This window comes from Paenarthrobacter sp. TA1.8, from assembly GCF_048595705.1.
GTDB classification, from domain to species: Bacteria; Actinomycetota; Actinomycetes; order Actinomycetales; family Micrococcaceae; genus Arthrobacter; species Arthrobacter nitroguajacolicus.
In genome coordinates this window covers 3,541,475-3,772,160 of the sequence record NZ_CP184287.1, presented here as the reverse complement: position 1 = coordinate 3,772,160, position 230,686 = coordinate 3,541,475, and the positions used below count along the sequence as shown (strand labels likewise).

Here is a 230,686-nt window from a genome sequence, read left to right as displayed (position 1 = left end):
ACGAGTGATTCGAGGGTCGTCCTTGATTTTGAACAGCAAACCGCTGCCCTCATTGCGCTGCTGCAGTTCGGCCAGGCGAGCTTCAGCGTCCACAACCATCGACCGAAACTTGAGCATCTGGAAGTGCTTTCCTTCTATGCCCACGCGGTCTTGCCTGAACAGAACCGGTCCTTTGCTGTCCAGCTTCACCAGCGCCGCGATGACCAGCATGGGTAACGCAGCAAGAAGGATAAGAAGCCCTGAAACAAGTATGTCGAATAACCGTTTTGCTACTCGTTGCCCACCTTCGAGGGTAGGTGTCGTCACATGGATGAGAGGTAAACCAGCAACCTGCTGCGTGTGAATTCGCGGTCCGGCAATATCGGTAAGCGCTGGCGCCATGATCAGCCCGACGTTTCTAGCCGCGAGCTCCCATCCAAGATGACGGATGGTTTGGGGATGCAGCTGTACACCAGCGGAGACGGCGACAGCGTCTGCATTGCATTGCTCGATTGCGGCCAAAACTGAGGTCGTGTCGGGCAGGTGTCCCAGTATTGGCAACCCAGAATCTGGTTCGATGCTCGGCGTCCCAGTGACCCCTGGCGTGTATGCCGCGACAGGAAGATAACCGGAGTGCTTGGCGCGGTGAAGAGAGGCGGCGAGATGAGCAACAGCGCTAGGGCCACCCAGCAGAAGAAGGCGGGACATGCTGTGTCCTTTTTGTCTTGCGACGCTTAGGTGTTGGCGGAGCAGCCACCGGGCTAGCAGCAGCCCAACCAACCCCACAGGTAAAGCGATACCTACGTAGCCCCGAGCTGTTTCGATTCGGAGTGAATAGGAAATGATTGCAACGAGGCCGAAGAGCCAAAGAGAGGCGGCAGCAACACGCTTATATTCGTCCGGCCCGGCGCCAAGGATCCGACTTTGTCTACTGTTCCAAGCGCCCAGCATGAACCACCAGACGACAGCAAGGGCAATGGACAGCCACACGTAATTAGGTTCCTGGCCCGAGATTACAAAGTCTGGTTCAAACCCAAAACGAATAACGTATGCGCCAACGACTGCCCATATGATGACGAACGCGTCCGCGACTCTGAGTCTCCTGGACGCCTGTACTTGCCATGCCTTGTCGCGACTCAAAAGAGTCTCCCCACTTCCGGTATCAAGAACCATGAACCTAGCGACAATTAGCTACGGACTTGTCCGTGTTTTGATCGGTACCAGGCTACAGTTGATCGGATTCCTTCTTCGAGCTGAATGGATGCCTTCCATCCCGCCCTTGCGAGATTGGAGACGTCCAGGAGCTTCTGAGGCGTACCATCCGGCTTTGAGGTATCCCACTCGATGTCGCCCTTGTATCCCACTGCGTCGGCGACAATTCCAGCGAGATCCTTAATAGTCACATCCGAACCGGTTCCTACATTAACTTGCTCAGGACCGTCGTAGTTCTCCAAGAGATGAAGGCAAGCAGACGCCATGTCGTCGACGTGAAGGAATTCACGTCTAGGTGAACCCGAACCCCAGTTGGTGACTGTGGAAGCCCCCAGGCTAACTGCCTCATCGTAGCGACGGATTAGCGCAGGAAGGACATGTGACCCTTTAGGGGAAAAGTTATCCTCTGGCCCGTAAAGATTCGTGGGCATAGCTGATATCCAAGGCAGCCCATACTGCCGGCGGATTGCCTGGACGTGCATGATTCCGGCGATCTTGGCAATCGCGTAGGCATCATTTGTCGGCTCTAAGTGTCCCGTGAGAAGAGAATCCTCACGGATCGGCTGAGCAGCAAATTTCGGATAGATGCAAGACGATCCGAGGAAGAGCAGGCGCTCTGTTCCGTGTTCGCGAGCGGCATCGAGCACGTTCACTTGGATTCTCAAGTTATCGCTAAGGAAGTCAACAGGGTAAGTGCTGTTGGCCAAAATGCCACCGACTTTTGCTGCTGCCAGTGCCACATAGCGAGGTTTGTGTTCTGCAAAGAACGCAAACACATCTTCCCGATTCTTGAGATCAAGTTCGGAGGACTTGCGCCCGAGCAGCCGATCGAAGCCCTCTGATTCAAGTTTGCGCCAGATTGCTGACCCTACGAGTCCGCGATGGCCGGCCACGTAAAAAGTGGCCTCCCTATCCAGTGGTCCAGGCCGGAACTCTATTGAATCGGTCATCAGTTCTTCCAACTCTCGAGGTCCACCGTGTCGATCCAGTGGTTCCCGGCGTGCTTTCGCGCTTCGATGTCGGCATCCACCATGATTCGTGCCAGCTCTGGAGTTTCAACCGTGGCTTTCCAACCAAGTTTCTCGTGAGCCTTCGAAGCATCTCCGACCAGCGCATCGACTTCAGTGGGCCGCAAATACCGCTCGTCGAAACGAACGTGCTCTTCCCAATCCAGACCTGCATGTTCGAAGGCAATCTGCAGGAAGTCACGAACCGTGTAGTTGCCGCCGGTTGCCAGAACAAAGTCGTCGGGTTCGTCAACCTGAAGCATCCGCCACATACCTTCTACGTATTCCGCGGCATAACCCCAGTCACGAACGGCGTCGAGGTTACCCATGTAGAGCAGGTCTTGCTGGCCGGCTTTGATCGCAGCCACTGCGCGGGTGATCTTTCGAGTTACAAAGGTTTCACCGCGGCGGGGCGATTCGTGGTTGAACAAGATTCCGTTCACCGCGAACATTCCATATGCTTCGCGATAGTTCTTGGTCACCCAGTAGCTATAGACCTTAGCCGCTCCGTAAGGGGAACGCGGGTAGAAGGGCGTTTCCTCGTTCTGGGGAGGAGGTGTCGCCCCGAACATTTCCGAGGATGAGGCCTGATAAAACCTGGTCTCGATGCCAGACATACGCACGGCTTCTAGCAGCCGGATGGAACCGATGCCCGTGGTATCGCCAGTATGCTCGGGCTCATCGAAGGAAACCCTGACGTGGGACTGGGCAGCAAGGTTGTAAACCTCGTCCGGCCTAATTTCCGCGATCAATGTCACTAGGCGGGCGCCGTCGCTCAGGTCCCCGTAGTGCAAGAAGAGCTTGGCACTGGGATCGTGAGGGTCAACATAGAGGTGGTCGACTCGCGCCGTGTTGAATGTTGAAGCCCGTCGAATGAGACCGTGGACTTCATAGCCCTTCTTGAGTAGAAGCTCGGCCAGATACGAACCGTCCTGACCAGTGATACCAGTAATAAGCGCGCGCTTTACCATGGATCCCCCCATTAGAGAATTTGAGCGTTGAAAGTTGGGCGGGCCTAGCGGCTCCGTGCCGAGACGATGCTCGACAGAAACTCATCATAGTGCGCGATGGCTGTGTCCTCTGACAATGTGACTTGACGAAACCTCAGGCCGTTGGCTGCCATGTCACGTTTTTCCTGAGTTTGAGTCGATAACCGTTCGAGTTCTGCGACTAATTCAGCCGGACAGGCTGCATCGACACGGAGACCGCCGCCGGAAGTGGTAATTTCAGCAGCTGTCACACTTCCATCGTCGGTTGCGGCGACTACTGGCACTCCAGCATTGAAGTAGGACGTAAGTTTGCTCGGCACAGCCATGTCTTTTACGCCAGGCAGTTCATTGACGAGCAAAAAATCGGCCGCTGAGAGCGCGAGGTTAAATTCGTCTCCAGGCAAGGGATCCAAGAAGTCGATCCGCTGCAACCCTTTGGCCATTTGCTCGAGTTTCTGGCGTTGGTTTCCATCGCCCATTAGCACAAACCTCAGACGGCTATCCGACTCTTCTGCAATTCGAGCTGCATCTACGACGTTTTCCAGACCCTGCTTCATCCCCATGTTGCCGGCATGCAAAACGACGACGTCGTCCGGCTTCCAAGACAAGCGGGCGCGCATTTCTTCTTGTCCGCTCACTGGGGCAGACGGAAGATGCGTCCAGTTCCTGATGACCTTCACGCGTTCTGGAGCCACGGAAAGTGAATCTACGATGAAGCTTTTGAATCGATCATGGATCGCCGCCACTCCGTCGGCACCGCGGAGAATGGACGATTCGAAAGCTCCCATGGCCTTTGCCACGAAACTTCCTCCAGCCCTCGTCTCAACGATGCCCCTGCTGTAAATATCCTGTACCCAGAGCCCGACTGCAGGTCGTTTAGGCTTCAACTTGGCTCGTGCGATAGCCATACCGCTGGAGAAAAGCGCCGGGCTGACTACGAGTACTGCGTCCGGCCTACCCCACCTTGCGAACATGACACGTAGCCCAAAGCTCAACTCCATGTGCATGCGATTGATGAGAGTTGGTTTGCTCGGAACATAGTGCCGGAGTCTCTTAATTCGCACTCCCTTGATGAACTCCGACCGCATCCAGCCAGTATATTCAGGGCTGCGCTCCCACATCGGATAATGTGGGTATCCGGTAAGCACCGTTACTTTGTGACCTGAAGCGGCGAGCCCTTCGGCTAAGCTCGTGGTGTAGGGCGCATTGCCCGTTGGCTCAGGCGAGTAGTTGAGTCCAATGATGGTGACTCGGAGCTTGGGATTGTTCACTGTCATAGAATATGCCGACTTTGTCACCGATGTGTAAACAAGTTGCGCTTCTTGCTGCGGACGCGCAGTTCCCGTGCCGTTATGTGCACACAAGCCTGTGTCTGAGGTTTACTTTGTGTCGGCAAATGACCCATAGTCCCGTTCGGCGACTTTGAGCATCCGAAGTATTCCTGTTGTGAAATTTGCCACCATGTCGTCGATCGTGGGGAACCAAGGTGTTTCGACGCGATCAACTGCCGGCTGGGCTATGAAGCTCACAACGGCGTCTGCGTATGCTTCCGGTGAGTCTGGGCTCGTGAAACGGGTCGATCCCTCAGTGAGATATTCGGACTCCGGCGCGTGGAATGCCCAATCCGTAGTGATCACGGGGAGGCCCAAAACCAAGGCATCCACTGCCACGAGGCCGATTCGGCCCGGCATGACGATTCCCTTTACGCTGCGCGCCAAGAGGGCCATTTGCTTTGCGTCCACGTAGCCGAGCGTGATGGCTTGGCCTCTGGCGACAGCGGGGGCCAGGTGATGCGAATCTGGGCCGAGACCCCCGATTAGGAATTTTACGCTGGGGTCTAGCTCCCAAATCCTTTCGAGCGATTCTGCGAGAAATTCGATGCGCTTGCTGGAGTCCAAGCCGCCTACGAAGGCCAGTGTCTTGCTCGGGTCAACACTGTGCAGAGCCGAGAAAGAAGCAGCCTCCTCTTCAGAGGTTGAGAGTACTGCGTCTTCCAGCGCACCTGTGTCGACTGCATTCATGACGGTTGTAATTTTGTCGCTGGCGATTCCTCCCGCCTCGGCGAAATCACGGCCACCTTTTGTGTACGCGAAGATCTCGTCGGCTAATTTCATTTGCAATCGCTCAAGCCAGAGATCTAGACGGTTCCCGGGGCTTACATAGGGCTTTACATGACCCCAAAGACCAATCTTGAGTCTTCGGAACCTGCTATCCATCAACGCCAAGTACGTGTCCAAGGAGGAACCGACCAGGCCGACAATCACTGCATCCGCCGCTGACCAAGCCTTGCGAGATCCTCCGAGGTTGATGCTCCGGCTGCCAACCTTTATCCGCCTCTGTCGCACTGGTATGACCCAGCTGGGTTTCGTGGCATCGCCTCGCTTGCTTTGCTCATGGTCAGGATCCGAGGCTGCCACACGGCAGTCGATTCCATAAGTCGAGAGAGAAGATATCAGCTTTTCAAAAAAAGCCAACCTGTAGGCCGGAACATAAGGCTGAACGATTACCAATTTGTATGTGGGTGTGCTCATTCGATATCCAAGGTCCTTGTGCGGAGGGCATTTTCGTAGGTACTGACAAGAGCGTCCACGACTGGCTTCATGCCAAACCTGTCCTGGGCTAGACGATAGGCATTCCGGCCCATTCGCCGTCTCAAGTCATGGTCGGCCAAGATCGTGTCGACAGCGGCCTCTAGGGCGTCTTGAGAGTCATCAACAACCAACCCTGCTTCAGCCTCGCGGACTGACTCTGCCAACCCGCAGCTATCAGTAATGACGACTGGCTTTCCCAAAGACATAGCTTCCAGGACGGACATTGGGAATGGCTCGTTGATGGAGGGGAGGACATAGATGCTTGCGCGAGAAAGGCGATCGAGGGCGCGTTCCGGTGCGATCGGCCCTTCCCATGACAGGGCATCACTTCTGGAAGCAGTTTGGATGGCGGAGGCGCACGCCTTACCCTCGCCTTCATCTGGGCCGACAAGCCTGAACGTTGCGCTTGGATGCTTGGCCGACAGGGCACTTGCCATGGCGACAAATGCTAGAGGGCGCTTTCGGGAATGCAAACGCGCCAGATAGAGGACCTCGACGCTGGCTGAGCTCTGAGATTCCACGGACGGGAGGGGTACGCCGTTTACAAGCTTTTCAAGGCTGACCTTGCCGCGAGAGACTTGCTGCAAGCCAAGCTTCTCAACATCAGTCAGGTAAAAGACTTTATCCGCTCCAGCCAGTGAAGGTCGCGTTAAGCATCTGTCCAACGGAACCGACAATGGATTGCCCGAAGGGTCGATCATTCCGTGTGTTTGTAGGACATACGGCACTTTTCCAGCACGAGCCCATACGGCAGCAGGAAGCGTAATCAGATCACGGGCTAGGTGAACGTGAACCACATCCGGCTTTGGCCGCTTTAGTAAATTGGTGAACAGTCCGGGGGAGACGAGGCCAGCAAAACCGGTCTTGGGTATAGCCTGCCGCGCCCTAAATAACTTGACGGGGACGCCATCATATTCCGTTGGCAGAGTCCGGCCGAAGCCACTTGCCCCAGCGAGCAACGTCACTTCGTGCCCCGCATCGATGAGTGCCTTCGATTGATTGACAGCCACACGGACTGGCCCTCCGTAGGCTGCATCAGGCGTGATCAATGTACAAATCTGGAGTATTTTCATCTCATCCGCCTCACCGACGTCGTTGCCGGTGCTGCGAGCACACGCATGTTTTCCGGCACGTCCTTGTGAACCAGCGCGGTTGCCCCTACAACGGCGTTGGCTCCAATGGTTACGCCCCTCAACACGGTGGCCTTGGCTGCGATCCAGACGCCGTCGTCTAATACGATCTCCGCATTGTCAAATTCGAATGTAGGCGAGTTTGCATCATGGCTCCCGGTGCACAAAAAGGCTCCCTGAGATATACAAACATCAGAACCAATCGTTATCTTTTCAAGATTTAGCAGCCAGGCATCAACGCCGATCCATACATTATTGCCGACGCTAAGCTTCCAAGGCCAGTGAATTCGTACATTGTGCCGAATTAGAACATTATCGCCTATGGATGCGCCAAATAGTCGGAGTATCGCTACCCGCAGTTTAGGCGGGCACCAGATGCGGTCACAGAGAAGAGTTGATGCTAAAAGCCAAAGTGCTTGGATGGCTTTTGGGCGGCCCTTATCATAGCCCGCTCCTGTAAATCCCGCCAGATTTCGTGTAGAAGATTTCACGAGTAGTACCAATCTGTGTCGAATGTTGTACCGGGGACCGTTAACGTTGACGCGCCATGCAAAGGTTGGCTGCACTGGCGGGACTGTAGCCTTCTTGTGAGCGAAATGCTGCAACCACCGGTAACCACTATCCTGCCATCTCTACTAGACAAGCCGATGACGGCGTCCGAGGCCGACGACGATTGCTGCCTGAATCACGAAAGAAAGCGCTGCACCTAGGGCGGCTCCTAGCGCCTGTGCAGCGAACGCGCCGAGTATTACACCCAATATGCATAGAACTGTAGTAAGTCCGGTTGTTACGGCGACTGCATGTTCGTGGCCCCTTGCCATTAGCAGGGCGTTGAAGATGGAAGCGACAGATCCAAAAGCTAGCCCGAGGACTATCACTTGCACAGTCGGGACCATGGATTGATAAGCCTGCCCAAGGAACAGGGGAATGGCTATGGGGCAGGCCAGCGCAATCAATATGAACAAAATGGTCGTTCCACCGAGAACTATGAAGATCTTCTTGCGGAAGTCAGCTGCTCGATAGACGCCTCGGGAGGCGGCAGGGAGCATGACCCCAGCCAAAGAGTCCGGAAGTATCCTCAAGGGGTTTATCAAACGGGTACCCATCGAGTAGAAGCCAGCTTGGACAGGCCCAGAGAGACTCGACACCAGGATGGCATCAAGATTTCTTGCTTGAGCAAATACTGAATTCATCCAAAAGTGACGAGTTCGGTGCAGGAGTTCTTGGAATCCAATGGGTTCCACACATCCGAGGCTTGGACGTATGTACCCTCGCGTGAGGACGATGCCAAGAACCGCAGACAGCATCATTCCTGTCGAGAATCCCAGAATCGGATCCATCCTCAGCAAGATGAAGAGTTCGAAAACGAGCACAGTCATTAGCCTACGTGCGACGAGTATCAGGACATTACGTTCCGCGTCTCCGTCCGCGACAAGAAGTCCCAGCCAAAGGTCCGCATTGCGTTCTGAAGCTATCCAAACAGATAGCGGCAACATGAGCCAGTACGTGGAATCTACTAGCGATCCCAAAAGTAGCAGGCCGACCAGGGTCAGAGCCGCCAATGCTATGGCCAGTCGTGATCCATGCGCCAGAGCGACTGGAACGCTTCCACTGTCTTTCTGCAGCGCTCGTTCGCGGATTACATAGGTAGAAATTCCGGCATCGAAAACTACCTGAGGGACTGTCGAAAATGCAATGAACACCATGACGATGCCAACGGTTTCGGGCGAGGAGCTTCGTGCCAGGAGCACCAATCCGGCCGCCTGGACCAGCGAAGCAAAGATTCTGCCCAAAGAAAGCCAGGAGACCTGGCTTGCGAATCCGCTGCGCATGTTTGGTTAGGTCTTTCGTGTGAGGATCGTAGATGGCAGGCTTCGCAGAAAAGGGGAGACACGAAAGTTCAAACAGCAGGAGAACAAAACGTGCCACCGTCGAGCCGACGTGGTTGCCTGATGAGTGATCTGGCTGGGCCGGTAACTGTACAGCTACTTAGATCAAGATTTGTCGATCCAACGGCGTGAATCCCTGCCAGCTGTCGATCGGAGGATGAGTTGGTCAAACTCCGAGGAGTCCGTTTCTTGGCTGTTCCCGGCGTTTGGACCGACAGACTTTCGCGGCCGGTCCATCTTCACATTGTCGGAAGCATCGGTCGATTTCGACGCATAGTTGTAGCCACCGTAGGCGTAGGCGTCGGGACCCTTGACCGGCATCCTATTAAGGACAAAGCCAAGAACTTTTGCGTCTACTAGTTCCAAGGCGGCCAGAGACTTCGTGAGTTCCTGTTGGCGTGTGCGACCGCAGCCCACAACGATTACAACGCCGCTGACGTGCTGAGCAAGGACTGCCGCGTCTGTCACTGGCAGAAGAGGGGGAGCGTCAATGATCACAGTATCGAACATTTCTTGAAGCCCCGCGAGAAGCCGTCCCATTTCATTTGATCCCAGAAGCTCACTGGGATTGGGCGGAATTTGCCCAGACGCTAGAACGTAGAGGCCCCCATCACCCCACGGCTGTAGCAGGTCGCTGATGTGCGCCTGGCCAACGAGGGCAGTCGTGAGCCCGGCACCGCGCTCCAGTCCCATGTACTCGCTGACCATAGGCCGCCTCAAGTCAGCGTCCACTAGGCATACGGATTGACCTGTTTCGGCGAGAGAGATCGCTAGGTTGGTTGCGGTTGTGCTCTTTCCCTCGCCCGGCAAGGACGACGTCACCAGAATGACTTTGGCTTGTCCTGACAAGTTCGCGAACTGAAGGTTCGTTCGAAGCTGTCGAAAGGACTCTGCTCGCTGGCTTTGCGACGATTCCTGCGTCAGCAAAGGAGACGACTGCGCATCTTTGTAGTAAGCGATACCACCCAAGAGTGGCAGGCTGGTGGCGGCTTTGAGGTCTACCTCGCCGCGGATGCGGCTGTCGGAGGTGGCGCGCAACACCGCAGCACCTAGGCCAAGCCCAAGCCCACACAGCAAGCCCACGATGAGGTTCAATCGGGTATTTGGTGCCGACGGGGATGTGGGAACCGAGGCTGGTGTTATGACTGAAAGTCCCACGGGAGAAGTTCCCCCAGACTTGGGCCTTTCGAGCTGGTCAACGGCTTTGACTAGGCTGTCCGCTACTGCTTGAGCCAGTGCGGCTGCTTGAACTGGTGAATTGTCCGAGACTGCGATGTTGATCATGACCGTGTTAAGGTCCGTGGATGCCTTAACACGGCTGCCAAGCTGCTCTGCTGTCGTCGATAAACCGAGCGCATCAATGACGGGCTGGAGCACGATAGGAGTGGTGACTGTCTTTACGTAGGACTGCACACGAGCTTGGCTGAATGTGTTTCCCTGTTGCAACTCCTGAGCAGATCCGGAGTTCTGAATTGCAACGAAGAGCTGAGTCTCGGCCGTATATGTAGGCTTCACGAGAACGGAAGCCCCAGCCCCTGTAAGGAGCCCCGCCATGGTGATTGCCACAATCAGAACCCAGTTGCGACGCAAAATGCGCAAGTAGTCGTGTATTTCCAAGCCGATCCCCCTGAATTGGTCTCTGGGACCTGCCGCGGGCATGCCACCAGACGGCAATCTGTGTGCGAATATGGCAATTGTAGCCGTTGAGGCCACTCGACACGTCCTTAACGCTCTGCGTTCGTCTCACAAAAAATCAGTTTGACATGAACCTGCGTCTTGATTATGTGCACCGATAACGCGAAGTAACTGCACCCATATGCGGTCTTATCGCAACAGTTGTGCGTCCTGGCATGCCTTGCGTTTAAACAGCCCGCTCCATCCCGAACTCCTCCACCCTGCGCCCCACACCCAGCAGCTCCGCAATAGCCGCGATCGTGCGCTCCGCCGCCAGCCCCTCACCATACGGATTCACGGCATTCGCCGTGGCCTCGAAGTGCAACTCTTCGTGAGCAGCCGGCTCACCTCCGCCACGATCCGCTCCTCGTCCGTGCCGATCAGCGCCACGGTGCCGGCTTCTACTGCTTCGGGGCGTTCGGCGTTGTCCCGCATCACCAGCAAATGCTTGCCCAAGCTGGGTGCTTCTTCCTTGACTCCGCCCGAGTCAGTCAGGACGATGTGAGCCAGTGACAGCATCCGTGTGAACTCGCCGTAAGCCAAAGGCTCGGTGACCAAAACGTTCGACTCCCCCTCCAAAGCGGGAAGCACGGATTCGCGGACCACGGGGTTCTTGTGCGCGGAAAGAACGATGACTAGGCCCGGCTAGGCGGCGGCGATGCGCGCGAGGGCCCGGCCAACTCCGCGCACGGCATCCCCTCGTTTTCTCGGCGGTGAGTAGTCACCAGAAGTATGCGTAGACCACTGCCTGCGAGCGACTCAAGCTGAAGGTCGGAGAACGTGACCTGCTTCTCAACTATGGTCAGAAGCGCATCACTAACGGAGCTGCCCGTCACCACGATGTTCTCGGCCGCCACACCTTCGGTCAACAGGTTTGCCCGGCTGGTGCTCGTCGGCGCCAAGTGCAGGAGAAACGATCTGGCTGGTGGTCTTGCGATTCGCCTTTTCCGGGAAGGGGGAAAGCAGGTTGCCGCTGCGATGCCCGGCTTCTACGCGGATCACTGGAATGCCGTGGTATAAAGCGGTGATAGCCCCGGTAGTGGAGGTAGTGGTGTCGTCCTAGACGATCACCGCGTCCGGCTTGGAGGCAGCAAACAAGGTATCGAGCCCGCTCATGGCGCGGGTCATGATGTCCGTGACAGATTGGCCGGGCCGGAGAATGTTGAGGTCGTGATCCGGAGTAATGCCGAACAGTTCGTTGACCCGATCAGCATTTCGCGGTGCTGTCCGGTAACCGCGACAACGCACTCGAAGAGGTCCGACTCCATCAACGCGCGCACAATAGGGGCCATTTTGATGGCTTCCGGCCGGGTCCCAGAAATAGGCATGATGGTGTGCCCGTCTTGCCCAAATGACCGGCCCAAGGGGGCATTCGAAACTTGTGCAATCCCAATCGTTCAGAACACCCAAGAATTGCGCAGAACACTTAGCACTCAGGCCGCAACCACACATCCAACAGCCCGCCCGTTTCCACAACGAATCGCCACGCCCAGCCAGCGGGGGAGAGCTGCGGCTCGGTACCAACCATCTGCACGTCGGCGGCGATGCACTGCTTCATCAGGGTGCCGGCTCGTTGAACGTGATAGTCGGAGGTCACCACGGTCACCGACGTCCATCCTCGTTCCGCGGCCAGATCGCGGAGTTGGGCGGCCTCGCCTCTGGTGTTCAGCGGATCGGGACGGAAGCAGTCAAGGTGGGTGACGCCGTCGTGCTCTTCGCAAAACTCATCCGAAGCGGCGTTGGCCGGCAGACCGGTGGTGACAACCACCAAGTCGCGGATCCCTAACTGGTCCCGCAAGGCGAGGCCCACCGGGAGTCGTTCGGTGCTCATGCCGCCGAGGACCACAATCGCGTCGGTCCGCTGGGGAGTGGCGTGGGTCGGGTTATTAAAGAGCTGGAAAGCAGCGGTGAGCCACAGGACACCCGCCAGGACGCAAGCCACCAGCGTCCAGGCGAGCTTTCTCTTGAACGTCACCGGGTATCTACGTCCTCGAACACCAGGAAGGTTTGGGTGTCCAGGATGCCGTCCATGGATTGCAATTGATCGAAGATGACGCGGCGGAGGTGGATGTTGTCTGTGGCACGGACCAGGAGGATGACGTCGAAGTCGCCGCCCACCAAAGCAATGTGGTGGATCTCCGGGATGGCCCGTAGCTGTTCCTTAAGTTCGCGCCACGAATGTTGCTGAACTTTCAACGTCACGTAAGCCGAAGACCGAAGGCCCGCCTTGATGGGATCCACCAGCGCCGTGAACTTGGTCAGCACGCCCTCGCCCGTGAGCCGGGCGATCCGGGTGTACGCGTGGGCGCGGCTGATGTGGACGTTCTCCGCCACCTGCGTGATGGACATGCGCCCGTCGGTGGTCAGCTCGCGGATGATGTCCCGGTCCACACTGTCCAGCGGTACGGCGGTCTGCTCCGCCTCGGCTTCGCTCACTGGCTCTCCAATTCGTCCACAGCACAGGTACGTTACCCAGCTCACAATTGCAATTCGTCTTTCAGAATACCCAGTTTAGGCAAGGGCTTCCATGATTCGGCGGAAAGCTGGATACGAAACAGAGCCGGGGAACATACTGGAAGCACATAGTGGCTAGAGAAGGACGGACCAATGACGATCCACGCAGACCACTCTGCGCCGGAAACGGCTGTAGAGGACCAAGCTGCTGACGTTCGGACAAAATTCGGCATCAGCGTTGAGGACTACATGCTCCCCGCCCGGCACCAGATCCAAATGGTGAACCCGGACGGCACCCTCCGCTCCCATGACGAGCAAGGCACCGAACCCGGCCACGAGTACCCCACGCCCAGCGACGCTGAACTGATGGCCGCCTATGAGCAGCTCGTCGTCGGACGTCGCGTCAACGACCAGAACTCTGCGCTCGTCCGGCAGGGCCGCATGGCCGTCTACCCCTCAAGCCACGGCCAGGAAGCCTGCCAGGTTGCAGCTGCCATGTGCCTCAGCGAAGGTGACTGGCTGTTCCCCACCTACCGTGACGCCGTCGCCGTCATGACCCGCGGGGTGGACCCCGTTGAGGTGATGACCATCTTCCGCGGCGACTGGCACGGCGGGTACGACCCCAAAGAGCACAACGTCGGCATCCAGTGCACCCCGCTGACCACCCAGCTGCTGCACGCCGTGGGTGTTGCCCACGCTGCCAAGCTGCGCGGTGAGAACACCGTAGTGATGGCCATGTGCGGCGACGGCGCCACCAGCGAAGGCGACTTCCACGAGGCACTGAACTTCGCCGCCGTGTTCCACCTGCCCGTCATCTTCTTCGTGCAGAACAACAAGTACGCCATCTCCGTACCGCTCAGCCACCAGTCCGTGGCGCCGTCGTTGGCCCACAAGGCTGTTGGCTACGGCATGGCCGGTGAACGCGTTGACGGCAACGACCTCGTGGCACTGCTCGCCGTGATGGACCGGGCCGTGAAGCTGGCCCGCGAAGGATCCGGGCCGCTGCTGATCGAGGCACACACGTACCGCATGCAGGCACACACCAACGCCGACGACGCCACCCGCTACCGTCCGGACAGTGAAGTTGCCGAATGGCAGGCCAAGGATCCGCTGGCACGCATGAAGTCGTACCTTACGGACAAGGGCCTGCTGGACGATTCCGCTTCCGAGCGCATCGCTTCGCATGCCGAGGCTGTGGCCACTCAGCTCCGCGAAGGCCTGGGGGAGGACGTTCCAGTGCAGCCGCTGGACCTCTTCAAGTACGTCTTCGCCAAGCAAACCCCGCAGCTGAAAGAGCAGTCCGAACTGCTGGCCAGCGAACTCGCCCGCGCTGAAAGCGCCAACACCGGATCGGAGAGCGCAAAATGACCGTCACCACTACTGCCAACGGCAACGTCAGCGCAGCCACCGCCAGCGCCGCCGCTTCCGCCGCGGCCACTGCCGAAGCCACCGGCCCGCAGAGCCTCACCATGGCCAAAGCACTCAACACCGCCATGGCCGACGCAATGCGCGCCGACTCCTCTGTCCTGGTATTCGGCGAGGACGTGGGCATGTTGGGCGGCGTCTTCCGCATCACCGACGGCCTCATGGCCGAATTCGGCGAACAACGCTGCTTCGACACCCCGCTCGCTGAATCCGGCATCGTCGGCATGGCCGTGGGTATGGCCATCAACGGCATGCGGCCCGTCATCGAAATGCAGTTCGATGCCTTCGCCTACCCGGCCTTCGAACAGATCGTCAGCCACGTAGCCAAAATGCACAACCGCACCAAGGGCAAGCTCAAAATGCCCATGGTCATCCGTGTTCCCTACGCCGGCGGCATCGGGGGAGTAGAACACCACTGCGACTCCTCCGAGTCCTACTACGCCCACACCGCTGGCCTGAAGGTCTACACCCCGGCCACCGTGGCCGACGGCTACCGCATGCTCCGCGAAGCCATCGACTCCGATGACCCCGTCATGTTCATGGAACCCAAGAAGCTCTACTGGTCCAAGGACCAGGTGGACTTGGGCGCCCTGCGAGCAGAGCACGACGCCGGCACCTCCACCGAGGGCCGCGCAGCTGTTGCCCGTCCCGGCACGGACGCGACGCTCATCGCCTACGGCCCGTCTGTCCCCACCGCGCTTGCGGCTGCCGCAGCCGCCGCCGAAGAAGGCCGATCGCTGGAAGTCATCGACGTCCGCACTCTCGTCCCCTTCGACGACGAAACCGTCTGCGCGTCCGTACGCAAGACGGGACGCGCCGTCGTGATCGCCGAAGCCCACGGATTTGCGTCCGTGTCATCCGAGATCGTGGCCCGCGTCCAGGAACGCGCGTTCCACTACCTCGCCGCGCCGATCCTCCGCGTGACCGGCTTCGACGTCCCGTTCCCGTCTCCCAAGCTGGAGCACTACTACCTGCCAAGCGTCGACCGCATCCTCGACGCCGTCGACGACCTTCAATGGGAGGACTGACCATGAGCTCAGATATGCAGGTCTTCAAACTGCCCGACCTGGGGGAGGGCCTCACCGAGGCCGAACTCGTTAACTGGCTCGTTGCCGTGGGCGACGAGATTGTGGTTGACCAGCCCATCGCCGAGGTTGAGACCGCCAAGTCCATGGTTGAGGTGCCCTCGCCTTACGCCGGCACCGTTGCCGAGCTGCACGGTGAGGCCGGTCAAACGCTCGACGTCGGCAAGCCGCTGATCTCCATTGCTCGCGCTGGTTCTTCTACGGGTTCGCCCGCTGCCGCTCCTCCTGTTCCTGCTGGTTCTGTGGATCCTTCGCCGGTGTCCTCGGGTCTTGACGCTTCGCCGGCCGTGGAAGCTGCCGCCGAGACGTACCGGACCGAGGAGAAGGCCGGCTCGGGCAACGTGCTGATTGGCTACGGAACGCCCGGGGGAGCGACCGGTGGCCGGACCCGCCCACGGAAGGCGAGTATTTCTGCTGATTCTGTTTCTGCTCCGGTTGCCGTTGCCGAGCCGGTGATGGAGCCGGCTGTGGCTGGGACGCGCATCCCCGGCAAGCTCAGTGCTGTCATCTCGCCGCTGGTCCGCAAGATGGCGCGCGACCACGGTGTTTCCCTCGACGCGATTGAGGGCTCGGGTGCCAGCGGGTTGATCATGCGCAAGGATGTGGAGGCGGCTATTTCTGCGCCGGAGGCACCTGCTGCTGTTCCTGCTCCTCGCGTTGCTGCTGTTTCTGGTGTTGCTGCTCCCGCTTCTGCTGATGCTGGTGCCGTTGACAGCCGGACTGGTTTGGCCGTCTCCGCGCGGACGCCTGTCCGTGGGGTCCGCAAGGCCGTCGCCGCGAACATGACCCGCAGCCGCTCGGAGATTCCGGAAGCCACCGTTTGGGTGGACGTCGATGCAACGGCACTGCTGGAAATGCGGGCCGAGCTCAAGAAGCGCGCACCGCACGATACCCCCGGCCTGCTGGCCTTCATCGCCCGTTTTGTCACGGCTGGGTTAAAAAAGTACCCGGCCCTGAACACGCGCTTTGAGACTGCTTCGGATGGCTCGCAGGAAATCGTTGGCTTCGACGGCATCAACCTCGGCTTCGCTGCCCAGACCGACCGCGGACTCGTTGTCCCGTCCGTCCGGAACGCGCATGAGCTGAGTGCCCGCGAACTGGACGCAGAGATCCGCCGACTCACCGCCGTCGCCCGTGACGGAAAGGCGACCCCCACCGAACTGGGCTCCGGCACTTTCACGCTGAACAACTACGGTGTGTTCGGTGTGGATGGCTCGGCCGCGATCATCAACTACCCCGAAGTTGCGATGCTCGGGGTGGGCCGCATCATCGACAAGCCCTGGGTGGTCAACGGTGAGCTGGCCGTCCGCAAGGTCACCGAGCTGACCCTGGCCTTCGACCACCGGGTGTGCGACGGCGAAACCGCTGCCGGCTTCCTCAGGTACGTCGCCGACGCAATCGAGAACCCCGGCGGCGCGCTCGCAGACATGTAACCCCCGACGCTCGCTCACATCCCTAGGGCTTGAGCCGGACGCTGGCGCACATCCCTCGGGCTTGAGCGGGACGCTCGCTCATGTCCCTCGGGCTTGAACGGGTCCCTCTCTCACGTCCCGAGGGCTTGAGTGGGTCGCTCGCTCACGTCCCTAGGGTTTGGGCGGGACGCTCGCTCACGTCCCTAGGGTTTGGGCGGGACGCTCGCTCATGTCCCGAGGGTTTGGGCGGGACGCTCGCTCATGTCCCGAGGGTTTGGGTGGGTCGCTCGCTCACGTCCCTCGGGTAGCGTCATTCGCCAGTGCCGTCGTAACAATCGCCCTGACTCAAGCCGGGCAAACCGCTCAGGATTGGAAGCTTAGGCTTGGCTAACCTAAAGTTCTAGAAGGAGATAGTCCCAACATCCTTTTCTTCCCCAAGAAAGTAGCCCCCCATGAAGTTCCGCAAGAACGCGCTGGCTGGAATCGCCCTCGCCGCCACCGCAGCCCTCGGCCTCGCGGCCTGTGGCTCCAACGCCGGCACTGCGCCCGCTGCCTCCGAATCCGCTGCTTCAGGCGATGGCATCACGGTGTACAACGCCCAGCACGAGAGCCTGACCAAGGAATGGATCGACGCCTTCACCAAGGAGACCGGCATCAAGGTCACCCTTCGCCAAGGCTCGGACACTGAGATGTCCAACCAGATCGTCCAAGAGGGCGCAGCTTCCCCGGCCGACGTTTTCCTCACTGAGAACTCACCCGCAATGGCGCAGGTTGAAAACGCAGGCCTCTTCGCTGATGTCGACAAGGCAACAACCGATCAGGTCCCGGCAGAGTTCCGCCCCTCCACGGGTAAGTGGACCGGCATTGCGGCTCGCTCCACTGTTCTGGTCTACGACAAGAACAAGATCAGCGAAGACAAGCTGCCTAAGTCCATGCTTGATCTGGCCAACCCCGAATGGAAGGGCAAGTGGGCTGCCTCGCCCACCGGCGCTGACTATCAGGCCATCGTTGCCGCCCTGCTCGAACTCAAGGGCGAGGCCGCTACTGAAGCCTGGCTCAAGGGCATGAAGGAAAACTTCAAGGCTTACAAGGGCAACGGCACCGCCATGAAGGCTGTCAACGCCGGAGAAGTCGATGCTGCACTGATCTACCACTATTACTATTACGGCGATCAGGCCAAGACCGGCGAGAACTCCAAGAACGTCACGCCGTACTACTTCAAGAACCAGGATCCGGGAGCATTCCTCTCCATCTCGGGCGGCGGTGTCCTGAAGTCTTCCAAGAAGGCGGCCGACGCCCAGGCATTCCTGAAGTTCATCACGGGCAAGCAGGGCCAGGAGATCCTCAAGAACGGTACGTCGTTCGAGTACGCCATCGCGTCGCAGGTTGATGCGAACCAGAAGCTGGTTCCCATCAAGGATCTGCAGGCACCTGCCGTTGACCCGGCGAAACTGAATTCCACCAAGGTCACCGATCTGATGACCAAGGCAGGACTGCTGTAATTCAGTGAGCGTCCGACTTTCGGCTCCCGGCTCTCAGAGACCGGAAAGCACGACGACGGCGGGTGGGGGCAAGCGCCCCCGCCCGCCTTTCGGCGTTTCCACTGTGTCCTTGCTGGCTGTGCTGATTGCACTGTTTTCATTGGTGCCGTTGGGCTATGTCGTCTATATGACAGCAGCGACAGGTTGGGACACCGCCGTCGAATTGATTGTCCGTCCGCGGGTCGGCGAGCTGCTGCTGAACACGATCATGCTGATGGTTTTGACTGTTCCGCTGTGCCTGGTGCTGGGGGTTGGAGGCGCTTGGCTGGTGGAACGGACCAACCTCCGCGGTCACCGCTGGTGGGCCGTCGCCTTGGCAGCACCTTTGGCGATCCCTGCGTTTGTGAACAGCTACTCATGGGTGTCTGCGGTTCCTTCGTTGGAGGGAATCTGGTCCGGCGTGCTGATCGCCACGTTGTCTTATTTCCCGCTCGTCTACATCCCGGCAGCGGCTACTCTTGGCAGGCTTGACCCGGCTATCGAACAATCGGCAGCCTCCATGGGCTTTGGTCCGTGGGCCGTGTTTTTCCGAGTGGTGCTGCCGCAACTTCGTATTGCGATGACCGGCGGGGCTTTGCTGGTGGCGTTGCATCTCCTGGCGGAGTATGGAGCCTTTGCCATGATCCGTTTCGATACCTTCACTACCGCGATCATGGTCCAGTTTCAGTCGACGTTCAACGGCACGGCAGGCAATATGTTGGCCAGCGTGTTGGTGTTCCTCTGCCTCATTCTGTTGCTCGCCGAGGTGAAGAGCCGCGGCACCGCCCGCTACGCACGCATAGGTTCCGGCGCCCAAGCCAAAGCCACCCGAATTCCGCTCGGACACTATCAAGCGCCGGCGCAACTGGGGTTGTTGAGCCTGACCGTCCTGGCGTTCGGGCTTCCTGTGTGGTTCGTGTTGCGTTGGACCGTAGCTGGAGGGCCGGAGGTTTGGGCAGCGGACGAGTTCGTCCCGGCGCTCCTGCAAACCCTCATGTACGGGGCAGTGGGCGCCGCAGTCACCACGGTGGTGGCCTTCCCCATGGCATACCTGGCTGTCCGGCACCCTAGCTGGTTCAGCAAAATGCTCGAGCTTTCCAACTACGTGACCAGCTCGATGCCCGGGATCGTGGTGGGCCTTGCGTTCGTCACCGTCAGCATCCGCGCCATTCCGGGTGTCTACCAAACCGCGGGCGTCCTGATCGCTGCCTACGTGCTGCTTTTCGTACCGCGGGCCCTGGTGAACCTCCGTTCCGGTCTTGCCCAAGCGCCCAAGGAGCTCGACGAGGCCGCCCAGTCCCTGGGTAAGGCTCCACTGGTGTCATTCTTCAAAGTCACCCTGCGGCTCACCGCCCCGGCCGCTGCCGGGGGAGCGGCCCTGGTTTTCCTCGCCATCGTCAATGAACTCACGGCCACGCTCCTGCTCGCACCCAACGGCACCCGAACGCTCGCAACAGAGTTCTGGAGCAAGAGCAGCGAAATCGACTACACCGGCGCGGCACCCTATGCGCTGCTGATGATCCTGCTCTCGGCCCCCATGACGTACCTCCTCTTCCAACAGTCCAAGAAAGTGGCCGGACAGTGACTACTCATTCCTCCCCGGGCTTCGCGGCTCCGCGCGTTGCGCCCACTGTTGCACCAACAACGGACAATCATCTGGACATTGCCGGTGTCACCAAAAATTTTGGTGCGCAGACAGTGATAAAGGGCGTAGACCTTTCCGTAGCCAAGGGTGGCACCACGGCCATTGTGGGTCCGTCAGGCTCGGGCAAGACCACGTTGCTCAGGCTCATCGCCGGTTTCGAACATCCCACCAAGGGCGCGATCAGTCTCAACGGAACCTTGGTTGCCGGAAACGGGGTCCGGGTCCCCGCGCACAAGCGGCACGTAGGCTACGTCGCCCAAGACGGCGCCCTTTTCCCGCATCTTTCGGTGGGGCAGAACATCTCTTTCGGTCTGGACGTTGGAAAGCTCGACGGCGGTCGGCGGGGCGTGCGGGCACGCGTTGAGGAATTGCTCGCGATGGTTTCGCTCGATGCGTCCATGGCAAAGCGCCGCCCCCACCAGTTGTCAGGCGGTCAGCAACAAAGGGTTGCATTGGCACGTGCCCTGGCTCGGGAGCCCGAATTGATGCTCCTCGATGAGCCGTTCTCCGCCCTCGATGCCGGGCTTCGCGTCGCCACGCGGAGGGCCGTGGCCAAGGTTCTGAACGAAGCAGGTGTGACCACCATCCTGGTTACCCACGATCAAGCCGAGGCGTTGTCCTTCGCGGATCAGGTGGCCATCATGCGTGATGGAACGCTGGCCCAAATTGGCAACCCTTTTGTCGTTTACACTCGTCCCGTGGACCGTGCCACCGCGGAGTTTCTGGGGGAGGCGGTCATTCTGGACGCGTGGATGGAAGGCTCGCTGGCTACTTGCTCGCTGGGCGGTATCCCCGTCAGGCGCCCGCCCGCACAAGGCAAGGTCCAACTCATGCTGCGGCCGGAACAAATCCGCATCGCCCCGGATGGCCCTATCCGTGGCGTCGTCGTGGACACCGACTACTTCGGCCCGGAAACCACCGTGCGCATCAAACTCGGTGCTTATGCTGCTCCCGACGGAGGAAGCTCCGGCTATGGACACCGCTACCCTGGCGGCGGCGAAGTCATCACCATCAGGCATTGGAATGCATCCATCACCAAACCTGGAACGGAGCTTTGCCTTCGGGTGGTTGGGGAGGGCGTAGCGTTCCCGGTGAGCGCTTAGCTGTCATATTCGGGGCACGGGGCATTATCCAGTTGAGTTAGGTTAGCTTTACCTTGTTCAATTTCGGATGTGACTATTCAGCCGGATTTGGCCGGAGTTTCGTTCGCCGCCAATCTGGCCGCGTTCGGAGACCGTACCGCCATCAGTATCGGGGAACGCTCAGTCAGCTACCTCGAACTTGCCCGCCGCGTCGAGGCCATGGCGCGCTCGTTCGGTCCTGCCCGATGCCTGATTGCCCTTGAGGCCGAGAACACCCTGTCGTCGCTTACCGTCTATCTCGCCGCGCTGGCATCCGGACATCCAGTGCTGATCTTGCCCCCGGGTGGCGGCCATGCCTCCGAAAAGCTCATTGCCGCCTATGACCCGGACATTGTTGCCCGTTCAGCGCAGGGCGATTGTGTCCTGGATGTCCGGAGGGATGTGACCCGGCACGATTTACACCCTGAGCTGGCACTCTTGGTCAGCACTTCCGGTTCCACCGGATCGCCAAAACTTGTTCGTCTCTCCGGTGCCTCCGTTCAGGCCAACGCGGCCGCTATCGCCGAATACTTGCACCTGCGTCCAAGTGACACCGCAGCCACCACGCTTCCCCTCTCATACTGCTACGGGATGAGCGTGGTCAACAGCCACATGCTGGTGGGTGCCTCGATCGCACTGACAGACCTGTCGGTGGTGGACCCTTGTTTTTGGGAACTGGTCCGGTCCCGGCACGTGACGTCGTTCGCCGCCGTGCCCTACACCTTCGATCTTCTTGACCGGGTGGGCTTCGAGCACATGGACTTTCCGAGCCTGCGCTACATCACCCAGGCAGGAGGCCGACTGGCCCCGGAAAAGGTCCGTTCATTCGCTGAACTGGGCCAAAAACGTGGCTGGGACCTTTTTGTCATGTACGGGCAGACGGAGGCGACAGCCCGGATGGCCTACTTGCCGCCCGACCAGGCGGTAGTCCACCCGCATGCAATCGGAATTCCAGTACCAGGCGGAGCGTTCCGGCTTGAACCCGTTCCGGGGCTCGATGCCAGCGAACTCGTATTCAGCGGCCCCAACGTCATGCTGGGCTATGCGGAGCGACCCGAGGATCTGGCTCTCGGCCGGGAAGTTACGGAGCTCCGTACCGGCGACCTTGCTCGTCAAGGCCCGGGCGGCCTCTATGAGATCGTTGGCCGGCGCAGCAGGTTCGTCAAAATCGCAGGGCTCCGGATTGATCTGGGACAAGTAGAGCGGCTCCTTGGAGACCTTGGTCTTAGTGCCGCCGCTGCCGGCTCGGATGAGATGGTGGTTGCGGCAGTGGAAGGGGACCGTGACTTCGCCTTGGCGGCCAAAACATTGGCGCAGGACCTGCGGGTGCCGCGTGCCGCCGTCGAACTTTACTCTGTACCGTCCATTCCGCGGCTGGCCAACGGGAAACCTGACTACCCCGCTATCCTGGCGCTGTCCGTCCGTGCGGAGCCGGCCCAGCCGGAAGACGTTCTCCACGCCGACGACGACAATTCGCCCGCGACGACGGATTCCGTGCAGAGAATCTTCGCAGACGCGTTGGAGCGCCAGGATATTGCTGTCACGGACAGTTTCGTTTCCCTGGGTGGAGACTCGCTATCTTATGTAGCGGTGTCGGTGCGGCTGGAGAAGGTTCTTGGCCGGATTCCACAAGGATGGCACACGATGCCCATCTGTGAGCTCGTTCCCGCGCCGGACTCAGCACCGTCGGGAGACTTGGGGAAAGCGGGAGCTCCGGGCTCGGTTGGCCGTGCCGTGCAGAAGTGGCAAAGCAAGCTGTTCGCGAGCATGGAAACAGGGATCGTTCTCCGTGCTGTGGCCATCGTTTTCATCGTGGCCACGCACATCGACTTTTTCTCTTGGGAAGGCACCGCGCACGTGCTCATGGCCTTGGCCGGCTACAACTTTGCGCGTTTCCAGCTCACGGGGTCCAGGCGCGAGCGGCTTAGACGGCAATTGCGGGCTGTCGCGCGGATAGTGGTGCCCAGCATCGCAGTGATCGGCCTCGCGTTCGTCGTCACCGACGACTATCGCTGGCACAACGTCTTCTTACTGAATTCCTTGGTGGGCCCGCCAGGGTGGACTGACCTGTCGCGTTTTTGGTTCGTTGAGGTGCTGGTCCACATCATGCTCGGCTTGGCGATCCTCTTGGTCATTCCTGGCGTTGATAGGGCGCTGCGCAGGTGGCCCTGGGGCTTTCCGCTGGTCCTGGCTGGTATTGATCTTTTGCAGCGCTTTGATGTCGTTCAACTTCCCTACCCCGGTCAGGGGCCTGTACTGTGGCTCTTCGCCTTCGGATGGGCCGCGGCGGTATCCCGGCGATGGTGGCAACGAGCTGCCATGACGGCCCTGGCCCTGTTGACGATTCCCGGATCCTTCCCAGACGAATACCGTAGCGCCACCATCCTGGTTGGTTTCCTCATTCTGCTGTGGGTCCCCACCCTGCCCGTTCCCCGCGGCCTTCCTCGCATCACGGCGCTGCTCGCCAGTTCATCCCTCTACATCTACGTCACCCACTGGCTGGTGTATCCGTATTTCGACGAGTTCAGCAAAGGCTTGGCTGTGGCGGCATCCCTGGCGGCAGGAGTGGCGTACTGGGCGTTGGCAACCCGCGCGATGGGCAACGCCGAACGGTGGCTTCGGGCCCGCAGTGCTGCTCGGCGTAATGACCGGAGAATTAGGTTGTGAAACTTGCCTCGTCCGTTGTTCAGCCTCTGGGCGACTGCGTGTGTGCGGCCTTGGCGCGCTGCTCCCGCAACCAGCGCCGTCGTTTTGCCGCGAGCCGGAACGCGTACACGGACATCACCAGCCCGCCGACGCCCACCCCGCATGCAAGCAGGATCACCTTAAGCTCACCGCCGGACGCTATAACGACGAAACTCAGCGCGAGCATGCCCACGGAGATGAGCGTGAGGAACACCGCCAGAGCTGTGATGAGTCCAGGGCTCTGAACGGGCGTGATGGCGTCCATGGAGTACCCCTCCGGCACACCGCCGGGGCCGTACTGCTCCTCGTACTGGCGCACGTTAAAGCTGCTGGGGTCATAGGGGGTTCCGTCGGGCCTGCGGAACTTCTTGTCTTGGCTGAACATCACACGAATCCTATCCGGATGTTGTGCCGAGCGCTTTTACCTTGGATGCCTCCGTAGTCTGGCTCCATGGGGAACCACCAACGAACCGTAGACGCCGTCCGTGCTGAGATCACGTCCGCAATCGCCGAAGTGCGGTCAGTCGCACGACTCGAGCACGATGTGCAGCGCCAGCACACCGCCGATTGGCTCGACAAGCAGTTCATTGACGTCACGGACGCTCATGCTCTCCGCTCGGCGGCGGCCGTTGCACTCTCGTTGTACGGCGGGAACGGATCCTTCTCTGACGTCGGAACGGCCGAGTCGGCGCGCGCTGTTGATCAGTTGGCGAGAGCCCTGCGCCGTGGACGGACGCTGTTTTTCCCAAGCCCGAGCTGAACTAGCGACGGCGGATAAGCGGCGGTAGCCGTCTCTTCACATGACAATAACGACGCCGGAGGTCAGGTTGGATTTCAACCTCACCTCCGGCGTCGTTGTCTTAATCTCAGGACCGGTGGGGATGACCCAAGCGATCAGGCCGGACTACAGCGGTGTGCCATGTACTCCGAAAGGAACCGGAGACGGTCTGTTCTGGTTGGTCCCATCACCGAGTTGTCCATATTCGTTCCAGCCCCAAGCCAAAGCATCACCGTTGCCCAGCACGACGAAGGCGTAACCGACTCCGCCGAAGACTGCGACTGCTCCGGTGACACCGACTACTGGGGTAGGGAGGTGTCGCTCGTTTGTGTCCCCACTTCCTACGGAACCCAGCACGTTATAGCCCCATCCGCGGACTGTGCCGTCTTTCATGAGGGCATAGCCATTTCCGTCGCCGGCCTCCAGAGTTGCGACTCCGGACAGCCCAGAAATTGCTACTGGCAAGTGACGCCAGGTTGTAGTTCCGTCGCCGAGTTGCCCCCAGCTGTTGTTACCCCAAGCCCACGCAGTGCCGTCCGTTTTCAGTGCGTACGCCGTGCCGTTTCCAGCGGAGATGCTCTTGACGTTGGCGAGGTTGACCTTGATCGGGTCCAGCCGCTCGGTTGTGGTGCCATCGCCCAGTTCGCCCGTGCCGTTTCTTCCCCATGCCCAGAGAGTTCCGTCGCTTTTCAGTGCGTAGCCCGCAGCTGGACCTGCCGAGATTGCCGTGATGCTGGAAAGACTTGTCAGGCGTGCCGGCACCGGGCGAACCTGCGGTTGCATGGCGTCAGGTCCTAAGGTGTACAGACCCCATGCCCAGACAGATCCATCCTTCTTCAGGGCTATAGCGCCGTAGTACATGGCCGCAACATCCACCACATCGCTCAGGCCTTGGATGGGCGCCGGAGTAGAACGGGAATCGGTAGATCCGTCCCCGAGCTGGTGGGAGGAGTTATCCCCCCATGCCCATACGGTTCCATCGAGTTTGACGGCGTAGGACGCTCCGTTGCCGGCGGCTACGTGCTTCACTCCGCTAAGTCCAGGAACTGGTTCGGGCAGGCTTCCCTCGGCGTCTCCACCCCAAGTCCGCACAGTGCCGTCAGATTGAACTTCGTAGCCCACTGTTGAAGACCCTGTGAAGGACCGCTGAACCAAATCCGGGTCCGGCGTCGATGTGTTAGTCGGTGTCGGCGTCGGCGTGGGGTTTGTTGGTGGGGGCTGGATGACGGTGGTGCCTTGGCAGGGGTTTGCAGTGAACAGCGGCCATGACTTGGTTACTGTGGCTTCCCACTCGCCCAGGTCGAAGCCCATGATCTCGATGCCTGCAGTTACGCCTAGCCGCCCTTCGACGCCGAGCTCCAGCGGGCAGGTCCAGCTGAGTTGTTGCCCGGTGGCCGCCGTAACGGTGATGGTGGTGGTCGCGTACGGTCCCATTCCGAACATGATCCCTGCGACGCCGTAGAGCTTGATCGTGGCATCAAAATCCAGGGACGCCCGCACGGTAAGAGACGCGGATGCCTTGTATTGATTCTGGATCCCGGCAGTGGAGGGCTTGTCATTGACCAGATTGAACGAGCCGTTTTTGTATTTGAACCCGTGCCCGCTGGAAACAGTCTGCGACGAGGAGAAAACCACCTGCGCATCTCCGTCCAGGGCGAAGTTCGCATTCATCTCCGCATCGGCGGTCACCGCCACGGGGACCGGCCCAACCCAGAACGTGAACCAGGCATTGAGCTCACCAAGCTTTGACGTCACCTGGCCCTTCAACGATCCCTCGGCGGTGACGGAATGCTCGGCCTTCACCGACGGCGTCACCACAACCGAGGCTTCCTTCAACTGCAGAAAACCGACGTCCAACGTCATCTTCGCCGTGGCCTTCGCCGTCACGGACGACTTCAACGTCACCGAGCCATTACCGGTCAAAGGTGCGTCGGGTTTGCCGAACTCGCCCTTCACGGTCTTCTTGAACGTCATCGACTTGTTGAACACATCCGCCGAGGCTTCCGCGAACGGTTGGGCCATGTCCAGCTTTGTTGCGGTCGGGGCCGCGTCTGGTTCAACCACGACGTCGGGCTCCGGGACGAACTCGGACCTCACCGGGGTGCCGCTCACCTCGAGCAACCCGCCGGTGGAGACGACGGCTTCGGGGAGAGTGGCGGGTTTGGTTTTGACCAGGGTGTTTCCGCCCGGGTCCCGCACTACCTGGACCACACGGACCAGCAACCCGTCCGGGGTACCGGTAGTGACACCGGAAACGAGCACGTCATTGGGTTTGATCTCTAGTGCCTTATCCGAGGGAAGGACCACCGTGTCAGCCGTTACCAGAGCTGTTTCCAGTTGGGCTGGTTCAAGGACCTCGACGTCGGGGGCCACCGTGACCGTCCCCGCCGCAGGGTTCCCCGGGTCAGCAGGTGCTTTTTGGCCCGCGTACCGGTACAGGAACGCAGCCATCGCATCACGGGCGATCCCGTTCAACGGCCGGTACTCCCGCACCCCGTTACCGACATCCCAGCCCGTGGAAATCCCCGACGCCGCCAACCACGTGATCTCCGCATAGAACCCGCCACTAGCCGGAACATCCACGAACGGCGACACCGGCGGGGCCGTGAACGCTGGCTTGTCCGCGTACCGGTACAAGAACGCTGCCATCGCATCACGGGCGATCGGGGACAACGGACGGTACTCACGCTTCCCGTTACCGATATCCCAGCCCGTGGAAATACCCTCCGCAGCCAGCCAGGTGATCTCCTTATAGAACGCAGCCCCGGCCGGGACGTCCGTGAACGGAGATTCTGCGGGAGCGCTGAACGCCGGTGACCCGGCGTGACGGTACAGGAACGCGGCCATCGCGTCCCGGGCAATGGACTCCAACGGACGATACTGCCGCACCCCGCCGACATCCCAGCCCGTGGAAATACCCGACGCCGCCAACCACGAAATCTCCGTAGCGAACTGCGACTCGGTTGGCACATCAGAGAACGTCACTACGTTCTCCACCACCGGATCCGCGGCCACCGCCGCCGGCAACACCAACAACCCCGGCGCTACCACCATCAACACCACAGCAATCAACCACGCCACACCACGACGAAACACCGCAACCCCCACACACCGGCGACACCCAGAAAACACTCAGAAAGCTAACTACACGGCATCCATCACAAGCGAAGCAACAGAAAGCGCCCAAAAGTCGCGGACATTGCTCAATATGGCGGCTAGGTGGCACTCCGCCAAGGCTGATGTCACGGGAAAGCACCCAACGCCCGTCCGGATAGTAAGGAACCTGCCTATAGTGGTGGCAAGACTCATAGGAGGAAACGGAGACATGTACCGGCGATGGAGAGTGGCCATTCTGACGGCGGCTGTCATTTTGCTAACGGGCTGCGGAGTCAGCGTCCCGGCCGACCCCCACGGCACCCTCGAGCGCGTCAGCGGTGGCGTGCTCAAGGTAGGTGCTAGTCCCAATGGCGACTGGGTGAAGCTGCCACCTTCCGGGGAGCCCACTGGGACCGAAGCCGAACTGGTACGGAGGTTCGCCGCGCAACTGGATGCCAAGGTGGAGTGGAGCACGGGCAGCGAACATATCCTGGCCGAACGCGTAGAGCACGGCGAACTTGACCTGATGATCGGCGGCCTGCGCGAAGACACGCCATGGGAAAAGCACACAGCGCTGACGGAGCCCTATACAGAATCCGTGGACGACACCGGGAAAAAGCATAAGCACGTGATGCTGGTCGCCAAAGGGGAGAACGGCTTCCTCCTAAAACTGGATACGTTCCTCAAAGAGTCGGAGGGCACCAAGTGAAAGACACCGCCAGCCTCCCCGCGAAAGTGAACTCACGTTTCGGCCATACCGAATTGCCGGAAGAGCAGCACCAGGCGCTACGCAAAGCGACCCGCTTCGAGTGGATCACCGTGGCATTCCTGGCAGTTTCGACCGCCATGATCTATCTCCTGCTGGGAAACTCCCAAGCTATGAAGGCCGCGTGGCTTGAAGACGTCCTGTCGTTCCTGCCGCCCCTGTCTTTCCTGATTGCCGCCCGCGTGATCCGCAAGCGCCCCACCGAGGAGCATCCTTACGGTTACCACCGTGCTGTTGGCGTAGCCCACGTCGTAGCGGCTGTGGCCTTGTCCGTCATGGGCGCGTACTTGATTGTGGATTCCGGCATCAGCCTTCTGACGGCGGAACACCCCACCATCGGAGGGTTCGACTTCTTCGGCCAGACAATATGGCTTGGCTGGGTAATGATCGTTGCCATGCTCCTCACCGCGGGTCCGCCGGTGTACTTGGGGCACGTGAAGATGAAACTGGCGAAGACCCTACACGACAAGGTCCTCTATGCGGACGCCGACATGAACAAAGCAGACTGGCAGACCGCCGTCGCCGCTGCTGCAGGCGTTGCGGGCATCGGTATCGGTTGGTGGTGGGCGGACGCAGTCGCCGCCTTGATCATCTCCGCGAGCATCCTTCACGACGGCATACGCAACACCAAGGCAGCCATCACTGCCCTCATGGACAAGCGCGCTAGAACGTACGACGACGCCAAGCCTCACCCCTTGGGCAATGAGATTGACGACTACCTCAGCGGACTCGACTGGGTGGAAACGGCAAAATCCCGGATTAGGGACGAAGGACACGTCTTCCACATCGAAACGTTCGTTGTCCCGTCAGGGGACATGCCAACCCTGAAGCAGCTGGAAACAGCCCGCCGAGCATGTATTGATCTGGACTGGAAGGCGAAGGACATGGTCTTGGTTCCCGTTTCCACCTTGCCCGCAGAGTTCCTGCCCGGCCTTCCAGGGGAACACTGAACCTCCATGTACACGCAGAAACGGCCGGCACCATCTATGTGGTGCCGGCCGTTTCGCTTGATGGGGACTAGCCTGCGTTGAACTTCGCGTTGTAGCGGTACATGAACGCTGCCATCGCATCGCGGTTGACGGCGTTCACCGGGCGGAACGTCTTACTGTTGTCCGCTTCTGTCCAGCCAGTGCTAATGCCTTGGGCTGCCAGCCAAGTGATCTCCTTGTAGAACTGGCTGTTTGTTGGCACATCGGTGAACGGCGACGTGGCCGGGGGAGTGAACGCCGGTTTCAATGCCAACCGGTACATGAAGGCTGCCATGGCGTCACGGTTGACCGCCTGAACGGGGCGGTAGGTCTTGCTTCCGTCGGCCTCCGTCCAACCGGTGGAAACACCTTTGTCAGCGAGCCAAGTGATTTCCTTGTAGAACTGGCTGTTTGTGGGCACGTCCGCGAAGGGTGAGGTAGCCGGAGGCGTGAATGCCGGTTTGCCAGCCAGCCGGTACATGAAGGCTGCCATCGCGTCACGGTTGACGGGGGTAAGAGGTCGGAACGTCTTGGAGCCGTCCGCTTCCGTCCAGCCGGTGCTGATGCCGGCCGTGGCCATCCAGGTAATTTCCGTGCTGAATTGCCCACCTGCGGGCACGTCGGCGAATCCGGTTCCGGCGTTGCCTGCCGTGGCGAAGCTGAGCGTGCCGATGTCAGTGTTGGTTCCCACTGTGGTGGTTACATTCGAGGCAGCCCCTTCAGTTTTCACGTTGCCGGAGAAAATGGTCCCCAGGGAACCCGAAGGCCGGGTAGGGATCATGTTGGCCGAGACGAGGTAGCTTCCTGTGCTGAGCCCTGTCACCTTGAAAGTGCCGTCGGCGATGGTGTTTGCGCCGCGGGTGACCAGCGAACCGTCCTTGGTGTAAACGCGGACAGGAACATTGTTCAACGGCTGGCCATCTGTGCCCACAATCTTGCCCGTGAGCGTGCCACCCGCCTTCGCTGTGCTCGTCAGCCCGGTCTTGGCTTCACCTGTAGCGACTGTGATCGGAGTTGCCGAAGCGGCACCCAATGACTCGGCCTTGTCCTTGTAAAAGGACGCTTCCAAGTCGGTGGTGAGGCCGCTCGAGCGGTTGAATTCAATGGTGTAAGTGCCAGCGGGCAGCTTAGTGAACGAGAATGTTCCGTCGTCATTGACAGATGCACTGCCAACGCCGCCTGGTCCAGTCGCCGTCGCGTACTTGTACTGGCTTTGGGAGCCTGCGGGGATGGCGAGTGTGCCGGAAACCACCGCTCCAGGGAGGAGAGCTTCATTTGCGATCGGGAGGATTTGCCCCGTGGTGACACTCACGGCTTCAGACGAGGCAGCATCCAGCTTTTGCCCGTGCCACTGGTTGAGAAGGTTCTGGTTACCCGGCGAGTACTCGAGTTTGTAGGAGCCTGCCGGAAGTCCACCGATGGTGAATGCACCTGTGCCATCGGTTTGACCGCTGCCCACCCATTTCACCCCGGCGGTGTCCTTCGCCATTACGAGGATGTTGGCTGCGGAAAAGCCGGCGGGTACCGTTACTTTGCCCTTGATTTGCGCTGCGGCAATCAGCGTTTGGTTGATGCCCACTGTGGGCTGGGCGGAAGAAACCGCTACCAAGGTTGCTGTGTCCGCCGTAGCATCTGGAGGTCCGTAATAGGCCGAGACGACAGGGGACTGATCGCCACTCCATCCGAAGGAGATCCTGTAGGAGGCCGGCACCAGTCCTCCCAAGCTGAATTCGCCGTTTGCTTTTGGAGTGGTGTATCCACCGAAATCTGCTGGTTTAGCGGGATTTGTGAGGGACACGGCTACTTTGGTCACATCCACCCCCACGGGTACTGTCACTTTGCCCGTAAGGATGCCGGCAGCAGCCAAGGTAATGTTCTGGCCCGTGACGTTGCCCTGTTTGGGAACGTTTACCAAGGTGGCCGCAGGCCAGTTAACTCCGCCGAGGTAGGTGGAGATTATGGGGCTCGGAGTTTCCTCGTCACTCCAATAGAAGTTGAGCCGGTACTGGCCGGCAATCATGTTGGTGAGCGAGTACGTACCGTCCGCTTTCAGGGAAGCCCTATAAGAGCTGTATTCGCCGTCCCGCGTTGCGTCCACCGTGATCTTCGTGGGGTCGACGCCGGCCGGAACCGCCGCCTTGCCGCTGACGGTCGCGCCTGTGTTCAGAACGGCAGAGACGTTGGCCTGTGCTTGCCCTGTGGTCAGCGAGATGGTTTGGGCTGAGGACGCCAGTTCCTTGTCGTCATACCATTCCGAGACGTTGACTGGTGCGCCACCACCGTCCCCGTAGGCGCTGAACTTAACCTTGTAGGTGCCGGGCTCCAGCCCCTCCAAAGTGTAAGTTCCTGATCCGCTCCAAATGCGGGTTTCGCCGACGAAGGCGTCGTTTTTGTAGGCGTCGATAATGATCATGCTGGCATTGAGACCAGCCTGCATCTGCACGCTTCCGCTGATGCTTGCAGTTCCCGCAGCGACGGCGGCCGGCGCACCGGAGAAGGATGCTGCGAGGAGTGATAAACCGGCCACGGGCACAAGTATTTGCCGCAAAAGTTTCGGTTGTTTCAAGAGTGCCCCCATATATTTGATTTTCGACGCCGAGTCAAGTCAAGTTGTTGCGTCAGCCACATGCTATTTCTTATACGGCGGGTCTGTCGATCATGGGGGAAAATAGTGCAATCATTACGCCGCATTTGGGAGCCGACTTTCGGTAGTCACCGAATGGCGCTTCTTAGTGTGACTTTATTGGTCGCGACACCCTTGATCATGCTGCCGGGTGGTCTCTACAGGTTCGTTTTGCCAAAACTCGCCATTTTGTTGCTCGCGTTGTGCCTGGGTCTTCTTGCTCCCGCGACGTCACGACTTGGGCGTCCTACGGTGCTGATTTTGGCAGCCATAGTGGGGATATATGTCATTGCAGCACTGAGTTCCGGGGATCTGTCAGCTGCCTTTTTTGGACGGTGGCCGCGGTATGAGGGCCTGCCTGCCCTGCTCTTATACGTGGGTTTGCTGGTGGTGGGAGCGCGTGTATTGGGCGGTTCCTCCGCAGCAAAAAGCAGGCAGTATCTGGTCCATGGACTGTGCTTCAGCATGCTCATTCTGGCGCCCATTGCAGTGGCCGAGGCGGCTGGTCTCCGACCCCTTGGTGGTGCCGACGGCACACGACCGGGGGCGACGTTGGGTAATGCCACAGATCTGGGCTTGGCGGGATTGGTCGCTTGCCTGCTGCTACTGCCCACGGCCTTATGGTCAAAGAATAAATTGGCGCAAATAGGAGCGGCCGCGGCAGGGGTAGTAACTGTCACTTCCGGTTCCCGGGCCTGCATCCTCATTGTGGTTATTTGCGGAATTGTGCTCTTCGGATTCAAGGCATTTCAGCTATTTAAATCGGGAAGGCCCGTTCACGCGATCGTCGCCCTCCTGGGATTCGTAGGTGTTGCTGCAGTTTTGTCATGGTCCATCCCTTCCGTTGCGGAACGCTTGTTCAGCACAGCAACCGTTACAGGTCGCGTATACCTCTGGGAGGCATCTCTTCAGACCCTGTCCGGCGACGCGTTCCTGGGACTTGGAGCGGGGCAATTCGTGGACGCATTGCCTTCTCACCTATCCGATGCCTTCGCCAAGAACGTGGGTACTGAGTTCCCGGCGGACAGCCCGCACATGGTCCTTCTCCAGCTGGTCAGCGCAGGAGGATTGTTGTTCCTTCTTTCCGTAGCTGCGGCTGTGTGCATGGTCATCGTGATCGGTTTCAGGCGTATCCGCACCGCACCATTGAACGAGCACAAACTGTTCCTGATCGGTGCGCTGGTGGCCATATGCGGCTACGGATCCGCACTCATGACTCACTTCACGTCACCGGGAACTATCGCGTTGGTCTGTGTACTGGCTGGTGCCATTCTTGGAAATGCTCCCGTGCTGGAGGGACCCGCAAAGAGTCGGCCGGGTAAAGCTCTTGACTCTGTTCGCCTATCAGCAGTTGGGTTGGCGCTGGTGGCTGCGATCGTCGCTGGTGTAGCGGCAACCGCGGAAGTACCCATGAAGTCGGGTACTGACTTGGCCGCCGCGGGTGACATCCCGAAAGCGACTAAGGAGTTCGAACAGGCAAAGGCCCTACGACCCTGGGACCAAGACATCGACCTTCTTGCCGCACAAGCATTCGCTGTCCGCGCCGTCACGGGCGATACAACAGCGGCAGCAGCCGCTACCACTTGGGCGAGGGCCGCCGTCGAGCGTAACCCGTCCTCCATGGAGGCACTTACTGCACTTGCCATCGGACAACTGGGAACCGGCGACGTTCAAGCCGCGCGGAAGACGCTGGACACGCAGATCGAACGTTCGCCGTGGACGTCGGAGCCCCACCTTCTAAGGGGACTCGCGAAAGCCAGCGGCCAGGACATGGAGGGTGCCATTGCAGATATCGAACGAGCTGCGGCACTGACCCCCAAACCGGAGCGAGCGCTGAACATCCTCTCGGAGCTGTACGTCGTGTCGGGCCAGCCCGACAAAGCCGCTGAAGTAGAGGAACGGCTGGCCCTCGATCGCTAGGTTCTCAGCCGTCGATCAATTCATGATGGAACCGATACATGAATGCTGCCATCGCATCGCGGTTGATAGATTCGTTGGGTCGATACGTTTTGGTGCCGTCGTCTTCGGTCCAACCTGTCGAAATCCCGGTAGAGGCAAGCCAACTGATTTCCTTGTAGAACTGCCTGTCCGGCAGGACGTCCTCGAATGAGGATTTCGACGGTGGCGTGTAGTCAGGCGATCCGGCGAGGCGGTACAAGAACGCTGCCATTGCATCGCGGGTGACGGAGCCAGCGGGCCCGAACAGCAACGACCCGTCATAGCCGACGTAACCCTGGCTAATGCCTTCGCTCGCCACCCAGCAGACTTCTTTGTAAAACATCGACTCGGCATAAATGTCCGCATACGGCGATTTGCTGGGCGGCGTGTAATCGGGGGAGCCCATCAGTCGGTAGATAAAAGCTGCCATGGCGTCGCGATTGATGGATTGCAGGGGCCGGAAAGTGCTGGTCCCATCGGGTTGGAGCCAGCCTGTGGAGATGCCGTTCTCGGCCAGCCACGTGATTTCCGTATAGAACTGCGAATCAATCGCCACGTCCGAAAACGGTGGGTTCTCGGCGTCTGTAGTTGTCGGTTGGAACCGGTTCAAGTTCGAGGCAGCTGATGTGAATTCCGGCTGCGCGGAGGCTGGTCCTGCGGCAAATCCCGAAGCAGCGATGGCCAGTGTCATAGCCGCAGCCGCCACGCCTTTGTGTGTAACTCTCATGATGGAGCCTTCCGTTTGCGGTGATGAGTGCTTTGGAAAGCGTAATGTGAGTCCGCAATTCCTCAACCTGTTGCTTTGTCAATGCGCAATGCCATTTAGTTAGCTTTCTGAGTGTTTTCTGGGTGTCGCCGGTGTGTGGGGGTTGCGGTGTTTCGTCGTGGTGTGGCGTGGTTGATTGCTGTGGTGTTGATGGTGGTAGCGCCGGGGTTGTTGGTGTTGCCGGCGGCGGTGGCCGCGGATCCGGTGGTGGAGAACGTAGTGACGTTCTCTGATGTGCCAACCGAGTCGCAGTTCGCTACGGAGATTTCGTGGTTGGCGGCGTCGGGTATTTCCACGGGCTGGGATGTCGGCGGGGTGCGGCAGTATCGTCCGTTGGAGTCCATTGCCCGGGATGCGATGGCCGCGTTCCTGTACCGTCATGCCGGCTCACCTGCGTTCACCGCTCCCGCAACGTCTCCGTTCACGGACGTTCCGGCCGGGGCTGCGTTCTATAAGGAGATCACCTGGCTGGCCTCGGAGGGCATCTCCACGGGCTGGGATATCGGTAACGGGAAGCGTGAGTACCGGCCGTTGTCCCCGATCGCCCGTGATGCGATGGCCGCGTTCTTGTACCGGTACGCGGACAAGCCAGCGTTCACGGCCCCGCCGGTGTCTCCCTTCGCGGATGTTGCGGCTGGTGGCGGGTTCTATGCGGAGATCACGTGGTTGGCGGCGTCGGGCATTTCCACGGGCTGGGATGTCGGTAACGGGGTGCGTGAGTACCGGCCGTTGAACGGGATCGCCCGTGATGCGATGGCCGCGTTCCTGTATCGGTACGCGGGCCAGAAAGCACCTGCTGACCCTGGGAACCCGGCGGCGGGGACGGTCACGGTGGCCCCTGACGTTGAGGTCCTGGAACCATCCCAGCTGGAAACAGCGCTGGTGAGTGCTGACACGGTGATCCTTCCTTCGGATCAGGCGCTGGAGATCAAACCCAATGACGTGCTCGTCTCCGGTGTCACCACCGGCACTCCGGACGGGTTGCTGGTCCGTGTGGTCCAGGTAGTACGGGACCCGGGCGGGAACACCCTTGTCAAAACCAAACCCGCCACCCTCCCCGAAGCCGTGGTCTCCACGGGTGGGCTGCTCGAGGTGAGCGGCACCCCCGTCTGGTCAGAGTTCATCCCGGAGCCCGACGTCGTGGTTGAACCCGACGCGGCCCCGACCGCAACAAAACCCGGCACCGAACAGCCAGCGGACATGGCCCAACCGTTCGCGGAAGCCTCCGCCGATATTTTCTCCAGCTCTTTCTCCTTGAAGAAAACTTTCAAGTCGGAGTCGAAGTCACCCAAGCTGACCGGAACAGGGTCACTGAGTGTCGAGTCGTCCATCAAAGCATCTTCGAAGGCCAGGATGACATTGGAGACGGGGTTCCTGCAGTTGAAGGAAGTCTCGGTAGTAGTGACCCCGTCCACGGGGGCGTCCCATACGTTTCAAGTTGAAGGAAACCTCAAAGGAGAGGTCGCCGCCCCGCTCGGTGAGTTCAACTCCGGGTTCACGTTTATGGCTGGGCCGGTCCCTGTGGTGGTGACCAACCAAGTGAAAGTCTCCGCAAAGTTCACAGTCGAGGGGACAGCGAATATCGCGTTCAGCTCATCCCAGACTGTGTCCAGTGATCACGGTTTCAAGTTTCGTGAAGGCTCCTACAACCTGATCAACACCAAGCCAAGCTCAAACGGAGTAGAAAACACAGTCCAAGCCTCCGCGTCCCTAACCGCCAAGGTGTCATTGGACTTTGACGCCACGATTAAGCTGTACGGCATCGCGGGCATCACCTTCGGCGCAGGACCTTTCGTCTCGGCAGCGATTCAGGTAGCGGCCTCCGCTGGAGGTCTCACATGGTCTTGCCCCGTAGAGCTGGGCTTCGCAGCCCGGCTTGGCGTCAAAGCAGGAATCAACGTCCTGGGAATCGACTTAGGCGAATGGTCGGCCGTCACCACGGCCGGTTGGACCCTTCATGTCGCCAACCCGTGTGAGGGTAAACCGGTGGTGGCCCCCGAACCCGACCCGGAACCTACGCCCACCCCGACTCCCACTCCGACCCCGACGCCGACCGCAGGGACGATCGATCTCGTACATCTGACTCCGGGGGGAACGCCTGGTTCTGGTATGCCGTTCGCTCCCGTGGTTTCAGCAGACGGTCGATACGTAGCCTTCGTGTCCGCTTCTGCCGATTTGGTGCCCGGCATGGATAGCAATGACCAAGAGGATTTGTTTGTTCGCGACATGGTGACAGGGGCAGTGCGGCTGATTTCAGCCACGCCCGCAGGAAATGCAGCCAACGGATGGTCCCATGAACCCTCGATTTCCGCTGACGGACGGTTCGTGGCCTTCACTTCCAGTGCGTCCAACCTGGTAGCTGGAGACGCCAATGGCGTAGATGACGTATTCATCCGTGATCTTGATGCTGGAATTACGACGCTGGTATCTGTGACGCCTTATGGGGCAACAGGGAGCGGGCGATCTTATCAAGGTTCAGTATCCGCTGACGGTCGGTTTGTTGCATTTACTTCGAATGTCGGATCTTTAGTGAACGGAGACACCAACAATTCAGCGGATGTTTTCGTCCGCGACATGAACCTTGGTTCCACCGTTCTGGTTTCTGCCACCTCGGCAGGTACGGTCGGAACTGGCAGCTCATCCGGTGCAAACATTTCGGCTGACGGGCGTTATGTGGCGTTTAGCTCAACCGCTTCCGGCATCACCCCCCACGCAACAAACAAGATTGGCAACCTGTTTGTGCGCAATCTGGCGGCCCAAACCACGCAGCTCGTCTCCGTCTCCGCTGAGGGTCACGCGGGGGACGACCTCTCACACAGCCCTTCGGTGTCCGCCGACGGCCGATTCATCGCGTTCGGTTCGTACGCGTCCAATCTCGTCCCGGGAAAGCCTGGAGCGACGAATGGTGTCTTGTTGCGGGACATGACTTCCGGCACTACCAGCCTTGTTTCAGTTCCCCCATCAGGTAATGGCTGGTCTCATAGCCCATCCATCTCCGGGGACGGTCGTTTTGTCTCGTTCATCTCGCTCGGAATCGACATGATCACGGGAGAGGAACGCGAAGCAGAAGATGTCTATGTCCGTGACATGACTACAGGGATCACGAAACTGGTGAGCGTCACGCCGTCCGGTGCTTCACTCGACGAGTGGCACATCATGCAATCGATCTCAGGCGACGGGCGATTCGTGGTGTTTTCCGTGTTCGGGCAGGACCTGCTACCTCCCGACCAGCCGCCCGGAGTTGGGGTGTTCCGGTCGATGATCGCTTGACCTGAGTCCATACGGAGCCGTTGCGCCGAGCGGTCCGCGACAACAAACCCGGTAGGCTGAAAGCTCCCTTTTGCGTCCAACCACCGGAGTGCCGTGCGAGTCGTAGTTCTTGGAGATATTGGTCAGCCCGTTTATCACGTGGGCGACGAAGCTATGACCCATGCCGTGGTGGACGAACTGCGCGCCAGGGGAGTTTCCGACATTGTCCTGCTGTCCCGGGATCCGGAGCAGAGCACCCGAATTTTCGGGACTTCCTCGGTGAAGACACTGGAATTCCCGTGGCCTCCGCACAGGCGGGAGACGTACCTGCGGGAAATCCGTGCCATCCTCGCGGGCGACATGACTGCCCTCCCCGCTGAGGATCAGGTCCATGCGCTCATCGAGACCATGAAGACTTGCGACGGCGTGGTGATCGCCGGCGGCGGGAACATGACTTCGCCCTACGGCTGGCTGCTCTACGAGCGGGCGGCCGTTGGAGCCATTGCCAACGCCTTGGGTAAGCCGCTTGTCGTTTCCGGACAGACTGTAGGGCCCGTCCTTACGGGACCCGACTACGACACTGTGGTCGAGCTTTTCCGTTCAGCGACGCTCACCAGCGTCCGCGAGCAAACCTCCTGGGATCTAATGCGGAACGCTGACGTGCCCGCAGGCTTGACGCTCGACGACGCGAGCTTCCTTGAGGTCGACGACGCCCCTGCAACGGGTATCGAATCGGACCAGACCACCTACAAGCCCCAACCGGATCGACCCTTCCTGGTAACCACGTTCGCGCCCGGTACCGGCGCCATGGATAAGGGCGCTTTCAACCAGCGCATCGCTGAGGTGCTGGACAGAATCGCCGACGCCGGGAACCTGGACGTCGTGATGATCCCCCACATGTCCCACCCGGGCCAGGCGGACATCGACATCGAAACCCACCAGGACATCCGGCGGAGGATGCACACGGAGAACGTGGTGGTCTGCGGCCAGCTGTCCGCGGAGGAATCCGCGTCGCTGACAATGCAGGCCGACTTTGTGGTGGCGAGCCGGTACCACCCGATTGTCTTCGCACTGTCAGCAGGCGTTCCTTGCTTGGGCATCGCCGTGGATTACTACGGCGAGGTACGTATCGGCGGCGCACTGGCCAACTGGGGCCTGGGCCACACCATGCGTTCCCTGCGGCACCTGGCCACTCCGGAATTCGATACCTACATCGATCAGTTGTGGACCCGCCGCGACGACATCAGTGCCTACCTGAAGCAACTCAGCCCGACGCAAGGTGACTTCCAGCGCGCCTGGTGGGACGCCGTCGTCGAGACTTTGAAGGGGGCCAAGCCGGAGGCGCCGGTCCTTGTCAGCCCGGAACCGGCGTTCCTTGAACTCGCGTCCGGTGAGCGTCCGTCCGTGGCCAAGCTGACGGCCAACAATGAACTGCACATCGGCCACCAGTCGGTAGAGCTTTTTGGACTGACCCACGTCCTGGAAGACACCCGTGGAAGCCTCGGCGCTGTGGAAGCGGAGCGGGACCAGCTGCGGGGTGAACTGAACGGACTTACTGAAGCGCTCGCAGCAAGGGAGTCCGAGCGCGAGCAACTCCAACACGAGCTTCAGTCGCTGAAGTCCTCGTTGTTGGTACGTGCTGGCCGAAAGCTCAGGCTGCTCCGGCGCTAAGGAACATCCGCCAGCCTTCCAGCGTTCGCACGGGTTCCGTGGGTAGAGTAGAGGCCTGAACATCGCCGGATTGCAGTGGATACGGAGCACGAATTGTCAGCTTGGCTAGAACTCGGACCGGACAACTACGTCTTGGAAACCGAGGGATCGTTACTCAACACCGGACTTGTGGTGGGCTCTGAGCTCGCCATGGTCATCGACACCGGCTGCGGTCCGCGCCAGGGCCGCGAGATCCTCGCTGCAGTCCGCGAAAAGACCCAGCTTCCGCTGGTTGTGGTGAACACCCACGCGCACTACGACCACTTCTTCGGCAACGCAGTATTTGCCGACGACGGCGTCACAGAGTTTTGGGCGCACGCCAACTGTGCGGCGACCATAGAACGCGACGCCGACAACCAGCGACGCTTCGTAGCCACCAACGAACCTGAGATGGCAGCGGGGGAGGGCGACGCCGTCGACATCGTTGTCCCCAACGCACTGGTCCACGACCAGCCTGTCCTCGTTGACCTTGGCGGCATCACCGCGACCCTCTTCTACCTGGGCCGAGCCCACACCGACGGCGACCTTCTTGTTGGCACCAGCTCCACCCTGTATGTGGGGGACTTGGTTGAACAGGGCGCGCATCCGTCGTTCGAGGACTCCTATCCGGAGGAGTGGGCGGACGCGCTGCGGCACATCTCGGCCTTGCGCCACCGGTACGAGTTCCTGGTCCCGGGACACGGCAAGCCCGTCAGTGATGAGTTCGTGAAAACGATGGCGGACACCATGAGCACCGCAGTCCGGCAGGCAACACAGTCCATTCGCGACATGCCTTCCGACGCTACCAAGGCAATTCCTGTGCTGCCTTACGGTCCGGAACAATCCCGTTGGTTTATCAAACGGCTTCAGGAAACCAATGCCCAAGGACGTTCGTCATTAGGTACTCCGGACTTTGGACCCGGGATAACCGGTTCCTACCCTTCTTAAACAAGGTTCCTTACAAATTTGTCATCTTGTTTACTCTCAGCCATGGACTAATGGCTTAGTCCCGTCCTAGGATGAAGGCGACCATTGGTTCGCGACTACCTGGGGGTGTCGAGATGAAGGGTTCACGCGTTTTCCCGCGTGCTACCAGCATTCTCCGCTCTGTCATGGTCGCGGGCGCCGGTACCGCAATCTGGATGGCCCTCTCCGCTTCGGCCGCGAGTGCAGACACTGGAACTTCCGATAAAACCCTTCTGGGCAGTGTCGCCTCCTCCAGTTCCGTCAGTGTTCCGGTGCCGAACGTGCCCCTGCCGAACCTGGTCAAAGGAATAGTTCCGACCCAACAGATCAACGTTCATGTGCCGGCGGTGACACCCATCGTGGAGCATGTCGGGGGCACTGTTGATCATGTGGTTGCCGAGGTTCCGGTAGTCAACCAAGTGGTTCCTCCGAACACCGCCGGAACCGTGGTGAACACTGTTGTGGTTCCGGCCACTGACACCGTGGATCACACGGTCAACGTTGTTGTTCCGCCGGTAAATCAAGTTCTGGAACCCGCTCGTTTGGAACCCGTTACAGACGCGGTAAACCCGATCGTGGAACCGATTGTCGGCGTGGTGGATACCGTTTTGGCACCCGTCGAAGCCATCGTCCCGCCGGTTACAGTCTCGCCGGTTACTGTCCCGCCCCTGGTCGTGCCGCCTGTTACGGCACCGCCGGTTGTTGACCCCGGGACCTCGCCGGTGGCCGGGATCCCGGGTGCGCCAGGCAGCGCCGTTTCAGACGTCCCCGCTACGACGGACGCTGGCGCTTTGGCGACGACCGGCGTCGTAAGTTCAACGGACGCAACGCTTCCTGAGCCCAGCAAACTGGACGTCCACGCGAACCCTTCAGGGGTGGTCGCTGAAGCTCCAGCGATGCTGACACCCACCCGCAATTTTGGTCCTACAGGGATTACCGCGGTGCTCGGCGGCGCCTCCTCTGCCGCCGATCCCGCGTCGCCCTCGAGGTTGCCCACGGACCCTGCGACCGCACCCGCCGGCCTCACGGGAGCCGGTTCCGGCAACTCCCAAAACGGTCCGCCCAGCCAGGCAGCCGCCTTCCTTCACGACGCACTGATCATTCCCGTAGACGCTCTTCCCGGCCTGGAATCGGCCGATGCTGAACAACATCCAAAGCCGGTCTGCTTCGACCCCGGCTCCTCTCCTGACTAGTTCCCCAGCCGGCCGCGCAGCACTTCGCGGCAGACGGTCATTCGGGCGATCCGTCACTCGGACGTCCTTGGGAACAAGGCCTTCAGGAGAGAATCAAAATGAACACGACCATACGCAAGTGCCTCATTGGCACATGCTTTGCCGGGGGCATGATCGTCCTCAGCGCTACTGCGGCAAACGCCGCGGACACCACCAGCGGCAAGGACGGAATCCTTTCCGGAACGCAGGTGGTAGCGCCAGTAACAGCGCCGGTCAGCCTCGGCGGAACATCACTTGGACTGTTGGGGGATTCAGCAGCTACGACGTCCGCGCCGGCACCTGCTGCAGGTTCAGGGTCCGCTACAGCGCCGGCCGCCAGCACCAACGGCGCCAACAGCATCGGCTCCGGAACGCAGGTAGTTGCTCCGGTAACGGTGCCCATAAACCTGGGCTCGTCGTCAGTGGGTCTGCTGGGGGGCTCCACTGAGGCGAGCTCAGCCACACCTGCCGCTCCTGCTCCAGCGGCAAGTTCGACGCCGGCAGCCAGCACCAGCGGCTCCGACGGTATCGCTTCGGGAACCCAGGTTGTGGCACCGGTGACGATCCCCATCACGGTGGGGTCGACGTCGGCCGGTGTACTTGGCGACTCAGCTGCCACATCGGCAGCACCAGCTCCAGCACCAGCTCCTGCTCCGGCACAAGCGCCGGCACAGGCAACGACGTCGGGGGGAGAGGGTATCGCGTCCGGCGCTCAGGTAGTGGCTCCGATTTCGGTCCCTGTTAACATCGGAGCCACTGCCGTGGGTGTTGGCGGAGACTCGTCCGCCACGTCCGGAACTTCGGCCGGAACTTCGGGTTCGTCGGGCTCGTCCGGGACTTCGGCTCCGGCTACGTCGGGTGCTTCGGGTGCTTCCACTTCCGGTTCGGATGGTGTTGCTTCGGGGACTCAGGTAGTCGCTCCGATTACTGCTCCGGTGAATCTTGATTCGACCTCGGCTGGTCTGTTGGGTGACTCTTCGGCCACGAACACCGGCACCGGCGGCGGAACTGCTCCGACGGGTACTTCGGGTGCTTCCACTTCCGGTTCGGATGGTGTTGCTTCGGGGACTCAGGTAGTCGCCCCGATTACTGCTCCGGTGAACCTTGGTTCGACCTCGGCTGGTCTGTTGGGTGACTCCTCCGCCACGAACACCGGTACCACCGGCGGAACTGCTCCGACGGGTACGACGCCTGGTAGCACCACTTCCGGTTCGGATGGTGTCGCTTCGGGGACTCAGGTAGTCGCCCCGATTACCGCTCCGGTGAACCTTGGTTCGACCTCGGCCGGTCTGTTGGGTGACTCCTCCGCGACGAACATCGGCACTGATACTTCCGGGACTTCGGTTCCGGCTACGTCGGGCGCTTCCACTTCCGGTTCAGATGGTGTTGCTTCGGGGACCCAGGTGGTTGCTCCGATTACTGCTCCGGTGAATCTTGGTTCGACCTCGGCTGGTCTGTTGGGTGACTCTTCGGCGACGAACACCGGCACCACGGCTGGGACTGCTCCGACGGGTACCACCTCCGGGAGCACCACGTCGGGTTCGGATGGCATTGGTTCGGGGACCCAGGTGGTTGCTCCGATTACTGCTCCGGTGAATCTTGGTTCGACCTCGGCTGGTCTGTTGGGTGACTCTTCGGCCACGAACGCCGGCACCACCGGCGGAACTGCTCCGACGGGTACGACGCCTGGCAGCACCACTTCCGGCAACGGAGGACTTCTCTCAGGCACTCAGCTGGTCATCCCGATCACTGCTCCTGTCACCGTTGGTTCCACCTCGGTGGGCATCGGCGGCGGCTCGGCCGGTACCGTGAACCCGCCCGTTGTGAACCCTCCCGTCGTGAACCCGCCTACCGTCAACCCTCCTGCTGGTGGTGGCCTTAATGCCGGTGGGGAAACAGGCTTCAACACTCCGGTGGCGGGCTCAACCGGCACGACTGTCGGAGTACAAGCCAGCACAGCTGTCGGCACCCGTGCCGGCACCGCAGTAACCGCTGGTAACACCCAGGGGGCAGTGACCGCGGCAGTCTCAACCGCCGTCGGAAGCGCCAACACCTTGGCCAAGACGGGACTGAACGGAACTTGGGTTCTCTGGGCAAGTGCCATGCTCCTGATGGGCTTGGTGCTCGCAGCAGCAGGTCGCCGGAAGGCAGTGGCTAACCTCCGCTAAGCAAGGGAAGCAATCTCATTTCGCATGTAGTTGTGGCGGCTCCGGATTCCCGGAGCCGCAACAACTGCGACCAAGCAGCGGACTTGTGCGCACCCGTACCCGCCGATCGCCCCTGCTACCTCTAGTGCGATTGGCGTGAAGTGGTGCGGGGCTGACCACGAACGGGAGCGCCGGGCGGCAACGGGTGCGCAGCGCGGAAAACGGTGCGAGCCAGCCAGCCGGGCTCGATCCCACCCGTACCCGCCGATCGCCCCTGTTGCCTCTGGTGCGATTGGCGTGAAGTGGTGCGGGGCTGACCACGAAGGGGAGCGCCGGGCGGCAACGGGTGCGCAGCGCGGAAAGCGGTGCGTGCCAGCCAGCCGGGCTCGATCGCACCCGTACCCGCCGATCGCCCCTGCTACCTCTGGTGCGATTGGCGTGAAGTGGTGCGGGGCTGACCACGAAGGGGAGCGCCGGGCGGCAACGGGTGCGCAGCAGCCCCCGACCGGGAGTGCGAAACGTAATGTGTCCCCTCGGCCCGCCAACGACGGTCATAGGATGAAAGGGATGACCACCACCCAAGCAGACAAAAACTTCAGCCTCCGCAGCGTCGCGCTACCGGCATTCGGGCCAGCTGTGCTTTTCTGTCTCGGTGAGGGGGCTGTCCTGCCGGTCATCGCGCTCTCCGCCCGCGACCTCGGCGCATCGGTGGCGGTATCGGCGTTGATCGTGACGCTGATCGGTCTGGGTTCCTGGTTCTTCAACATTCCGGCGTCGATCATCACTGAGAAGTTCGGCGAACGATGGTCGATCGTCGGAGCCGGTGCTGTAGGCGCGATCGCCCTCGGAGCGGCAGCCTTTGCACCGCAAATGGAACACGGACTTTGGCTGTTGGCCTCCTGCATGACCCTGGTGGGGATGTCCGCCAGCGTCTTCAACCTCGCTCGGCAAAAATTTCTCACCGAGGCCGTCCCCGTCATGTTCCGCGCTCGAGCCCTCTCGACCCTGGGCGGCGTCACCAGGATCGGCCTCTTCATCGGGCCATTCGTGGGCGCCGGCGTGATGCAGTTCGCCGGGATCAGCGGTGCGTACTGGGTGGGCTTCGGTGGCATGATGGCTGCCGCTGCCTTGTCGCTCACCATCCCGGATCTGGTCGCCCCGAAAGCGGCCGACGGCGGTCCGCCACCTCCCGCGTCCACCTTGCGGAGCGTCGCGGTTTCCCATGCCGGAGTGTTCCTGACGGTCGGCTTCGGCATCCTCCTGCTGAGTGCGTTGCGTGCATCTCGACAGGTGGTGATCCCGCTGTGGGCCGACCATCTGGGACTGGATGCCACCCACGCTTCGTTGATCTTCGGCTTGTCCGGGGCAATCGACATGCTGGTGTTCTACCCTGCCGGGAAGCTCATGGATAAGAAGGGGCGGCAATGGGTGGCCATCCCGTCCACTGTGATCATGGGGACTGCCTTAATCCTGGTGCCGTTGTCGGCCGGGTTCGTCCCTCTTCTCCTGGTTGCCTTGCTGATCGGTTTCGGCAATGGGATCAGCTCAGGGCTCATCATGACGCTGGGAGCTGACTTCTCGCCGGATAACGGGCGGAGTCACTTCCTGGGCATTTGGCGATTCATGGCCGACTCCGGTGCGACGGGTGGACCTGTGCTGTTGTCCGCGCTGACGGCTGCAATCTCGTTGTCGGCGGGTATCTGGGCCACAGGTGTACTGGGCTTCGCAGCGGCAGTGGTGTTCGCCGTCGCAATTCCACGCCTGAAGCACCGGCGTAACTATTAGCTTTTTTGGGGTGGACTAGCCCCAAGCGCCGGAAGACTCCCAGGGAATTCGCAGGAAAGTCCAAGTGTGGCTAAACTCATGCTGGCCGCAGTCTCGCGGCCATTTTCCGCGCTCTTGGGGGCGTTTGAGCAGAGGGCGCTGTCTTATGCAGATCCGACGGAGAGCCCGCATGCGCTCTCAAGTAATTTTTGCCGGCATTATCGCAATGGTGGGAGCCGCCCTGCCGGCGCTCCCGGCCGTCGCGGATGAGGTACCGGCTCCATTGCCGAGTGCCGCGGCGGAACCCACGCCGACGGGGACCGGTGTTGTTCCCACAGACCAGTTCATTGTTAAGTTCAAGGATCGGGACGGAATCCAGTCGGCGGACCGCCAAGCGTCCTTCGGGCGTGCAGCCAGGGCAGCGGGCGTTCCTGTTCAAGCCGTCCGAACCACCGCCACAGGTGAAGACGTGATCAAGACCGAGCGAAGGCTTGGCACAGAGGAAGCCAACCAGCTTGTTGCCGCCATGTCGACGGATCCGAACGTGGAATACGCGGAGCCGGACGTCATCATGCGCACGCAAGAGACTTGGTTCAATGACACTTACTTCACTTACCAGTGGGGTCTGGCCCACAACCAAGGTGGCATACTCATGCCCATCGCCTGGGACATCAACCAGGGGCAGGGAAGTGTCGTGGCGGTCATCGACAGCGGAATTCTGAGCCACAGCGATCTGAACGCCAACGTCCTGCCCGGATACGACATGATCAGTGACAGCGGGGTAGCACGAGACGGCAATGGTCGTGACTCAAATCCTCGCGACGAGGGTGATGCGACAACCGCCGGCCAGTGTGCCGCGGGTGAGCCCGCCTCTTCCTCTTCCTGGCACGGTACTCATGTGGCGGGGATCATTGCCGCCGTGGCCGGAAACGGAAAAGGGGTGGCGGGTGTAGCCCCTAAAGCCAAGGTTGTACCTGTTCGCGCCATTGGCACCTGTGGAGGATATGCGTCAGACATTGCAGATAGCGTGATTTGGGCCGTTGGCGGAACAGTGCCTGGGGTCCCGGCCAATGCCAACCCTGCCCGGACAGTCAACATCAGTATCGGTACGGTAGCCACATGCCCGGCAGTCTTTCAGGATGCGCTCCAGGTTGCCCGTGACAAGGGAGCCGTGGTTGTGGTGGCCGCAGGCAACGAGGGAATCGATGCCTCGCAAGCCAGCCCAGCAAATTGCCAGGACGTCATTGCCGTTGGTGCGAGCACACGGACTAACACCAAGGCGTACTACTCAAACTACGGAGCGGCCATCGATGTCACCGCGCCCGGCGGGGACATGCGCTATGACGTGCTCGACGGAATCGTATCAACCCTCAACAACGGCACGGACCGTGCCACAACTGAGGACTATTACATCAAGTCGGGAACGTCCATGGCGGCCCCGCACGTAGCCGGTGTTGCCGCCATGATGCTATCGGAACTGCCTGCCCTGACGCCCGCGGCGGTGGAACAAAAACTGAAGGCAACAGCATCGGCACCCAGCTGCAATGTCTGCGGCGCGGGGCTTATCAATGCGACGGGTGCACTCCGTAACGTTGAAGAGGAAGCTTTAGTCATCACCGCTGGTAAACCCAGCATTAAGGGTGAGCCCGTTGTGGGCCGGACTGTCACCGTGGACTACGGGAACTGGACGTACAACTCCCTGGCTCAATGGTCCCGCCAATGGAAACGTAACGGCATTGATATTCCGTCTGCTACGGACTATTCATATACGTTGGCGCCGGAGGATCTGGGCACGGCAATCACTGTGACTGTGACCGCAAAGATGAATTTCACACCGACGGCCTCTGCCACGTCCGTCCCAACGGCCGCGGTCAAGCCCGGGTTGCTGTCGGCTGTTGAGCCCACTCTCAGCGGGTCAGCTTATGTCGGGAACGCTTTGACGGTTGACCCTGGTACGTGGGGGCCGGAACCGGTGGAACTCTCGTATCAGTGGTATCGAGCGGGAACTTTGATTGCCGACGCCACTGAGCCCATATACACCCCTTCCGACCCAGATGCAGGAAAGACGCTAACCGCGACGGTCACTGGTACGAAGCTGGCTTACGGTACGGTCTCCAAGAGCACAAAGCCGACTGCCGTTGTAGTTACCGCCGATAAAGCAGTCTCTCCAGCACCGGTTGTTTTCGCCGAGGCTCCGTACATGGTTGATGACAACTACACCGTTCCGGCCACAGATGGCGTGGACTATCAGATTAACGGCGTGACCGTGCCTGCGGGCACATACCCGGCACGGGGACAGGTGAAGGTGACAGCAATGCTGCACGCCGGGTACGCCCTGGCACGAGATGCAGCTGCCCAGTGGATCACATTCTTCAGTACCAAAGGCCCGGAATTCGTGGCTCCAGCCGTTTCACCTTTCAAGGATGTCCTGACGACACAGCAGTTCTACAAGGAAATGTCGTGGATGGCTGACCGCAAAATATCCACGGGGTGGGTTGAGGCAGACAAGTCGGTCACGTACCGGCCTCTGGCACAGATTAATCGTGACGCCATGGCAGCATTCCTCTACCGCATGGCTGGTTCGCCGGAGTACACACCGCCTGCCCAGTCGCCATTCAAAGACGTGCTGACCACCCAGCAGTTCTACAAGGAAATGGCATGGTTGGCTGAGACCGGCATTTCGTCCGGGTGGACGGAGAACGGTGCGCGTTTGTACAAGCCGTTGACCCCTATCAACCGTGACGCCATGGCAGCATTCCTCTACCGCCTGGCAAACAAGCCTGACTACGTGGCCCCGCCGTGGCTGCCCTTCAACGACGTAAGCGCGAGTCAGCAGTTCTACAAGGAGATGGCTTGGATGTACGAATCGGGTATCTCTTCCGGCTGGAGGGACGCGTATGTCAGCCTTTACAAGCCGCTGTCGCCCGTCAACCGCGATGCCATGGCTGCTTTCCTGTACCGGATGCCATAGCGCACGATCGCGAAGAACAAGCGAAAATCAACCGGGGCGGGTTGCAGAACTTCTGCAGCTCGCCCCTGCCCTTTTTGAAGCGACCTCCCAGACTCACAGGGAATTCGCAGGAAAGTCCAAACTGTGGCTAAACTCATGCTGGCCGCACTCTCGCGGCCATTTTTTCGCGCTCTTGGGGGCGTCATAGTAGAGGGCGCTGTTTTATGCAGATCCGACGGAGAGCCAGTGTGCGCTCTCAAGTAATTGTTGCGGGCGTTATCGCCCTGGTTGGTGCCGCCCTTCCGGCACTCCCGGCCGTAGCGGATGAAACACCGGCGCCTATGCCGAGTGCCGCACCTAAAACGATGTCCACCAGCTCCGAGGAAATTCCCACGGATCAGTTCATCGTGAAGTTCAAAGAACGGGACGGCATTCAATCGGCCGACCGGAAGTCGTCGTTCGGCCGGGCGGCCAGTGCCGTGGGCGTACCTGTTGAATCCGTGCGCACCATGGCCACCGGTGAAGAAGTGGTCAAGACCGATCGGAAACTCGGTGCGGCAGAAGCCAGCGAGCTCGTTTCCACTTTGGCGGCTGACCCGAGCGTTGAGTACGCCGAGCCTGACTCCATCATGAGGCCGTTTGCTACCTCGCCTAATGACACCTATTACAACCTCCAGTGGGCGCACGGCACAGGTAACGGTGGCATGGGCGTACTTGGTGCGTGGGATGTAAGCCAAGGTGAGGGGAGCGTTGTTGCGGTTATCGACAGCGGCATCCTGAACCACAGCGACCTGAACGCGAACGTCCTTCCCGGCTACGACATGATCAGCGAGCCGGAAATTGCCCGCGACGGTAACGGCCGTGACTCAAACCCACGTGATGAAGGCGACGGGTCGTACTACGAACAGTGCGGCGTGGGCTGGCCTTCTGAAGCGTCCTCGTGGCACGGAACGCATGTAGCAGGAATTATTGGTGCCGTTGCCGGGAATGGCAAGGGAGTTGCCGGGGTGGCCCCCAAGGCAAAGATTGTCCCGGTTCGAGCACTGGGTATCTGCGGCGGCTACATTTCAGACATTGCCGACGCGATCGTCTGGGCCGCCGGCGGAACTGTTGCCGGAGTCCCTGCAAATGCCAATCCCGCACGCGTTATCAACCTCAGCCTCGGCGGCCGCGGAGTTTGCCCGGCCTCGTACCAGAATGCAACAGATTTTGCCCGCGGCAAGGGTGCTTCCGTAGTAGTCGCTGCGGGCAACGAGAACATTGACGCATCGCAGGTCAGGCCGGCCAACTGCAAAAACGTTCTGGTTGTTGGAGCAACTAAGAAGGACGGCAACAAGGCCTATTACTCCAACTTCGGCGTGAACGTGGATGTTGCTGCGCCGGGTGGCGACATGAGGTACAACTACGGCGACGGCATCGTGTCAACGCTGAACAATGGCCAGGACATTGCCACAACCGAGGACTACTTCCTCAAAGAAGGCACCTCCATGGCTGCCCCGCATGTAGCTGCGGTGGCCGCAATGATGTACTCCAAGCTGCCCGCGCTGACCCCCGCCGACATCGAGCAGCGAATGAAGGAGACAGCCCGGCCGGTCTACAACTGTAACTGCGGGGCCGGTTTTGTGGACGCTGGCAAGGCCCTCAAGATGCTCGCTGAAGATGTAGCGCCCATCATTCCAGGAACGCCCACCATCTATGGTCAGACCAAGGTGGGCGCGATGCTGACCGCCAATCCGGGATACTGGAGCCCAGGCCAGGTACTCAAGAGCTACCAATGGCTGCGCAACGGGGAGCCCATTCCCTACCAGAGGCTTGACCAGTACGTGCTTGCCCCCGAAGACTCAAACGCAGTCATCTCGGTGAGGGTAACCGGAGCGAAGACGTATGCCGCGAGCGTGCCGGCAACCTCAGCCCCTACTGCCCCCATCACGCCTGCGGATATCTACTCCGTAGCCCCGAAGATCACTGGCCCAGCCTATGTCGGCAGTGTCTTGAAAGCAGACGTGCAGCCCTGGGGGCCGGCTCCGGTAGCCCTCGCATACGAATGGAAGCGTAACGAGGATCCGATAGCCGGAGCCACAGGTTCCGAGTACAGCATCACGGAGACTGACATCGGTGCGACGATCACCGTGACGGTGACCGGCACCAAGCTTGGTCACACCACGGTGTCCTTGACCAGCGAAGCGACTGCTGCAGTCCTGCCGGCTGACAAGGCTGTAACCCCCGCGGCAGTTGAGTTCGTGGACGCCCCGTTCACTGACCAGGACACCTACACCATCCCTGAAACGGACGGTGTTGAGTACCGCGTCGCCGGTGAAGTGGCGATGCCGGGAACCCATCCAGCAACAGGCCGGATCACGGTCACGGCAGCGGCCAAGGATGGTTTCGTGCTCAAAGCAGGTTCGACTGTGGAGTGGACGGAACGCTTCAGCGCCAAGGGCCCGGACTTTGTGCCTCCCGCTGTATCGCCTTTCAAGGATGTGCTGACAACTCAGCAGTTCTACCGGGAAATGGCATGGATGGCTGACGCTGGAATCTCCAAGGGTTGGGTTGAGGCGGACAACTCTGTCACCTACCGCCCACTGACCGCGATCAACCGCGATGCCATGGCAGCCTTCCTGTACCGCATCGCCGGTTCCCCGGATTACACCGCACCGGCTCAGTCCCCGTTCAAGGACGTATCCACCACCCAGCAGTTCTACAAAGAGATGGCATGGTTGGCAGAAAAGGGAATCTCCTCCGGTTGGACCGAGGGCGACGGCTCCAAGACCTACAGGCCCCTGACGCCGATCAACCGCGATGCCATGGCGGCATTCCTCTACCGCTTGGCTGAGAAGCCGGACTTCCAGGAACCCGCTACATCACCGTTCCACGATGTGCTCACCACGCAGCAGTTCTACAAGGAAATGGCTTGGATGCTGGAGATGGAAATCTCCACAGGCTGGCTGGAAGCCAATGGCTCACGCAGCTACAAACCGCTTTCACCCATCAACCGCGATGCCATGGCAGCGTTCCTGTACCGCATGCCATAGCTGCTCGTTGAGGTCGCTGCTTAGCGACCCTCTTTGACCAACAACGGCCGCCGAACAACCTGATCAGGTTGTTCGGCGGCCGTTTGGCTTTCAAAGAAGGTCAGGAAGCCACGGATCCCGTTGAGAGAACCCTCGGAGTCTTCCACGCCCGGTCCGGAACCTTACCGGACACCAGAGCCACGGCGATCACCAGCAGCACGAGCCCCCACGTAGCATTCACGACGTCAAGCGCCGACCTCATCACCACGAACGGCGGGACGATGGCCAGGACAGTTCCGGCAACGATGCGCCACATGGCGGGGCGGACCGCACCGGGGGCCAGTGCAGTGCTTGCGAGCTCCAGCCGGACCAGAGGGGTGGAAACCAGCAGCACCATCGCCCACGCGGCCACATAAAACAGTGGCCGGCTGAGCCACCACTCGGTGCCGGCGGGCTCGGGGAACGGCAGACGAAGGACCAGTGCAATCCCAAACATTGCGATGATCAACGGCAGGTGCCACAGGTAAATGGTCATTGCCCGGCTACCCACCACGAACATCACCTTCTGCACCCAGCCGACGCCCACGCATCGCTGCAGCACCGGATAGACGGCTTTCACCAAAAGAATGTGGGCCAGCCCCACCAGGATCAGCGGGAACATGGGCGGGTTTTGGCTGGTCAGCATGTCCACGGGATAGGGACCGGCGTGCGTCAGCGGAACCATCACGGCGTAGCAGCCGCCAGCGGCAAGAACGAGCTTCCACTTGGCGAAGCGATCAAAGAAGCCGTCGGCGTAAAAAAACCCCAGCTGCTGCAGAAGTCCCCAAACGAACACCATGTTCAGCAGGCCGATCGGGTTCGAATCGAAGCCCCACGGGTTGCGCTCCAAGCCCAAACGAAGAACATCAACGACGACGGCGCCCGCAGCCAGCGCTGCGATGGTCCGGTAGGGCGCTGCCTCGTGAAACCTGGCCATCGTAGGCACCATGGCCTGGCAGATCAGGTACGCGGCCAGGAACCACAGCTGCACGCCGGCGCCCGCAGCGATAACGGTGAGCAGATCAGCGGGGACACCAGCCGCCGTCGCACTCCACAGCGCAATGGCGAGGAAGATGTACAAGGCAACAGTGGGCCGGACCAGCCGCAGCACCCGGTTTCTGAGGTAGTCGCCAGCGTCACCGCCCTTGCGTTGCAGGCTGCGCCACGACGTGAGCGAAGCAAAGCCGCCCACCACGAAGAAGAGCGGCATGACCTGGCCGAACCATGTCCCTTGGGCAAACCAGCTCAGGGATGTAAGGGGATTGCCCACGCCGATGCCGGACTCGTCCACGCTGATCCCCATCATGAGCAAATGAACGGCAACAACGGCAAACATGCAGACGACGCGGATGAAGTCGACCACCAAATCGCGGGAGGCCGGGACGGCGAGATCTTGGGCATCACTTCGGTGCGAGGCGGATCTGAGGGTAGATGACATGGGAGCTCCTGGGATTAGCCGCTGTTTGTCCATCGATTGGAATAACTGTAACCCATGAAGAGCGGCCAGTCGACGTAATCCTCAGAAACGTTGGAACTTACGGGTCAGGATAGGCATGGCCGGGCGTAGCCTTGGAGAGGACCGCACTCACGATCACTCGAGGTTTCACGCGGCGCATTTCATGAATCCACCCCCACCAATGAAGGGCAGTGCTGATTGTTATGCACATCAAAGAATTTTGGGACCAGCTCTCACCGGACACGCAGCAGTGGCTCATCGACAATCCGGGAACCATGATTGTGCCGAGGACCGTCACAGCAATCATTAACGGGGAAACGGGAGAGAACGAAGGTGTCGACGCCCACGGTGGCACGCACCTCACGGATGAGGATCGGCACTTCATCCATGAGCAGGCGCGGTCGCGTGCTGGATCTGCTCCTGCGGAGGAGCCCAAGTTCTTCGACTCAGTAGGGCCGGCGGATTAATACCCTGGGACTGCGCGCCCTTTAGCGCCGGCCGCCCCCATAACCACTGGTGCGCGGGGCGCGAAAGGGTGCGCCGCCCCCGTTACCACTGGTGCGCGGGGCGCGAAAGGGCGCGCCGCCGTCGCAATAAAGGCGCTAGCCCTTGCGCGCCGCCAGGCCGAACAGCCACGTGCCGCCGAGCGCAGACAGGTATCCGGCGATCACAATGAAGGCGGTGCCGGCCCAGAAGTAGTCGATGGTGCTGTCTGTGCTGAGGTCGGGCACCTGCAGCAGCGAGTAGACCGCCACAAAGCCGGCGATCACAAGCGCCGCAACAGTGAGCCAGACCCACAGGCGCGAGGCGGCCCAGTGCTCGCCGTACCCCTTCCACACATTCCAGCTGTTGCCGGTGCGGAGGATGAGCCAACCCGCGGGGAGCATGACGGCGGCTACCACCAGGAAAGCAGCGACGACGTCGGCGGGGCGATGCCACTGGTTGATGAGTGTGGAGACTCCCGTGGCTACTGCGAACGTGCTGCCGAGGAAGCCTGCCAGTGGACGCCAGCGGGGCGAGACCATGAGGAACACCGCAGCTGCAGCGGAGGCGGCCAACGTGGTGTGCCCGGAGGGGAGTGAGTTCAGTTCAAGTGTCTGGACGCCGCGGTCGGGCCTGTCCGGGATGAGGAGCTTGAGGATCTGCGTGGCGGCGTTGGCGGCGATGCATGCTGCGACTGCGATTCCGGCTGCGGTCCAGCGTCGGCGGGCGACGGTCACGAAGAGGACCATGATCGCAGCGATGGCCAGCGAGAGCATGGGAAGCATATCCAGGAATTCGGTGGAGGCCCTGCCGGCTGTTCCGCCCAGTACGGTTGCTTCGACTAGTGCGGACTCGTCGATGAACTGGCCCGCGGTGGTGCGCACAAAGAAGTAGTACGTCGCGGCCAGGCCAACGGCGCTGGCGATCGTAGCGAGGCAAAAGAGGAAGCCTTGGCCGGCGCCTGCGTCGCGTCCTTGAAGCGGCCGTTTGCTCGACCTCCCGCTGGTGCGGAATTGCTGAGAACTCATTCTGACTAGACTGCCACAGTTCTCTGGACGGCTCGTGTGAGTCACCCCTCGAGCGTGGCGGGTCCTGGTGAGACGTCGGCAACATTCCTGTGACGCTTGACGCGTGTTAGGTCACAGGTTTAAGCTTCCTAACACGTGTTAGGGAAGGAAATCCACATGTCGGGAACCAATAGGGCTTTGCGTGAATTCACACGTAGAAGTGCCCTCACAGCCCTCGGCGCCGGAATTGTTGGAGTCACCGCGGCGTCGTGGCCGCGCCTGACGGGGGCAGACATTCCAGGCCGGGGAGACAACAGCCTCAGCATCGCCATCATGGGCACCGCCGCAGACGCCGCAGCCCGCCAGAAAGTCATTGACGCTTTCGCGAAGGTCCACCCCGAAATCAAGGTCAAGGTCCAGGCGATCCAGGCCGTGGACTGGAAGGACTTCTTCACCAAGATCCTCACCATGGTTGCCGCAGGGACGCCGCCGGACGTGGTGTACGTGGCAACGGAAGGCGCCCAGCTCTTCGCCGAGAAGCTGGCCCACCCGCTGGATGAGTACCTGCGCCGCGACGCCGACCATATGAAGGAATACTTCCAGGACGTCCACCCCAGCTTGGTGGAAGCGTTCATGTACAAAGGCAGCCTGTTCCAGCTCCCCATCGACTGGAACGCAGCCAACATGTACTACAACACCGCATCGCTCCGCTCGGCGGGCCTTGAACGGCCCTCCGACAACTGGACGCACACGGACTTCCGCAGCACACTCGCCGCGATGAAGAAGGCCAAGCCAGCTGACTTCACCCCTTACTACTGGACCAACCGTCTCTTCGGCGGAGTGGTGCCGTGGCTGTACGCGAACGACACCAGCTTCCTCAAGGAAACCAACTCACCGGGCGGCGAGTGGCTGTGGGACGGCTTCTACGCCAACGACCCCACGCGCAGCCTCCGCTCCGGCGGCTACCAGTGGCTCGAGCCCAACGCCGATGATCCCCGCGTCTTCGAATCCTTCGACTACCTCCGCGGACTCGTCAAGGACGGATTGGGTGTCCGGCCGGAGGAAGGCGGCGGCAGCGCCCTGATCGGCCTCTTCGCGTCCAACAGGATAGGTACGACGCCGGCAGGCGGCTACTGGGTGCAAGGCCTCCACGAGGCGGGGATGACAGAGAACGACTTCGACGTCCAGTTCTTCCCGAAATGGCGGACCCAGCGCCACCAGTTCGGCACGGCAGGCTACGCGATCATGAAGACCGCCAAGGATAAGGATGCCGCGTGGGAATGGGTGAAGTTCAGCTCCAGCCGCGAAGCCATGCAGATCGTGTTCCCCACGCCTAACACCACACCCGCCCGGCGCTCCATGGTCAACGAGCAGCTCTACGCCGGAACCGGTCCGCGGAACTGGAAGGTCTTCTACGACACCCTGGACAAGTTCCCCACAACAGGTCCCATCCCAGCGCCACCCCAGCAGGCCGCCGTCGAAACCGCCCTGATGAAAAACGTAAGCCTGGCTGTCAGTGGTGACGAGCGGCAACTCAAGGACGCCCTCAGTTCCATGCAGCGCGACCTTGAACTGGCCCTAAGGAGGCAGCCATGAGCACCGCAACCAGTACACCTACGGGGACGGGGAGCGAGCCGGGCCGCCGCCATGCCGCCCACAAGAACGAACAAGGCTCCAAGCGCGGCCGCGTGCAGCAACGCTGGCTTCCCTGGGCCTTCCTGGCACCGACCATCGTGGGCATGGGTATCTTTACCCTGCTGCCGATCGTCGCCTCGATCGCGCTCGCATTCTTCCGCTGGGACATCATCTCGGCACCGACGTTCGTTGGCTTCGACAATTTCGCCGAGGTGGTCCAGGACCCCACCGTCCGGGTGTCGTTCCTCAACACCATCGTGTTCGTGGTGGTGGCTGTTGCCCTCCAACTCGGACTGGCTCTTGGCCTGGCCATCATGGTGCAGGAGAAGCTCCCGGCCTGGCTCAGGGTGTTCTTCCGCTCGGCTTTCTTCTTCCCGTTGATCCTGTCCGCGGCGTCGGTATCGATCTTCATGCGGTACCTCTTCAACGAACAATTCGGCGTCGTGAACTGGCTGCTGTCCATAGTCGGCATCCCAGCGGTTCCGTGGCTGACGACGCCAAGCGGGTCGGCCGCCGTCGTGATTCTTGTGTACGTATGGCAGAACTTCGGGTTCTCGTTCCTGCTGTTCATCGGGGGTCTTGCCTCGATTCCGGTGGAGACATACGAGGCCGCGTCGATCGACGGTGCGACAGGCTGGCGCAAGCACTGGTTCGTCACCCTGCCGCTGCTCAGCCCCACCACCCTGGTGGCCTCGGTCATGGCGATAATCAACGCACTGCAGGTGTTCGACCAGCCCTATGTGCTCACCCGCGGTGGACCCGGCGACTCGACACGCACGGCCGTGATGGTGATCTTCGAATCCGCATTCCAGCGCCTCGAGTTCGGCCAGGCCTCGGCGATCGGCGTGATCCTGACGCTCATCATCATGGCCATCACAGCCGCGCAGTTCCGGCTCAGCAAACGATTCGTCTTCTACCAGTAAGGCCCGCCATGACTACCATCCAAGAACGTGTCACCACCACGGCGCCTGTAGTAAAGCGGAAGAAGCGCGACTGGTCAGTGGCCGTCCGCGTCATCGTCTTGCTGATCGCGTCCGTCTTTGTCCTGGGCCCCGTGTTGTGGACGCTGTCCACCTCGCTGCGACCGCCGTCGGAATCCTTCCAGCTGCCGCCCGCCTTCCTGCCGCTGAACCCGGACCTGACCTCATACGAGCAAGTGTTCAAGCAGCTCAACATCGTGGCGCTGGTGGTGAACAGCGCGCTCGTTACGGGCCTCATTGCCGTAGGGCAGATGATCACCGCAGCGTTGGCGGGCTACGCTTTTGCCCACCTTAACTTCCGGGGTCGCGGCGCACTGTTCTCCATTGTTCTGGCCACCATGATGGTGCCCGCGCAGGTCACGATCGTTCCCGTGTTCATGCTGATCCGCGGTGTCGGGCTTTCGGACACATTGCTCGCACTCATCATTCCGGCCATCCCGACGGCGTTCGGCACCTTCCTGATGCGCCAGTACTTCATGGGGTTGCCCGGTGAGCTCGCTGAAGCGGCTGCGATCGACGGCGCCTCGCCGTGGCGGACGTTCCGTTCCGTGTACGCACCGCTGGCCATGCCGGGACTTGCGATCGTGGGCATCCTGGCGTTCAACTTCCACTGGAACGAGTTCTTCAGGCCACTCATCATGACCATCTCCGAGCAGAACTTCACACTGCCACTGGGCTTGGTCTCCCTCCAAGGCAACCTCGGCACCGGAAGCATCTCCGTGGTCCTGGCCGGCGTTGTCCTCTCCATGATTCCCGCGCTGGTGGTGTTCATGTTCGGTCAGCGCGCGCTGCAGGACGGACTCACCGCAGGCACGGGCAAGTAACTTCCTTGAAAGGGGTTCCGTTGACGGACCTTGCACTCTCTTCCTCCCTGGCTTTGGCAGCGACGCACCCGGACCCGGCGTTCCCGCGCTTCCACCCGCGTCCGGCACAGGGCTGGATCAACGACCCCAACGGCATCAGCTACATCAACGGCCGCTACCACGTGTTCTTCCAGTACAACCCTTTGTCCGCGCGACACTCGCAAATCCAGTGGGGGCATGTGAGCTCTGCTGATTTAGTGCACTGGGAAGAATACCCGGTGGCCCTTTCACCGCAGCCCGGCGGTCCGGACTCCGCCGGGTGCTGGACAGGTGTGGTGACATTGGATGGTCTTGTTCCGACTGCTTGCTATTCGGGTGTCCAGGACCACGGCGGTCATTCGCAGGTGGTGATTGCCCGTGGTTCGGCCGATCTGGTGACCTGGAAGCAGGACGGGCACGTTGCTGCGTCCATGCCTGCTGATCCGCTGGTAACCGCTGTGCGCGATCCCTTCATCTTCCACTTCAACGGGGCCCGCTACGCCATGCAAGGTGCCGGCCTGGCCGATGGTCGCGCGGCTTTGCTGCTGTACACGGTGGAGTCCCTTGACGACTGGAAGTACCAGGGGATTTGGCTGACCACCGCCGATCCCGTTGCTGCTGCTCATACGCCGGCCGAAATCTGGGAATGCCCGCAGCTGGTGCAGGTACCTGTCTCCTCTGGTGGCTCGGCGTGGGTCATGATGTTCTCCCTGTGGCTCTCGGGTGACGACCACGAACACGCCAACGGGGTGGGGCACCTGGTCGGGTCCCTCACTGCGGACCCTTTGTCCGGATTGCCGGTGTTTACTCCTTCCTCCGGGGGGAAGTCCGATCTTGGCCGCGACTTCTACGCGCCGCAGATCGTGCAGCTCTCTTATGGTTCAGCTGATTCTTCTCCTGCGGCGCTGCTGTGGGGGTGGGCCAACGAAGGTCCGGGGCGCGATGGTCGCCGTGGCCGCACCCAGGAAGAAATCGACGACGCCGGGTGGTCGGGTGTGTTGACGCATCCCCGCGTTTTCTCGGTGGTTGACGGGGCGCTGGTGGTATCTCCAGTGCCCGAGGTTGAGGCGTATCGGGGTGCTTCCGTGGCTACGCGTGCTGCTGGTTCCGTTGTGGTTCCGGGGTTCGCAGAGGTGCTGGTTCGGGGTGTTTCCGGTGCTTCTTCTGGTGCTGGTGCTGGTGCTGGTTCCGGTTCCGGTTCCGGTTCAGTGGGGCTGGTGCTCGGTTCGGGCGCCGATGCCCAGGTGGTCTACTCAGGTTCCCTGGCAGCGGGCGAAGAGTTGCGGATCTTCGTCGATGCATCCCTTGTTGAGGTGTACCGTTCTGGTTCCGTCGCCACCACCCTTCGGGCCTACCCGGCTCCGGGGGAGGAATGGCAGCTCACCTTGCCCGCTGGCGCGACTGCCGACGTCTGGGAGTTGACGCTCCCAGCGTAGGCGGCAGGCCGGCGTCGTCCGTGTGTTGTGAGGCCCGTTGTGCAGGCTTGGGGTGTGTTTTGGGGTGCAGAGTGGGCCTCGCAACGGGGGGTGTCGTGTGTTGTGAGGCCCGTTGTGCATGCTTGGGGTGTGTTTTGGGGTGCAGAGGGGGCCTCGCAACGGGGGGTGTCGTGTGTTGTGAGGCCCGTTGTGCAGGCTTGGGGTGTGTTTTGGGGTGCAGAGTGGGCCTCGCAACGAGGGGTGTCGTGTGTTGTGGGGCCTGTTGTGCATGCTTGGGGTGTGTTTTGGGGTGCAGAGTGGGCCTCGCAACGAGGGTGTCCGTGTGTATTAGCGGGTGGGCGCTGGGCCGGTTGATTCGCGAGTGACCAGGCGGCAGGGGACCATCGTTTCGGCCGTGGTTCCCTTTCCTGCATCTGTGCCCTCGATCGCGTCCAACAACTTGGTCATGGCTGCCCGGCCGATCTCCCGGAGGGGCAGTGCCATGGTGGTGAGAGAAGGAACCATGGTGTCGGCAATCCGGTTTTCGTCGTCGTAGCCCATGATGGACAGGTCCTCGGGAACGCTGAGTCCCAGGCGCGCTGCGGCGAGGGCGACGCCGACTGCCAGGCGGTCGTTCGCGCACATGATGGCCGTCGGCCGATCAGCCGGGGACACGCCGTCGAGCAGTTTCATGGTGCCGCGGTAACCGGCGTCGATGTCCCAACCGGCCATGAAGATCCGATCTTCACGGATCGGGGTGTCGTCCGCGGCGTGCGCGTCGCGGTAACCCTGAACGCGCAAGCGGGCTGCGGGCGAATCCTCTGACCCGCCCAGCAGCGCGATGTCCCGGTGGCCTAGCGCCAAAAGGTGCTCCGTGGCCTCCCTGCCGCCAGTGAGTTCGTCCGGAATGACGTGATGCAACTGAGGCTGGGCGTGGTTGTCGTAGCAGTTGGCCAGGACCGATGGGACGCGGAGCATCCCGTGCGGGACGTCGATGGGTTTCAGGCCAACGGTCACGTACATGAGCCCATCAACCTGTCGGTCCAGGAGGGTTTCGATGGCGCTCGCATCCCTGGCGGTGTCCCGCTCAGTGTCCATGACGACGGTAACGAACCCGCGGCTTCGGGCCACGTCATCTGCACCGCCGATGATGTTGCCATCGAAGGGGCTGACCACTACTTCATCGGCCAGGATGCCGATCACCCGCGACCGTTGATTCCGCAGGCTCAGGGCGATGGCGTTGGGGGAGTAGTTGAGCTCCTCAGCCGCTTGCCGGATTCGATCTTGGCTTTCCTTGGCCACGTTCCCATCGCCGCGCCCGTTCAGAACCAGCGACACCGCGCTTCTGGAGACGCCCGCCCTTTTGGCGACGTCCAGTGCGGTGGCCTTGCGGTTCATAGGAAAGTCCTTCCGTACTCTATTGTCAGCAGTCTACCTAACGCGTGTGAGGGTTCACCTTGGGCGTTATGTCGAGACCGAGTACCCAAGTTGGGAGTACATCGACTGCATGAAGTTGGACATCCAGATTCCGGTGATCACCATACTGATAACAAACACGGCGATTGTGGCCCACACAGGCCACAGCCCCCGCTTGGGCGCCACTTTGTTGACGATCACAGAGCGGCCGATCACGTATACAAGCGCGCTAAGGAAGGCCCAAGCCCAGTGGAAAGGACGTACGACGCCGGACTTGAGCAGGCGTTGACGGTCCAGGAAAGCGAAAAACACCGAGAGTCCGTAGAACAGGAAGCTTGAACCCATCAGCAGGAAATAAGCGGGGGTGTACATGGAGAAGGGGTCCATGGTGGTAACCCCCTGCCGGGTGGTGATCATCTTGAACTCCGGCTGCCAGGTCAAAAGGAACAGGATGGAGACCAGCGGCATCAAAGTGATTGCCCAGATGAACGGGTTGTACACCGGCGTCTCCGGGCGGAGCTCAGGACGTGGCACCGGAACCGGTGCCTGAAACTGACCGGGTGCCTGGAATTGAGCGGGCGCTTGGTGCGCTGTCCAGGCGCGTCCATCCCACCACCGGACGAAACGAGGGTCCGAAGGATCCGGGTACCAGCCGGCAGGAGTAGTCGAACCGGGCATTGATTGAGTCATTCTTCCCCCACTTTGAGTCGTGGTTCTGAGAATATCGCGATTGCCGGCTCTCGCTTGCCAGGACCCTCTCCCCAGTCACCATGTGGCGGTGTAAGGATGGAGCATGAGCTTCTTCGACGACCTCCCCGAGCAGCCCGCGCGGCCGCGCCAGCCGCAGCCTGTCCAGCCCGGTTGGTACGGGCCGCCGTCGGACGAACTCCCCGGAATTGCGCGCGTTGGCGGGTTCGTCCACAAGAGCGCGCGGATGGTGGTGGTGCTGAAACTCGTGGAGGTTTACTCCACCGGTTGCCTGTTGGACCTGGTGTGGTCGGTGCGGCGGGGCAACGAATCGGACCAGGAATGGCGGGAAATCGTAGAGGAGAGCTACAACCACCCTCGATCCAGCCTGGACACCAGGATGGGGCTCGAATTGGGAGTCGCTTTTCCGGACGGACGCAAGGCTGTCGCTGCCATCCACGGGCCGTCATCCTTCCAAGAGCCCGACGACGTCACTGGCCCTGTTCTGACAACCTTGGGCGGCGGTGGGGGGAGCAACAACGACGAGTATGTCCAGTTCACCGGTCGTTATTGGTTGTGGCCCTTGCCGGTGGAGGAGGACACCACCCTGGTGGTGCGCTGGCAGGCGTTGGGGATACCAGAGAGCTCGTTTGTCCTGCCCGGCGAGCAGTTGGCTGAAGCGCAGGGACGCCTGCTGAACTACTGGAACGAGTAGCTTTTCCACATAGCCGAATTGGCCTGCAGAGGGGGCGGGAGGCCGCCGGTACAGTGGCAATATGCCTGAACTTCCCTCCCTCGAAGAACTCCTCGATTCCGCCCACGTAGTCTCGCTGCCCATGCGCGTGAAGTTCCGGGGCATCATGGAGCGCGAGACACTCCTCTTGCAAGGACCGCACGGTTGGGGTGAGTTCTGTCCCTTCCCCGAATACGACGACGACGAATCCTCCCGCTGGCTCGCGGCCGCCTTGGAAGCGGGCTGGCTGGGTTTCCCCACGCCCCTCAGGGACAAGATTCCGGTCAATGCCACGGTTCCAGCCGTTTCGGCGGAGCGCGTCCCCGAAGTGCTGGCGCGCTTTGGAAGGGTGGATGCGGTCAAGATCAAAGTTGCTGAGCGGGGACAGAGTCTGGGGGACGACGTCGCCCGGGTCAGCGCGGTGCGTGAGGCCCTTCCCAACGCCGCCATCCGCGTGGACGCCAACGGGGGATGGGACATTGCCCAGGCCGTGGAAGCCCTGGGCAAGCTTTCCGCCGTTGAACTCGAGTATGCCGAACAACCTGTTCCCACCATTGAGGGCCTGGCCGAGGTCCGTCGCCGCCTCGCTGCCGCCGGTACGCCAGTCCTTATCGCTGCCGACGAGAGCGTACGGAAGGAAGACGATCCCCTGCGTGTCGCCCGGGCTGGGGCAGCTGACCTCATCGTGGTAAAGGTCGCGCCACTTGGGGGAGTAGCACGGGCACTGGACATCGTGGAGCAGGCAGGGCTGCCCGCCGTCGTGAGTTCCGCGTTGGACACCTCGGTGGGCATACGTGCCGGGCTTGCGCTCGCAGCCGCCCTGCCGTCCCTTCCCTATGCCTGCGGCCTTGGCACCGTTTCGCTGTTCACCTCGGACATCACGTTGGACCCGCTGGTGGCCGACGACGGCGCCATCCAGTTACGCGAAACGGTGGCCGATCCCGGGCTGCTTGAGCAGTATGCGGCACCCGCGGAGCGCCAGGACTGGTGGCGGGATCGACTCAGCCGGGTGCACTCGGTACTGGCGCGAAACAAGCACGGTTTGTTCACCGGGTCTTAACCAGAGCGACCTCTCAATTTCGGTTTCCGCTGAAAAGCTCAGCGGGAACCTCGTACATCCTCTGGAAGGTCTTCCCCCATGTCTGAAACCACCGGACGCACGTTTCCGCTGCTCCCCATGCTCGGCCACACCAAAGGCAAGCGCAGCGCTGTCACCTGCGCGTTGAAGTGCGACAACGCCTGCTCGGGCGATGTCTGCAACACAAGCGCCAACGGATACTTCCGCGATATCGCTTCAACGGCCATGTCCCGCCGCGCAGCCCTGGGGCTCGGCGCAGCAGGAGCGCTCGCCATCGTCCTTGGTGGCGCCGTGACTGGTGGTGACGCCGCCGTGGCCGACTCCGGCAATGGACTTTCTGATGCCGCCAAGAAGGGCTTCGACAAGTCCAAGCTCAAGTTCACTGCCATCAAGCCGGTGGACGCTGCAGTAGACGCCTTCACCGTGCCCGAGGGGTTCGACTGGAAGCCGATCATCCGCTGGGGCGACCCCCTCTTCGCCGACTCGCCGGCCTTTGACCTCAACGCGCAGACTGCAGCCGCCCAAGCACGCCAGTTCGGCTACAACAACGACTACACGGATATCCTGCCGATCCCCGGATCCAAGGATCGCCGTGCCGTGCTCTTCAGCAACCACGAGTACACCAACGAGAACATCATGCTCCCCGCAGGCTTCGACCCGGCCGAGGCGCGGGCAATTGGCCGCGCCGGACACGGGCTGGCCGTGGTGGAACTCGAGCGGAAGAACAAGAACAAGCCATGGAGCTACGTCCAAGGCGCACCCCTGAACCGACGTTTCCTTACCGACACTGTCTACGAGCTGACCGGACCGGCAGCCGCCACCAACCTGGTCAAGACCATTGACGACCCCGCCGGCCGCTGGATCAAGGGCACGCTGGGCAACTGCGCCGGCGGAACAACCCCGTGGGGAACCATCCTCTCCGGTGAGGAGAACTTCAACGGCTACTTCGCTGCCCCTGGCACCAGCGACGGTGACAAGCGCTACGGAATTTCCTCGAAGGCAACCACTCGTCAGTGGGAACTTGATGAGCCGCGCTTCGATACCCGCAACTCGGGCTACGCCAACGAAACCAACCGCTTCGGCTGGATCGTGGAAGTGGACCCCTTCGACCCCACCTCCACCCCCAAGAAGCACTCCGCCATGGGCCGCTTCAAGCACGAGGGCGCCAACGTCATCGTCGCCCCTTCCGGTCACGTAGTTGCTTACATGGGCGACGACGAGCGCTTTGACTACCTCTACAAGTTCGTTTCCAAGGGCAAGTACCAGGCCGGTGACTCCAAGGAAGCACGCAAGAACAACATGGGCCTGCTCTCCGAGGGCGACCTTTACGTGGCTCGCTTCACGGGTGACTCTCCTGCGGACATTGACGGTACCGGCAAGCTTCCCGCAGACGGTGCCTTCGACGGCACCGGCGAATGGCTGCCGCTGGTGGTCAACGGCACCTCGGCTGTGCCGGGCATGACCGTGCCTGAGGTCCTTGTCTACACCCGCATCGCCGCTGACAAGGTTGGGCCCACCAAGATGGACCGTTGCGAAGATGTTGAGCCCAACCCGCGCACGGGTAAGGTCTACGTTGCCTGCACCAACAACACCGATCGCGGCAAAGCCGGCAAGGAAGGCGCCACCGAGGTCAACCCACGCAACCTGAACCGCGATGGCCACGTCGTGGAAATCACCGAAGGACGCGAGCAGACGGGCACCAAATTCAACTGGAACCTCCTGTTGGTGGCCGGCGATCCCGCCAAGAACACCTCCACGTACTTCTCCGGATTCCCGGCCGACAAGGTTTCGCCCATCTCCTGCCCCGATAACGTGGCCTTCGACTCCGTGGGCAACCTCTGGATCTCCACCGACGGTGCTCCCGGCACCATCGGCTACGCGGACGGCCTGTTCAAGGTCACCCTCGAAGGTCCTGAGCGCGGCAAGGTGGAGCAGTTCCTTGCCGTTCCCCGCGACGCCGAAACCTGTGGTCCGATCATCCACGACGAAGAGCGCACCGTGTTCGTCGCCGTGCAGCACCCCGGTGAGGACGGCTCCTTCGCAGCACAGAACTCCTTCTTCCCGGACTACGTGCCTGCCGGGGCTACACCCGCACCGGGCGCGGCAAGGGCTCCGCGTCCCTCCGTGGTGCAGGTCTTCCGCAAGTAACCCCTGTCGTTCCCGATTCTGACGAATGCTCCCCCTCCCGGCTCCCCGGGTGGGGGAGCATTTTGTCGCCCTGAACCTTCTCTCACATCCCTCGTGTTTGGACCCGTCGCTCTCGCACATCCCTCGTGTTTGGCCTGGTCGCTCTTTCACTTCCCGCGGCTCCCTGTCGCCCAAGCCCGCCAGCACCAGTGAGAGAGGCCTGCCGGTTTGGGGCCGGGATGTGAGCGAGCGTTTGGGGCCGGGAGCGCCAATAGACTGGAACGGTGACTTCCCAGGACTCTCTAACATCCATCGGCGCCGCCCGGATCGCCGTTACAGCGCTGCTCGACGGCGGTGTGCGGCACGTGGTGGTGGCGCCGGGTTCGCGTTCAGCGCCCATGGCCTATGCCTTGGCGGAAGCGGAAGCTGCAGGCCGCGTGCGGCTCCACGTGCGCATCGACGAACGGGACGCCGGGTTCACAGCCTTGGGTCTGGCGCTCTCCACCGAGGCGCCGGTGGCTGTGGTCACTACCTCCGGCACAGCGGTGGGCAATCTCCTGCCTGCAGTCATGGAAGCCAACCATTCAGCTGTCCCCGTGATCGTCATCTCGGCAGACCGGCCCGAAGAACTTCACGGAACCGGGGCGAACCAGACCACCATCCAACTGGACCTCTTCGGCGAGCACGTGCGATTCGCCGTCGACGTCCCGGCCGGTGACCACCCACAGAAGGCTGTTGCCACCGCACTCTACGCAGCCACCGGGGCCCTCGAAGACACCCCTCCGGGCCCCGCCCAAGTGAACCTTGCCTTCCGCGATCCATTGGTACCGGCAGACGGCGACGCCCTTCCGGTCGCCGCAGGACACGGGGTGTTCCATTACGACGCCGGTCCCCAAGCGCTGGATCTTCCGGCAGCATCCACCCACCTCGTCGAGCGACGCACTGTGGTCCTCGCGGGCCACGACGCAGGCCCTGTCGCGGAGGCTTTTGCCCGCGCCCATGGCCTGCCGCTGCTGGCGGAACCTTCATCGAACGCACGCTTCGGGCCGAACGCGGTGGGGCCGTACCGGGTACTGTTGGCACATTTCGGACCTGATTCGCCGACGCCGATCGAGCGCGTGGTCCTGTTTGGCCGGGCCACTCTCTCCCGCCCGGTGGCCGCCCTCCTGGCACGTGAGTCTGTTGAGTCCGCCATTTACCAGCCCGTCCCGGTTGCCTGGTACGAGGCCGGCCGGCGGCGTGAAACCCCTATCGAAACGCTGCCCGAGCTAGCCGAATTTGCCGGGCGTGGCTCCGCCGAATGGCTCGTTTCCTGGCTTCTCGCGGGCGCTGCCGCCCAGCATGGCCTCGATGGCGTGTTGTCGGGGGAGAGCCTCGCCAACGGACCATCAGTCGGGGCCACCGTCTGGGAGCATTCCCGCGGACAGCTGGTGCTCGGTTCCTCCAACGGCATCCGCGACGTGGACCTCGCAGGGCAACCTCACACTGAACCCATCGCTACGGTGTACGCCAACCGTGGCCTCGCCGGCATCGACGGCACCATCGCCACGGCCACCGGAATCGCCTTGGGCAGCGGACGCGAAACCACGGTCCTCCTGGGCGACGTCACCTTCCTCCATGACGCCGGCGGGCTGCTCCTCGGCCATGGCGAACCTGTGCCGGACCTCCGCATCGTGGTGCTCAACGACTTCGGGGGCGCGATCTTCAGCCTCCTCGAACACGGGGCGGTTGAGGACTCAGGCGCCTACGGCACCGCCGTCGAGCGCCTCTTTGGCACCCCGCACTCAGTGGACATCGCGGCACTCGCCGCGGCGTACGGCGTCGGACACCAAGCGGTGAGCACGACGGCGGAACTCGCCGCGGCCCTGAAGTCGCCGCTGAAGGGTCGCACCATTGTGGAGGTGCGCGTGGACCGGGCGGGCCTCCGCGAGCTCCATGCCCGGATCAAGGACGCCATCTCGGCCGCAGTGGGCCAAGTCCTGACAGCGGGCTAGTCTCCTGCGACACCCAAATACGCCTGCGCCTCCAAAATCCGCGAACGCTGCGCATGCAGATCCACGCTGCGCGGATTCGGGCATCCCCCGTGAATTTGGGTGTCAGCTAAGACTTTGAGCGTCGTGAACCGGATTGCGCGGCGTCCGAATCTGGGTGTCATTGGTCCGTGTCAGCAGCGGCGGTGGGTCGGGAGTTTCCACATACGGCCGAGAGAGCCTACTCAAGGCACCGGCAAAGCCGAAGGCTGGTGCTATGCGGAGCCTACCCAAATTGATCCTCGCCAAGGACCTGTCACTCATCGGCGGGGATTCCCGGAAACTGTCAGAGGCAGCCAAGGCGGGAAGGCTCGTGAGAATCAGGCATGGGGTGTATGTCGACGCACAGAAGTGGGCGCTGTTGGAGAGTTGGGATCGCTACGCCCTGAGGGTCGAGGCGGCGGCGGAGACATTCACGTCCGCCACCGTGTTCTCACACCATTCCGCGGCCAGCATTCATGGCATTCCGACCATCCTCGGACTACAACCCATTCACGCGCTCAGTTCCTACGCCGGCGGAGGGAGGTCCAGGGCAGGTGTTCGACGGCACTATGTCAGCGATGGTCACCAGGAAGCTGCGGAAACGAACGGTTTCCTGGTGACCAGCCGGATCAGGACGGCATTGGACATCGCAGCCTCCGTGCCATTTGCCGAGGCCGTTGTTCCCATGGATTTCCTTTTATCCCCTGGACGTCGTCGCAAACCAGTAACGAAGGATGAACTGTTGAATGCTATCGATGCCCGGTATTCGAAGGCTGCCGCCAAACGCGTGGCAGCGGTTGTTCAGTTCGCTGTTAAAAATTCAGGTTCGCCGGGGGAGTCCTACTGCAGGGGACTCATGCATCTCGCCGGTTTCGCTGCTCCCGAGTTGCAGTATGAAGTTCGAACGAAAGTAGGCGTCGTCTACACGGACTACTACTGGAAGGACGTCAGGTTGGTGGGAGAATTCGATGGCCGCGAAAAGTACATGAAGGCGGAGTACTTGAAGGGACGTACGCCTTCCCAAGCAGTGATCGAAGAAAAGGACCGCGAGAATGCCATCCGCGCCACCGGCCGAAGTGTGTTCCGGTTGGTGTGGAGTGACTTGACAGTTGGCAAGCTGGAACGCGAGCTTGTGGCAGCCGGGGTTCCCCGCCGCCGTCGTGCTTCATTAGGACACCCAAATTCATAGGCGAGACGGGAACGGGAGGGTGACGCCCAAATATGGGTGTCGCCCTCCCGTTTCAGTGGCGCGAACGAAGATGCGTGGCGCCAGCGAGTTAGGCTTCCTCAACTCCAATGTGCGTGGGATCGAGGACGCGGCGCAGGAATTCCTTGGTGCGCGGTTGGGTGGGGGCGCTGATGACGTTCTCCGCCGGCCCTTCTTCCACCACAACGCCGGCGTCCATGAAGACCACACGGTCGGCAACTTCGCGGGCGAAGCCCATCTCGTGTGTGACCACCAACATGGTCATGCCTTCCTGGGCCAGTTTGCGCATGACGGCAAGGACGTCGCCTACGGTCTCGGGGTCCAGGGCAGACGTGGGCTCATCGAAGAGCATGAGCTGCGGGTCCATGGAAAGTGCACGTGCGATGGCGACGCGCTGCTGCTGGCCACCGGAGAGCTGGTCCGGGAAGCGAACGGCGAGGTGTCCCAGGCCAACGCGTTCCAGGTTGCGGCGCGCCACATCCGAAGCCTCGGACTTGGACCGCTTGAGGACCTTGGTCTGGGAGATGGTGCAGTTGTCCAGGACGCTGAGGTGCGGGAAGAGGTTGAAGTGCTGGAACACCATTCCCACGCTTCGGCGCATCTTGTTGAGGTCTACATCGGGGTCGGTGGCTTCAAACGAACCCACGTTGATGGTGCCCGCGTTCGGCTGCTCAAGCAGGTTGACGCAGCGAAGGAGAGTGGACTTGCCGGAACCCGAAGGTCCGATCAGGCAAACAACCTGGCCCGGTTCAACCGTCAACGAGATGCCTTTGAGGACCTCGTTGCTGCCGTAGGACTTGCGCAGATCCTTGATATTTACGCCGGCGGCGCGAACGGTGGCCGTGCTCCCAGTGGAGTTATTCATGACTGTCCTGCCTATCGCTTGGTCCGCGCGGAGCGGCTTTCGAACTTCCGTGCCAGGAGGCTCAAGGGGATGGTGATGACCAGGTAGAAGGCTCCCGCCACGAGCAGCGGCGTGAGGCCGGCACCGAGGCTGGAGATTCCGTCGCGGCCAAACTTGGTGAGCTCGTACTGGGAAGCGGTAAGGCCCAGGACGTAGATCAGCGAGGAGTCCTTGGTAAGCAGGATGATCTCGTTGGTCAGCGGCGGCAGGACGATCTTGAACGCCTGGGGGATGACGATGGAAACCATGGCCCGCCAGTGCGGCATACCCAGCGAACGGGCGGCTTCCATCTGGCCCTTGGGCACAGCCTGAAGGCCGGCGCGCAGTGTTTCAGCGATGTATGCGGCAGCGACCATACCCAGCGACACCATCACGATGATGTTGACGTCCCACTGGATTCCGAAGGCCAGCGGAACGCCGTAGCCGAACGCGATGAACACCAGCAGGGCCGGAACGCCGCGGAAGAACTCGATGTAGCCGGTGGCAAGCCAGCGGTACAGGGGGAACGAGGAGAGCTTCATCAAGGCGAGCAGGAGGCCGCCGGACAGGCCCACAATAAAGCCGAGGGCCGTGTAGATGAGGGTGTTCTTGAGGCCCACCAGGAAGATATCCGGGAACATCGGGCCGATCTTGGCGAAGTTGAAGACGCTGGTGCCTACCGTCTTCCAGTCCACGGCAATAATTACGGCGGCCACGGCCACAACAAAGATTCCGGCCTGGACGTACAAACTGACTTTGGCTCGTTGACGTGCAGTCATTGCCATGGGGTTCTCGCATTCATGTTGCGCAGGTGGGGCCCCGAAAGGACCTGAACAGATCGTTTCGGGGCCCGCCTGCGTGGATCTCGGGGAGCCGGGGCTCGGACTACTTGGTGGCTTCGCCGAACCAGGTGGTCTCGAACTTCTTCAGGGTGCCGTCGTCGGTGATGCGCTTCAGCGTGGCGTTCACGGCATCCGTCATGGCGGTGTTGCCCTTCTTGATGGAGATGCCCAGCTTCTCGCCCGTTGCGTAGTCTTCAACGCGCTTGAGGTTGGAATCGTCCTTGATGGCGTAGCCGAGGACGGACTGGTTGCCGACGGCGGCGTCGATGGTGCCGGCCTTGAGGGCCTGGACCAGGAGGCCGGAGTCTTCGAACTGCTGGGCGTCAATTCCCTTGTCCTTGGCGTATTGGGCGCCGGTGGTGGCCTGCTGGACGCCCACCTTCTTGCCCTTTGCGCCATCGAGGTTATCGATGCCGGAAGCCGACGTGGCCACGAGGGTCAGGTCGTCGTCCAGGTAAGGAGTGGAGAAGTCCATGACGTTCTTGCGGACGTCAGTGATGGAGATCGAGGAGATGGAGACGTCGCAACCGGTCAGCGCGGTGCCGGTCTCGATGGCTTCGAAGGAGCTGTCCACCACGTTGAGCTCGGCCTTGACATCCTTGGCGAGCTCAGCGGCGATGTCCATGTCGAAGCCGACGATCTTGCCGTCCTTCTGGAATTCGAAGGGCTCGTAAGGAACGTCCGAGCAAACCGTGAGCTTGCCGGCGTTGATGAGCTTGAGGCCCGACTCGGAGGAGGCGGCGGGGGTGGAGGAACCACCACAGGCGGTCAGGGCCAGGGCGCCGGCTGCCAGGACGGCGGCAATCTTGGTGCCGGACAGAACCGAACGGGAGATCTGCATGTTGTTTACCTTTTGTTGCGGTGGATGCTGAACTGAGTCGGTTTTAGTGTAGCGCCGAACGTGAGATGTGCATCACAGGAAACGAAGTTTCACTATTGGATAACAAGTTTACCCAGTTATCAACCTCTCCAGCAGCAGCCGCGTCTGGGATCCCAGATTCAGCGCCTGATGCCCAGCGCTTCAAGCATTGGCCGGAACTTGGCCCACGTTTCGGCCAATTCGGCCTCCGGCTGGGAGCCCTCAACGATCCCGCAGCCCGCGTACAGGCGCACCGTGTTGGCATCTTCGATGACCGCGCCGCGGAGCGCGATACCCCATTCACCGTTCCCTGCAGCGTCGAGCCAACCCACCGGTCCGGCGTACGGGCCACGGTCCAGATGCTCGAGTTTGCGGATCAGCGCGCCAGCTATCAGCGTGGGCGTCCCGCAGACCGCCGCCGTGGGATGCAAAGCGTTGATCAGGGCAAGGCAAGTGGGGACGTGTCCCTCGATATCCGCCAGCTCAGCCTTCACGTCCGAGGCCAAATGCCACACATTGGGCAGCTCCAGAATGAACGGTTCGCTATGGGAATTCATCGCCTCCGAGAAAGGAGCCAACTGCCGCGTGAGCGAATCGATGGCGATCTCGTGTTCGTGCCGCTGCTTTTCCGAACCGGCCAGAACCCGTTCCGCATATTCCATGGGGGAGCCGTCCATGCCGTCGGCATCGCGGCGATCCAAGGTTCCGGCCAGCACGCGGGCCTGTGCAGTGCGGCCCTCCACCTGAATCAGCATCTCCGGCGTAGCACCCACGAGCCCATCCACACCATACGTCCAGCATTCCCGGTACCTTGCGGCGAGCTGACGAAGCACCTCCGCAGCGTTCACGCCCTCGGGGAGGTTGGCCACGACGTCGCGCGCCAGCACAAGCTTCTCCAGCTTCCCGGCGCGGATCTCCTCCACGCCGTTGGAGACTGCCTGCATCCAGGCAGCCTCGCTCAGGGAACCACGGCTAAGGTGACCCGCGGAACCGTCCGCAGCAACCGCCTCCGGTGAGAGCCCGACGTCGGACCCTCCTGCCGCTGAACCGTCACCGTTGGGCTCCGGCTCAGTGAGCCAGCGGTCCACCGAGGCGAGGACGCCCGCCTCGGTGAGGGGGCCGTCGTCGAACGTTAACTGGGTGGCCCAGGCGCGGCCGTCGCGGATGCCAACCACCAGCTCGGGAAGAATCAGGCGGGAAACGTGCGGAGAGGTTTTGGAGAAGGCGAACGAGCCGAAAGCCACAGGGCCCGTGCCCGGGACCTCAACGTGGTCCGTGATTTCCGCCTCAAGAATGAGGTGCCGCCACCAGATATCGGCCTCAAGGAATCTCTCGGGGCCGGTGGCATTGAAGCGCGTTAGCTCGCCGTAGCCCACCAGGCCGGCCTCGCGGCGGGACCAGCAAAGGACGTCGTCCCGCACCAGAAACGACGGCAGCCCCCCGGAGGATGATTCAACATCGAGGGGGACTGTCAAGGTACGGAGCGTGCTCGTCATGATGGAACAACAGTACTCCCGCGCGCAGCCAGAATCTGAGCCGACTTCTACAGCGCAGCAAAGTCGGCTGAATGTCTGAGACAATTACAGGGTGAACCGAGCATCCTTGGAAAAGCGTCCGGACGAAGTTGCGACGATGTTTGATGATGTCGCCCCAAAATACGACGTCGTCAATGATGTCCTGTCCATGGGGCAGACGCGGCGTTGGCGGCGGATCGTGGTTGACGCCATGGATGTGAAGGTAGGCCAGAAGGTCCTTGACCTGGCTGCCGGCACAGGAACTTCCAGCGAACCCTACGCTGATGCAGGCGTGGACGTAGTGGCCTGCGACTTCTCCTTGGGCATGCTCAAAGTGGGCAAGCGCCGCCGCCCGGACATTGACTTCATCGCCGGCGACGCCACCAACCTGCCGTTCGCTGACAACAGCTTCGACGCTTCCACCATTTCCTTCGGCCTCCGCAACGTGGTGGAACCCCGCAAGGCCCTCGAGGAAATGCTGCGCGTGACCAAGCCCGGCGGCCGGCTGGTCATCGCCGAGTTCTCCCACCCCGTGGTTCCGCTGTGGCGCAACCTCTACACCGAATACCTGATGCGTGCGCTCCCGGCGATCGCCACCAAGGTCTCCTCCAACCCGGACGCCTACGTGTACCTCGCCGAGTCCATTCGTGCCTGGCCGGACCAGGACCACTTGGCCCAGTGGCTCAGTGATGCCGGCTGGACGGACATCACGTACCGCAACCTCAGCGGCGGCATCGTTGCTGTCCACCGTGCACAGAAGCCCGGCGAGCACCGCGAAAGTGTTCCCGTGGCAAAGCTCCGCCGCCAGATAAAGCCGCGCCACCAAGCCGGCTAACCAGCACTGCCTGTTGAATTAGGACGTTGTGAAAGTACTGATTGTTGGCGCGGGCCCGGCCGGGTCCACCGCTGCGTATTACCTCGCCCAGCAGGGCATCGATGTCACGGTGCTGGAAAAGACTTCCTTTCCCCGTGAAAAGGTATGCGGCGATGGCCTGACTCCGCGCGCCGTCCGCGAGATCCAGAAGCTCGGGCTGCCCCACGCGGTCTCCGAAGGATGGAGGCGCAACAAGGGCCTCCGCCTCATTGCCGGCGGCCGCACCATTGAACTTCCTTGGCCCGAGGTAGCTGACTTTCCCACGTACGGCCTGATCCGGACCCGCCTCGGTTTTGACGAGGACCTGGCCCGTCACGCTCAGTCCGCGGGCGCCGTCGTGCTTGAACGTCACAGCGTCACCTCCGCGTTGACGGCTGAAGATGGCCGGGTGATCGGCGCCCGGGCTTCCATCCTGGACGAGTCCGGACGCAAGACCGGCGAAACGCGCGACTTCCACGCCGACGTCGTACTCGCCGCGGACGGAAACTCGACACGAACCGCGGTGTCGCTGGGTATGCACAAGCGTGACGACCGTCCGCTGGGCGTCGCGGTGCGCACGTACTTCACCTCGCCCAGGCACGACGACGACTGGATGGAAGGCTGGCTGGAACTTCCCGGCAAGTCCGGTAAGCCGCTGCCCGGCTACGGCTGGGTGTTTGGTGTTGGCGACGGGACGTCCAACGTGGGCCTCGGCATCCTGAACTCGTCCAAGGAATTCGGCAAGCTCGACTACAAGCAGGTTCTCCGCGAATGGACCGCCAGCATGCCCTCCGATTGGGGCTTCACGCCGGAAAACCAGGTGGGCGAGATCCGCGGCGCCGCGCTGCCTATGGGCTTCAACCGCACGCCGCACTACTCACCCGGGCTGCTCCTGCTGGGCGACGCCGGGGGAATGGTGTCCCCGTTCAACGGCGAGGGCATTTCCTACGCGATGGAATCGGCCCGGTTCGCGGCCGAGTTCTTGATTGACGCTTCTTCGCGGTCGGCTTCGGCCGGTTGGTCCACGCACGACGCCGATGCCCACCTTTCGCGGTACGCGGACTATGTGCGGGACCAGTGGGGATCGCACTTCACGCTGGGCCGGATGTTTGCTTCCTTGATCGGGAAGCCTGCCGTGATGAAACTTGCACTGCGTACGGGCATGCCAATTCCGGTGCTCATGCGCTTTGTGGTTCGAATGCTCGCGAACCTCACGGATCCGTCCGCCAAGGGCTTCGAAGACCGCGTAATCCGGGTCCTCGAGATGCTGGTTCCGGCTACGTCCAACACTTCCCCTGCCAGCGCCCTTACGCCGGCAGGCACCGACTCCGCGGTTTCCGCAACAACTAGTTAGGGTTAACCCGTGACGAACTCTGCCGAACACAGCTGGACGCATGCCGGGCACGGCTTGCCGCAGGCTGTTGAGCCTGCTCCCAACACCACTGCAATCGCAACGGGACTCCAGCTGCCCGCCGGATTCGCTGCCATTGCGGGCGATCCCGAGCTCGGCCCTGCCATCACCACCAACCTTGCCCGGGTGGAGAAGAAGCTCCGCGAAGCCATCTCCAACTCGGACCCATTGGCTGACGCGACGTCGCGCCACCTGGTAGAGGCCGGCGGAAAGCGCATCCGTCCGCTGCTTACTCTGCTGTGTGCCCACCTCGGCGATGCTTCACGTCCCGAGGTTGTCCAGGCCGCTGTTGTGGTGGAACTGACGCACCTTGCCACGCTGTACCACGACGACGTGATGGACTCAGCTCCGTTCCGCCGCGGTGCTCCCACCGCCCACGAGGTATGGGGCAACTCGGTGGCCATCCTTACTGGCGACCTCATCTTCGCCCGCGCTTCCATCCTGGTGTCCGAGCTCGGTTCGCGTGCCCTTGGCATCCAGGCCCGCACGTTTGAGCGCTTGTGCCTCGGCCAGCTCCACGAAACCGTGGGCCCTCGCGAAGACGAAGATCCCGTAGAGCACTACCTGTCCGTCATTGCTGACAAGACCGGCTCACTGGTTGCAGCGTCCGGCCAGCTCGGCGCGATCTTCGCCGGTGCAGACGAGTCCTTCGAGGACCTGCTGGTGGAGTACGGCGAGAAGGTCGGCGTCGCCTTCCAGCTCGCCGACGACGTCATCGATGTCACCGGTGTGAAGGTCAAGTCCGGCAAGTCCCCGGGCACCGACCTCCGCGAAGGTGTTCCCACGTTGCCTGTCCTGCTGCTTCGCCGTGATGCTGCCGCGGGCGATGCCTCGGCCAGTGCACTTCTGGAACTGGTGGACGGCGACTTGTCCTCCGACTCGGCTCTGGCTGAGGTTGTTGCCGGTCTGCGCGAGCATCCTGTCACCGAGGAGTCCTGGAAGATCGCCCGCCAGTGGTCCGCCGAGGCAGTTGCCGCCCTGGAGCCGCTGCCGGAGGGTGTAGTGAAGGCCTCACTGACCAACTTTGCCCACGCAGTGGTGGACCGCAGCAGCTAGTTTTCTTTTTGGGTTGGCGGACTTTTCATAGGCCGGGCGCCTGCTTTTTGTTTCCCCACATTTTGGGCCCGCAGCCGTGGTGGATCCTGTACCTTCACCACCCACTCTGATCCTGCGAGGGTGGTGACACGCCGGTGGTTGCGGTGTGTTGTGCCCTCGGTGGAATCAAAGTGGGTGCTGGCCGTACGCGCCCGAACGTTTAGTCCCCGGAAAAACGGAATGGCCCCGGCTCGCTGCAACGTTACGAGTCATACGCTGCACCGAACCGGGACCACAATCTCCGTTCGCATCAGACCCACCGGAGGCATTTAGTGGATCCGTGAAAAGCTTATGACAATCCTGTCACATATGCAACTCCCTGCGTCAATGGTTTTCCCGTTCCCGCAGCGCGATTTACAGCCAAGCGCCGATCCTCCACCACCAACTTTGAATTTCGGAGGTGGGGGACTCGCCGGAGTTAGTGTGTGTCATAACCTCAGGGCCGCCAAACCAAGTGGTGGAGGTACACGGAGTTGTCCACATAGGGAACTTCTCAGCAACCGCAGGGTCCCTGCCGAACTCAGCATGGCTACATGGACATCGACAATTTCCTCCGAAGCCGGCGCGGAGCAGCAACAACGTCCACTCTGATGACCGCGGGCTTCACTCGCCGCATGCTCGCAAACGCGGTGAGGGACGGAGTAGTCAACCGCCTTCATCGCGGCGTCTACACGTCCCGGGCATCGGACCCCGACGTCGTTGCCGCCTTTCGAGCCGACGGCTTACTTACCTGCGTCTCGGCGGCGCGCTTCTATGGTCTCTGGACCCTGGGAGGGGTAGACGCTCTCCATCTCAGCTGCAGTACTGGACTAACAAGGCGGGGTGTAGTCCACCACGGAGGCTGCCTACACCCGGCTCATCCATATCTACCAGTCGCCGGGGTAGCGGATGTCCTAATCCACGCCCTCCGATGTTTGCCTGAACTGGAAGCACTCGTCATGGTGCAGAGTGCCGTCAGCCAAGCACTGCTGTCCATAGATTTCCTGAAATCAAAGCTTCCGGGCAACAGGAATGGCAAGGTTCGGGAAATCCTGGACTTGGTTTTGCCTCGGGCCGACTCGCTCCTGGAAGTACTCGCGCACACCCACTTCACCAGAGCAGGTCTTAAAGTCCAGATGCACGTGGATGTCCCGGGCGTAGGGGAGGTGGACTGCTTGGTAACGAATGCCTGATTGTAGAACTCGACGGCGGCACGCACCTTGAGGGAAAACAGGTCAAGAAGGATCAATATAGGAACAACGCAGCCATGCGCAGAGGCCTATTGACCCTCCATTACTACTACGTCGACGTCGTTCATCACCCAGAGAGGATGGTCGCCGAAGTCATGGCAGTTCTGCGCAACAGGGAAGTTGGCCGCTACGCGCCGGCGAGGTACGCGCCTGGGTGGGTGCCGCCGTCGTAAGTTCCCTCTGGGCCTGTACCGCCATCACCAACTTTGGCCACAAACTTCCGGCGACACCCCCTGAAGCGGCGTGTCGGGGCAGGTCCATAATCAAAGTAGGTGGTGGCCGCACAGGCCCTCAAAGCAAAACAGCCCCTTCCCAACCCGGAATGGGTGGGAAGGGGCTGCTCCAAAACGGGAAGTTAGTCTTCGTCGTCGTTGAATGCCCACTCGAACATGTCGAACACGAACTCGGAGAACGTGCCTTCTTCGCTCTTCCACTGGCCGCGGGCGTTGTTGCGGCGCCAGACGATAGGGTCCGGGATGCTGAGGTCGGCGGTGCGGAAGCCCCAGGTGAACTGTTCGTCCTCGTCCTCCAGGAACATGAGGAAGCCTTCGTCGTCCACCTCGAGTTCCTCGGGATCCCAGAAGTAGTGGTAGGCCTCCATGAGGTCCTCGCAGCCGCCGATTGCAAGGTAGAACTCGCGCAGAACCAGCGGGATGGTGAAGGAGTGATCGGAGAGGGCGTCGTCCAGTTCGTCGGGCCTGAGGCCGTCTTCTTCCTGCCATTCATCCTCGAGATACTTTGGGACCAGCGCGCGGAACTTCTCGAGGAACATGTCAGTCATGCTCTTATCCTAGCTAATCCCGGGCACCGGAAATTGCGCCCCCACCGGTGCCTGCGCGATGCCAACCACGCACGGCCAGGGGCACATACCAGCCGCGGCGCCAGGCGGTCACCCGGAAAGTGAAAACAACACCGGCAATGACACAGGCCGTAAGCCCGCTGAACAGGCCAAGGTGCCACATCAACGTGGTCAAACCGGCGCCCACGAAGGCAGGCAGTGCATAGATATCGCGGTTGTTGAACAGGGTGGGGATTTCGTTGGCGGTGATGTCACGGAGCAGGCCGCCGCCCACTCCCGTGGTGACGCCCAACAGGATTGCAGCCACCGGGTTCATCCCCGCACTGATGGCTTTCAGGGTGCCGGTGATGCAAAACAACGCCAATCCGCCGGCGTCGAAAAGCGTTAAGAGGGACGTGAAACGCTGCACCGACGAGAAAAGGTAGTAGACCAGCAGGGCAGCCAGCACGGGCGGTGCCAGATAGGCAGGATTCGTGAAGGCGATCGGGGGGCCGGCATTGATCACGATGTCGCGGATTACCCCACCGCCCAGCGCCGCGATGGAAGCGAGGAGCACCGAACCAACAAAGTCGAACTGCTTCCGGGCGGCCAACAACGAGCCCGACACAGCAAAAAAGAACACGCCGATGAGGTCAAGCCAAAGAAGAACAATGTCAAAGGAAATCAAGTGGACTGGTTCTTTCTTAACGTGCTTCACAACAGGTGCTGGCTCAACGTTACGCTAGCTCCCATGAACAGCCCCGTTTTGATCGCTTGCGCCCACGGAACCCGCAACGCCGAAGGCCAGGCTGCCATCCGACGCGTGATGGCTGAAATTGAAACTCTCCGCCCCGGTTTGCGCGTTGTTGAAGCGTACGTTGACGTCCAGGAACCCGAGTTGGGCGGTGTGGTGGAGGGCCTGCCCGAGGGGACTGCCGCCGTCGTCGTACCGCTTTTGCTCTCAACGGGCTTTCACATCAAGGTGGACGTTCCCAAAGCCATCAAGAGCCGCCCCGAGGTAGTGGCTGCCAAGCCGCTGGGACCGGATCCCCGTCTGGCTGAGCTGTTGACCACGCACCTGCGTGCGGCTGGACTGCAGGAGAACGACGGCGTGCTGCTGGCCGCCGCGGGATCGTCCCTTGCGGACGGCTCGGTGGACTCGGAAGAGCAGGCGCGCCTCCTCGGTGAGCTGCTGCCCAACAAGGTCCGGGTCGCCTATGGCGCCAGCGCCCAGCCAACAGTGCCCGACGGCGTCGCCTCCTTGCGTGCCGAACTCGCCGCCGACGGTGGGACCGGAAGGGTCTTCATTGCCTCCTACCTGCTGGCGACCGGTTATTTCCACGACCAACTGGCAAAGGCCGGCGCGGACATTGTGTCGGCTCCTTTGCTTCCGTCGACGGTGCTGGCAGAGATCGCGCTGGAACGTTACGACGCAGTGTTGGAAAGGCTCTCCTAACCTTTATTCACGCGGGAAAAGCGCCAAATGGACCTGCACAAAACAGGTCCTTCGGACAAGGCCGCTGGCGTGTTCGTGACGAAATGTTTCCCTAGGTGACTTCGCGTTTCCGGACCTTTGCTGGCGAAAACTAGCCAGACCTACAGTCGATGTATGACAGATACAGCTGTAGCCGGTGCGTCCTCGGACACCGCAGTCCCCTCGCGTCCGGCACGCACCCGCCCTGCCGCCAAGCCCCACGGCCAGTGGAAGGTTGACGGCACCGCTCCACTGAACGCCAACGAAACCTGGAAGCAGGAAGACAACGGGCTGAACGTCCGTGAGCGGATTGAGTCTGTCTACTCCAAAGAGGGCTTTGATTCGATCGACGGCACGGACCTTCACGGTCGCTTCCGTTGGTGGGGCCTCTACACCCAGCGCAAACCCGGGATCGACGGCGGCAAGACCGCAACACTTGAACCGCATGAGCTCGAAGACAAGTACTTCATGCTGCGCGTGCGCATCGATGGCGGTGCGCTGACCACCGAGCAGCTTCGCGTCATCGGCCAGATTTCCGTGGACTTCGCCCGCGGCTCGGCCGACCTCACAGACCGCCAGAACATCCAGCTGCACTGGATCCGCGTTGAGGATGTGCCGGAAATCTGGCGCCGCCTTGAAGGCATTGGCCTGTCCACCACCGAGGCTTGCGGCGACGTTCCCCGTGTCATCCTCGGCTCCCCGGTTGCGGGCATCGCCAAGGATGAGATCATCGATCCCACCCCGCTGATCCACGAACTCGCCGAACGTTTCATCGGCGACCCTGAGCTGGCCAACCTGCCCCGCAAATACAAGACCGCCATCACGGGCCACCCGTCCCAGGACGTGGTGCACGAGATCAACGACTTCGCCTTGGTGGGCGTTGTCCACCCTGAACTCGGTGCCGGATACGACCTCTGGGTCGGTGGCGGCCTGTCCACCAACCCGCGCCTGGCCGAACGCCTTGGTGTATTCGTCTCCGCTGACGTTGCCGCCGAAGTATGGCTCGGCGTCACCAGCATCTTCCGCGACTACGGGTACCGCCGCATGCGCACCAAGGCACGCCTGAAGTTCCTCATGAACGACTGGGGACCGGCCAAGTTCCGCCAGATCCTGGAGGACGAATACCTCGGTTTCAAGCTTCCCGACGGCCCTGCTGCTCCCAAGCCCACGGCCCCCGGCGATCACATCGGCGTTCACGAGCAGAAGGACGGCAAGTTCTTCATCGGAGTGACCCCTACCGTGGGCCGCACATCCGGCGAGGCACTTGTCACGCTGGCGGACACCCTGGAGAAGCACGGCAGCTACCGCTTGCGCACTACCCCTCACCAGAAGCTGGTCATCCTGGACGTGGCCAAGGAACAGGTTGAACCGCTCATCGCAGAGCTGGACACCTTGGGCCTCTCGGCTCGTCCGTCCGTGTTCCGCCGCGGCACCATCGCCTGCACGGGCATCGAATACTGCAAGCTGGCAATCGTGGAAACCAAGGTCACGGCGGCTACGGCCATCGCTGAGCTGGAGCGCCGCTTGGTGGACCTCGTGGAGACCAAGCAGCTGCCGTCGGCACTGTCCCTCCACATCAACGGCTGCCCGAACTCCTGCGCACGTATCCAGACGGCCGATATCGGCCTGAAGGGCATGATGTTGCCAACGCCCGACGGCGACCCCACCCCGGGTTTCCAGGTCCACCTCGGTGGCGGGCTGGCCAACAACGAGCGCGAGGAAGCCGGTTTGGGACGTACCGTCCGCGGCCTCAAGGTCACGGTGGAAGACCTGCCCGATTACGTGGAGCGCGTGGTCCGTAAATTCGTCGCCGTGGGCGCCGAGGGCCAGACCTTCGCAGAGTGGGCACACTCGGCAGATGAAGGAGATCTCCAATGACAGATCCCGTCACCATCACCAACCTCGCCAGCGCAGCAGCCCGCCCGGCACTGCGCTCCCATGAAGAGCTCAAGGCCCTGGCTGAACAAGGCGCTGCTGAGCTCGGCTGGAACGCCCCCGCCCGCGATGTCATCGCCTGGGTAGCCCGGAACTTCGAGCTGCCCACGGTGACGGTGGCCTGCTCCATGGCCGACGCCGTCCTGCCGGCTTTGGTCGCGGACCAACTGCCCGGCGTTGACGTATTGTTCCTGGAGACCGGCTACCACTTCAAGGAAACGTACGAGACCCGCAACGAAGTTGCAGCGAACCTGCGCGTCAACGTAGTGGACGTTCTTCCGGAGAACACCGTGGAACAACAGGATCGCCTGCTCGGCAAGGACCTGTTCGCCCGCGACCCCGCCCAGTGCTGCGCGCTGCGCAAGGTCCAGCCGCTGCGCCGTTCGCTGGCCGGCTACGAGGTGTGGTTCACCGGTGTCCGACGCGACGAGGGCCCCACCCGCACCAACACGCCGGTGATCACCTGGGACGAGGGCTTCGGCCTGGTCAAGGTGAACCCGATGGTCGACTGGACCTTTGATCAGCTGATCGAGTACTCCGAGGACAACATCCTTCCCGTCAACCCCCTCCTGAGCCAGGGCTACCCGTCCATAGGCTGCCAGCCCTGCACTCGCAAAGTGGCCCCGGGTGAAGACCCCCGAGCCGGCCGCTGGGCAGGATCCGACAAGACAGAATGCGGACTACACACATGAGCACCTACACAACCAACGCAACGCCGGATGCCGCCCAGGGAGTGGCATCGGGCCTGTCGGAGCCGCGCGCTGGGCTGATCGAAGATCAGCCGCGCGGCGAAGGGGCGGGGGCGGCATTCGGCGTTGCCTCCACTCCCGGGGCGGCATCTGCTGCGTCGGCTGGGCGCCTCTCCAGCCTGGACACCCTCGAGTCCGAGGCGATTCACATCATTCGTGAAGTTGTTGCCGAGTTCGAGAAGCCTGCGCTGCTGTTCTCCGGCGGCAAGGATTCCGTGGTCATGCTGCATCTGGCCACCAAGGCGTTCTGGCCGGGCAAGGTTCCCTTCCCCGTCCTGCACGTGGACACGGGCCACAACTTCCCGGAGGTCATCGACTTCCGGGACCGCACGGTTGAGCGCCTCGGCCTGAAGCTGGTTGTCGGCTCGGTGCAGGAGTTCATCGACCGCGGTGAGCTGGCCGAGCGCGCCGACGGTACCCGCAACCCGCTGCAGACCGTACCGCTGCTGGATGCCATCCAGCGCAACAAGTTCGACGCCGTATTTGGCGGCGGCCGTCGTGACGAGGACAAGGCCCGCGCCAAGGAGCGCATCCTGAGCCTCCGTGACGAGTTCGGCCAGTGGGATCCGCGCAACCAGCGCCCCGAGTTGTGGAACCTGTACAACGGCCGCCACACCGTGGGCCAGCACGTTCGCGCGTTCCCCATCAGCAACTGGACCGAGTTGGACATCTGGCGCTATATCGAACGCGAGAACATCGAGCTCCCCGGCCTGTACTACGCCCACGAGCGTGAGGTTTTCGCCCGCGACGGCATGTGGCGCGCGGTAGGCGAGGTTTCCGAACCGTTGCCGCACGAGGAAGTCATCACCAAGCTCGTGCGCTACCGCACCGTGGGAGACATGTCCTGCACCGGTGCCGTCGAGTCCGATGCCCGCACCGTGGCCGACGTCGTAGTTGAAGTCGCTGCCTCCACCCTGACCGAACGTGGCGCCACCCGAGCAGATGACCGCATCTCCGAGGCAGCCATGGAAGACCGCAAGAAGGACGGCTACTTCTAAATGAGCACCGAAACACTGGCTGCCGGGCTGGAAACAGCCCTGCCCACAACCCTGTTCCGCTTCGCTACCGCCGGGTCGGTGGACGACGGTAAATCCACTTTGGTGGGCCGCCTCCTTCACGATTCCAAGGCGATTCTTGCTGACACGCTCGACGCCGTTGCCCGCACCTCCGCGGACCGCGGCTTCGGCGGAGAAAAGGGCGGGATTGACCTCGCCCTCCTTACCGACGGACTGCGCGCCGAGCGCGAGCAGGGCATCACCATCGATGTTGCTTACCGCTACTTCGCCACGGACCGCCGCAGCTTCATCCTGGCGGACTGCCCCGGCCACGTTCAGTACACCAAGAACACGGTGACCGGCGCGTCCACTGCGGATGCCGTCGTCGTACTTATCGACGCCCGTAAGGGTGTGCTGGAGCAGACCCGCCGTCACCTGTCCGTGTTGCAGCTGCTGCGCGTTGCCCACGTGATTGTTGCCGTGAACAAGATCGACCTTGTTGATTTCAGCGAGCAGGTATTCCGCGACATCGAAGCCGACGTGCAGAAGGTTGCGCGTGAGCTTGGTCTGGGTTCCGATGGCGTTGCTGATCTGTTGGTGGTTCCTGTTTCGGCCCTTGATGGCGACAACGTGGTGGACCGCTCCGAGCGCACCCCCTGGTACACCGGTCCTGCACTGTTGGAGGTCCTCGAAACCCTCCCGGCTGCTGACGAACTCGAGGCAGAACTGGAGAGCTTCCGCTTCCCGGTCCAGCTGGTGATCCGTCCGCAGGGTGCCCTGGCTCCGGACGCTGTTGCCGCCGGGCTCGATGTGGAGGCGTACCGCGATTACCGCGCCTACGCCGGCCAGATCACCGAGGGCTCCGTCAAGGTTGGCGACGAAGTATCCGTCATCAGCCCGGGCCACGAGCCGCGCACCACCACGGTGATCGGCATCGACTTCGCCGGCCAGTCGCTTGAGGAGGCCGCGGCGCCGCAGTCGGTGGCTGTCCGCCTGGCTGACGAGATCGACATCGCCCGCGGTGACACCATCGCTGCTGCCGGGACTGTCCGTGAGAGCACAGCTGACCTGTACGCGTCGTTGGCATGGCTCTCACCCAAGCCGCTCCGCGAAGGCCAGAAGGTCCTGGTGAAGCACGGGACACGCACGGTCCAGGCCCTGGTCCGGAACGTCACGGGCAAGCTGGACCTGGCCACGTTCAACGTAGAGCCCGCGTCCAACCTGGAGCTCAACGACATCGGACACGCACAGCTCCGGTTGTCCGCCGCGCTGCCGCTGGAGAACTACCTGCACCACCGCCGCACCGGCGCTTTCCTGGTGATCGACCCCATCGACGGCAACACCCTCGCCGCCGGTTTGGTCAAGGACCATCCGGGCGACCACGAAGACGAACGTTACGTCATCTAGCGTCATACGTAGTCACAAAACCGCAGCTTGTTCGCGACTCCTCACGTTGTACGGCGGGAATTTCGAACAGGCTGCGGTTTTCTTTTTTGGGAAGGACCCATGCCACAGAACACAACGCTCAGCACGCTCCTCAACGCCGGCAAGGACCTGGTCCTGGACGGTGCGTTGGCCACGGAATTGGAGGCTCACGGCTGCGATCTGGAAGACGCGTTGTGGTCCGCCAAGGTCCTGCTCGAGCAGCCGCACTTGATCAAGCAGGTCCACCGCGACTATTTCAACGCCGGAGCCTCCGTGGCCATCACCGCCAGCTACCAGGCGACTCCGCAGGGTTTTGCGCGGCGCGGGTTGTCCGTTGATGAGTCTTTGGAGCTGGTGGCGTTGAGCGTCCAGTTGGCCGATGAAGCCCGCCAGGAAGCCTTGGCTAATGGTTCTGCCCGTGGGCCGCTTTTGGTAGCCGGATCCGTGGGTCCCTACGGCGCCTACCTGGCTGATGGCTCTGAGTATCGGGGCGATTACACGCTTTCCGCCGCGGAATTCCGGGACTTCCACCGGCCCCGCATTGCCGCCCTGGTGGAAGCCGGCGCGGATTTCCTGGCATGCGAGACGCTGCCGTCGTTCGCCGAAGCGGAGGCGCTGTTGGCGCTCGTGGCGGAGTTCGACGTCGAATCCTGGTTTACGTTCACGCTGCGGGACAGCGGCCACATCAGTGACGGCACGCCGATTGCGGACGTGGCAGCGCTGCTCGGCGCGGAACCGCGGGTGGCCGCCGTCGGCGTAAATTGCGTGCCGCTGGAACTGGTGACGGAAGCTCTCGGCACCCTGCAGCGGTCCTCGAACAAGCCACTGGTCGCGTATCCGAATTCGGGGGAGAGCTACGATGCCGTGATCAAGACGTGGGGTCCGTCAGAGGGTCTTCAGGGCAACGGAACCTTGGCTGGAAAGGCCACGGAATGGCAGCGCAAGGGCGCCCATCTCATAGGTGGCTGCTGCCGCACAACTCCGCGCGACATTGAAGCCCTGGCGGCGAATATGACGCCACGTGAACCTGCGTGAACCTTGGTTTCTGCGGGATTGAAGCGGAAATATGACAGTCCCTACTGTGAAGGCATGACCTCTCCGGAATGGTCCTTGCTTGCCCTCGACGGGCGATGTCACGGGGCCTGATCTTCGCCCCGCTCGCATCCCACCTCCCTAAGGACCCACCCCCATGGCTAACACCCCCGAGTCGCCCAACACCGGCACCACCCGCATCGTCGCCGGTGAGTCCGCATCCAAGCCCAAGCGCCGCCGCACAGTAGAGATCGCCCTGGCCGTCGGCTTGGTGCTCCTCATCGGTGCGGGCGCCGCAGTCGCCTCCGCTGTTTCGCAGAACAACCAGGCCGCCCCGGCGCCCACCGCGACGCCTGCCGCTGAGTTGAAGCTCGGTTACTTCAGCAACGTGACCCACGGCCCCGCGCTGGTAGGAACCAGCAAGGGCCTGATCGCCAAGGAACTCGGCGAAACCAAGCTCAGCACCCAGGTCTTCAACGCCGGCCCCGCCGCGATCGAAGCCCTGAACGCCGGCGCTATCGATGCCACGTATATCGGCCCGAACCCTGCCATCAACTCGTATGTCAAGAGCAAGGGCGAGTCCATCAGCATCATCGCCGGTGCAGCCTCGGGCGGTGCGCAGTTGGTGGTCAAGCCGGAGATCAACTCCGCTGCCGACCTCAAAGGCAAGATCCTCAGCTCCCCGCAGCTCGGCGGAACCCAGGACGTGGCCCTCCGCGCCTGGCTCGGTGACCAGGGCTTCAAGACCAACACCGATGGCAGCGGCGACGTGAACATCAACCCCACCGAGAATGCCCAGTCGCTGAAGCTCTTCACCGACGGAAAGCTCGACGGCGCGTGGTTGCCGGAGCCGTGGGCCTCCCGCCTGGTGCTCGAAGCCGGTGCGAAGGTCTTGGTTGACGAGAAGGACCTGTGGGAGAACGGTGACTTCACCACCACTATCCTGATCGTGAACAAGAAGTTCGCCGCAGAGCACCCCGAAACCGTGAAAGCACTTCTGAAGGGCCATGTGGAATCCGTGAACTGGCTGAACTCGGCTTCCGCTTCCGAGAAGGCGACCACCATCAACGCGGTCCTCAAGGACACCGCGGGCAAGCCGCTTCCGGCGAACGTGATTGAACGGGCGCTGCAGAACATCAAGTTCACCACCGACCCGCTGGCCGGAACGTACAACAAGCTCCTCGAAGACGGCGTCAAGGCCGGCACCACCAAGCAGGCCGACATCAACGGCATCTTCGACCTCCGCACCTTGAACGAGGTTGAAGGCAAGAAAACCTCGGCCGCAGGACTTGGCCAGGACTAAGCAGTAGCAGGCTGGTCCGCTTCCCCTCATCCACAGGGGAAGAGGACCAGCCTTTGGCCACATCAGCTCTACCAATCAACATGAAGGACGGGACCATGCCAGTCGTACTCGAGAACCTGGGCAAGCGCTTCGGCGACGGCGCCCCGGTGCTGGACGACGTCAACGCCACCATCGCTCAAGGCGAGTTCGTCGCCCTCCTCGGTGCGTCCGGCTGCGGAAAGTCCACCCTCCTGAACATCATGGCGGGACTGGAACCGCCGACGTCGGGCGCTCTTGAAGTCCCCAGCGACGGCGCTGCCTTCATGTTCCAGGACGCAGCCCTGTTCCCGTGGCTGACGGCGAGGGGCAACATCGAGTTGGCTTTGCAGTTGGCGGACAAGTCCAGCACGAAGGCGAGCCGGCGTGCCCGTGCCACCGAGCTGTTGGAACTGGTGCACCTGGGCGGCGCCGGGGACAAGCGTCCCCACGAGCTGTCCGGTGGCATGAGGCAGCGCGTTGCGTTGGCCCGTTCCTTGGCTCAAGACCGGCAGTTGCTGCTGATGGATGAGCCGTTTGCTGCCCTCGATGCGATCACCCGCGACCTCCTCCACGACGAACTCGAGCGGATCTGGAAGGAAACGGGCCGGACCATCGTGTTCGTCACCCACAACGTGCGCGAGGCCGTCCGTCTGGGTCAGCGCGTACTGCTCTTGTCCTCGCGTCCCGGCCGTGTGGTGGCTGAATGGGATGTCACCGAGGAGCACCGTACCGATGCCGGCCGCGCTGGGGAGCTGACCGGAGTTATTACCCGCCGTCTTCGCGAGGAGATCCGCCGCCATGCCAAGTAACCCCATTACCACCGAAGAGCGGACCCTTCCCGTGACTGAATCCAAAGAGCACATCACTTCGCCGTCGCTGAAGGGCAACGCCTCCGAGCTCCGGGACCTTGAAGCCGGTCTGGACAACCTCCAATCGGACAGCCGACGCAAGACTGGTATCGACTGGAAGCGGGTGCTGCTGCCCGTTGCCGCGCTGGTGGTCCTGATCCTCGCGTGGCAGTTCTACGTTTCGCTTGAGTTCAAGCGCCGCGACCTCGTTCCCGGGCCGCTGGATGTCCTCACCCAATTCGTGACGATGTGGGGTGAAGGCAAAGTCCAGGAAGCAGTGTGGACATCTCTCCAACGCGGTGTGGTCGGCTTCCTGATTTCGGTGGTCATCGCTACTCCCGTGGGTTTGATCCTGGCCCAGGTAGCTCCCTTGCGGCGTGGGTTCGGGCCGCTGATTTCCGGGTTGCAGGTGCTCCCTTCCGTGGCCTGGGTTCCCGCAGCGATCATCTGGTTCGGCCTGACCGACGCCACCGTGTACTTTGTGGTGTTCATGGGCGCCATCCCGTCCATCATCAACGGGCTCATTTCCGGTGTGGACCAGATCCCGCCGCAGTACCGCAGCGTGGGCACAGTCCTTGGCGCGAACCGGCTCCAGATGGCGCTGCAGATCGTCCTGCCCGCCGCACTTCCCGGCTACATCGGCGGTTTGAAGCAGGGCTGGGCCTTCTCCTGGCGTTCACTCATGGCCGCCGAAATCATCGCGGTGGGTGGCACGATTGGTTTCGGGCTGGGCTCCTTGCTGGATCAGGGCCGATTGCTCTCCGATATGACCATCGTGATGTCCGCTATCCTGCTGATCCTGTTCGTGGGCATTCTGATCGAGATCCTAGTGTTCGGGCCCATCGAGAAGCGTCTGCTGCAACGCCGGGGTTTGCTGGCGGGCAGCAGCCGCTAAGTCCTGGCGGCGGGCGCACCACTTTGCGCCGCGCGCACCACTTCTTCGCCGAGTCCGCACCCTTTCGCGCCGTTTGCACCAGCGGTTACGGGGGCGATCGGCGGTAAGTGGTGCGGACACCCGACGTAGCGCAAAGGCCCGACGGCGACCTTCCGCCGTCGGGCCTCTGCATCACCACACCGTGGGGCTAGAGTCCGGCCAGGAGGTCCTGCATTTCCCGAATCTCAGCTTCCTGGGCAGCGATGATGTCCTTGCCAAGCTGAACGGCCTCGGGATTCTTGCCTTGGCTGGTCTCGGTTTTGGCCATGCTGACGGCGCCTTCATGATGCGCGATCATCTGGGTCAGGAAGAGTTTGGCCGCTTCCATGCTTTGGGCATCCTTGAGTTTCTGGAGGTCGGCGTCGCTCAGCATGCCGTCCATGCCGTGACCGCCATGGCCGTCCGCAGGCATGGTGGCATTCTCGTTCCAGCTCTTGAGCCAAGCCGTCATCTTCTCGATCTCGGGTGCCTGGGCTTCTTTGATCTTGACGGCCAAGGCGGTTACTGCGGGCGGGATGTCAGCCTTCGCGAGCATGGCGTCGGACATCTCCACTGCTTGGGCGTGGTGGGGAATCATCATCCGGGCGAACATCGTGTCTGCGGCGTTGCTGCTGTTCGCTGAAGGGCTGGCGGAAGTGCTGGAACCTCCGTGGTCCATGCCCGGCATGGAATCGGATCCGGAGTTGGGGGCACAACCGGCCAGCGCAATCAGGCTTGCGACAGCGGCTCCGGTAAAAGTGAAGTGAGTCCTGTTCATCAGAAAAAGGTCCTTTGCCAATTTAGGCGGCCGTTTGTAAACCGCCGAGGGGTAAGCAGATGGTGATGAGATAAGCGGGCCCGGCTGTCGCGGGCCGCGCCGGTGCTTACGTACGGCTGATACAGAGCTGCACGGGTGTAGGACCGAGGGGTTGGTAGGACCAGGAGCGGGGGAGATTGTGAAGTTCCCACGAGACGGGGATTGCTCCGACAGCAACGGCTGGAGGCGGAGCGGCCAAGGAACCTGTTTGTAGCGAAGGGATGCAGTTGGTGGTGGTCGCCTGGGTGCAGGAGCAGCTTCCAGACGTGCACTTGTCCGCATCAGCAGGCGGGCTTCCGTGGAGCTGCGCGGTGTCGTGAACGTGGAGCGCGGATTCGGCAGGTATGATAGGTGACGCAGAGCTCGCAGAGTGGGCGCCATGAGATCCGCTGACCACGTGCATTCCGAAGATGCCCGCCATGACGGCTGCCACCAGAAGCAGGAGCGGGACCCGCCCGAGGAAGGTAAGAGGCCCGAGGACGGCTGCAGGAGTTTGAGGAGGGATCGGCTTTTTCACGATGCTCCACTACCTCCTTCGCTGTCCTGCTTCCACCATATACAGACAGTACGAGCATACCCCCGGTGGGTATACATTTCGACAAATTTCTACTCTATGCTCATTTGCCGTCGAAGCCTAGAATCGTCGGATGGGCCTTCTTACGTTCAGCATCAACGTCACGCTCGATGGTTGCGTCGATCATAGGGAGGGCATCGCCGATGACGAGACGCACACCCACTTCACCCGCCTCCTGGACCAGAGTGGGGCAATGCTCTGGGGCCGTACTACTTACGAAATGATGGAGGACTACTGGCCGTTGGTTGCCCGCGGCGAGGTGGACGCACCACCGGCCCTACGCGAGTGGGCGCTTAGTCTGGAGACCAAGCCCAAGTACGTCGTATCGGCAACGCGGAGCGACTTCCCCTGGACCAACAGCCATCACCTGGTTGGTGAGTTGCGAACGGCGGTGCAGGAACTCAAGGACAAGACTCCAGGCGGGGTGCTCGTGGGCAGCGGCAAACTTGCCACAGAACTGGACCGACTGGATCTGATCGACGAGTACAAATTCCTCGTCCACCCCATGATCACCGGCCACGGCCCCACCCTGTATCAGGGCGGACTGCCAGGCACCCGGCGCCTGGAGCTGATCTCGGCCGATCCGCTCAGCAACGGTGCGGTGGCCATGCACTATCGACGGGCTGATTGAGGAATTACCACACCGCTCGAAGTGTTGTCCCGAACATGCACAGCAAACGGATCGGCTTTCTTTCCTTCGGACATTGGGCACGTGTCCCGGGCTCCCTCGTACCAACGGCCGGAGAAGCACTTAAGCAGGGAATCGAACTGGCGGTGGCCGCCGAGGAACTGGGTATAGACGGCGCGTTCTTCCGTGTCCACCACTTCGCCCGGCAGCAGGCCTCGCCCTTCCCGTTGCTTGCAGCCATCGCAGCCCGGACCACCCGCCTTGAAATGGGCACCGGGGTTATCGACATGCGCTACGAGAACCCGCTGTACATGGCCGAGGAAGCAGCGGCCACGGACCTCATCAGCGCCGGCCGTCTGCAGCTCGGCGTGAGCCGTGGTTCACCCGAACCCGCACGGAACGGGGCCGCGAACTTCGGGTACGTCCCTGAAGACGGCGAAGACGGCGGCGACATGGCCCGGCGCCACACAGCACTGTTCCGCAAAGCGATTGCCGGGCACGGCGTTGCCGAAGCGGATCCCCATTACGCCGGCGGAGCCACAGGTCTGCTGCCCATACAGCCCCAGTCGCCCGGCCTCCCGCAAAGAATCTGGTGGGGTGCCGGAACACGGAAAACAGCCGTTTGGGCAGCCGAGCAAGGCATGAACCTCATGAGCTCCACCCTCCTCACCGAGGACACAGGGGTGCCCTTCGACGAGCTGCAGGCAGAGCAGATCCATATGTTCCGCGAGGCGTGGGCCGCAGCCGGACACGACTTTGAACCAAGGATTTCCGTGAGCCGCAGCGTGATACCGATTGTGGACGACGTCGACAACCACTACTTCGGCCTCCGCGCCCAAGCGGACAGCCAGGACCAGGTAGGAATTCTCGACGGCGCGTTGTCCCGTTTTGGGAAGAGCTACATCGGCGAGCCGGACGCCCTGGCTGAAGAGCTGGCCAGGGACGCCGCAGTCCAAGCGGCAGACACTGTCCTGCTCACGGTACCCAACCAGTTGGGCGTGGATTACAACGCCAAGCTTTTGGGCAACGTCGCGAAGCACATCGCCCCGACGATCGGGTGGAACGCGAAGGCCTAGGAAGCCACCGCCGCCACCGCCGCCAGCCCGGCAGCCGAAAACGATGCAGGCTCAACGAAGACCCGATACCCGCGGTCGTGATCGAATCCGTGAATTTCGCGGGTGTCCAGGGCATCCATAAATTCGAGCGTCTGCCGTGTAATCACTTGGCCCGGGACAAGGATGGGGAAGCCCGGGGGATACGGCGTGACGAAACCGGCCGAGACCACTTCCTGTCCCGTGGAAACCGCTGCAGCTACCTCAGCTGCAGACAGGTACACAGTGGAATCGGGCTTGTAGCTCTCAAAGTAGGCTGCCCGGATGTCCCCGTCCTCGCAGGCATCGTCAACCCGGAAGCGCGCGGCGAACGTGCTGAAGTCGGGGAGCGGGGGAGTCGGGCGGGGCGCATCGGATGGGGATGGAAGAGTCCGCTGCCGCGCCGCAGGATGTGGATTCTCAAAACTCTCGGCTAGCTTCACCAGGACCTCGATCAGGTAGGCCACGGAGCTGCGGGAGGTGCCGATGTTGGTCATGAACAGCACAGTGTTCCGGGACGTTTTGTTCACCTGGATACCGTGATCGTCCATGAGGTAGCTGTGGCGGAAAGTATCGCCGTCGATCCCGGTCTTGCTGATGTCCAGCGTGAGGCGGCTGGGATCGATGACGAACTCGTCCCGCTGCCAGGCATCCTCCAGTTCGGCCAGCCCGTCCCGCAGCGGCATGCTGGAGCCGGTTTCCCGATAAATCGAACCGATGAGGTCCCGCGAGGTCAGCACCCGGAAGTACTTCTTCAGCAGCGGATGCCTGGCAACGGCCTGGGCCACGGAAACCGCAAGGTCGGATTGCCGTTGAACCAGACCGAACCCTTCCAGCTCAACCTGTCGCCTTCCGATGTCCAGGGACGCCAGAATCTGGTAGTTGGGTGAGGTAGACGTGTGGGTCATGTAAGCCTCGCGGAACGACTCCTGGTTGGAGCCGGCGAAATCCTGATCAAAGACGTGGATCATGGAACCCTGCCGCAAGGACGTGAGGGTCTTGTGGGTGGACTGCGTGGCGTAGACGCGGATCCGCGCCTTCGCGGGATCGGGAATCAGCCGGGTGTTGAGCCAGGCGTCCTCATCCACGGGTTCACCGGTGATCGGGTCGTGCAGGGCGGCCGCCTGTTCGGCGTACCGGGCAGCGTAGGCAGGGCTGTGGAACGAGGCCTCCAAAGCAGCAGCAGCTGCCATGCCGGTTCGACGGCGGTACACGGGATGGGAGCGGGCGAAGGCAAACCACGCCTCGTCCCAGAGGAAAACCAAGTCGGGTTTGATGGCAAGGCATTCCTCCATGACCCTTTCGACGTCGTAGACAACGCCGTCGAAAGTGCAGTTGGTGAGGGTCACCATCTTCACCTCATGGAGCCTGCCTGCCCGACGGTACTCCAGGAGCCTGCGTTTCAGGCTCGCCAGGGGAACAGCGCCGTAGAAGGCGTACTTGTCCAAGGGGTAGGCGTCCAAGTAGGAAACGCGGGCACCGGCGAGCACGAAGGCGTAGTGGTGCGACTTGTGGCAGTTTCTGTCCACCAGGACAACGTCGCCGGGAGCAAGCAGCGATTGATGCACGATCTTGTTGGCTGTGGACGTGCCGTTGGTGACGAAGTAGGTTCGCTGCGCCCCGAACGCGCGGGCAGCCAGCTCCTGTGCCCGCTTGATGGATCCGTGGGGATCGAGCAGTGAGTCCAGCCCGCCGGAGGTGGCAGAGGTTTCGGCCAACAGCAGGTTCGTCCCATAGAAATCGGCCATGTCCCGGATCCACGGCGAACTCCCGACGGAAGCTCCCCTGGAAATTGGCAGCGCGTGGAAGACGCTGGCGGGGCGACGGCTGTATTCCTGGAGGGCGGTGAAGAACGGTGTTTCGTACCGTTCCGCCACTCCGGACAAAAGCGACAGATGCAGGTCCAAATGATCCTGCCTCCGGAAGATCCGCCTGAACTTCCTGGTGAGCGATCCCGCCAGCGATTCGATGGAAACCCCTGCCACCAGGTAGACGTCCAGCTCGGGCCGAAGACCTGAGATCGCGTCGGCCAATCCAAGAATCCGTCTGATGGGCCGCGAGTCCTGCAGGTCCGCCGGGGTATGCCGGGCCAGGAAGCGTCGGAGGTCGCTGCCCAGCAGATGTGAGCTGCGGAGTGCGAAGCCCGGCCGAAGGACAACAGACTGGATAGCGGGGTTGAGCATGACGGCTACCAAGGCATCTTCATAGCTGGGAACCACATTGACGGTGTAAGTGAAAGCATCAGACGGCCGCCTCTGGGCAGCCATGGTGTTCTTCAGTGCTTCGGCTTCGTCGGGGTCAACGGTGTCAACCACCACTACCTCAAAGCGCGGCCGCTCAGCCGGCTCGGGCTGGTCAACAACTTCCTCGTCCAACACCTCCCCGCGCGGCACCGCAACCGTTTCCCCCGCAGAAGCGAGCGGAAGGTTGGACAAGCCGCCCAGAAGCTGGAGCGCGGCCTGGGGTTCGCCGTCGTCGATCAACTGGCGCAACTGGACCACGGCGCCGACTCCCGGTTCAGCCCAATACGGTTCCACCGACATCAGAAGGGCAAGGGTCCGGTCGATCTGGGACAGCAGCCCGGACTCCCGGTGTCGGGCTGAGGCCAGCTGCCTGAGTGCGTATCCCAAAAACTCCCACGCATCGGCACGGGACCGCCAGGCCCGGCTGGGTGTGCCGATTTTCAGGGACGGGGAAGGGTTGCTCATGTGTTTCACTTTCGAACTGAAGATGTGGCTAGGACGTCTGGGCAGTGCGGATGCGGCCGCGATACGCATACCAGCCAGCTATCAGCAGCGGCGCCAGCACCAGCAACGAGGCCAGCACCCAGCGGCCGGTCTCCGAGAACCCCATGGTGACCAGGACAAAGGCCAGGAACGCGAGCGTGATGTAGGAGGTGAAAGGCGCTCCGAACAGCCGGAACGCCGGCCGGACAACTTTGCCGCTGCGGACCCATGATTGGAGCTTGATGTGGCAGAGCATGATGGTGGCCCAACCGCCGATGATGCCCACCGCCGAGATTTCAAGCACGATCTCAAAGACCTGTGACGGTACGACGGCGTTCAAACCAACGCCCACCAGGGTAATGACGGCCGTGAGGAGGATGCCGCCGTAGGGCACGCCGGACGCGCTGATCCGTCCCGTGAATTGCGGAGCCGAGCCGTTCACGGCCATGGAACGGAGGATGCGGCCTGTGGAGTAGAGGCCGGCGTTGAGGCTGGAAAGCGCCGCCGTGAGGACCACGAAGTTCATCACAGAGGCGGAAATAGCTCCAGCCTGCGGATCTCCGAGATGCGAGAAGAACGTGACAAACGGCGATTCGCCGGATTTGTAGGACGTGAAGGGAAGCAGAAGCGAGAGCAGCAGGACGGAGCCCACGTAGAAGACTCCGATGCGGATGACCACGGTGTTCACCGCTTTGGGCATCACCTTGTGGGGGTTGGCCGTTTCTCCTGCGGCGGTGCCTACGAGTTCCACCGCAGCATAGGCAAACACCACGCCGCTGATCGCCAGGAGCGGTGCCACAGCTCCCATGGGGAACATGCCGCCGTTCTCTGCAATGACGTTGAAGCCCGGAACGCCTACATCCGTCCGGCCGCCAAAGACAATAAAGCAGATCCCTACGACGAGGAAGGTCACCAAGGCACCCACCTTGATCATGGCGAACCAGAACTCCATCTCGCCGAAGATCTTCACGGACACCAGATTCAGGGCGAGCACCACCACTAAGGCGATGAGCGCAATCAACCATTGCGGGATGTCGTTGATGGGTGCCCAGTATTGGCCCCAGAACTTCACATAAAGGGCAACGGCAGTGACGTCCACAATGGAGGTCATGGCCCAGTTCAGGAAGTAGAGCCAGCCGGCGGTGTATGCCATTTTCTCGCCGTAGAACTCCCGGGCGTAGGAAACGAAGGACCCGGACGTGGGGCGATACAGCACCAACTCGCCCAGTGCCCGGAGGATCAGGAAGGCAAAGAATCCGCACACGGCGTAGACCAGGATCAGAGCGGGCCCGGAACCGTTGAGACGGCCGCCGGCACCCATGAAGAGCCCGGTACCGATCGCACCGCCGATGGCGATCATCTGGATTTGCCGGGGCTTGAGGGTTTTCCGGTAACCGGCTTCCTCTTGGGCGAAAGCGCCCGACGACGTTTCGGCGGCTAAGTCTGCTGGGGAGGGAAGGGTCTGCGTAGACGCAGGGGCGGGTATCACTTCGGGGGTCTCCTTTGACTCCGGTGCCACGTCAGGTGGCTCAATACTCCAAAACGTGGGGCCTGCCTGTTGGAAAAGTGCGGCCGAAATTGGCCGCGCTGCAGGCAGTATTCGTGGTGTTTGGGACAGGCGTTAACTCTAGGTGGCCTCCGCCGTCGACAAATTGGCTGGCGAACCAAATTCAGGGCCCGGCTCTTGTGCCGGGGGGACAACACTGGTGTTCTGGAGGGCCGGTAATGTTTCTCGCTGTGCATGTCTGCGTACATGTACCGGCGGAGCCCCTCAATGGCGAGGGAGCGTCCTGCTGAAGTGAACTGATGAGGAGAGGAAGCGATAGCTTCGTTGAAAGCCCTGGAAATTGACGACGACGGTGTCGTCACCTTATTGAGCGATGTCCTTGAAGACCTGGGCGTCCACAACGCACGGTTGCTGCTGGCCCCGGCAGAGGACAACAGAAACGTCCGCGAAACTATCATTGTTGACGCTGAAGACGACGATGCGATCCGCCCGGGGGCATTGGTCATGCTCATCGGCGTACGGGGACGCGCGGCGCTCCCCGCCCTTCGCAGGATCGTTGCCGACCGTCCTACGGCAGTAGCGGTGAAGGGTAACGAACGCGAGTTGGAAGCCGCAGCAGAGTTACTACGACCCACGGGCATCGGACTGGTGGCGGTGGCTCCGGGCTTGCGGTGGGACAAATTCGAAAGCATTGCCCTGGACAGGGTCCGCGAAAACGATGTCCTCGAAAACGACGGCCGCTTCAGCGATGTGCCCGGCGAAAGCGCCACGTCAGTGCATCGGGACCTGTTCGCGATCGCCCAAACAACCGCCACGCTGACCAACGGCCATGTGGTCATCGAAGATCCAGGCAATAAGGTGCTTGCCTACTCGCCGGCGTCCAATGATGTTGATGAGCTCCGCAGGCTGTCCATCCTGGCACGGCGGGGGCCTGAAAAATACCAAAAGCTGCTCAAGGAATCAGGGGTTTACAAGCACCTGCAGGCTACTGAAGCGCCTGTGCATGTGGAAGCCAACCCCGATGCAGGTCTTCGGGAGCGCGTAGCAATCGGTATTCATGCCGGCAGCCGTGTGATGGGGTACATCTGGTTGCAGGAAGGTGCGGAACCCTTGGCGGCCAACACGGATCGCATCATGGTGGGAGCCGCCCGCCACGCAGCGATCGAACTGGTCCGGCACCGCAACGAACAGTCCCAATCCATGCGCGAGGACCGGGTCTCGAGCCTCCTGAGCGGCACGGCTCAGGTGCATTCGCAGGCCCAGTCCGCAGGGATTGATCCGTCAAAACCAGCAGCGTTGGTCCTGATCTCCGCGGGCGGGTTGAGCCAGAGCGCCGCAGGCCTCCAACTACGCAGGGGAGAACTCTCCAAAGTGGCATCAATTCACGCCGCCGCGTACAGGCCAGGCGCGGTGGTGGGGGCACTCGGGATGGAAACGGCCATCATCCTTCCCGATCTGGACCCGCTCAAATCCCTTCCGGCCATCAACAGGCTGGTCAACACGATCGTTCGTGACGCCACCACCCACCTTCACTTCCAAGTGCAGGCAGCCGTGGGTCCCATCGTTCCGCGCTTGGACGCCTTGCACGCCACCCTTGATCACGTGCGCAGCGTCCTCAAAGTCATGGAGGCGACTCCCGAAGTTCGCGTGGCCTCCTACAGCGACGTGGAAACGACAGTCCTCACCAGGGAGCTGCTGGAGCTGCTGGAATCACGCACCACCTTGCGTCATGCAGGAGTCACCCGGCTGTGCAGCCGCTACCCGGAATTCGCACTGACCCTCCTGACGTACCTGGAGTTCTTTGGCGACGTGAACCGGTGCGCCGAGGAACTGGCCGTCCACCGCAACACAGTCCACTACAGGCTCCGCCGCGCCTGCGAAGTGGCGGGATTGGACCTGCAATCCGCAGATGAACGCCTCCTGGCGCACCTTCAGATCAGGCTCTGGACCTACGCAGGGACCAAGGGCTAGAACCGTGGACATCCAGAATCTCCTCGACGACATCGTCGGGGCTGTGCAGCCGCATGTCGGCCAGGGCAACGTTGCTGACTACATTCCCCAGCTCGGAGCCGTGGATCCCCAACAATTTGGGATTTCCGTGGCAACCCGGGAGGGCGAGGTCTATTCAGCCGGAGACGCCCACGTGGATTTCTCCATCCAAAGCATCTCCAAGGTTTTCGCGCTCGCCCTGGTGTTGGCCTTTGACGGCGACGGAATCTGGAAACGCGTCTTTCGGGAGCCTTCGGGTAACCCGTTCAACTCGCTGATCCAGCTGGAAAGCGAGGAAGGGATTCCCCGGAACCCCTTCATCAACGCCGGTGCAATCGTGGTGACGGACAGGCTCCTCAGCATCACAGGCAATGCCGCGCACGCAGTGAGGGATTTGATGCGGCAGGAGACCACCAAGGTAAGCATCGATACCGATCACCACGTTGCCGGGTCCGAACTGGCCAATAGCCACCGAAATGCCTCCTTGGCCCATTTCCTGGCGAGCTGCGGCAACCTGGAGAACCCGGTGGACGAAGTCCTGGACTCCTACGCGAAGCAGTGCGCCCTGGCCATGACGTGTGAAGACCTGGCGCTCGCAACCCGCTTCCTGGCGGCCAACGGTTTGGGAACGGACGGCACCCTTTTGCTGTCGCCGGCGCAGACCAAGAGGATCAATGCCGTCATGCTTACCTGCGGAACGTACGACGCCGCGGGCGAATTCGCGTACCGCGTGGGCCTTCCCGGGAAGAGCGGCGTGGGCGGAGGGATCGTGGCCGTGGTTCCCAACAAGTGCTCCATCAGCGTGTGGAGCCCTGGCCTGGGACGGTCCGGGAATTCCGTGGCAGGCGTGGCCGCGCTGGACGAATTCACTACGCGTACTGGCTGGTCGGTCTTTTAGGCGCATTATTGATGGATGACCCCTCAACCGGGAAAGTCCGCAAAAGCCGCACTGGCGCCGGGAACCGAACCAACCGCCGTCGAGTTCCTGGCGCGGCTCCAGGCGAGGCAATCCGACGTCGAGCAGGCCAAGTACCAGCGGTATTTCAAGACCGGCGAGGGTGACTACGGCGAGGGTGATTTCTTCATGGGTGTCCGCATGGGCGAGGTCTTCACGCTTGCCAAGGAATTCGCGGCCATGCCCCCGGCTGAGATCGAGAAGCTCTTGGAAGAGGATATCCACGAGGCCCGCGCCGGAGCTGTGAAGATCATGGCGCTGCAAACGCAGAAAAAGAAGACCACGGAAGAGCGGCGCAAGGAGCTGTACGAGCTGTACCTGCGCAGGCATGACCGCATTAACAACTGGGACCTGGTGGACTTGGGCGCCGGGCGGGTGGTGGGCGGTTGGCTCATGGATAAGTCGCGGGATCCGCTGTATGACCTGGCCCGTTCGGAGAATATGTGGGAGCGCCGGACGGCTATCGTCGCCACGTCGGCGTTCATCCGCGAAGGCCAGTTGGATGACACATTCGCCATCGCTGGGATCCTCCTTCATGACAAGGAAGACCTCCTCCACAAGGCGGTGGGCGGTTGGGTCCGCGATGCCGGGCGCAGCAGCCGCGAGCGTCTGCTGGCGTTCCTCGACGAACACGCAGCCACCATGCCGCGGACGGCGCTTCGTTACGCGATCGAGCACTTGGGCAAGGAACAGCGCGCGTATTACCTGACGCTAAAAGACAGTGTTTCCCCGAACTAAGCGGGGAACTATGTGACGTTGGATTACCCAGCGTTACCGGGTGTTTCCGAGCCTTTGAAGCATGTTACGGCGCAGCCCTACAGTTTTTTCATGGCAATACAGGACATTTACCCCACCGCGCTGCGGCTGCTCGGCCGCCCGGTGCTGGTGGTTGGCGGCGGCCCCGTTGCGGAGCGCCGCGCCAAGGGACTGCTCGACGCCGGTGCTAAAGTCACCGTGGTCGCTCCCGTTGCCACCGACACACTTCGCGGTCTCGCCACTGCCGGTCTCCTCACCTGGGAGCAGCGCGAGTACTGCACCTCAGACCTCGACGGCGTCTGGTTCGCTCAAACCGCCACTGGCACAGCCGCTGTGGACACCCAGGTAGCTGCCGACGCTGAGGCGCAGCGCATCTGGTGCGTCAACGCCTCGGACCACGAAGCATCAGCCGCCTGGACACCCGCCGTTGCCGTGGTGGACGACGTCAAGATCGCCATCAACGCCGGGGGAGACCCGCGCCGTGCCATGGCCCTCCGCAACGCTGTAGCCACTGCCCTTGAAACCGGTGACCTGCCGCTACGCCGTCATCGCAAGCCGGGAACCGGCGGCTCCGTTGGCTCTGTCGCTTTGGTAGGTGGCGGTCCGGGCGACTCGGGACTCATCACAGTCCGCGGCCGTCGACTGCTGGGCCAGGCCGACGTCGTGGTTGCTGACCGTCTTGGCCCGCGCGAGCTGCTCAAGGAACTTGCCCCGGACGTCCGGGTGATCGAGGTAGGCAAGACGCCTGGCCACCATCCCGTGCCGCAGCTCGAGATCAACAGGATCCTCGTGGAGGAAGCCCTCAAGGGCAACCGGGTGGTCCGCCTCAAAGGCGGCGACCCCTACGTCCTGGGCCGCGGCGGTGAAGAAGCGGAGTTCTGCCGCCAGAACGGCGTCGAGGTTGAAGTGGTGTCCGGCGTAACGTCTGCGATTTCCGTTCCGGCGGCCGCGGGTATCCCCGTGACACACCGCGGCCTGGCCAAGGGCTTCAGCGTGGTGACCGGCCACGAAGAGCTGTCCGAAGTCCCGGCACGCCCCGATCACACTGTGGTGTTGCTCATGGGAGTGGCGCAATTGCGCGATTCCGCGGCTGAGCTGGCGGGCTCGGGTCTGCCTTTGGACACACCAGTAGGTATCGTAGAGAACGGGTATTTGCCGGACCAGCGCGTCACTATCGGCACTCTGGGTACCATCGCGGACCAGGCGGAAGCCGTCGGCGTGGCCAACCCGGCGGTCATTGTGATCGGCGACGTGGTCCGTGTCAGCCCCTTTGCACCGCAGCACTTCAAGACCGCTGACTACAGCACTATTACCCCAAATCGTCCCCGCGTCCGCAGTAACTAGCCCCCCGGCCCAACTAGGTAGCAGCAGAGCGCGTTTTGAGCCCTCAAAACGCGCACAACTGCGACCTAGTTGGGATGACTGAACAGAAGAAGGAACACAGCCGTGTCAATTAGCACCCCCGTAGGTTCTGCGGACCGTCCGCTTCGCGTCGCCGTCATCGGCTCCGGCCCGGCCGGCGTTTACGCAGCTGACATCCTGACCAAGAGCGAGGCCGTCAAGAGCGGCGAACTCAACGTCAGCATCGACCTCTTCGACCGCTACCCGGCACCGTACGGCCTGATCCGCTACGGCGTCGCGCCGGACCACCCCCGCATCAAGGGCATCGTCAACGCCCTGCACAAGGTCCTGGACCGCGGCGACATCCGCTTCTTCGGCAACGTTGACTACGGTACGGACATCTCCATCGAGGACCTCCGCAAGCATTACGACGCCGTCATCTTCGCCACCGGCGCCATCAAGGACGCCGACCTGAATATCCCGGGCATCGAACTCGAGGGTTCCTTCGGCGGCGCCGACTTCGTCTCCTGGTACGACGGTCACCCGGACGTTTCCCGCGAATGGCCGCTTGACGCAAAGGAAATCGCTGTCCTCGGCAACGGCAACGTGGCCCTTGACGTGGCCCGTGTTCTCTCCAAGCACGCCGATGACCTCCTGGTCACCGAAATCCCGGACAACGTTTACGCCGGCCTGAAGAACTCCCCGGTCACCGACGTTCACGTCTTCGGCCGTCGCGGCCCGGCACAGGTGAAGTTCACCCCGCTGGAACTCCGCGAACTTTCGCACTCCAAGGACGTGGACATCGTCCTCTACGCCGAGGACTTCGAATTCGACGAAGAGTCCGATCGCCAGGTCCAGACGAACAACCAGACCAAGACCATGGTGGGCACGCTCACCAACTGGATCGCCGAGCAGCCCGAGGATCTTTCCGAGCTCACGGCTTCCCGCCGCCTGCACCTGCACTTCCTGCACAGCCCGGTGGAAATCGTCGACTCCCCGGAAACCCCGGGCAAGGTTGCCGGCATCAAGTTCGAGCGCACCGAGCTTGACGGCACGGGCAACGCCCGCGGCACCGGCGAATTCATCGACTACCCGGTCCAGGCCGTGTACCGCTCCATCGGCTACTTCGGTTCGGCCCTGCCGGACGTCGAGTTCGACCACAAGAAGGGCGTCGTCACCAACGACGGCGGCCGTGTCCTGGACGCCGACGGCCAGCATGTACCCGGCCTCTACGCAACGGGCTGGATCAAGCGCGGGCCGGTTGGCCTCATCGGCCACACCAAGGGCGATGCCCTCGAAACTGTCACCTACCTGTTGGAGGACCGCGAAAACCTGCCGGTCGCCGAGGTTCCCGCGGCAGACGCCGTCGTGGATCTGCTCGATGCCCGCGGCGTGAAGTTCACCAGCTGGGAAGGCTGGCTGGCCCTTGATGCACACGAGCTCGCTCTCGGCGCAGCAGCCACCGAGGCCGGCGCCTCCCACGGCGTTGAGGTCAAGCGTGAGCGCATCAAGGTTGTCCCGCGCGAGGACATGGTCAACATTTCGCGTGATGGCGTAGCCGCACAGGTCTAGTACTTCCGGTTCTTTGCTGGCGGGGTCACTCAGTTCGAGTGGCCCCGCCCTGCTTTTAAGCTCGCTCTGTCCCGCCCGGCGGTACCCTGAGTCATGGACGTCGTCGTCATTGAAACTCCGCAGCTGGGCGACCGCAGCTACTTGGTGCATGACGGCTCAGTTGCGTTGGTGATCGACCCCCAGCGGGACATTGACCGGGTGGAAGCTGCGGCTCGTGACGCTGGCGTCCGGATCACCCATGTAGCCGAGACGCACCTGCACAACGACTACGTCACGGGCGGCCTCGTTCTGGCGGAGAAGCATGGCGCTGACTATTTGGTGAACGCCGCTGATGAGGTCTCCTTCACGCGCGTCCCTGTCACGGACGGCCAGGTTCTTCGCGTTGGCCGGCTTTCCGTTTCGGTAGTTGCGACGCCTGGCCACACCCACACACACCTTTCCTATGTGGTGCGGGATGACACGCACGACGGCGGCACGGAGGCCGTGTTTTCCGGCGGCAGCTTGCTTTACGGTTCCGTTGGGAGAACGGACCTGGTCTCTCCGGGGGACACCGCGAAGCTGGCCCATGACCAGTACTCCTCCGTCCGGCGCCTGGTGGATTCGGCGACACCCGAAGCGGCGCTCTACCCGACGCATGGCTTCGGCTCGTTCTGTTCCATCGGCCCGGCGAGCCATCAAGAGACCTCGACGATCAGTGAGCAAGCCGCGTCAAACCACGCCCTGACAGATCGGGACGAGGACCACTTTGTCTCGCAGTTGCTGCAGAACATCACGGCCTACCCCGCGTACTACGCCCACATGAATCCTCTGAATGCCGCTGGTCCGCACCCTGCAATCCTTGACGTCCCGGACTCCGTGGACGCAAAGGAACTGGGCCGGCGTTTGAGGGCAGGGGAGTGGGTGGTGGACCTCCGGCATCGCGTGGCCTTCGCGGAAAGCCACTTTCAGGGCAGCGTGAGTTTTGAGTACGGCCGTGGGGACAATTTCACCAGTTACCTCGGCTGGGTGATCCCGTGGAACCAGCCACTCACGCTAATGGGCCCACTCAGCGAGGTCGAAAAGGCGATCCGTGACTTGGCGAGGATCGGTATCGACAGCCCGGATGCCGCCGTCGGGCCTGAAGCGGCGATTCTGAACGTTGGTGCGTTGGCGCCCGAGTCCCCACAGGCGAGCTACCTGCACGGGGACTGGAGCTTGTTGCTCAGGGAACGGGAACCGGCAGACGTGGTGCTGGATGTTCGCCGACCGGACGAATTTGAGGCCTCCCATGTGGTGGGTGCCTTCAACGTTCCCGTCTACGAGCTCCTCGGGAAGATCACTGAGCTGCCGGACGCGAGGATCTGGGTGCACTGTGCCACGGGATATCGGGCGAGTGTCGCGGCCAGCCTGCTGGACCGGGCCGGGCGCGAGGTGGTGCTGATCAATGCGAGATTCAGGGATGCGGCCGGGATCGGAATTGAAACCACTCAGCCGTGAAGGAGCCTGGCTAACGCGGGGCCTGGTCTGCGCAGAAATCCAGGTTCCGGTACACGCTCTGGACGGCGGCATCGGGGTCGTGTGCCTCCAAGGCGTCCACCAGTTCGTCGTGGCCTTCGCGCGGAATGCCGTTGAAGCCTTCCTTGCGTTGCTGCCGGAGGAGGTCGTTGTGGAACACTCCGCCGAACGAAACGTACAGCTGATGGAGCAATGGATTCCCTGAAGCCAAGGCAACGCGTTCGTGGAATTCCCAGTCGGCACTGGCCCACGTGGGGTAGTCCTCGGCTTGCCAGGCATCGTGGCGGAGCGAGAGGAGGCGGCGCATCTCGGCCAGGTCCTCGGCGGTAGCGTGCCTGGTGGCCAATCGGGCAGCCTGGGTGTCCAGGCCGAGCCGGACCTCCACGATGTGTTCCTGAGTGTGCTCCAGGTACATGCGCTGCGCCGCGCCGGACATCTCACTATTGGCCCGCACGTAGGTGCCATCCCCGCGCCGGACTTCCAGCATGCCGGAGTGGGCCAGCGCCTTGATGGCCTCGCGCAGGCCCGCGAAACACCTAAGGTGGACATGAGCTCTGGCTCGGCTGGGATTCGCTCCTGGAGCGGCCATTCACCGGACTTGATCATGTCCCGCAGCTTGGCGGTGATCTCCTCGGCAAGGGCCGGGCGATGCGAAGGGGTCAGGGTCATGCTGTCCTCGGTCCGGTCTTGGTGGCAGTGCGCTTGCTCGTGAGCAGGTGGCAGGTAACCATGAGCGCCACGGCCACGATGGACAGCAGGCTCAGCGGCAGCACCCAGCCGCCGGTGGCGCTGTGGAGCAGCCCCATGCCAAAGGGGCCTATTGCCGCAATCAAGTATCCCAGCGATTGGGCGATGGTGGAGAGCGCGGTGGTTTCCGCCGTCGAACGTCCGCTGCGGCTAATGATCACCAGGACCAGCGGGAAGATGCCCAAGCCGAAGCCGAAGAGCACTGCGGGCACAACCGCCAGCGACGTCGGCAACCAGACCATCGCGGCGATGGCCAGCAAGGTGGAGCTGCTGGCGAGATACAGTGCGGGGCGGAGCATGCGGGGGCGGGAGCCGAACGCGAGAAGGATCATGCCGGCAGCGACGGAGACCAACTGCATCACGCCGAACTGCAGGCCGCTTTCGGAGGCGCTGAGGCCTTGCGAGGTCAGGATGTAGGCGAACCAGCTCATTACTGCGTAGGCAAGGAACGCCTGGAAGGTGAAGATCGCGGTAATCAGGATGCCGAGGCGGGTACGCAGCAACGGCCACATGGACACCCGCGGACGGTCCGTTTTGGTGGAGTTGCGGTGGGTGTGGAGGACAACCGGCAGGAAGCCCAGCAGGGCCGCGACGCCAAGGATTCCCCAAGCGGCCAGGCCCATGGACGGCGAGCCGAGTTCCTGAGCCAAAGGCACGCTTACGGCTGCAGCGAAGGTAGCGCCCCCGGACATGGTGAAAGTGTAGAGACCCGTCATCATGGAGGTGCGCTCTGAGTAGTGCTCACGGATGAACGACGGCATGGCCACGTTGCACACGGCCAGGCCGGACATCGCCAGGACGGTGCCTCCAAGGAGCGCGCCCGTTACCGGAACGCCACGCACCAGCAAACCGCCGGCCAGCAGGGCCAAGGCGATGGCGATGGCTTTCTCGACACCCACACGCCGGGTCAGCCAGGACGTTCCCATGCCCGCAACCGCAAAGCACAGCAGCGGGATGGAAGGCAGAATGGACGCCACCAGGGCGCCGTAACCCAGCACCTGCTGCAGGTCGTGGAACAGGGCAGCGGCGCTGGTGATGCCTGCGCGCAGGTTCAGGCCGATGAGCACCACCGCAATAATGCCGACGACGGCGACGACGCGCGTCTTGGGGACTGCGGAACTAGCCGAAAGCGCAGGGGCAGCCTGAGCGGGGCTCACAGTAGGGATGTTTCCGGTGCTGGGGGTAAGAGGAGTCGTCGCGGCCATATCTAAAGGTTAGACGTTTGACGTCTAATGTCTAGGGTTTTGTGGCGAAGCTCTCCGCGCGAGCTTGAGGGGCCCTAGCGAGGGTTGCGCGAGCCCAAGCGCTGGACCGCCAAGGCCAGCCACAGCTGCACACGGTCCTGCGTCTGGGAGGGGTCGTAGCCCGTCAATTCGGTGATCTGTGCCAGGCGGTAACGCACAGTGTTGCGGTGCAGGGTAAGGGCTTCGGCCACGGCCGCCACTGACCCGTTGTGGTTCAGGTAGCTCTCCAAGGTGGCCACCAGTTCGGCCCCGTGGGCGGCGTCGAACTTCCGCAGCGGCGTGAGGGACTCGCTGGCCATATCCGCCAACGGAACATCCTCGCTGGCAAGCAGCAGGGATGTCAGGCTCAGGCGCTCCGGCTCGTTGACCGGCAAGCCGTGCGCCACGGCGTCGCGCGCTTCAAAGTAGCTCCAACGCAGGCCGTTCGGCTTCGTGTAGGCGCCGCCGATACCTATGACGGCGTGGATGCCGGCTTCCTGCAGGTGATCGCTAAGGCTCTTGGCCAAAGCGGTGGCCGAACTGCCGTCGTCGCTGATGACAGTGACAAGGTCCTTCCCGACGACGGCGCTGACGCCGGCTTCCAGCGCCTGGGGCAGGGAGATGCTGATCAGTTGTTTGTGGTGTGCCGTGGACTCTGCCACGAGCACAACGTTCTTCCGGGTGCTGTTGATGCCCACGCCTGCCAGGCGCCGGGCGGCCTCGATGCTCTCAAGGGTGCCGTGGATGACGTCGTCCAAGACCTGACCGGCCATGGCGCGCTGGGCCTGGCGCTGCTTGACCATGTTGTTGAGCTCCACGCTGATCAGGTTTTGCGCGTAGCTGACGATGCCGGAGTCGACGAACGGCTGCCGCAACCAGAGCGTGCAGGCATCCCTGCGGCCGGTGGGAATCGGATACGAAGCCCAGCCATCCGCCGTCGGGGCCGGCTTCCCCGCCACGCTGTTGTAGAGCTGCGCGCTGAACTGGGTGAGCACCACATCAGTGCGGAGCATGCTGCCCAGTTGCTTGAGAAGTTCGTTCAGGCCTCCGCCGGTGAGGAGTGAGCGTGCCAGGATCTGGTGTCCGGCGAGGAGTCGTTCCAAGTTGGAGTAATGGTCGGCAGAGTGCGATTCCGCCACGAGTTTGCCGATCGCGATGAAGGGGATCTCGTAGGGGACTTCCACCAGGGGCAAGCCCCAGCGGTTGGCTTCTGCGATGAGAGCTTCCGGGACGGACTCGTGGGTGAGGCCGATGCCAAAACCGATCCCGACGGCACCAGCGCGTTGGGCCTGGCGGACGAATCGTCGCTGGTCGGCGGCGCTCTTGAGGCGCAGGCCGGTGGTGAGGACCAACTCTCCGCCGCTGAGGAAACGCTGGGGGTCTTCCAGTTCCGTCACCGCAACCCAACTGATGTCCTGGTTCCACGTGGTTTCGGCAAGGCCGGCTTGGCGGAGTTTCAGGGAGGGGACAGCGACGAGCGAAGCGAGGGACATTGCCATGCTTTCAAGCGTAACCCGGCACTGGGCAAGCGCACTAAGCGGGGGGTCCTTGTGTGTGCAGCTGGCTATTCCTTGGACCCCCTCCCTGGCATAGGCTCTGATCAGCTAAACCCATGCCCAGACTCCGAAAGAGGGTTGCACACCGTGGTTCAAACCTTGCAGAACTTCATCAACGGCGAATTCGTTACGCCGGCAGGTACGGGTCTCTTGGACATCGTGAACCCCGCCACCGGGGAAATCGTTGCCAAGTCGCCCATTTCGGTTCAGGCCGATGTGGACGCCGCCATGACCGCGGCCAACCAGGCTTTCAAGTCGTGGAAGAAGGCCACTCCCGGCCAGCGCCAGCTGATGCTCCTCAAGCTCGCAGACGCCGTCGAGGCCAATAGCGATGAACTCGTGGAAGCCCAGCACCGCAACACCGGTCAGGTCCGTTCCCTGATCGCCTCCGAGGAAGTTGCCGCAGGTGCTGACCAGCTCCGCTTCTTCGCCGGTGCAGCGCGCATCATCGAAGGCAAGTCCGCAGGCGAATACTTCGAGGGCCACACCTCCTACGTACGTCGCGAACCGATCGGCGTCGTAGCCCAGGTTGCTCCGTGGAACTACCCGTTCCTCATGGCCATCTGGAAGATCGGCCCCGCCCTGGCCGCAGGCAACACAATTGTCCTGAAGCCTTCCGACACCACCCCTGAGTCAACCTTGGTGCTGGCACGCCTGGCCGGCGAGATCTTCCCGGCCGGTGTCCTCAATGTTGTCCTGGGCACCGGCGAAACCGGCGCCATGATGGTTGACCACAAGGTCCCCGGCCTGGTGTCCATCACGGGCTCCGTCCGTGCCGGCATTGCTGTGGCAAGCGGCGCAGCCAAGGGCCTCAAGAGGGCCCACCTGGAACTTGGCGGCAAGGCTCCGGCCATCGTCTTCAAGGATGCCGACATCAAGAAGAGTGCCGCGGCCATCGCCGAGTTCGCGTTCTTCAACGCAGGCCAGGACTGCACGGCCATCACCCGCGTGTTGGTGGAGGACTCCGTCCACGACGACGTCGTGGCAGCGATGGTGGAGCACACCAAGACCCTGCACACGGGTTCGCAGAACGACGAAGACAACTACTTCGGCCCGCTCAACAACGTGAACCACTTCAACGCTGTGACCTCCGTGGTGGAGAACCTCCCGGCCAACTGCAAGATCGAAACTGGTGGCCACCGCGCAGGCGAGAAGGGCTTCTTCTTCGAGCCCACCATCATCTCCGGCGCCAAGCAGACTGACGACATCGTGCAGAAGGAAACCTTCGGACCGGTCATCACCGTCCAGAAGTTCAGCACCGAAGAAGAAGCGCTCGAACTGGCCAACGACGTCGAATACGCCCTGGCTTCCAGCGTCTGGACCACCGACCACGGCACGGCCATGCGCATGAGCCGCGACCTGGACTTCGGCGCGGTCTGGATCAACACCCACATCCTCCTGACGGCAGAGATGCCGCACGGCGGCTTCAAGCAGTCCGGCTACGGCAAGGACCTCTCCATGTACGGCGTTGAGGACTACACGCGCATCAAGCACGTGATGTCTGCGCTCGACGCGTAACCCGTACCTTCACCAGAGCTTCCCAGAAAGGCAACCACCTCATGACTACCACCGCGAACGAACTCTCGTACCGCATCGAGCAGAAGCGCAACATCAACGGCGCCTTCCCCGGCCCCAAGTCGCAGGCACTGGCCGAGCGTCGCGCCGCCGTCGTTGCTGCAGGCGTCGCCTCGGGCGTCCCCGTTTACGTTGAAGACGCCGACGGCGGCATCATCCGCGACGTCGACGGCAACTCCTTCATCGACCTCGGTTCCGGCATCGCCGTGACCAGCGTCGGCGCGTCCGACCCCGCCGTCGTCGCCGCTGTCCAGGAAGCTGCTGCGCACTTCACGCACACCTGCTTCATGGTCACCCCGTACGAGGGCTACGTTGCAGTTGCCGAGCAGCTCAACCGCCTCACCCCGGGCGACCACGCCAAGCGCACCGTGCTGTTCAACTCCGGCGCTGAAGCCGTAGAGAACGCCGTCAAGGTTGCACGCCTGGCCACCGGCCGCGACGCCGTGGTTGCTTTCGACCACGCCTACCACGGCCGCACCAACCTGACCATGGCACTGACCGCCAAGGCCATGCCGTACAAGACCAACTTCGGCCCGTTCGCGCCCGAGGTCTACCGCATGCCCATGAGCTACCCGTTCCGTGAAGAGAACCCGGAAATCACCGGTGCCGAGGCCGCCAAGCGCGCCATCACCATGATCGAGAAGCAGATCGGCGGCGACCAGGTTGCCGCGATCATCATCGAACCCATCCAGGGTGAAGGTGGCTTCATTGTCCCGGCCGAAGGCTTCCTCCCGGCACTGTCCGCATGGGCCAAGGAAAAGGGCATCGTCTTCATCGCTGACGAGGTCCAGTCCGGTTTCTGCCGCACGGGCGAATGGTTCGCTGTTGACCACGAAGGTGTTGTCCCCGACATCATCACCATGGCCAAGGGCATTGCCGGCGGCCTCCCGCTGTCCGCTATCACCGGCCGCGCAGACCTGCTCGACGCCGTCCACCCGGGCGGCCTCGGCGGCACTTACGGTGGCAACCCGGTTGCTTGCGCCGCAGCACTCGCAGCCATCGACACCATGGAACAGCACAACCTCAACGGCCGTGCACGCCACATCGAAGAGCTCGCCCTGGGCAAGCTCCGCGAACTGGCAGCCGAAGTTTCCGTGGTTGGCGACATCCGTGGCCGCGGGGCCATGCTGGCAATCGAGCTCGTCCAGCCCGGTTCCAAGGAGCCGAATGCTGAGCTCACCAAGGCTGTTGCTGCCGCTTGCCTCAAGGAAGGCGTCGTCATCCTGACCTGTGGCACCTACGGCAACGTGATCCGCCTGCTCCCGCCGCTGGTCATCAGCGACGAACTGCTCATTGACGGCCTCGAGGTCCTCGCAGCAGCCATCAAGGCTCACGCGTAAGACTTCACGCTTGTTTTTGGAGGAGGGCCGGGGACACCCCGGCCCTCCTCCTGCGTTTAAGCGGATTCTGTTTAGCTGGCTCCACCGCCGAGTTCGTGGGAATGCGCCGAGTTCGCTGGAGCGTTCCCGCGTTCTGGCACCGTTCCAGCGTTCTCGCTGTTCCCGCCCGTGTTACGGCTCGCCTCGCGGTTGTCCGCCAGCCCCGGCCTACAACGCAGGGAGTACCGAACAAGGGCGGGAATGAGGGGCTTACTAGCCAGCAGCCGCCAGCCGGGCCCTCTTCTTCAGCACCGAGTTTTTCCGAGTGGTGCGAAGCATGTCGATGGTCAGCAGCACCAGCGCCAACCACACCACGCAGAAACCGATCCAGCGGGCAGTGGTCATGGTCTCGTTGAACACGGTCAGCGCCACCACGAATTGGAGGACCGGAGCGAAGTACTGCAGCAGGCCGATGGTGGTCATGGGAAGACGGCGGGCTGAGGCGCCGAAGAACAGGAGGGGTACGGCCGTGATGACACCGGAAGCCACCAGCAGCCAGAAGTGGCCCGCGCCCAGCGTGGTAAGGGTTTCGACGCCGGTTACCGCGAGGACAACCATGGTGATGGCTGCAAAGGGAGCCAGCACCACCGTTTCCACGCTGAGGCTCGTGAGTGCGTCCACCTTGGGCCCGACACGCTTTTTCACGAAGCCATAGAGCCCAAAGCTGAAGGCCAGGATCAGGGCAATCCACGGGAGCTGTCCGTAGGAGAATGTCAGGACGCCCACGGCCACGAAGCCGATGCCCACAGCTGCCCACTGCAGGGGACGCAGCTTTTCTTTGAGGACGAAAACGCCGAGCAAAACCGAGACCAACGGGTTGATGAAGTAGCCCAGGGACGTCTCAACGGCGTGGCCCGTGGTGACCCCGAAAGTGTAGGTGAGCCAGTTGATGGCAATCAGAACTGCCGCCAGGGCCAAAGGACCGAACACGCTGCTGTCCTTCACCGCCGCCCAGAACGTCTTCCAGGCGCGCGTGATGGTGATGAGCAGTGCACAGAAGAGCAAGGACCAAACGATCCGGTTGGCCACGATCTCGATTGCGCTGGCCGGCATGAGGACGAAGAAGTACAGCGGAAGCAGGCCCCATAGACCGTAAGCGCCAATGCCGAACAGGATTCCCGCCGTCGACTCGCTCCGCACAGGCTTGCTGCCGGTTTTAGCGGAACCGCCGGTACCTCCACCGCCGCCCCCGACTGTCGTCGTCGTTGGCTGGTTTGAAGAGGGGGAGTTGGCAGCTATCTGATCCGGAGTCGACACATTGTCGCCAACACCGCCTGCACGCGCAATATTCCGCAATCTTTATCAATTTCTGTGACTCCTGCCATATAGGCGGTCCGGCGTAGGGTCGACATCTAGAATTGGAATCTGCGCGCCCCAACAACGGCGTGGCTCACTGCTTCGGAAGGGTAACGGTGTCCAACTCAGCCGCAACAACCCCCAATCGTCCGCTTCGCGTTGCGATCGTTGGTGCAGGACCCGCGGGCGTGTACGCCGCGGACATCCTGACGAAATCGAACGAGGTCAAAGACGGGCATGTGGAGGTCAGCATCGATCTCTTCGAGGCATATCCGGCGCCGTACGGCCTGATCCGCTACGGCGTGGCGCCGGATCACCCGCGGATCAAGGGCATCGTGAACGCGCTGCACAAGGTATTGGACCGCGGCGACATTCGCTTCCTCGGCAACGTGACATACGGGAAGGACCTCACACTCCACGATTTCCGTGCGTTCTACGACGCCGTGATCTTCTCCACGGGTGCCATCAAAGACGCCGACTTGAGGATCCCCGGCGTCGAACTGGAGGGATCCTTCGGCGGAGCCGACTTCGTGTCGTGGTACGACGGCCACCCGGACGTTCCCCGGGACTGGCCCCTGGATGCCAAGGAAATCGCCGTGATCGGCAACGGCAACGTGGCCTTGGATGTGGCCCGCATGCTGGCCAAGCATCCCGAGGAACTCCTGGTTACGGAGATCCCGGACAACGTCTACGCGGGGCTCAAGCAGTCGCCGGTCACCGACGTTCACGTCTTCGGCCGCCGTGGCCCGGCCCAGGTGAAGTTCACGCCGTTGGAGCTGCGCGAGTTGTCCCACTGCAAGGACGTGGACATCGTCCTGTACCCGGAGGACTTCGAGTTCGACGAAGCCTCGGATGAAGCCATCAGGACAAACAACCAGATCAAGACCATGGTCAACACCATGACCAACTGGCTGGTGGAGGAGCACGCGGAATCGGAACAGCCGTCATCGCGGCGCCTGCACCTGCACTTCCTGCACAGTCCCGTGGAGATCCTCGACTCGCCTGAGACGCCCGGCAAGGTCTCGGGCATCAAATTCGAGCGCATGCAATTGGATGGAACCGGCAACGTCAAAGGCACCGGCGAGTTCATTGAATACCCGGTCCAATCCGTCTACCGCGCCATCGGCTACCACGGTTCCCCGTTGGAGGAACTTGAGTACGACGCCCGCCGGGGCGTCATACCGAACGACGGCGGTCGCGTCCTGGACGCCGACGGCAAGCCCGTGCCGGGAATTTACGCCACCGGCTGGATCAAGCGCGGACCGGTTGGGCTGATCGGCCACACCAAGGGTGATGCCCTGGAGACCATCGGCTTCCTCCTCGAGGACAGGCTCAACCTGCCCCCTGCTGAGAACCCGGATCCGCAGGCCATCATCGACCTCCTTGAGGAACGCGGCGTCGAATACACCACGTGGGAGGGCTGGAACAGGCTTGATGCCCACGAAGCCGCGCTTGGTGCTGAGTGGACCGCCGGCGAAGGTAACGGTGTGGTCCGCGAGCGCATCAAGGTTGTTCCGCGCGAGGAAATGATCCGGATCTCCCGCGGCTGACATTCGTCTCCACCCGAACTAGACTTCACGGTACTGTCCCGCCCACCACACGTGCAGCGCACTGTCATTGCGGACTACCAGGGAGTTCGATGAGGAATCCAGTTCATCCGCCGGTTCCAGGCAGCGATGCCGCGGAGCTGTTGCAGAAGCGTGCTCTTACCGGCCACGAGCGTCTGGACTCCTTGCGTCTCGGGATGCCCGAGGACATCGTCGGATTGCGCCGTCTGGTGCGTGAATCCTGGCAACGTTCGGCAACACTGCAGGCCAACCCGGACGTCGCTGAGGCTCCCCTCGCAATGGACCGCGATGAGCTTGAGGAGTATCGCAGGCAGCACCCCTTGGCGACGATCATGCCGGTGATCAAGAAGCTCCTGGTTCAGCCTAGCCATGACAGCGGCCTGTTGGTGGCAGTGGGTGACGACGTCGGGCGGCTCCTGTGGGTGGATGGCGATCCCGTGATGCAGCGCCGCGCCGAGGGCATGATGTTCGTGGCCGGTGCGGACTGGTCCGAAGCTTCCGTGGGCACCAGCGCACCCGGGACTGCGCTGGCTCTGGACCGCAGCATCCAGATTTCCGGGGCGGAACACTTCAAACGCTCGGTCCATCCTTGGAGCTGCACGGCTGTTCCCTTCCACGACCCCGATTCCGGCGCTGTGCTGGGCGTTGTGGATATCACGGGCACGGAAACCGCCGTCGCCGCGCATACTCTTTCGTTGGTGGAGGCTACTGTTGCCGCCGCCCAGGCGCAGCTCCGTATTGAACGGCTGACGCTCGCCGCCGCCGTCAAGGACAAACCCCGACGCCGGAGCGCGGCTGCCGCCTCCGGCCATGCACTGTACCGGAACAGCCTCCAGCTGTTGGGCCGTGACCAAGCCCTGCTCAGCATCAATGGACGGACGGTTTCCCTATCTGCCCGGCACAGCGAGATCCTTGCCATCCTGAGTAACAACCCCGCCGGGCTCAGCGCTGAAGACCTGTGCACCCAGCTGTATCCCGGGGATGGTTCTGCCGTGACGCTTCGCGCGGAAATGGTGCGGCTCCGGAAGGTCATGCAGGAACTCAGCCCGGAGGCGGTCCCGGAATCCCGTCCTTATCGTCTCCCGGTTGAGCTGTTACCCGACTCCGGCCAGGTCCTCAGTTGCCTCCAGCGCGGCGCCCACCGCATCGCCCTGGAAATCTACAAAGGCGGGCTCTTGCCACGCTCGGAGGCGCCCGGCGTCGTGCAGTTGCGTGAACGGGTCTCGCACCTGCTGCGCGAGGCGCTGCTCAGCGACGGCAGCGTTGACTCGCTCCTGAAGTACGCTGAGCTGCCCGAGGCGAAGTACGACGTCGACCTCCGCCTTGCCGTCCTTAAGCTGCTGCCGCCGCGCTCACCCAAGCGGGCCGCCGTCGTGGCAGACCTTGAACGGATCGAAACGGAAATGACAGCGTGAGCTGATTCACATGGTTGCAACGTAGCTGCAACCTCCCTGCTCCTAGGCTCGGATCAATGGCGACAGCCACCGTGATTCGCAGCAAAGGAGCTAGCAATGACTGTTTATGCACAGCCGGGTGCCGAGGGTTCGAAGGTCACCTTCAGGGACCGCTACGAGAACTGGATCGGCGGCGAATGGGTTGCCCCGGTCAAGGGCGCCTACTTCGAGAACATCACCCCCGTCACGGGCAAAGCCTTCTGCGAGGTTGCCCGTGGTACCTCGGAGGACATCGAGCTGGCGCTGGACGCCGCCCATAAGGTTGCACCCTCCTGGGGCAAGACGTCGGCCACCGAACGCGCGGCCATCCTGAACAAGATCGCAGACCGCATCGACGAGAACGTGGAACTTCTCGCGGTGGCGGAAACGTGGGACAACGGCAAGCCCGTCCGCGAAACCCTGAACGCCGATATCCCGTTGGCTGCCGACCACTTCCGTTATTTCGCCTCCGCAGTCCGCGCGCAGGAAGGTCATCTCTCGCAGCTGGACGAGGACACCACGGCCTACCACTTCAAGGAACCGTTGGGCGTCGTTGGCCAGATCATCCCGTGGAACTTCCCCATCCTCATGGCCGTGTGGAAGCTGGCGCCGGCGCTCGCAGCCGGCAACGCCGTGGTTCTCAAGCCCGCCGAGCAGACGCCCACGTCCATCCTGGTCCTTATGGAACTCATCGGAGACCTCCTGCCAGCAGGTGTGGTGAACGTCGTCAACGGCTTCGGTGTAGAGGCTGGAAAGCCTCTCGCTTCCAGCTCCCGGATCCGTAAGATCGCCTTCACGGGTGAGACCACCACCGGCCGCCTCATCAGTCAGTACGCATCCAACAACCTCATCCCCGTCACCCTGGAACTCGGTGGCAAGAGCCCGAACATCTTCTTCGATGACGTCGCCGCCCAGAACGATGCTTTCTACGACAAGGCCCAGGAAGGCTTCACACTCTTTGCCTTCAACCAGGGCGAGGTCTGCACCTGCCCGTCCCGTGCACTGGTCCAGGAAGGCATCTACGACTCCTTCATGACGGATGTCGTGGCCCGGACCAACAAAATCATCCAGGGAAACCCGCTGGACACCGACACCCAGGTAGGTGCCCAAGCCTCGAATGACCAGCTGGAGAAGATCCTGTCCTACATCGACATCGGAAAGCAGGAAGGCGCCAAGGTCCTCACCGGTGGTGCCCGGGCCGAGCTGTCCGGTGACCTGGCCGGTGGCTACTACGTTCAGCCCACCATTTTCGAAGGCCACAACCGGATGCGCATCTTCCAGGAGGAGATCTTCGGTCCGGTGGTGTCCGTGACCAAGTTCAGTGACTACAACGACGCCATCGGAATCGCCAACGACACCCTCTATGGGCTGGGTGCCGGAGTCTGGTCGCGTAACGGAAATGTCGCCTACCGCGCGGGCCGGGAAATCCAGGCCGGCCGTGTGTGGGTCAACAACTACCACGCCTACCCGGCAGGCGCCGCCTTCGGTGGCTACAAGTCCTCAGGTATTGGCCGTGAGAACCACGCCATGATGCTGGACCACTACCAGCAGACCAAGAACCTCCTGGTCAGCTACAACGAGAACAAGCTCGGCTTCTTCTAAACCGTCCTGTTTATCGATCAAAGGAGATCGTCAATGACCAGCACCATGCAAGCTGCAGTAGTAACAGAGTTCGGAACCGACCTTAAGGTCATGGAGGTGGAACGCCCGACGCCGGGTCCCGGCCAGGCGCTGGTCCGCCTCATCACCTCCGGGGTATGTCATACCGACCTCCATGCCGCCGAAGGCGACTGGCCGGTCAAGCCCACACCGCCCTTCATTCCCGGACACGAAGGTGTCGGTGAAGTGGTGGCTCTGGGCGAGGGTGTCACGGACGTTGCCGTGGGCGATCTTGTGGGGAACGCCTGGCTGTGGTCCGCCTGCGGAGACTGCCAGTACTGTCGCACCGGTTGGGAAACCCTGTGCGAGTCTCAGCAGAACGGTGGTTACAGCGTTGACGGCTCGTTCGGCGAGTACATGCTGGTTGACACGCGCTTTGCTGCCCGCATCCCGGAAGGCTCGGACCCGGTGGAAGTCGCGCCGGTTCTGTGTGCCGGGGTCACGGTCTACAAGGGCCTGAAGATGACCGAGGCCAGGCCTGGTCAGTGGGTCACCATCTCCGGCATCGGGGGACTGGGGCACATCGCCGTGCAGTATGCGGTGGCCATGGGGCTCCGGGTCGCGGCGGTGGACATTGCCGATGACAAGTTGGCACTGGCCCGCGAACACGGCGCCGAGTTGACCGTCAACGCCCTGCATGAGGATCCGGCAGAGGTCATCCAACGTGAAACGGGTGGCTGCCATGGTGTCCTGGTGACAGCGGTTCACCCTTCGGCGTTCGGCCAGGCGATCGGTATGGCGCGCCGTGGTGGAACGATCGTTTTCAATGGGTTGCCTCCGGGAGACTTCCCTGCGCCGATCTTCGAGATCGTCCTCAAGGGCCTTACGGTCCGCGGCTCGATCGTGGGAACACGGCAGGACCTGGAGGAAGCACTGGAGTTCTACGCCCAGGGAAAGATCAAGCCAACGGTCTCCACCCGGGAACTCTCCGAAGTCAACGCGGTCTTTGACGAGATGAAGCACGCCAAGATCGACGGCCGAGTGGTCCTGAAGTTCTGATGGACAACACCAGCTTGGAAGCTGCGGTGACGCTGCCCGGGGAGGATTTCTCCCGGGTGGCGCTCACCGCGGTGTCCCTGGAACTCCTCCGCAAACTTTGGGACCAGCACGGGCCACTCATGTTCCATCAGTCGGGTGGTTGCTGCGACGGCTCTGCACCTATGTGCTATCCCGCGGGGGAGTTCCTCACCGGCGACTCTGATGTCCTTCTGGGCCGCTTCGATATCGGAGCCGGAGGAGAGCGGCAGCCCTTGGAGTTTTGGATGTCCAAGGAGCAGTTCAACTACTGGTCCCACACCCATCTGACCGTGGATGTCGTGAACGGCCGCGGCAGTGGATTTTCGGTGGAGTCACCCGAGGGCAAACGTTTCCTGATCCGTTCCACCCTCATGGACTGGGACGTTCCAAGCGTTTAAGGGCCCATGGCTGGTGTGACGGGGACAACGCGTCCCTGTCACACCGGCCACAGCAGTCACGCTGATTTGGGGGTCGTCTCACTATCTGGGATAAATATGGCCGTCCATTGGCCGGACACTATTCTTGATGAGTCCTATACCACTCCCATCCAGAATGTGGCATTTTTATGAACATTTTCAGGACCAAGTCAATCGAGCAGTCGATCGCCGATGCCGACGAACCCGGTCGCAAGCTTAAGCGCAGCCTGAGCACCTGGGACCTCATGATCATGGGCGTCGCCGTTGCTGTCGGCGCCGGGATCTTCTCAGTGGGCGCCAAGGCTGCCGCGAACTTTGCCGGCCCTGCCGTTACCATCTCCTTCGCCATCGCCGCTGTCACGTGTGCTTTGGCCATCATGTGCTACGCGGAGTTCGCCACAGCGATCCCCGTGGCAGGCTCCGCCTACGTGTTCACGTACGCCACCATGGGCGAGGTCCTCGCGTGGATCATCGGCTGGAACCTCATCCTTGAACTCTTCACCGCCGCAGCCGTGATCGCAAAGTATTGGGGCATTTACCTCAGTACGGTCTTCGGCCTGATGGGCGTGGAAATGCCGCCGTCAATCCAGGTGGCTGGTGTTGATCTCTACTGGGGAGCCTTCCTCATCGTCGCGATCTTCACCGTCCTGCTGGTGCTGGGGACAAAGCTGTCCGCCCGCGTTGGCAACGTCTTCACGCTGATCAAGATCGCCGTGGTGCTGTTCGTGATCGTTGTTGGCTTCAGCTACGTGAAGTTCTCCAACTACACCCCCTTCATTCCTGCCTCCGAGCCCACCGACTCCGGCGCCGCCGACGTCATGAAGCAGTCCTTCTTCGGCTTCCTCACCGGCGCTGCTCCGGCCCAGTACGGAACACTCGGCGTCTTTGCCGGCGCAGCTTTGGTGTTCTTCGCCTTCATCGGCTTTGACGTGGTGGCAACCTCCGCAGAAGAGGTCAAGAACCCGCAGAAGACCCTTCCCCGCGGTATCTTCGGTGGCCTTGCAGTGGTTACGCTGCTCTACATCCTGGTGTCCCTCGCACTGACCGGCATGGTGTCCTACACGCAGTTGGCCGAGGTGAAGAACCCCACCCTGACCACGGCTTTCGAGGCCGTGGGCAACACCGACGCTGCCAAGATCATCGCGTTCGGTTCCCTGGTGGGCCTGACCACGGTGATCATGGTGCTGCTCATGGGCCTGTCCCGCGTGGTCCTGGCCATGAGCCGCGACGGCCTCCTGCCCCGCTCGCTGTCCAAGACGAGCGAAAAGCGCTCGACGCCGGCCCGGTTGCAGATCATTTGTGGTGCGGCCGTGGCCCTGGTAGCAGGCGTAACCAAGGTGGACCTGCTCGAGGAAATGATCAACATCGGAACGCTGTCCGCGTTTGTGATGGTCAGCCTGGGCATCCTGGTATTGCGCAAGAAGCGGCCTGACCTCAAGCCGGCCTTCCGGGTCCCGTTCGGGAAGGTTCTGCCGTGGGTCTCCGCAGTCCTCTGCTTCTACCTCATGACCAACCTGGCCGTGGAAACCTGGATCTTCTTCGCGATCTGGCTGGTCATCGGCATGGCCATCTACTTCGCCTACGGCCAGCGCCACTCGCGGTTGAATGAGAAATTCGCCGCAGCCAAGGCCTCCGTCAATGGTGCCGCCGAAAGCCGCCAGACCAAGGGCGACGAGGACGAGGACAGCTACACCAAGGTTTAGACCAATGTGAGCAGCTTGTCGGACAGGTGAGCGATATGGAAGTACGGGACGCCCGGAGACCATCGGTTTCCGGGCGTTCCCGCGTTACGGCGCAGCATGCTCACCGACCCACTCCACCAGCGGCCTCAGCACTTCCCAACGGCCGGCGATCTCGTCCCGGGCTGTGGGAGTGGACAACCACTCCGGCTGACCCACCTCAACGCTGGCGGACAAGGACTTGTGTTTGAGCAGCTCTGCGCGTGGATGGTCTTTGTCGAAACCCCGTGGAACGGTCTTGAGGGTCTCACCCTCAATGGCGAAGCCTGCCGCTGCCACCGCATCGACAATTCCCTGCAGCTCCAATCCACTATCAGGAGCGTCCACTGCGGCCCGGAAACGTGCCAGTTGGGCAGGCGTGTGGGAGTGGTAGCCGCCGCCGATCAGCAGACCGTCGGCACTGATCTGAAGATAGAAGCCGACGCCTTCCTGGCTGGCAGCGAAGGCGCCTTGCGCTGTCTTGTACGGTGACTTGTCCTGGGAGAACCTGATGTCCCGGTTGGGCCGGAAGATCTTTGCCGGCCCGAACTTCGGCTCCAGCTCCGAAAGGAGGGCTGTCAGCGGTCCCTTCACCTCGGCGTCGTACGTTGTTTTATGCTCCAGCCACCACTCGCGGTTGTTGTTCTCTTCAAGCTCGGCGTAGAAACGGAATGCGGCAGTAGGGATGCCTTCGAATGTGCTCATAGAAGGATCCTAGGGACGCTGATGCCGGCCCAGCCATAGCCAACGAATGCTATGTGGAAAACAAAAGGAACACCCCGCCGCGGAGAAGATCCGCAACGGGGTGTTCCTTGAAATGCAGTAGAACGGCGACGCTTAGAGCTTGTTGGCTGCTTCGGCGTCGGACTCGGTCTGGCCTGCACCGAGGTTGGCGCGGAGCTTGGCGCCGAGCTCGGAATCAACGTTGGTCCAGTACTGGATGGCGCGTTCCTTGATGTCGGCGTGCTTCACGCCGCCGACGGCACCGGTGATGGTGTCCAGGAGGCGGGCCTTGGCAGCGTCATCGTAGACCTCGCGGTACAAGGTGCCGGCCTGGCCGAAGTCGTCGTCCTCAGCGTGCAGGGTGTGGGCGGAGAGGGTGAGCTCACCGTCGTTCTCCCAGCCACCGGCAGGTGAAGTCGGCTCAACAGCAGCCGGGCCACCCACCGAGTTCGGTGCGTATACCGGGGTGGAGGGGGAGTTGAACAGGAAACGACCCTGGCCGTCCTGGCTGTAGTTGTTGACCTGGTTCTTGGGCTGGTTCACCGGGATCTGTGCGTGGTTGGTGCCCACGCGGTAGCGGTGTGCGTCTGCGTAGGAGAAGATGCGGGCCTGCAGCATCTTGTCCGGGGAAGCGGCGATGCCCGGTACGAAGTTCGACGGCGCGAAGGTGGCCTGCTCGATCTGCGCGAAGTAGTTCTCCGGGTTCTTGTTCAGCTCCATGGTGCCCACGTGGATCAGCGGGTAGTCGGAGTGCGGCCAAACCTTGGTGAGGTCGAACGGGTTGAAGCGGTACGTCTTGGCGTCCTCGTACGGCATGACCTGGACGTGCAGTTCCCAGGAGGGGAAGTTGCCATCGGCAATGTTCTCCTGGAGGTCGCGGATGTAGAAGTCTGCATCCGAACCGGCAAGCTGTTCAGCCTGGTCGCCCGTGATGGTCTTGACGCCCTGGTTGGACTTGAAGTGGTACTTGACCCAGAAACGCTCGCCGGCGGCGTTGATCCACTGGTAGGTGTGCGAGCCGTAGCCCTGCATTTCACGCCAGGAAGCCGGGAGGCCGCGGTCGCCCATGAGCCAGGTGACCTGGTGTGCGGACTCGGGGGAGAGGGTCCAGAAGTCCCACTGCATGTCAGCGTCGCGCAGGTGGCTGCCCGGGAGGCGCTTCTGGGAGTGGATGAAGTCCGGGAACTTGATGCCGTCGCGGATGAAGAAGACGGGGGTGTTGTTGCCAACGAGGTCGTAGTTGCCCTCGGAGGTGTAGAACTTCACAGCGAAACCGCGGGGGTCGCGCCAGGTGTCGGGAGAACCGTTCTCGCCTGCAACGGAGGAGAAGCGGATCAGCATGTCCGTCTCAACGCCCGGCTGCAGGAAGGCTGCCTTGGTGTAAGCCGAAACGTCCGAGGTGGTCTTGAACGTACCGAATGCGCCGCCACCCTTGGCGTGCACTACACGCTCCGGGACCCGCTCGCGGTTGAACTGAGCGAGCTTTTCCACCAGGTAGTGGTCGGTGAGGATGATGGCACCGTCGGCGCCGACGGACTTCGAGTGCGCGTCGGAGGTAACGGGGGCACCTGACTGGGTTGTTGAAATGGCAGTCATTGTTCTCCTTTTTCTTTATTTCTGAGTTACGGAAGTTACGGGAAGCTGTTGTTTGGACTGGCAGTCCTGGCAGATGCCTTGGTAAAGGACGTCTGCGATCTGGATGGTCATGGGCTTGGAATTTTCATCCCAGTGCGGGGTGAGGCACGGTGCGTGTCCCACGGCGCAATCCACGTCCTCCACCTTGCCGCAACTGATACACACGGCGTGATGGTGGTTGTCACCCACCCGCGTTTCGTACAGCGCCGGGGAGTGTGGGGGTTCGAAGCGGCGCAGCATCTGCAGGTCCGTGAGGTCGCTGAGCACTACGTAAACGGACTGCGCCGTCAGTTCAGGAAGCTCTTTGCGGGCAGCGGCAAGAATGCCTTCTGCCGGAGAATGCGGATGGTGCTGGACTGCGGCAAGCACGGCCAGCCGCTGTTTGGTCACACGCCGGCCGTGGGCATGCAGGGCGGCGGCCCATTCTGCTTGCTCGACTGTGTGATCTGTCATGCATTCATTGAAACACTTATTTTGATCAGTTCACAATAAGGCAAGGCTAACTTCTGGTGAACGGAACAGATCCTCCATGGGATTCGCGTCCTCAGCTGCGGATCGACCCAGCGCATGCACCCGTAGAGGCGCGCCCGCTGTCTCTGATTCCAATGCCAGGCAACTGAAACCACTGAGACCTCCGGTGAGGGGAAGAGCGGCCAAGGCCCCCGCCATGGCCAGCAGTTCCGCCGGCAGGATGTCACGAACGTTCGCCACAGCCCGGACAGGTTCGATCACCGTATGGCGGGGCCCCGTTTCCATGGTCCGCACCAGCGGACCAGCGTCAGAAACGGGCACGACTTCAGAAGAGCGCTCGACGGCGGCGCCCGCCCCGGTTTCGGAACTTACGGAGGTCTCAGGTCGGCTCAGCCGCAGCGCCTCACGGACCGCCGTGTCGGTGGCTTCCAAGGTGTGCTCGGGCTCCCCGACACGACGGTGGGCCGGCAACGAAAGCTGAGCGCCCGGCGTCGTGGTTTCTCCGTCCCATCGCCCGAACAGGTGGAACGTGGGGGTTGAAGACTCGGCCACGGGCTCGCCTATGGCGGAACCGAGCGGGTGCCAGCGGTGGGCGAACATCACGGAGAAGCGTGTTGCCCCCAGTACGTCCTGGAGTGCGGCGCGTACCAGGTTGTGGCAGAAGAGCCAATCGGACGCTGAAGCCTGCGCGAATTCGGTGGACGGATCGGACAGCCTGATCAAGATGTGCCCGGCCGTGAGCGGATGGCGCGGCCGGGCGATTTCCCAAAACCCCGAACGGTACAGCAAACGTCGCTCCAAGCCCATGTCAACTCCCTCCCCGGGGTGAGCCTACCAAGCACCTCCCGCAGCCAGGGAGAGTTGCGGGCGGTTGCTGCAATGCTCGTTAAGGTGGGACGGTGGCGAAACTACTGGCAGACATCACTCCCCTGAAGGAGAGTCCCGCTTTTCGGCGGCTCTGGCTGGGGGCTTCAGTAGCTGCCATCGGAACCCAGTTGACCTTGGTGGCTGTCAGCCTGGAGGTCTATCGGCTCACGCAGGAGAGTTTCTATGTGGGCCTCCTGGGAATCTTTGCGCTGGTTCCGTTGGTGATCGCCGGGCTCTACGGGGGTTCCGTTTCGGACGCCTACGATCGCCGCAAAGTAGCCCTCATTGCCTCCCTTGTCCTCTGGGTAACGACGGCCGGATTGGCCTTGCAGGCGTGGCTGGAGATCGGCAACATCTGGCTCCTTTACGCGCTGGTGGCCATCCAAAGTGGTGCCCAAGGCATCAACGGCCCCGCCCGGAGCGCCATCATCCCGCTCCTGGTCCGCAAGGACCTCCTTCCCGCTGCCAATGCCCTGAGCATGCTGACGTTCGGCTTGTCCATGACCGCTGGACCACTCCTGGCGGGCGTGCTCGTGGCCACCATCGGCTTTGGCTGGACCTATACCATCGACGTCATCAGCTTCACTTTCGCACTGTGGGGGCTCTTCAAACTCCCGCCCCTTCCGCCGTCCAAGGATGCCGTGCGACCAGGGCTTCGCTCCGTGGTGGAAGGCTTTAGGTTCCTCGGGACACGGCCCAACGTCCGCATGACCTTCATCATCGACCTCATCGCCATGATCTGCGCCCAGCCCCGCGCGCTGATGCCGGCCATCGGTGCAGTAATGATCGGCGGGGGCGAGACCACTGTTGGAGTGCTGCTCGCGTCAACGGCCGTGGGCGCATTCCTGGCCGGCCTGTTTTCGGGGCCCTTGGGGCGGGTCCGCAAGCAGGGCAGTGCCGTGGTGTGGTCCGTGATTGGTTGGGGCGCCTCCATTGCCGGCTTCGGTTTGGTGGTGCTGCTGGCAGGGGATGCCGGCCGCGACGGTGTCACGCCGTGGCTGATCCCGGCAGCATTCTGTTGCGCCCTTGCCGGAATCTCGGACTCCGTCAGCGCCGTTTTCCGCACCACCATCCTGCAAGCAGCCACACCGGACCACTTGCGGGGGCGACTCCAGGGCGTGTTCATCGTGGTGGTGGCCGGAGGGCCCCGGGTAGGGGACATGCTGGCTGGCGGTGTCACCCAGTTCCTGAGCGAAGGCGGAGTGTTGCTGCTGGGCGGGCTACTCTGCATCCTTGTTGCATGGTTCGCTTCGCGCATGCAGCCCGGATTCGTCGCGTACGACGCCAAACACCCCGTGCCCTGACGCTGAGCCGTGCGCCCACACGGCAGGCCACCCGTGCGCCCACGTAGGCTGACAACGGAACACGAGGGGCGGCGTCGGCGTTAATCCGAACAGAAACCTTGCGACAACGAAAGCGACAAGAACAACCGTGCATAAACACAACAATGGACTCAAGACCGCGGCGCTCTTCGGTGTGCTGTGGGCGGTGTTGTTGGGTTTGGGCGCCATCATCGCGGCAGGGACGCGCAGCACCACGCCCATCTGGATCATGGCACTGATCGGTGTGGCCACCACGGCCTATGGTTACTGGAACAGCGACAAGATCGCTATCCGTTCCATGGCCGCCTACCCCGTCACCGAGGCACAGGCACCGCAGCTGTACCAGATTGTTCGAGAGCTGTCCGTGCGTGCCAACAAACCCATGCCGCGGATCTACCTCTCGCCCACCATGACGCCCAACGCCTTCGCCACCGGACGCAATCCCAAGAACGCTGCCGTGTGCTGCACCGAGGGGATACTCCACCTGCTCGACGCCCGCGAACTCAGGGGAGTACTGGGGCATGAGCTGATGCACGTGTACAACCGCGACATCCTTACCTCATCGGTTGCTGCTGCCGTGGCCGGCGTCATCACTTCAGCGGGTCAGATGCTGCTGATCTTTGGTAGTGGGGACCGGCGCAACGCCAACCCGCTGGCTACTATCGCGATGGCCCTGCTCGCGCCTTTCGCGGCGTCACTGATTCAGATGGCTATCTCCCGTACACGTGAGTTCGACGCCGATGAGGACGGTGCGGAGCTGACCGGCGATCCACTGGCGCTCGCCTCAGCCCTGCGCAAGATCGAATCCGGTGTCACCCAGTTGCCGCTCCCGCAGGACCAGCGGCTGGTCAATGCCTCACACCTCATGATCGCCAACCCGTTCCGTGGCGGCGGCATGCGGCGCATGTTCTCCACGCACCCGCCCATGAAGGAACGGATCAGCCGACTGGAACGGATGGCCGGGCGCCCGCTTTCCTGAATCCCGCCAAACACGTCGCTGGCCCGCTGTTCCGTTGTTGGCCAACAACGGGACAGCGGGCCATCGACGTGTCAGCGGAAGCTAGCTGCGGAAGTTCACGAACTGCAGGTCGGCCTCTTCGAATTTCTTGAGGATGTTCATGGTCTCCTGCAAGTCATCACGGGACTTGGAGGTGACACGGAGTTCGTCGCCCTGGATCTGGGACTTGACGGACTTCGGGGCTTCGTCGCGGATGATCTTGTTGATCTTCTTGGCGATGTCCTGGGCAATGCCTTCCTTGATGGTGCACTCCAGGCGGAATTCCTTGCCGGAGGGGAAAGGCTCGCCCTGGTCCAGGGACTTCAGGGAAATGCCGCGCTTGATGAGCTTGGACTGGAAGACGTCCAGGACAGCCAGGACGCGGTCCTCGGAATTGGCCTTCATGAGGATCTTTTCGCCACTGAAATCAATCTCAGCGCCGACGCCCTTGAAGTCGTATCGCTGCGCGATTTCCTTCTGGGACTGGTTGAGCGCGTTGGCGACCTCTTGCTTGTCTACCTTGCTTACGACGTCGAATGTGGATTCGCCTGCCATGACTCTCCTTAGGTTGGGGGCCCTGTGAGGGCGGGTTGGTCTGGCATCCAGCCTAGTACGGAAGCCGTGGGTTAGGGCCGTGGACTTCTTTCACAGTTCGCTCACAGCACATGCAGGGTTGGAACAGAGGCTGCTGGTTGAGAGTTGTACCAGTTGGAAGAACGCATCCACGGAGGATCAGCATGAGCAGCAAGGCCGTCCAGTCCATCAGCAAATCTGCATCCGCAGCAGCAGGCTCCATTGGCACAGCCGCGGTCGCCGCAGCCAGTGCCGTAGCCGCCGCGGCCGTGGCGGCATCGATTGTCCTGAGCCCGGTGCCCGACGCTACGTCCCGGATGGACGGAGTGCACGCGGACTTGTTGCGCGCAGTGCAGCTCAACCAGATCACCGCCGAGCAAGCCGAAAAGTTCGAAGCGAAACTGGCCGGCCGGATCCTCGGGGAAGCCTGAAATAGCGCGAATTCCCGGGTGTCTGCGGCCGATTAGATTCTTCGCAGAAAGTTCTGTAAGGTTGTCTCTGCCTTCGGTTACCGGATCTAAAAGAAACGGTCTCCGGAAGTGATCTTCTTTTGAAGTTCGGCAGATTACCCGAGCGGCCAAAGGGGGCTGACTGTAAATCAGCTGGCAACGCCTACGGGGGTTCGAATCCCTCATCTGCCACCCAAGGAGAATCCCCGGAACCACTGGTTCCGGGGATTTTTTCGTGTGCCCTCGCGCCGCCTGAGGACACTCATATCCGTTCGTGCCGCGCAAATGTGGCGGCGACACTCGATTCCGCGTGTCGCCAGCGGGGATCCGGGTCCCTGGGGAGTGTGGGTGGCGCTAGTCGGGATCCGGGTCCTTGGCGAATGTGGGTGGCGCCAGCGGGTCAGGACGAACGCAGGGGTGTGCGGCTACCACCCACTTTGGACCTGCAACCCGGGTGACACACCGCAAGCCACGGCGCGTCACGTGACATTAGTGTTCAAAGTTGGTGATGAAAGCACGGCCCGCCCAATCCCGGGGTTGTCCGCCTGACAGTGCGTTGACCGGCGGGGTATCCGAAGAACCCCGGGGTCCGTCAGTGGCGCTCCGTCGCTTGCCGGAGCTCCGCGATCTCCATCCGCAGGGCCGCGATCTCCGTCACCAGGTCGGCCATCTCGGCGCGGACGGGTTCCTCGGCTGCGGCGGCCTTGACTTCCGCAGCCGCTGCTACGCCCTCGGCGTTCTCCTCGATTCGTTGAAGCAGCCAGGAAGCAATGGAGGCTGTCACGATACCAAGGACCGCGATTCCACTCATCATGAGGGCCGCAGCGACGATCCTGCCGATGGGGGTTACCGGGTAGAGGTCGCCGTAGCCCACAGTGGTGATGGTGGTGATGGCCCACCACGCGGCGTCGCCGAAGGTGACGATCTTGGCGTCGGGTGCGTTCTGTTCGACATCCAGCACGGCCAGTGCTCCGATGAGGATGAGCATCGCGGCTGCTCCTGCTACGTACGTGGCGACGCGTCCGCGCAGGGTTTCACCTACGGTGCGTTGCAGGACGGAGAGCAACGTGACCAGCCGCAGCAACCGGAGTGGCCGGAAGAACGGGAGTACCACGATCAGGAGTTCGTGCAGATTCCACAGGAACCAGCCCATCCGGTCTTCGGCAAGCCAGAGATTGACGAAGTAGTCCAAGGCGAAAATTCCCCAAGTGATCCAGAGAACAACCTCGAAAGGTATTGCCTCGGCTCCGGTGACGCGACCGATGACCTGCCACGCGTAAGCCGTGAGAAAAATCAGTGCCGTGGCCATGAGGGGCCATTCAACGAGGTCCCTGTATCGCGCTTGAGTCATACGGGAATACTAGCCACCGCGGAAGTACTCAACAGCTTCAGGCGGCCGGTGTCTCCAGCCAGTAGCCGTCCAAGTGGTGAATCAGTTGGCGGCCCAGGCCGCCCTTCAGTTGGATCCACAGCGTGCTGCGATCATTGGTCATGCCATCGATGGTTCCCTCGATGCGGTTGCCGCGGGCATCCTGGAGGACCACGTTCTGGTGGCGGGAGAGTTCCGGCCAAACGTCGCCTTGCGGCCTGGCGGTTTGCAGCGTGCTCAAAGGGTCCCCCTTATGTGTTCGATCAATATGAGTTTCAGATATTGTGCACGTCTTTCATGAACCGGCGGTAAACGTTAGTGCAATCGTTGTACATAAACGGTCTTTGGGCTATGAGCCGGGTCCGCGATGTGGTCTCCATATTCCCCATGATGTTACCGACGGGTAACATTGAGCCATGCACTTGCTTCTTCGTACCCTCATGCTGCTGTTCACGTCATCCAAGCGTTCGCCCCTGGGTGTCTGGGAAGAATCCTCGCTGCCTTTGCGGGTTCTGCCCACTGACATCGACATCGCGATGCACGTTAACAACGGTATGTATTTCTCGCTCATGGACCTCGGCCGTTTCGACCTCATGGTCCGCAGCGGCATCTGGACAAGAATGCGCAAGCGGGGTTGGAACCCGGTGGCAGCCGGTGAGACCATCGCTTTCCGCAAATCGCTGCAGCTCTGGCAGCAATACACCATCGAGACCCGCATCATTGGCTTGGACAGCAAAGCCATCTACTTCGAACAACGCATGGTGGTGGACGGTGAAATCTACGCACGGGCACACATCGCCACCCGCCTGGTGCATAAGGGCAGGCCTGTCTCTCAGGAAGAAATCATTGCCGAGTTCGGTGCGCCGCCGGCTGACCTGGAACTGCCCGAGTGGATCCACGAGTGGCGCGAAAACAATGCACTTCCCGGGGCGCGTCGGCCCGCCCCGCACGTGTGGAGCTAAACCCCCACGTCGCGTTGCTGCAGTGCCACCGCCCCGAGCACGATCAGGGCGGCGGAGATGCCATACAGTCCCGCGGCAGCTCCCCAATCGGCCCCGTTTGCCACAGGGGAGTTGCCGTACGCCCAGTGATAGGGCGAAAGGTTCAGCAACCATTCGACGTCGGGACTTTGCCGCCCCACTGCGTTGAACACATATCCGAGGACGGCCACGGCGGCGCCCGCCGCGATCCCATACACTTTCCGGCCGCTCAGCGCTCCGGCGCAAAGCGCAGCTGTCCCGCTGAGCAGCGCCAGGGCGGCGAACAGCAGCACCGCTCCGGCGAGATGTCCGACGTCGATGCTCAGTTGCGAGGGCCCGTTCAGTCCCAGCACCAGCAGGAAAACGAGAACGGAAAGCAGCGCGACACGAACCACGATGGCCAGTGCACGCTCGAGGACTACCTGCACCCGGGTGACACTGTGGGCGAGCGTCAGTTCCAGCAATCCGGATTCCTCGTCGCCACCCACGGCCGCGGCGCCCCAGCCGACCGAGGCCATGGACATCAGCAGGAAGCCGATGAGCCCGAACATGGTGGCTTGGGTGTAGCCGGGGCCTGAAGCGATTTGATCGTAGTTCAGGGCTTTGGTCATTTCGGGGGGAAGCGCGTTGATCAGGTCCTGCATCTGCGCACTGCCCCCGATCGAGGGATACAGCGGCAGGTAGAGCATGCACGCCGCCGACAAGCCCAGTGCCCATGCCAGCGTTGAACGCCACGAGTCAGTCAGGGCCTTCGTGAACAACGGGAGAACCCTAGGCACGGTGCGCTCCTTCCGCGCGGCGTCCCGAAGCATGAAGCTTCCCGGAAGCGTGGTCATTCCCCACGGATTGGCCCGTGTAGAGAGTCAATACGGCTTCTTCCAGATCGGGTTCTTCGAGGACCAGATCCGTCACGTTCAACTTGGACAACTCCTGGATCAAGGGCTGGACGTGGCCGGAGAGCGTTGCCGTAGCCTCAACTGTTCCGGCGGCGTGACCGTCGGCCTTGAGCTCCCGTACTGCCACGTTGGCGACGCCGGGCACCCTGGCCAGCAGCGCGCCGACGTCGTGCGGTTCCGTTCCGGTGCTACTGAACCGAAGCTGCCGGACTGCTGCCGTCCTGAGCGTCTCCACGGTGGAAACGGTGACGATTTCGCCGTCGCGGAGGATGGCGACGGCGTCGGCGGCCTGCTGTACTTCGCTGAGGACGTGCGAGCTGAGGAATACCGTGGCGCCGTCATCCAGGGCTTCGCGAACCAACGCATGGAATACCTGCTGAACCAAGGGATCCAGGCCGCTGGTGGGTTCGTCGAGGACCAGTAGTTCCGGCTTGTGCATAAAGGCCTGCAACAGTCCGAGCTTCTGTTTGTTGCCTTTGGAGAGCTTCCGGGTTTGGCGATCGAGGTCAAGGTTCAGCCGCTCGGCGAGTTCGTTGACGTGCCGTTGCTCAACGGGTCCGCTGATGGCTGCGATGTGCTCCAGCATGCGCCGGCCCGTGGTCCTGTTTTCCAAATGCAGTTCGCCGGGCAGGTAGCCGATCCTGCGGCGAAGGGCAGTGCCTGCCTGTCGCGGGTCCTGGCCCAGCACCGAGATGGACCCCGCGCTGGGCCTGATGATGTCCAGAAGGCAGCGCATGGTGGTGGTCTTGCCCGCTCCGTTCGGCCCGATGACGCCGAACACCGTCCCGCGTTCCACTGCGAAGTCGAGCCCATGGAGGACTTCCCGGGCTCCGAATCTCTTGCGCAAACCCTCGACGACGATTGCCTGGGTCACAGTGCATGCTCCCTCCCGGCGCTGGTGCTGTCTTGCTGCAAGGAGTCGCGGGCCGCATCCAGGAACCGCGAATCGGTGTAAAAGCCGTGTGTGTAAATCTCCAGGGCGGGCAGGGTGAGTTGCCGGAGAAGGTCGGGGCCGATGCCTTGCGGCTCCGGGGCAACTGTCCCCAACGTCCGTGAGAGGTGCCTGCCCAGCATGAGGATCGACAGGCTGTTCGAGGCGATGACGACGGCGGTGGACCGGGCGTCGTCGAACTTCCGGATGGTGCCGGCTTCGATTCCGGCATGGATGATGTCCTGGGTCTGCCTGACCACGGCATCAAAGAAGGCGTCACCTGCCTCGGACTCATCGCTGAGGACACGACGGATGTAGGCGATCTCGTCCGAGTATTGGTCGGGGTGGTTGAGGTAATCCTGGATGAGTTGCCGCGTGGACTCCGGGTGGGTTTTCTCGCGACCCTGCGTTGCTGTTTGGGCCAGGACGTGCTGGTCGCAAGCGTCGCGGAGCCCGTCTTTGCTACCGAAATGGTGGATGACCAGGCCTGGGCTGACTCCCGCAGCAGCGGCTACCGCCCTGACGGTGGCGCGGGCAAATCCTTCACGGCCGAAGAGGCCGATGGCGGCGTCGCGGATGCGCGCCCGGGTGGTGAGATCTTCTGCGCTTGAACGCATGTTTCATACACTAAACAGCTGTTCAATCTGGATCAAGGGGTTGCTGTGATATGTGGTTCGTCCCTTTATTCCCGGTGACGCGGGAAGCGAACAGGGCCCGCCTCAACGGGACTTAGCGGGCCGGGTCGCGTACCGTGGAAGCATGGCTACAGTTGACATCACTGGAGAACAGTTCGCATCGACCATCGAGGACAACGACATTGTCCTGGTGGATTTCTGGGCGGCCTGGTGCGCCCCGTGCCGTCAGTTCGCCCCCACGTACGGGGCAGCTTCAGAAAAGCACACTGACGTCGTGTTTGCGAAGGTAGACACCGAGGCTGAGCAACAGCTCGCCGCCGAAGCCGGGATCACATCCATCCCGACGCTCATGGCATTCCGCGAAAAGGTCCTTGTCTTCTCGCAGCCGGGAGCCCTCAACGGTCCGCAGTTGGAGCAGGTCATCGAGGCCGTGAAGGGCCTGGACATGGAAGAGGTCCACGCCCACGTTGCCAAGGCGCGTGCCGAGGCTCAGGAAAACTAAGACTAAGCGGTGGCTCGAAACATCGAGCTCGCCGGAACGCATGGAGGTCGCCGGAAAATTCCGGCGACCTCCATGCGTTTAAGGCTTTCTCGCAGTCTTGCAGCGATTTCGCCGGACTGAAGCAGGGAGAGCCTAGAGCCGTTCCAGCTTGACCGGCTCGGCGAGCAGTGCGCTGAGGGACTCGTTCAGGTCCTGGACGGCGATGCCCTTGGAATGCTTCTCCAGAAGCTCCTCGGATTCCCATCGCTCAGTCAGGACTAGCTTCTCTTCTGTGGCCTCGGTCAGTTCGTAGCGGATGCAGCCAGGCTCGTTGACGACCTCGTCGATCGCGATTTCCAGGGCGAGCTTCACGCGGAAAAATTCGCCTTCGTTGGGGATGAACGTGGCCTGCAGGTCAATGGGTTCACTCATGGCTCCAACCCTACCGGCAGGACACGGCGCTGCTGGAGGCGGTTACGGTTCTGTTGCGCGCCGTCCCTTGGTAGCGTTCCGTCATGTTGTCCTACACTGCCGGAGACACTGACGTCCCGCTGCTCGAAGAGACCATTGGCGCCAATTTTGAGCGCATCGCGGCCCGGTTTCCCCTGCGGGACGCGCTTATCGAAGCGGCTGTGGTGCCGGGCGGTGACGCCCGCCGCTGGAGCTACCAAAAGCTGAACGACGACGTCGATCGCCTCGCCCGCGCCCTGCTCGCCATGGGCGTGGCCAAGGGCGAGCGGATCGGCATTTGGAGTCCCAACTGCGCCGAGTGGACCATTCTTCAGTACGCCACCGCCAAGATCGGTGCGGTGCTGGTCAACGTCAACCCGGCCTACCGGAGCCATGAGCTGGAGTTCGTGGTGAAGCAGAATGGCATGCGAATGCTGGTGGCAGCGCCATCGGATAAGCACAGTGACTACGTGGGCATGGCCAGGGATGCGGCCCGTAACTGTCCCGACCTCCGGGAGATCGTCTTCCTCCCGGGAGAGCCGGAATTGGGACTCACTGCGGGCGTCCCGGAAGCCAACCACGAACTCACCTACGGTGAACTCCTGACCCGGGCAGACGGCGTCGGGCTTTCAGCGCTTCGGGACCGCATGGCCGACCTTGACCCACACGACCCCATCAACCTGCAATACACCTCCGGCACCACGGGGTTCCCCAAGGGCGCCACCTTGACGCACCACAACATCCTCAACAACGGGCACTCGATCGGCCGGCTCCTTAACTACACCGAGCACGATCGTGTGGTGATCCCCGTGCCGTTCTACCACTGCTTCGGCATGGTGATCGGGAACTTGAATGCGCTGAGCTTTGGGGCGGCGACCATCATTCCGGGCCGCGGTTTCAACCCGTCGGCGGCGTTGGAAGCAGTTCAGGACTTCGGCGGGACTTCCCTGTATGGCGTGCCCACCATGTTCATTGCCGAGCTCGCACTGGAAGATTTCAACTCCTATGATCTCTCCACGCTGCGTACCGGAGTCATGGCCGGTTCCTTATGTCCCATGGAGGTAATGCGCCGGGTCATCGATGAGATGCACATGGTTGACGTCGCCATTTGCTACGGCATGACCGAGACCTCGCCGGTGTCCACCATGACCCGTGCGGGGGACACCCTGGAGCAGCGGACCAGCACGGTGGGCAGGACAATGCCGCACCTTGAGAGCCGCATTGTCGATCCAGGATCGGGTGAAGTGGTGGAGCGCGGCGTCATCGGTGAGCTGTGCACGCGGGGTTACTCGGTGATGCAGGGCTACTGGGGCCAACCGGACAAAACGGCGGAGGCAATCGACGCTGAGGGGTGGATGCACACCGGCGACCTCGCCCGCATGGATGAGGAAGGTTATGTGGTGATTGAGGGCCGGATCAAGGACATGGTGATCCGCGGTGGAGAGAACATCTACCCACGCGAGATCGAGGAATTCCTGTATCTCCACCCGTCCATCCAGGATGTACAGGTGATCGGTGTTCCCGACGAGAAGTATGGAGAAGAGCTGATGGCGTGCATCATCCTCAAGCCCGGTACTGAGACGCTGACTGCCGGGGACCTGGCCGATTACTGTCGCGGAAAGCTGGCCCACTACAAAATCCCGCGTTACATCGACGTCCGTGAGTCCTTCCCCATGACAGTGTCCGGAAAGGTGCGGAAGGTGGACATGCGCCAGGAGGCGGTGTCCCGGCTGCACCTGTAGCTGAAACAGGCCGTCAGTTGGTATTCCGGCTGATGGTCCGGATTCCCACGACAAGTCCGACGGCGGCCGTCACCACGGCGGCCACGAGACCCCACATCGTGTCCATGCCAATGCTTCCGGCAAACAACTCCCGTTCGGCGTTTACCAGGTAGGTCAGGGGATTGAAGAGGCTTGCCACCTTCATCCACCCCGGACCGGCTTCTATGGGCAACATGATGCCGGAAAGGATCATCAGCGGGAACAGCAGTGTTTGCTGCACGCCCCAGAAGATCCATTCCTTGTTCTGCGAGACCAGGGCAAGGGCATAGGACAGCGCGCCGAGCCCGATGCCGAAGATGCCCAGAATGACCAGGCCCAGCACCACATGCAAAGGGTAGAAAACGAAACCAAAGGGAATGCAGACCACGGAGATCAGCAGACCCTGCAACACCAGGGGAGCCCACTCCTTCAATGCCCGGCCAATCATGAGCGAAGACCGGGAGAGCGGCGTGGCCAGGATTCGTTCGTAGGAACCGGTCATGAGTTCGTACTGCAGGTTGGAGCCGGTCATGGAGGTGCCGAACAGTGCGATCATCACCACCACTCCGGGAAGGAACCATTGCAGCGTGGACTGGCCACCGAAGGCCGGGGAACCAACGGCTGAACCCAGCAGCGGCCCGAACAACCCAAGGAAAACCAGCGGTTGGATCAGGGAGAAAATCAGCGAGAAAGGATCCCGCAGCGGCAGCAGCATCTCGCGCCAGAATACGAACCACGTGTCAGTGACTACGCTGCGCGGTCCCCGCCTTTGCAGGGCAACACCCGGGGCAACGGCTTGTTCAATCATCAGACTTCAGCTCCTTCCCGCAGGCTGCGGCCGGTCAATTCCAGGAAAACGTCGTCCAGCGTGGGTGGTTTCAGTTCGAGCGACTGGGCGGGAGCGCCGGCGTCGTGCATTTCCTTCAGCAACCCCGGCGCCAGCTGGGCACCCTGCGCCAACCGAAGTCGGAAGCGGACCACGCCGTCGTACGCGTTTTCCTCCATGTCGCCTTCCGCGGCGGCGCGGCCCAGCAGTCCCCGCACCTCGGATGCGGAACCGGCGGCAACTTCCACAGCGAGGAGGTCCCCGGCGAGGTTCGCCTTGAGCCGTGACGCGGTGTCGTCGGCAATGATGGTCCCGTGGTCGATCACAATGACGCGCTCGGACATGGAATCGGCCTCGTCCATGTAATGGGTGGTCAGCACAATGGTGGTCCCGTGCTCCTCGCGCATCCGCATGATGTGCTCCCAGAGGTTGGCGCGGTTCTGGGGGTCCATTCCGGTGGACGGCTCATCGAGGAAAAGCAGGCCGGGGGAGTGCATCAACCCGAGGGCCACATCCATGCGGCGCCGTTGCCCGCCGGAAAGTTTGATCACCGTGCGCTTTGCGAGCTCGCTGAGGTCCAAGGATGCCATGAGTGTCTCGGCACGGGCTTTCGCATCTGTGGTGTTCATTCCGTAGAAGCGGCCTTGCATGATCAGTTCATCGATCACGCGGTAGCTGTGCCCGCCGCCATTGCCTTGGCCGATGTAGCCGATCCGCGCGCGCACCCCCGCCGGGTCCTTGGCCACATCAACGCCCGCCACAGTGGCCGACCCGGAGGTGGGTTTCAACAGGGTGGTGAGCATCCGCAGGGTCGTGGACTTGCCGGCGCCGTTCGGGCCAAGGAAGGCGACAAGTTCGCCGGGCGCGACGTCGATGTCCACGCCCTTCACGGCCTCGACGGTTTCCTTCTTCACGGTGAAGGTCTTGGTGAGCTTGTTGGTGTGGATCACGGTCACTCCAGGGATGGCAGGTGATGGCTCCTAGGCGCCACGCTATACCCGGGGATGAAGGCCGTCCATGCTCCTGCGGACAGGTCCCGTCCGCAATCAAAACTTAGTGGCCGCGGTGATCCTGGACCGTCATCCGCGGCCCGAAAGTGGGTTTGCGGAAGCCGCTCAAATACAGCATCCGCACCAGTCGCTGCCGTTGTCCGCGCCATGGTTCCAGCAGCTCGAGCATGCCGGCGTCGTCGGTCTTTTGACCTGTCAGGGCGTATCCCACGTAGGCGGCCAGATGGTAGTCGCCCACGGAAATCGAGTCCGGGCAGCCGTGGGTGCGTTGGACCACTTCGGCTGCGGTCCAGATGCCGATGCCCGGAATGGTCTGCAGCTTGGCGCCGGCCTGCGTTGAGTTCAGGTCCGCCAGGCGTTCAAGCGCGACGGCGGACTGCAGCGCCCGCATCACCGTGGCCGATCGCTGTGGTCCAACGCCGGCTTTGTGCCACTCCCACGAAGGGACGGCCAACCACTGCCTGGCGGTAGGAGGAACAAGGAGTCCGGCAGGGGCCTTGCCCGGCGCCGGCGTTCCGTAGCGATACGTCAGGTACCGGTAGCCTCGCCTTGCCTCCAGGGTGGTGACCTTTTGCTCCAAAATGGTGGGCACAAGGGAGTCAACCATCCGCCCGGTGGAGGGCAACCGCAGGGCCAGGTTCCGGCGTCGTGATTCTGTCACCAGCCGCGGAAGGGTGGCATGGAAGGCGGGCTCATCGAAGGCCGACCAATCGTCATCGGCGCCGAGCAACCGCGGAACTCCCGCGATGGCGTCGTCCGCACCGGGTCCCCAGGCTTGGGCATCCACGAAGGAATCGACTCCCACGCCGCCTCCCGAGAGGCGGAGCGTCACCGGGCCGGACGGTGCAGTGAAGGCCATCCAAAAACCGCTGGAGTGCGCTGCGAAGGACGGATCCGCGTTGCCGCGCATGAGCGGAAACATGGTCTGGTCCAAGCGGAAGGAACCGCCCGGATGCCACCGGACGGCCGCATCTGCCGCTGCCGCAACAACGGGCGGGGCGTCTGCGATGGTCATGTTTTCATGGTCCCACGCTCGGCTGACAATCTGCAGCCGGCGACCCCTTACGGCAACAACCGCACGCAGCTAGACTCCCTGATGTGGCGTGGGTGGGCCGCGCCATATCTGAGGAAAAACTTCCAGGAACGAGGAGCCCGGACCATGGCCGCCATAGTGCATTTCGAGATTCCGACCGACAACAGAGACAGAGCCAACACCTTCTACGAGAGTGCCTTCGGCTGGAACCTGAGCCCCATGCAGGGGATGGACTACACGATCGCAATCACAGCGCCATCCGACGAACAGACCGGCACGCCGACGGAGCCGGGAGCCATCAACGGGGCCCTGTTCCCGCGGACTGATGCCCTGAAGACGCCCATCCTCACCATCGATGTGGACGATATCGACGCCGCGCTGGGACAGATTGAGTCTGCAGGCGGCAGCGTGGTCCAGGCAAAGGACGCCGTACCCACCATGGGCTGGTACGCCTACTTCAAGGACACGGAGGGCAACGTCCTGGGCGTGTGGCAGACCGACACCTCTGCCGGCACCTAGCGAAGGGGTCGGGTCAATCCCCCTGGCGACCAGGCGGTAACTTTGTACCTATGAAGTACGCCCAGTCCGTGTTGGACCTCATCGGCAATACGCCCCTCATCAAGCTCAACCACGTCACCGAGGGCATCAAAGCCACCGTCCTGGTGAAGCTCGAATACATCAATCCCGGCGGATCCATCAAGGACCGGATCGCCGTGAAGATGATCGAAGATGCGGAAAAGGACGGCCGGCTCAAGCCGGGTGGAACCATCGTTGAACCGACGTCGGGCAACACCGGAGTGGGACTGGCGCTCGTCGCCCAGCAAAAGGGCTACAAGTGCGTTTTCGTGGTGCCGGACAAAGTAGGCGAAGACAAGCGCGCCGTGCTTCAGGCGTACGGTGCCGAAGTTGTGGTGACGCCCACCGCCGTCGCGCCCGACAGCCCGCAGAGCTATTACGGCGTCTCCGACCGCCTGGTCAAGGAGATCCCGGGCGCCTTCAAGCCGGACCAGTTCTCCAACCCCGCTGCTCCCGGCAGCCACTTCGAGTCCACGGGCCCGGAAATCTGGCAGGACACAGACGGGCGGGTCACGCACGTAGTCATCGGCGCCGGAACCGGCGGCACCATCACTGGAACCGGCCGCTACCTCAAGCAGGTCTCGGCGGACCGTTCGGAGTCCGACGGCGGCCCGGTCAAGGTCATCGGAGCTGATCCGGAAGGCTCGGTCTACTCAGGCGGAACCGGCCGGCCCTACTTCGTGGAGGGCGTGGGCGAGGACATGTGGCCCGGCAACTACGATCCCGCCGTTCCGGATGACGTGATCGCTGTCTCCGACGCCGACTCCTTCTCCATGACCCGCCGGCTGGCCCGGGAAGAGGGCCTCTTGGTGGGCGGTTCCTCCGGCATGGCCGTGGTCGCGGCGCTCCAGGCTGCCAAGGACCTGGACGAGTCCGCCGTGGTGGTGGTGATCCTCCCGGATTCCGGCCGCGGCTACCTTGCCAAGATTTTCAACGACCAATGGATGCGTTCCTACGGCTTCCTCTCCGGTGGCGAAGAAGCTTCCGTGGGCGAGGTGCTCAAATCCAAGACGGGCGAGATGCCGGACCTGGTCCACATCCACCCGAATGAGACGGTGCGCGACGTCATCAACATCATGAACGAGTTCGGCGTCTCCCACATCCCGGTGCTCTCGCAGGAACCACCGGTGGTGATGGGCGAGGTCTTGGGTGCCGTGGACGAGCGCAGCCTCACCAGCAAGTTGTTCCGTGGGGAAGCGAAGCTGACGGACATGATCTCCGAACATATGGGGGACAGGCTCCCGGTCATCGGATCACTGGAGACCATTTCCGCCGCGCGTGAGCTGCTGTCCGACGTCGATACCGTCATGGTGACTTTCGTCGGCGCGCCGGTGGGCATCCTGACGCGCCACGACCTTTTGGCGTACCTGAGCAATTAGGCGCCCCGCGCTGATCCAATCAATTCAAACCCAGAGGAGCTTCCATGTCTGCCAGCAACAACGCCGGGTTCAACACACGCGCCGTCCACGCCGGACAGGCCTTCGAACCGGTGACCGGTGCTGTGGTGCCTCCGCTGCACTTCAGCACCACCTATGCCCAGGACGGTATTGGCAACCTGCGCTCAGGCTACGAATACGGGCGCGGCGGGAACCCCACCCGCGACGCCCTTCAAGAGCAGCTTGCCGCCCTCGAAGGTGGCACCGCGGCGTTCTCCTTCGGCTCCGGCCTGGCCGCTGAGGACTCACTGATCCGCGCGATCGCTCGCCCCGGTGACCACATCGTCCTGGGCAACGACGCCTACGGTGGCACGTACCGCCTCATCAACCGAGTGCTGGGAGACTGGGGCATCGGCAACACCCCCGTGGACATGTCCGATCTCGACGCCGTGGCTGCTGCTGTTGCAGCGAACAAGACACGCATGGTGTGGGTGGAGACGCCGTCCAACCCGATGATGAAGATCACGGACATCGAGGCACTCGCCGCCGTAGCGCACGACGCCGGTGCCCTCCTGGTGGTGGACAACACCTTCGCGTCCCCCTACTTGCAGACCCCGCTCGCCTTGGGCGCCGATGTGGTGGTCCACTCCACCACCAAGTACATCGGCGGCCACTCCGACGTTGTGGGTGGCGCGATCGTGGTCAAGGACGATGAGCTGGCAGAGAAGATCGGTTTCATCCAGTTCGCCGTCGGTGCCGTCTCGGGGCCCATGGATGCCTTCCTGACAACCCGTGGCTTGAAGACCCTGGGTGTCCGCATGGACCGCCACAGCGAGAACGGCCAGGCCGTGGCCGAATGGTTGCTGCAGCGTCCCGAAGTTGAGGCCGTCCTTTACCCGGGCCTCCCGGACCACCCAGGACACGAGCTCGCGGCCAAGCAGATGAAGAAGTTCGGCGGCATGGTCTCCGTACAGTTCAAGGGTGGCGAGGCTGCTGCCCGGACGGTTGCCGAATCCACGTCGGTGTTCACTCTTGCCGAATCCCTGGGTGGCATCGAGTCCCTGATGAACTACCCCTCGGAGATGACCCACGCTTCCGTGAAGGGTACTGAACTGGCTGTCCCGGTCAACCTCCTCCGCCTTTCCTGCGGAATCGAAGAAGCCGAGGACCTGATCGCAGACCTTGAGCAGGCCTTCGCCAAAATCGGCTAAGCCCACGAATCCGGCTCTTGTTCGCACTCCTCACCGTTCAACGGCGGGGGTGACGAACAAGAGCCGGATTTCTTGTTGGTGCTCTTCGGCTAGCCGGAGATTCCCTCGCGGCCGTCTTCTTCACGGCCCGTCAGGCGGCGGCGGAACGTGGTGTCTTCGGCAGAGGTGATTTCCAGGTCGTACCAGCCGTTCAGGGTCTCCCAACCGATCTTCCTGGTGTGTCCCGGCTTGAGCTTCACGGTTTCGACCTCGTCCGCATACTGCAGCGACTTCAGCCCCAGGCTTACCGTTGCGGTGCCGTTGTTGCGCAGCTCCAGTTCAACGTCCTTCCTGCCGCGGCGGCCGTTGACGGTGACGTCGACGCCGAACGCCGCGCCCGCCGTCGTGCCTTTCAGTTCGTACTGGTACCGGTTGGGGCCGGTGACGACGACGTCGAAGGCGCCGGACGCGACGGGGAGGTCCACGTTTTGCCGGCCGAGGACGTCCACGTGCCGGGGTTCGGTAACTTCGCCTGCGTACCCGTACACGGTGAAGTGGGTTGAACTGGTGCCTGCGTTAGCTAGCGTCAGGGCGATCTTTCCGGCTTGCACAGAAGCCGAAACCCGAGGCCTGTAGGGGAGCGGGCGGGCCGGCCGGCTGCCCGTTTCCTGGATGGGCGCTACCTGGACAGCCGGGGGATTCGGGCGCCAGCGGCTGATCTTGGCGGGGACAGCGTCGGGGTGCTCAAGAGTTGGCGGTGTGCCGGGGGATGCGAAGTTGAAGACACCTGTCAGGTCACCGCAGACTTCGCGGCGCCACGGGGAGATGTTCGGTTCCTCTACGCCGGTCCAGCGCTCCAGGAAACGGAGAACCGACGTGTGGTCGAAGACTTCGGAGCTGATGTAACCGCCCACGGTCCACGGTGAAACCACGGTCATGGGCACCCGAGGTCCCAGGCCGATGGGCCGTGCCGTGGTCCACTCAGTGGACTCGCCTGACGCTGGTCGCGGCTGGACAGGCGGCGGGACGTGGTCGAAGTAGCCATCGTTCTCGTCAAAGTTCAGGAAGATGGCAGTGCTGTCCCACGTGTCAGGGTTGCTGGCCACAGTGTCCAGGAGGCGGTAGACGAAGTTGGCGCTGCCCACCGGTGTGGAAGCGCCGGGGTGTTCGGAGTCAGCTGCGGACGGTACCAGCCAGCTGACCTTCGGGAGGGTGCCGCCTGTGATGTCTGCGCCGAGGCGTTCCAGGAGAGTGTCGGGACGTCCGCGCCACATGGCTTTGTCGAACAGGGACCTCTCGGCTTCGGTGAGGGCGGCGCGGCCTTGCTCCAGCTGGGCGAGGAGGCGGTCCTGCTCGGCTGTGGACTTCCCGGCGAGGTGGTCGTAGAACTCTTCCGTGGTGCGAAAATTTCCCTCCACTGATGCCAGCATTTTGCGGCCGATCGCCTTGAACGTTTGGAAGTACTCCACGGCGTTGTCGGTGAAGTTGTCCCAGTCCTGGTAGATCTTCCATGACACCCCGGAGTTCTCCAGGCGCTCAGGGTAGGTGGTCCAGTCGTAACCGCCGTGATCGTAGCCGTAGGCCGCGTTGGTCACGGCACGCTTGGTGCTGCCGGGCTCATTGCCTGTGGTGCCGCTCCAGAGGTAGTTGCGGTTGGGGTTCGTGGAGCCGTTGACCGAGCAGTGGTAGGCATCGCAGATGGTGAAAGTGTCCGCGAGTTCGTACTGCAGCGGGATGTCCTGGCGCTCGTAGAAAGTCATGGTGGAGGCGCTCTTCGCGGGAATCCATTTGTCACACCAGCCGTTGTTCCACGCCGTCGTGGTCCCGTTGAACGAGTGGTCCAGATCGCCCAGGTACTGGATGTCGGAACCGGGCCGGCCAGCTAGTTCCGCGGCCTTGCGGAGGGAGAACGGCAGGACAGTTTCGCCGGTGGCCCGGGGCTGCTCGAACATGGACTTGCCATTGGGCAAGCGGGTCACGGACTTGTCACCGTATCCTCGGACGCCCCGCAGCGAGCCGAAGTAGTGATCGAAAGATCGGTTCTCCTGCATCAGGACAATCACGTGCTTGATGGACTGCAAGTTTCCGGGCGGGACCGGCCTGGCCATGGCAGCCTGCACTGACGGAGGCAGTAGGGAGCCCGCAGCAGCAAGCGCCGTTGCTGCAGCTGCCGTGCCGAGGAAGCCGCGACGGGAAAGTCCGCCGGTTCCTTCGGTTGAACGATTCACCATATCAGGGGTATTCGAGGACATTCAGGGGTGCCTTTCGTGGTCGGAGTCGACTGGGCCAGCGTAGGCATGGAGAGTGAACCGATGATGAAACTGCGGCAAACCGGCGGGGTGTGTCGTGCGTAGCGGCTCGCATCCGTTGGCAACCTAGCTTTCTTTAGGGAAGTCAGCTAGTTTTGTGCGCATGCCTCTTCGTTCCGACTGGTCTGCACGCACGTGCAGCCTCGCCCGTGGCCTCGATGTCCTGGGCGATCCTTGGGGGAGCCTGGTCCTCCGCGAAATCTTCTTCGGCAACGGACGTTTCGACGCCATCAAGCAACGCCTCGAGGTAGCCGACAACGTGCTCAGCAAGCGCCTGGGATGGCTCCTCGACGCCGGGCTACTCGCCCAGCGCCCCTACCAAGACGGCGCGCGCACACGGCAGGAATACGTCCTCACCCCCAAAGGCGAGGACGCACTTCCAGTGCTTAACGCCATCATCATCTGGGCGGAGAAGCACCTGGACGCTCCCAACGAGGTGTCCCATATGAAGGTCATCCACACTGACTGCGGGCAAGCCACGTTGTCAGCGGACACGTGCACCAACTGCGGGGCCCGGTTGACCGCAGGCAACACCAGCTGGCATAGCCTCAAACGCAGTGACCACCCTCTGCCACTCGCCACCGCTCCCACCACAGCTTCCCCTGAAACGGAGATCCCCGCATGACCGCTCCCGACGTCACAGGGGCCCCGCCCGAAAATTCCGGGACACCTGCCGGCAAGACCGGCAACGGCAAGACTCCTGCCGGCAAGCCCCGCCGTCTCCACCCCGCCTGGATCGTGGCCGCGGTTGCCTTCCTGGCGCTGGTTGGAGCCGCAGGCTTCCGTGCGGCGCCCGGGGTGCTCATGGTCCCGTTGCAGGAGGAGTTCGGCTGGTCTACCACGGTCCTCTCCTTGGCCGTCAGCATCAACCTGGTCTTGTTCGGCTTGACGGCCCCGTTCGCTGCGGCCCTCATGGAACGCTTCGGCATCCGGAAGGTCACCTCGCTGGCGCTGTGCCTCATCGGGCTCGGCTCAGCATTGACCGTCTTCGTGAACCAGTCCTGGCAGATCCTGCTCACGTGGGGACTCCTGATTGGCTTGGGCACCGGTTCCATGGCCCTGGTTTTCGCTGCGACCATCGCCAACACCTGGTTCGCCAAGAGCCGTGGCCTGGTCATTGGCATCCTGACCGCAGGAAGTGCCGCCGGACAGTTGGTGTTCCTGCCGTTCATCGCCGCGCTGGCCCAGAACCCGGGCTGGCGTGGCGCATCCTTGCTCATCGCTGCGGGTGCGCTCGCAGTCGTCCCGCTGGTCCTGCGCTGGCTGCGGAACTCGCCCGCCGACGTCGGGGTCTTACCGTACGGTGCGGAGAAGCCTGACGGCGGGCAGGCGGGTGCCGAAGAACCTGACGCTAAAGACGCCGACGCCGGGACAAACGCGACGACGCAAAGCCGGCCCGCCGCTGTGGTTGCGTCGTCCGGATCCGGGGATTCCCCCAATGCAGCGATCCGTGCCCTGCAGGTCCTCAAACGCGCAACTAAAGTCCGCACGTTCTGGGCCTTGGCTGCCGGGTTCGCGATTTGTGGAGCCACCACCAACGGACTGATCGGCACGCACTTCATACCGTCGGCGCACGATCACGGCATGCCCGAAACCACGGCGGCAGGCTTGTTGGCCGTCGTCGGCATCTTCGACATCGTGGGGACCGTCGCGTCCGGCTGGTTGACCGACCGCTTCAACCCCAAGGTCCTGCTGGCGGTCTACTACCAGTTCAGGGGGATCGGCCTGCTGGTGCTGCCGCTGCTGCTGGGCTCATCCGTGGAGCCGAGCATGATCATCTTCGTCGTGGTGTACGGGCTCGACTGGGTTGCCACCGTGCCTCCCACCGCAGCTATCTGCCGCTCGGTGTTCGGTGCCGATGGTTCCGTGGTGTTCGGCTGGGTGTTCGCGGCCCACCAGCTCGGCGCTGCAGTGGCCGCCCTCCTGGCCGGGTTCATCCGCGATGCCACCGGGCACTACAACTACGCCTGGCTGGGTGCTGCTGCCATGTGCACGGTGGCCGCGGTCATCAGTGCCACCATCCGCAAGGACGCCGTGAAGAAGGAACCCGTGCCGGTTGCCTGAGGCTGGTTGCGAGGCCCGCTCTGCGCGGTATTCGTCCCCCGAAAGCGAGCAGAGCAGGCCCCGCAACGCACGATTAGCGCGCTTCTGTGATCCGGAAAGTCAGAGTCCGTGCTTCCGGGCGCAACGCGTACTCCGGCCAAACATCCGGTCCGCATGCCCTGGAACCCAGCCCGTGCTGGGCGGCATCGAGGTACAAGTAGCTGCCCTTGCTTGCCGGCAACTCGTGCGGATGTGCTGCGGACGAGATCTCCTGCGCTGTGTGCCGGGATAGCGTGAAGCCGGGCAGACGGCCGCGTGAGTCCGGGACGGCATCGAGTTGCAGCCAGGAAGCCCCATGGTTCTGGAGATCCAGCGTCCGGACAGCACTGCGGTGGCCCGTTTCCTGCGGCTTGGCGTAATTTACCGAAAGCTCGTCGATGCCCGCCGAGTAGCTGCCCACAAGCGTCGCGTGCATGCTGTCCGGGTAGGACTCGCGAGGTCCCGCGCCGAACCACGACGCACCGTCCACAGACCCGGGCAGATCAAAGCGCACCCCCATCCGCGGCCAGATGATGTCCCATGCCGCGCTCGGAACAATGTCCAAGCGGAGCCACAGCTCGCCGTCGGACAGTTGCCAGTTCTCCTCCACAGACACCCAATGCGCGGCGTCGGCTGCGGCGTACCGGGTGCGGGTCACTACGCTGCTTTCGCTGGTTGAGACCTTCTCTACCCGGGCCGTGAGCCTGTCCAAACCGGCATGGCGCCACACTTTTTCCATCGAAGGTGCAGCAACGCCGTTACCGTTATTGAGCCAAGGATCGGCGAGGTCGTAGCTGCCGCGGCCGGCACCGGCGTCGTTATCCGTGGGTGCACGCCACAGCTCCAGCCGCGGCCCGGACACCGGCAGCCCCGCGAGCGAGACCAAGCGACCATCCTCAAAGACACCAGGACCCAGCGAGACGGACCCGGAAACCTGCGAAGCTACCCGGCCGGCTGATGCCAAGGGGCGAGGGGCCGCCAGTCGCGGACGTGCTGTGGCCAATTCCAGCTGTGCGGCGGAGATGACATGCCCGGCTTCTGCCCAGGCCGTGTCTTTGCGAAGCGCCACCTCCACGGTCAGCCACTGCTCGCCGACTTCCGCAACATCAACATCAGGCAATCCGATAAGCGCCGAATCCCCGGCGGCGAGGGGCGCACCCGATGCAGTGACGACGTCGAGCTCGCCGGAAGTGGTCACCACGCCGTCCACCTCCGTGCGCCAGCGCAGTACGACGTCGGACGCGTCCGCCGTGTGCCGCAGGTTGGCGACCGAGACGAAGAGGCGCGTGCCGCCGTCGTGGGTTTCGGTGCTGAAGCCCAGGCGCAGGGGAGCGACGATCTGCTTGTACTCATAGAGCCCGGGGCTGGGAGTGGAGTCGGAGAGGACCATGCCGTCCATGACGAAGTTGCCGTCGTGGACAACCTCGTCGAAGTCGCCGCCGTAGGCGAAGAATTCAGTGCCGCTGGCCGTGGTGGTACGGATTCCGTGATCCCGCCACTCCCAGACGAATCCGCCGTGCAGCCGCGGGTAGCGGTCCACCAGGTCCTCGTACTGGTCGATCGCGCCGGGACCGTTGCCCATGGCGTGGACGTACTCGCACAGGATGAACGGTTTGGTGCGTTGGCGTGCGGACTCCGCCGTGGAGCAGCCCAGCAACAGTGAGCCGGAATCGTCGCGGCCGATCGCCTCAGTCTCAGGAACCGAGGAATACATGCGTGAGTAAACGTCTGTGTAAGCACCGCTGTAGTCGCCTTCGTAGTGGACGGGCCGGCTGGCATCGCGGGCATGCGTCCAGGCGGACATTGCGGCGAGGTTTGAGCCCGTTCCGGACTCGTTGCCCAGGGACCACATGACGATTGAAGGGTGGTTCTTGTCCCGCTCCACCGTCCGCTCCATGCGGTCCACGTACGCCTCCCGCCAGGCGGGGTCGTCACTGGGGTTGCCTACCCAGCCGTGCCGTTCAAAGCCGTGAGTCTCGAGGTCGCATTCCAGGATCACCCAGAAGCCCATCTCGTCGGCGATGTCCAGCAAACGAGGATGCGGCGGGTAATGGCTGGTGCGGATCGCGTTGACGTTGAACTGCTTCATCAAGGCAAGGTCGGCGCGGGCAAAATCTTCGTCGAACACGCGGCCGCGGTCAGGATGCGTTTCATGCCGGTTCACGCCGTGGAACACCACACGGCGGCCGTTCACCAGGAACTGATCGCCCTTGATCTCCACCGTACGGAAACCGATGCGCAGCGAAATGGTCTCCCCTCCGCTTGCCACCGTTACGTTGTAGAGGCGCGGAACCTCTGCGGACCAAGGTTCGACGCCGGTGATCGCCACCGGGGCGACGTCGGCAGGGGAGTTCCAGACGACGTCGACGTCCAGTTCCGGGACTGCCAGCCGAATCGGGTAGGCGGCCTGGTCCGCGGTGATTTCGGGATCGATGACGCCCGAGCCGACGGTGTAGGACGTTCGCAACCAGACGTCGTCGATGCCCTTTCCGGGGCGGGCCTGGAGGGTGACGTCGCGGAAGATGCCCGGCATCCACCACTGATCCTGGTCCTCCACGTAGCTCGAAGCCGACCATTGATGGACCCGGACAGCCAGCACGTTGTGCCCTGGACGCGCGGCGTCGGTGACGTCGAATTCCTGGGCCAGCCGGCTGCCTGTCCCTACGCCGATTTCGCTGCCGTTGAGCCACACCTTGTAACGGGATTCGACGCCGTCGAACCGCAGCACGATGCGCTCGGATTCGCTCCAATCCGCCGGCAGATCGAAGGTTCGACGGTAATCACCGGTGGGGTTCTCATCCGGGACGTGGGGTGCGTCCGTGGGGAAGGGGAACTGGACGTTGGTGTAAATGGGGTTCCCGTAGCTGCCCCCGCCCTCCAAAACCCAGTGCGCCGGGACCGGGATCTGGTCCCATGTGGAGTCATCCAAACCTTCCTCGGCGAAGCCTTCGATTGCCTCGTCCGCGGGAAGGACACCCCGTCCGCCGGGGGTTCCGGGTGCTCCGGGGAGAAGCCGGAAACGCCACTGGCCGTTCAGGGAAAGTGTTGGCGCGTCAGAGTGCAGCCAGGAGCGGGCGGGGAGTCTCTTGCCGGTGCCGGGACCGGTATCAGTGATGTAGTTGGCGGTGTCGGTCATTACTTAACGGCTCCTTCTGTCAGCCCGCCGCGCCAGAAACGCTGCAGGACAACCATGGCGATGCTGAGCGGAATGATGGAAAGGAGCACTCCGCCCGTGGTCAGTTCATAGAATTCAGGCAGACGGTCAACCTGGCTCAGCCAGCTATTCAGGCCGAGCGTGATGGGGTACAGCTCGGAGTCGGACAGCATGACCAGCGGCAGGAAGTAGTTGTTCCAGATGCCCACCAGCTGGAACAGGAATACGGTGACCAGGGCCGGGGTGAGTACCTTCAACCCGATGGTGTGGAAGATGCGGAGCTCGCCGGCGCCGTCGATCCTGGCGGCCTCGATCAGCGAGGTATCAACAGTGGCCTGGGCGTAGATGCGGCAGAGGAACAGCCCGAAAGGGGAGACCAGTGATGGCAGCAGGACACTCCAGTAGGTGTTCGCCAGGCCCATCTGGCTAAACAGCAGGAAGAGCGGCAAGGCAGTGGCCGTACCGGGGACCAGCACGCCGCCCAGGATGGTGCCGAACACCAGGTTCCGGCCCCGGAACTGGTACTTGGCCAGCGCGTAGCCTCCGGCCGCAGCGAAGTACGTGGCCAGGAGTGCGCCGATGCCGGCGTAGATCGCCGAGTTCAGGAACCAGCGGCCAAAGATGCCGTTGTCATAGCTGACCACGCGAGCGATGTTTTCCCACAAAGAGAATGTGGGCGCGAACCAGAAGCCGTTGGTGGAAAAGAGATCGGCGGTGGACTTCGTGGAGGCGACGAACACCCAGTACACGGGAATCAGGAAGTACAAGGCCACCACCACCAAAAGTGCGGTGACGATGATGGTGGATGACCGCCGTCGTCCTGCTGAGCGGTCCGGGCCTGCCGAAGCCTTGCTGCGGACGGTGGTGGTGGGTTTCGTGGCGGTGGCGGTCATGAGGACTTCCTGTTCGTCAGTGCGAGGAAGGCGAAGGAAAGGGCAAAAGCGGCCACGGCGATGATGACCGACTGGGCTGCTGCGACGTTGTAGTCGTTATAGGCAAAGGCCGTTGTGTAGGCACTGAGGTTCGGCGTGTATTGGCTGTCGATTGCCGGAGCCACCGTCTTGAGGACTTGCGCCTCAGCGAAGAGCTGCAGGGTTCCGATGATGGAAAACACGGTGGTGAGCATAAGGGCCGGACGAATCAGGGGGAGCTGGATGCTCCGGGCAACGCGCCACGTGGAGGCACCATCCACCTTTGCGGCCTCGTAAAGTTCCACCGGAATGGCTTTCAGCTGCGCCACGATGATCAGCATGTTGTAGCCCGTGTAGCTCCACGTGACGATATTCGCGATGGACCACAGCACGCTGTTCGCGCCGAGGAAATCCGGGGTCAGGCCAACAATCTTGGCCACGTCAAACAACGGGCTGAGCCCGGGCACGTACAGGAAGGACCACAGGATGGTGGCGATCACGCCCGGCACGCCGTAAGGGAGGAAGTAGGCGGCACGGAAGAAGCCCGGCCATTTTGCCGAGGCCGATTCCAGCATGAGGGCCAACGCCGTGCACAAGACGATCATGACGGGCACCTGGACTACGCCGAACAGCAGCATTCGACCGATGGACGCGACGAAGCTGCCGTCGGCAAGGGCTTGAGCGTAGTTGCTGAAGCCGGCGAACTCGCTGGTCACGCCTGCCTCGCCGAAGAGTCCGCTGCGGGTCACTTTGGTGAAGCTGGAAATGATGGCCACAACAATGGGCAGCAGGAACGTGAGGACGAAGAGTCCCAGGAACGGTGCCAGCAGGAGCCAGGGAGCGCGGGCGGCAGCGCCGGCCCGTTTGCCGGCCCGTTTGCCGGAACGGCTTGGTGCTGCGGGGCGCTGGGCGGTGGGTGCGGTGCGGGTGGTGGTCATGCCGTTTCCTTCCGGATGCTGAGGCCCTTGTTCTTGAAAACGGTCATGATCTGCTGCTCCGAGGCAGCAATGGAATCCACCAATGAGGTGCCGAAGGCTTTCTTGCGGAAACCGTCGCTGAGGATGTTGAAGGACTGCTGGGTTACCGGCCACCATGACCAGGCAGGGTTCTGCTGTTGGGTGGCGGGGACGAAGACTTCCTCGTTGTAGCGCTGGCCGCCGAAGAACGCCGACGGTTGTTGCCGCTCCGTGCCGATGAACTCGGGGTTGGGTGACCAGCCGATGCCGCTGTTCTTGATCTGGGCGTCGATTCCCTCTTTGGACGTAGTCAGCCACACTGCGAACTCGACTGCTTCCCTGGGGTGCTTACTATTGGCCAGGACGGCCGCCGTGGAACCGCCGAGGTAGCTTGAGCCGAAGCCCGTATCGCCCCAAGTGGGCATCGGTGCTGCGCGCCACTTTCCTTCGGAACCGCTGACACCCTGCACCAAAGCATCACCCCAGCTGCCGGTTATGGTCGAGGCAATCCCGCCCTTGGCGGCAGCCGCAAACCAGCCCGGGGAGAAGGCTCCATACGCGGTGGTGACGAGGTCGTCGTCGATCGCTTTGTCGAAGAAACGCGCGGTGTTGAGCGTGGCGTCGTCGGTCATGTTGATGACCCAGCCATCCTCCTCCGGGCGCAGCCACTGCGCGCCGGCCTGCCCCGCGAAAGAGGCAAAAGGAGAGGCATCACTGATGGGGAAGCAGTCCAGGTAGCTGTCCACGGAGCGAAGTTCGGCGGCGAGCGCCGCCCATTCGTCCCAGGTCGTCGGAGTGCTGCCGCCTACTTTGTTCAGGATGGCCGGCTGGTAGAACATGCCCATGGGGCCCGCGTCCTGGGGGATGCCATAGACGCCCCCGGTGTAGCTGACTTGCTTCCATAGGGTGGGGTCGTACAAGTGGGCGTGATCGTTGGCACCGTAGCGGGATACATCAACCAGGCCATTTACCAGCATGAACTCCGGGATGGAGCGGAACTCGACCTGGGCCAGGTCCGGTCCGCCTCCTGCTGCCAAGGCCGAGTAAAGCTTCTGATATCCGCCGTTGTTGCCGCCCGGGATCCACACCACGTCCACTTGGATGTTCGGGTTGGCTGCATTCCAGACGTCGGCCACTTTCTGGAAATCCTTGAGCCAGGCCCAATAGGTCAGTCGCACGGGTGCGCCTGCGGCGGGGATGGTTGGCGCAGCGTTGACGGACTGCGTTCCTGGTGTAGCGCACCCGGTCAGCAGGCCCATGGCTGCTGTTCCCAGGCCTGCGCCCAGGAGTTGTCTTCGCGTGAATCGGGTCATTAGCCTTCACCTCTTCGTGTCAGGTTGACGATGACGCGGGCTGGATTCGTGGGTCCCGCCGCGGCAAGTGTGACCACGGTAACAGAAAATTCGAGTGGGTACTCGAATTTCGAATTGAAGCCGTAACACGCATGTACACTGGCTAGCCATGACCACAAAGGACGTGGGTCGCGCAGCGCGGCGGGGCCCCTACGCGAAATCCGAAGAACGGCGCCGGACCATCCTGGATGCTGCCCATGAGGTGTTTGCTGCCCACGGCTATCGTGGTGGATCCCTCCAGGATGTTGCCGACAAGGTGGGGCTGAGCCAAACCAGCCTGCTGCACTATTTCCCGTCCAAACGCGATCTCCTGATGGCAGTCCTGGAGCGCCGAGACGAAATCACCGGCGACGCCTTCCCGGACGACATGGAAGATGGCTTGGTTGACTCAGTGATCCGGACGGCGCTGTTCAACGAGAACATTCCGGGCGTGGTTGAGCTGTACAGCGTTCTGTGCGCGGAGTCGGTCACCGATTCGCACCCGGGGCGGGTTTACTTCACCGAACGGTTCGAACGCCTCCGCACGAGCTATGCCCGGCGGTTCGCCGAACTGGCTGCCCAGGGCAGGCTCCGCCCCGGCGTCGATCCTGAATTGGCTGCCATGTCCCTGGTTGCCTTGTGGGACGGGCTGCAGACGCAATGGCTGCTGGCCCCCGATGAGGTGGACGTGGTGAAGGGCCTGCGTGGCTACTTTGATCTGGTGGTGCTCCCCGAGTCCTGACCCAACTAGGTCGCAGCTGAGCGCGTTTTGAGCCCTCTAAACGCGCTCAACTGCGACTTAGTTGGGGGGGCTAGCCGCGGAAGGCGCCGATGCCCGTGATGTGCTGACCCAGGATCAGCGTGTGAACCTCATCTGTGCCCTCGTAAGTCCGCACGGATTCCAGGTTGTTGGCGTGGCGCAGCGGTGAGTAGTCCAGTGTGACTCCGTTACCGCCCAGGATGGTGCGGGCCTCGCGGGCGATTTTGATGGCCTCGCGGACGTTGTTCAGCTTGCCTAAGGAAATCTGCTGGGGCTGGAGGTGGCCAGCATCCTTCAACCGGCCCAGGTGAAGGGCCAGCATGGTGCCCTTCTGGATCTCCACCAACATGTTCACCAGTTTCTCCTGCGTCAACTGGTATCCGGCCAGCGGGCGGCCGAACTGAAGTCGGCTTCCGGCGTAGTCGAGCGCGGCTTCGTACGAGTCCCGGGCAGCGCCCATGGCGCCCCACGCGATACCGTAGCGCGCCTCGTTCAAGCAGGAGAACGGTCCTCGAAGTCCAAGCGCACCCGGGAGGATGGCCTCGGCACCCAGCCTCACGCCGTCGAACTTCACATCGCATTGAATGGACGCGCGCATGGAGAGTTTCGGCTCAATGGGCGTCGCGGTTACACCCTGCGTTCCGGCGGGAACAAGGAACCCCCGGATTCCGTCCACGGTGTTTGCCCACACCACCATGACGTCCGCGATCGAGGCGAGGCCGATCCACCGCTTGGCACCGTCCAGGACCCAGCCATCGGCGGTTTCACGGGCAAACGTTGTCATGGAGGACGGGTCCGACCCCGCCGTCGGCTCCGTCAGGGCGAAGCATCCGATCAGCTCGCCGGCAGCCATCCGCGGGAGCCACTGCTCTTTCTGCGCCTCCGAACCCCACTTGTGGATCGCCGTCATGGCAAGGGAGCCCTGCACCGAGACGAACGTGCGGATCCCCGAATCGCCGGCCTCCAGTTCCATTGCCGCAAGGCCATACTCGACGGCGGTCCTCCCGGGACAGCCGTAGCCTTCCAAGTGCATGCCCAGGACACCGAGCTCGCCCAACTCCGGGGCGAGCTCGCGCGGGAAATGAGCGTCCTCGTACCAGCGTGCGATGTTCGGACGGATCCGTTGCGCTGTGTAGTCGCGGACCCGGTCGCGGAGGGCCAGCTCGTCCACAGCCAGCAGGGAATCGAGGGCAAGGACGTCGGAGGTGTTCGTCGTTGAATCGCTCATTCCAGCATCCTAGGTGGCTAACCCGCCGCCCGGCAGCACAGCCTACTCGCCGCGGACCGCCCCGACGTCTGCGCGTTCGCCCGTGAAGTAGCCCTTGGTGGAGGGGGCGAAGCGGCACACGATGGCCAAAACGACGCCCAGAGCGAGCAGCAGCACGCCGCTCACGAACGCTCCGCCAATCCCGAAGATCTGCGTGTCGCCATAGGCCGGATCCCACATCTGGACTGCGGAGATGAAGAACGCCACGGTGAGGGACAGCGCACCGAGGAACGGCAGGATGCCCCGGAACCACAGGTTCCGTGCCGAGTCCCGGAGCGTAGAGCGGAAGAACCATACACAGGAGAAGCCGGTCAGCGCGTAGTAGAACGCGATGAACAGGCTGATGGCGCTGATGGAGTCCGAGAGCAGGTTTTCGCTCAGGAAGCTCATGGCCACGTAGTACACCACGGCCACCGCACCCATCACCTGAGTGGAGAATCCCGGCGTCATGAAGCGCTCGTGGACCTTCCCGAATCGGGGCGGCAGCGCGCCGTGGACACCCATGGACAGGGTTCCGCGGGCAGTCGGAAGGATGGTGGTCTGCGTGGAGGACAGGACGGACGCCAGCACGGCCACGATGATCAGCCAGCCCCAAGGACCCAATACGACGTCCTTCATGGCCAGGAAGACGTCGTCCTGGTTGGCTTCGTTGCCCAGCCCGATACCGTCGGTACCGATCGTGGCGTACATCATCACCAGGAGGGCCACGGAAACGTAGATCGCCACCAGGACCGAGGCCGAGATCACGGCGCCGCGGCCGGGGGTCTTGGCCGGATTTTCGGTCTCCTCGTTGAGCGCCAGGCACGTGTCCCAGCCCCAGTAGATGAACAGGGCAAGCAGGACACCATGGACCACGGCACCGGGATCGGCAAAGGCGCCGGCCGGGTTGAACCACTCGAAGTCGAAGGCCTGCCCTTCAGGCGCTCCACCGGCGATCCGGAAGACGATGGCCACCGCGAAGATGCCCAACGAGATGTACTGGATGTAGGTCAGGGTGCGCTGGACATGCTCGCCCAGCCGGATTCCGCGATGGTTCACGTACGTCATGAACACGATGAACAGCACGCCGGTAGCGGTCACGAGCCACGTGTTATCGGCCAGGGAACCGTCGCCGATCAACAGCCACAGGTACTTGCCCGCGATTTGCGCCAGGTTGGCCAGGACCACCACTCCCGCGAGTGCCACGCCCCAGCCGCCCAGCCAACCGGCCCACGGCCCGAAGGCCTTCCGGGCCCAGAAGAACGTAGTGCCGCAGTCGGGCATGGCGCTGTTGAGCTCACGGAACGCGTAGGCGATGAACAGCACCGGGATGAAGCCGAGGATCAGGATCAGGGGAGTGTAGTTGCCGTTGACGGCAACAATGAGGCCCAGCGTTGCGGCCAGCGAGTAGACGGGCGCGGTGGATGCGAGGCCCAGCATGACGGAGTCGCCAAGGTCCAGGATCCCGGCGTGGAGGCCTTTGGAAGGTACGACGGCGGTACGGTCGCCGCCCGCTGAGCCGCCACCCGGCGTCGAGGTTTCAGTGCTCATAGTGCAGCTCCGTAGGAAGTAGCAGGGGGCGCGATGGGCGCCGGGGAGTCGATGGTGTTGGGGACAAAGCGGCAGAAATAGTCCGTGATGGGTCCGTCGGATTCCCGGATGCCACACCCCACGGATTCGCCATCCACTACCCAGAGACCCAGTACCGGGTGGTTCCCGTCGAAGTCGGGGAGGGAATGGTACTGCTGGAAGCACCAGCCTTCGCGCCCGTAACCACCGGGCTGCTGGATCTCGATGCCCGGGGCGTGGATGCGGATGTTGTCGCCCTCACGTCCGTGCAGCGGCTTGGCTACCCATTCTTTGAGGGGTCCAGGATCGCCCAGGTAGGCGGGAAGCAGATTCTCGTGGTTGGGGTACAGATGCCACAGCGCAGCCAGCAAGGCTTTGTTGGACAGCAGCATCTTCCACGCCGGTTCAACCCAGCGGGGGTTGTGGGCACGCTGGAAGAGACGCTGTCCGAAGGGCTCCTTCATCATCAATTCCCACGGGTACAGCTTGAACATGGTGCTGATCATGAAGTTGTCCAGGTCCACGAACCGGTTCAGGTTGGGGTCCCAGCCAATATCGGACATGTTGATGCCAATGGTGGTCCACCCGCCTTGGCTTGCGACATCGCGCATGTAGGCCGCAGTCATCCAGTCCTCGCCGGATTCCTCCGCCTCCGAGTGGGCAACGTGCAGGGTGCTCATGCCGGTGCGGAACTGAAGCTTCTTCCACTGGCGGATCAGGGCCTCATGGATTCCGTTCCACTGGTCCTTCTCCGGGAAGACATCCTGCAGCCAGAACCACTGGGCCACGGACGCCTCGATCAGGCCGGTGGGGGTATCGGCGTTGTACTCCAGCATCTTTGCCGGGCCGCCCTTGCCGTCATAGATGAAGTCGAAGCGACCGTAAATGTCCATGTCGGCGGCCAGCAGTGATTCGCCGGCGAGTTCCAACGCCTGCTGCCCGATGCCGATATCGCCCATGGCCCCGGTGGCGAGGTACTTTGCGGCCTCCAAGCACATGATGTGCATGTCCTCGGCCGTCTTTTCGAGGGTTTCCACCTCGTCCATGGTGAATTCGTAGTAAGCCGATTCGTTCCAGTATTGGATTTTCCGGCCATCGGGCATGGTGGTTGTGGAAAATACCAAGCCCTGTTCCTCGATCTTTTGCTTCCAGTCCGGCCTGGGCTCGGAGAGCAGTCGACGCACGCCTAGCCTCCCGAGCTTCCGCCGCTTTTGGAGCTGCTGCCGAAGCCGCCGCGGCTCACCGTGCCGCCCTTGGTGCTGTAACCCTTGGAGGTCTTGGCGTCCGTAGGCACGTTCTTGGTATAGCTCGGGTAGGAACTGCGGTTCTGGCCCACGGCGGGCACACTGGCTCCGCGTGAGTAGAAGTACCAGGCGTAGACGCCTGAGCTGCGGCCCGCCGAGCTGCTGTTGTCGCACTGGTTGTCGTCGACGCGCTCGCCGGTTTCCTCATTGAAACAGACCTGCGCGTAGTCAGCTTCCTTCTCGTTGCTGGCCACGATCGCGGTGATGGTTCCGGCCAGGAGGGCAGTTACACCCAGACCCACGACGACGGTGCGGCGCTGCGAGCGCTTTTTCTTCTTTGCTGCCTCGGCTTCACCGCGTTCACGTTCTTTGGCGAAAGGGTCGACCACGGGGAGGGGCTGGCCGGGCTGGGGCGTCCCGGCCGGGAATGCCCCGCCCTGCGGTGCCCCGGCGGGAGTTTTCTTCCTCTTGCCTGTGCCCCCGTTGCCGGAGCCGCCGTTGCCGGAGCCGCCTTGCGCCGGGTCGTTTTTCACGGGCGTGAACAGCTCAGGATGCAGCTCGGGTTTGGGTACCTGCCAGGGAGGAGGCTTGGGCTGGTTGTTGCCCGCTCCGAAGTCGCCGTTGTTGTCCCTGCCGCCGCCGTTGTTGCCGGCTGCGTCAGGGCTGTCTTTCGGGCCCATGTGTATCCCCCTGGATAGACCGTTGAAGTGTCCGGCGCCACGCCGGACCAGAATGCTCAGAGCAAGCCTAGTCCTTGTGCGCGGTGCAGGCACGGGTGACAGCCGTAAATGGGAAGAAGTCCCCATCTACGGAACCATGTAAGGATGTAGCCATGCCGGGACCAGAAGCACACAGCAACGTCGACGACGGCGTGCTGCTGCGGCTTCCGCCGGTCCGCGGCATTGGCTCCGCCCGGGTCATCACTGGCCTGGTGTTGGCTGTCCTGTTACCGCCCGGCATTGAACTCATGGTCACTGTCCTCGGGTTCCGCAACTTCGCCATGATCATGCTGTTGCAACTGGCAGTAGCTGTTGCGGTGGCGGCCATCGGTGGTTTGTGGCCGGCAGTGGTCGCCGCGGTGCTGGGCAGCTTCCTCCTTAACTACTTCTCCGCCGACCCCGTTGGTTCCCTGTCCATCGCCGATCCCACCACGTTGTTCACGCTGGTGGTTTTCCTTGCGGTGGCCTGTGGGGTGGCCCTCGCCGTGGGCCTCGCAAGCCGCCGTGCCCAGGAGGCAGCTCGCTCCGGAGCCGAGGCAACGGCGCTCAGTGGGCTCGCCCTGCAAATCCTTAGTTCGGATGGAAGCTTGGAAGCGTTTCTTGAAAAAGTACGCAGCAACCTGGGCATGGAGGCGGTAACGCTCCTGGGTTCGTGGGGCCAAGGTTCATCAGGTCAGACGCCCGGAGCCTCGGGTACGGCGTCAGCCGGTACCCAACCCGAGTTGCGTGTCCTGGCGAGTGCCGGCCCAAATCCGCCGTTGACCCATGCCGCCGCCGACCACACCGCCGTCGTCGATCCCCATTACACCCTGCTGTTGCGCGGCGGACCGTTATCAGCGCAACGCCAACGGATGTTGGCTGCGTTCGGGGCTTTCGTGGTGGCTGTCCGGGAGAGGCAGCAGCTGGTGAAGAGCCGGCGGGATAACGTGCGATTGGCCGAGGGCAACAAGATGCGGACGTCCATCCTGCGCGCTGTGTCGCATGACCTTCGGACTCCCTTGGCCGGAATCAAGCTCGCTGTCAGCAGCTTGCGCCAGGAGGATGTGCATTTTCCGCCGGATGTTGAGCGCGAGTTGCTGGAGACCATCGAGGATTATGCGGACCGACTGGACCATTTGGTGGACAACCTCTTGGACATGTCGCGGATCACGGCGGACGCGGTGAATCCGCTCTTGAGCGGGATTGTGTGGGCGGAGGTGCTGCCGCAGGCGCTGAGGGGGATTCCCCGGGAGCGGCTGCGCAACGAGCTCCCGCCCAACCTTCCTCCGGTGCAGGCCGACGCCGGAATGCTTGAGAGGGTGGTGGCCAACATCGTGGAGAATGCCGTGAAGTACGCGCCCGACTCCGACGTCGTCCTCACCGCCCGTGCGGGTGCGGGCATCACGCTGGGGGACCGGCCCGCCAGCGAACTGAGAATCATCGATCACGGCAGCGGAGTAGGGCAGAAGGAAGTGGTGGATATTTTCCAACCTTTCCAGCGCTTTGGTGATTCGCCGTCGCCTGCGATCGGAGGCGGAACCACCGCCGGCGGCGGGATTGGACTGGGACTGGCCGTGGCGAAGGGTTTCAGCGAGGCCATGGGCGGCAGGCTCGCAGCGGAGCCGACGCCGGGTGGCGGGCTGACCATGGTGGTCACCTTGCCGCTGTGGACCGGGGGCCCGCAATGACGCTGGTGCTGATCGTCGAGGACGAAGCCCGCATCGCCAGGGCCATGCAGATCACCCTTCAAGCCCATGGCTACCAGGCACTGACGGTGGGCAATGGCGCCGACGCCCTGCAAGCCGCTGCCAAGCAGCCCGTGGAGATCGTGGTGCTCGACCTTGGCCTGCCGGACATGGACGGGGTGGAGATCATCAGACGCATCCGCGGCTGGAGCAGTATGCCCATCATTGTGCTGTCCGCCCGGCATGCCTCGGAGGACAAGGTTGAAGCGCTCGACGCCGGTGCGGACGACTACGTGACCAAGCCTTTCGGTTTGGATGAGCTGCTTGCGCGGCTTAGGGTCGCTTCGCGCCGGGTTGTGACCGAACATGAGGAACCAACGCTGGCCACCACGGACTTCATGGTTGACCTGGCGGGCAAGAAGATTCTCAAGGATGGCTCGGAAGTGCGCCTGACGCCCACGGAATGGAACATCCTGGAGTTGCTGGTCCGTAATAAGGGCAAGCTCGTGAGCCAGCAGCAGATCCTCACCCAGGTATGGGGACAGGCGTATGCGAAGGAAACACAGTACCTGCGCGTATATATAGCCCAGCTCAGGCGAAAGCTGGAGCGGGATCCTGCCGAGCCCCGGCATCTGCACACGGAAGCCGGTATGGGCTACCGATTCGATCCTTAATCTTGGAGCTGCCCGTCCGTACACTGGTGATCATGAACACCGCATCCCTCCTTGCCGTCTGCCGGGTCCACCAGTTGCTGCCCGATCCCGAGGGGAGTGTGGGAGTCACCGGCATGGACAAGCGTCCGGTAGAAGGGCAAGTCAAGGTTCACAAACTTGGGCTTCACGGGGACGTGCAGGCGAATCGGGTGGACCACGGCGGTGAAGACCAAGCCCTGTACGCATATTCGCAGGCGGATGCGGACTACTGGGCGGGCGAGTTGCGGCGGGAGTTGCCTGCCGGCGTCTTCGGAGAGAACCTTCGCGTGGCTGGAATCGAAACCACCGGCGCGGTCATCGGCGAACGTTGGAAGATTGGCTTGGATGTGGAGCTGGAAGTCACGTCCCCGCGTGTACCCTGCGCTACCTTTCAGCGGGTGATCGGCGAAGCCCAATGGGTGAAGCGCTTCACCCAGGCCGGCCGGGTTGGGACGTACCTCCGGGTGATCAAGACAGGCACGATTTCCGCAGGGGACCACATTCACCGCACCTTCATCCCTAAACACGGCATCACGGTGGGTCAGTGGTTCAGTGAGCCCACTCCTGAACTGGTACAGATCCTGTTGGATGCGGACGCCGATGGGGAGATCCGTTTGCAGGAGGATTACCACCCGGTCTTCGAAAAGGTGCTCCGGAGAAACGGGCTCTAGAACCTTGGCGGGGGAGCCTTCCAAACCGGTGTGAACAAGCTCACTCGGCCTTCGAGGACTCTCAACTCGCGGTGATGGGCCTCTGTGCCCTACACTTGAAATATCCCCCACTCCGGAAATCCCTTTATCCTGCCCAATTCTTGAGGCAGGACTGGTAAGTGTTGGGGCCCGCAAATGTGTGCGGGCATTTTCATAGGGAGAGCCGGCTAAAGAAAACGCTGTACAGACTGCTGGGATAGCAGCCAAGAGATGCAGCGGGAAGTCCTGCCATGGGATTGCGATAGCGCCGGACTTCTTGCGAAAGCAGGGCACCTTTTCCTGTTTCTCGCGACGAGTAATGCGGCCAGCCCAACCGGGCCGCGCCGACTGCCCTATGGATGAGGAATTTCCCCCTATGACCGAAAATCTCAACGAAAACTTCGACGCCAACACTGCTGAGTCCGCTGATGTAGCAGAGACCTCCGCACCCGCCGAAGCTGAAGCACCGGCTGCTGCCGCTGCCCCCGTCGAGACCGCTGCAGCCGAGACTGCAGCCCCCACCTTCACTGAAGCTCCTGCCCCCAAGGCAGAAGAAGAGGAAGAAGAAGGCGTCCGCTTCGTCGATCTTGGCATCGACGGTCGCGTTCTGGCCGCCCTGCAGGACGTCGGCTACGAGAAGCCGTCACCCATCCAGGCAGCCACCATCCCGCTGCTCCTCGAAGGCCGCGACGTAGTTGGCCTCGCTCAGACCGGTACCGGCAAGACCGCAGCTTTCGCTGTTCCTGCCCTGTCCCGCCTGGCCGAACTTCATGACCTCAACGGCCCGTCCCGCAAGACCCAGGCCCTGGTCCTGGCTCCGACGCGTGAACTGGCTCTCCAGGTTGCCGAGGCTTTCACCTCCTACGCCAAGCACATTGATGATTTCACCGTGCTCCCGGTTTACGGTGGCTCGGCTTACGGTCCCCAGCTCGCAGGCCTTCGCCGAGGCGCACAGGTTGTTGTAGGTACCCCCGGCCGCGTGATCGACCACATCGCCAAGGGTTCCCTGGACCTTTCGGAACTCCAGTACCTGGTACTGGACGAAGCTGACGAAATGCTGCGCATGGGCTTTGCCGATGACGTAGAGCAGATCTTCCAGCAGACTCCGGAAACCCGCCAGGTTGCGCTGTTCTCTGCCACCATGCCGGGCCAGATCCGCCGCATGTCCAAGCAGTACCTGAACAACCCGGCCGAGATCTCGGTGAAGTCCAAGACCACCACCGGCGCCAACACCAAGCAGCGCTACCTTCAGGTCATGGGCCCGCACAAGCTGGACGCCCTGACCCGCATCCTCGAGGTTGAAGAATTCGACGGCGTTATCGCCTTCGTGCGCACCAAGATGGCTACCGAGGACCTGGCTGACAAGCTCAAGGCCCGCGGTTTCCAGGCTGCCGCCATCAACGGCGACATCCCGCAGCAGCAGCGCGAACGCACTGTGGACGCGCTGAAGGAAGGCCGCATCGACATCCTGGTTGCTACCGACGTCGCGGCCCGTGGCCTTGACGTTGAGCGCATCAGCCACGTGATCAACTACGACATCCCCCACGACACCGAGTCCTACGTGCACCGCATTGGCCGTACGGGCCGTGCAGGCCGTTCCGGCGATGCCATCCTGTTCATGACGCCGCGTGAAAAGTACCTGCTGCGTTCCATCGAAAAGGCCACGCGTCAGCCGGTGGAGCAGATGCACCTGCCTACCGCCGAGACCGTCAACACCCTTCGCCTGGGCAAGTTCGCCGAGCGCATCACCGAGACCCTCGAGTCCGAGGATGTTGCAGCGTTCCGCGACCTCATCTCCTCCTACGAAGAAGAGCACAACGTTCCGGCGTCGGAAATCGCTGCAGCCCTGGCCGTCATGGCCCAGGGTGGACAGCCGCTGCTGGTCAAGGAACTGCCTGCCGCTCCTGAGTACCAGAAGCGCGAGCGCTCCAAGGACGGCTTCGGCTCACGTGGCCCGACCCGTGCACTGACCGAGGGCAACGCCACCTACCGGATCTCCGTGGGACGCCGCCAGCGCGTCATGCCGGGTTCGATCGTTGGCGCCATTGCCAACGAAGGCGGCATCTCCTCTGCACAGATCGGCGGCATCGACATCCGCTCGGACCACTCCCTGGTGGAGCTCCCGGCAGACCTGAGCCCCGAGCAGCTGCGCGCACTGTCCCGCACCCGCATCGGTGGCGAACTGATCAACCTCGAGCTGGATAACGGCCGCAGGCCCAGCGGCGACCGTGGCAGCTACCAAGGTGGCGGCTCCGGTGGACGTGGTGGCTATGGCGACCGCGAAAACCGTGGTGGCGGAAACTTCAAGGGTGCCGGTGGCTTCAAGAAGGACTTCCGCAAGTCCGACGGCGAGCGTACCTCCGCTGACCGTGGCGGCCGCTCCTACAGCGACCGTTCCGAGCGCACCGCAGGCAGCTACGGCGACCGCGATCGCGGCCAGGCCAGCGGTTCACGCTTCGGCGGTCACGGTGACGGCGCCCGCAAGCCCCGCACCGGTGGAGAAGGCGCAAACCGCGACTTCAACCGCAAGGGCAAGTGGTAAACGCTCTCTTGGTGATCATCACTGAGTAGTTCCCGTGAGGGGGTCGGCTTTCGAGCCGGCCCCCTCACGCGTTTAACGCTTCACTCCGGTTCTTGTTCGCTGTGCACGCCCTTGTGCGGCTCGGATTTCGAACAGGACCGGGTTCCATGGGGCCGGGCTCGGCCGTACGATCGAGGCACGGCTGAACGCAAGCAGAAATCAGGAGGGTGCTCCATGGGATTGCTGGACAACGTGAAGAAGAACCTGGGCTTCGGCGGCAAGGACGCTGGTGAAAGCGACGCAGCTCGGGTAGGCCAGGGTGCGGCGAACCCGGTGCCAGTAGACCAGAGTGCGGCGAGCCAGGCAGCAGAGGATGCTGCCGCCGTCGAGGTTTCCGCCACGGACAAGGCCGCTGCGGAGGCTGCTGCCGTGCAGGCAACCCAGCAGCAGGCGGCTGCGGACGCCGCAGCAGCGCAGGAGGCCGAGCAGGAGGGCTTGGAACCCGAGGCCCCGGAAGTCCAGCTGCGGGCGCAGGAGGCCGCCTCAGAGGCCGCCGCAGGGACCGGTCAGCCGGGTCCGGTGGCGCCGCGGGTCACGGAGGTCGTGGTGGAGCAGGGGGACACCATGGACGGAATCGCTGCGCAGTACGGCGTGGACCTTGGAGCCCTCATCGCCACCAACGCAGATACGGTGCCCAATCCGGACAGGATCTACCCTGGGCAGGTGCTCCGGCTGCCCTGATTCGATCCGCCCAAAGCGCCCACGGTGATTGCCAGCGGCGCGAAAAATGGATCAGGAAATCCGCGTCTTCGCAAATTGTGTCGGCGCCGGTTTTCCGCGTTTTTTCGCCGATTTGTAGCTTCCGAAAACGTCCGGTAGAGTATTTACTCGTTGCCCCCCTAGCTCAGTGGTAGAGCGCGTTCTTGGTAAGAACGAGGTCACCGGATCGATTCCGGTGGGGGGCTCTGGATGAGGGCCTGTGTCAAGGCGGTTTTGACCGGCTTGACACAGGTTTTTCTCATTCGTGGCGGTGTAGCTCAGTTGGTTAGAGCGCACGACTCATAATCGTGAGGTCGGGAGATCGAGCCTCCCCACCGCTACAGAGCAAGACCCCGCAGCATTCGCCTGCGGGGTCTTTTTTCGTTCTGTGGGACAGAATGGGTCCATGAGCCGAATCGCAATCATTGGCGGCCACGGGAAAGTGGCCCTGCATCTGTCTCGCATTCTGAGTGGCGAAGGTCACGACGTCACGTCCATCATCCGAAATCCCGATCATGTGGCAGATGTCACGGAGACCGGTGCAACTGCTGAGGTGCTGGACGTGGAAAATTCGACGACGGCGGAACTCGCCCAGGCGTTCAAGGGCCACGACGCCGTGGTCTGGTCGGCCGGGGCCGGCGGAGGCAATCCTGCCAGGACCTACGCCGTTGATCGTGACGCAGCCATCCGCTCGATGGACGCGGCGGCCGAAGCCGGCGTCAAGCGATATGTGATGGTGTCCTACATCGGAGCCTCCACGGATCATGGCGTCCCGGAAGACCACCCGTTCTTCGCCTATGCCGAGGCCAAAGCGGCGGCAGACGACTACCTGCGCAGCACTGACCTCGACTGGACTGTCCTGGGCCCGGGAACTTTGACGGACGAACCTGCCACCGGTCTGATCGAAACGGATCCAGCCAACCCCGGCAATGGCACGGAGACTTCCAGGGCCAATGTTGCCTTGGTGGCAGCGGCCGTCCTGGAACTCCCGGGGACCATCCGCCGGACCATCGCGTTCAAGGATGGTACCGACGATGTTGTAGACGCCCTCACGGAGGACTGACTCAGCGCTGCCTGTTCCGCCGGGATATGTTGGTAGGGAACTTTTTCGGCTTGGCCTGGGGAAGTGCCGTACAACCGCTGGGGAAGCAGGAAAATGGATCAGTTGGCGCTCATTGTCGGGTTGCTGCTTGCAACGGTGGTGGCAGTGGGCCTGGGGGATAGGCTCCGGCTTCCCTACCCTGTCCTGATGCTGCTTCTGGCCGTTGCCCTCACCTTCATTCCGGGCTTTCCCGAGTTTGAGATCTCGCCTGAACTGATACTGCCCATCTTCCTTCCGCCCTTGCTTTTCGCAACAGCGCAGAAGAGTTCCTGGGCTGTTTTCCGTGTCCGTTGGCGGACACTTCTGCTGATGGCTGTGGCCCTGGTGGTCGTGTCCACAGCAGTGGTGGCTGGCGCTGCGTGGCTCATGATTCCGGGCATCGGCATCCCGGCTGCCATCGCCTTGGGTGCCATGGTGGCCCCGCCGGACCCCGTTGCCGTGGAGTCCGTGGCCGGCCGAGTGCACATGCCGCGCCGGCTCATCACGGTCCTTCAGAGCGAAGGACTCTTCAATGACGCCGCGGCAATCGTGATCTTCCAGGCAGCGGTGGCAGCAACAATGTCGGGCAAGGAAGTAGGCCCGGAAGTTATTCCCCAGTTCGTCATTGGCGCAGCGCTGGCTGTTCTGATTGGCATCGCGATGGGATGGCTGACCAAGTTCATCACCAAGCTGGTCACCTCCATGGTTGCCCGCAGCGCCGTGACCTTGGTGGTTCCTTTTGCCGCCTACATCCTCGCGGAAGAGCTCCACGCCTCAGGTGTGGTGGCCGTCGTCGTTACCGCCTTGGAACTGCAGCGTCATACGCGGCCGCAGGACGCTGCAGAGCGGATCACGCGCACCGCCTTCTGGGACGTGGTGGAGCTGCTGGCCACAGGGCTGGCCTTTGGGCTGGTGGGGCTGGAGATCCGTCATGTCATCCGGGATGAAGGCACCGCCATTTTCGGGATGATCGGTATGGCCGTGGTGATCTGCATCCTGGTGTTCGTGGTGCGTTTCCTCTGGCTTGGCCTCCTCGCCCTCACCGCACGTAAACGCAGAAACCTGTTGCAACCAACGTCGCCCAAGGAAGTGCTGATCCTGACCTGGTGCGGCATGCGCGGCCTGGCCACACTGGCCCTCGCTTTGGCCCTCCCCATGACCTTGCCGGATGGCAGCGACTTCCCGGCCCGTCACGAGATCCTGGTGATTGCCTGCGCGGTGCTCCTGGCCACTTTGGTTCTCCCCGGCCTGACTCTGCCGTGGCTCATGCGCGTCCTGGATGCGACGGAGGACGGATCACATGAGCAGGACGCAGCAAAGGTCCTTGCCAAGCGGGCCCAGTCGGCGGCGGTGGCTGCTTTGAAAGACCATGACCTCATGAAGGAACTTCCTGCCGAGAAGGTGACCCTGGTCAAGGAAAAGATGCGCCGCCTCCATGCCGAGCTGTTGGATGGCACGCTGCAGAACGAATCCGTTGCTGAGAAGCGCAAGCGTGGACGGGAACTGTCCATCGCAGTGCAGACCATCGCCCTCGATGCCGCCCGCCAGGAAGTGGTGGCAGCCCGCAACGAGCCAGGCACCGACCCGGAAGTGGCTGACAGGGTCCTCCGGCAACTTGACCTGCGGACGATGTCAATGCCGGACTAGGGCCGATGTTGGACCAGGTCAGCCCGCGGCAACCTGCTTTGACAGTGAAGCCGGGTAGAGATCCAGTGCATTCTCTTCTACGTAGTCCAACGCGTGGCGGATCGCGCCGAGGGACACAATGCCATCTCCCAAAGCTGATGTTGCCAGGCGTGGGGGAGTGAAGGTGAAGTCGGGCACCTGCTTTTCCATGGCTGGGATCAAGGTCTGGGCAGAGGCCGCGACGGCTCCGGCGATAACCACCAGCTCGGGATTGACCAACGTACTGATGGAGCCAATCACCCGGGCCATGCGGTGCGCCATACGGTCCATGACCTTGCGCGCTGCGTGGTCGCCTTCCTTTGCCGCCCTGAAAACCATCTCTGCCGTCAGGGCTTCGGGATCACCACCGCACAGTGCCCGCAGGTTGGTTTGCGCGCCGGAATCGAGGGCTTCCCGGCCCCATAGGGTTGCGTAGTGGGCAATGCCGTAGGTGTCGCCCACACCGTCCACGTTGTCCAGGTATCCCAGCTCGCCAAAACCACCAACCTGCCCGTGGAGCAAGCGGCCGGATTCGAGGATTCCGGACCCCAATCGGTCGCCGGCGAGCATGACTACCAGGTTGTCGACTCCCTGTGCGCTGCCCTGCCAGCGTTCCGCGAGGGCTGCGAGGTTGGCGTCGTTTTCCAAAAGTACGTGCCAACCGTGGCGCTCGGATACGATCTTGCGGACATCGAACGATTTCCAGAATTCCTGTGCCCTGAGGACCTCGCCCGCGCGGCTGACCGGCGCGGCCACGCCAACAGACACGGCTAGGACAGAGTCGGCAAATACTCCCGCCTTCTCCAAGGCCTCTGCCGCTATGCTGTCCAGCACGTCTGCGCGTTCATTGGCCGGAACGTTGTAGGCACGGAAAGGCATCGTGACCTGGGACAAGGGCGTACCGGCCATGTCGGCCACAATCGCTGTGATCTTGTTGGCACCTATGTCAATGCCGATCACGCTGGCCGCACTGTCATCAAATGCGAAGCGCCGCGCAGGCCTGCCCTTGACGTAGTCACCGGCTCCTCGCTGGTTCTCCAATTCCTGAAGCCAGCCGAGCCGGACCAGTTCGTCGCAGATCGAAATGACGGTGGCCCGTGAGAGTCCCGTGGCGGCCATCAGCTCGGTGCCGGTGACGATGCCGGCACCGCGCATGGCTTTGAGCATGGCGCTGGCATTGACCCTGCGTACCAGTTGCGTTGACGGTGCGGTCCCGGCCTGCATTCGGAGCTCCCACTTCTCAGCCGCCCTATCGGAGTGATAGAGCGGTCTCTCTAAATTTAGTACATAAATTTAGATGACGACGCATTTCGGCAAACTCTTGACCCTGTGGCGGGCATCACTCACCATAGTTAGCGATAGGGCATAAATTTAGCTCCTATCTAAACTTCGGGTGGCGATGCGCATGGTCCGCCGCACGATGGAGATGCGGCCACTGAGGTCCGCAAGACGAAAGGGCTACGGTGTCTGTGAAATCGACACGCAGGAAACGCTTTGCAGCAATGGGCCTGGGCTTGGCACTGCTCGCCGGCCTACTCTCCGGCTGCGCCGGAGACCCAGGGGATTCGGACAAGGAGACAATCCGCTTCACGTTCAGCAAACGGGAAGCCATCGGCTTCATGACCAAACTTGTTGCCGACTACAACGCGTCCCAGGACGAAACCGAGGTGGTACTCGACACTTCCGGCGTCGACGTCGTGTCTGCGAGTTTCGTTCGCGGCAATCCGCCGGACATCGCCCTTGCCAACTACAACATGGAGACGTCCCGATTCGTCCAGCGCGGAGCGTTGAGCGACTTGTCAGGGACGGAGGCGGCATCCCGCATCCGCGAGGACCTCCGGCCGCTCATGGAACAGTACGGTTCGTATCCCGGACGTACCAGTGCCCTGCCGTATTCGGTCATGGCGTCCTCCGTGATCTACAACAAGGAAATCTTCGCTGCCAACAACCTTGCCGTGCCCACCACCTGGAGCGAATTGATCGCGGCGTGCGAAACGCTGAAAGCTGCTGGAGTAACGCCGTTTTATGCCACTTGGAAGGATGACTGGACTATCGCCCAGGGGTGGTTTGACTACTCGGTAGGCGGGCAGGTGGACACCCTTGACTTCTTCAAGAAGCTTGAAGCTGAAGGCGTGGACGTCGGGCCGGAGTCTTCGGTGTCATTCCAAAAGGATTTTGACCAGCCCGTCCAGAAGATGTTGACGCTGGCAAAGAGCTACGTAAACAAGGACGCTGCAAGCCGGGCGTACGGCGACGGCAACCTGGCGTTCTCGCAGGGCAAGGCTGCTATGTATTTGCAAGGCCCGTGGGCCTTCAGCGAGATCGCCAAGACCGCCCCCGACCTGAAGCTCGGAACCTTTCCGCTGCCGATGACTGAGGACCCCGAGGACTTGCGTGTCCGCGTCAATGTGGACCTCGCGGCCTGGATTCCGGAGGCGTCCAAGCACAAGGACGCTGCCCGAGGCTTCCTCGAGTATTTGTACCGGCCCGAGGTGATTGATGCCTACAACAAATCGCAGCTGGGTTTCACGCCCACCAAGGAGACCGCAAACGTCCCGGACCCCCGGATTGAGGGAATGGTGGAGTACTACGACAACGGCAAGGTCTATCAGGGTCCCTCGGTGCTCGTTCCCCGCACCATCCCCATCATGAACTACACGCAGGCAATCGTGTTCGGCGCACCCCCTGCATCCACCCTCCGCACCCTCGACGCAGATTGGGCGCGCCTGGCGTTCCGCCAGTAGTGCAGACCATAGGGAGTCAGCTACATGTCCACCATCACCACCCCATCCACGTCCAAGCAAGGTCTTCAAAAGCAGGGTCACCCGGCCCCACGCAGCAGGCGGCGCGTTGAACCGATCTTCTACCTTTTCCTGGTCCCCAGCCTCATCCTGTTCACGCTGGCCATCACGATTCCCGGCATCATGGGCATTTTCTTCAGTTTCACGAACTCCATTGGAATCGGTGACTGGGAGTTCATCGGCCTCACCAACTACATCGCGATCTTCAGCGACCCGGCGATCCTGCAGAGTTACCTCTTCACTTTCGGGTTCTCCATCGTCACCGTGATCGCGGTCAACGTGGTCGCTTTCCTCCTTGCCGTCGGGCTCACGTCGCGCATCCGGATGAAGTCGGCGCTCCGGACCATCTTTGTCATCCCCATGGTGGTTTCCGGCATCATCATCGCCTATGTCTTCAACTTCCTGTTTTCGAACTCCCTGCCGTCGCTTGGAGCTGCGACAGGGATTCCTTGGCTGGAAAGCAGTCTGCTCGCCAACCCGGACCTGGCATGGATTGCGATCGTGATGGTTACGGCCTGGCAGGCCGTTCCCGGCGCACTGCTCATCTATATTGCAGGCCTTGTGGCCGTCCCTGGAGATGTCTATGAGGCCGCCGATATCGACGGCGCGAGCAAATTCCAGCAGCTTCTGAAGATCACGCTTCCGCTGGTGGCCGGTTACGTGGTCATCAACATCATTCTCGGGTTCAAGGGCTTCCTCAATGCCTACGACATCATCGTCGGGCTGACGAACGGAGGCCCGGGAACCTCCACCAGGAGCATCGCGATGACTGTCATTTCCGGCTTCAACGGCGGCGATTACGCCTATCAGATGGCCAACGCAACGATCTTCTTCGTGGTCGCCATCCTCATCTCTCTTGTACAGCTCTCGCTGACTCGCGGACGGAATGCACTGTAATGACCAACCAACTGATGACCAAAAAAACCAGCTCCAAAGTTGAACGCGTCAACTGGCCGGCAACCACCGTCCTGGTTCTTTGTGCAGTGACTGTGCTTCTTCCCCTGTATGTCACGGTCTCCATGGCTTTCAAGACCCAGGGACAGGCGGTGGACGGCAATGCCTTCTCCTTCCCCGCACCCTTTAGCCTCGAGGGCTTCGTCCAGGCCTGGACCCTGACGAACTTCCCGGTGGGAGCCGCGATGTCGCTGCTGGTGACAGCGGGGACCGTCTTTGCCACGATCATCCTGGCCGCCTTCGCCTCCTACGCGATCGTGCGCAACTGGGAACGGCGGCTTTTCAGGTATTCGTTCTTCTATCTTCTGGGCGCAATGTTCATTCCCTTCCCCGTGGTTGCGCTGCCGCAGATTCAGCTCACGGGCCGGCTCGGCCTGGACAACCCGTTCGGCGTGATCCTGCTGGCCACCATGTTCCAACTGAGCTTCAGCGTCCTGCTCTTCACCGCGTTCCTCCGGTCGATCCCGATGGAACTGGAAGAGAGCGCCAGGATAGATGGCGCAACCACGTGGCAGACCTTCTGGAAACTGATTTTCCCGTTGCTGGCGCCAATGAGTGCCACCGTGGGGATCTTCGCGTTCCTTTATGCATGGAACGACTTCATGATGCCGTCGCTGATTATTTCCGATCCGGCAATGCAGACGCTGCCCGTGCGGCAGAACCTTTTCCAAACGCAGTTCAGCAACAACTATCACGTGTCCTTCGCGTCCTACCTGATGGCGATGGCACCGGCCATTATTGCCTACCTCTTTACGCAGCGCTGGGTCATGGCCGGCGTGACACAAGGTGCCGTAAAGGGCTAGCCGTTGTTGACCTTCCCGGACCGGGCATTCCATACTGGTCCGGAAGATAAATTTAGATTCTAAATCAAAGGAGTTTCGTGAGCACTTCCGCCACTCAGGCACACCGTACCGACGTCCACCGCATGTCTGATCCGAACTGGTGGCGCCAAGCGGCCGTCTACCAGATCTACCCGCGCAGCTTCTACGATGCCAACGGTGACGGCCTCGGAGACATCAAGGGCATCACGGCCAAAGTTCCGTACCTGAAGGAGCTGGGGATCGACGCCGTCTGGCTGAGCCCGTTCTATCCGTCGGCGCTCGCGGACGGCGGCTATGACGTGGACGACTACCGCAACGTGGACCCGAAGTTGGGGACCCTTGAGGACTTCGACGAAATGGCAGCAGCCCTGCACGCCGCAGGCATCAAGATCGTGGTGGACATCGTTCCCAACCACTCCTCCGACCGCCACGAGTGGTTCAAGGAAGCGCTGGCATCACCCAAGGGTTCTGCGGCTCGCGACCGCTACATCTTCCGCGACGGCCGGGGCGAAAACGGCGAGTTGCCGCCGTCGGACTGGGACTCCGTCTTCGGCGGACCTATCTGGGACCGCATCACCGAACCCGACGGCACGCCGGGACAGTGGTACCTGCACATTTTTGCCAAGGAGCAGCCGGACTTCAACTGGGAGAACCCGGAGATCCGGGAGGACTTCCTCAAGACACTGCGCTTCTGGTCCGACCGTGGCGTGGACGGCTTCCGCATCGACGTGGCCCACGGCATGGCCAAGGATCTTTCCGAGCCGCTGCCCATGAAGGCCGATTTGGAAGCCAAAGCCCACGGCACCGATGGTTTCACAGATGGTTCGCACCCCTTCTGGGACCGCGACGAAGTCCACGAGGTCTACGCCGAGTGGCGGAAGCTCTTCAACGAGTACAACCCGCCCCGCACCGCCGTTGCCGAGGCTTGGGTGCACGAGTCACGCCGCGCCCGCTACGCCAGCCCGGAAGGACTGGGCCAGGCGTTCAACTTCGACCTCCTGCAGTCCGATTTCGACGCCGGGTCGTTCAAGAAGATCATCACCGACAACCTTGTAGCGGCCAAGGAATCGGGAGCATCCTCCACATGGGTCTTCTCCAACCACGACGTCGTCCGCCACGCCACCCGTTACGGCCTGCCTAAGGGCGGTTCCGTAGCGCAGGGAACCAACGCTGCGCAGGACATCACCGGCGGCAAGCCCAAGGGCCAGGACGGCAAGGGGTGGCTGCTGGCCGGCGCGCCGGCGGAAGAGCTCGACGTCGAACTTGGCTTGCGTCGTGCACGCGCCGCGACGCTCTTGCTGCTTGCGCTCCCTGGTTCTGCCTACCTCTACCAGGGTGAAGAGCTTGGGCTGCGTGAAGTCTCGGAAATTCCTGACTCTGAACGCCAGGACCCGTCCTTCTTCCGGAACCCCGGCGTCGAGATTGGCCGTGACGGTTGCCGTGTGCCGCTGCCGTGGACCGCAGAAGGTGCTTCCTTCGGTTTCGGTGCGGGCAAAGCACACCTCCCGCAGCCGGAGTGGTTCAAGGACTACGCAGTCTCCAGGCAGGAGGGCGTGGAAGGTTCCACCCTTGAGCTCTACCGCAAGGCACTGGGCTTGCGCAGCGAACTCCAAACCGATGAGGAACTCGAGTGGGTGGAAACCGGCAACCAGGATGTGCTGCACTTCAGCCGCCCCGGAGGCTGGCACACAGTGACCAACTTCGGCAGCGAGCCTGTGGAGCTTCCGGAAGGTGACATCGTGGTGACAAGCGGTCCGTTGGAGGACGGTCAACTGCCGTCCGACACCACTGCCTGGGTTGTCCGCAAAGCCTAAGGGCCGCGGTGATACTGAAAGCATGACTGTTGCGAACGGGCGGGGACGCCTCATTTACGGTTGCATGGGACTCGGCGGCCCTTGGGACGGCACGTCCTACGGGGCTTCGGAGATCGATCAGGCAGCCGCGGTGATTGAAGCTGCGCAAGGGATTGGCATTGAGCTTTTCGACCATGCGGATATCTATCGCAGCGGAAAGTCCGAGGCCGTCTTTGGTGAAGTCCTTGCCCGTTCGCAGGGTCTGCGCGACAAAATCCAGCTTCAGACCAAATGCGGGATCAGGCTGGGGGAGCGCGGACTGGAGACGCATTACGACCTCAGCCGTGACGCCATCCTTGAACGGGTCCATGAAAGCCTGAAGCGGCTCCAAACGGACTACGTGGACGTACTGCTCCTGCACCGGCCCGATCCGTTGATGGACCCGCGCGAGGTGGCGGACGCCGTCGGACAGCTCATGGCGGAAGGCAAGGTGCGGCAGTTGGGTGTGTCCAACATGTCCGGCGCTCAGATCGCCTTCCTGCAGGACAGGATGGAGGCGCCCATCGTGGCGAACCAGCTGGAAATGAGCCTCCTTCGCCGGGGCTGGCTGGAGAGTACCGTGCTGGTCAACCATGCGGACAGTCTGGAATACAGCTTTCCGCACGGGACTCTTGAGCACTGCATGGCCAAGGGAATTGAACTGCAGGCATACGGGTCGTTGGCCCAGGGGCGCTATACAGGTGCGCCGTCCGCGGATCATTCGCCGGCCGAGTCGGCTACCGCGGATATGCTCGAAAAATTGGCGGGGGAGAAAAGCACCACGCCGGAGTCAGTACTGCTGGGTTGGCTCATGAAGCACCCGGCCAGGATCTCGCCGGTAGTGGGAACCACCAACCCTGCCCGGATCGCTGCCTGCGCCGATGCCGCCTCCGTGGCTGCCGGCGTGACCCGTGCCGAGTGGTACGGACTGTGGGTGGCAGCGCGGGGAAACAACATCCCCTAACCCCGGTTTTAACCCAACTGAGTCGCAGTTGTGCGCGTTATGACGACTCAAAACGCGCTTAACTGCGACTCAGTTGGGTCACAACAGCAACACATACTACGAGGCGCGGCTGATCGGAGCGACCACGGAGTACGTGCTCGAGTCACCCTGGATGGCCTGGCTGGGTTTGCCATCGATGCTGACGGGAATGTCGCCCGCAATGGTCACGCGGTTGAGCTTGCGGGGCTGGCCGTCGTAGTTGTCCGGTGCGTAGTGCTGCGTGATGCGGTTATCGAACAGGACCACCTGGTTGGGCTCCCAGTTCACCCGGACCACGTTCTCCGGACGCGTCACGTAGGCCTGCAGCAGGCGGATGATGTCCTTGGATTCGGTGTTGGACAGGCCCACGATCCTGAGCCGTTGCGCGAAGCCCCCAATAAACAATCCGCGCTCGCCGGTCAAAGGGTGGACCCGCACCACAGGGTGGGCGGTTTCGAACTTCAGCCGGGTGAATTCCTTGCGTCGTTCTTCCGCGTTGGAGTGCTCAAGGTTCTTGGGCACCGAGTAGTCGTAGTCGTTGGTGTGGATGGCCCACAGGGTGTCCGCGAAGTTCCGCAACTCCTCCGGAAGGTCCTGGTATGCCCCGGCCGAGGACGCGATCAGGGTCTCGCCACCGTAGGCGGGGAGATCGATGCTGCGCAGTGTGGAGGCCTGCGGCGGGTTGACCACGAAAGTGACGTCCGTGTGCCAATTGTTGGCCGAGCCATTCTCGCTGTCCACGGGCAGGACATTCTCTTCGCCGTCCACCGAAGCGACCGTCGGGTGCGCCTTGGTGAGCGGGCCGAAGTGGCTGGCGAACTTCACCTGGGCTTCGTCCGTGAGAACGTTGGCCTCGCGGAAAACAAGTGCCTTGTGCTCGTTCAGGGCTGCCCGGATCTGCGCAATAGTTTCTTCACCCAGGTCGCCGCTGATGTCCAGGCCACGGATTTCGGCGCCGATACGGGAGCCGAGTTTGGCGAACTCGAGTTTGGTTTCGGTAATGACGGTCATGACGTGTTCCTTACTTGTTGAGATGGATCTTGTTGTGAGGGTTGCGGCAGATGCCGCGGGGTGGGTCAGGAAGCGGCAGAGCCAACAGCGGTCCGCCAGCGGGAGAAGTGCTTTTCAAGGGCAACCAGCAGGAAGTTCACGCCGAGTCCCAGCAAGGACACTGTGAGGATGCCCGCGTACATATCCGGGATGAGGAAGCTGCTCTGCGCATTCACGATCAAGTAACCCAGCCCAGCCTTGGCTCCCACCATTTCAGCGGCAATCAGCACCAGGATGGAGGCGGTGCCGGCCATGCGAATGCCCGTGAAGATCGTTGGTACGGCCGACGGGAGAATGACCTTCTGGAAGAGCCTGAAGCTGTTGAGCCCCAAGGAGCGGGCGGCCCTGATCAGGAGCGGGTCCACGGTCTTCACACCGGCAATGGTGTTGAGGAGAACCGGGAAGAAGGCCGCGTACGCCACGATGCTGATCTTGGATTCTTCTCCGGTGCCCAGCAGCAGCGTGAACACGGGAAGAAGAGCCAGCGCCGCTGTGTTGCGGAAAAGCTCCAACAACGGGTTCAGCACCGAGTTCAGGCGTCCGTACCAAGCGATGAGCAAGCCCAGCGAGACACCCGCCACCAGGGCTGCGCCGAAGCCGGCCACGGACCGGGTGAGACTGGCCGCGATATGGCCTTGGATGGTGCCTGCTTCGAAGAGCTTGCCCCAGGCCAGCAGCACTTCGTGCAGCGGCGGGAGGAACACCCGGGTGGACGGGCTCGCCAAATAGGTAGGTCCAAGCTCCCACAGTGCCAGGAAAGCCAGGACCGCTGCGGACTTCCACAGACCCGACCCCACGGCTCCGGCGACGCGTCGCGCTATGCCGGGTGCCGGCGTCGTACGCTCTTCAGTTGCCACCTGAGTAACGGAACGTTCGACGGCGGCACTTGGGTCAGTCGCGGTACCCGCCTTGAGCGCTGTGGCGGCAGTTTCGGCTTGAGTGAGTGTGGTGGTCATCAGGCGGCGCTCCTTTCGGTGATGGTTGCCGGTTCGTCCGGTGCGCTGCCGTCCGGCAGGATCTTGCGGTGCCCGGCGTCCTGGGCACGGCGGACTTCGTCGTGCAGAAGAGTCCACACCTGGTGGCGGTGCTCCACGAAGGCGTGGTTGGAACGGATGTCCTCGTCGCCGTCGCGGTCCGGGATGTTGATGTCCACGATTTCCTTGAGCCGGCCGGGGCGGGCGCTCAGCACAGCAACGCGTTCGCCGAGGTACACAGCTTCATCGATGCCGTGCGTGATGAAGACGATGGTCTTGCCGGTGGCCTTCCAGATCCTGAGGAGCTCATCCTGAAGCTGCTCGCGGGTCTGGGCGTCCAAGGCTGCGAACGGCTCGTCCATCAGCAGCACATCCGGCTCGTAGGCCAGGCTTCGGGCGATGGCAACACGCTGTTTCATACCGCCGGAGAGTTCGTGAGGGTAGCGGTCCTCGAAGCCCGCGAGCCCCACCAGAGCCAGGTATTCGCTGGCTTTCGCGGCGCGTTCGCGGCGATTCAGCTTCTTGCCATCCGGACCCACACCTTCGAGCCCGATGGAGACGTTGGCCGATGCCGTCCGCCACGGGAACAACGCATACTGCTGGAACACCACGGCGCGGTCCTTGCCCGGCCCTGTGACGGCTTTGCCATCCACCAGGACTTCACCGGAAGTCGGGGTGGAGAGCCCGGCCAGGAGGTCCAGGAGCGTGGTCTTGCCCGAGCCGCTGGGCCCTACCAGGGTGAGGAACTCGCCGTCGCGGACGTCCAGGCTCAAAGAATCTATGGCGGTGAGGCGGGTGGCGCTTGTGGTTTTGGTGGCCCGGACCGTGAATTCCTTGGTGACGTTCCGGAGGCTGATTTTGGCGGTCATGGCTGTCCCTTCGGTGCAGCGAGCTCGTTGAACTCGTTCGTGTAGTACTTGGACGGCGTGAGCTTGTCCTTGACGATTCCCGACGAGTTCAGCCAGGCCTCCCAGCGGGTGAAGTCCTCATCCTTGACCACACCGTTTTCCGGAACGCCGGGGCTCTTCCAGAACTTCAGGTTGGCTGTGCTCTCATTGCGGCCACGGCTCTCGATGATCTTGGTGTAGCGGGCAATGACCTCATCGCGGGGCGTTTCAGTGGCCCACTTGAGTGCTTTTGCGATGGCCGTGGTGAAGGTCCGGGTAGTGGTGGGGTTCTTCTCGATGAAGTCGTTGCGGAGCACAATCTGGCCGCCGGCGAACGTGCCGAACAGCTCGTAGTCGTTGAACAGGGACCTCAACCCACCGGCCTCGATGGTCCGGTCCTGCAGGACGCCACCCAAGGTTCCCACGTCCACTTGTCCGCGGCGGATGGCTTCTTCGGTGTCATTCGGCGCGAGGGGTACCAGTTGGACTTGCTTGATCTCGTCCTGGCTGAGCCCGTTCTTGGTCAGGTACGTGTTGATGACGGCCTCATGGTGGGCGCCGAGTGTGTTGACGGCGATCTTCTTGCCGATCAGGTCCCGCGGTTCCTTGATGGCGCTGTCCGCTTTCACGTAGTAGCCGCTGAAGTTCTTCTCGTCGGCGCCGTAGTAGTTGATGACGCCTTTCACGGGCGCCCCGGCTTCGATGAGTTTGGTGACGGCGCCGGTGAACGCGCCACCAAAATCGGTCTGGTTTGTGGCCGCTGACTGGATGTCCTGGGGGCCGCTGGTGGTGTTTCCCACCCACTTCAGCTTGACGTCACCCAGGTATCCAAGGTCTTCCGCCAATTCCGGGAAGGTGACCTGATTGGCCCAGCCCTGGTACCGGAGTTCCGTGATTTCGTTGCCGGTTTGAGCGCCTTGCCCGGCTTCGGCTGCACCGCCGCAGCCGGACACCGTCAGCGCTAGTACGACGGCGGCCGCGACGCTCAGCAGGGGCAGATGCAGTTTCATGGGAGCTACTTTCGATGGTTTGTGATCTGTTGGGTGGCCGGCTTAGGCAAGTGCTTGGGAGCCTTGCAACGGCTTGGGAACGATGTAAACCCATCCCGACGCCGACTGGGAAGTGCGGCGGTAACTCCCGGAAACCCTGCGAAACAGCCCGAAATGGAACGAAATCCGGGGCCATTCCCGGCAACCCTGGGACACAAAGACGCCGCGTTGAGCCCTGTGAACAACAGCGACAGGTGGGCCGGATATGACTGGCGCGTCCCGCCGTCGGGCGTTCATACTGCGGGACCCCACAGTCATATGGGGTTTAGTTCGTATTGATCCTCACAACCGGGCGGAATTCTTCGCTGTGCGGGGTGCCGGACGGATACGGTAGATACATGACGTCTAGCATCGCCGCCGAATCAGTTCGGCCTACCCGCAATATTCCCGCCGACATTGCCCGTTCATGGCTCCTTGTGAATGCCATGAAGACGGAGCTTTTTGACGAATCCGCGGGTTCACGGGCAGACGCCATCATCCTTGACATCGAAGACGCCGTTGATCCTTCCCAGAAGGACATTGCCCGCGAGAACGTGGTCAACTGGCTGACCTCCGGCGGCAAGGCGTGGGTCCGCATCAATGACGCCACCAGCCCATTCTGGGCCGACGACCTTGCTGGATTGCGTGGCACCCCGGGCCTGCTCGGCGTCATGCTCGCCAAGACCGAGTCCGCTGACCAGGTCACAGAGTCCTACCACCGCATGGACGGCAAGACTCCCGTAGTCGCACTGGTTGAGTCCGCCCTCGGCATCGAGGAAGCAAACCACATCGCCCGTGCACAGGGTGCTTTCCGGCTTGCCTTCGGTTCCGGCGACTTCCGCCGCGACACCGGCATGGCGGCCACCCCGGAGGCCATGGCCTACCCGCGCGCAAAGCTCGTCGTTGCCAGCCGCGTTGGTAACCTGCCGGGCCCCATCGACGGCCCCACCGTCGGCACCAACCACCCCATCCTGCGTGAGCAGACGGGCATCACCGTGACCATGGGCATGACCGGCAAGCTCTGCCTGGCCATCGACCAGACCACCGTGATCAACGAGGTCATCAGCCCCACGCCTTCGGACGTCGCCTGGGCCACGGACTTCATGAACGACTTCGAGGCCAACGGCCGCGTCATCCGCGATGGTTCCGACCTCCCGCGCCTGGGCCGTGCTGAGAAGATCATGAAGCTCGCAGTGGCCTTCGGAGTCCAGCCTTCCCTGTAAGCATGCTTGTCCACGGGGTCGCTTGGGACACTTCGTCCCCTTCGCTGCGAATGTTCACGCCGGACGCGGAGTTCAGTGACGTTGCGTTGGTCCAGGGTTCAGCCCTGGGCCTTCGCGTAATCCCCGGATTGTGGTGCCTTGGCCACACCAAAGTCCACGGCCCCGGGGATCGGACGCATGTCCCGTGCCGCAGCGGTTCTCCAGCCGAGCGTGGGAAGCAATGCGGAGCCTGCTTCGCGCGGGACGACTCCCGGCTGATGCACGACTTCCACCGCGGCACGTCCGTTCCCACCGGCCTCCGTGCCTACCTAATGCAACCGCACTGGCTTTATGTGGCGACGTTCGCCAACGGTGCCAGCAAAGTGGGTACGGCCTCTGCTCCGCGCAAGTGGAACCGGCTCGCCGAACAGGGCGCTGTCCACGCTGCCTATGTGGCGCACACCGAGGACGGCCGCGTCGTTCGTGTTCTCGAGGACTTGGTGACGCGCGAGCTTGGCCTCGTCCAGCAAGTCCGCTCCGCTTCCAAGGCAGCGGGCCTCGTGGAGCCGCGTGCCGGCGTCGAGCTTTTGACGCTGAACCGTCAGCACGCTGGCCGGGTGCGCGAGCTTCTAGGTGGTTTGGCGATGACCGGCTATTCCGTTGTGGAGGAAGAGTGGGAGCGGCCCGCCTTTGCGGAGCGGCTCTGTGTTCCTGCTGCCGAAGGGGTCCGTCGCCACGCCTACCCGGCAACGTTCGACGGCGGCGGGCACGGTTTGCGGATCCGCTCCCTGTCGGGGGCGATCGCCTTGGCGGGCCTCCCGGATGCTTCGGGTAACGAGGTAGAGGGCAGTTTTGTGGCGGACCTGGGTGCTTTGAAGGGCCGCAAGATCGAGTTCGGCCCGCACACCACGGAAATCCCGGCGCTGCAGGACTCCTTGTTCTAATGCGCTGTGGGCCTCGCATCGCCCCCCTTTGCGTTGTGAGGCCCGCTTTGCGGGGTATTTCGGGGTTTTAGGGTGCAGAGCAGGCCTCGCAACGCACCCCCCCCTTTTCGTTGTGAGGCCCGCTATGCAGGGTATTTCGGGGTTTTGGGGTGCAGAGTAGGCCTCGCAACGCACCCCGTAGACTTGGACGGTGCTGGAACAATTTTGGGCTACGGCCTCTACGTCTTACAAAGTGCTGGTTTTCAGCGCCATGGGGCTGATCGCCGTCGGGCTCATCCTGTCCATTGTGGGGAATACCTCCGGCAACCAAGGTCTGGCCATTGCTTCGTTGCCCGTCATTGGCGTTGGCCTGGTGCTCCACGTCGCCGGACTGGTGGTTCGGGGCCAGAAGATCCGCAAGAGCTACAAGAAGTAACCTCTTCACCCAAGCAACGCGCTGCGTCCGGGCTCCCGGGGCCGATAGGGTTGGAGCATGAGTATCAATCCGGACTTGCAGGGCCGAAGCTACCCTGCCGCAGAGGTATATGACGTCGGCCGTGAAAAGATCCGCGAGTTCGCAAAGGCTGTAAAAGCCAGCAACCCGGCGCATTTTGATGTTGAGGCAGCCAAGGCCCTGGGCCACAGCGACCTCGTAGCCCCGCCGACTTTCGCCATCATCGTCGCCCAGCGGGCTGACGCCCAGTTGGTCCAGGACCCGGAGTCGGGCATCGACTTTTCCCGTGTGGTCCACGCCGACCAGCGTTTCACGCACCACCGAGCCATCGTTGCCGGCGACCGCCTTGTTGCCGAATTGCATGTTGACGGCGTCCGGGCCATGGGCGGGGGAGCGATGATCACCACCCGCTCCGAGATTTCCACCGAAGCCGGCGAAAAGGTCGCCACCACAACCTCGTCCATCCTGGTCCGCGGAGAGGGACAGTAACCATGAGCCCAACATTCGAAGAACTGACGGTCGGACAGGAAATCGGCACCCGCAGCATTGACGTCACCCGTCAGGACCTGGTCAAGTACGCCGGAGCATCGGGCGACTTCAACCCCATCCACTGGAACGAATCGTTCGCAACCTCCGTGGAACTGCCGGGTGTCATCGCGCACGGCATGTTCACCATGGGTGCCGCAGTGCAGTTGGTGAGCGACTGGGCAGTCGACCCCGCCGCCGTCGTTGATTACCAGACCCGCTTCACCAAGCCCGTCCTCGTCACCGACACCACCGGGACCGATGAGGCCGGTGCTGTCATCGACGTCACTGGCGTGGTGGGAGCGCTCGACGCCGATGCCCGCACGGCGCGCATTGATCTCACCGTCGTTGCGGGCGGACAGAAGGTCCTCATGAAGTCGCAGGCGGTTGTGAAGGTCTCTTGAACCAACCGAACACCACTCAACGGCGCGCTACTTCGACTGACATGTCGCGGTGGCGCGCCGCTGTTCTTGCTTCATATGGGGCCAGCGGTATCGCGTTCGCCACCTGGGTTTCCCGCCTCCCTGCCATCCGCGACGGGCTGAATCTCACGCCGGGCGGCATTGGACTCTTGCTCATGTGCATGACGGTGGCCTCGTTCATTTCGATCTCCGCCTCGGGGCTTATTGTGCTGCGGATCGGTCCCAAGCTGACCACGAGGAGCGGCAGCAGCATGGTGGGTGCGGGCCTTGTCATCGTGGGTGTGGGCACCTCTATTGCAGCCAATCCACTGGTGGTGGCCGCAGGCTTGGTAGTCCTGGGTCTGGGTACGGTCAGTTGGAACACTGCGTCCAATGTGGAAGGGGCCTCGCTTGAACGCGAATTGCAACGGCACATCATGCCGCACTTGCACGGCGCTTTCAGCCTCGGAACCGTCGCCGCTGCGGGGTTCGGTGCCTGGGCCGCTGCCATCCATATGCCGGTGTTCTGGCATTTCCTGATCTCGGGTGTGGTTGTAGCGTCATCCGTGGTTACCGCAACCTTCTGGTTCCGTGCGGAAAAGACCGCTGCAGCCACGCACACGTACCGCGCCGAAGAAACCGATACTTTCCAGGATCCGTCCACGGGCCCGCTGCCCATCATCTCCGGAGACGCGGCCGGCCCTCAGACGGACGCCGGCAAAGCCGCCGCTCCACTGGATAACAAGCGGCTCGTGGCCCTTGCCTGGCGTGACCGAAGGACTTTGCTGATCGGCGTCCTGGTCCTCGGCTTGGCGTTAGCCGAAGGAGCCGCGGGGGACTGGGTGGCACTGGCACTCGCTGACGGTTACGGGCAGACCGATGCCGCTGGGGCTGTCGGTTATGGGCTCTTCGTCACCTTCATGACCATCGGGCGTTTCACTGGCACTGTCATCCTGGATCGATTTGGACGTGTAGTGGTGATGCGCTGGTGCTCGGCCACCGCCGTCGTGGGCCTTGCGCTGTTTGTTTTTGCTCCGGTTCCATGGCTCGCGTTTGTAGCCTTGGCGGTGTGGGGCCTTGGTGCCTCACTCGGATTCCCCGTGGGGATGTCTGCCGCTGCCGACGATCCTGTGCACGCGGCGGCCCGCGTGTCAGTGGTGTCCACCATTGGTTACGGCGCTTTCTTGTGCGGACCTCCGCTCCTGGGGCTGTTGGCCGAACATTTCGGCATCCTGCATTCGCTGCTGGCACCCTTGGTACTGCTGGTGGTCAGCTTCTTCCTGGCACCATTGGCCGGTCAACAGAAGGCGAAGTCAGCGCACGCCAGCTAAGCCCGTTAGGCTTGATTGGTGACCCTAACGCTGCTTTCCGAACTGACCACTGCTGCCGTTGGCGGCCCCGCGGGCAACTATGTTGAGGCCCGCACCGAGGCAGAAATTATCGACGCCGTCCGGTCGGCCGACGCTGCCGGTGAAAAACTCCTGATCATCGGCGGTGGCTCCAACCTCCTGATTTCCGACGAAGGCTACCCCGGTACCGTTCTCCGAATCGCCTCCGAAGGATTCACCGTGAACTCCGAAGACAGCTGTGGAGGCGTGTCCGTCGTAGTGCAGGCAGGCCACAACTGGGACGCCCTGGTGGAACACACGGTGCTTCACGCCTGGTCAGGCCTGGAAGCATTGTCCGGTATTCCGGGAGCGACCGGAGCCACCCCCGTGCAGAACGTAGGAGCCTACGGCGCCGATGTTTCACAGACCATTGCAGCTGTCCGCACCTGGGACCGCGAACGCAACGCAGTGCAGACATTCACCAACTCCGAGCTCAAGTTCGGATACCGCGATTCCATCCTGAAGCAGACCACAGTCGAGGGCTCGCCCCGCTATGTTGTGCTGACCGTGGAATTCCAGTTGCCGCTGGGACGGATGAGTGCCCCCATCAAGTACGCCGAGTTGGCCCGTGTGTTGGGCGTCGAGGCAGGTAAGCGCGCCTACTCCAATGATGTGCGCAGGGAAGTCCTCCGGCTCCGCGCGTCCAAGGGCATGGTCCTTGACTCAGCAGACCGCGACACCTATTCCACGGGCTCATTCTTCACCAACCCGATCGTGCCGGCGGAGCGTGCCTCAGCCCTGCCGGAGAACGCGCCAAGGTATCCCGCTGGGGACGACGGACTCGTGAAGCTCTCCGCTGCGTGGCTCATAGATCAGGCCGGATTTGGTAAAGGCTTCGGTCTCGAGGAATCCAGCGTCTCCGGTGGGCGGGCTTCCCTGTCCACCAAGCACACACTTGCCATTACCAACAGGGGTTCAGCAACGGCTACGGACATGGTGGCCATCGCGCGTGAGGTGCGTTCCGGCGTCGTCGAGCGTTTTGGCATTGAACTGCACCCGGAACCATTGCTGATCGGCGTCAACCTCTAGCGAGTGCGGCGTTCGGCTATCGGCAGAACCTTGTTGAGCAGCAGGAATGTGAGGCCGCAGCTGACCGCTCCCAACAGGAAGATCTGGCTGAACGCGATACTTTGCGGCGACGGGCCGCTGGGCATGAACAGCCCGGCTGTGGCGAAGCCGACTAAACCCAGGAGCAGGACGATCGCTCCGAGCAGGAAGCTGCGGACTTGGGCTGCGGCTGCCGGGTAGAACCAGGGTTCGGGGGCGTCGTCGTCGCGGTCGGCTACGGGCTGGGTGGCGGCAGCGGTTCCGATGAGTAGCGCGGCTGCCGCAGTTGCCACCAGGCTGACCGTCTGAATGGCCTGCATTGAAGGGGAGAGGCTCACCCCGGTACCCACCGCCACGATCAGCCCGGCGCCGAGCCCGGCGAGCGTGCAGAACCAGCCGGCGGTAGCCAACCACCGGCTCATCGGCCGCACGAACGGAGCAAGATCACCAAAAAGCATGAACCCATCCTAGGATCTACTGCTGGGTGACGGCTGGGAGGCGCGGCAAGGTTCCCTGTGCTGGCCGGTCCTTTTAGGATGAAGCATGCCTGCAGAGAGAACCACTCCCACTCCGCGCGTCATGGGTCGGTTGCGGCTCGCCAGCCAAGGCCTGTTGGGTAGCGGCTTCACTACAGTTTCGGACGCGGTCCGGTGGATGACGGCCATGCAGGCGCAGGACCTCGGCTCAGCTTTGTGGGCAGTAGGCCAGCGTGTTGCGGGCACGGTTGCGTCGGATATCCGGGCCGCCCTCGACGCCGGGACAGTGGTCCGTTCGTGGCCCATGCGCGGGACACTGCACCTGGTTGCCCCCGAGGACCTCCGCTGGATTCTGGGCATTACCAGCGACCGACTGATGAATTCACTGGCAGCTCGCCACCGTGAACTCGGCATCACGCCCGATGACATCAGCCATTGCCGGGACATCGCGTTCAAAACCACTGAGGTCCTTAAAGCAGGGGGTGCGCCAGGAGCCACACGGGAGCAGTTGTTCCAAGCGTTCGAGGAAGCCGGCCAGCTCACCAAGGCGCAACGTGGCATTCACTTGCTGGGGAGCCTCTGCCAACGTGCGTGGCTGGTCCAGGGGCCAATGGCGGGGACCAACGGCAAAGTGGGCGTGCAGCAGCTGTTCGCGCCGTTCGACGAGTGGATTCCGGAGTCCAGGGAGCTGGGACGCGAGGACGGAATTGCCGAGCTGCTGTTCCGCTACTTCCAGAGTCACGGCCCCGCAACCATCAAGGATTTTTCGTGGTGGAGCCAAGTGCCCCTGACGGAAGCACGCAAAGCCCTGAACGAGGTACATGGCCGCCTGTTTGAGCTGCAGTTCGGTGGCACTAGTTACTGGCTCTCGCCGGAGACAGCAGAAATGCTCGACGACGGCGTCCCCGGCTCGCGCTCGTTCCTGGCGCTCCCGGGGTTCGATGAATTCTTGCTCGGGTATCAGGACCGGGACCTCGTGCTGGCTCCCGAGCATGCGGAATTGGTGGTGCCTGGCAAGAATGGAGTCTTCAAAAGAATCATGGTGTCCGGCGGGGAAGTGGTGGGAACGTGGGCAAGGGCCGTGAGCGGGAAGACCATAGGTGTGGTGCCTGAACCATTCACGGGGCATCTGGGTCCGGCCGCTGAGCGTTCGTTCCAAGCCCAGGGCCGTGCCTACCTGAAGTTCATGGCCGGCTGAACCCGCCGGAAGAGTGCCAGGCAGAACCCCTAAGACGTCGAAAACCCGCTGTTCCGTTGCTGGGCAGCAACGGAACAGCGGGTTAGCGACGTGCTAAGCCGGGCAGGGTTAGAGCTTGCCTGTCACAATGTTGAGCATGCGGCGGAGCGGCTCGGCTGCACCCCACAGGAGCTGGTCTCCCACGGTGAAGGCGCTGATGTATTCCGGGCCCATTTCGAGCTTGCGGATACGGCCCACAGGGATGTCCAGAGTGCCCGAAGCGGCCACGGGCGTTAGGTCAGCCATGGAGGCTTCCTTGGTGTTGGGAACAACCTTGGCCCATTCGTTGTCCTTGGCCAGGAGATTCTCGATTTCGGTCACGGACAGGTCTTCGCGCAGCTTGAGCGTAAGGGCCTGGGAGTGGGAACGCATGGCGCCGATGCGGACGCACAGGCCGTCCATGGCGATGTGGTCCTTGCCTGCGGTGCCATTGCCGGTGCCGAGGATCTTGTTGGTCTCCACCCCGGCCTTCCACTCTTCCTTGGACTGGCCGTTGCCGAGATCGGCGTCGATCCACGGAATGAGGGAGCCCGCCAGCGGCACGCCGAACTGGGTGGCGTCAACGCCGGTGCGCTGGGCAGCGAGGACCTTGTGGTCGATTTCGAGGATGGCCGACGCAGGATCGTCCAGTTCGCTGCTGACCTCGTTGTTGAGGGTGCCGAACTGGTTGAGGAGTTCACGCATGTGCCGGGCGCCGCCACCTGAAGCTGCCTGGTACGTCATGGAGGTGCCCCACTCGACCAGGTTGTTCTTGAAGAGACCGCCGAGGCCCATCAGCATGCAGGAAACCGTGCAGTTGCCGCCGATGAAGTCCTTCACCCCACCGGACAGGCCGGCGTCGATGACATCGCGGTTGATGGGGTCCAACACGATGATCGAGTCGTCGTTCATGCGCAGGGTGGAAGCAGCATCGATCCACAGGCCATCCCAGCCGCGGTTGCGGAGTTCGCCGTGGACCTGCTTGGTGTAGTCGCCACCCTGGGCGGTGACAATAATCGGCAGCTTGGCCAGCGTCTCAATATCGAACGCATCCTCGAGCTTGCCGGCCCCCTCAGCAAAGGATGGGGCGGCACCTCCTGCGTTCGAGGTGGAGAAAAATACCGGGTTGATGTTGGCGAAGTCGTTCTCTTCCTGCATGCGCTGCATCAGGACGGAGCCGACCATGCCACGCCAACCGACCAGTCCAACGGACGGATTAGCTGCTGTAGTCATTCACCAAGTCTAAACTTTCCGAGCGAACTGCCGCTGTTGGTTACGTCACGCACACGCTGCACGACGACGGCACTCGCTGTGGCGGAACCAGGAGGCTGACGCGCGTGGCTAGAGGCTGCCGGCGTCGGGTTCCTGGAGAAGGAGGGCTTTGCGCTTCCGCAAGGCAAAGAAAGCACCAAACGTAAAGACCTGCGTGACAACGATCAGCACGATAATCCCGGCAATCCTGTTGCCGCCCAAGATCATGGTGAGGCCCACAATGGCAGATATCAGGGCGAAGAGCGGCAGCAGCATATAGCCCAGCACGAACAAGGTTTCAGGTTTTTTCAGCATGCTTAGTCTTCCTGGGTTTCCTGGCTAGCGTTCCGGCGCCATGTGGTGAACCGGTAGTTGGTGCCGTTTTTAGCAGTGAGCCAGCCTTCGGGCGGGGCTACCGCGTCGAAGGTCCAATCCTCACCGAGTTCCGGTGCGAAGGTGTCGCCTTCCAGCTCGGCATCAATAATGGTGACTACGGCCAAGTTAGCGATGCCCATGGACTGTTCAAAGATTTCGCCGCCGCCGATAATCCACACTTTCTGGCCACCGGGCGCGAACTGCGATTCCAGCAGTGCCGCATCAAGGGACGAAACCACGACGGCGCCCTGGGCCTCGGGCGTGGAGGCCCAGTCAGCGTTCCGGGTCACCACAATGTTGGTGCGGCCGGGGAGTGGACGGTACTTTTCGGGGAACGACAGCCAGGTCTTGCGGCCCATGATGACGGGGTGCCCAGAGGTGAGCTGGCTGAAGTGCTTCAAGTCCTCGGGCAGGTGCCACGGCATGGAGCCGTCCTTACCGATCACGCCGGACTTGGTTTGGGCCCAGACCAGTCCGATGCCCGTCATTCGGGCCGCGGTCTCCTGGGTGAAGATGACGCCGGGAAGCTGGGATGGAGTCTCAGGGGTAGGCACGCTCATACCGCAATCGGCGCCTTGATGGTGGGGTGGTGGCGGTAATCCACAACCTCGAAGTCATCCAGCGTGTAATCGAAGATGGAGTCCGGCTTGCGCAGGATCTTCAACTGCGGGTACTCGTACGGCTCGCGGCTGAGCTGCTCGGCAACCTGGTCAACGTGATTGTCGTAGACGTGGACATCGCCGCCGGTCCAGACGAATTCGCCGGGCTCGAGTCCAAGCTGCTGCGCCACCATGCGCGTCAGCAGGGCGTAGGAGGCAATATTGAAGGGGACGCCCAGGAACGTGTCCGCGGAGCGCTGGTACAGCTGGCAGGACAACTTGCCGTCCGCCACATAGAACTGGAAGAACGCATGGCACGGCGGCAACGCCATGTCCTTGAGCTCGGACACGTTCCAAGCCGACACAATGTGGCGCCGGGAATCGGGGTTGGCCGCCAGATTGGTCATCAGCTCAGAGATCTGGTCGATGTGCCCGCCGTCGGGAGTTGGCCAACTGCGCCACTGCACACCGTACACAGGGCCCAATCCGCCTTCGGCATCCGCCCATTCGTCCCAGATGGAGACGCCCTGATCCTGCATCCACTTCACGTTCGAGTCACCGCGCAGGAACCACAGGAGTTCTACTGCCACGGATTTGAAGTGAACCCGCTTGGTGGTGATGAGCGGGAAGCTTTCGGCGAGATCGAACCTCAACTGGCGGCCGAAAACGCTGCGCGTTCCGGTTCCGGTGCGGTCCGACTTGTGCGTGCCGTTGGCCATGACGTCACGCAGGAGGTCTTCATAAGGGGTGGGGATGCTCACGAGTCCAGCTTACTGGGTTCGGCCAGGCGCCCGCGGAGCAGGTCCACGAGCGCCTTAGTCGTCAAACGGCTTGACCTGCTCCACTGACACAACTTTCCGTTCAGATCCCCTCGCTACCTGGCAAACAATGACCTCACCCGGCGACAGGTAGGGGTCAGAGGAAGGAAGCAGGTTCCGCAGGGCCTGTGACATGTGCTGGCCAAGCTGCTTTAGTGCCGTGGGCAGGGCGGGGCGATGCGTACACACAGCGATCGGCACTTGCTTGTCGAACAGGGCCTCAACAGCGGCTGCGGTTTTCTTGGGGGAGCGTTGGTGGGTGTGCTCGGTGAGTGCTTCCACCAGTTTCACCTTGGCTCCGCTGGCCTTGGCATAGGGGGCGATAGTGGCGACACAACGCGCCCAAGGGCTGGTCACCACACGTTGCGGTTTCCACACCTCCAAAAGGCGCTGGACAGCCACTGCCTGCCGTTGGCCCGTTGCTGCCAAGGGGCGGTCGCCCTCGGCTTTTGTCCATGAGGAGCGCGGCTTCGCTTTGGCATGGCGGATCAAAACCAACGGCCATGTGTCCAATTCCCCGCGGACGTGGGCCTTTTCGAGGTATTCGAGCGGTTCCACGTCCGTAGGGTTGCTCAGGAAGCTGGCCGCCCGGTCCGGGCTGCACCACATGACGCTGTCCACTTCTTTGCCGTCGGGCCGGAGCTGCGCTCCATTGACCTTGACCGCCCAGTACCGGACCACCTTCAAGCCGGCAGCTACATGGTAGTGAATAGCTGGAAGAGGTATGCCCAGCGGTGCCTGTAGGCCTATCTCTTCCCACACTTCGCGGGCGGCGCATTCGGGAACTGTTTCGCCGGCGTCGAGCTTTCCTTTGGGCCATGACCAATCGTCGTAACGGGGGCGGTGGATCAGGAGAACCTCAAGGGCACCTTTGGTGACGCGCCATGGAATCGCTCCGGCGGCTACAACGGCCACCGGCTCGCCGGGGTGATCTGTTTGATCTGCCACGGGGGTATCGCTGTTCAACTGGGTCCTTACCGCCGGGCCGCAGCGCGCTGGCGTGAACGGGAAGCCAGGAGCCAGGACTGCATGTCCAACAACGGCTTGCCGTCTTCGTCCAAGTGGTGCCTGGTCCAATGTCCGTGATCGTCCAGGTGCCAGCTGGCGGTCCCGTCGTCAACATAGCGGCGCAGCAGGTCCATGACAGTCGCCGTGTCTTCTTTGCTGGCGAGCTGCACCAGTGCCTCTACGCGGCGGTCCAGGTTGCGGTGCATCATGTCTGCGGAGCCGATGTACACCAACGGATCGCCACCGTTACCGAAGGCAAAGACGCGTGAGTGTTCAAGGAAGCGACCCAGGACGGAGCGGACCCTGATGTTTTCGCTGAGTCCCGGCACGCCCGGGCGCAGGGAGCAGATACCGCGCACCACGACGTCAACCTTCACGCCGGCCTGCGAGGCCCGGTAGAGGGCATCGATGATGGCTTCGTCCACCATGGAGTTGACCTTGATCTGTACCAATCCGGGAGCGCCGGCCTGGGCATGGCGGATTTCGGCTTCAATCCTGTCCATCAAGCCGGCCCGCACCGATCGCGGCGCAACGAGCAACCTCTTGAACGTGGACTTTGGGGCGTAGCCGGAGAGTTGGTTGAACAGCTTGGAGAGGTCTTCTCCCACTTGTTCGTTGGCGGTCAGCAAGCCAAGGTCTTCGTAATAGCGGGCTGTGCGCGGGTGGTAGTTGCCTGTGCCGATGTGGCAGTAGCGCCGCAGTCCGTCCACTTCCTGGCGGACCACCAGGGACAACTTGCAGTGGGTCTTCAGGCCGACGATGCCGTACACCACGTGAACGCCCGCTTGTTCGAGCTTTCGCGCCCAGGAAATGTTGGCTTGCTCGTCGAAGCGGGCCTTGATCTCCACGAGGGCCAGGACCTGTTTGCCTGCCTCAGCGGCATCGATGAGGGCGTCAACGATGGGGGAGTCACCTGATGTCCGGTACAGGGTCTGCTTGATGGCCTGCACCTTGGGATCCGCTGCAGCCTGCTCCAGGAAGGCCTGAACGGAGGTGGAGAACGAGTCATACGGGTGGTGGAGCAGGATGTCCCTGCGGCGCATCGCTGCAAAGACGTTGGCGGCCTTCGAAGTCTCGGACTCGTTGAGGTAGCGGGACGTGTGCGGGACATGCTTGGGGTAGTGCAGGTCAGCGCGGTCAATGGCGCTGATAGCTGACAGTCCCCGGAGGTCCAACGGCGCGGGAACCGAGTAGACCTCGGACTCTTCAACCCCGAGCTCACGGATCAGCAAAGCCTTGATGTTCGGGTTGATGTCCGTGGTAACTTCGAGCCGCACCGGCGGGCCGAAGCGGCGGCGCAGGAGTTCCTTCTCCAGGGCCTGCAGGAGGTTCTCGGCGTCGTCTTCTTCTACTTCCAGGTCCTCATTGCGGGTGACGCGGAAGGTGTGGTGTTCCAGGACTTCCATCCCGGGGAAAAGCTTGTCCAAGTGGACAGCGATGACTTCTTCCAAGGCGATGAAACGGGCTACGCGGCCCGGGATGGCGCCGGCGCGCGGTCCGTCCACGGAAATGAGGCGGGGGAGCTGGTCCGGAACCTTGACGCGGGCGAAGAGCTCCTTGTCGCTGATCGGGTTGCTGACGATCACGGCAAGGTTGAGGGAGAGGCCGGAGATGTACGGGAAGGGATGTGCGGGGTCCACAGCCAGCGGCGTCAGGATGGGGAAGACCTTCTCCTGGAACATGATGCTGATCCGGTGGCGGGCATCCTCATCCAGTTCATTCCAGTGCATGATGTGGATGTGTTCGTAGGCCAGCGCCGGGCGGATCTGCTCAGCGAAGACCCTGGCATGACGTTCCTGAAGCCTGTGGGCCTCTTCGCTGATCTGTTCCAGCACCTCAATGGGGCTCAGCCCGGCCGGGGAAGGCACAGCAAGGCCTGTGGCTATGCGCCGCTTGAGGCCGGCAACACGGACCATGAAGAACTCGTCGAGGTTGGAGGCAAAAATCGACAGGAAACCGACACGTTCCAACAGGAAAAGGTCAGGATCTTCGGCGAGCTCCAGCACACGGGAGTTGAAGGCCAGCCAGCTCAGCTCGCGGTCCAGGAAGCGGTCCGGGGAGATGTCGCCTTCGGGCTCCAGGCTCGGAGCGAATTCCGGAATATCGATGCGGTCCTGGGTGGCTCGCGAGGCCGGCACTTCCGATGATCCGAAGCGTGGGGGCAGGGTTGCGCCCTTCGAGGTGGATCCGGCGGTGCCGACGGGGTCCGGCTGCATGGGTTCTCCTAAGCTCAGGACGGGGTTTCCTCCCACATTACAAGCAATTTCGGTGCTCGAATCCAAGATGTCACCGGCTTTCCGGCAACTGATCCCCTCAGGTTAATTTTTGGTTAAAGGCCCGTACATCACGTCGGTGTCCCAGCGAACAAAGCCAAGCTTCTGATATAGAGCTACTGCTGCCTCATTGTCAGCATCGACGTAGAGCATGACGGCGTGCAGGTCCTGGTCCTGGAGGTGCTTGATGCCCGCAACCGTGAGCGCCTTGCCAAGCCCCAAACCCTGCGCCGCTGGAGTCACGCCCACCACATAGACCTCGCCGATGGCCGGATGGGGACCTTGCCGGGGATGGACCTTGGTCCAGTGGAAACCCAGCAGCTCACCTTCAGCGTTCACAGCCAACAGGAAGCCTTCGGGATCGAACCAATCCTCAGCCTTGCGTGCCTCGAGGTCCGCCAGTGTCATGGACCCCTGTTCGGGGTGGTGGGAGAACGCAGCCCTATTGGCTGCCAGCCACGCCTGCTCATCCTGGCCCGGCACGAAGGCGCGGAGCGAAACACCGTCCGGAAGTCCGGCGTCGGGCAGTGCCGCGGTTGAAGACATCAACCGCATCTTCCACAGTTCACGCATCGGACCGTAATCGAACTGCGTGGCCAGCTCGGCGGCGGCCTCATGGTTGCCGTGGGACCAGGCGCTTAATCCGTCGAGGCCCCGCTTGCCCTGCAGCGCGCCCAGCAGTCTTCCAGCAACGCCCTGGTTGCGGTAGCTGGGGTGGACGGCCAACTCCAGGACACCGCTTCCGTCTTCACTTTCAACGACGACGGCGATACCCGCCAGATCCTCTCCGGTGGCCGGATCAGAATCTTCGTCCGGTGCATACAAGACGAAGGACAGGACTGAATGCTCGCCCGAGTCCGCACCGCGCAGCATGACAAACGTCTGTTCGGAGAAGGGCGGATTCCCGTCGGACTCCCCGGCGGCTGCGGCGAGGGTCTTGACGTCCCTGAGGAGTTCAGTGTCCAAAGCTCCGGCAATGATCAGTACGGGCCAGTTTTCCGGGTGCGCGTGACTCATGATGCAAGGCTATACGTCCGGTGCAACCCTGATGATTTGATGTCACTGGAAATGGGAGGTAGTCTCAATATCTCGTTCGGCTTTGCGGTTTGTCCGCGAGTCAGCACAGGGGGGATCCACCAGTGGGGTGGCCTCGATACGTTCGACCCGTATGTCCTCCACCAGGAAATGAAAAAGAGGCCAGGATCCGTGTGGATCCTGGCCTCTTTTTTGGTCTGCTTCATCTGTCCGGGTTGCCGCTCAGGCTTCGGACAACTCATCGTCCGGGAGGCGGACAAGGGTGAGCCGGTAGCCCACGTTGCGGACTGTACTGATCAGGTTCTCGTGATCCACGCCGAGCTTGGCCCGAAGCCGCCGGATGTGGACGTCCACTGTCCTGGTGCCTCCGTAGTAGTCGTAGCCCCACACTTCGGTCAGCAATTGCTGGCGGGTGAATACGCGGCCCGGGTGCTGGGCCAGGTACTTCAGGAGTTCGAACTCCTTGAACGTCAGGTTGAGTGGCTGGCCGCTGACACGGGCGGTATAGCTTGCCTCGTCAATCACGACGCCGGCGGCCCGGATTTCGGTCTGGGTTTCCTCTTCGCCGGGGACGGCACGCGCCATGGCAAGCCTGATGCGGGCCTCTACCTCCGCAGGCCCGGCGGAGTCCAGCACAATGTCATCCACTGCCCAGGCCGAGGAGACAGCAGCCATGCCGCCCTCCGTGAGGATCAACATGAGCGGCGCACTGAGGCCGGTGGCTTTCAGCAACTGGGTCAGTGAGCGGGCACCCACCAGATCCTTCCGGGCATCCAGGAAGACGATATCCGTGGGGTCGGTTTCCAGTAGTGCTGTGGGTTCTGCCGGGAGGATGTGCACGCGGTGGTTCAGCAACTCCAAGGCAGGCAAAATGTCCACCGAAGAGCCGGTGCTGTTCGTTAGGAGCAGGATGTGCGACATAGTTCCTCCAATGGGCTGTACGCGCATCATCGGGCGTCGAAACCGGAGTCTCACCGGTCGGTCACAACGCATTGGCAGCCTCTCCCGTTGTAACGGGATCGCGGCCAACACAGTGCGCTGTTGAAGTCTGAGTATACCCATCAGTGCCTTGCGACACATGGATTCGTGACGGGCAAGCGCTGGAATTACGACATATTGGGTCAGCTTAAGGCAGGATTGTCGAGAGGTCGTAAGGCGCATCGGATTGAGGTCGGCACACAGTGAAGTCTTGGAGCATCGGGGTATTCGGACTCGTGGCGCTCGCAGCCATCGTGGCCAGCACCTTCGTTTCCCGGGAAGCCATGGTGGGCGCAGGCATCGCGGCATCAGCGGCTGTCGGGATCGGGTGGCCGCACTTTCTGGCTGTCCCGGCCAAGAAAACGCTGGCCGCCGTCATTGGTCTCGCCGGCGCGGGATCTGCTGTCACCGCTGCCTATATGCCGGCGCCCGGATTCCTGGACGGTACACCCGCGTTCGTGGCTCTGGGCGTGATGGCAGTGTTCGTCGTCCAACTGGTCAGGGGCACCGGGCAGGCCCAACGCTTGGAATCCACCCTCGGCTGCTCTGCCGGTGTGCTGCTGAACTGCCTTGGCGCGGGATGGATCGCCAGTGCACGGTTCAACGGCGTCAAGGAGATGGTCCTCGTGGCCGGACTCAGTGCCGCGGTGGCCCTGCTGGTGGGAATCATCCGTTGGCCGGACCGGATCGTGGCTCCGCTCGGCGTTGTGATGGCTGGCCTGATGGGGCCGCTGGCAGGGCTTGTTTTCTCCGATATCGCCGTGCTTCCGGCCGCTTTGGTTGGCGTGGTGGTGGGTTCCGTCCTCGTTTGCTTCCGGCGGATGACCACCCTCCGGCGGGGGCGCCTCAACATCCCGGCAGCAATAGGAATGGGCGTAGCGCCCGTTTGGGCTGTGGGGGCCTTGGCTTACTTCATAGACAAACTACTCATCTACTAACGGTTAGGATTGCATCATGTCTGTACTCGCATTTGAAATCTTCTTCCTCGTTCTCCTTGGTCTGGCCAGCGTCGCCATGGCATGGTTTGCGGGATTTGTCGTTTACCGCCTTTTCAAGGGCCAGAAGTAACCTTCTGATCCTGCAGCTCGACAGAGGTAATCGTTGTGCCTATTGAGATCCCAACAGATCTGACGCCCGAACTCGTCCCTCTTTCCTGGCTCATTGGTGAGTGGGAAGGCCGCGGCCGGCTCGGCAGCGGAGACGAGGATTCCGAGCATTTCGTCCAGCACGTGTCCTTCACCCACAACGGGCTTCCGTACTTGCAGTACCGGGCCGAGACCTGGCTCAGTGACGACGCCGGCGAGAAGTTGCGCCCGTTGACCGTTGAGACAGGGTTCTGGGCGTTGGAGCGGAAGCTTGAAGAGGGCGACGGCGGCCCCGGCCTGATCCCGGCCGACATCGTCCCCGTCCTCAAGACAGCTGACGAAGTCGAGGAGCGTCGAAACAAGGAGGGCGGCTTCGACATCTCAGTGTCGATCGCCCACCCCGGCGGAATCACCGAGCTTTACTACGGCCAGATCAAGGGACCCCAGATCCAGCTGAGCACCGACATGGTGATGCGTGGAAGCCACTCCAAGGAGTACACGGCGGCCACCCGCATCTTCGGTTTGGTTGATGGCAACCTCCTTTGGCGCTGGGACGTCGCTGCCAGCGGCAAGGCTCTCGAAGCGCACGCCTCGGCATTCCTCCACAAGGTGTCCTGACCCGAGGCCTCACTGTACGTTCCACGGCAACCAGCAGAAGGAGCAGATAGTGAACAACCTCAAACCGGAGGGCTACAGCGGGCTTAAGGCTGTCTTCTTCAATGGCACGCTGAAGCCCTCGCCGCAGCTCAGCAATACCGACGGCCTGATCAAAATCAGCCGGGACATCATGGAGAAGCAGGGCGTCAGTACCCGCCTCATCCGGACCGTGGACCACGACATCGCCAGTGGTGTCTACCCGGACATGCGCGAGCACGGCTGGAAGACCGACGAGTGGCCTGAGATCTACCCGCATGTCCGCGACGCCGACATCGTTGTGATTGCAGGGCCCATCTGGTTGGGCGACAACTCATCCATGACCAAGAAACTCATCGAGCGCTTGTATGCCCACTCCGGCGAACTGAACAACAAGGGCCAATGGGCTTTCTACCCCAAGGTGGGTGGCTGCCTCATCACCGGCAATGAAGACGGCATCAAACACTGTTCCATGAACGTGCTGTACAGCCTTCAGCACATCGGCTTCACCATTCCGCCCCAGGCCGACGCCGGATGGATCGGCCCGGTGGGACCGGGACCCAGCTATCTTGATGAAGGATCGGGCGGGCCTGAGAGTGATTTTACTAACAGGAATGCCACCTTCATGACGTGGAACCTGCTCCACATGGCCAAGCTCCTGCGGGATGCCGGGGGAATTCCCGCCTACGGCAACTTGCCGGAGGAATGGAAAGCGGGCACCCGATTCGATTTCGAAAACCCGGAATACCGCTGACCCGCAAGGACTTCTACTACATATGACTTACAAGAGCCCCCTGTTGTCGCGCCCTGGCGCCGTTGAAGATACCGGCCTCGATGCCGGCGTCGCGGCCCACTACGGTGAACCACTGCGTGAGCAGCGCGCCCTGGCAACCGGTACCGCCGTCGTCGATCTTTCGCACCGTGGCGTGGTGACCGTGAGCGGCCCGGACCGGCTCAGCTGGCTGAACACACTCTCCTCCCAGCAGCTCACGAATCTCCAGCCGGGCGTCGCCAGCGAACTGCTGCTGCTCAGCGTCCAAGGCCGCATCGAGTTCGATGCCCGCGTTATTGACGACGGCAGCACCACGTGGCTGATCGTAGAGACCGCCGAGGCCGCGCCGCTTGCTGAGTGGTTGAACCGGATGAAGTTCATGCTCCGCGTCGAGATCAACGACGTCTCGGAGCATTGGGCCGTGCTGGGCGCCACCAAGCCGGTGGAGCAACTGTCCGGCCGCCTCGTGTGGGAGGATCCGTGGCCGCACGTGAGCCCTGGGGGTTACGCATACAGCATCGTCCCGGAAGAATCGCATCCCGGACTTGAACGCCCTTGGTTCGAGTACCTTGTACCGGCCAGCGAGTTGGATGAAGTCGTTGAAGGCCTTCCCCTGGCAGGCGCCATGGCGGCAGATGCCTTGAGGATTGCAGCGTGGCGGCCCCGCCTTGGCGCTGAGACTGATGAAAAGACGATTCCCCACGAGCTGGATCTCTTGAGGACCTCGGTGCACCTAAACAAGGGCTGCTACAAGGGCCAGGAGACCATAGCGCGTGTCCACAACCTTGGCCACCCGCCCCGGCGCCTCGTGTTCCTCCAGCTTGATGGGTCACAGCACACGTTGCCGGCCGTTGGCAGCGTCGTATTTGTCGGGGAGCGCAAGGTAGGTACTCTGACATCGGTGGCGCAGCACTTTGAAATGGGACCCGTTGCTCTGGCCGTGATCAAACGGTCCGTTTCGGCGGAAGAAACCCTGACGGTGATGGACGGCGAGGAGCCTTACATCGCAGCCCAGGAAGTGATCGTCGCCCCCGACGCCGGCCAGGTTGTCGGGCGCCAGACCGGATTCCTGAAGGGACCCCACCGATGACCCAAGCTACAGGCCCCGACGACGAAACGTTGGCCTTGGCCCATGCCTTGTTCGATGCTGCCCGCGAAGGTGACGCAGAACTGCTGCGTGGCTACTTGAACGCCGGCGCTCCTGCCACGTTGACGAATGCCGCTGGTGACTCCCTGCTGATGCTGGCGGCCTACCACGGGCATGCGGAAGCCGTGCAGCTGATCCTCCATCACGGTGCTGACGTCAACGCCGCGAATGATCGAGGACAGACCCCACTCGCCGGAGCTGTCTTCAAGGGATACACGGATGTGGCGCGGGTCCTGCTGGACGCGGGAGCAGATCCCGACGCCGGAACACCCACCGCGCGCGAGGCCGCCTCGATGTTCGCCCGATCGGAGATCCAAGCCCTCCTGGGCTAAAGCACGTATCACGAGGGGAGCCCGGTCGCTGTGCGGCCGGGCTTTCCTGCGTGCGGGCTTTCTTGCGTGCCGGATACTCCACGTGGAATAGTTGTTGTGGAATATTTGATGGGGAAGAAGGTCATCGTGCCGAAAATCGCAGAACTGACGCCGCTCGGTGTCGCTTCACTGGCGCTCCTGGCAGAGCAACCCATGCATCCGTACGAGATGTACCAATTGTTGATGGCACGCCATGAGGACCGCCTCGTCAAAGTCCGCCCCGGCACGCTTTATCACGCAGTGGGCCGGCTGGCGGAAAGCGGGCTTGTGGAGACCGCAGGAACGGAACGCGAAGGCAACCGTCCCGAACGGACCACCTACAGGATTACCGCCGCCGGACATGAGGCCCTCGATGCGCGGATTCAAGACATGCTCTCCACGCCCGTCAACGAATACCCCGTGTTTCCCCACGCAATCGCCGAAGCCCATAACCTTCCCGCGGCTGTGGTGATGGAACTGCTGGCGGAGCGCCTGGTAGCCCTCGGAACCGATCTCGACTTCCTCGTTCATGCCGAGGCAACCGTGACGGCCAAGGGGCTGGATCGCAAGTACTGGATCGACATTACGTATCAACAAGCAATGCGCCGAACGGAGATCGCGTGGATCCGCGAACTCCTCGAGGAGTTGCGCAATGGGCGCCTGCCCTGGGATGAACCCCGGCCAACTCCAACCGAACTTTCATACAAGCCAAAGGAATCCCTTGGAAAACGTAGCTAAGCCGTGGCCCGCCCTGTGGTCACTGGTGGTGGGCTTCTTCATGATCCTCATCGACACCACTATCGTGTCGGTGGCCAACCCTCGGATCATGGAGGGCCTCAACACGGACATCAATGCCGTCATTTGGGTTACCAGCGCCTACTTGCTGGCCTATGCCGTGCCGTTGCTGATCACTGGCAGGCTGGGTGACCGCTTCGGGCCCAAGAACCTGTACCTGATCGGCTTGGTTGTCTTTACGCTCGCTTCGCTGTGGTGCGGACTCTCCGGCGACGTCACCATGTTGATCGCGGCCCGGGCAGTCCAAGGCTTGGGTGCGGCCATGATGACTCCCCAAACCATGGCCGTAATTACGCGCATTTTCCCTCCGGACCGCCGTGGTGCAGCCATGGGGTTGTGGGGAGCCACAGCCGGCATGGCTGTGCTGATCGGACCGATCCTCGGTGGCTTGCTCGTGGACAGCCTCGGCTGGGAGTGGATCTTCTTCGTCAATGTCCCCATCGGGATCGTGGCCTTCATCCTGGTGATGCGTTTCGTGCCGAAACTGACCACGCACAGCCATACGTTCGACGTCGTGGGCGTGGTGCTTTCCGCCGTCGGCATGTTCCTGCTGGTCTTCGGCATCCAAGAGGGTCAAACGTACAAGTGGGGAACAGTCACAGGCTTCGTTTCCGTGTGGGGACTGATCATTACAGGACTTGTGGTCCTGGTGCTGTTTGTCGCCTGGCAATGGCTCCTTGAACGCCGGGGCGGGGAACCCCTGCTGCCGCTTGGCCTGTTCAAGGACCGCAACTTCTCCCTGGGCAACACCACCATCATGGCGGTTGGCTTCACGGTGACCGCCTTCCCGCTGCCCACCATTTTCTACTACCAAACCGTCCGGGGCCTGACGCCGACGCAGTCTGCGTTGCTGATGATTCCCATGGCCGTTATTTCAGGTGCGCTGGCCCCGTTCGTGGGCAAGCTCATAGACCGTGCCAACCCGCGCTGGTTCGCATCCTTCGGCCTCGTCTGCCTGGCCGGGGCCCTGTTCTGGACGGCGTCCCTGCTGAGGCCGGATACTCCCATCTGGATGTTCCTGCTGCCCAGCGCACTGCAAGGTGTTGCCAATGCCTTCATCTGGGGGCCGGTGTCCAACGCGACCACCCGCAACCTGGAACCACGCCAGGCAGGGGCCGGTTCCGGCGTCTTCAACACCACGCGCCAAATCGGTGCTGTCCTCGGTTCGGCTGCCATCGCCGCCCTTATCCAGTCGCGGCTCGCAGCGGAGTTGCCCGCAGCTCCCGCCGGGGCTCCTGTTGGCGAAGCCTCCCTGGGCGGAGTGTTGCCGGAAGCGCTCCACGCGGGATTCTCGACGGCGATGAGCCAGTCCATCTGGTTGCCCGCCTGCGCGATTCTGCTGGGTGCCGTGGTGGCGTTGTTCTTTGGCAAGCCGAAGTTGGTCAGCGGTTGGGGTGGGGAAGCGGCTGGAGAGCCGGCCGTACAGGAAACTGTCCGGAAGTAGCATTTGTTCGGTGTCGGGACCAGCCCGCTTTTGGGCTGGTCCTGCCCTGTTTAAGCGCTGTTCCCGCCCTTTACTTGCCCAATGCAGGGCCGGGTCGGCGCTTTGTTAGCCGAGGAGCACGCTCGCGTGGAGCCCACCGGTGGCAAAGCCAAGGCTGCGGGCCATCGCGAGCGCTCCGGTGTTGCTGACATCGGCCTTCCATTGGAGGGTCAGCCCGGATGCCAGGGCCTCGTGCGCAGCGATGGACGCGGCCAGGGTGCCCACGCCGCGTCGTCGCCAGGGAGGCGCAACCAGGACGCCCATGTTGGCCAGGATGCCTTCCCACTCGGCATAGGCTCCGCAGGCCACGGGCGTAGGCTGGTCCTCTTCGGGGTGCATGATAGTGAAGCGACGCTCGAGCCCTTGCAACCCGACTTCATTGACGTCATCGGGCGGGCATAATCCCTCCAGGCTGATTGCTTCGGGGTTGCTCTGCGAAACCGTGAGTTCGTCGGACGGCTGCTTGAGCGGTAGATCGTCCGCAAAGAACAAGGCGGATGACCCGAGGCCGTGTCCGCCGTGTGACCGGGTGATGGTCAGCAGCGTCACGTGCTGAGCGAGCTCGGTGTCAGGAATTGGCGCCGCCGCATCCAGCGCCCACTGCGGCCCCACGAGCGCCGAGACGCCAAAGAGGCGCAGGAAAACCAAGGCCCGCGCGGAATCATCCACACGGGTAATGCGGTTGCCGGGTTCCTCTGGGTCTACCGCAGAAGCGGTGAGCCGGGCAGCAGCGCTGGCGAAAGCGTCGTCGTCGAGCCCCAAACGGCGAGCCCACGCCAGCTGGATAATGGCAGCAGACGTGGGCTCTAGAGTCATGGATTCAGCCTAGCGGACTAGCCGAACAGCACAGACGCTTCGTCGTAGCGGTGTTGCGGCACGGTCTTGAGCTTGCCGAGAGCTTCCTCGAAGCCCACGTGGGAGATGTCCGTCCCCTTCAGGGCCACCATGGTGCCCCAGCGACCTTCCACCACGGAGTCGATGGCTGCCATGCCCAGGCGCGTGGCCAGGACGCGGTCGTAGGCCGTGGGGACGCCACCACGTTGGATGTGGCCGAGGATGGTGGCCCGCGTTTCGATGCCCGTGCGCGCTTCGATTTCGGGGGCGAGCTGGTCAGCGATGCCGCCAAGGCGGGGACGGCCGAACGTATCCAGGCCGCGCTCGGAGTGCGGGGACTCCATGTGGTCCGGAACGAAGCCCTCGGCAACCACTACCAGCGGCGCACGGCCACGGTCGTGGGCTTCCTGGACCCATTCGGTGATCTGTTCGATGCTTGCCTTCTGCTCCGGAATCAGGATGGCGTGGGCCCCGGCTGCCATGCCGGCGTGCAAGGCGATCCAACCGACGTGGCGGCCCATGACTTCGGCGATCATGCAGCGGTGATGGGATTCGCCGGTGGTGCGCAGCCGGTCGATGGCCTCAGTGGCGATCTGGACAGCGGTATCGAAACCGAAAGTGTAATCAGTGGCATCAAGGTCGTTGTCCACGGTCTTGGGGACGCCAACAATCTTCAGGCCCGCGTCGGTGAGGCGCTTGGCAGCTGCCAGTGTTCCCTCGCCCCCGATAGCGATGATGGCGTCGATGCCAAGGCGTTCCATGTGTGCCTTGATGACGTCCGGGCCACCGCCGTTTTCAAACGGGTTGGTGCGGGAGGTGCCCAGAATGGTGCCACCCTGCTTAGCGATGCCGCGGACCATGGTGCGGGGGATGTCGATGACATCACCTTCAACTACACCGCGCCAGCCGTCGCGGAAGCCCACAAACTCCTGGCCGTGGATGGCAATGCCCTTAAGGACTGATCCCCGGATCACTGCGTTGAGGCCGGGGCAGTCGCCACCGCTGGTAAGAATGCCAATTTTCATGTTTGCTCACTCATGGCTTGGAGGAATACGTGCAGAGCGCCACGCTGAGCTCCCAATGATTGTAGACGCGCATGTGGGGTGGGACACAAACGGTTACTTTTGACCTTGGCCGTGCGGTATTGGAAACCTGGCTGAAAACAACGAAACGCCCCGCCAACTGGCGGGGCGTTCCATTGTTTCGGCTTGCCGTAACCGGCAACTACCGGGAACGCTGGCTGATGAAGGATTCGAGCGCGATCTTGTTGTTCTGGTCAGGCAAGATGAGCCAGCCCAGGATATAGGCCACGAATGCGGGGCCGGGCAGCAGGCAGAAGAGCAGGAAAGCGACCCGGACGTACGCTACGTCGACCCTGAGCTTTGCTGCGATTCCGCCACAGACTCCGCCGAGCCAGCGTTGCGGACCACGCTTCAGGCCGAAGCCCCTGACGATGCTGAAGAACTTGTCCATGGCTACACCCTTCCCTGTTGCGGTTGCTTTGTCACGTTGCTGCTTCGAGTCACTTCGCCGGGCTCTTCGTGCTGCCGGAACTCTTACGGGCCGAGACGAGACCACCGACCACCAGGGCTGCGCCGGCGCCGATCATCAGGCCGATCAGGACATACGTACCGTTCAGCGTGACCCAACCGAGTGTCGAGATGACGATTAGGGCCGCCAGGGCGATCACAAACAATCCCCACACCACTGTGCCGATCCGTGCCTGGTGGGGTTCGTCGTCGTCCGCGTCCTCCACCTTGAAGCTGGGCTCCAACGGTGGCGTGAGCGGGATCTGCTGAAGGCTCGGCTTTGGAAGGGCCTCCGTGGGGCGGGCTTCCTTGGGCAGTGGCTCGGTTGCTTGGGCTTCGCGTGCCTTGCCTGGCTCGTTGGTGCTCATATCAGTTTCCTTCCTGGATGGTCACGTTGCTGAACGTGCCGTCAATTTCCACCACGAGGTTGGCTCCGGGCTTTTCTGTGTTGTAGAGGGTCCTCTCGTCCTGCAGCCAGCCGCCCCGGTCCGTGCCGCGTTCGTTGAGGTTGCCGAATGTCATGTCTGCCCGGACCTCAACGGGGACGTCATCGGGAATGACCACGGTGACGTTGCTGGCTGTGGCATCAACCGGAATCAGGACCTCGGAAACCAGCGGGGGCGTCATGGTGATTTCGCTCAGGTCCACCACACCTTGTGCCCCGGTGACATCGATGCCTTGCCGTGCCTGCTCCAGACTGGTGGGCGCCCAGTTCACGTCATGGAAGGTGAAGCGGTCGCCGTCCCTGGGGACCACATTGAAGATTCCGCCGATGATCAGGGCGGCCACGGCGAGGAAGCCAAGGAAGCCTGACGTCCGCCCACGAAGTCCCGCGATGAGGATGCCCAACCCGAGTACGGCGGCACCGGCAGCCCACACCACGGCGTTGCCCGAGTTGCCCAAATCAATGACGTTTCCGGCGTCGAGCGCTTTCAACGTGCCGCCGGCTAGAAGTGCCGCACCGGCTGAGACCGAAACGATCGCAGCCCCGGGTCCCCTGCGCTTGGGAACGGCGGGCTTTGGCTGCCAGCCTTGCGGGGGAGTGGAACCGTAAGGAGGACGCGGGCCCGAAGGCGTGGACGGTCCTGAGGGGCCGAACGGCCCTGACGGGGGAACCGGCCCGGAGCCGTGGCCATGACCGGAACCGTAACTACCGGCGGAACCGTGGCCACCTGCCGGGACGTAGGCACCGCCTGTGGAAGGAGCTCCGTAGGTTTTGCTGCCGGGCTGGCCACTGCCGTAGACAGGCACACCGGTGTTAGTGCCGGTGGTCGTGGTGGACGCGAAGGACGTTGGCATACCGTAGGCAGCTGTGCTGCCGGTAGAGTACGGCGTCGCGGAGTAATTCTGATGGCCCACAGGTGGAGTTCCCTTCGAAGCTTTGTTGCGTTGAACCAGGAAGTAGATGAGGTAGAAGACGCCGCCCATCCAGAAGAGCGTCCAGAACAGTCCGGGCAGTCCATCCCAACCCCAGCCCCAGAAGCCGCGGCCCAGGCTGGGCAGGCCGATAATGGTGGTGATCAACGCACCGGTCATGCCCCCTGACCATCGGCCCGCGGCTGCTTCCTGCACGTGGATGCGGCCGTCAGGCTCCGGGAGGAGCGCCCAGGCTACGCCGTACAGCAGCACGCCGACGCCCGCGAACAGTGCCAGGACAATGAAGATGCCCCTCACAATCAGGGGGTCGATGCCGAACCGGTGGGCCACTCCGCTGGAGACGCCGCCGATCCAACGGTCCGGTCCCCGGCGGATGCCTTGGTCACGGATCCAGTCGAAGAAGTTCTGCTGGGAGGTTGCAGGAGCGCTGCCGGCCTGCGGATAACCGCCGCTGGCGGCACCGGTTCCCGAGGGCACGCCGGCTTCATCGGGTGCCGCGGATGGTGCCCCCGAAGGTGCCCCGGAGGGTGCCCCGGACGTAGCGCCAGGGGCGCCGGTGGAAGCGCCGGTGTTGGCGCTGGAGCCGGATTCGCCGGCGGTGCCTGGCGTTCCGGGTTCCTCTGGGTTCATGCTGTTCGCGTTCATACTTCGATCCTGCCGCCCGGGCCATCCTTCCCTCTACTGGGGGATACCCTGATTGATCCCTGAGGGACCCCCGAACAACGCCGGTTTCCGGTCCGGGGCACCCTGATCCGTGTTTGGATTGGTACATGACAACCGTTGTGCAACGCCCCACGCTGGTCCGCAGCAGCGACCGCATGATCGCGGGCGTTTGCAGCGGTTTGGCCGATCATTTGGGCTGGCCGGTCAAGTTCGTCCGGCTGGGGATGATTCTGGCCTGCTTCGCCGGTGGAGCAGGCGTGGCCTTCTACGCGTGGCTGTGGACCATGGTTCCCACCGCGGACGAGAACGCCAAGCGCAACGCCCGCCGCCCGGCGTCGCCCATTGCTCCTGCGGTGAGCCTCCCGCCCACCTTCGGGGCCCCCGGCCCTTCCGTGGCGCCAACGTACGACGCCGGCCCCTCGCCGACCGTGGCCGGCGCGCCTCCGGTATCCGGTTCAGTCACAGGGAGCAGTCGTGTTCCAGGCAACGGTTCTGTCCCGGGTAATGGTTCTGTCCTCGGGCAGGCAGGCGCCGGGTCCGTCGCCGAACCTGCGGCCTTTGGCAGTGCCGCGTCATCGTGGGATTGGGCAGGATTCAGGGGCGAAGCAGCCAACGGCACCGGAAGTACGTTGTCGTCCTGGTTCACGTTCCGCAAGATCCAATACGGCAAGGAAATCCTGCTCGGCGCAGCCTTGCTCTTGGTTGCTGCGATCCTGATCGCCCGCCAGTTCGGCGTCGACGTCCCTTTGGGCACACTGATTCCGGCGGCCGCCATCCTCGGTGGCGCAGCGATTGCCTGGATGCAGCTCGATGAGACCCGCAGGGCCGGCCTGGTGGACAAGACGAAGGCCGACCAGGCCGGCGGATGGACGCGCTTGGCAGCGGGATTGGCCCTAGTGGTTGCCGGCGTCCTGGTGATGGTGTCCGGTTCGGGGTCGTGGGAGCAGACGTGGCTGGCGCTCCTTGCCTCTGTCGCTGTCCTGGGCGGTGTTGCCTTGGTATTGCTGCCGTGGGGGCTGAAGTTCTGGAAGGACCTTGAAGCGGAACGGGCCGGCAGGGTCCGTGAAACTGAACGCGCAGAGATCGCTGCCCACTTGCACGACTCCGTCCTTCAGACCCTGGCACTCATCCAGCGACGTGCGGGATCCGAGCAGGACGTCATCCGGCTCGCGAGGGCCCAGGAACGCGAACTCCGCTCCTGGCTGTTCAGTGATCCCGCCAAGGAATCGGGCCTTCTGGCAGACAGGATCAAGGCCGTGGCGGCAGAAGTGGAGGACTCCCATGGGCATGCCGTGGAGGTAGTCACTGTAGGGGACACCGACATGACGGACCGGCACGAGGCCTTGGTCCAGGCGGCCAGGGAAGCCATGCTTAATGCTGCCCGCCATGGTGGCGGGACAGTGTCCGTTTACTTGGAGAGCACTGCCGGTAGTACGGAGATCTTCATCAAGGACCGCGGCCCGGGCTTCGACCCTGATGCTGTCCCGGACGACAGGCTGGGCGTTAAGGAGTCGATCATCGGCCGGATGAAGCGGCACGGCGGCACGGCGGTCATCAACAGCAGCAGCGATGGAACGGAAGTCCGATTGTCCCTTCCATCAATAAGTCCGGACGCCGGCGAGCAGCGGAATGGTGAGCAGCGGAATGGCGACCTGCGGAATGCCGAACATCGGAATGGAGAAATAAAGCAATGAACAACAGCCCTGAAAGTGGTGTCGGACGCAGGGTGCGCGTGGTCATCGTGGACGACCACACCATCTTCCGTTCCGGTTTGAAAGCGGACCTCGATGAACGCATGGATGTGGTGGGCGAGGCCGGCACCGTGGAACAGGCCATTGCCGTCATAGCCGGGACCCGCCCTGAAGTTGTGCTCCTGGACGTGCACCTCCCGGGCGGATTGGGCGGTGGCGGACGTGAAGTCATTGCCGGCTCCGGCGCTTTGCTCGGCACCACCAGCTTCCTTGCCTTGAGCGTGTCCGACGCCGCCGAGGACGTGGTGTCGGTGATCCGGGCCGGAGCACGTGGATACGTCACCAAAACCATCTCGGGCAAGGAGATTTCCGACGCCGTCATCCGCGTGGCCGATGGCGATGCCGTCTTCTCTCCCCGTTTGGCAGGCTTTGTGCTGGACGCTTTCGGGACCGCTCCCGCTGACATCGCAGACGACGAATTGGACAAGCTTTCTGCCCGCGAACTCGAAGTCATGCGGCTCATTGCCCGGGGTTACAGCTACAAGGAGGTGGCCAAGGAGCTGTTCATCTCCATCAAGACGGTGGAAACACATGTGTCGGCAGTACTGAGGAAGCTCCAGCTGTCCAGCCGCCACGAACTTACCAAGTGGGCGGCCGAGCGTCGCCTCCTGTAACGCTCCCTCACGTCCCGTCGGGTTTTCCCGATCGGTCTCTCACGTCCCGCGCCTTAAACGGAAACGCTCTTCCACCTGTCACAGGTGGAAGAGCGTTTGCGTTGGCTGGTTGCTACTTGGCCTTGCCCAGGAACTCCTGGATGCGGCGGACACCCTCTGCGAGGTCGTCATCGCCGAGTGCGTAGGACAACCGCACGTAGCCGGAAGGACCGAAGGCTTCGCCCGGAACGACGGCAACTTCAACTTCGTCGAGGATGAGGGTGGCGAGTTCCGCAGAGGTGGACGGGCGGACGGGACCATTGGAGGTCTCAAATTCCTTACCCAACAGGCCGCGCACGTCCGCGTAGACGTAGAAGGCGCCGGTCGGCGTCGGGCATTCAACACCTTCGATCGCGTTCAGGCCGGCGACAATCGCCTTGCGGCGTCGGTCGAACGCAACTTTCATTTCGTCGACGGCGGTCAGCGGACCCGTGAGGGCTGCTGCGGCTGCGATCTGCATGATGTTGGAGACGTTGGACGTCGCGTGGGACTGCAGGTTGGTGGCGGCCTTGATGACGTCGGCAGGGCCGATCATCCATCCCACGCGCCAACCAGTCATCGCGTAGGTCTTGGCAACACCGTTGAGGATGACAACCTTGTCGCCCAGTTCCGGTGCAGCAGTGGCGATGGACGTGAACTCGACGCCGTCGTAGGTCAGGTGCTCGTAGATCTCGTCAGTGACAACCCAGAGGCCCTTGGACGCGGCCCACTTGCCGATCTCCGCAACCTGCTCCGGGCTGTAAACAGCGCCGGTGGGGTTGGACGGGGAAACGAACAACAGGATCTTGGTCCTGTCCGTGACAGCGGCTTCGAGCTGCTCGACAGTTACCAAGTAGCCCTGTTCCGGGCCGGCGAAGACCTCAACGGGCACGCCGCCGGCGAGCCGGATGGCTTCCGGGTACGTGGTCCAGAAAGGGGTGGGGATGATGACTTCGTCGCCCGGGTCCACGAGGGTCGCGAACGTGTTGTAGACGGCCTGCTTACCCCCGTTGGTCACCAGGACCTGGGAAGGATCAACCTGGTAACCGGAGTCCCGCAGGGTCTTCTCGGCGATAGCCTTCTTCAGCTCGGGGAGCCCACCTGCGGGGGAGTAGCGGTGGTACTTCGGTTGGCCTGCCGCCTCAATGGCGGCCTGGACGATGTAGTCCGGGGTTGGAAAATCAGGTTCGCCGGCACCGAAACCGATCACGGGACGTCCCGCGGCCTTCAGTGCCTTGGCCTTGGCGTCAACGGCAAGGGTGGCGGATTCTGCAATGGCGGAGATTCGCTGTGAAATGCGGGCGGTAGTTGTTCCGGCAGACATCTATGTACCGTTCTACGCAGGCAGCTCGAGGGCTGGATGATGGGATTCGACGTAAACTACCTTATGCTGTTCTGCGGAGCTCCCGGGTGCCTACAGAACTTTGTGACTGATAATGCTGGTCACAGGCTTTTAGGGCTGGGAGGTCCGGAATCGGGCCGGTTCGACTAACGCGAAATTCTTGCGTAGACTGGTTCACCGGTGTTGAAAAGCACCGCAGGCTGAAGTGCGGCCTGAAACATGGATTCGATCCATAGGGTAGTGGCGCAATTGGTAGCGCAGCGGTCTCCAAAACCGCAGGTTGCAGGTTCGAGTCCTGTCTGCCCTGCGCAAGCTGTTCCGGCGGAAACGCCGGGGCACGCGCAGCAACCATGGCTCTGATCAGAGTCGGGTCAACGACTTTGCAAGGTGAGTGAGGACCAGGTGACCGAAACAGCTGCCAGCAGCTCGAAGGGCCGTCCCGCCAAGAAAGCCGATCGCGGCTTCTTCGCCCGTATTGCACTCTTCGTCCGCCAGGTCATTGGTGAACTGAAGAAGGTCGTTGCACCCACCCGCAAGGAACTGATCAATTACACGCTCGTGGTGCTGGTGTTCGTGGCCATCATGATGCTCATCGTCAGCCTGCTGGACATCGCCTTCGGGACGGGAGCCAGCTGGGTCTTCGGTGGGACAGGCGTCACGGACCGCTAAGCGGATCTGTCCGCAAACTGTGTGAAATTCCTTGTTAGCTCAGGGATTTTGCAGGGTTTGCGGAATTGAGCCATTTAAATAGGCATGTTAGGCAATGAGGAAGCAGGAGACCAAGTGTCTGAGCAGGAGCTCGAGGTAAACGAGACTGAGCTGGAAGAAACTGAGGGCGCCGCAGCTGAGGCTGTGGAAGAGTCCGAGGTTGATTCCGCTGCGCCCGAATCTGCCGACGCCGACGATTCCGAAGAGGACTTCGAAGCTGACGTGGACTCCGAGTCTGATGACGCGTCGGACGACGCTGCAGGCGACGAGGAAGAGTCCGACGGCGACGACCTGGCAGCCGCTGCTGCTGCAGCGCCGGCCGATCCGGCTGAAGAATTCAAGGGCAAGCTGCGCCGCCAGGAAGGTGACTGGTACGTCATCCACTCCTACGCCGGTTACGAAAACCGCGTGAAGGCCAACCTTGAGACCCGCATCCAGACCCTGGACATGGAAGATTACATCTTCGAGATCCAGGTGCCCATGGAAGAGGTCGTCGAGATCAAGAACGCGCAGCGCAAGGTCATCAACCGCGTGCGCATTCCCGGCTATGTCCTTGTCCGCATGGACCTGACCGACGCTTCCTGGGGCGCCGTTCGCCACACGCCGGGCGTCACCGGCTTCGTGGGCAACGCCCACAACCCCGTCCCGCTGCGGCTCGATGAGGTCTTCTCCATGCTCGCCCCGGTCTTCGAAGAAGAGCAGGCAGAGCAGGGCAAGCCCGTCAACAAGCAGAACCAGGCTCCCGTGGCCGTCGACTTCGAGGTCGGCGAGTCGGTCATCGTCAAGGAAGGTCCGTTCGAGACCCTCCCGGCAACGATCTCCGAGATCAAGCCCGAGTCCCAGACCCTGGTGGTCCTGGTCTCGATCTTCGAGCGCGAAACCCCGGTGACGCTCGCATTCAACCAGGTCACCAAGATCTAGCTGATTCCAAAATTTCGCTCCAGTCCTGCCTGCTTAGCAGTTCGGGAGCGGCCGGCCGCCTCGCCATGGCGGCCACCAACCTGGGACGCGCTCCTGTGTCCCAGGAAGCTATTGAGAGAAGGACCCTACATTGGCTCCCAAGAAGAAGGTCACCGGCCTCATCAAGCTGCAGATCCAGGCAGGTGCCGCTAACCCGGCTCCGCCGATCGGTCCTGCGCTTGGCCAGCACGGTGTCAACATCATGGAATTCTGCAAGGCGTACAACGCTGCAACGGAATCCCAGCGCGGAAACGTTATCCCGGTTGAAATCACGGTTTACGAAGACCGTTCCTTCACCTTCATCACCAAGACCCCGCCGGCTGCAGAGCTCATCAAGAAGGCTGCAGGCGTCGCCAAGGGTTCGGCTACCCCGCACACCGTCAAGGTTGCAAAGCTGACCCAGGCACAGGTTGAGGAAATTGCTTCCACCAAGATGGAAGACCTCAACGCCAACGACATCAAGGCAGCTGCCCTGATCATCGCAGGCACCGCCCGCTCCATGGGCATCACCGTAGAAGGCTAGTAACCTTCGAAGGCCCTTGTGGCCTTCACCCGCCGGGCAACCGGCATCTGAAACATTGAAATGTCGCAGGATCCTTGCCGGATCCGCGACTTGTGGCAGGGCCCAGCGCGGTCCGCAGACCACAACTGCACAAGGAGAAATAGCAGCATGGCAAAGCGCAGCAAAGCATATGAGGCAGCCGTAGCCAAGATCGAGGCAGACAAGGTCTACGCCCCGATCGAGGCCATCACCCTCGCGAAGGACACCAATCCTTCCAAGTTCGACGCAACCGTTGAGGTCGCTTTCCGTTTGGGCGTTGACCCGCGTAAGGCTGACCAGATGGTTCGTGGCACCGTCAACCTGCCCCACGGCACCGGTAAGACCGCCCGCGTCCTCGTTTTCGCAACCGGCGACAAGGCTGAAGCAGCTATCGCTGCCGGCGCCGACTTCGTTGGTTCCGATGACCTGATCGAAAAGATCGCAGCCGGCTGGACCGACTTCGACGCCGCAGTGGCAACCCCTGACCTCATGGGCAAGGTTGGCCGCCTCGGTAAGGTCCTCGGCCCGCGTAACCTGATGCCGAACCCGAAGACCGGTACGGTTACCCCGGATGTCACCAAGGCTGTCAACGACATCAAGGGTGGCAAGATCGACTTCCGCGTCGACAAGCACTCCAACCTGCACTTCATCATCGGCAAGGTGTCCTTCGACGTCAACAAGCTGGCTGAGAACTACGCAGCTGCTCTGGAAGAGGTGCTTCGCTTGAAGCCGTCCGCTTCCAAGGGCCGCTACATCCAGAAGGCTACCGTTGCCACCACGTTCGGTCCGGGCATCACCGTTGACCCGAACGTCACCAAGGTCCTCGTCGACGCGTAAGCTTCGCGGGCACTTGCTCTGATAAAAGGACCGTCCGGCTTTGCCGGGCGGTCCTTTTTTGCCCTTTTCCCTGTTCACCACCGGGGGAGAGCCGTAGGCTGTGGTGCGTGCCGACGTCGAACTCTTCCGCCATCGCCGGGTTGTCCGTGCAGCGGATCCCGGTGCCGAAAAGCCCCGACGCGAAGGGGGAGCCCGATTTCCGCGCCTTCCATGACCTGGACGTTGCCCGCCACATGGATCTCTGGGGGAACCTGGACCGTTGCTCCACGCTGGCCGAAGCTGTCCTGTTCTGGCAGGGCAATGAATACGAAGAACGGCATGTTTTCCTGGCACGCCTCGACGGAACCGTAGTGGGCAGCGGCACACTGACTCTGCCCCTTAGCGAAAACACGACGACGGCGGGCGTGGACGTCCTGGTGGACGCTGCCTTTCGTCGGCACGGCATTGGGACGAGGGTCCTCGGGGTGCTGGAGCAAGTGGCGCGTGAGCGGGACCGCACGTCCTTTGACGCGTTTTGCGCCGAGCCAATCCGGTTCCTTATCCCGGGCGTTGAGTTGCTGGAGGCAAAGTCAGGAACGGGTGGCGTCCCACTGGATTCCGCCTCTACCCGCTTTGCCCTCCATCACGGATATTCCCTGGAGCAGGTCGAAACCAACAGCACGCTGCCCCTCCCGGTCGAAGAAGCGCTCCTGCAGGACCTTGAAGAGCAGGCAACAAACCGGGCCGCAGGCTACAGCCTCATCGGGTGGCAGGACCGCTGCCCAGATGAGCTTGTGGATGTGTTCGCGAAGCTCAAAAGCCTCATGAGCACCGAGGTGCCCATCGCAGGCCTTGGCTGGGAGGGCGAGGACTGGGATGCCAACCGCGTCCGTCTCGAGGAATCCACGTGGCTGGCAGGCGGCGTTGCTTCCATGGCGGCTGTTGCCCGGCACGACGCCACGGGGGAGTTGGCGGCCTACACCATACTCACCCACCGCGAGGCTACCCCGGGCATGGTCTACCAAGAGGACACGTTGGTTGCCCCAGGGCACCGCGGACACCGCCTTGGCATGCTGATCAAGATTGCCAATCTTCGCCGTATCCACGAGCTATGGCCCAGCGCCACGTCCGTGATGACATGGAACGCCGATGAAAACCGGCATATGCTGGCCATAAATATCGCATTAGGATTCAAGCCCTCCGGCTTTGACGGCGAATGGCAGAAACGGCTGGAATGACTGTAGACGAGGCGAAGACCGTTCAAGTCGAGCAGCTGTGGGTGCCTGACACCCTGGACAGCCCCGACGCCGCTGATTTCCTGGACGCCGTTGAAGTTGGGCGCCGGGTACGTATGGAGACATGGGGGAGTGACGACCTCGCCTATACGCCTTTGGAAAAGCTGTTGGAGTTTTCCGATCCCTATGAGCGCCAGATTATTTTGGTGGCAAAAGTAGAGGGCGTCATTGTGGGCACGGTAGATATTGCCCTGCCCTTGGCGGATAACCTGGACCTGGCCGAGTTCACCCTGGACATCCTTCCTGAGTTCCAGGGCCAAGGGGTTGGCCGTCAGTTGCTGGAGGCAGCGGAGCAGCTCGCCCGGGCGGAGGGACGCACCATGGCGTTGGTGGATACCAACCACCCGGCAACGTCGCTCACTGAGGTACCCGAGGACCAGTTGATCCCGGGCAGCGGGGCCGGGTTTGTTCCTGAGAGCAGCAGGGAGGTGGACTTCGCCAAGCGTGCCGGGTACACCCTTCAACACATCGAACAGTTCAGTTCATGCGTGCTGCCCCTGGATTCCAAGCTGGTGGGGGATCTGCAGCTTGAAGCTGAAGAAGCCAACGGCGGCCGGTACACCCTGCACCACTGGACTGACCGTTGCCCCGAGCCCTGGCTGGAAGCCGTGGCCGCACTGGAGAACGCCGCTGGCGAGGTAGTCCGTGACGCTGGCGACGAAGACGCCCCTGAAGTGGAGGCGAGCGGAATGGTCTTCGACGCAACGGTACTTCGCGAAACCGAGGATGCGGCCTTGGCGCAGGGCCGGCGAACGGTGGTGACCGCCGTCGAGCATGTGGAGAGCGGGCGGCTGGTGGGCCTGACCACCATCAGCGTCCTGGCGCACCGCCAGGACGTGGTTTTCCAGGACGACACGTTGGTCCTGCAGGAGCACCGGGGCAACAAGCTCGGTCTGTTGATCAAGATCGCCAACATGGAACGGCTGAGTGAGCAGTTTCCGGACGCCCGGGTCATCTATACCTGGAACGCGCCCGAGAACAGGTACCTCCTGACCGTGAACAAGCAGTTGGGATTTACCACCGCGGGCGTCACCGGACTGTGGCAGAAGGAACTTCCGGGCAGGCTCGCAGGGGCTACATCGTCAGACTAGGCAGACCGATTTGGTTTGCCGAACACTCTCCCGTAACCTTGAAGTACCAAAGACCGTCGGTTGATGGGAATTCACTCTTTCGAGCAAAGCTCAATTCTGTAGCTGTGCCCTTGAGGTAAAAGTGAATTCCTTGACGAAGGACCCTGAACATAGGGCGGCCGGCGCAGGTGAACGAAGCAAGTCTCCACGGATCAAACTGTGTTGAGCCAAGCCCCGTGCATCTGCGCGGGGCGTTTTTAGTTTTAGCTCTCGTGAGCGGGGACCCGGAAGACCGGCTTTATTCCCCGGAAGGAGGGTTATGACAACGCCTAGCAAGATCTCAGCAGTTGCAGAGATCACCAACGATTTCAAGGAATCGAACGCGGCTGTCCTGACCGAATACCGCGGGCTCACTGTTGCACAGCTCAAGGAACTGCGTGTTGCGCTCGGCCAGGACACCAAGTTCTCGGTCGTCAAGAACACCCTGAGTGCCATTGCAGCCAAGGAAGCTGGAGTTGAAGCATTCAACGATCAGCTCGCCGGCCCTACTGCAATCGCCTTCATCAAGGGTGACGCTGTTGCTGCTGCCAAGAGCCTGACGGACTTTGCCAAGGCCAACAAGCAGCTGGTTATCAAGACCGGCGTCTTCGAAGGCAAGGCATTGGACGCAGCAGGAGTTGCCGCACTGGCAGCCCTCGAGTCCCGCGAGCTGCAGCTTGCACGTGTTGCTGGTGTCCTCAAGGCTCCCGCATCCGCTGCTGCACGCATCATCGACGCCCTGCGCCTCAAGCTTGAAGAAGAGGGCGGCGCATCTGCACCGGCCGCTGAAGAAGCCCCGGCCGCTGAAGAGGCTGCTGCTGAAGAGGTTGCGGCTCCGGCCGAAGCCGCTGAAGCTGCAACCGAAGAGAACTAAGTTCTCCCCTCAATCAAACTCTGGTGCATGGACAGGCTTAGCCCGGATCTGCACCAACTAATGGAAGGACGCCACCATGGCGAAGCTCAGCAACGAAGAGCTCATTGAAGCTTTCAAGGAACTGACCATCATCGAGCTCTCCGAGTTCGTCAAGCTCTTCGAAGAGACCTTCGAAGTTACGGCTGCTGCTGTTGCAGTTGCTGGCCCCGCTGCCGGCGGTGCTGCTGAAGCTGCTGAAGAGAAGACCGAATTCGACGTCGTTCTCGAAGCTGCTGGCGACAAGAAGATCGCAGTGATCAAGGAAGTTCGCGCCATCACCTCCCTCGGCCTCAAGGAAGCCAAGGACCTGGTTGACAGCGCACCGAAGGCTGTTCTCGAAGGCGCCACCAAGGAAGCTGCCGAGAAGGCAAAGGCTCAGCTCGAAGAAGCTGGCGCAACGGTTACCCTCAAGTAACTCGTCTTGCTTGTGGAAGCCCCGTCCGGTTCGCCGGGCGGGGCTTCCTGCGTTTAATGCACCAAGGTTTCGGGCACCCAAGTAGGTCGCAGTTAAGCGCGTTTTGGGCTCTCAAAACGCGCTCAGCTGCGACTTAGTTGGGTTCGCTGATGTCCGCTACTACCGCGCCCAGTGCTGCGGTGAGTGCGTCCGCGTCCACGAAAGCACTCCGGCCATGCGCCCCGGCACCCATCGAGATGCGTCGCCCGGCAATGGTGGCGTCGGCATAAACAGGCCACGGTGTGGTGCTGCCCAGCGGAGTGATGGTTCCACGCTCGTAGCCGGTGGCGGCCAAGGCGACGTCGGCGTGGGGGAGCGAGAGCTTATTGACGCCTACCAAGGCTCGCAGCTTGGGCCAGGAGATCTGGCGGTCCCCGGGAATGAGTGCGAAGAGGAAACTGCCGTCGCGGTGTTTGACCACCAACGACTTCACAATGTCCGCGGGCCTGATGCCCAGGATGTCGGCAGCCTCTTCCAAACTGCGGGCAGCTGGACGCTCGACGACGTCGACGTCCAGACCGCGCGCGGCGGCGTCTGACAGGAATCGTTCGGCACCCTCCACCCCGGGCACAGGCACTGCGTCAGTCATCAGTCGCGGTAAAGGAGGAGGGCTTCACCCTGGCCTCCGCCTCCACACAAGGAGACAGCCGCTTTTCCGGTTCCCCTGCGCTTGAGCTCGTGTGCGGCATGCAGCGCGAGCCGTGCTCCGGATGCCCCGATGGGGTGGCCCAAGGCAATGGCGCCGCCATGGATGTTGCACTTCTCCAAGGGATAGCGGAGGTCCTTGAGGGACTGGACGGCCACGGAACCGAAAGCCTCATTGATTTCGATGAAGTCCAGGTCCTCCGCCGTCCAACCGGCGCGCTTCAATGCCTGCGCTATGGCGTTCGAAGGCTGTGAATGGAGCGAGTTGTCAGGTCCTGCAACCTGCCCGGGCTTGCCCACCACAGCCAGGTAGTCCAGCCCGTTGACCTTGGCGAAGCGGCGACTGGTCAGTACCAGTGCGGAGGCGCCGTCGGACAGGGGAGAGGAGTTGCCGGCCGTGATGGTGCCGTCGGTGGCGAATGCAGCCTTGAGCGGTGCCAGCGTCTCCACTGTTGTGTTGGGGCGGATGCCTTCATCCGTGGTGAGCACCAGGGGATCGCCCTTGCGCTGCTTGACGCTGACCGGAGCGATTTCGACGTCGAAGGTTCCGGCTGCGATGGCGGCGGCAGCCCGTCGGTGCGAGGCTGCCGCAACTTCATCCTGGGCCTTGCGATCGATGCCGAGCGTGACGTTCTTCGTTTCGGTGGACAAGCCCATGGACTGTCCGTCGAAAGCATCGGTGAGGCCGTCATGGGCGGCGACGTCCAGCGCCTGGATGGCTCCGTACGTCCACCCCTGCCGGGATCCCGGGAGGAGGTGTGGCGCCCGGGTCATGGATTCCTGGCCTCCGGCAACTACCACTGTGGCGTCGCCGCTGCGGATCATGCGTGCGGCATCAATGACGGCTGTGAGGCCGGATAGGCACACCTTGTTGATGGTGACGGCAGGGATGTTCCAGCCGACACCTGCGGCGATTGCGCTCTGCCGGGCGGGATTCTGGCCTGCGCCGGCCTGAAGAACCTGGCCCATGATGACAGCGTCCACCTGCTCGGCTTTGACACCGCTGGCCGCCAGCGCGGCGGTTATGGCATGAGCACCGAGGTCGACAGCGGTGAAGCCCGCCAATTGCCCGTTGAGCCGACCCTGTGGTGTGCGGGCAGCAGCAAGGATGACAACGTCATTGTCGTCAGCGGAGTTGGTCATGGTCTCTCTTCCGATCCGGGAGTGGTGTAGCAAGGCTATCGCGGAGCGCGCGCCAGCCAATCTCTTCAACAATTGTGCCGTTCCTCCCATTCCTTGTCGGCTTCCCCAAGTACGTGCCCGGGCATTGGTGCCTGCAGCAACCGTGCTTGCAATCACGGCCGATCTGGGGTAGACAGAAAGGCTGCTTTGCCGTATCGTAGATATTTGCGTCTTCCCTGTTAACCTTCAGCCTTCATATAGCGGTGGGCTTTACCTCTCAGCTGCGTCATTGACGTGCCGTTCCGAAACGTGCACTGTCATAAGCGGACTGGGTCCGGGTCATATAGCGGAACCGGAACAAGTATCCTGCGGAGCACTCTGCAGGATGCAAACGGGGGAGATCTGAAAACGCCTGAAGGTCTGTGGAAGGATCCCTCTTGGTCGCCTCGAGCACCTCTAATAACGAAACCGCTAACACGGCAAGCACCGATGGTGCCACCCGCCGCCTCTCATTCGCAAAGATTCACGAACCACTTGATGTTCCGAATCTTCTCGCCCTGCAGACAGACAGCTTTGACTGGCTGGTCGGAAACGAACGCTGGCAGGCGCGGGTAGCGAAGGCTGTCGAGGAGGGCGACCTCAGCGTCGCCACCACCTCCGGACTTGCCGACATCTTCGAAGAGATCTCCCCCATCGAGGACTTCCAGGGCACTATGTCCCTGAGCTTCTCCGAGCCGGAGTTCGCTGACCCGAAGTACACCATGGCCGAATGTAAAGACCGTGACGCCACCTACTCGGCCCCGCTGTACGTCAAGGCTGAGTTCATGAACAACAACACGGGCGAAATCAAGCAGCAGACCGTGTTCATGGGCGACTTCCCCCTCATGACTGAAAAGGGAACGTTCGTCGTCAACGGCACCGAGCGTGTCGTTGTCTCCCAGCTGGTCCGTTCGCCGGGCGCCTACTTTGAGCGCACCGCTGACAAGACCAGTGACAAGGACATCTTCACTGCGAAGATCATCCCGTCGCGTGGCGCATGGTTCGAACTCGAAATCGACAAGCGCGATCAGGTCGGCGTTCGCCTCGACCGCAAGCGCAAGCAGTCGGTCACGGTTCTCCTGAAGGCCCTTGGCTGGACCGAAGGCCAGATCCTGGAAGAGTTCGGCCAGTACGACTCCATGCGTGCAACGCTGGAGAAGGACGCCACCGAGACCCGCGAAGACGCGCTTCTGGACATCTACCGCAAGCTGCGTCCAGGCGAGCCGCCCACAGTTGAGGCTGCCCAGTCCCTGCTGGACAACCTGTACTTCAACGCCAAGCGCTACGATCTTGCCAAGGTTGGCCGTTACAAGATCAACCGCAAGCTCGGCATCGACCGCTCCCTTGGTGACAAGGAAGCATCGGTCCTGCACGTTGAAGACATCGTTGCCATGATCAAGTTCCTCGTTGCGCTTCACGCCGGCGAGAAGACCCTCATGGGCAAGCGCGACGGCGAAGACCACGAGCTTCGCGTCGACGTCGATGACATCGACCACTTCGGCAACCGTCGCATCCGCGCCGTAGGCGAACTGATCGAGAACCAGGTCCGCACCGGCCTCTCCCGCATGGAACGCGTCGTCCGCGAACGCATGACCACGCAGGACGTCGAGGCCATCACGCCGCAGACACTGATCAACATCCGTCCCGTCGTGGCAGCCATCAAGGAGTTCTTCGGAACTTCGCAGCTGTCGCAGTTCATGGACCAGAACAACCCGCTCTCGGGTCTGACCCACAAGCGCCGCTTGTCCGCGCTTGGCCCGGGTGGTCTGTCCCGTGACCGTGCAGGCATGGAAGTTCGAGACGTTCACCCGTCCCACTACGGACGTATGTGCCCCATCGAAACTCCTGAAGGCCCGAACATTGGTCTGATTGGTTCGTTGGCATCCTACGGCCGCATCAACCCGTTCGGCTTCATCGAGACGCCGTACCGCTTGGTTTCCGAGGGCGTCGTTTCCGACGAAGTCCAGTACCTGACGGCTGACGACGAAGCCGAGGTCCTGATCGCACAGGCCAACGCACCGCTGGATGTTGACAAGAAGTTCTCGGAAGAGACCGTTCTTGTCCGTGCCCGTGGTGGTGGAGGCGAACCTGTCCTGGTTCCCGCTGCCGACGTTCAGTTCATGGACGTTTCCCCGCGCCAGATGGTATCCGTGGCAACCGCCCTGATCCCGTTCCTTGAGCATGACGATGCCAACCGTGCACTCATGGGTGCCAACATGCAGCGCCAGGCCGTGCCGCTGGTCCGTTCCGAGGCTCCTTTCGTGGGCACCGGCATGGAGCGCGCAGCAGCCGTCGACGCCGGTGACGTTGTCATCGCGAAGAAGGCAGGTGTGGTCACCGAGGTTTCCGCCGAGCTGGTTGTCATGATCAACGACGACGGTACCGAGACCAACTACCGCATCAACAAGTTCGCCCGTTCCAACCAGGGCAACTGCTACAACCACCGCGTTTTGGTCAGCGAAGGCCAGCGCCTGGAAGTTGGCGGCATCATCGCAGATGGTCCCGCAACGGACCAGGGCGAGCTCGCCCTTGGTAAGAACCTGCTCGTGGCATTCATGTCATGGGAAGGCCACAACTTCGAGGACGCCATCATCCTCTCCCAGCGCATTGTTGCTGAGGATGTACTCTCCTCCATCCACATCGAGGAACACGAAATTGACGCCCGCGACACCAAGCTTGGTGCCGAGGAAATCACTCGTGATATCCCCAACGTGTCCGAGGAAGTCCTTGCAGGCCTGGACGAGCGTGGCATCATCCACATCGGTGCAGAGGTTGAAGCCGGCGACATCCTGGTCGGAAAGGTCACCCCTAAGGGTGAAACCGAACTGACCCCGGAAGAGCGCCTCCTCCGCGCAATCTTCGGTGAGAAGTCCCGCGAAGTCCGCGACACCTCCCTGAAGGTGCCCCACGGCGAGTCCGGTACAGTCATCGGCGTGCGCGTCTTCGACCGCGACAACGACGACGAACTGCCCCCGGGCGTGAACCAGCTGGTCCGCGTCTACGTTGCAGCCAAGCGCAAGATCACCGACGGCGACAAGCTCGCCGGCCGTCACGGCAACAAGGGTGTTATCTCCAAGATCCTTCCGATCGAGGACATGCCCTTCCTTGCAGACGGTACCCCGGTGGACATCGTCCTGAACCCGCTGGGTGTTCCGGGTCGAATGAACGTTGGCCAGGTTTTGGAAACCCACCTCGGTTGGGTTGCCAAGACCGGTTGGAAGATCGAAGGCGAGCCGGAGTGGGTCAAGAACCTCCCGAACCTGCCCCGTGAAACCGGCCAGACCACCGTTGCCACCCCGGTGTTCGATGGCGCCCGCGAAGAAGAAATCACGGGCCTGCTTGACTCCACCAACGTGACCCGCGATGGCGACCGCCTGATCGACTCCTCCGGCAAGACCCGTCTGTTCGACGGCCGCTCCGGCGAGCCGTTCCCGGATCCGATCTCCGTCGGTTACATGTACATCCTGAAGCTCCACCACCTGGTGGACGACAAGATCCACGCGCGTTCCACCGGCCCGTACTCCATGATCACGCAGCAGCCGCTGGGTGGTAAGGCTCAGTTCGGTGGCCAGCGCTTCGGTGAAATGGAAGTGTGGGCGCTCGAAGCTTACGGTGCCGCTTACACCCTTCAGGAACTCCTCACGATCAAGTCGGATGACATCCATGGTCGTGTGAAGGTCTACGAAGCCATCGTCAAGGGCGAGAACATCCCTGAGCCTGGCGTTCCCGAGTCCTTCAAGGTCTTGATCAAGGAAATGCAGTCGTTGTGCCTGAACGTGGAAGTTCTTTCCACCGATGGAACCACGATCGAAATGCGTGACTCTGATGACGCAGTCTTCACGGCTGCGGAAGAACTGGGCATCGATCTGTCTCGCGCAGAGCCCAGTTCCGTAGAAGAGGTCTAGCAGCTGTTCCGGCGGGCAGCCTCACAACTGTCCGTCGGAACAACTCCCTCTTCCCGTAACCAAGACTTCAGAATTTAGAGAACAAGAGAGAACAGGGACCATATGTCCAGCGAATCCTCCTTCGGCCTCATGCAGATCGGCCTCGCCACCGCGGAAGACATCCGCGGATGGTCTTACGGTGAGGTCAAGAAGCCGGAAACCATCAACTACCGCACGCTCAAGCCCGAGAAGGACGGCCTCTTCTGCGAGAAGATCTTCGGCCCGTCCCGCGACTGGGAATGCTACTGCGGTAAGTACAAGCGCGTCCGCTTCAAGGGCATCATCTGCGAGCGTTGTGGCGTTGAAGTCACCCGCGCCAAGGTGCGTCGTGAGCGCATGGGCCACATCGAGCTGGCCGCGCCTGTAACCCACATCTGGTACTTCAAGGGCGTTCCCTCGCGCTTGGGCTACCTTTTGGACCTGGCACCGAAGGACCTTGAAAAGGTCATCTACTTCGCTGCCTACATGATCACCAGCGTTGACACCGAAAGCCGTCACGCTGAACTGCCGAACCTCCAGGTCGAGCACGACCTCGAGAAGAAGCAGATGGTGGACAACCGCGACAGCGACATCGCCACGATCGCCCGCGACCTTGAAGACGAGCTTGCCCGTCTTGAAGGCGAAGGCGCCAAGGCTGCCGACAAGAAGAAGGCCCGCGACTCTGCTGACCGCCAGATGGCGAACGTCCGCAAGCGTGCCGACGCCGACATCGAGCGCCTTGAGCAGGTTTGGGACCGCTTCAAGAACCTCAAGGTCGCTGACCTTGAAGGTGACGAAGGCCTCTACCGCGAACTGCGCGACCGTTACGGGCTGTACTTCGAAGGCTCCATGGGTGCCGAGGCCATCAAAAAGCGCCTCGAGACCTTTGATATGCAGGCTGAAGCTGAGTCACTGCGCGACACCATTCAGAACGGCAAGGGCCAGCGCAAGACGCGTGCCCTGAAGCGCCTGAAGGTTGTCAACGCGTTCCTGACCACCAACAACAGCCCGCTCGGCATGGTTCTCGACGCCGTTCCGGTGATCCCGCCGGAATTGCGCCCGATGGTCCAGTTGGACGGTGGCCGCTTCGCGACCTCCGACCTCAACGACCTCTACCGCCGTGTGATCAACCGCAACAACCGACTCAAGCGACTGCTTGACCTCGGTGCTCCGGAGATCATCGTCAACAACGAGAAGCGCATGCTTCAGGAAGCTGTTGACAGCCTGTTCGACAACGGTCGTCGTGGCCGCCCCGTTACGGGTCCGGGCAACCGTCCGCTGAAGTCCCTGAGCGACATGCTCAAGGGCAAGCAGGGTCGTTTCCGCCAGAACCTCCTCGGCAAGCGCGTTGACTACTCCGGCCGTTCGGTGATCGTCGTCGGCCCGCAGCTGAAGCTGCACCAGTGTGGTCTGCCCAAGCAGATGGCCCTGGAGCTCTTCAAGCCGTTCGTGATGAAGCGCCTGGTTGACCTCAACCACGCACAGAACATCAAGTCGGCAAAGCGCATGGTCGAGCGTTACCGTCCGCAGGTCTGGGACGTGCTGGAAGAGATCATCACCGAACACCCGGTGCTGCTCAACCGTGCACCTACCCTGCACCGCCTAGGCATCCAGGCCTTCGAACCGCAGCTTGTGGAAGGCAAGGCAATCCAGCTTCACCCGCTGGTTTGTGGCGCCTTCAACGCTGACTTCGACGGCGACCAGATGGCAGTACACCTGCCGCTGAGCCCGGAAGCCCAGGCCGAAGCCCGCATCCTGATGCTGTCCTCGAACAACATCCTGAAGCCGTCCGATGGCCGTCCGGTGACCCTTCCTTCGCAGGATATGATCATCGGCCTGTACCACCTGACCACCAAGCGCGTCGGCTCCGCCGGCGAAGGCCGCATCTTCTCCTCGGTTTCGGAAGCCATCATGGCGTACGACGCCCGTGACCTGCACCTGAACTCCCAGGTGAAGATCCGTCTGGACGACTTTGTGCCTTACGCAGGATGGGAAGCTCCGGAAGGTTGGGAGCCCGGTCAGCCGGCGCTCGTTGAAACCTCCCTGGGCCAGGTCATCTTCAACCAGACGCTGCCCGAGGATTACCCGTGGGTTGAGGCTGTTGCGGATAAGGGCGAACTCTCCCGGATCGTCAATGACCTCGCCGAGCGCTACCCGAAGGTTGTTACGGCGGCAACGCTGGATAACCTGAAGGATGCCGGTTTCTACTGGGCCACCCGTTCGGGTGTCACGGTTGCCATCTCCGACATCGAGGTGCCTACTTCCAAGCCTGCCATTCTGGCCGGTTACGAGAACATGGCTGCCAAGATCCAGGGCCAGTACGACAAGGGCCTGATCGACGACGACGAGCGTCGCCAGGAACTGATCGAAATCTGGAACAAGGCAACCAACGAAATCGCCCAGGCGATGCGTGACAGCCTGTCCCCGATGAACACCATCAACCGCATGGTGTCCTCCGGTGCACGTGGTAACTGGATGCAGGTCCGCCAGATCGCGGGTATCCGTGGTCTTGTGGCCAACCCGAAGGGTGAGATCATTCCTCGCCCGATCAAGTCCTCCTACCGCGAGGGCCTGTCGGTTCTGGAATACTTCATCGCCACGCACGGTGCCCGTAAGGGTCTGGCCGATACCGCTCTCCGTACCGCCAACTCGGGTTACCTGACCCGTCGTCTGGTGGACGTTTCGCAGGACGTCATCGTCCGCGAAGAGGACTGTGGTACCGAACGCGGTCTGGTCACCCCGATCGCCGTGCCGGATTCCAACGGTGAGCTCGTGCTGGACGAGAACGTCGAGAACAGCGCCTACGCCCGTACGCTGGCCGTCGACGTCGTCGATGCCCAGGGCAACGTCCTGGCTGCCGGCGGCACCGACTGCGGCGACGTCGTCATCGACCAGCTGCTGGCTGCAGGCATCACCGAGGTCAAGGTCCGCTCCGTGCTCACTTGTGAGTCCAAGGTCGGCACCTGTGCACTTTGCTACGGCCGTTCGCTGGCCACTGGCAAGACCGTGGACATCGGCGAGGCCGTGGGCATTATTGCCGCACAGTCCATCGGTGAGCCGGGTACCCAGCTGACGATGCGTACGTTCCACACCGGTGGTGCTGTTTCCGCCGGTGGTGGCGACGACATCACCCAGGGTCTGCCCCGTATCCAGGAGCTCTTCGAAGCCCGTACTCCGAAGGGTGTTGCACCGATTGCTGAAGCAGCCGGCCGCATCACCATCGAAGAGTCCGAGCGCCAGATGCGCCTGGTCATCACTCCGGACGATGGTTCCGAAGAGATTGCCTACCCGGTGCTGCGCCGTTCACGTCTCCTCATCGAGGATGGCGAGCACGTCAGCGTCGGCCAGAAGCTGATCAACGGTCCGGTGGACCCGAAGCAGGTTCTGCGCATCATGGGCCCCCGTGCCGCACAGAAGTTCCTTGTGGACGAGGTTCAGGGCGTTTACCGCAGCCAGGGTATTGGTATCCACGACAAGCACGTCGAGGTTATCGTCCGCCAGATGCTGCGCCGCGTGACCGTCATCGAATCCGGCGACTCCGACCTGCTCCCCGGTGAGCTTGCAGAGCGCGCCCGCTTCGAGGACGAGAACCGCCGCGTCGTGTCCGAGGGCAAGGCCCCGGCTTCGGGCCGTCCGGAACTCATGGGTATCACCAAGGCTTCCTTGGCTACCGAGTCCTGGCTGTCGGCAGCTTCCTTCCAGGAAACCACCCGCGTCCTGACGCAGGCGGCCATGGAAGGTAAGAGCGATCCTCTGCTCGGCCTCAAGGAAAACGTCATCATCGGTAAGCTCATCCCGGCTGGTACGGGTCTGCCCCGCTACACAGAGGTCACTGTGGAGCCGACGGAAGAAGCGAAGGCAAGCCTGTTCACGGGCCCCAGCGCTTTCACCGACTTCTCCTATGACGCCCTGGGTGGCGACGGCGCTCCCGAGTTCCACGCCATCCCGCTGGATGACTACGACCTCGGCAACGACTTCCGCTAAACCGGCTCACGCCGTCACCGCAAAGTTGACGCTGTAAGGTCCGGCCCCGTACTCGATGAGTGCGGGGCCGGCCCCGTTAACGGCGGCTTTTTGCCCGGCGAGGCGGGGGAGCGGAGGACGACGGCGGCAGCCGGCCTGCGCCGTCGTCCTCCATACACCCGATTAAGGCGCCAGATCAAGCCGTGCTAGACTTTTGGTAATTGTTCTGTGTGGCAGTGGATGAAGGCCGCCGCAGCATCATTTTGGTTTTGTTCTCATGGTGCTGGGTGGAGCCTGTTTCCGGGTTGCGGGCAACATGCGCAACGAATGCCGCACTTTTGCACGCCTACCGGAGTTTCGGCCGGCTGCACGAGCAACGCCAAAGTTCCCACGTTTACACCGGCTGGCGCCTGTGTGTGGGGGCAGAGATCAAACAACGGAGAACACGAAAGTGCCTACGATTAACCAGCTGGTCCGCAAGGGCCGCACGCCGAAGGTCTCCAAGACCAAGGCTCCCGCGCTGAAGGGCAGCCCGATGCGCCGCGGTGTTTGCACCCGCGTTTACACCACCACCCCCAAGAAGCCGAACTCGGCTCTCCGTAAGGTGGCACGTGTGCGTCTCAACGGCGGCGTAGAAGTTACCGCCTACATCCCCGGTGTTGGCCACAACCTCCAGGAGCACTCCATCGTGCTCGTTCGTGGTGGTCGTGTTAAGGACCTTCCGGGTGTCCGCTACAAGATCGTCCGCGGCGCACTCGACACCCAGGGTGTAAAGAACCGCAAGCAGGCTCGCAGCCGTTACGGCGCAAAGATGGAGAAGAAGTAATATGCCTCGCAAGGGTCCGGCCCCGAAGCGGCCGCTAGTTTCCGATCCCGTTTACGGCTCCCCGTTGGTCACGCAGCTGATCAACAAGGTTCTTGTCGACGGCAAGAAGTCCACCGCAGAGCGCATCGTTTACGGCGCACTCGAAGGTGCACGTGCCAAGTCCGGCGGCGACCCCGTTGCCGCTCTCAAGAAGGCCATGGACAACGTCAAGCCTTCCCTCGAGGTGCGTTCACGCCGTGTTGGTGGCGCTACCTACCAGGTTCCGGTTGAGGTCAAGCCGGGTCGCTCCACCGCCCTCGCTCTGCGTTGGCTCGTGGGCTACTCCAAGGCCCGCCGTGAGAAGACCATGACCGAGCGCCTCCAGAACGAAATCCTGGATGCCTCCAATGGTCTTGGTGCCGCTGTGAAGCGTCGCGAAGACACCCACAAGATGGCCGAGTCCAACAAGGCCTTCGCACACTACCGCTGGTAAAAACTTTCCGGACGCCGCCGGCTCACTGAGCCGGCGGCGAACGTGTAGTCCATCCGAAAGGGAGACCCCGTGGCACAGGACGTGCTTACCGACCTTAATAAGGTCCGCAACATCGGCATCATGGCCCACATCGATGCCGGCAAGACCACCACTACCGAGCGCATCCTGTTCTACACGGGTGTGAACCACAAGATCGGCGAGACGCACGACGGCGCTTCGACGACTGACTGGATGGAACAGGAAAAGGAACGCGGCATCACCATCACGTCTGCCGCCGTGACTTGCTTCTGGGACAAGAACCAGATCAACATCATTGACACCCCGGGCCACGTTGACTTCACGGTTGAGGTTGAGCGCTCCTTGCGCGTCCTCGACGGTGCAGTCGCAGTGTTCGATGGCAAGGAAGGCGTGGAGCCGCAGTCCGAGACTGTTTGGCGCCAGGCTGACAAGTACAACGTTCCGCGTATCTGCTTCGTCAACAAGATGGACAAGCTGGGCGCTGACTTCTACTTCACCGTAGACACCATCATCTCCCGCCTTGGTGCCAAGCCGCTGGTCATGCAGCTGCCCATTGGTGCTGAGAACGACTTCATCGGTGTTGTTGACCTCCTCGAAATGCGTGCCCTGGTTTGGCCTGGCGACGCTAAGGGTGACGTCACCATGGGCGCTTCCTACGAAGTGCAGGAAATCCCGGCGGACCTCCAGGCGAAGGCCGAAGAGTACCGTGCACAGCTCGTTGAGACTGTGGCCGAGGCTTCCGAAGAGCTCATGGAGAAGTACCTCGAAGGTGAAGAACTCACCCTCGAAGAGATCAAAGCCGGCATCCGCAAGATGACCATCAACTCTGAGCTCTACCCGGTCTTCTGTGGTTCTGCCTTCAAGAACCGCGGTGTCCAGCCGATGCTTGACGCTGTTGTTGACTTCCTGCCGAACCCGCTCGACGTCCCGCCGATGATCGGTCACGATCCCCGCGACGAAGAGAAGGAACTCACCCGCAAGCCGTCTGCAGACGAGCCGTTCTCGGCCCTCGCCTTCAAGATTGCCGCGCACCCGTTCTTCGGTCAGCTGACCTTCGTCCGCGTGTACTCCGGTCACGTCGAGGCAGGCGCCCAGGTGGTTAACTCCACCAAGGGCAAGAAGGAACGCATCGGCAAGCTGTTCCAGATGCACGCCAACAAGGAAATGCCTGTCGAGGGCGCTACCGCCGGCCACATCTACGCCGCCATCGGTCTGAAGGACACCACCACGGGCGACACCCTGTGCGATGCCAACAACCAGATCGTCCTCGAGTCCATGAGCTTCCCGGAGCCCGTGATCTCGGTTGCCATCGAGCCCAACACCAAGGGTGACCAGGAGAAGCTCTCCACGGCCATCCAGAAGCTCTCCGCTGAGGACCCGACCTTCCAGGTCTCCCTCAACGAAGACACGGGCCAGACCATCATCGCCGGCATGGGCGAGCTTCACCTGGATATCCTGGTGGACCGCATGCGCCGCGAATTCAAGGTCGAGGCAAACGTTGGCAAGCCGCAGGTTGCTTACCGCGAAACCATCAAGCGCGCCGTTGAGCGCCTTGACTACACGCACAAGAAGCAGACCGGTGGTTCGGGTCAGTTCGCAAAGATCCAGATTGCGATCGAGCCCATGGACACCGCTTCCGGCGAGCTGTACTCGTTCGAAAACAAGGTCACTGGTGGCCGCGTTCCGCGCGAATACATCCCGTCCGTTGACGCTGGTATCCAGGATGCACTGAACGACGGCGTCCTGGCCGGCTACCCGGTTGTCGGCATCAAGGCCACGCTGATTGATGGCGCGTCCCACGACGTTGACTCCTCGGAAATGGCGTTCAAGATCGCCGGGCGTATGGCTTTCAAGGAAGCTGCACGCAAGGCGAACCCTGTTCTGCTTGAACCGCTGATGGATGTTGAGGTCCGCACACCTGAGGAATACATGGGTGATGTTATTGGTGACCTGAACGCCCGTCGTGGCCAGATGCAGTCCATGGAAGACGCAGCAGGTGTGAAGGTTATCCGTGCACACGTTCCGCTGTCCGGCATGTTCGGCTACATCGGTGACCTGCGGTCCAAGACCCAGGGTCGCGCTGTGTACTCCATGACGTTCAACAGCTACGCGGAGGTCCCCAAGGCAGTAGCCGACGAGATCATCCAGAAAACCCGCGGCGAGTAATCTCCCGGTAACGGATGCAATTCCGGTATCGGGAAGGCATCTGAGCGCTTGAGGCGGGGCTGCGGCGACAGCCGCGGCCCGGCCCCTGCGCAAACAGGCTCGAGGAACTACCATTGGTTCCTGAATCTGCAATTTCACCAAAACCAAGCCCCCAAGTAGACTTGCTAAAGTTTCTGCCGCGAAAAGCGCGGCCGAGGAGCACTTCACTTGAAATCGTTCTAGGAGGAACCTGTGGCAAAGGCAAAGTTCGAGCGGACTAAGCCGCACGTCAACATCGGCACCATTGGTCACGTTGACCACGGTAAGACGACGCTGACTGCCGCCATTTCCAAGGTGCTGTACGACCAGTACCCGGATCTCAACGAGCAGCGCGACTTCGCGTCGATCGACTCTGCTCCGGAAGAGCGCCAGCGCGGTATTACCATCAACATCTCCCACGTGGAGTACCAGACCGAGAAGCGCCACTACGCACACGTAGACGCCCCGGGTCACGCTGACTACATCAAGAACATGATCACCGGTGCTGCCCAGATGGACGGCGCAATCCTCGTGGTTGCTGCAACCGATGGTCCGATGGCTCAGACCCGTGAGCACGTTCTGCTCGCCCGCCAGGTTGGTGTTCCCTACCTGCTGGTCGCACTGAACAAGTCCGACATGGTTGATGACGAAGAACTCCTCGACCTCGTCGAAATGGAAGTTCGTGAGCTCCTGAGCTCGCAGGGCTTCGATGGCGATGAGGCTCCGGTTGTTCGCGTTTCCGGTCTCAAGGCTCTGGAAGGCGACCCGGTTTGGGTCAAGTCCGTCCAGGACCTGATGGCAGCTGTCGACGAGTCCGTTCCGGACCCCGTACGTGACCGCGACAAGCCGTTCCTGATGCCGATCGAAGACGTCTTCACGATCACCGGTCGTGGCACCGTTGTTACGGGCCGCGCCGAGCGTGGAACCCTCGCCATCAACTCCGAGGTTGAGATCGTCGGCATCCGCCCGATCCAGAAGACCACGGTTACCGGTATCGAGATGTTCCACAAGCAGCTCGACGAAGCATGGGCCGGCGAGAACTGTGGCCTCCTGCTCCGCGGTCTGAAGCGCGACGATGTCGAGCGTGGCCAGGTTGTCGTCAAGCCGGGTTCCATCACCCCGCACACCGACTTCGAGGCTAACGTCTACATCCTTTCGAAGGACGAAGGCGGACGTCACAACCCGTTCTACTCCAACTACCGCCCGCAGTTCTACTTCCGTACCACGGACGTAACCGGCGTTATCACCCTGCCGGAAGGCACGGAAATGGTTATGCCTGGCGACAACACTGAGATGACCGTTGCGCTCATCCAGCCGATCGCTATGGAAGAGGGCCTCGGCTTCGCTATCCGCGAAGGCGGCCGCACCGTTGGTTCGGGACGTGTAACCAGCATCATCAAGTAGTCTCTACTTGTAGATCGGTGACACTCCGGCCCAGCCGGTAGTTAGCTAAGAGAACCCCACCGCTACGGCGGTGGGGTTCTTTTTGCTATAGTTACTCTATCGAATGGATAAAGGCAGGCCAGCTGCTGCGTCCGGCGCAACCTAGGAGCTTCCATGACTGCATTCCTCATACTGCTGCTCATCGTCGTCGTTGGCGGGGTTGGCTTTGCGGTCGGTTTGGCTATGGGGCGCCGAGGTACTTCGTCCGATGCTTTTTCCACGCCGGACCAAGCCGCCTATCAAGCGGGCTACCTCGCCGGCCACCTGGCCGGTTGGCGGGATGCTGAGGCCAAGGGCCAGGGTAAGGACGGACCCTCGACCATGACAGTCCCTCCTTCCCCTGTGAGCCCGCCAGTGGCTCCGCTGTACACGCAGTCGTCCACGGGGTTGCCGGCCCAGCCCTCCATGCCAGCACCAGCTGTCCGGCACCCCTTGCCGAACCAAGCGGAGTATTTCCAGCCGCCTAGCCCGCAGCCCGTAGGCCCGGCAGCCCCGTATTCATCGCGGCAGGCCGTTCCGCAGCAGGCCATACCACGGCAACCTGTCCCTCAGTCGCGGGCGGCTTTCCTTGCTCAGCAGCCGCCGGTCGTGCGGGAAACTCCCGAAGCCGCCGCTGCCCGCAAGGCGAAGCGTGACCAGCAAAACATCAACGTCACCCTCTATGTGGCCAGCCTACTGCTGGTAGCTGCAGGGGCCTTGTTCGTGGGCACGAGCCTTCCTGCACTCTTCCGCTTCGTGGGTATTTGGTTCATCACTGCTTTGTTCTACGTGTCGGGCATGGTGATCCATTCCCGGGTTCCCCGCCTGCGACCAGCTGCGGTTGCCTTCGTCGGAACCGGCCTGGCACTCATCCCCGTCACCGGCTTGGCCATGTACAACTTCGTTCTCCACAACGGTCCTGCTGCCTGGCTGGTCACATCGTTGCTGGGCACGGCCGTTTATGCATATACAGCAGTAAAACTGGACAACAAAGTCCTGGCCTTCCTTTCCCTGAGTTTCGTCGTCTCAACGGCGTGGTCCGGTGTCTCCGTTCTTGGGGGCGCCTTGGTCTGGTACTTCACGGCACTCATCGGCGTGGCCATTCTCCTGACTGTTGTTTCCTTGCTGCGTCCCAAGTGGCTTCCTCCGTTGTATGTCCGTCCGCTGATGCTGCTGCACCCCTCCCTGGTTCCCCTCGTGGCCGTTGTCGTGACTTTCACTCCGCATCTCTTGTCGAAGGGGGAGTACGCCTGGGTGATGTTGATGTGCGGCATCTACTTCGCTGTCATGTTCTTCGTGCCGCGGGCGCGGTACAGGAGGCAGCATCTTTATGCTGCCAGGGCTGCGCTGACACTGGCTGTCCTCGGGGTGGTGTGGGATATCACCGGTGACGTGAGCTCGGTGATGTTGGCAGCAATAGTCTGCCTCAGTGTTCAGTCCCTGGCAGTTGCCTTCGGCGGCAGGAAGTTGTTGCCGCGCTTCTGGTGGAACGACGCCATTTCCTGTCTGGCCTTGCAATTGGTCACCGCGGCCGTACTCACTGTTGTGCTGGAGTTCGGGGCGTTCGACCTTCCCAACTATGTTCCGCTGTCCCTGACAATGCTGACTGCCATGGTGGTTGGTTGGAAACTGG

Annotated in this window: 192 protein-coding genes, 4 tRNA genes and 3 pseudogenes (2 of these 199 cut by a window edge); 121 read left to right on the top strand and 78 right to left on the bottom strand. The window is 62.2% G+C overall.

Annotated elements, in window-relative coordinates:
- The 8 genes from ACNAOT_RS17515 to ACNAOT_RS17480 form a co-directional block, all read right to left on the bottom strand.
- Nucleotides 1-1,152: the 5' portion of a sugar transferase gene (locus ACNAOT_RS17515; RefSeq protein ID WP_420178744.1), read on the bottom strand. The gene continues 318 nt to the left of window position 1, outside the view; only the first 1,152 of its 1,470 coding nucleotides appear in the window; it begins with the start codon at nucleotides 1,150-1,152; its stop codon lies off the left edge, out of view.
- 14 nt (nucleotides 1,153-1,166) lie between these two features.
- Nucleotides 1,167-2,141: a GDP-L-fucose synthase family protein gene (locus tag ACNAOT_RS17510; protein ID WP_420178743.1), complete on the bottom strand. Its 975-nt coding sequence runs from the start codon at nucleotides 2,139-2,141 to the stop codon at nucleotides 1,167-1,169.
- Entirely contained in the window at nucleotides 2,141-3,169 is a 1,029-nt protein-coding gene (gene gmd / locus ACNAOT_RS17505; protein ID WP_420178742.1) for a GDP-mannose 4,6-dehydratase, read from the bottom strand. The genes ACNAOT_RS17510 and gmd overlap by 1 nt, the downstream gene beginning before the upstream one ends.
- 44 nt (nucleotides 3,170-3,213) lie before the next feature.
- Entirely contained in the window at nucleotides 3,214-4,464 is a 1,251-nt protein-coding gene (locus ACNAOT_RS17500) for a glycosyltransferase family 4 protein (protein WP_420178741.1), read from the bottom strand.
- 102 nt (nucleotides 4,465-4,566) lie between these two features.
- Entirely contained in the window at nucleotides 4,567-5,718 is a 1,152-nt protein-coding gene (locus ACNAOT_RS17495) for a glycosyltransferase family 4 protein (RefSeq protein WP_420178740.1), read from the bottom strand.
- Nucleotides 5,715-6,851, bottom strand: a complete 1,137-nt coding sequence (locus ACNAOT_RS17490) for a glycosyltransferase (RefSeq protein WP_420178739.1) — start codon at nucleotides 6,849-6,851, stop codon at nucleotides 5,715-5,717. The genes ACNAOT_RS17495 and ACNAOT_RS17490 overlap by 4 nt, the downstream gene beginning before the upstream one ends.
- Complete coding sequence (locus ACNAOT_RS17485; protein ID WP_420178738.1) at nucleotides 6,848-7,399, bottom strand: WcaF family extracellular polysaccharide biosynthesis acetyltransferase; 552 nt, start codon at nucleotides 7,397-7,399, stop codon at nucleotides 6,848-6,850. Before ACNAOT_RS17485 ends, ACNAOT_RS17490 begins: the two co-directional genes overlap by 4 nt.
- Before the next feature lie 144 nt (nucleotides 7,400-7,543).
- Entirely contained in the window at nucleotides 7,544-8,659 is a 1,116-nt protein-coding gene (locus tag ACNAOT_RS17480; protein WP_420181189.1) for a lipopolysaccharide biosynthesis protein, read from the bottom strand.
- Between ACNAOT_RS17480 and ACNAOT_RS17475 the strand changes: the two genes are divergently transcribed.
- Entirely contained in the window at nucleotides 8,613-8,750 is a 138-nt protein-coding gene (locus tag ACNAOT_RS17475; RefSeq protein ID WP_420181221.1) for a hypothetical protein, read from the top strand. The genes ACNAOT_RS17480 and ACNAOT_RS17475 overlap by 47 nt on opposite strands.
- A gap of 152 nt (nucleotides 8,751-8,902) precedes the next feature.
- Here the strand turns inward: ACNAOT_RS17475 and ACNAOT_RS17470 are convergent, their stop codons facing one another.
- The 4 genes and pseudogenes from ACNAOT_RS17470 to ACNAOT_RS17455 form a co-directional block, all read right to left on the bottom strand.
- On the bottom strand, nucleotides 8,903-10,456 hold the full coding sequence (locus ACNAOT_RS17470) for a polysaccharide biosynthesis tyrosine autokinase (RefSeq protein WP_420178737.1): 1,554 nt from the start codon (nucleotides 10,454-10,456) through the stop codon (nucleotides 8,903-8,905).
- 202 nt (nucleotides 10,457-10,658) lie between these two features.
- Nucleotides 10,659-11,799 (bottom strand): annotated as a pseudogene (gene wecB / locus ACNAOT_RS17465) (non-hydrolyzing UDP-N-acetylglucosamine 2-epimerase).
- Between the two features lie 98 nt (nucleotides 11,800-11,897).
- Nucleotides 11,898-12,446 (bottom strand): YdcF family protein, encoded by a 549-nt coding sequence (locus ACNAOT_RS17460; protein WP_420178736.1) that lies wholly within the window; start codon nucleotides 12,444-12,446, stop codon nucleotides 11,898-11,900.
- On the bottom strand, nucleotides 12,443-12,907 hold the full coding sequence (locus tag ACNAOT_RS17455; RefSeq protein ID WP_014922530.1) for an Lrp/AsnC family transcriptional regulator: 465 nt from the start codon (nucleotides 12,905-12,907) through the stop codon (nucleotides 12,443-12,445). Before ACNAOT_RS17455 ends, ACNAOT_RS17460 begins: the two co-directional genes overlap by 4 nt.
- Nucleotides 12,908-13,078: 171 nt before the next feature.
- Between ACNAOT_RS17455 and pdhA the strand changes: the two genes are divergently transcribed.
- The 7 genes from pdhA (at nucleotide 13,079) to ACNAOT_RS17420 (ending at nucleotide 23,800) form a co-directional block, all read left to right on the top strand.
- Nucleotides 13,079-14,293 carry a pyruvate dehydrogenase (acetyl-transferring) E1 component subunit alpha gene (gene pdhA, locus ACNAOT_RS17450; RefSeq protein ID WP_420178735.1) on the top strand — a complete coding sequence of 405 codons (1,215 nt, stop codon included), beginning with the start codon at nucleotides 13,079-13,081 and terminating at the stop codon, nucleotides 14,291-14,293.
- Nucleotides 14,290-15,378 (top strand): alpha-ketoacid dehydrogenase subunit beta, encoded by a 1,089-nt coding sequence (locus ACNAOT_RS17445; RefSeq protein WP_141281448.1) that lies wholly within the window; start codon nucleotides 14,290-14,292, stop codon nucleotides 15,376-15,378. The genes pdhA and ACNAOT_RS17445 overlap by 4 nt, the downstream gene beginning before the upstream one ends.
- A gap of 2 nt (nucleotides 15,379-15,380) precedes the next feature.
- On the top strand, nucleotides 15,381-16,868 hold the full coding sequence (locus tag ACNAOT_RS17440; protein ID WP_420178734.1) for a dihydrolipoamide acetyltransferase family protein: 1,488 nt from the start codon (nucleotides 15,381-15,383) through the stop codon (nucleotides 16,866-16,868).
- A 431-nt stretch (nucleotides 16,869-17,299) separates the two neighbouring features.
- On the top strand, nucleotides 17,300-18,349 hold the full coding sequence (locus tag ACNAOT_RS17435) for an iron ABC transporter substrate-binding protein (RefSeq protein ID WP_420178733.1): 1,050 nt from the start codon (nucleotides 17,300-17,302) through the stop codon (nucleotides 18,347-18,349).
- 4 nt (nucleotides 18,350-18,353) lie between these two features.
- The gene (locus tag ACNAOT_RS17430) at nucleotides 18,354-19,952 is read left to right on the top strand and encodes an ABC transporter permease (protein ID WP_420178732.1); all 1,599 of its coding nucleotides are present in this window, start codon (nucleotides 18,354-18,356) and stop codon (nucleotides 19,950-19,952) included.
- Nucleotides 19,949-21,115 (top strand): ABC transporter ATP-binding protein, encoded by a 1,167-nt coding sequence (locus tag ACNAOT_RS17425; protein WP_420178731.1) that lies wholly within the window; start codon nucleotides 19,949-19,951, stop codon nucleotides 21,113-21,115. The genes ACNAOT_RS17430 and ACNAOT_RS17425 overlap by 4 nt, the downstream gene beginning before the upstream one ends.
- Nucleotides 21,116-21,184: 69 nt before the next feature.
- Nucleotides 21,185-23,800: an AMP-binding protein gene (locus tag ACNAOT_RS17420; RefSeq protein ID WP_420178730.1), complete on the top strand. Its 2,616-nt coding sequence runs from the start codon at nucleotides 21,185-21,187 to the stop codon at nucleotides 23,798-23,800.
- A 19-nt stretch (nucleotides 23,801-23,819) separates the two neighbouring features.
- Here the strand turns inward: ACNAOT_RS17420 and ACNAOT_RS17415 are convergent, their stop codons facing one another.
- Nucleotides 23,820-24,203, bottom strand: coding sequence for a hypothetical protein (locus ACNAOT_RS17415; protein WP_420178729.1), 384 nt, complete (start codon nucleotides 24,201-24,203; stop codon nucleotides 23,820-23,822).
- 66 nt (nucleotides 24,204-24,269) lie between these two features.
- On the opposite strand from ACNAOT_RS17415, the gene ACNAOT_RS17410 reads away from it, so the two are divergent.
- On the top strand, nucleotides 24,270-24,578 hold the full coding sequence (locus tag ACNAOT_RS17410; RefSeq protein ID WP_420178728.1) for a DUF6966 domain-containing protein: 309 nt from the start codon (nucleotides 24,270-24,272) through the stop codon (nucleotides 24,576-24,578).
- A 144-nt stretch (nucleotides 24,579-24,722) separates the two neighbouring features.
- On the opposite strand, the gene ACNAOT_RS17405 is transcribed toward ACNAOT_RS17410, so the two are convergent.
- Nucleotides 24,723-27,443: an S-layer homology domain-containing protein gene (locus tag ACNAOT_RS17405; RefSeq protein WP_420181188.1), complete on the bottom strand. Its 2,721-nt coding sequence runs from the start codon at nucleotides 27,441-27,443 to the stop codon at nucleotides 24,723-24,725.
- A gap of 478 nt (nucleotides 27,444-27,921) precedes the next feature.
- Between ACNAOT_RS17405 and ACNAOT_RS17400 the strand changes: the two genes are divergently transcribed.
- Nucleotides 27,922-28,401: a transporter substrate-binding domain-containing protein gene (locus ACNAOT_RS17400; protein ID WP_420178727.1), complete on the top strand. Its 480-nt coding sequence runs from the start codon at nucleotides 27,922-27,924 to the stop codon at nucleotides 28,399-28,401.
- On the top strand, nucleotides 28,398-29,408 hold the full coding sequence (locus ACNAOT_RS17395; RefSeq protein WP_420178726.1) for a cation transporter: 1,011 nt from the start codon (nucleotides 28,398-28,400) through the stop codon (nucleotides 29,406-29,408). Before ACNAOT_RS17400 ends, ACNAOT_RS17395 begins: the two co-directional genes overlap by 4 nt.
- A 67-nt stretch (nucleotides 29,409-29,475) precedes the next feature.
- Here ACNAOT_RS17395 and ACNAOT_RS17390 read toward each other — a convergent pair whose 3' ends face one another.
- The gene (locus ACNAOT_RS17390; RefSeq protein ID WP_420181187.1) at nucleotides 29,476-31,959 is read right to left on the bottom strand and encodes an S-layer homology domain-containing protein; all 2,484 of its coding nucleotides are present in this window, start codon (nucleotides 31,957-31,959) and stop codon (nucleotides 29,476-29,478) included.
- A gap of 201 nt (nucleotides 31,960-32,160) precedes the next feature.
- Between ACNAOT_RS17390 and ACNAOT_RS17385 the strand changes: the two genes are divergently transcribed.
- The gene (locus ACNAOT_RS17385; protein ID WP_420178725.1) at nucleotides 32,161-33,969 is read left to right on the top strand and encodes a polymerase; all 1,809 of its coding nucleotides are present in this window, start codon (nucleotides 32,161-32,163) and stop codon (nucleotides 33,967-33,969) included.
- Between the two features lie 4 nt (nucleotides 33,970-33,973).
- Here ACNAOT_RS17385 and ACNAOT_RS17380 read toward each other — a convergent pair whose 3' ends face one another.
- Nucleotides 33,974-34,714, bottom strand: coding sequence for an S-layer homology domain-containing protein (locus tag ACNAOT_RS17380; RefSeq protein ID WP_420178724.1), 741 nt, complete (start codon nucleotides 34,712-34,714; stop codon nucleotides 33,974-33,976).
- A gap of 147 nt (nucleotides 34,715-34,861) precedes the next feature.
- Between ACNAOT_RS17380 and ACNAOT_RS17375 the strand changes: the two genes are divergently transcribed.
- The 8 genes from ACNAOT_RS17375 to ACNAOT_RS17340 all read left to right on the top strand — a co-directional run bounded on the left by ACNAOT_RS17375 (nucleotide 34,862) and on the right by ACNAOT_RS17340 (nucleotide 51,761).
- Nucleotides 34,862-38,023 carry an S-layer homology domain-containing protein gene (locus ACNAOT_RS17375; protein ID WP_420178723.1) on the top strand — a complete coding sequence of 1,054 codons (3,162 nt, stop codon included), beginning with the start codon at nucleotides 34,862-34,864 and terminating at the stop codon, nucleotides 38,021-38,023.
- 93 nt (nucleotides 38,024-38,116) lie between these two features.
- Nucleotides 38,117-39,673, top strand: coding sequence for a polysaccharide pyruvyl transferase family protein (locus ACNAOT_RS17370; protein WP_420178722.1), 1,557 nt, complete (start codon nucleotides 38,117-38,119; stop codon nucleotides 39,671-39,673).
- Between the two features lie 93 nt (nucleotides 39,674-39,766).
- On the top strand, nucleotides 39,767-40,639 hold the full coding sequence (locus ACNAOT_RS17365) for an MBL fold metallo-hydrolase (protein ID WP_243836829.1): 873 nt from the start codon (nucleotides 39,767-39,769) through the stop codon (nucleotides 40,637-40,639).
- A gap of 113 nt (nucleotides 40,640-40,752) precedes the next feature.
- Nucleotides 40,753-41,850, top strand: coding sequence for a hypothetical protein (locus ACNAOT_RS17360; RefSeq protein WP_420178721.1), 1,098 nt, complete (start codon nucleotides 40,753-40,755; stop codon nucleotides 41,848-41,850).
- Between the two features lie 98 nt (nucleotides 41,851-41,948).
- Nucleotides 41,949-44,036: a beta strand repeat-containing protein gene (locus tag ACNAOT_RS17355; protein WP_420178720.1), complete on the top strand. Its 2,088-nt coding sequence runs from the start codon at nucleotides 41,949-41,951 to the stop codon at nucleotides 44,034-44,036.
- Nucleotides 44,037-44,582: 546 nt separating this feature from the next.
- Entirely contained in the window at nucleotides 44,583-45,800 is a 1,218-nt protein-coding gene (locus ACNAOT_RS17350; RefSeq protein WP_420178719.1) for an MFS transporter, read from the top strand.
- A gap of 169 nt (nucleotides 45,801-45,969) precedes the next feature.
- Nucleotides 45,970-48,750 (top strand): S8 family serine peptidase, encoded by a 2,781-nt coding sequence (locus ACNAOT_RS17345; RefSeq protein ID WP_420178718.1) that lies wholly within the window; start codon nucleotides 45,970-45,972, stop codon nucleotides 48,748-48,750.
- Nucleotides 48,751-48,953: 203 nt separating this feature from the next.
- Nucleotides 48,954-51,761, top strand: coding sequence for a S8 family serine peptidase (locus tag ACNAOT_RS17340; RefSeq protein ID WP_420178717.1), 2,808 nt, complete (start codon nucleotides 48,954-48,956; stop codon nucleotides 51,759-51,761).
- Between the two features lie 100 nt (nucleotides 51,762-51,861).
- Here the strand turns inward: ACNAOT_RS17340 and ACNAOT_RS17335 are convergent, their stop codons facing one another.
- Complete coding sequence (locus ACNAOT_RS17335) at nucleotides 51,862-53,217, bottom strand: acyltransferase family protein (protein WP_420178716.1); 1,356 nt, start codon at nucleotides 53,215-53,217, stop codon at nucleotides 51,862-51,864.
- A 209-nt stretch (nucleotides 53,218-53,426) separates the two neighbouring features.
- Between ACNAOT_RS17335 and ACNAOT_RS17330 the strand changes: the two genes are divergently transcribed.
- A complete protein-coding gene (locus ACNAOT_RS17330; protein WP_420178715.1) occupies nucleotides 53,427-53,702 on the top strand; it encodes a hypothetical protein in 276 nt (91 codons plus the stop codon).
- Between the two features lie 135 nt (nucleotides 53,703-53,837).
- Here ACNAOT_RS17330 and ACNAOT_RS17325 read toward each other — a convergent pair whose 3' ends face one another.
- Entirely contained in the window at nucleotides 53,838-54,746 is a 909-nt protein-coding gene (locus ACNAOT_RS17325; RefSeq protein WP_420178714.1) for a phosphatase PAP2 family protein, read from the bottom strand.
- Nucleotides 54,747-54,902: 156 nt separating this feature from the next.
- Here ACNAOT_RS17325 and ACNAOT_RS17320 point away from each other — a divergent pair, with 156 nt between their 5' ends.
- Genes ACNAOT_RS17320 through ACNAOT_RS17305 form a run of 4 tightly spaced genes read left to right on the top strand, consistent with a single transcriptional unit; the run spans nucleotide 54,903 to nucleotide 59,618 of the window.
- A complete protein-coding gene (locus ACNAOT_RS17320) occupies nucleotides 54,903-56,321 on the top strand; it encodes an extracellular solute-binding protein (RefSeq protein ID WP_420178713.1) in 1,419 nt (472 codons plus the stop codon).
- Nucleotides 56,318-57,283, top strand: coding sequence for a carbohydrate ABC transporter permease (locus tag ACNAOT_RS17315; RefSeq protein ID WP_091469285.1), 966 nt, complete (start codon nucleotides 56,318-56,320; stop codon nucleotides 57,281-57,283). Before ACNAOT_RS17320 ends, ACNAOT_RS17315 begins: the two co-directional genes overlap by 4 nt.
- An 8-nt stretch (nucleotides 57,284-57,291) precedes the next feature.
- Nucleotides 57,292-58,164, top strand: coding sequence for a carbohydrate ABC transporter permease (locus ACNAOT_RS17310; protein WP_178997413.1), 873 nt, complete (start codon nucleotides 57,292-57,294; stop codon nucleotides 58,162-58,164).
- A 20-nt stretch (nucleotides 58,165-58,184) separates the two neighbouring features.
- On the top strand, nucleotides 58,185-59,618 hold the full coding sequence (locus ACNAOT_RS17305; protein ID WP_420178712.1) for a glycoside hydrolase family 32 protein: 1,434 nt from the start codon (nucleotides 58,185-58,187) through the stop codon (nucleotides 59,616-59,618).
- Nucleotides 59,619-59,945: 327 nt separating this feature from the next.
- Here ACNAOT_RS17305 and ACNAOT_RS17300 read toward each other — a convergent pair whose 3' ends face one another.
- Together ACNAOT_RS17300 and ACNAOT_RS17295 are read right to left on the bottom strand one after the other, a co-directional pair.
- Entirely contained in the window at nucleotides 59,946-60,995 is a 1,050-nt protein-coding gene (locus ACNAOT_RS17300) for a LacI family DNA-binding transcriptional regulator (protein ID WP_091469277.1), read from the bottom strand.
- 66 nt (nucleotides 60,996-61,061) lie between these two features.
- Nucleotides 61,062-61,703, bottom strand: coding sequence for a DUF2510 domain-containing protein (locus ACNAOT_RS17295; RefSeq protein ID WP_420178711.1), 642 nt, complete (start codon nucleotides 61,701-61,703; stop codon nucleotides 61,062-61,064).
- A 103-nt stretch (nucleotides 61,704-61,806) separates the two neighbouring features.
- Here ACNAOT_RS17295 and ACNAOT_RS17290 point away from each other — a divergent pair, with 103 nt between their 5' ends.
- The 5 genes from ACNAOT_RS17290 (at nucleotide 61,807) to ACNAOT_RS17270 (ending at nucleotide 68,839) form a co-directional block, all read left to right on the top strand.
- Nucleotides 61,807-62,415, top strand: a complete 609-nt coding sequence (locus tag ACNAOT_RS17290) for a hypothetical protein (protein WP_420178710.1) — start codon at nucleotides 61,807-61,809, stop codon at nucleotides 62,413-62,415.
- A gap of 61 nt (nucleotides 62,416-62,476) precedes the next feature.
- Nucleotides 62,477-63,493, top strand: a complete 1,017-nt coding sequence (locus tag ACNAOT_RS17285; RefSeq protein WP_420178709.1) for an o-succinylbenzoate synthase — start codon at nucleotides 62,477-62,479, stop codon at nucleotides 63,491-63,493.
- A 78-nt stretch (nucleotides 63,494-63,571) separates the two neighbouring features.
- On the top strand, nucleotides 63,572-65,659 hold the full coding sequence (locus tag ACNAOT_RS17280; RefSeq protein ID WP_420178708.1) for a PhoX family protein: 2,088 nt from the start codon (nucleotides 63,572-63,574) through the stop codon (nucleotides 65,657-65,659).
- A gap of 263 nt (nucleotides 65,660-65,922) precedes the next feature.
- Nucleotides 65,923-67,632: a 2-succinyl-5-enolpyruvyl-6-hydroxy-3-cyclohexene-1-carboxylic-acid synthase gene (menD, locus tag ACNAOT_RS17275; RefSeq protein ID WP_420178707.1), complete on the top strand. Its 1,710-nt coding sequence runs from the start codon at nucleotides 65,923-65,925 to the stop codon at nucleotides 67,630-67,632.
- A gap of 253 nt (nucleotides 67,633-67,885) precedes the next feature.
- Nucleotides 67,886-68,839 carry a hypothetical protein gene (locus tag ACNAOT_RS17270; RefSeq protein ID WP_420178706.1) on the top strand — a complete coding sequence of 318 codons (954 nt, stop codon included), beginning with the start codon at nucleotides 67,886-67,888 and terminating at the stop codon, nucleotides 68,837-68,839.
- An 88-nt stretch (nucleotides 68,840-68,927) separates the two neighbouring features.
- Here the strand turns inward: ACNAOT_RS17270 and ACNAOT_RS17265 are convergent, their stop codons facing one another.
- The 4 genes from ACNAOT_RS17265 to ACNAOT_RS17250 form a co-directional block, all read right to left on the bottom strand.
- Entirely contained in the window at nucleotides 68,928-69,722 is a 795-nt protein-coding gene (locus tag ACNAOT_RS17265) for an amino acid ABC transporter ATP-binding protein (protein WP_420178705.1), read from the bottom strand.
- A gap of 11 nt (nucleotides 69,723-69,733) precedes the next feature.
- A complete protein-coding gene (locus ACNAOT_RS17260) occupies nucleotides 69,734-70,525 on the bottom strand; it encodes an amino acid ABC transporter permease (protein ID WP_017197162.1) in 792 nt (263 codons plus the stop codon).
- Between the two features lie 100 nt (nucleotides 70,526-70,625).
- Nucleotides 70,626-71,423 carry an ABC transporter substrate-binding protein gene (locus ACNAOT_RS17255; RefSeq protein WP_178997396.1) on the bottom strand — a complete coding sequence of 266 codons (798 nt, stop codon included), beginning with the start codon at nucleotides 71,421-71,423 and terminating at the stop codon, nucleotides 70,626-70,628.
- A gap of 158 nt (nucleotides 71,424-71,581) precedes the next feature.
- The gene (locus ACNAOT_RS17250) at nucleotides 71,582-72,937 is read right to left on the bottom strand and encodes an isochorismate synthase (RefSeq protein ID WP_420178704.1); all 1,356 of its coding nucleotides are present in this window, start codon (nucleotides 72,935-72,937) and stop codon (nucleotides 71,582-71,584) included.
- Nucleotides 72,938-73,028: 91 nt separating this feature from the next.
- Between ACNAOT_RS17250 and ACNAOT_RS17245 the strand changes: the two genes are divergently transcribed.
- From ACNAOT_RS17245 to ACNAOT_RS17220, 6 genes and pseudogenes are all read left to right on the top strand, one after another.
- Entirely contained in the window at nucleotides 73,029-73,790 is a 762-nt protein-coding gene (locus ACNAOT_RS17245) for a demethylmenaquinone methyltransferase (protein ID WP_017197159.1), read from the top strand.
- A 28-nt stretch (nucleotides 73,791-73,818) separates the two neighbouring features.
- Complete coding sequence (locus tag ACNAOT_RS17240; RefSeq protein ID WP_420178703.1) at nucleotides 73,819-75,162, top strand: geranylgeranyl reductase family protein; 1,344 nt, start codon at nucleotides 73,819-73,821, stop codon at nucleotides 75,160-75,162.
- A 9-nt stretch (nucleotides 75,163-75,171) separates the two neighbouring features.
- The gene (locus ACNAOT_RS17235) at nucleotides 75,172-76,275 is read left to right on the top strand and encodes a polyprenyl synthetase family protein (protein WP_420178702.1); all 1,104 of its coding nucleotides are present in this window, start codon (nucleotides 75,172-75,174) and stop codon (nucleotides 76,273-76,275) included.
- 572 nt (nucleotides 76,276-76,847) lie between these two features.
- Nucleotides 76,848-76,928 (top strand): annotated as a pseudogene (locus ACNAOT_RS17230) (hypothetical protein); the annotation flags it as partial.
- A gap of 324 nt (nucleotides 76,929-77,252) precedes the next feature.
- Nucleotides 77,253-77,486, top strand: a complete 234-nt coding sequence (locus ACNAOT_RS17225) for a hypothetical protein (RefSeq protein ID WP_420181220.1) — start codon at nucleotides 77,253-77,255, stop codon at nucleotides 77,484-77,486.
- Complete coding sequence (locus tag ACNAOT_RS17220; RefSeq protein ID WP_420181186.1) at nucleotides 77,465-77,716, top strand: DUF559 domain-containing protein; 252 nt, start codon at nucleotides 77,465-77,467, stop codon at nucleotides 77,714-77,716. The genes ACNAOT_RS17225 and ACNAOT_RS17220 overlap by 22 nt, the downstream gene beginning before the upstream one ends.
- A 182-nt stretch (nucleotides 77,717-77,898) precedes the next feature.
- Here the strand turns inward: ACNAOT_RS17220 and ACNAOT_RS17215 are convergent, their stop codons facing one another.
- Together ACNAOT_RS17215 and ACNAOT_RS17210 are read right to left on the bottom strand one after the other, a co-directional pair.
- Complete coding sequence (locus ACNAOT_RS17215; RefSeq protein ID WP_420178701.1) at nucleotides 77,899-78,324, bottom strand: hypothetical protein; 426 nt, start codon at nucleotides 78,322-78,324, stop codon at nucleotides 77,899-77,901.
- Between the two features lie 13 nt (nucleotides 78,325-78,337).
- Complete coding sequence (locus ACNAOT_RS17210) at nucleotides 78,338-79,009, bottom strand: trimeric intracellular cation channel family protein (RefSeq protein ID WP_420178700.1); 672 nt, start codon at nucleotides 79,007-79,009, stop codon at nucleotides 78,338-78,340.
- Here ACNAOT_RS17210 and ACNAOT_RS17205 point away from each other — a divergent pair, their 5' ends adjacent.
- The 9 genes from ACNAOT_RS17205 (at nucleotide 79,010) to ACNAOT_RS17165 (ending at nucleotide 88,995) form a co-directional block, all read left to right on the top strand.
- Nucleotides 79,010-79,777 (top strand): sirohydrochlorin chelatase, encoded by a 768-nt coding sequence (locus tag ACNAOT_RS17205; protein ID WP_420178699.1) that lies wholly within the window; start codon nucleotides 79,010-79,012, stop codon nucleotides 79,775-79,777. It abuts the gene before it with no gap.
- A gap of 153 nt (nucleotides 79,778-79,930) precedes the next feature.
- Nucleotides 79,931-81,673, top strand: coding sequence for a nitrite/sulfite reductase (locus tag ACNAOT_RS17200; RefSeq protein ID WP_364306776.1), 1,743 nt, complete (start codon nucleotides 79,931-79,933; stop codon nucleotides 81,671-81,673).
- Nucleotides 81,670-82,422 carry a phosphoadenylyl-sulfate reductase gene (locus ACNAOT_RS17195; RefSeq protein ID WP_420178698.1) on the top strand — a complete coding sequence of 251 codons (753 nt, stop codon included), beginning with the start codon at nucleotides 81,670-81,672 and terminating at the stop codon, nucleotides 82,420-82,422. Before ACNAOT_RS17200 ends, ACNAOT_RS17195 begins: the two co-directional genes overlap by 4 nt.
- Nucleotides 82,419-83,477, top strand: coding sequence for a sulfate adenylyltransferase subunit CysD (cysD, locus tag ACNAOT_RS17190; RefSeq protein WP_420178697.1), 1,059 nt, complete (start codon nucleotides 82,419-82,421; stop codon nucleotides 83,475-83,477). The genes ACNAOT_RS17195 and cysD overlap by 4 nt, the downstream gene beginning before the upstream one ends.
- Nucleotides 83,478-84,881: a sulfate adenylyltransferase subunit 1 gene (locus ACNAOT_RS17185; protein ID WP_091469234.1), complete on the top strand. Its 1,404-nt coding sequence runs from the start codon at nucleotides 83,478-83,480 to the stop codon at nucleotides 84,879-84,881. It begins immediately after the preceding gene.
- A gap of 99 nt (nucleotides 84,882-84,980) precedes the next feature.
- The gene (gene mmuM, locus ACNAOT_RS17180; RefSeq protein WP_420178696.1) at nucleotides 84,981-85,934 is read left to right on the top strand and encodes a homocysteine S-methyltransferase; all 954 of its coding nucleotides are present in this window, start codon (nucleotides 84,981-84,983) and stop codon (nucleotides 85,932-85,934) included.
- A 154-nt stretch (nucleotides 85,935-86,088) separates the two neighbouring features.
- A complete protein-coding gene (locus ACNAOT_RS17175) occupies nucleotides 86,089-87,234 on the top strand; it encodes an ABC transporter substrate-binding protein (protein ID WP_420178695.1) in 1,146 nt (381 codons plus the stop codon).
- A 95-nt stretch (nucleotides 87,235-87,329) separates the two neighbouring features.
- Complete coding sequence (locus tag ACNAOT_RS17170) at nucleotides 87,330-88,061, top strand: ABC transporter ATP-binding protein (protein WP_089595922.1); 732 nt, start codon at nucleotides 87,330-87,332, stop codon at nucleotides 88,059-88,061.
- On the top strand, nucleotides 88,051-88,995 hold the full coding sequence (locus tag ACNAOT_RS17165) for an ABC transporter permease (protein WP_420178694.1): 945 nt from the start codon (nucleotides 88,051-88,053) through the stop codon (nucleotides 88,993-88,995). The genes ACNAOT_RS17170 and ACNAOT_RS17165 overlap by 11 nt, the downstream gene beginning before the upstream one ends.
- Before the next feature lie 187 nt (nucleotides 88,996-89,182).
- Here ACNAOT_RS17165 and ACNAOT_RS17160 read toward each other — a convergent pair whose 3' ends face one another.
- Complete coding sequence (locus ACNAOT_RS17160) at nucleotides 89,183-89,791, bottom strand: DUF305 domain-containing protein (RefSeq protein WP_420178693.1); 609 nt, start codon at nucleotides 89,789-89,791, stop codon at nucleotides 89,183-89,185.
- 686 nt (nucleotides 89,792-90,477) lie between these two features.
- Here ACNAOT_RS17160 and ACNAOT_RS17155 point away from each other — a divergent pair.
- Together ACNAOT_RS17155 and ACNAOT_RS17150 are read left to right on the top strand one after the other, a co-directional pair.
- Nucleotides 90,478-91,035: a dihydrofolate reductase family protein gene (locus tag ACNAOT_RS17155; protein WP_420178692.1), complete on the top strand. Its 558-nt coding sequence runs from the start codon at nucleotides 90,478-90,480 to the stop codon at nucleotides 91,033-91,035.
- A gap of 35 nt (nucleotides 91,036-91,070) precedes the next feature.
- Nucleotides 91,071-92,108 (top strand): LLM class flavin-dependent oxidoreductase, encoded by a 1,038-nt coding sequence (locus ACNAOT_RS17150; protein WP_420178691.1) that lies wholly within the window; start codon nucleotides 91,071-91,073, stop codon nucleotides 92,106-92,108.
- Here ACNAOT_RS17150 and ACNAOT_RS17145 read toward each other — a convergent pair.
- Together ACNAOT_RS17145 and ACNAOT_RS17140 are read right to left on the bottom strand one after the other, a co-directional pair.
- Entirely contained in the window at nucleotides 92,105-94,831 is a 2,727-nt protein-coding gene (locus ACNAOT_RS17145) for an aminotransferase class I/II-fold pyridoxal phosphate-dependent enzyme (RefSeq protein ID WP_420178690.1), read from the bottom strand. The two genes, ACNAOT_RS17150 and ACNAOT_RS17145, sit on opposite strands and share 4 nt — an antisense overlap.
- A gap of 28 nt (nucleotides 94,832-94,859) precedes the next feature.
- Entirely contained in the window at nucleotides 94,860-96,338 is a 1,479-nt protein-coding gene (locus ACNAOT_RS17140; protein ID WP_179019584.1) for an amino acid permease, read from the bottom strand.
- A 342-nt stretch (nucleotides 96,339-96,680) separates the two neighbouring features.
- Between ACNAOT_RS17140 and ACNAOT_RS17135 the strand changes: the two genes are divergently transcribed.
- The 6 genes from ACNAOT_RS17135 (at nucleotide 96,681) to ACNAOT_RS17110 (ending at nucleotide 104,445) form a co-directional block, all read left to right on the top strand.
- On the top strand, nucleotides 96,681-98,327 hold the full coding sequence (locus ACNAOT_RS17135) for a PucR family transcriptional regulator (RefSeq protein WP_420178689.1): 1,647 nt from the start codon (nucleotides 96,681-96,683) through the stop codon (nucleotides 98,325-98,327).
- Between the two features lie 4 nt (nucleotides 98,328-98,331).
- A complete protein-coding gene (locus ACNAOT_RS17130) occupies nucleotides 98,332-99,243 on the top strand; it encodes a glutaminase (RefSeq protein WP_091469207.1) in 912 nt (303 codons plus the stop codon).
- 15 nt (nucleotides 99,244-99,258) lie between these two features.
- Nucleotides 99,259-100,038 carry a DNA alkylation repair protein gene (locus ACNAOT_RS17125; RefSeq protein ID WP_091469204.1) on the top strand — a complete coding sequence of 260 codons (780 nt, stop codon included), beginning with the start codon at nucleotides 99,259-99,261 and terminating at the stop codon, nucleotides 100,036-100,038.
- 90 nt (nucleotides 100,039-100,128) lie between these two features.
- Nucleotides 100,129-101,400 carry a uroporphyrinogen-III C-methyltransferase gene (gene cobA / locus ACNAOT_RS17120; RefSeq protein WP_420178688.1) on the top strand — a complete coding sequence of 424 codons (1,272 nt, stop codon included), beginning with the start codon at nucleotides 100,129-100,131 and terminating at the stop codon, nucleotides 101,398-101,400.
- A gap of 102 nt (nucleotides 101,401-101,502) precedes the next feature.
- Nucleotides 101,503-102,969 carry an FAD-dependent oxidoreductase gene (locus ACNAOT_RS17115; protein ID WP_420178687.1) on the top strand — a complete coding sequence of 489 codons (1,467 nt, stop codon included), beginning with the start codon at nucleotides 101,503-101,505 and terminating at the stop codon, nucleotides 102,967-102,969.
- 93 nt (nucleotides 102,970-103,062) lie between these two features.
- A complete protein-coding gene (locus ACNAOT_RS17110) occupies nucleotides 103,063-104,445 on the top strand; it encodes an MBL fold metallo-hydrolase (RefSeq protein ID WP_420178686.1) in 1,383 nt (460 codons plus the stop codon).
- A 10-nt stretch (nucleotides 104,446-104,455) separates the two neighbouring features.
- On the opposite strand, the pseudogene ACNAOT_RS17105 reads toward ACNAOT_RS17110, so the two are convergent.
- The 3 genes and pseudogenes from ACNAOT_RS17105 to ACNAOT_RS17095 all read right to left on the bottom strand — a co-directional run bounded on the left by ACNAOT_RS17105 (nucleotide 104,456) and on the right by ACNAOT_RS17095 (nucleotide 107,932).
- Nucleotides 104,456-105,132: pseudogene (locus ACNAOT_RS17105) on the bottom strand (FadR/GntR family transcriptional regulator).
- Nucleotides 105,129-106,415: an MFS transporter gene (locus ACNAOT_RS17100; protein WP_091469192.1), complete on the bottom strand. Its 1,287-nt coding sequence runs from the start codon at nucleotides 106,413-106,415 to the stop codon at nucleotides 105,129-105,131. The pseudogene ACNAOT_RS17105 and the gene ACNAOT_RS17100 overlap by 4 nt, the downstream one beginning before the upstream one ends.
- A gap of 74 nt (nucleotides 106,416-106,489) precedes the next feature.
- Nucleotides 106,490-107,932: a PucR family transcriptional regulator gene (locus ACNAOT_RS17095; RefSeq protein ID WP_026005258.1), complete on the bottom strand. Its 1,443-nt coding sequence runs from the start codon at nucleotides 107,930-107,932 to the stop codon at nucleotides 106,490-106,492.
- A gap of 144 nt (nucleotides 107,933-108,076) precedes the next feature.
- Between ACNAOT_RS17095 and ACNAOT_RS17090 the strand changes: the two genes are divergently transcribed.
- Together ACNAOT_RS17090 and gabT are read left to right on the top strand one after the other, a co-directional pair.
- Nucleotides 108,077-109,507 carry a gamma-aminobutyraldehyde dehydrogenase gene (locus tag ACNAOT_RS17090; RefSeq protein WP_091469655.1) on the top strand — a complete coding sequence of 477 codons (1,431 nt, stop codon included), beginning with the start codon at nucleotides 108,077-108,079 and terminating at the stop codon, nucleotides 109,505-109,507.
- A 41-nt stretch (nucleotides 109,508-109,548) separates the two neighbouring features.
- Nucleotides 109,549-110,904, top strand: coding sequence for a 4-aminobutyrate--2-oxoglutarate transaminase (gene gabT, locus ACNAOT_RS17085; RefSeq protein ID WP_420178685.1), 1,356 nt, complete (start codon nucleotides 109,549-109,551; stop codon nucleotides 110,902-110,904).
- Nucleotides 110,905-111,156: 252 nt separating this feature from the next.
- Here gabT and rarD read toward each other — a convergent pair whose 3' ends face one another.
- Entirely contained in the window at nucleotides 111,157-112,239 is a 1,083-nt protein-coding gene (gene rarD, locus ACNAOT_RS17080) for an EamA family transporter RarD (protein ID WP_420178684.1), read from the bottom strand.
- 116 nt (nucleotides 112,240-112,355) lie between these two features.
- On the opposite strand from rarD, the gene ACNAOT_RS17075 reads away from it, so the two are divergent.
- The 6 genes from ACNAOT_RS17075 to ACNAOT_RS17050 all read left to right on the top strand — a co-directional run bounded on the left by ACNAOT_RS17075 (nucleotide 112,356) and on the right by ACNAOT_RS17050 (nucleotide 120,035).
- Nucleotides 112,356-113,789: an FAD-dependent oxidoreductase gene (locus ACNAOT_RS17075; RefSeq protein WP_178997350.1), complete on the top strand. Its 1,434-nt coding sequence runs from the start codon at nucleotides 112,356-112,358 to the stop codon at nucleotides 113,787-113,789.
- An 89-nt stretch (nucleotides 113,790-113,878) separates the two neighbouring features.
- The gene (locus ACNAOT_RS17070) at nucleotides 113,879-115,222 is read left to right on the top strand and encodes a GAF domain-containing protein (protein WP_420178683.1); all 1,344 of its coding nucleotides are present in this window, start codon (nucleotides 113,879-113,881) and stop codon (nucleotides 115,220-115,222) included.
- A gap of 96 nt (nucleotides 115,223-115,318) precedes the next feature.
- Nucleotides 115,319-116,842 (top strand): aldehyde dehydrogenase family protein, encoded by a 1,524-nt coding sequence (locus tag ACNAOT_RS17065; RefSeq protein ID WP_420178682.1) that lies wholly within the window; start codon nucleotides 115,319-115,321, stop codon nucleotides 116,840-116,842.
- A gap of 33 nt (nucleotides 116,843-116,875) precedes the next feature.
- Complete coding sequence (gene adhP, locus ACNAOT_RS17060; protein ID WP_420178681.1) at nucleotides 116,876-117,898, top strand: alcohol dehydrogenase AdhP; 1,023 nt, start codon at nucleotides 116,876-116,878, stop codon at nucleotides 117,896-117,898.
- Nucleotides 117,898-118,314 (top strand): DUF779 domain-containing protein, encoded by a 417-nt coding sequence (locus ACNAOT_RS17055; RefSeq protein ID WP_420178680.1) that lies wholly within the window; start codon nucleotides 117,898-117,900, stop codon nucleotides 118,312-118,314. The genes adhP and ACNAOT_RS17055 overlap by 1 nt, the downstream gene beginning before the upstream one ends.
- Nucleotides 118,315-118,481: 167 nt before the next feature.
- Entirely contained in the window at nucleotides 118,482-120,035 is a 1,554-nt protein-coding gene (locus ACNAOT_RS17050; RefSeq protein WP_178997344.1) for an amino acid permease, read from the top strand.
- A gap of 84 nt (nucleotides 120,036-120,119) precedes the next feature.
- Here the strand turns inward: ACNAOT_RS17050 and ACNAOT_RS17045 are convergent, their stop codons facing one another.
- The 4 genes from ACNAOT_RS17045 to ACNAOT_RS17030 all read right to left on the bottom strand — a co-directional run bounded on the left by ACNAOT_RS17045 (nucleotide 120,120) and on the right by ACNAOT_RS17030 (nucleotide 123,686).
- Entirely contained in the window at nucleotides 120,120-120,755 is a 636-nt protein-coding gene (locus ACNAOT_RS17045; protein WP_364306813.1) for a DUF2461 domain-containing protein, read from the bottom strand.
- Nucleotides 120,756-120,887: 132 nt separating this feature from the next.
- Nucleotides 120,888-122,369 carry a catalase gene (locus ACNAOT_RS17040; protein WP_309074041.1) on the bottom strand — a complete coding sequence of 494 codons (1,482 nt, stop codon included), beginning with the start codon at nucleotides 122,367-122,369 and terminating at the stop codon, nucleotides 120,888-120,890.
- Nucleotides 122,370-122,384: 15 nt separating this feature from the next.
- Entirely contained in the window at nucleotides 122,385-122,861 is a 477-nt protein-coding gene (locus ACNAOT_RS17035; protein WP_420178679.1) for a Fur family transcriptional regulator, read from the bottom strand.
- A 30-nt stretch (nucleotides 122,862-122,891) separates the two neighbouring features.
- On the bottom strand, nucleotides 122,892-123,686 hold the full coding sequence (locus tag ACNAOT_RS17030) for a hypothetical protein (RefSeq protein ID WP_420178678.1): 795 nt from the start codon (nucleotides 123,684-123,686) through the stop codon (nucleotides 122,892-122,894).
- Nucleotides 123,687-123,778: 92 nt separating this feature from the next.
- On the opposite strand from ACNAOT_RS17030, the gene ACNAOT_RS17025 reads away from it, so the two are divergent.
- Nucleotides 123,779-125,050 (top strand): MFS transporter, encoded by a 1,272-nt coding sequence (locus ACNAOT_RS17025; protein ID WP_420178677.1) that lies wholly within the window; start codon nucleotides 123,779-123,781, stop codon nucleotides 125,048-125,050.
- A gap of 127 nt (nucleotides 125,051-125,177) precedes the next feature.
- Nucleotides 125,178-126,047: a zinc metalloprotease HtpX gene (htpX, locus tag ACNAOT_RS17020; protein WP_420178676.1), complete on the top strand. Its 870-nt coding sequence runs from the start codon at nucleotides 125,178-125,180 to the stop codon at nucleotides 126,045-126,047.
- Nucleotides 126,048-126,128: 81 nt separating this feature from the next.
- On the opposite strand, the gene ACNAOT_RS17015 is transcribed toward htpX, so the two are convergent.
- Nucleotides 126,129-126,620, bottom strand: coding sequence for a YajQ family cyclic di-GMP-binding protein (locus ACNAOT_RS17015; RefSeq protein WP_017200185.1), 492 nt, complete (start codon nucleotides 126,618-126,620; stop codon nucleotides 126,129-126,131).
- A gap of 182 nt (nucleotides 126,621-126,802) precedes the next feature.
- Between ACNAOT_RS17015 and ACNAOT_RS17010 the strand changes: the two genes are divergently transcribed.
- Both ACNAOT_RS17010 and ACNAOT_RS17005 read left to right on the top strand, forming a co-directional pair.
- The gene (locus tag ACNAOT_RS17010) at nucleotides 126,803-127,069 is read left to right on the top strand and encodes a hypothetical protein (protein ID WP_144648679.1); all 267 of its coding nucleotides are present in this window, start codon (nucleotides 126,803-126,805) and stop codon (nucleotides 127,067-127,069) included.
- 128 nt (nucleotides 127,070-127,197) lie between these two features.
- Nucleotides 127,198-127,279, top strand: a tRNA-Tyr gene (locus ACNAOT_RS17005).
- Between the two features lie 400 nt (nucleotides 127,280-127,679).
- On the opposite strand, the gene ACNAOT_RS17000 is transcribed toward ACNAOT_RS17005, so the two are convergent.
- Both ACNAOT_RS17000 and ACNAOT_RS16995 read right to left on the bottom strand, forming a co-directional pair.
- A complete protein-coding gene (locus ACNAOT_RS17000) occupies nucleotides 127,680-128,438 on the bottom strand; it encodes a potassium channel family protein (protein WP_420178675.1) in 759 nt (252 codons plus the stop codon).
- Nucleotides 128,439-128,475: 37 nt separating this feature from the next.
- The gene (locus tag ACNAOT_RS16995) at nucleotides 128,476-128,697 is read right to left on the bottom strand and encodes a hypothetical protein (protein WP_054808616.1); all 222 of its coding nucleotides are present in this window, start codon (nucleotides 128,695-128,697) and stop codon (nucleotides 128,476-128,478) included.
- A 175-nt stretch (nucleotides 128,698-128,872) separates the two neighbouring features.
- On the opposite strand from ACNAOT_RS16995, the gene ACNAOT_RS16990 reads away from it, so the two are divergent.
- The gene (locus ACNAOT_RS16990) at nucleotides 128,873-129,418 is read left to right on the top strand and encodes an acyl-CoA thioesterase (protein WP_420178674.1); all 546 of its coding nucleotides are present in this window, start codon (nucleotides 128,873-128,875) and stop codon (nucleotides 129,416-129,418) included.
- Here ACNAOT_RS16990 and ACNAOT_RS16985 read toward each other — a convergent pair.
- The 3 genes from ACNAOT_RS16985 to ACNAOT_RS16975 are packed head-to-tail and all read right to left on the bottom strand — an operon-like array spanning nucleotide 129,415 to nucleotide 131,880.
- Complete coding sequence (locus ACNAOT_RS16985) at nucleotides 129,415-130,215, bottom strand: ABC transporter permease subunit (protein WP_420178673.1); 801 nt, start codon at nucleotides 130,213-130,215, stop codon at nucleotides 129,415-129,417. The two genes, ACNAOT_RS16990 and ACNAOT_RS16985, sit on opposite strands and share 4 nt — an antisense overlap.
- Nucleotides 130,208-131,206: an ABC transporter ATP-binding protein gene (locus tag ACNAOT_RS16980; protein WP_420178672.1), complete on the bottom strand. Its 999-nt coding sequence runs from the start codon at nucleotides 131,204-131,206 to the stop codon at nucleotides 130,208-130,210. The genes ACNAOT_RS16985 and ACNAOT_RS16980 overlap by 8 nt, the downstream gene beginning before the upstream one ends.
- Nucleotides 131,203-131,880, bottom strand: coding sequence for a TetR family transcriptional regulator (locus ACNAOT_RS16975; RefSeq protein ID WP_420178671.1), 678 nt, complete (start codon nucleotides 131,878-131,880; stop codon nucleotides 131,203-131,205). The genes ACNAOT_RS16980 and ACNAOT_RS16975 overlap by 4 nt, the downstream gene beginning before the upstream one ends.
- 142 nt (nucleotides 131,881-132,022) lie before the next feature.
- On the opposite strand from ACNAOT_RS16975, the gene ACNAOT_RS16970 reads away from it, so the two are divergent.
- Entirely contained in the window at nucleotides 132,023-132,400 is a 378-nt protein-coding gene (locus tag ACNAOT_RS16970; RefSeq protein WP_091469153.1) for a thioredoxin family protein, read from the top strand.
- Between the two features lie 132 nt (nucleotides 132,401-132,532).
- Here ACNAOT_RS16970 and ACNAOT_RS16965 read toward each other — a convergent pair whose 3' ends face one another.
- A complete protein-coding gene (locus tag ACNAOT_RS16965) occupies nucleotides 132,533-132,811 on the bottom strand; it encodes a putative quinol monooxygenase (RefSeq protein ID WP_024817673.1) in 279 nt (92 codons plus the stop codon).
- Nucleotides 132,812-132,894: 83 nt separating this feature from the next.
- Here ACNAOT_RS16965 and ACNAOT_RS16960 point away from each other — a divergent pair, with 83 nt between their 5' ends.
- Nucleotides 132,895-134,571 (top strand): AMP-binding protein, encoded by a 1,677-nt coding sequence (locus ACNAOT_RS16960; RefSeq protein WP_420178670.1) that lies wholly within the window; start codon nucleotides 132,895-132,897, stop codon nucleotides 134,569-134,571.
- 13 nt (nucleotides 134,572-134,584) lie between these two features.
- Here the strand turns inward: ACNAOT_RS16960 and ACNAOT_RS16955 are convergent, their stop codons facing one another.
- The 3 genes from ACNAOT_RS16955 to ACNAOT_RS16945 all read right to left on the bottom strand — a co-directional run bounded on the left by ACNAOT_RS16955 (nucleotide 134,585) and on the right by ACNAOT_RS16945 (nucleotide 137,440).
- Entirely contained in the window at nucleotides 134,585-135,397 is an 813-nt protein-coding gene (locus tag ACNAOT_RS16955) for an ABC transporter permease (RefSeq protein WP_420178669.1), read from the bottom strand.
- The gene (locus ACNAOT_RS16950; protein WP_414698774.1) at nucleotides 135,397-136,365 is read right to left on the bottom strand and encodes an ATP-binding cassette domain-containing protein; all 969 of its coding nucleotides are present in this window, start codon (nucleotides 136,363-136,365) and stop codon (nucleotides 135,397-135,399) included. The genes ACNAOT_RS16955 and ACNAOT_RS16950 overlap by 1 nt, the downstream gene beginning before the upstream one ends.
- Before the next feature lie 103 nt (nucleotides 136,366-136,468).
- The gene (locus tag ACNAOT_RS16945; RefSeq protein ID WP_420178668.1) at nucleotides 136,469-137,440 is read right to left on the bottom strand and encodes a DNA-3-methyladenine glycosylase family protein; all 972 of its coding nucleotides are present in this window, start codon (nucleotides 137,438-137,440) and stop codon (nucleotides 136,469-136,471) included.
- A gap of 144 nt (nucleotides 137,441-137,584) precedes the next feature.
- Here ACNAOT_RS16945 and ACNAOT_RS16940 point away from each other — a divergent pair, with 144 nt between their 5' ends.
- Genes ACNAOT_RS16940 through ACNAOT_RS16930 form a run of 3 tightly spaced genes read left to right on the top strand, consistent with a single transcriptional unit; the run spans nucleotide 137,585 to nucleotide 140,621 of the window.
- A complete protein-coding gene (locus tag ACNAOT_RS16940; RefSeq protein ID WP_364306836.1) occupies nucleotides 137,585-137,977 on the top strand; it encodes a VOC family protein in 393 nt (130 codons plus the stop codon).
- Between the two features lie 50 nt (nucleotides 137,978-138,027).
- Nucleotides 138,028-139,413, top strand: a complete 1,386-nt coding sequence (locus ACNAOT_RS16935) for a cystathionine beta-synthase (protein ID WP_420178667.1) — start codon at nucleotides 138,028-138,030, stop codon at nucleotides 139,411-139,413.
- Between the two features lie 44 nt (nucleotides 139,414-139,457).
- Nucleotides 139,458-140,621, top strand: a complete 1,164-nt coding sequence (locus tag ACNAOT_RS16930; protein ID WP_420178666.1) for a cystathionine gamma-synthase — start codon at nucleotides 139,458-139,460, stop codon at nucleotides 140,619-140,621.
- 89 nt (nucleotides 140,622-140,710) lie between these two features.
- On the opposite strand, the gene ACNAOT_RS16925 is transcribed toward ACNAOT_RS16930, so the two are convergent.
- The gene (locus ACNAOT_RS16925; protein WP_420178665.1) at nucleotides 140,711-142,852 is read right to left on the bottom strand and encodes a phosphocholine-specific phospholipase C; all 2,142 of its coding nucleotides are present in this window, start codon (nucleotides 142,850-142,852) and stop codon (nucleotides 140,711-140,713) included.
- A 160-nt stretch (nucleotides 142,853-143,012) separates the two neighbouring features.
- On the opposite strand from ACNAOT_RS16925, the gene ACNAOT_RS16920 reads away from it, so the two are divergent.
- Both ACNAOT_RS16920 and ACNAOT_RS16915 read left to right on the top strand, forming a co-directional pair.
- The gene (locus ACNAOT_RS16920; protein ID WP_420178663.1) at nucleotides 143,013-143,534 is read left to right on the top strand and encodes a winged helix-turn-helix transcriptional regulator; all 522 of its coding nucleotides are present in this window, start codon (nucleotides 143,013-143,015) and stop codon (nucleotides 143,532-143,534) included.
- A complete protein-coding gene (locus ACNAOT_RS16915; protein ID WP_420178662.1) occupies nucleotides 143,531-144,973 on the top strand; it encodes an MFS transporter in 1,443 nt (480 codons plus the stop codon). Before ACNAOT_RS16920 ends, ACNAOT_RS16915 begins: the two co-directional genes overlap by 4 nt.
- 73 nt (nucleotides 144,974-145,046) lie before the next feature.
- On the opposite strand, the gene ACNAOT_RS16910 is transcribed toward ACNAOT_RS16915, so the two are convergent.
- Genes ACNAOT_RS16910 through ACNAOT_RS16895 form a run of 4 tightly spaced genes read right to left on the bottom strand, consistent with a single transcriptional unit; the run spans nucleotide 145,047 to nucleotide 151,325 of the window.
- Nucleotides 145,047-148,127, bottom strand: coding sequence for a glycoside hydrolase family 2 TIM barrel-domain containing protein (locus ACNAOT_RS16910; protein WP_420178661.1), 3,081 nt, complete (start codon nucleotides 148,125-148,127; stop codon nucleotides 145,047-145,049).
- Nucleotides 148,127-149,038, bottom strand: a complete 912-nt coding sequence (locus ACNAOT_RS16905) for a carbohydrate ABC transporter permease (protein WP_420178660.1) — start codon at nucleotides 149,036-149,038, stop codon at nucleotides 148,127-148,129. The genes ACNAOT_RS16910 and ACNAOT_RS16905 overlap by 1 nt, the downstream gene beginning before the upstream one ends.
- Nucleotides 149,035-149,994: a carbohydrate ABC transporter permease gene (locus ACNAOT_RS16900; protein ID WP_420178659.1), complete on the bottom strand. Its 960-nt coding sequence runs from the start codon at nucleotides 149,992-149,994 to the stop codon at nucleotides 149,035-149,037. The genes ACNAOT_RS16905 and ACNAOT_RS16900 overlap by 4 nt, the downstream gene beginning before the upstream one ends.
- Nucleotides 149,991-151,325 (bottom strand): ABC transporter substrate-binding protein, encoded by a 1,335-nt coding sequence (locus ACNAOT_RS16895; RefSeq protein WP_420178658.1) that lies wholly within the window; start codon nucleotides 151,323-151,325, stop codon nucleotides 149,991-149,993. The genes ACNAOT_RS16900 and ACNAOT_RS16895 overlap by 4 nt, the downstream gene beginning before the upstream one ends.
- Before the next feature lie 148 nt (nucleotides 151,326-151,473).
- On the opposite strand from ACNAOT_RS16895, the gene ACNAOT_RS16890 reads away from it, so the two are divergent.
- Nucleotides 151,474-152,085 (top strand): TetR/AcrR family transcriptional regulator, encoded by a 612-nt coding sequence (locus tag ACNAOT_RS16890; protein WP_091469117.1) that lies wholly within the window; start codon nucleotides 151,474-151,476, stop codon nucleotides 152,083-152,085.
- Between the two features lie 70 nt (nucleotides 152,086-152,155).
- On the opposite strand, the gene ACNAOT_RS16885 is transcribed toward ACNAOT_RS16890, so the two are convergent.
- Genes ACNAOT_RS16885 through ACNAOT_RS16870 form a run of 4 tightly spaced genes read right to left on the bottom strand, consistent with a single transcriptional unit; the run spans nucleotide 152,156 to nucleotide 156,842 of the window.
- Nucleotides 152,156-153,331: an acyl-CoA dehydrogenase family protein gene (locus tag ACNAOT_RS16885; protein ID WP_420178657.1), complete on the bottom strand. Its 1,176-nt coding sequence runs from the start codon at nucleotides 153,329-153,331 to the stop codon at nucleotides 152,156-152,158.
- Between the two features lie 42 nt (nucleotides 153,332-153,373).
- The gene (locus ACNAOT_RS16880) at nucleotides 153,374-154,900 is read right to left on the bottom strand and encodes an APC family permease (protein ID WP_091469113.1); all 1,527 of its coding nucleotides are present in this window, start codon (nucleotides 154,898-154,900) and stop codon (nucleotides 153,374-153,376) included.
- Nucleotides 154,897-156,102 (bottom strand): glutathionylspermidine synthase family protein, encoded by a 1,206-nt coding sequence (locus tag ACNAOT_RS16875; RefSeq protein WP_420178656.1) that lies wholly within the window; start codon nucleotides 156,100-156,102, stop codon nucleotides 154,897-154,899. The genes ACNAOT_RS16880 and ACNAOT_RS16875 overlap by 4 nt, the downstream gene beginning before the upstream one ends.
- A 2-nt stretch (nucleotides 156,103-156,104) precedes the next feature.
- Nucleotides 156,105-156,842 (bottom strand): Tat pathway signal protein, encoded by a 738-nt coding sequence (locus ACNAOT_RS16870; RefSeq protein WP_420178655.1) that lies wholly within the window; start codon nucleotides 156,840-156,842, stop codon nucleotides 156,105-156,107.
- Between the two features lie 152 nt (nucleotides 156,843-156,994).
- Here ACNAOT_RS16870 and ACNAOT_RS16865 point away from each other — a divergent pair, with 152 nt between their 5' ends.
- The 9 genes from ACNAOT_RS16865 to ACNAOT_RS16825 all read left to right on the top strand — a co-directional run bounded on the left by ACNAOT_RS16865 (nucleotide 156,995) and on the right by ACNAOT_RS16825 (nucleotide 165,934).
- Nucleotides 156,995-158,548, top strand: coding sequence for a sensor histidine kinase (locus ACNAOT_RS16865; RefSeq protein ID WP_420178654.1), 1,554 nt, complete (start codon nucleotides 156,995-156,997; stop codon nucleotides 158,546-158,548).
- Nucleotides 158,545-159,219 (top strand): response regulator, encoded by a 675-nt coding sequence (locus tag ACNAOT_RS16860; RefSeq protein WP_091469103.1) that lies wholly within the window; start codon nucleotides 158,545-158,547, stop codon nucleotides 159,217-159,219. Before ACNAOT_RS16865 ends, ACNAOT_RS16860 begins: the two co-directional genes overlap by 4 nt.
- 32 nt (nucleotides 159,220-159,251) lie before the next feature.
- The gene (locus tag ACNAOT_RS16855) at nucleotides 159,252-159,908 is read left to right on the top strand and encodes an MOSC domain-containing protein (protein ID WP_420178653.1); all 657 of its coding nucleotides are present in this window, start codon (nucleotides 159,252-159,254) and stop codon (nucleotides 159,906-159,908) included.
- 394 nt (nucleotides 159,909-160,302) lie between these two features.
- Entirely contained in the window at nucleotides 160,303-162,468 is a 2,166-nt protein-coding gene (locus ACNAOT_RS16850) for a DEAD/DEAH box helicase (protein WP_420178652.1), read from the top strand.
- Between the two features lie 213 nt (nucleotides 162,469-162,681).
- Complete coding sequence (locus ACNAOT_RS16845; RefSeq protein WP_420178651.1) at nucleotides 162,682-163,188, top strand: LysM peptidoglycan-binding domain-containing protein; 507 nt, start codon at nucleotides 162,682-162,684, stop codon at nucleotides 163,186-163,188.
- Nucleotides 163,189-163,340: 152 nt separating this feature from the next.
- Nucleotides 163,341-163,412 (top strand) — tRNA-Thr (locus ACNAOT_RS16840).
- Nucleotides 163,413-163,473: 61 nt separating this feature from the next.
- Nucleotides 163,474-163,547: transfer RNA gene (locus ACNAOT_RS16835), tRNA-Met, on the top strand.
- 65 nt (nucleotides 163,548-163,612) lie between these two features.
- Nucleotides 163,613-164,269: an NAD(P)-binding oxidoreductase gene (locus tag ACNAOT_RS16830; RefSeq protein ID WP_420178650.1), complete on the top strand. Its 657-nt coding sequence runs from the start codon at nucleotides 163,613-163,615 to the stop codon at nucleotides 164,267-164,269.
- Nucleotides 164,270-164,362: 93 nt separating this feature from the next.
- Complete coding sequence (locus tag ACNAOT_RS16825; RefSeq protein ID WP_420178649.1) at nucleotides 164,363-165,934, top strand: Na+/H+ antiporter; 1,572 nt, start codon at nucleotides 164,363-164,365, stop codon at nucleotides 165,932-165,934.
- Between the two features lie 18 nt (nucleotides 165,935-165,952).
- Here ACNAOT_RS16825 and ACNAOT_RS16820 read toward each other — a convergent pair whose 3' ends face one another.
- Complete coding sequence (locus tag ACNAOT_RS16820; protein WP_420178648.1) at nucleotides 165,953-167,176, bottom strand: ROK family protein; 1,224 nt, start codon at nucleotides 167,174-167,176, stop codon at nucleotides 165,953-165,955.
- Between the two features lie 239 nt (nucleotides 167,177-167,415).
- Here ACNAOT_RS16820 and ACNAOT_RS16815 point away from each other — a divergent pair, with 239 nt between their 5' ends.
- The 5 genes from ACNAOT_RS16815 to ACNAOT_RS16795 all read left to right on the top strand — a co-directional run bounded on the left by ACNAOT_RS16815 (nucleotide 167,416) and on the right by ACNAOT_RS16795 (nucleotide 173,324).
- Nucleotides 167,416-168,696, top strand: coding sequence for an ABC transporter substrate-binding protein (locus tag ACNAOT_RS16815; RefSeq protein WP_420178647.1), 1,281 nt, complete (start codon nucleotides 167,416-167,418; stop codon nucleotides 168,694-168,696).
- A 24-nt stretch (nucleotides 168,697-168,720) separates the two neighbouring features.
- Complete coding sequence (locus ACNAOT_RS16810; RefSeq protein ID WP_420178646.1) at nucleotides 168,721-169,650, top strand: carbohydrate ABC transporter permease; 930 nt, start codon at nucleotides 168,721-168,723, stop codon at nucleotides 169,648-169,650.
- A gap of 14 nt (nucleotides 169,651-169,664) precedes the next feature.
- Nucleotides 169,665-170,510: a carbohydrate ABC transporter permease gene (locus ACNAOT_RS16805; protein WP_420178645.1), complete on the top strand. Its 846-nt coding sequence runs from the start codon at nucleotides 169,665-169,667 to the stop codon at nucleotides 170,508-170,510.
- 77 nt (nucleotides 170,511-170,587) lie between these two features.
- Nucleotides 170,588-172,342 carry a glycoside hydrolase family 13 protein gene (locus ACNAOT_RS16800; RefSeq protein WP_420178644.1) on the top strand — a complete coding sequence of 585 codons (1,755 nt, stop codon included), beginning with the start codon at nucleotides 170,588-170,590 and terminating at the stop codon, nucleotides 172,340-172,342.
- A gap of 22 nt (nucleotides 172,343-172,364) precedes the next feature.
- A complete protein-coding gene (locus tag ACNAOT_RS16795; protein WP_420178643.1) occupies nucleotides 172,365-173,324 on the top strand; it encodes an aldo/keto reductase in 960 nt (319 codons plus the stop codon).
- A 96-nt stretch (nucleotides 173,325-173,420) separates the two neighbouring features.
- Here ACNAOT_RS16795 and ACNAOT_RS16790 read toward each other — a convergent pair whose 3' ends face one another.
- From ACNAOT_RS16790 to ACNAOT_RS16775, 4 genes are all read right to left on the bottom strand, one after another.
- Nucleotides 173,421-174,353, bottom strand: coding sequence for a TauD/TfdA dioxygenase family protein (locus tag ACNAOT_RS16790; RefSeq protein WP_420178642.1), 933 nt, complete (start codon nucleotides 174,351-174,353; stop codon nucleotides 173,421-173,423).
- Nucleotides 174,354-174,418: 65 nt separating this feature from the next.
- Entirely contained in the window at nucleotides 174,419-175,348 is a 930-nt protein-coding gene (locus ACNAOT_RS16785; protein ID WP_420178641.1) for an ABC transporter permease, read from the bottom strand.
- Entirely contained in the window at nucleotides 175,348-176,235 is an 888-nt protein-coding gene (locus ACNAOT_RS16780; protein WP_364306886.1) for an ABC transporter ATP-binding protein, read from the bottom strand. The genes ACNAOT_RS16785 and ACNAOT_RS16780 overlap by 1 nt, the downstream gene beginning before the upstream one ends.
- Nucleotides 176,232-177,263, bottom strand: coding sequence for an ABC transporter substrate-binding protein (locus tag ACNAOT_RS16775; protein WP_420178640.1), 1,032 nt, complete (start codon nucleotides 177,261-177,263; stop codon nucleotides 176,232-176,234). Before ACNAOT_RS16775 ends, ACNAOT_RS16780 begins: the two co-directional genes overlap by 4 nt.
- Nucleotides 177,264-177,640: 377 nt before the next feature.
- Between ACNAOT_RS16775 and ACNAOT_RS16770 the strand changes: the two genes are divergently transcribed.
- The 7 genes from ACNAOT_RS16770 to ACNAOT_RS16740 all read left to right on the top strand — a co-directional run bounded on the left by ACNAOT_RS16770 (nucleotide 177,641) and on the right by ACNAOT_RS16740 (nucleotide 183,203).
- Nucleotides 177,641-178,504: an HpcH/HpaI aldolase/citrate lyase family protein gene (locus tag ACNAOT_RS16770; protein ID WP_091469072.1), complete on the top strand. Its 864-nt coding sequence runs from the start codon at nucleotides 177,641-177,643 to the stop codon at nucleotides 178,502-178,504.
- Between the two features lie 2 nt (nucleotides 178,505-178,506).
- Complete coding sequence (locus tag ACNAOT_RS16765) at nucleotides 178,507-179,427, top strand: DUF2797 domain-containing protein (protein WP_420178639.1); 921 nt, start codon at nucleotides 178,507-178,509, stop codon at nucleotides 179,425-179,427.
- A 190-nt stretch (nucleotides 179,428-179,617) separates the two neighbouring features.
- The gene (locus ACNAOT_RS16760; protein WP_054809088.1) at nucleotides 179,618-179,842 is read left to right on the top strand and encodes a DUF3188 domain-containing protein; all 225 of its coding nucleotides are present in this window, start codon (nucleotides 179,618-179,620) and stop codon (nucleotides 179,840-179,842) included.
- Nucleotides 179,843-179,899: 57 nt separating this feature from the next.
- Nucleotides 179,900-180,349 carry an FAS1-like dehydratase domain-containing protein gene (locus tag ACNAOT_RS16755; RefSeq protein ID WP_024817634.1) on the top strand — a complete coding sequence of 150 codons (450 nt, stop codon included), beginning with the start codon at nucleotides 179,900-179,902 and terminating at the stop codon, nucleotides 180,347-180,349.
- A gap of 2 nt (nucleotides 180,350-180,351) precedes the next feature.
- Nucleotides 180,352-180,789 carry a MaoC family dehydratase gene (locus tag ACNAOT_RS16750; RefSeq protein WP_091469068.1) on the top strand — a complete coding sequence of 146 codons (438 nt, stop codon included), beginning with the start codon at nucleotides 180,352-180,354 and terminating at the stop codon, nucleotides 180,787-180,789.
- A 41-nt stretch (nucleotides 180,790-180,830) separates the two neighbouring features.
- On the top strand, nucleotides 180,831-182,117 hold the full coding sequence (locus tag ACNAOT_RS16745; RefSeq protein WP_420178638.1) for an MFS transporter: 1,287 nt from the start codon (nucleotides 180,831-180,833) through the stop codon (nucleotides 182,115-182,117).
- 18 nt (nucleotides 182,118-182,135) lie between these two features.
- Nucleotides 182,136-183,203, top strand: coding sequence for a UDP-N-acetylmuramate dehydrogenase (locus ACNAOT_RS16740; protein ID WP_420178637.1), 1,068 nt, complete (start codon nucleotides 182,136-182,138; stop codon nucleotides 183,201-183,203).
- Here ACNAOT_RS16740 and ACNAOT_RS16735 read toward each other — a convergent pair.
- The gene (locus tag ACNAOT_RS16735; protein WP_017200236.1) at nucleotides 183,200-183,679 is read right to left on the bottom strand and encodes a hypothetical protein; all 480 of its coding nucleotides are present in this window, start codon (nucleotides 183,677-183,679) and stop codon (nucleotides 183,200-183,202) included. The two genes, ACNAOT_RS16740 and ACNAOT_RS16735, sit on opposite strands and share 4 nt — an antisense overlap.
- A gap of 85 nt (nucleotides 183,680-183,764) precedes the next feature.
- Here ACNAOT_RS16735 and ACNAOT_RS16730 point away from each other — a divergent pair, with 85 nt between their 5' ends.
- Nucleotides 183,765-184,895: a winged helix DNA-binding domain-containing protein gene (locus ACNAOT_RS16730; RefSeq protein ID WP_420178636.1), complete on the top strand. Its 1,131-nt coding sequence runs from the start codon at nucleotides 183,765-183,767 to the stop codon at nucleotides 184,893-184,895.
- A gap of 108 nt (nucleotides 184,896-185,003) precedes the next feature.
- Here the strand turns inward: ACNAOT_RS16730 and asd are convergent, their stop codons facing one another.
- From asd to ACNAOT_RS16690, 8 genes are all read right to left on the bottom strand, one after another.
- Nucleotides 185,004-186,146, bottom strand: coding sequence for an aspartate-semialdehyde dehydrogenase (gene asd, locus ACNAOT_RS16725; RefSeq protein WP_091469060.1), 1,143 nt, complete (start codon nucleotides 186,144-186,146; stop codon nucleotides 185,004-185,006).
- 108 nt (nucleotides 186,147-186,254) lie between these two features.
- Complete coding sequence (locus ACNAOT_RS16720) at nucleotides 186,255-186,479, bottom strand: NF038396 family protein (protein WP_054809086.1); 225 nt, start codon at nucleotides 186,477-186,479, stop codon at nucleotides 186,255-186,257.
- A 2-nt stretch (nucleotides 186,480-186,481) separates the two neighbouring features.
- Nucleotides 186,482-187,099, bottom strand: a complete 618-nt coding sequence (locus tag ACNAOT_RS16715) for a dihydrofolate reductase (protein WP_420178635.1) — start codon at nucleotides 187,097-187,099, stop codon at nucleotides 186,482-186,484.
- Nucleotides 187,096-187,899: a thymidylate synthase gene (locus ACNAOT_RS16710; RefSeq protein ID WP_420178634.1), complete on the bottom strand. Its 804-nt coding sequence runs from the start codon at nucleotides 187,897-187,899 to the stop codon at nucleotides 187,096-187,098. The genes ACNAOT_RS16715 and ACNAOT_RS16710 overlap by 4 nt, the downstream gene beginning before the upstream one ends.
- Nucleotides 187,900-187,953: 54 nt before the next feature.
- Nucleotides 187,954-188,922: an NUDIX hydrolase gene (locus tag ACNAOT_RS16705; protein ID WP_091469052.1), complete on the bottom strand. Its 969-nt coding sequence runs from the start codon at nucleotides 188,920-188,922 to the stop codon at nucleotides 187,954-187,956.
- 8 nt (nucleotides 188,923-188,930) lie between these two features.
- Nucleotides 188,931-191,180, bottom strand: coding sequence for an RNA degradosome polyphosphate kinase (locus ACNAOT_RS16700; RefSeq protein ID WP_091469049.1), 2,250 nt, complete (start codon nucleotides 191,178-191,180; stop codon nucleotides 188,931-188,933).
- Nucleotides 191,181-191,282: 102 nt separating this feature from the next.
- Nucleotides 191,283-192,254 carry a mycothiol synthase gene (mshD, locus tag ACNAOT_RS16695; RefSeq protein WP_420178633.1) on the bottom strand — a complete coding sequence of 324 codons (972 nt, stop codon included), beginning with the start codon at nucleotides 192,252-192,254 and terminating at the stop codon, nucleotides 191,283-191,285.
- Between the two features lie 240 nt (nucleotides 192,255-192,494).
- A complete protein-coding gene (locus tag ACNAOT_RS16690; RefSeq protein ID WP_018776718.1) occupies nucleotides 192,495-193,193 on the bottom strand; it encodes a winged helix-turn-helix transcriptional regulator in 699 nt (232 codons plus the stop codon).
- A gap of 260 nt (nucleotides 193,194-193,453) precedes the next feature.
- On the opposite strand from ACNAOT_RS16690, the gene ACNAOT_RS16685 reads away from it, so the two are divergent.
- The 7 genes from ACNAOT_RS16685 (at nucleotide 193,454) to ACNAOT_RS16655 (ending at nucleotide 199,476) form a co-directional block, all read left to right on the top strand.
- The gene (locus tag ACNAOT_RS16685; RefSeq protein ID WP_091469045.1) at nucleotides 193,454-194,188 is read left to right on the top strand and encodes a permease; all 735 of its coding nucleotides are present in this window, start codon (nucleotides 193,454-193,456) and stop codon (nucleotides 194,186-194,188) included.
- Between the two features lie 165 nt (nucleotides 194,189-194,353).
- A complete protein-coding gene (locus ACNAOT_RS16680; protein WP_017200247.1) occupies nucleotides 194,354-194,953 on the top strand; it encodes an FABP family protein in 600 nt (199 codons plus the stop codon).
- Between the two features lie 49 nt (nucleotides 194,954-195,002).
- Entirely contained in the window at nucleotides 195,003-195,722 is a 720-nt protein-coding gene (locus tag ACNAOT_RS16675) for a flavodoxin family protein (protein WP_420178632.1), read from the top strand.
- A gap of 22 nt (nucleotides 195,723-195,744) precedes the next feature.
- Nucleotides 195,745-196,830 carry a YgfZ/GcvT domain-containing protein gene (locus tag ACNAOT_RS16670; protein ID WP_420178631.1) on the top strand — a complete coding sequence of 362 codons (1,086 nt, stop codon included), beginning with the start codon at nucleotides 195,745-195,747 and terminating at the stop codon, nucleotides 196,828-196,830.
- Nucleotides 196,827-197,219 carry an ankyrin repeat domain-containing protein gene (locus tag ACNAOT_RS16665; protein WP_420178630.1) on the top strand — a complete coding sequence of 131 codons (393 nt, stop codon included), beginning with the start codon at nucleotides 196,827-196,829 and terminating at the stop codon, nucleotides 197,217-197,219. Before ACNAOT_RS16670 ends, ACNAOT_RS16665 begins: the two co-directional genes overlap by 4 nt.
- Before the next feature lie 126 nt (nucleotides 197,220-197,345).
- On the top strand, nucleotides 197,346-197,975 hold the full coding sequence (locus ACNAOT_RS16660; protein ID WP_420181185.1) for a PadR family transcriptional regulator: 630 nt from the start codon (nucleotides 197,346-197,348) through the stop codon (nucleotides 197,973-197,975).
- Nucleotides 197,959-199,476: a DHA2 family efflux MFS transporter permease subunit gene (locus tag ACNAOT_RS16655; RefSeq protein ID WP_420178629.1), complete on the top strand. Its 1,518-nt coding sequence runs from the start codon at nucleotides 197,959-197,961 to the stop codon at nucleotides 199,474-199,476. Before ACNAOT_RS16660 ends, ACNAOT_RS16655 begins: the two co-directional genes overlap by 17 nt.
- A 105-nt stretch (nucleotides 199,477-199,581) precedes the next feature.
- On the opposite strand, the gene ACNAOT_RS16650 is transcribed toward ACNAOT_RS16655, so the two are convergent.
- From ACNAOT_RS16650 to ACNAOT_RS16630, 5 genes are all read right to left on the bottom strand, one after another.
- Complete coding sequence (locus ACNAOT_RS16650; RefSeq protein WP_420178628.1) at nucleotides 199,582-200,331, bottom strand: GNAT family N-acetyltransferase; 750 nt, start codon at nucleotides 200,329-200,331, stop codon at nucleotides 199,582-199,584.
- 17 nt (nucleotides 200,332-200,348) lie between these two features.
- Nucleotides 200,349-201,374 carry an ATP-dependent 6-phosphofructokinase gene (locus ACNAOT_RS16645; protein WP_014922397.1) on the bottom strand — a complete coding sequence of 342 codons (1,026 nt, stop codon included), beginning with the start codon at nucleotides 201,372-201,374 and terminating at the stop codon, nucleotides 200,349-200,351.
- A gap of 199 nt (nucleotides 201,375-201,573) precedes the next feature.
- Nucleotides 201,574-201,822 carry a PspC domain-containing protein gene (locus ACNAOT_RS16640; protein ID WP_054809083.1) on the bottom strand — a complete coding sequence of 83 codons (249 nt, stop codon included), beginning with the start codon at nucleotides 201,820-201,822 and terminating at the stop codon, nucleotides 201,574-201,576.
- A gap of 49 nt (nucleotides 201,823-201,871) precedes the next feature.
- Nucleotides 201,872-202,246: a hypothetical protein gene (locus ACNAOT_RS16635; protein ID WP_420178627.1), complete on the bottom strand. Its 375-nt coding sequence runs from the start codon at nucleotides 202,244-202,246 to the stop codon at nucleotides 201,872-201,874.
- A 1-nt stretch (nucleotide 202,247) separates the two neighbouring features.
- On the bottom strand, nucleotides 202,248-203,900 hold the full coding sequence (locus ACNAOT_RS16630; protein WP_420178626.1) for a PspC domain-containing protein: 1,653 nt from the start codon (nucleotides 203,898-203,900) through the stop codon (nucleotides 202,248-202,250).
- 125 nt (nucleotides 203,901-204,025) lie between these two features.
- Here ACNAOT_RS16630 and ACNAOT_RS16625 point away from each other — a divergent pair, with 125 nt between their 5' ends.
- Both ACNAOT_RS16625 and ACNAOT_RS16620 read left to right on the top strand, forming a co-directional pair.
- The gene (locus ACNAOT_RS16625; protein WP_420178625.1) at nucleotides 204,026-205,612 is read left to right on the top strand and encodes a PspC domain-containing protein; all 1,587 of its coding nucleotides are present in this window, start codon (nucleotides 204,026-204,028) and stop codon (nucleotides 205,610-205,612) included.
- Nucleotides 205,609-206,283, top strand: a complete 675-nt coding sequence (locus ACNAOT_RS16620) for a LuxR C-terminal-related transcriptional regulator (RefSeq protein WP_178997214.1) — start codon at nucleotides 205,609-205,611, stop codon at nucleotides 206,281-206,283. The genes ACNAOT_RS16625 and ACNAOT_RS16620 overlap by 4 nt, the downstream gene beginning before the upstream one ends.
- Nucleotides 206,284-206,395: 112 nt before the next feature.
- On the opposite strand, the gene ACNAOT_RS16615 is transcribed toward ACNAOT_RS16620, so the two are convergent.
- On the bottom strand, nucleotides 206,396-207,625 hold the full coding sequence (locus ACNAOT_RS16615; RefSeq protein ID WP_178997212.1) for a pyridoxal phosphate-dependent aminotransferase: 1,230 nt from the start codon (nucleotides 207,623-207,625) through the stop codon (nucleotides 206,396-206,398).
- 252 nt (nucleotides 207,626-207,877) lie between these two features.
- Here ACNAOT_RS16615 and ACNAOT_RS16610 point away from each other — a divergent pair.
- The 9 genes from ACNAOT_RS16610 (at nucleotide 207,878) to rplL (ending at nucleotide 214,400) form a co-directional block, all read left to right on the top strand.
- Nucleotides 207,878-207,950 (top strand) — tRNA-Trp (locus ACNAOT_RS16610).
- Nucleotides 207,951-208,030: 80 nt separating this feature from the next.
- Entirely contained in the window at nucleotides 208,031-208,312 is a 282-nt protein-coding gene (secE, locus tag ACNAOT_RS16605; RefSeq protein WP_091469017.1) for a preprotein translocase subunit SecE, read from the top strand.
- Between the two features lie 114 nt (nucleotides 208,313-208,426).
- A complete protein-coding gene (gene nusG / locus ACNAOT_RS16600) occupies nucleotides 208,427-209,272 on the top strand; it encodes a transcription termination/antitermination protein NusG (RefSeq protein ID WP_420178624.1) in 846 nt (281 codons plus the stop codon).
- A gap of 130 nt (nucleotides 209,273-209,402) precedes the next feature.
- A complete protein-coding gene (gene rplK, locus ACNAOT_RS16595) occupies nucleotides 209,403-209,834 on the top strand; it encodes a 50S ribosomal protein L11 (protein WP_011775609.1) in 432 nt (143 codons plus the stop codon).
- A gap of 147 nt (nucleotides 209,835-209,981) precedes the next feature.
- Nucleotides 209,982-210,689 carry a 50S ribosomal protein L1 gene (gene rplA, locus ACNAOT_RS16590; RefSeq protein ID WP_011775608.1) on the top strand — a complete coding sequence of 236 codons (708 nt, stop codon included), beginning with the start codon at nucleotides 209,982-209,984 and terminating at the stop codon, nucleotides 210,687-210,689.
- Nucleotides 210,690-210,796: 107 nt separating this feature from the next.
- The gene (locus ACNAOT_RS16585) at nucleotides 210,797-211,906 is read left to right on the top strand and encodes a GNAT family N-acetyltransferase (RefSeq protein WP_420178623.1); all 1,110 of its coding nucleotides are present in this window, start codon (nucleotides 210,797-210,799) and stop codon (nucleotides 211,904-211,906) included.
- Nucleotides 211,885-213,054: a GNAT family N-acetyltransferase gene (locus tag ACNAOT_RS16580; RefSeq protein WP_420178622.1), complete on the top strand. Its 1,170-nt coding sequence runs from the start codon at nucleotides 211,885-211,887 to the stop codon at nucleotides 213,052-213,054. Before ACNAOT_RS16585 ends, ACNAOT_RS16580 begins: the two co-directional genes overlap by 22 nt.
- A 298-nt stretch (nucleotides 213,055-213,352) precedes the next feature.
- Nucleotides 213,353-213,946: a 50S ribosomal protein L10 gene (gene rplJ, locus ACNAOT_RS16575; RefSeq protein ID WP_011775605.1), complete on the top strand. Its 594-nt coding sequence runs from the start codon at nucleotides 213,353-213,355 to the stop codon at nucleotides 213,944-213,946.
- 76 nt (nucleotides 213,947-214,022) lie between these two features.
- Nucleotides 214,023-214,400, top strand: a complete 378-nt coding sequence (gene rplL, locus ACNAOT_RS16570; protein ID WP_011775604.1) for a 50S ribosomal protein L7/L12 — start codon at nucleotides 214,023-214,025, stop codon at nucleotides 214,398-214,400.
- A gap of 133 nt (nucleotides 214,401-214,533) precedes the next feature.
- Here the strand turns inward: rplL and ACNAOT_RS16565 are convergent, their stop codons facing one another.
- Both ACNAOT_RS16565 and ACNAOT_RS16560 read right to left on the bottom strand, forming a co-directional pair.
- A complete protein-coding gene (locus ACNAOT_RS16565) occupies nucleotides 214,534-215,028 on the bottom strand; it encodes an aminoacyl-tRNA deacylase (protein ID WP_420178621.1) in 495 nt (164 codons plus the stop codon).
- A complete protein-coding gene (locus tag ACNAOT_RS16560) occupies nucleotides 215,028-216,227 on the bottom strand; it encodes an acetyl-CoA C-acetyltransferase (RefSeq protein ID WP_420178620.1) in 1,200 nt (399 codons plus the stop codon). The genes ACNAOT_RS16565 and ACNAOT_RS16560 overlap by 1 nt, the downstream gene beginning before the upstream one ends.
- Before the next feature lie 416 nt (nucleotides 216,228-216,643).
- Between ACNAOT_RS16560 and rpoB the strand changes: the two genes are divergently transcribed.
- The 7 genes from rpoB to ACNAOT_RS16525 form a co-directional block, all read left to right on the top strand.
- A complete protein-coding gene (gene rpoB / locus ACNAOT_RS16555; RefSeq protein ID WP_420178619.1) occupies nucleotides 216,644-220,150 on the top strand; it encodes a DNA-directed RNA polymerase subunit beta in 3,507 nt (1,168 codons plus the stop codon).
- 102 nt (nucleotides 220,151-220,252) lie between these two features.
- On the top strand, nucleotides 220,253-224,152 hold the full coding sequence (locus tag ACNAOT_RS16550) for a DNA-directed RNA polymerase subunit beta' (protein WP_011775600.1): 3,900 nt from the start codon (nucleotides 220,253-220,255) through the stop codon (nucleotides 224,150-224,152).
- A gap of 430 nt (nucleotides 224,153-224,582) precedes the next feature.
- A complete protein-coding gene (gene rpsL, locus ACNAOT_RS16545) occupies nucleotides 224,583-224,957 on the top strand; it encodes a 30S ribosomal protein S12 (RefSeq protein WP_009358312.1) in 375 nt (124 codons plus the stop codon).
- A gap of 1 nt (nucleotide 224,958) precedes the next feature.
- A complete protein-coding gene (gene rpsG, locus ACNAOT_RS16540) occupies nucleotides 224,959-225,429 on the top strand; it encodes a 30S ribosomal protein S7 (RefSeq protein ID WP_003803829.1) in 471 nt (156 codons plus the stop codon).
- A gap of 69 nt (nucleotides 225,430-225,498) precedes the next feature.
- Nucleotides 225,499-227,613, top strand: a complete 2,115-nt coding sequence (fusA, locus tag ACNAOT_RS16535; RefSeq protein ID WP_091469000.1) for an elongation factor G — start codon at nucleotides 225,499-225,501, stop codon at nucleotides 227,611-227,613.
- Between the two features lie 231 nt (nucleotides 227,614-227,844).
- Nucleotides 227,845-229,035, top strand: a complete 1,191-nt coding sequence (gene tuf, locus ACNAOT_RS16530) for an elongation factor Tu (protein ID WP_011775598.1) — start codon at nucleotides 227,845-227,847, stop codon at nucleotides 229,033-229,035.
- 153 nt (nucleotides 229,036-229,188) lie between these two features.
- Nucleotides 229,189-230,686: the 5' end (the start) of a hypothetical protein gene (locus tag ACNAOT_RS16525; protein ID WP_420178618.1), read on the top strand. Its footprint extends 2,741 nt past the window's final position; 1,498 of the gene's 4,239 nt are visible here — the first part of the coding sequence; the start codon lies at nucleotides 229,189-229,191; its stop codon lies off the right edge, out of view.

What these genes read in the sequence shown, in the direction of transcription:
- ACNAOT_RS17320 (WP_420178713.1), top strand. Translation starts at nt 54,903, where the DNA reads ATGTCGGGAACCAATAGGGCTTTGCGTGAATTCACACGTAGAAGTGCC.
- ACNAOT_RS17325 (WP_420178714.1), bottom strand. Translation starts at nt 54,746, where the DNA reads ATGAGTTCTCAGCAATTCCGCACCAGCGGGAGGTCGAGCAAACGGCCG.
- ACNAOT_RS17050 (WP_178997344.1), top strand. Translation starts at nt 118,482, where the DNA reads ATGAACATTTTCAGGACCAAGTCAATCGAGCAGTCGATCGCCGATGCC.
- ACNAOT_RS16805 (WP_420178645.1), top strand. Translation starts at nt 169,665, where the DNA reads ATGACCAAAAAAACCAGCTCCAAAGTTGAACGCGTCAACTGGCCGGCA.
- ACNAOT_RS17170 (WP_089595922.1), top strand. Translation starts at nt 87,330, where the DNA reads ATGCCAGTCGTACTCGAGAACCTGGGCAAGCGCTTCGGCGACGGCGCC.
- ACNAOT_RS16650 (WP_420178628.1), bottom strand. Translation starts at nt 200,331, where the DNA reads ATGACTCTAGAGCCCACGTCTGCTGCCATTATCCAGCTGGCGTGGGCT.
- ACNAOT_RS16930 (WP_420178666.1), top strand. Translation starts at nt 139,458, where the DNA reads ATGTCTGCCAGCAACAACGCCGGGTTCAACACACGCGCCGTCCACGCC.
- ACNAOT_RS17270 (WP_420178706.1), top strand. Translation starts at nt 67,886, where the DNA reads ATGCGGAGCCTACCCAAATTGATCCTCGCCAAGGACCTGTCACTCATC.
- ACNAOT_RS17260 (WP_017197162.1), bottom strand. Translation starts at nt 70,525, where the DNA reads ATGGCAATGACTGCACGTCAACGAGCCAAAGTCAGTTTGTACGTCCAG.
- ACNAOT_RS17250 (WP_420178704.1), bottom strand. Translation starts at nt 72,937, where the DNA reads ATGACGAGCACGCTCCGTACCTTGACAGTCCCCCTCGATGTTGAATCA.
- ACNAOT_RS16765 (WP_420178639.1), top strand. Translation starts at nt 178,507, where the DNA reads ATGCTTGTCCACGGGGTCGCTTGGGACACTTCGTCCCCTTCGCTGCGA.
- ACNAOT_RS16870 (WP_420178655.1), bottom strand. Translation starts at nt 156,842, where the DNA reads ATGGGCCCGAAAGACAGCCCTGACGCAGCCGGCAACAACGGCGGCGGC.
- ACNAOT_RS17045 (WP_364306813.1), bottom strand. Translation starts at nt 120,755, where the DNA reads ATGAGCACATTCGAAGGCATCCCTACTGCCGCATTCCGTTTCTACGCC.
- ACNAOT_RS17415 (WP_420178729.1), bottom strand. Translation starts at nt 24,203, where the DNA reads ATGTTCAGCCAAGACAAGAAGTTCCGCAGGCCCGACGGAACCCCCTAT.
- ACNAOT_RS16810 (WP_420178646.1), top strand. Translation starts at nt 168,721, where the DNA reads ATGTCCACCATCACCACCCCATCCACGTCCAAGCAAGGTCTTCAAAAG.
- ACNAOT_RS17350 (WP_420178719.1), top strand. Translation starts at nt 44,583, where the DNA reads ATGACCACCACCCAAGCAGACAAAAACTTCAGCCTCCGCAGCGTCGCG.
- ACNAOT_RS17095 (WP_026005258.1), bottom strand. Translation starts at nt 107,932, where the DNA reads ATGGCAATGTCCCTCGCTTCGCTCGTCGCTGTCCCCTCCCTGAAACTC.
- ACNAOT_RS16855 (WP_420178653.1), top strand. Translation starts at nt 159,252, where the DNA reads ATGAACACCGCATCCCTCCTTGCCGTCTGCCGGGTCCACCAGTTGCTG.
- mmuM (WP_420178696.1), top strand. Translation starts at nt 84,981, where the DNA reads ATGCCACAGAACACAACGCTCAGCACGCTCCTCAACGCCGGCAAGGAC.
- cobA (WP_420178688.1), top strand. Translation starts at nt 100,129, where the DNA reads ATGGCAATACAGGACATTTACCCCACCGCGCTGCGGCTGCTCGGCCGC.
- ACNAOT_RS16565 (WP_420178621.1), bottom strand. Translation starts at nt 215,028, where the DNA reads ATGACTGACGCAGTGCCTGTGCCCGGGGTGGAGGGTGCCGAACGATTC.
- ACNAOT_RS17510 (WP_420178743.1), bottom strand. Translation starts at nt 2,141, where the DNA reads ATGACCGATTCAATAGAGTTCCGGCCTGGACCACTGGATAGGGAGGCC.
- ACNAOT_RS16860 (WP_091469103.1), top strand. Translation starts at nt 158,545, where the DNA reads ATGACGCTGGTGCTGATCGTCGAGGACGAAGCCCGCATCGCCAGGGCC.
- ACNAOT_RS16775 (WP_420178640.1), bottom strand. Translation starts at nt 177,263, where the DNA reads ATGAAACTGCATCTGCCCCTGCTGAGCGTCGCGGCCGCCGTCGTACTA.
- ACNAOT_RS16900 (WP_420178659.1), bottom strand. Translation starts at nt 149,994, where the DNA reads ATGACCACCACCCGCACCGCACCCACCGCCCAGCGCCCCGCAGCACCA.
- ACNAOT_RS17175 (WP_420178695.1), top strand. Translation starts at nt 86,089, where the DNA reads ATGGCTAACACCCCCGAGTCGCCCAACACCGGCACCACCCGCATCGTC.
- ACNAOT_RS17380 (WP_420178724.1), bottom strand. Translation starts at nt 34,714, where the DNA reads ATGAGAGTTACACACAAAGGCGTGGCGGCTGCGGCTATGACACTGGCC.
- ACNAOT_RS16915 (WP_420178662.1), top strand. Translation starts at nt 143,531, where the DNA reads ATGACCGCTCCCGACGTCACAGGGGCCCCGCCCGAAAATTCCGGGACA.
- ACNAOT_RS17100 (WP_091469192.1), bottom strand. Translation starts at nt 106,415, where the DNA reads ATGGCCGCGACGACTCCTCTTACCCCCAGCACCGGAAACATCCCTACT.
- ACNAOT_RS16640 (WP_054809083.1), bottom strand. Translation starts at nt 201,822, where the DNA reads ATGGACAAGTTCTTCAGCATCGTCAGGGGCTTCGGCCTGAAGCGTGGT.
- ACNAOT_RS16715 (WP_420178635.1), bottom strand. Translation starts at nt 187,099, where the DNA reads ATGAGCGTGCCTACCCCTGAGACTCCATCCCAGCTTCCCGGCGTCATC.
- ACNAOT_RS16940 (WP_364306836.1), top strand. Translation starts at nt 137,585, where the DNA reads ATGGCCGCCATAGTGCATTTCGAGATTCCGACCGACAACAGAGACAGA.
- rplL (WP_011775604.1), top strand. Translation starts at nt 214,023, where the DNA reads ATGGCGAAGCTCAGCAACGAAGAGCTCATTGAAGCTTTCAAGGAACTG.
- ACNAOT_RS17345 (WP_420178718.1), top strand. Translation starts at nt 45,970, where the DNA reads ATGCGCTCTCAAGTAATTTTTGCCGGCATTATCGCAATGGTGGGAGCC.
- ACNAOT_RS17225 (WP_420181220.1), top strand. Translation starts at nt 77,253, where the DNA reads ATGGTGCAGAGTGCCGTCAGCCAAGCACTGCTGTCCATAGATTTCCTG.
- ACNAOT_RS17255 (WP_178997396.1), bottom strand. Translation starts at nt 71,423, where the DNA reads ATGCAGATCTCCCGTTCGGTTCTGTCCGGCACCAAGATTGCCGCCGTC.
- ACNAOT_RS17200 (WP_364306776.1), top strand. Translation starts at nt 79,931, where the DNA reads ATGACAGATACAGCTGTAGCCGGTGCGTCCTCGGACACCGCAGTCCCC.
- adhP (WP_420178681.1), top strand. Translation starts at nt 116,876, where the DNA reads ATGACCAGCACCATGCAAGCTGCAGTAGTAACAGAGTTCGGAACCGAC.
- ACNAOT_RS17310 (WP_178997413.1), top strand. Translation starts at nt 57,292, where the DNA reads ATGACTACCATCCAAGAACGTGTCACCACCACGGCGCCTGTAGTAAAG.
- ACNAOT_RS17165 (WP_420178694.1), top strand. Translation starts at nt 88,051, where the DNA reads ATGCCAAGTAACCCCATTACCACCGAAGAGCGGACCCTTCCCGTGACT.
- ACNAOT_RS16890 (WP_091469117.1), top strand. Translation starts at nt 151,474, where the DNA reads ATGACCACAAAGGACGTGGGTCGCGCAGCGCGGCGGGGCCCCTACGCG.
- rplJ (WP_011775605.1), top strand. Translation starts at nt 213,353, where the DNA reads ATGACAACGCCTAGCAAGATCTCAGCAGTTGCAGAGATCACCAACGAT.
- ACNAOT_RS16700 (WP_091469049.1), bottom strand. Translation starts at nt 191,180, where the DNA reads ATGCAGCCGGACCCCGTCGGCACCGCCGGATCCACCTCGAAGGGCGCA.
- ACNAOT_RS17360 (WP_420178721.1), top strand. Translation starts at nt 40,753, where the DNA reads ATGAAGGGTTCACGCGTTTTCCCGCGTGCTACCAGCATTCTCCGCTCT.
- ACNAOT_RS16790 (WP_420178642.1), bottom strand. Translation starts at nt 174,353, where the DNA reads ATGACCGTCATTACCGAAACCAAACTCGAGTTCGCCAAACTCGGCTCC.
- ACNAOT_RS16550 (WP_011775600.1), top strand. Translation starts at nt 220,253, where the DNA reads ATGTCCAGCGAATCCTCCTTCGGCCTCATGCAGATCGGCCTCGCCACC.
- ACNAOT_RS17160 (WP_420178693.1), bottom strand. Translation starts at nt 89,791, where the DNA reads ATGAACAGGACTCACTTCACTTTTACCGGAGCCGCTGTCGCAAGCCTG.
- ACNAOT_RS16925 (WP_420178665.1), bottom strand. Translation starts at nt 142,852, where the DNA reads ATGTCCTCGAATACCCCTGATATGGTGAATCGTTCAACCGAAGGAACC.
- ACNAOT_RS16970 (WP_091469153.1), top strand. Translation starts at nt 132,023, where the DNA reads ATGGCTACAGTTGACATCACTGGAGAACAGTTCGCATCGACCATCGAG.
- ACNAOT_RS16720 (WP_054809086.1), bottom strand. Translation starts at nt 186,479, where the DNA reads ATGCTGAAAAAACCTGAAACCTTGTTCGTGCTGGGCTATATGCTGCTG.
- ACNAOT_RS16880 (WP_091469113.1), bottom strand. Translation starts at nt 154,900, where the DNA reads ATGAGCACTGAAACCTCGACGCCGGGTGGCGGCTCAGCGGGCGGCGAC.
- ACNAOT_RS17285 (WP_420178709.1), top strand. Translation starts at nt 62,477, where the DNA reads ATGCCTGAACTTCCCTCCCTCGAAGAACTCCTCGATTCCGCCCACGTA.
- cysD (WP_420178697.1), top strand. Translation starts at nt 82,419, where the DNA reads ATGAGCACCTACACAACCAACGCAACGCCGGATGCCGCCCAGGGAGTG.
- ACNAOT_RS16960 (WP_420178670.1), top strand. Translation starts at nt 132,895, where the DNA reads ATGTTGTCCTACACTGCCGGAGACACTGACGTCCCGCTGCTCGAAGAG.
- ACNAOT_RS16730 (WP_420178636.1), top strand. Translation starts at nt 183,765, where the DNA reads ATGCCTGCAGAGAGAACCACTCCCACTCCGCGCGTCATGGGTCGGTTG.
- ACNAOT_RS17290 (WP_420178710.1), top strand. Translation starts at nt 61,807, where the DNA reads ATGAGCTTCTTCGACGACCTCCCCGAGCAGCCCGCGCGGCCGCGCCAG.
- ACNAOT_RS17300 (WP_091469277.1), bottom strand. Translation starts at nt 60,995, where the DNA reads ATGAACCGCAAGGCCACCGCACTGGACGTCGCCAAAAGGGCGGGCGTC.
- ACNAOT_RS16780 (WP_364306886.1), bottom strand. Translation starts at nt 176,235, where the DNA reads ATGACCGCCAAAATCAGCCTCCGGAACGTCACCAAGGAATTCACGGTC.
- ACNAOT_RS16560 (WP_420178620.1), bottom strand. Translation starts at nt 216,227, where the DNA reads ATGACCAACTCCGCTGACGACAATGACGTTGTCATCCTTGCTGCTGCC.
- ACNAOT_RS17490 (WP_420178739.1), bottom strand. Translation starts at nt 6,851, where the DNA reads ATGAAAATACTCCAGATTTGTACATTGATCACGCCTGATGCAGCCTAC.
- gmd (WP_420178742.1), bottom strand. Translation starts at nt 3,169, where the DNA reads ATGGTAAAGCGCGCGCTTATTACTGGTATCACTGGTCAGGACGGTTCG.
- ACNAOT_RS16975 (WP_420178671.1), bottom strand. Translation starts at nt 131,880, where the DNA reads ATGCGTTCAAGCGCAGAAGATCTCACCACCCGGGCGCGCATCCGCGAC.
- ACNAOT_RS16895 (WP_420178658.1), bottom strand. Translation starts at nt 151,325, where the DNA reads ATGACCCGATTCACGCGAAGACAACTCCTGGGCGCAGGCCTGGGAACA.
- ACNAOT_RS16670 (WP_420178631.1), top strand. Translation starts at nt 195,745, where the DNA reads ATGACTTACAAGAGCCCCCTGTTGTCGCGCCCTGGCGCCGTTGAAGAT.
- rpsG (WP_003803829.1), top strand. Translation starts at nt 224,959, where the DNA reads ATGCCTCGCAAGGGTCCGGCCCCGAAGCGGCCGCTAGTTTCCGATCCC.
- ACNAOT_RS16750 (WP_091469068.1), top strand. Translation starts at nt 180,352, where the DNA reads ATGAGCCCAACATTCGAAGAACTGACGGTCGGACAGGAAATCGGCACC.
- ACNAOT_RS17040 (WP_309074041.1), bottom strand. Translation starts at nt 122,369, where the DNA reads ATGACTGCCATTTCAACAACCCAGTCAGGTGCCCCCGTTACCTCCGAC.
- ACNAOT_RS16885 (WP_420178657.1), bottom strand. Translation starts at nt 153,331, where the DNA reads ATGAGCGATTCAACGACGAACACCTCCGACGTCCTTGCCCTCGATTCC.
- gabT (WP_420178685.1), top strand. Translation starts at nt 109,549, where the DNA reads ATGACTACCACCGCGAACGAACTCTCGTACCGCATCGAGCAGAAGCGC.
- ACNAOT_RS17435 (WP_420178733.1), top strand. Translation starts at nt 17,300, where the DNA reads ATGAAGTTCCGCAAGAACGCGCTGGCTGGAATCGCCCTCGCCGCCACC.
- ACNAOT_RS16905 (WP_420178660.1), bottom strand. Translation starts at nt 149,038, where the DNA reads ATGACCGCCACCGCCACGAAACCCACCACCACCGTCCGCAGCAAGGCT.
- ACNAOT_RS16850 (WP_420178652.1), top strand. Translation starts at nt 160,303, where the DNA reads ATGACCGAAAATCTCAACGAAAACTTCGACGCCAACACTGCTGAGTCC.
- ACNAOT_RS16755 (WP_024817634.1), top strand. Translation starts at nt 179,900, where the DNA reads ATGAGTATCAATCCGGACTTGCAGGGCCGAAGCTACCCTGCCGCAGAG.
- ACNAOT_RS16785 (WP_420178641.1), bottom strand. Translation starts at nt 175,348, where the DNA reads ATGACCACCACACTCACTCAAGCCGAAACTGCCGCCACAGCGCTCAAG.
- ACNAOT_RS17070 (WP_420178683.1), top strand. Translation starts at nt 113,879, where the DNA reads ATGAGGAATCCAGTTCATCCGCCGGTTCCAGGCAGCGATGCCGCGGAG.
- ACNAOT_RS16745 (WP_420178638.1), top strand. Translation starts at nt 180,831, where the DNA reads ATGTCGCGGTGGCGCGCCGCTGTTCTTGCTTCATATGGGGCCAGCGGT.
- ACNAOT_RS17145 (WP_420178690.1), bottom strand. Translation starts at nt 94,831, where the DNA reads ATGAGCAACCCTTCCCCGTCCCTGAAAATCGGCACACCCAGCCGGGCC.
- ACNAOT_RS17475 (WP_420181221.1), top strand. Translation starts at nt 8,613, where the DNA reads ATGACGATGCCAACGGTTTCGGGCGAGGAGCTTCGTGCCAGGAGCACC.
- ACNAOT_RS17015 (WP_017200185.1), bottom strand. Translation starts at nt 126,620, where the DNA reads ATGGCAGGCGAATCCACATTCGACGTCGTAAGCAAGGTAGACAAGCAA.
- ACNAOT_RS17500 (WP_420178741.1), bottom strand. Translation starts at nt 4,464, where the DNA reads ATGACAGTGAACAATCCCAAGCTCCGAGTCACCATCATTGGACTCAAC.
- ACNAOT_RS17295 (WP_420178711.1), bottom strand. Translation starts at nt 61,703, where the DNA reads ATGACTCAATCAATGCCCGGTTCGACTACTCCTGCCGGCTGGTACCCG.
- ACNAOT_RS16615 (WP_178997212.1), bottom strand. Translation starts at nt 207,625, where the DNA reads ATGTCTGCCGGAACAACTACCGCCCGCATTTCACAGCGAATCTCCGCC.
- ACNAOT_RS16965 (WP_024817673.1), bottom strand. Translation starts at nt 132,811, where the DNA reads ATGAGTGAACCCATTGACCTGCAGGCCACGTTCATCCCCAACGAAGGC.
- ACNAOT_RS17405 (WP_420181188.1), bottom strand. Translation starts at nt 27,443, where the DNA reads ATGGCCGCGTTCCTGTACCGTCACGCCGGGTCACCGGCGTTCAGCGCT.
- ACNAOT_RS17155 (WP_420178692.1), top strand. Translation starts at nt 90,478, where the DNA reads ATGGGCCTTCTTACGTTCAGCATCAACGTCACGCTCGATGGTTGCGTC.
- pdhA (WP_420178735.1), top strand. Translation starts at nt 13,079, where the DNA reads ATGACGATCCACGCAGACCACTCTGCGCCGGAAACGGCTGTAGAGGAC.
- ACNAOT_RS17000 (WP_420178675.1), bottom strand. Translation starts at nt 128,438, where the DNA reads ATGACTCAAGCGCGATACAGGGACCTCGTTGAATGGCCCCTCATGGCC.
- mshD (WP_420178633.1), bottom strand. Translation starts at nt 192,254, where the DNA reads ATGAGTCACGCGCACCCGGAAAACTGGCCCGTACTGATCATTGCCGGA.
- ACNAOT_RS16865 (WP_420178654.1), top strand. Translation starts at nt 156,995, where the DNA reads ATGCCGGGACCAGAAGCACACAGCAACGTCGACGACGGCGTGCTGCTG.
- ACNAOT_RS16735 (WP_017200236.1), bottom strand. Translation starts at nt 183,679, where the DNA reads ATGCTTTTTGGTGATCTTGCTCCGTTCGTGCGGCCGATGAGCCGGTGG.
- ACNAOT_RS16665 (WP_420178630.1), top strand. Translation starts at nt 196,827, where the DNA reads ATGACCCAAGCTACAGGCCCCGACGACGAAACGTTGGCCTTGGCCCAT.
- ACNAOT_RS16620 (WP_178997214.1), top strand. Translation starts at nt 205,609, where the DNA reads ATGAACAACAGCCCTGAAAGTGGTGTCGGACGCAGGGTGCGCGTGGTC.
- ACNAOT_RS17340 (WP_420178717.1), top strand. Translation starts at nt 48,954, where the DNA reads ATGCAGATCCGACGGAGAGCCAGTGTGCGCTCTCAAGTAATTGTTGCG.
- ACNAOT_RS17065 (WP_420178682.1), top strand. Translation starts at nt 115,319, where the DNA reads ATGACTGTTTATGCACAGCCGGGTGCCGAGGGTTCGAAGGTCACCTTC.
- ACNAOT_RS17315 (WP_091469285.1), top strand. Translation starts at nt 56,318, where the DNA reads ATGAGCACCGCAACCAGTACACCTACGGGGACGGGGAGCGAGCCGGGC.
- ACNAOT_RS16935 (WP_420178667.1), top strand. Translation starts at nt 138,028, where the DNA reads ATGAAGTACGCCCAGTCCGTGTTGGACCTCATCGGCAATACGCCCCTC.
- ACNAOT_RS17150 (WP_420178691.1), top strand. Translation starts at nt 91,071, where the DNA reads ATGCACAGCAAACGGATCGGCTTTCTTTCCTTCGGACATTGGGCACGT.
- ACNAOT_RS16795 (WP_420178643.1), top strand. Translation starts at nt 172,365, where the DNA reads ATGACTGTTGCGAACGGGCGGGGACGCCTCATTTACGGTTGCATGGGA.
- ACNAOT_RS17445 (WP_141281448.1), top strand. Translation starts at nt 14,290, where the DNA reads ATGACCGTCACCACTACTGCCAACGGCAACGTCAGCGCAGCCACCGCC.
- ACNAOT_RS17440 (WP_420178734.1), top strand. Translation starts at nt 15,381, where the DNA reads ATGAGCTCAGATATGCAGGTCTTCAAACTGCCCGACCTGGGGGAGGGC.
- ACNAOT_RS16910 (WP_420178661.1), bottom strand. Translation starts at nt 148,127, where the DNA reads ATGACCGACACCGCCAACTACATCACTGATACCGGTCCCGGCACCGGC.
- ACNAOT_RS17035 (WP_420178679.1), bottom strand. Translation starts at nt 122,861, where the DNA reads ATGACAGATCACACAGTCGAGCAAGCAGAATGGGCCGCCGCCCTGCAT.
- ACNAOT_RS16645 (WP_014922397.1), bottom strand. Translation starts at nt 201,374, where the DNA reads ATGAAAATTGGCATTCTTACCAGCGGTGGCGACTGCCCCGGCCTCAAC.
- ACNAOT_RS17010 (WP_144648679.1), top strand. Translation starts at nt 126,803, where the DNA reads ATGAGCAGCAAGGCCGTCCAGTCCATCAGCAAATCTGCATCCGCAGCA.
- ACNAOT_RS16770 (WP_091469072.1), top strand. Translation starts at nt 177,641, where the DNA reads ATGACGTCTAGCATCGCCGCCGAATCAGTTCGGCCTACCCGCAATATT.
- ACNAOT_RS17335 (WP_420178716.1), bottom strand. Translation starts at nt 53,217, where the DNA reads ATGTCATCTACCCTCAGATCCGCCTCGCACCGAAGTGATGCCCAAGAT.
- ACNAOT_RS17470 (WP_420178737.1), bottom strand. Translation starts at nt 10,456, where the DNA reads ATGCCCGCGGCAGGTCCCAGAGACCAATTCAGGGGGATCGGCTTGGAA.
- rplA (WP_011775608.1), top strand. Translation starts at nt 209,982, where the DNA reads ATGGCAAAGCGCAGCAAAGCATATGAGGCAGCCGTAGCCAAGATCGAG.
- asd (WP_091469060.1), bottom strand. Translation starts at nt 186,146, where the DNA reads ATGACTACAGCAGCTAATCCGTCCGTTGGACTGGTCGGTTGGCGTGGC.
- ACNAOT_RS17400 (WP_420178727.1), top strand. Translation starts at nt 27,922, where the DNA reads ATGTACCGGCGATGGAGAGTGGCCATTCTGACGGCGGCTGTCATTTTG.
- ACNAOT_RS17410 (WP_420178728.1), top strand. Translation starts at nt 24,270, where the DNA reads ATGGGGAACCACCAACGAACCGTAGACGCCGTCCGTGCTGAGATCACG.
- ACNAOT_RS16690 (WP_018776718.1), bottom strand. Translation starts at nt 193,193, where the DNA reads ATGTCGCACATCCTGCTCCTAACGAACAGCACCGGCTCTTCGGTGGAC.
- ACNAOT_RS16945 (WP_420178668.1), bottom strand. Translation starts at nt 137,440, where the DNA reads ATGACCATCGCAGACGCCCCGCCCGTTGTTGCGGCAGCGGCAGATGCG.
- ACNAOT_RS16845 (WP_420178651.1), top strand. Translation starts at nt 162,682, where the DNA reads ATGGGATTGCTGGACAACGTGAAGAAGAACCTGGGCTTCGGCGGCAAG.
- ACNAOT_RS16630 (WP_420178626.1), bottom strand. Translation starts at nt 203,900, where the DNA reads ATGAACGCGAACAGCATGAACCCAGAGGAACCCGGAACGCCAGGCACC.
- ACNAOT_RS17110 (WP_420178686.1), top strand. Translation starts at nt 103,063, where the DNA reads ATGGACGTCGTCGTCATTGAAACTCCGCAGCTGGGCGACCGCAGCTAC.
- ACNAOT_RS16825 (WP_420178649.1), top strand. Translation starts at nt 164,363, where the DNA reads ATGGATCAGTTGGCGCTCATTGTCGGGTTGCTGCTTGCAACGGTGGTG.
- ACNAOT_RS16990 (WP_420178674.1), top strand. Translation starts at nt 128,873, where the DNA reads ATGCACTTGCTTCTTCGTACCCTCATGCTGCTGTTCACGTCATCCAAG.
- ACNAOT_RS17185 (WP_091469234.1), top strand. Translation starts at nt 83,478, where the DNA reads ATGAGCACCGAAACACTGGCTGCCGGGCTGGAAACAGCCCTGCCCACA.
- ACNAOT_RS17055 (WP_420178680.1), top strand. Translation starts at nt 117,898, where the DNA reads ATGGACAACACCAGCTTGGAAGCTGCGGTGACGCTGCCCGGGGAGGAT.
- ACNAOT_RS16920 (WP_420178663.1), top strand. Translation starts at nt 143,013, where the DNA reads ATGCCTCTTCGTTCCGACTGGTCTGCACGCACGTGCAGCCTCGCCCGT.
- ACNAOT_RS17195 (WP_420178698.1), top strand. Translation starts at nt 81,670, where the DNA reads ATGACAGATCCCGTCACCATCACCAACCTCGCCAGCGCAGCAGCCCGC.
- ACNAOT_RS17265 (WP_420178705.1), bottom strand. Translation starts at nt 69,722, where the DNA reads ATGAATAACTCCACTGGGAGCACGGCCACCGTTCGCGCCGCCGGCGTA.
- ACNAOT_RS16820 (WP_420178648.1), bottom strand. Translation starts at nt 167,176, where the DNA reads ATGCAGGCCGGGACCGCACCGTCAACGCAACTGGTACGCAGGGTCAAT.
- ACNAOT_RS17280 (WP_420178708.1), top strand. Translation starts at nt 63,572, where the DNA reads ATGTCTGAAACCACCGGACGCACGTTTCCGCTGCTCCCCATGCTCGGC.
- ACNAOT_RS17495 (WP_420178740.1), bottom strand. Translation starts at nt 5,718, where the DNA reads ATGAGCACACCCACATACAAATTGGTAATCGTTCAGCCTTATGTTCCG.
- ACNAOT_RS17215 (WP_420178701.1), bottom strand. Translation starts at nt 78,324, where the DNA reads ATGACTGACATGTTCCTCGAGAAGTTCCGCGCGCTGGTCCCAAAGTAT.
- ACNAOT_RS16580 (WP_420178622.1), top strand. Translation starts at nt 211,885, where the DNA reads ATGGCAGAAACGGCTGGAATGACTGTAGACGAGGCGAAGACCGTTCAA.
- ACNAOT_RS17030 (WP_420178678.1), bottom strand. Translation starts at nt 123,686, where the DNA reads ATGGGCTTGGAGCGACGTTTGCTGTACCGTTCGGGGTTTTGGGAAATC.
- ACNAOT_RS16830 (WP_420178650.1), top strand. Translation starts at nt 163,613, where the DNA reads ATGAGCCGAATCGCAATCATTGGCGGCCACGGGAAAGTGGCCCTGCAT.
- ACNAOT_RS17125 (WP_091469204.1), top strand. Translation starts at nt 99,259, where the DNA reads ATGACCCCTCAACCGGGAAAGTCCGCAAAAGCCGCACTGGCGCCGGGA.
- ACNAOT_RS16955 (WP_420178669.1), bottom strand. Translation starts at nt 135,397, where the DNA reads ATGATTGAACAAGCCGTTGCCCCGGGTGTTGCCCTGCAAAGGCGGGGA.
- ACNAOT_RS16625 (WP_420178625.1), top strand. Translation starts at nt 204,026, where the DNA reads ATGACAACCGTTGTGCAACGCCCCACGCTGGTCCGCAGCAGCGACCGC.
- ACNAOT_RS17355 (WP_420178720.1), top strand. Translation starts at nt 41,949, where the DNA reads ATGAACACGACCATACGCAAGTGCCTCATTGGCACATGCTTTGCCGGG.
- ACNAOT_RS16635 (WP_420178627.1), bottom strand. Translation starts at nt 202,246, where the DNA reads ATGAGCACCAACGAGCCAGGCAAGGCACGCGAAGCCCAAGCAACCGAG.